We start from the raw sequence: 228481 nt of genomic DNA, 5'->3' as shown, positions 1-228481 counted from the left end.
ACCGCCGCGCTGGCGGCGCAGCAGATCGGTATCCAGTCCATCTACCTGATCCTGCCAGGCCTGGTCGGCGCGCAGTTCGGCCTGCTGCCGCTGGAGGTGCTCAACTTCGTCGGCCTGTCCGTCGCCGCCATCGCCATCGCGGGGCTGCTGCAGGCGCTGCCGCGCGGGCCGATCGGGTCCGGCTATCCCATCGCCTCCATCCCGACGCCGGTCTTCGTCGCGGTCTACCTGGCCGCCACGCCGGGGGCGAGCCTGGCGGCCGTCGGCGCCGCGGCACTACTGACCGGGCTGATCGGCGTGGTGCTGGCGGGTACGCTGCGGCGGCTGCAGAAGGTGGTGCCGACCGAGGTCGCGGGCGTGGTCGTGCTGCTGATCGGCGTCAGCCTGCTGCCCCGCGCCTTCGGCGCCATGGGCACCACCGGGGAGCAATCCGCTCTGGCCGCCGTGACGCTGGTCGTGATGATGGGGGTTGCGCTGAAGGGTGGGCCGCTGGCGCGCTTCGCCGTGCTGGTCGGCGCGGCCGCGGGCACGCTCACGGCGCTGGCCTATGGGCTCGGCCTGGCGGATGCCTCGGTGCTGGATGCGGCGCCCTGGTTCGCCGTTCCGCGCCCGATGCTGCCGGCCTTCGGCGGCTTCGACGCCGCGGTGCTGCTGCCGCCCTTCATCGTGGCCCTGCTGGCCTGCTTCGCTTCCTGGACCGGCGACCTTGTCGCCTTCCAGCGCGCCGCGGATGGCGGCTGGCGGCGGCCGGACACACCGCCGATCCGCCGCGGCCTGCTGGCGCACAGCCTCGCGCTGGGGCTCGCCGGGCTGGCCGGCGCCATGCCGCCCGGCAGTTCCTCCGCTTGCGTCGGACTGACGATCTCGACGCGGATCCTGGCGCGCCGCGTCGCGCTGTGGGGCTCGGGCGCCCTGCTGGTGCTGGCCTGCTGCCCGAAGCTGCTGGCCGTGGCGCTTGCCATCCCCGATCCGGTGAAGGCGGCGATGCTGCTCTATGTCTGCTGCTTCATGATCGCGGCGGGCTGCCAGTTGATGGGATCGCGCATGCTGGATACGCGGCGCACCTTCACCGTGGGCCTCGGCATCGCCATCGGCCTGGCGACGCTGCTGGAAGTGCCGGTCATGCAGCGCATGCTGCCGCCCATGCTGATGGCGCCCGTCACCGCGGGCGCGCTGGCGGCCATCCTGCTGAACCTGCTGACCGCCCCGCTGGTGGCGCAACGCGCCAGCTTCGCGATGACCCCGGGCGCCAACCAGGCGCTGATGGACGAGGTGGAGGCGCTGGGCGGCGCCTGGGGCGCGCGGCGGGAGACGATGGCCCATATCGGCCACGCGCTGCTGGAGCTCAGCGAATTGCTGGCGGAGCGCGGCGTCGCGGAAGCGCGCGTGCAGGCCCACTACGCCACGGACCGCATCCTGGTCACCGCCGCCTGGGCTGGCGCCGCGCTGCCGCGCCCGGCGGCACGGCCCAGCGCGGAGGATCTGGAAGGCCCCGCCGCGGCGCAGGAGGCCTTCGCCCTCTGGCTCGCGACGCGGCAGGCCGAGACGGTGGACCAGCGGCCCCTGCCCGATGGCGGGCAGGAGCTGCGGCTCACCTTCGCCGACTGATCAGCCCGCCGCCGCGCTTGCGCGGTCGGCAGCGGAGAGCACCCGCCAGACCCGCTCCGGCGTCAGCGGCATGTCGATGTGGTCGACGCCCAGCGCCTCGCAGGCTGCGGAGACGATGGCCGGCGGCGCGCCACAGGCTCCGCCCTCTCCCGCGCCCTTGACGCCGAGGTCGTTGATCGGCGTCGGCACGATGTTGAAGTCGATGGCGAGGTCCGGAAGGTCTTCCGCCCGCGGCATGCAGTAGTCCTGGAAGGTCGCGGTCAGGAACTGGCCGCTTTCGCTGTCATAGACCGCGTGTTCCAGCACCGCCTGGCCGAGGCCCTGTGCGATGCCGCCATGCGACTGCCCATGCACCAGCATCGGGTTGATGACATTGCCGACGTCATCCACCGCGGCGTAGCGATCGACGGTGAGGCGCCCCGTCTCCGGGTCGATCTCCACCTCCGCCACGTGGCAGCCATTGGGGAAGTTGCATTCGGTGCTGCGCTTGTAGAGCACCTGCTCATCGAGGCCCGGTGTCTCGCTCGCTGGCAGCTTCGCGGGATCGAGCGAGGCGGCGACCACCTGCTTCCAGCTGACGGCCATGTCCGTGCCGGCCACGGTGAACTGGCCCGCCACCAGTTCGATGTCGGCGACGCCGGCTTCCAGCAGATGCGCCGCGATGCGCCTGGCCTTGGCCAGCACGGCCTCCGAGGCACGGGAGGAGGCGACGCCGCCCATCTGGGAGGAGCGCGACCCGCCGGTGCCGAAGCCCTGCTCCACCTCGTCGGTGTCGCCCTGTACCAGTTCCACATCCTCGAAGGGGATGCCGAGGCGGGCATGGACGATCTGCGCGAAGGCGGTCTCATGCCCCTGCCCGTGGCTGAAGGTGCCGACATGCAGCCGCGCCTTGCCTTCCGGCGTCATCACGACGCGCGCCCATTCCTGTGGCTGGCCGCCCGAGGCCTCCACGAAATAGCCGATGCCGATGCCGCGCTTCTTCCCCGCCGCCTCCGACGCCGCCTTGCGGGCGGGATAGCCATCCCAATCCGCGAGCTTCAGCGCCATGGCCTGGGTTCCGCTGAAGTCGCCGCTGTCCAGCACGTTGCCGACGCAGTTCTTGTACGGCATCTGGTCGGCACGGATGTAGTTGCGGCGGCGGATCTCATCCTTGCCGATGCCGAAGAGCCCCGCGCCGACATCGAGCAGGCGTTCGATCGTATAGGCGATCTCGGGTCGCCCCGCGCCGCGATAGGCGTCCGTCGGCACGGTGTTGGTGAAGGCGCAGCGCACCTGCAGGTTCACGGCCTGCAGGTCATAGACGGTGCCGGCGATGCGCGCGCCCGCGACGGTCGGGATGCGCGGGCCGAAATCGAAGAGATAGGCGCCCATGGCCGCGATGCTGCGCACCCGCATGCCGAGCGCCTTGCCGTTCGCATCGAAGGCCATCTCCGCCTTGGTGACATGGTCGCGGCCATGCGGGTCGCTCACCATCGTCTCGCTGCGGTCGGAGCGCCACTTCACCGGCCGGCCGAGCCGCTTCGCCGCCCAGAGCACCAGCGCCGATTCCGGGAAATTCTTGCCGCGGAGCCCGAAGCCGCCGCCGACATCGCGGGAGATGACGCGCACCTTCTCCAGCGGCACCTTGAAGGCGTATTTCGCCAGCGACTCCCGCACCTTCATCGCGCCCTGGCTCGGGCTGTGCAGCTCGTAGCGCTCCCGCGCCGCATCCCAGCGGCCGATGGCGACGCGCGGCTCCATGGGGTTGCCGACCAGGCGGTTCTGCACGAGGTCGACGCGGGCGATCTTGTGCGCGCGCTCGAAGGCCGCATCCGCCTCCGCTTCCCGGCCGTTGGACCAGTGCACGCAAAGATTGCTGCCGCGCTCCTCCCAGATCACCGGCGCGTCGGGGTCCAGTGCGCGCGCGGTGTCGGTGATGGAGGGCAGCGGTTCGTACTCGATCTCGACCAGCTCGCAGGCATCCTGCGCCTGGGCGCGCGTCTCGGCCACGACGGCAACGACGAGGTCACCCACGAAGCGCACGCGCTCCGTCTGCAGGATGGTGCGGGGCGGCGCGTAGAGCGGCGGCGTGCCGTCCATCGGCGGCACCTCCACCATCACGGGGAAGAGGCCGATGCCATCGGCTTCCGCATCCTGCCCCGTCAGCACCGCCAGCACGCCGGGGGCGGCGCGCGCCGCGTCGAGGTTCATCGAGACGATGCGCGCATGGGCATGCGGGGAGCGCAGCACCGCCATATGCGCCTGGCCGTCCACGTTGATGTCATCCGTGTAGGTGCCGCGACCCGTGAGGAGGCGCACATCCTCCTTCCGCCGCACGGGTTGGCCGATGCCGAACTGGTCGCCCACCATCTGGTCCATCGAACGTCTTCCCTCGTTATTGCTTAGTCGGTCGCGGCGACCGCGGCGGCCCCCTGCCCCGCGATGCGCCCCAGCGTGACGGCACTGAGCAGGCCATTGCCGGAGAGGTAGCCGCCGGCCTCCGGCCCGGAAACGCCGCAGGCCGCGCCGCCGGCGGCGAAGAGGTTGGGGATGATCCCGCCCGCGGCAAGCCGCACGCGCGCCGCCTCATCCACCACCAGCCCGCCCTGGCTGTGAAACAGCGCGCCGGTGACCCGCACCGCGCAGAGCGGCCCGGCGAGCGGCGCCACACCCTGCCAGTTGCGGCCGAAGCCATCCGTGGCGCCGTCCCGCTTCAGGCGAGAGACGTCCTCGAAGGTGGCGAGGAAGGCGTCCTCCGGCAGCTTCATCAGCCGCGCGAGTGCTGCGGGCGTGTCCGCGCTGATCACCGCGCCCTGCGCCTGCGCCTGCCGGAAATCCTCGAACTGCGCGGTGACGCCGGCGATGCGGCTGTCGAAGACATCCCAGGCGATGGAGCCGGGCTGGCCCATCACGGCCACGCCCGCCTCGGAATAGCCCGAGGATTCGTTCCAGAAGCGTCGCCCCTCGACGTTCACCTGGAAGCCGCCTTCCATGATGACGGCCCAGGAGACGAGGATGCCCTGGGGATGCGCGACCGAGCCGTGGCCCTGGTGCCCCGTCATGTCGCGGAGTTGCGCACCGATCTGCTCGCCCCAGGACAGCGCTTCGCCCTCATTCCCGGGATGGCCGAAATAGACGGCCTCCGCGAGCTCCGGGATGTATTTGCGCACGAGTTCCTTGTTGCCGGCATAGCCGCAGCAGGCAAGCACGATGGCCTTGGCGCCGATGCGCTCCTCGCTGCCATCAGGCCGAGTCGCGACCAGGCCGCGCAGGCGCCCGGCTTGGTCCGCGACCAGCGTCGTCACGCGCGCTTCCGTCAGCAGCGGCACGCCCGCCGTCTCCGCCGCGCTGCGCAGCCGATCCACGAGTTCCGCCCCGCTCCGGCTCGGCAGGCCATGCATGCGACGATGCGTGTGGCCGGGGTAGGAGAAGTCGTGCACGACGGAGAAGTCGAGCCCATGGCGATCCGCCAGCCATTCGATGGCACAGCCCGCATTCTCCGCCACCGTCCGCACGGTGGTGGGCTCCGCCTGGCCATGCGCCTTCCTCTGGATGTCGCGGGCGAAGGTCTCGACATCATCCTCGATGCCATGCGCGCGCTGGAAGCGCGTGCCCGCGGCCGGGATGAGGCCCGCGCTGAGCGAGGTGCTGCCGCGCGGCACCGGATCGCGTTCCAGCAGCAGCGGTTCCACCCCCCCATCGAGGCAGGAGAGTGCCGCCACCAGCCCCGCCGCGCCGGCGCCGATGATGGCCACGGGGACTTCGATCTCGAAGGCCGGATCGGCTTCGGTGACGACGCGGCCGATGCTCATGGCAGCTTCGCCAGCTCCTCGGCGATGGTGCTGATCTTCGCCACGGGCCGCAGCGCCTCGATCGCCGTGCTGTGCAGCCCCTCCGTGAAGGCGGCGCAGGCGTCCTCCAGCACCGTCACCTCGAACTCCCGCACATGCGCGCCGCGCACCGTGGAAGCGACGCCGCCATTCGTCACGATGCCGCTGACCAGCAGCTTGCGGATGCCCGCCTTGCGCAGCACCCATTCAAGCCGCGTCTGGTAGAAGGCGTCATAGCCCACCTTCTCGACGGGCAGGTCGGACGGCGCGAGTTCCTCCACCACCTGATGCCCCCAACCGCCCATGACGAAGTCGCCCTTCTTGAGGAAGGGCCGCATCGCCTTGAGGTGCGGGTCGATCCAGGGCTCGCCACCCTTGCCGGTGAAGAGCGTGAAATGCGTGGAGGCGATCCACCCGCCCTTGGCCCGCATCGCATCCGCCAGGGGTTTCAGGCGCGCCGGAATCGCTGCAATCGCTGCCGCGGTGTATCCGGCGCGGCCATAGGCGCCATCGGAATGAACGAAATCGTTCTGCAGATCGCAGAGCAGCAGCGCGGTCTGGCTGATGGGGATCGCGGCCTCGGCCATCGCCGTCACTCCCGTTCGATGATGAGGTTGCCGAAGCGGTCGGTGCGCGCGACCAGGTCGGGATCGACGACGACCGTCGCATCGCCCTGCTCCAGGATCGCCGGGCCATGGACGCGCGATCCCTCCGGCAGGTCAAGCCGCGACCACACCGTGGCCGTATGCCAGGCGCCATCGAACCACACCTGCCGCGCACCGCGCGCCGCACCTTCCACGGTCGCGTCCTTTGGGGGCGCCAGCGTCGTCAGGTCGAAATCCGGGCGGATGCCGATGGCCGCTGTGCGCAGCGAGACGATGCGGATGCCGAGGCCCGGCAGAAGGCGGCTGAAGGCGGTCTGATAGGCGGCTTCGAAGGCCATGCGGATGATGGCTTCGCTGACGCCCGTCGTGCCGTTCACGACATGCAGGGGCAGCGGCACGCCGACCGTGTGAGTCTGGCCGGCATAGTGCATGTCGAGTTCGAAGCGGACCTCGATCCGCTCCACCGGCAGGCCTGCACCCTCCACCACGGCGCGCGCGGCGGTCGCCTCCTCCACCATGCGGCGATCGAGCGACGCGGCGTCGATGCCATCGAGATTGAGGTTCAGCGTGCGCACCTGGTCGTGCCGAACATCGGCGATGACGCAGCCGATGGCACTCGTCACGCCCGGGAAGCGCGGCACCAGCGCGGCCTGGAGGCCCACTTCCTTGATCAGCGCGCCGACATGCAGTGCGCCGCCGCCGCCGAAGGGCAGCGCCACGAATTTCTGCGGATCATGCCCCCGCTCAATGGAGACGAGCCTGATGGCGCCGGCCATCTTCGCATTGGCGACGCGCACCACGGCCTCCGCCGCCGCCATGGCATCGATGCCGAGCGGATCGCCGACATGCTTCAACAGCGCGGCCTTGGCGCCTTCGACATCCAGGCGTGACAGCGCGCCACCGATCGGCTTGTCCGCATTGATGCGGCCGAGCACGACATTGGCATCCGTCAGCGTCGGCCGCGTATTGCCCTGGCCATAACAGACAGGACCTGGCCGGCTGCCCGCGCTTTCCGGGCCGACCTGCAGCAGGCCGCCGCGATCGACATGCGCGATGGAGCCGCCGCCAGCGCCGATGGTCGTGATCTCGATCATCGGGCTGCGGATCACCAGCCCGAAATCAATGGTCGCCTGCGCCGCGAGCGCCATCTCACCGCCCGCCACCAGCGAGACGTCGAAGGAGGTGCCGCCGAGGTCGCAGGTGATGGCGTTCTCGAACCCCGCCGCCTTGGCGATCGCCGCCGCCGCGATCACGCCGGCCGCGGGGCCCGACAGCGCCGTGCGCACCGGCACGCTGCGCGCCGTGGCGGTGGACATGATGCCGCCATTCGACTGCACGATGTGAAAGCGCCCGCCGAAACCGGCTTCGCCCAGCGCGCCTTCCAGCTTGCCGAGATAGCTCGCGACGCCTGGTTGCAGATAGGCGTTGAGGCCCGTCGTCGAAGCGCGCTCGAACTCCCGGATCTCCGGCAGGATCTCGCTGCTCACGCTGACATGCGGCGTCGGCCAGATGGCGCGCACGGCCTTCGCCGCCGCGGCCTCACTCGCCCCGTTCGCATAGGCGTTGATGAAGACGATGGCGCAGGCCTCCGCACCGCGCGCCAGCAGGTCGCGCGCCGCCGCTTCCACCGCCGCGATATCGACCGGCGTGTGGATCGTGCCATCGGCCAGCATGCGCTCCGGCACCTCGACCCGCAGGTCGCGGTCGGTGATCGGCGTGAAGTCGCCCCAGAGGCCCCAGGTGTTGCGCCGGTCCCGCCGCCGCATTTCCAGCACGTCGCGGAAGCCCGCGGTGGTGATGACGCCGAGCCTGGCACCCTTGCGCTCCAGCAGCGCATTGGTGCCGACGGTCGTGCCATGCACGATCGCCTCGAACCCCGCGGGGCCGCCGAGGGCGCGCAGGCCATTCATGAAGCCCACGGCCTCGTCACCACGATTCGACGGCACCTTGGCGGTGCGGAAGCTGCTGGTGCCGGGGTCGTAGAGGAAGAGGTCGGTGAAGGTCCCGCCGACGTCCACGCCAACAATCGGTGCGCTGCTCATGCCCGGTATCCGTAGTCCTGTGCCGCGCGTTCCGCGCTGACGAAGCCAAGCCTGATGTCCCGTGCGACAGCGTCGCGCGGCCGCTGCATCGGGTCGCCCCATCCGCCGCCGCCCGGCGCTTCGAGGCGCACGCGTTGCCCGGCCTCGATCTTCACGCCGACGATCTTGCTGGCCATGGGCGGCGTGTTCCAGCCGTCCTTCGACTGCCAGGCGAAGGTGTTGAGCGCCGCCGGTTGGCCGCCGCTGACGCCGAAGGGCGCGTAGCGGCCACGCTCGCCGAGCAGCGCCACTTCCGTCGTACCAGGCGACAGCGCCTCGATCTCATAGACAGCGCCGACGCCGCCGCGATGCAGCCCGGCACCGCCACTATCCGGCCTCAGCGCCCATTGCGTGAACATCACGGGATAGGCGGCTTCCAGGATCTCCGCCGGCGGGATCGTCGCCGTCGAGATCGGGTTGTTCGCGTGGTGCAGCCCATCCGATTCCGGATTGCCGCCGAGCCCGCCGCCGAAGAAGGAGAACATCACCCAGCGCGTGCCGTCCTTGCGCTGCCCCGACAGCGACAGCGCGTTGATGGTGCCGAAGGGCGCCGCCGTCGCGCGTTCCGGCACGGCCTTGCCGAGCGCGCCGAAGATCACGCCGATCAGCCGCAGGATCGTCTCGGTGTAGCCCGCGACCGGCCGCGGCGGGCCAACACCCAGCAGCGAATTGTCGGGGATGACGAACTCGATCGGCCGCAGCACGCCCGCATTCGCCGGCACATCCGGGAAGGCATGCTTCAGCGCGACGTAGCAGGCCGCGACCGTCGTCGCGCGGCTGATGTTGATCGGGCCGAGGCAGGCGTCGGAACTGCGGGAGAAGTCCAGCAGCATCGACCCGCCGCGCACCTTCATGTCCAGCGCGATGACCAGCCGCTCATCCGTCACGCCATCATTGTCGAGATAGTCCTCGAAGGCGTAGTCGCCATCGGGCAGCGCCTCGACCTCCGCCTGCATCAGCGCCGCGGCGCGATCCGCCAGCGCCACGAAGGCGGCTTCCACCGTCGTCTCGCCCGTCTCGTCCAGCAGCGCGGAAAGCCGCCGCTCGCCGAGGTCGAGCGCATTCAGCTGGCCGTTCAGATCGCCCCAGTTGGATTGCGGCACGCGGCTGTTGGCGGCGAGGATATCGAGGATGTCCTGCTGCATCACGCCGGCGCGGATCAGCTTCACCGGCGGGAAGCGCACGCCTTCCTGGTGGCTTTCCGTCGCGCGCGGATTGTAGTTGCCGGGCACGTTGCCGCCGATGTCGAGCCAATGGCCAACGCTCGCCAGCCAGCAGAAGAGCTGCCCGTTCCGGAACAGCGGCCGAACCAGCCGGAAGTCGTTGAGGTGCGTGCCGCCCTCATAGGGGTCGTTGAAGATGAAGGTGTCGCCGGGCTCCAGCCCGGCGCCCGCCTGCACCCGCTTGATGACGGCCTGCACGGCGAAGGACATGGCGCCGACGAAGATCGGCAGCCCCTTCGTGCCCTGCACCAGCGTGGCGCCGGTCTCCGCGTGATAGATGCCGTGGCAGGCGTCGCGCGCCTCCGCGATGATCGGGTTGAAGGCGCTGCGATAGAGCGTCGCGTCCATCTCGTCGGCGATCTGCTCAAGCCGTCCCTTGAGGACGGCAAGCGTCACGGCGTCGAGCGCCCCGCGCTCGCGGACATCAGCAAGACTCATCGTGCCAGCAATTCCACCAGTGAAGTCGCTTCGACATGCGGGCCCATCGCGAGCACCGCTTCCTCGATCGCCTTGGCGCGATCGCGTCCATAGATCGGGTCAGCCAGGTCATGGAATTTTTCGCGCACCTCGGCCTCCGTGAAGGGGTCCTCGGTATCGCCGCGATTGGTCGTGACCTCCGCGCTCAGCACGCGGCCATCGTTCAGCGTGATGGCGACGCGCGCAGGGCGGAGACCCGGCAGCATGGCCGTCATCGCCGCATCCTCATCCACCGCCACGCGCTGCGCGAGCGCGAGCGTCACGGGATCCTCCCGCGCCGGGCCGCGGAAGGCGGGCACGGTCGCGGCGCCGTGGCGGATGAAGGTCGCGATGGCGAAGGGAATGCTGAACTTGGCGGCCAGCATGTTGGGCGCCGCGGGGCTATCGAGCTGCGCCGCCCACACATAGGTGTGCACCTGCACCGCCTTCACCTGGTCCGGCGTCAGCGGGCCGTGCTCCGCCACGATCTTCGCCATCGCGTCCAGCGCGCCATGGGTGTAGCGGCAGGCGGCGTGGCGCTTGAAATAGTTGCGTGCGATCTCCCACCGGGTGCCGAGCTCCGCCACCATCTCCTCCGGCCGGAAGTCGTTGGCACTCACATGGCCGAAGATGGTGGCGACGCCGTCACGCTCGCCCTCGAAGCCCGCGCGCACCAGATCCCACACCGTGATGCCGAGCATGTTGGCGACGCCGGCATAGGTGTTCCGCACCGTGCCGCCCTCCAGCATCGTCTTGCGCGACGTGGCCAGGCCGAGCGTGGAGGCCATGTTGATGACGCCGCGGAACTCCTCCGCCGTTGCGCCATGCAGCTTGGCGATGCCTGTCGCGGCGCCGAGCGTGCCCCAGGTGCCATGCGGATGCATCGCGACGTTGAGCTTGCTCGCGATGCCGACGCGGCTGCCCATCTCGTAGCCCAGCGCGAGGCCCGTCAGCAGCGCCGCGCCATCGCCGCGGGGTGCCGCGAGCAGCGCGGGGACGACATGAATGGCGGGATGGCCGCGGGCATACTGGTTGCCCTCATCCAGTTCCAGCATCGTGCCGGCGGTGCCGTTCAGGAAGGCCGCGGTGCCTGGCCGCGCGCCACCGGCGTAGCCGATGACCGGCGCATCGCCGCCGCCTTCCCGCGCGATCATCCGGGCCGCCAGCGCCTGGCATTCCGGCTCCTGCGCGCCCGACGCGATCGCCCCGATGCAGTCCAGCAGCGCGAGGCGCGTGCGGGCGACGACGTCGCCGGAGAGGTCGGTGAAGCGCAGCTTGGCCGCGAAGCGCGACCATTCGCCCAGCCATGGCGAGGGTGGCGTGGCGAGCAGCTCGGTCGCGGCGGCGACCCCCGGCGTCAGCATGGCCATGGCTTTGTTTCCTTCCCCGCTACAGGCCCAGATAGGCCCGCTTCAATTCCGGATCGTCCCGCACCCGCGCCGCGGTGCCGGACAGCGCGAAGACGCCGTGTTCCAGCACATAGGCACGGTCCGCGATCTCCAGGGACTGCGCGACGTTCTGCTCCACCAGCATGATGGCGAGCCCCTCGCCATGCAGCTTGCGGATCAGCGCGAACATCTCCTCAACCAGCAGCGGCGATAGGCCGAGCGAGGGCTCGTCCAGGATCAGCAGCCGAGGCTCCGCCATCATGCCGCGGCCGATGGCGAGCATCTGCTGCTCACCACCCGACAGCGTCCCCGCCGCCTGCGCCACGCGTTCCCGCAGCCGCGGGAAGGTGGCGAAGACCTTCTCGATGTTCCGGGCGCGGTTGGGCTTGGCGCGGCGGTAGGAGCCGAGCTCGAGGTTCTCCCGCACCGTCAGGTTCGGGAAGATCTTGCGCCCCTCCGGCACCTGGATCAGTCCGCGCTCCATCACCTGCGCCGGCGAGAGGCCGGTGATGCGCTGGCCATCGAACAGCACCTCGCCAGCCCGCGGCTTCACGAGGCCGCTGATGGTCATGTTCAGCGTCGTCTTGCCCGCGCCGTTCGATCCCAGCACGGCCACGATCTCGCCGGCCTCCACCTCCAGCGAGACGCCTTCCAGCACGCGGGTCAGGCCATAGCCCGCGACCAGACCCCTGACCTCAAGCATCGCGCTGGCCTGACAGGCGCGTCGCCGCGCCGTGACCCAGATAGGCTTCGACGACGGCGGGAGTGGCCACCACCTCCGCCGGCGTGCCGCTGGCGATGATGCGGCCCTGCGCCAGCACATGCACGGCCTCACACAGGTTCATCACGGCCTGCATCACATGCTCGATCATCAGCACCGTCACGCCGGAATCGCGGATGGCGCGCACCACGGGGACAATGTCGCGCACCTCGCTGGGGTTGAGGCCGGCCAGCACCTCATCCAGCAGCAGCAGCTTCGGCTCCGTCGCCAACGCCTTCGCCAACTCGACACGCTTGCGGCCCGCCACGGTCAGTGCCGCCGCGGGCTTGTCGAGTTCCGCCGTCAGCCCGACACGCTCCGCCACCTTCTCCGCCAGCGCGATCGCATCGTCGCGTTTCGCGTGACGCAGGAAGGCGCCGACCGCGATGTTCTCCCGCACGCTGAGCCCCGCGAAAGGCTGCACGATCTGGAAGGTGCGCGCGATGCCTGCGCGGGCCAGCAGGTGGGGCGGGCGCGCCGTGATCTCCTCCCCCTTCCACAGCACGTGGCCACTCGTCGGCTTCTGGAAGCCGGAGACGATGGCGAAGAGCGTCGTCTTCCCCGCGCCATTCGGCCCGATCAGGCCCGTGATGCTCCCCTCCTTCACGAAGAAGGAGGCATCGGAGACGGCGAGCAGACCGCCGAAGCGCATGGACACGTTGCGCACGGCGAGGAAGGCGGGATCGGCTTCGATCATCGGCCCGACCTCCAGCGCCGGATCAGCCCGGGTATGTTCCGCGGCGGGAAGCGCACCACCAGGATCAGCATGATGCCGAAGATGACCAGGTCGATGCCGGGAATGCGGCCCACCAGGCTCTTGGTGAATTCGGAGAGGCTGTGCAGCACGATGGAGCCGACGACCGGCCCGAACACCGTGCCCGCGCCACCCACGATCGGCGCCAGCAACGCCTCCACGCTGATCCAGGTGCCATAGGCGATGGTGGCGTCGAGGTAGAGGAAGTATTGCGCGTAGAGCCCGCCCGCCGCCCCCGTGATGGCCGCCGACAGCGCGATGGCCGAGAGCTTCACCTGCAACGCATCGACGCCGAGCGCGCGGGCCGCATCCTCATTCTCTCGCACCGCCACCATCTGCGCGCCGAGCCGCGAGCGTTCCAGCGCGCGGGTCAGCAGCATGGCCAGCACCACCATCGCCAGCACCACCCAGAAGAAGGTACCGCGGGAGGCGAACTGGAAGTTCTCCGGCCGGACATCGAGCTTGATCAGCGTGCCAGCCGCGCCGCCGGTGATGTCGGAGGCGTTGGCGACCACGCGGAACACCTCCGCGAAGGCCAGGGTCACCAGCGCGAAATAGCTGCCCTTGAGGCCGGAACGGAAGGAGAGGAAGCCGATCACCCAGCCCACCGCCGCCGCGGCGGCGATGCCGATGGCGAAGGCCGCATAGGGGTTGATCCCGTAGCGGGACTGCAGCACCGCGGTCAGATAGGCCGTGGTGCCGAAGAAGGCGGCGTGGCCGAAGCTGTACTGCCCGCCATAGCCGCCCAGGATGTTCCAGCCCTGCGCCGCCAGGCACAGGATCAGCGTGAACACCGCGAAGTTCAGCCAGGTGCCGGCGGTGACGAAGAACGGCACCAGCGCCGCCACCGCCGCGAAACCCAGGATGAGCGCGAGCTGACGGTCCTTCACGCGCGCGCCCCGAACAGCCCGGTCGGCCGGAACAGCAGCACCAGGATGAAGATCACGAAAATGCCGAGCTGCCCCAGGCTGTCGCCGAGATAGAGGCCGGACAGGCTCTCCACCACGCCGATGAACAGCCCGCCCAGCAGCGCGCCCGGCACGCTGCCCATGCCGCCCAGCACGACGATGGTGAAGGCCACCAGCACGAAGGCGTTGCCCACGCGCGGGTTCACGTAGAAGGAAGGCAGCAGCAGGCAGGCGGAGATCGCCAGGCAGGCGCAGCCGATGGCGAAGGTCACGGCATAGACGTGGCGCACATCGATGCCGACCAGCGCGGCACCCGTCCTCTCCTTCGCCACCGCCCGCATGGCGCGGCCGGTGTCCGTGCGCGTCAGCACGAGGAACAGCACCACCGCCACCGCCAGCGTCACGCCGAAGCCGACGACGCGGGGGAAGGACAGCAGCATCGGCCCGGCCTCGATCACCTCCATCGCGTAGGGCACCTGGACCGAGAGCGTGTCGGATCGGAAGATCGCGAGCATCGCGTTCTCCAGCACGATGGAAAGCCCGAGCGTCACCAGCAGGATGTTGCTGTCATCGCCCTGGCTGGCCGGCATGATGACGAAGCGCTGCAGCAGGTAGCCGACCGCGAAGAAGATCGGCACCAGCGGCAGGATCGCCACATAGGGGTCGAGCCCGAAGGCCGACCACGCCACCCAGGCCGCATACATCGCCATGGTCAACAGCGCGCCATGGGCGAAGTTGATGATGTGCAGCACGCCATAGACGAGCGTGAGGCCGAGCGCGACCAGCCCGTAGACGGCCCCGGTGAGGAGGCCGTTCGCCACGGCCTCCAGCACGATCTCCAGCGGAAGGGAATGCAAGGATCAGCCGGCCGGCCAGGGGAAGATCGGCTGCGCGTCCGCGAACTCCGTCGGGAAGATCACCTTCACGTCGTTGTTCTGGATCTGCGTGTTCACGGCCTGGCCGCCCTGGTTCTGGCCGTTCACGAAGTTGGTCGGGCCATAGGGCATGATGTGGCGCGTGAAGCTGCCATCGGTCTTGGCCAGCGCCTCGATCACCGCGTTGCGGTCGGCGCGGCCGGCACGCTCCAGCGCATCCGCCACCAGCATCACGGCGGAGTAGTTCATCGGCACGTTGAACAGCCAGAAGCGGTTCTGCGCCTCCACCATCCGGCGCAGCTCCGCCGTCTTCGGCTTGCGCGGATCGGCCCAGTGATTGACGTCCATGACCAGGTTCGCGGCATCCGGGAATTCGCGCACGAAGCGGTAGTTGGAGGCAGCGCCGTTCAGGATGGCGTAGATGCCCTTCGGCCGGATGCGGCGCTGCTGCAGCGTGCGGCTCAGCAGCACGAATTCGCTGTAGTAGCTGGACGGGATGATCAGGTCCGGGTTCAGGCTGCGGATGCGCAGCGCGATGTTGGACATGTCGCGCGCCGGCGACGGGTGGCTGATCGTCTCCAGGATCTCGAAGCCGCGCGGCGGCAGTTCGGCCTGCATGGTGCGCGCGGCACCCGTGCCGAACAGCCCGTCCTCATGCACCAGCACCACGGTCTTGGCGGGCTTACCGGCCGCATCGTTCAGCTTGACCAGATTGTCGAGTGCCGCGCGGGTGATGCTGGCAGCACCGGGGCTGAAGCGGAAGGTGTTGCGGAGGCCGCGGGAGACGATCTGGTCGCTGACGCCGACATCGACGATGTAGGGCAGGTCGTAGCGGGACGCCGCCTGGCTGGCCGCCAGGCAGATCGGGCTCGCGAAGCCGCCGACGATGGCGACCACGCCCTCCGCCTGCATCCGCTCCACCTCGGCCGTGCCGCCTTCGGGGTTGGACCGCGCATCGCCGAAGACCATCTGGATCTGCGCGCCGCCCAGCGCCTTGATGCCGCCCGTCGCGTTCAGCTCCTGGATCGCGAGTTCGGCGCCGATGCGGCCGTATTCGCCATCCTGCGCCAGCGCGCCCGTCACGGGCTGCAGGATGCCGAGCTTGATCGGCGCGGGCTGCGCACGCAGCAGCCCGGGCGCTGCCAGGGCGCCGGCGGCACCGAGCATCAGGGCGCGGCGGGACGGCGTCACGCCTTGGAGGATCGTGTTCGGCATTGCGTTGGTTCCCCGGAGGTCTTTCCCTGTCACGCGGCACCCCGCGCGGCGTGATATCTGCGCCGCCCCGGCGTTTCAGGCAAGCTGTCCGGACAACATCCGGCACGATCCTGGACACGGCTTGCATGCAGGCCGGGCACCCCTGCCCGCGTTGACGGCGCCGCGGCTCCCCCCTAACCCGTGCGCTCAACAACAGCCCGGGAAGGACACGCCGATGCGATCGCATGAGGGCCAGTTCTCCGACAACCGCCCCATCCGCCGCAGCCCGCAGGAGAAGAAGCGCCTGCTGGCGGAGCTCAAGGAAACCCTGGCCGGCATGAAGCCCACCGCCTCCTCCTCGCTGCGGACCACCCTCGTGGCCCGGATCAAGGAGCTGGAGGCGGAGCTGGCGGCCGACCGCCGGTAAGCGGTCCGGGGGCGGCCCGATCGGCCGCCCCCACCTTTCCCTGGCCCGCTCCCGGGCCTAGCCTTCCGGCGGGATGGACGCCGGGACCGCGCCGCAAGGCGACCAATCACGCGAAGCGCGGCGGCTGCTGGCAGGCATGGGCCTGATGCTGGCCTGCTGCCTCTCCTTCGCCGCCATGGGCGCCTGCTTCCGGGCTGCCATGCAGGATGGCTTGCCCGTCCCCCTCGTTCCCTTCGCGCGCGGCCTCTTCACCACCCTCGTCATGCTGCCCTGGCTGCTGCGGGCGGGCCTGCCCGCGCTGCAGACGCGCCGTCCTGGCGCGCACCTGTTCCGCTGCGCCGCCGGCCTGGTCGGCTTCATGGTCCATATGCTGGCCATCCTCTGGCTGCCGCTGGCCGATGCGGTGGCGATCATGCATGCGCGGCCCCTCTGGGCCCTGCCGCTCGCCTTCCTCCTGCTTGGGGAGAAGGTGGGCTGGGACCGCGCCATCGCGGCCGCCATCGGCTTCACGGGCGTGCTGGTCATCGCCGGCGGCCAGGGGGGCTTCCAGGGGGAGGTCTCGGCCGGGACGCTCGCCGCGCTGCTGGGCGGGCTGACCGGCGCGCTGGTGCTGATCGCCGTCAAGACGCTGTCTTCCACGGAGCCGCCCTCCCGCGTCGTCGCCTGGTACGCGCTGGCCTCCGTCATCGTCTGGGGCCCGGTCTCCGCCTTCGTGTGGCAGACGCCGAGCGCCTTCGCTGCGGCCATGCTGGTGGCGGGGTCGGTGCTCGCCATCCTGGGTGATTTCTGCGCCTCCTGGGCCGCGCGGCGGGCGCCGGTCGGGCTGCTGGCGCCGATCGAATATGTGCAGATCCCGGCCTCCGCCGTGATCGCGATGCTGGCCTTCGCCGAGAGGCCGGGCTGGGAACTGGTCTGGGGGACCCTCATCATGGTGGCGGCAACGCTCTACCTCGCGCGCAGCGCGGGACGGCCGGCATGAACGACGACGCCGTCTTCGCCCCCGGCTTCAAGACGACACCCTATTGGTGGGAGGCAGCGGCTCCACCCTCCCCCACCGTCACCGCGCTGCCCGACCAGGCCGATGCGGTGATCATCGGCGGCGGCATCACCGGCCTGTCCACGGCACTCGAACTGGCCCGCGGCGGCATGAAGCCGCTGGTGCTGGACCGGGAGGCGATCGGCTGGGGTGCCTCATCGCGCAACGGCGGTGCGCTGTCCGGCGCCGGCAGCCTCGGCCGCGCCAAATCCGACGTCTCCAAGGGCCTGGACCCCGCCCTGCTGGCCGAGATGGTGGAGGAGGCCGAGGGCAGCTTCGATGCCTTCGAGGCCCTGCTCGCCCGCGAATCGATCGACTGCGACTACCGCCGCTGCGGCCGCTTCGTCGGCGCCCATAGCGAGGCCGCGATGGCGACGCTCGCGAAGCGGGCCGCCCTGCTGAACGCGGCGCTGCCCGGCACGGCGGAAATCCTGCCCCGCGCCCGGATGGCGGAGGAACTCGGCACGCCCCACTACCACGGCGGCATGGTGAACCACCGCGCCGCCAGCCTGCACCCCGCCCGCTACACGCGCGGCCTGGCGGAGGCCGCCCGCCGCGCCGGCGCCACGCTGGTGGGCGGCGTCACGGTGGACGGGCTGGCGAGGGAGGGCGCGGGCTTCCTGGTTTCCACCACCGCGGGCGTCATCCGCGCCCGGCACGTCATGGTCGCGACCAATGGCTATACCGGCGGCGCCCTGCCCTGGCACCGCCGGCGCGTCGTGCCAGTTGCCTCCTACATGGTGGCGTCGGAGGCGATCGGCCGGGACCGGGTGGCGGAGGTGCTGCCCAAGGGCCGTGTCTATGGCGACACGAAGAAGATCCTCTACTATTTCCGCCCCTCGCCGGACGGCACCCGCGTGCTGTTCGGCGGCCGGGCCACGCTGTCCGACACCGATCCGCGCGTGGGCGCGCGCTGGCTACACAAGCACATGACCCATCTGCTGCCCGCGCTGCAGGGCGTGCGGATCACCCATGGCTGGAAGGGCAATGTCGCCTTCGCCTTCGACATGCTGCCCCATGTCGGCGTGCAGGACGGCGTGCACCACGCACTCGGCTGCAATGGCAGCGGCGTCGTCACCATGACGCATCTCGGCACCGTCGCCGCGCGGATGATGCTGGGCGGGGACAACCGCGCCTCCGCCTTCAGCCGCATGCCCATGCCGACCCTGCCGGGCTACAGCGGCACGCCCTGGTTCATGCCGATCGTCACCGGCTGGTACCGGCTGAAGGATTTCGCGAGCGGCTGGCGCGTGACCTGATCCTGGCATGGGGCTTGCGGACGACCGCGGCGACGCATTGTCCCGCCCGCGCGCATCCGTGCCGCGGCGTGGGACGCTGCACGCCAAAGGAGCAGCCCATGCCCAAAGCCCTCGCACGCCGCGCCCTGGCGCTGGCCGCCGGCCTCCTCGCCGCCGCGCCCGCCTTGGCGCAGGAGAATGTGCGCATGATCCTCAACTGGCGGCTGGAGGGGCCCAACGCGCCCTTCTTCCTTGCCGAGGATCGCGGCTTCTTCCGGGAGGAAGGCATCACGCTGCGCATGGACCCCGGGGAGGGTTCCTCCGCCCCCATCGGGCGCATCGCGGCCGGGACCTATGATGCCGGATTCGGCGACATCAACACGCTGATCGAGTTCACCGCCCGCCAGCCGGAACGCCGCGTGGTCACGGCCATGGTGCTCTACACCCGCCCGCCCATGGCGGTGGTCAGCCTGGCGCGCGCCAATATCACCCGCCCGCAGGATCTGGCCGGCCGCCGGGTCGGCGCGCCGCAGAACGACACGGGTTTCCGGCTGTTTCCTGCCTTCGCTTCGCTGGCCGGCATCGACCCGGCCCGCGTGAACTTCCAGTCCGTGACCCCCCAGTTGCGGGAGACGCTGTTGGTCCGTGGCGATGTGGAGGCCGTGACAGGCTTCGATTCCACGGTATGGTTCGGGCTGAAGGGCCTCGGCGTGCGGCGCGAGGATGTCCGCTTCATGTATTACGGCGACCACGGGGTCGATGTGCTGTCCAACTCCATCCTGGTCTCGACCGAGATGGCCGAACGCCGCCCGCAGGTGGTGGCCGGGCTGGTGCGCGCCATCACCCGCGGCTGGGTGGAGGCGATCCGCGACCCCCGCGCCGCCGTACAGCACATCGCGCGGCGGGAAGCCCTGCTGGACCCGGCGCTGGAGACCGAACGCCTGCAATGGGTGATCGACAACCAGATCCGCACGCCGGAGGCTCTGGCCAATGGCATCGGCCATGTGGCGCCCGAACGCCTGGAACGCGCCATCGGCATCGTCGCCCAGGGATTCGGCCTGCCCCGCGTGCCCGCCGCCGCCGAGATCCTGGATACCCGCTTCCTGCCCGCCGCCGAAGCGCGGCGCATCCAGTAACGCCAGTCCCGAGGAAAGACCGAAGACCATGACCAGCCTGAACCGTCGCACCCTTCTGGCCACCGCCGCCGGCGCGACCCTGTCGCTGCCCACCATCCGCACCGCCGCGGCGCAATCCGCCGTGCGCTTCACCCTCGACTGGGCGCTGCAGGGCAACCACGGCATGTGGTCGCTGGCCGAAGATCGCGGCATCTTCCGCCGCGAACAGCTGGCCGTCCGCATGGACCGCGGCTTCGGATCGGGCGATGCGCTCGTGAAGGTCGGCTCCGGCGCCTATGACATCGGCTTCGCGGATTTCTCCGGCGCGGTGAAGTTCAACGCGGAGAACCCCAACAGCCGCCTCGTCATGCTCTACCCCGTCTTCGACCGCACGGCGGCGGCCATCGTCACCATGCGCGGGCGCGGCATCGAGAAGCCGCAGGACGTCGTCGGCAAGAATCTCGGCGCGCCGGAAGGCGAGGGTTCCCGCCTGCTCTTCCCGGCCTTCGCCCGCGTTGCCGGCATCGATGCCAGCCGCGTGCGCTGGACCTCCATGGCCGCCAACCTCCGCGACACCATGCTGCGCACCGGCCAGGTCGATGCCGTGACGGGCTTCCTCTTCACCGTCCACTTCAACCTGGTCGGCCTCGGCATCCCGGAGGATCAGATCCTCTCCTGGCCCTATGCCGAGCATGGGCTCGACCTCTATGGCTCCGGCGTCTTCTGCCGGGCGGAGTGGCTGGAGCGGAACGGGGAGGTCGCTTCCCGCTTCGTGAAGGCCTCGATCGATGGCCTGAAGGCGCTGCTGGCCGACGTGCCGGGCGGCATGGCGAGCTTGAAGCGCCGCGAGCCGCTGTTCGACGAGGCGCTGGAAGCCCGCCGCTTCGCCATGACGCGCGACCGCTCCATCATCACGCCGAACAGCCGCCAGCACGGCATGGGCCATGTGGACATGGCGCGCGCGCAGCAGCTGGTGACGGTGAATGCGGAGGCGCTGGGCGTCGCCAACCCGCCCGCCGCCAGCACCATGTTCACCGACCGCTACCTGCCGCCGGCTTCCGAGCGGCGGCTGTAAGGGGGCGCAGCCCCCCACCCCGACCCTCCCCCGGAAGCCCGGGGGAGGGAGATATCGTGCAACCGAGGCCATCGGCGTCCCCTCCCCCGTGATTCCGGGGGGTCCAACGCACTGCGTTGGACGCCGAAGGCTGGTCGGGGTGGGGGTAACGCCCACCCCTCCCACCCCGGAGGACCCTCACCATGCCCGCCCCCCAGACCCTGCTCACCGGCGCGCGCGTCCTCTCGCCCGACGCCCTCTCCGCGCCCCATGCCGAGGTGCTGGTGGAGAATGGCCGCATCGCCGCGCTGCTGCCACCGGGCACGCGCGTGGAGCAGGCGCAGGTCTTCGACGCCAGCAAGCGCCTCATCATCCCTGGCCTGGTGAACGGGCACACGCACGGTCATGGCGGCATCGCCAAGGGCGCCGGCGACAAATGGGACCTGGCGCTGCTGCTGGCCCATGCGCCCTGGATCAGCGGTAATCGTGTGCTGCGGGACAAGTGGCTCTCCACCGCCCTGAACGCGGTCGAGAACCTGAAGAAGGGCTGCACCGCGGTCTTCGACCTGCCGGCCGAATTCCCCTGCCCGACGGTCGAGGGCCTGGACGCGATGGCGGATGCCTACGCGACCGTCGGGCTGCGGGCGATCCTGGCGCCGATGGTCGCCGACCTCACCTTCTTCCAGGCCACGCCGGGCCTGCCGGAGGCCCTGCCCCCCGAACTCCGCGCCCGGGCGGAGGCGATGCGCATGCCCGCGCCGCAGCAGATCCTGGACGCCATCGCGACGGCCGCGAAATCCTGGTCACACGGGTCGAAGAACATCGTGCTCGGCTGCGCGCCCACCATCCCGCTGCATTGCACCGACGACTTCATGAAGGGCTGCCGCACGCTCGCTGCCGAATACGGCATGAAGATGCAGACCCATGTCGCCGAAAGCCGATTCCAGTATGCCGGCGGGGTGCTGCGCTATGACGGCGCGACGATGCTGGAACACATGGACCGCCTCGGCCTGGTCGGCGAGTGGTTCAGCGTCGCGCATGGCGTCTGGCTGACGGATGGCGACCTCGACCTGCTGGCGAAGCGTGGTGGCGGCCTCTCCCACAACCCCGGCGCCAATATGCGCCTCGCCTCCGGCATCGCGCCGGCGCGCAAGGCCATCCGGGCCGGCGTGACGGTCGGCATCGGCACGGATGGCTCCTCCTCCTCCGACAACCAGAACATGTTCGAGTCGATGCGCCTCGCCGCCTTCGCCTCCCGCCTCTGGGAGGATGCGGAGGAGGATGACTGGCTCGGCACGGCGGAGACGGTGCAACTGGCCACCGCCGGTTCCTCGAAGCTGCTTGGCCTGGATGGCGGCGTGGTGGAGGCCGGGCGTGCGGCGGACCTGGTCCTGCTCGACCTCGACCACATCAACTGGGCGCCGCTGAACGACGCCGCGAACCAGCTGGTCTGGACGGAGGACGGCGCCGCCGTCGTCGATGTCATGATCGGCGGCGAGTGGAAGCTGCGGGACCGCAAGGTCCTCGGGCTGGATGAGGTGAAGCTCGCCGCCGAGGCCAATGAGGCCGCCGCACGGCTCCGCGCGGTGAATGCGGAGGTGAAGGTCTGGTGCCATGAGGTCGCGCCGCATGTCGCCTGCCATTGCCGCGCGCTGGCCCGCGGCTGGACCAAGTCGAAGCGCCTGCTGCGCGCCGAATAGGGGATTGCCGTGATGCTGCTGAAGGACCGCGTGGCCGTCGTGACCGGCCCCGCCAAGGGAATGGGCGCCGCCTGCACCAGGCTGCTGGCGGAGCATGGCGCGGACCTTGCGCTGGTCGGCCGCGACACCAAGGCGATCGAGGAGGTGCAGGCGGAATGCCGCGCCATGGGCAGGCGCGCGGAGATCTTCTTCTGCGACCTGATGGATCCCGCCAGCGTGGATACGATGGCGACCAGCGTGCTCTCGGCTTTCGGCCGCGTGGACGTGCTGGTGAACATCGCCGGCGGCCGCGGGCCTCTGGGGAAAACCTTCTGGGAGACCACGCCCGCCGAGTTCGACGAGATCCTCCGCCTGAATGTCACGGGCTGCTTCATGACGATGCGCGCCTTCGCGCCGGCGATGATTGCGGCGAAACGAGGAAAAATCGTCAATGTCGGCGGCACCTTCGGGCTGCGCGGCCGCGCCGGGCGCAGCGCCTATTCCGCCAGCAAATGGGGCCTGCGCGGCATCACCAAGTCCGCGGCGCTGGAACTCGGCCCCTACGACATCAACGTCAACTGCGTCTGCCCCGGCATGGTGGAAGGCCCGCGCTTCGAACAGGTGCGTGCGACCATGGCGCGGAAGGAAGGCATCAGCATCGAGGAAGCGCGCCGCAAGCATGCCTCGGAATATGCGTTGCAGCGGATCAGCACGGACCTGGATGTCGCGAATGCCGTGCTGTTCCTCGCCTCCGACATGTCCCGCCAGACGACGGGCCAGGACCTGGCCGTCGATGGCGGCTGGGTGATCTGAGATGAGCGACGCTCCCTTCCTCGCGGACCTTCTGATCACCGGCGGCACGGTGGTGAACGAGACGGGGCGCTTCGCCGCCGATGTCGCCGTGAAGGACGGCGTGATCGCCTTTGTCGGTGACGCCCGCTTCGCACCCCGCGCCACGACGACCATCGATGCGCGCGGAAACTTCGTCATCCCCGGCGCCATCGACGTCCACACGCATATCCGCGAACCCGGCATGGAGCAGAAGGAGGATTGGCGCACCGGCACGCGCGCCGCGGCCGCGGGTGGCGTCACCACCGTCTTCGACATGCCGAACACCGAGCCCGCCATCGCGACGGTGGAAGCCTTCAACGCAAAGCGCGAAGCCGCCGAGCGCCAGGCCATCGTCAACTACGGCCTCTACGGCATCCTCGACGAACGCTCGCTGGACCACCTGCCTGCGCTGGCGGAGGCCGGCGTCATCGGCTTCAAGCTCTTCTACGGGAACACCACCGGCAACAACCCCGCCCCGAATGACGGCGCGGTGCTGGAAGGCTTCGAGATCCTGGCCGAGCTCGGGCTGCGCTGCTCCATCCACGCCGAGAACTCGCCCATCCTGTTCTGGCGGGAGAACCGGATGAAGGCGGCCGGGCGCGACGACGCCTTCGCGCATCTGGCGGCGCGCGCGGACATCGCCGCGCTGGAAAGCCTCAACCGCTCCATCACCCTGTCCGAATGGACCGGGGCACGCATCCACATCGTCCATGAAAGCTGCATGCGCAGCATCCCGATCATCCGGGACGCCAAGGCGCGCGGCGTGCCCATGACGGTCGAGACCTGCCCGCAATATGTGCTGATCGCGGCGGAGGATCTGACCGGCGACGCCGCCCGCATCGGCCGCCTCAACCCGCCGATCCGGGAGGGGCGGCAGCGCGAACCCATCCTGCAGGCGCTGCTCGACGGCACCATCGACATCCTCGGCACCGACCACGCGCCCCACGCCATGGAGGAGAAGCAGCGCCCGAGCTTCTGGGACAATGCCTGCGGCTTCCCGGGGGTCGAGACCTCCATGCGCCTCATGCTGACCTTCGTGCATGAGGGGCGGATGACGATGGAGCAGTATGTCCGCATGGCGGGCAGCGCGCCCGCCAAGGCCTTCGGCCTCTATCCCCGCAAGGGCGTCATCCAGCCCGGCGCGGATGCGGACATCGCCATCGTCGATCCGGCGAAGCGCGGGACCATCCGGGGCGCTGACCTGCACAGCGAACGCAGCCGCTTCACGCCCTTCGAGGGGATGGAGACGGTGGGCGCGCCGGTCGCCACCATCGTCCGCGGGCGGATCGTCATGCAGGACGGCAAGGTGCTGGACGCACCCGGCTGGGGCCGGATGGAGAAGCCCGTGATGCCGAAGCCGGAACCCCGGAACCTCGCAACCACGACGAAGGCGATCCTGCGGAGCGACTCCCGCCCCTGGTGACGCCTCAGGACGACAACGGATAGCCGAGGCTGCGGATCGCGTCGCCGTGCCGCGCCTCGAACCGCGCCACCTCGGCCGCCGTCAGCATGGATCGCCATTTCGACAGCTGCCGGCCATGGATATGCGGGTTCGCGGCCAGCTGCGCGTCATCCATCCTGGCCACGTCGGCGGCCCGCGAGGCCTCGACGCAGGGTCCGATCATCGCGTCGGGGACGCCGAGGTGGCGGAACATCCTGGCCATCGTGCCGTCGAAATCGGCCGCGATGTCCTCCATGCGGATGTCGATGGTGCCCGGCGCGGGGCGCCAATCGGCCATGGCTTCCAGGGTCCACGCCGCATAGCGCGTTTCCTCGAAGGCGAGGCCCGCCTCGCGGTCCAGCGCGAGCAGATTATCCTGGTAGGAGCGGCCGCCGAGCGCCGCCAGGTAGTCGCGCTTCCAGGCTTCCGGCCGATGCTGCTGCGAATAGGGCACCAGCGGAAACAGGATGGGTTCGACGGGGTTGTCAGGCGGGGATGCCAGGCACCAGGCCTCTCGGCAGTGCCGGTGGTAGAGGTAGCCGGACAGCCAGACATCGCGGGGATCACGCACCAGCCGGATCCCGCGATGCGGCATGGCCGCGAGGTCGAAGCCGATCAGCGAATGCGCGAAGACCACCAGGTCGGCACCGGGCTCCACGCGGTGCACGAGGCCGCGCACGCCTTTTCGCTTCCAGCCCAGCAGCGGTGCAACCAGGGTCGCCAGTTGGGTGCTGAGCTTCGTTCCAACCTTGTGGTTGCAGAAGATGAAGCGGGGCAGGTCAGCCGCGTTACCCATGCCGCGCATGGTGTCACACGCCATGAAAGGATTCCATCCTGCTGCCCCGCCCCGCCCGCATTGCGTTGATGTCCGGGCGCGCGTGTCGTGATATGGCCGATGCGACCCATTGCCAGCCGGAGCCGCCAGCCATGCCGCAATCCCGCCGCTCGCTCCTGACCGCCGCCCTGTCGGTCCCCTTCGCGGCGGCCGCGCAGACGCAGCCGCCTGCCGCCGTCGCGATGCCGGAACGCGGCCGCCGCCCCTGGGCACAGCAGATCAGCCAGCTTCGCATCGGCGTGCTGGGTGGCGAGAACGAGGCCGACCGCATCGGCCGCTACGGCGGCTATGCCAGGCTGATCGAGGAGACCTTCAGCGTCCCCGTCCGGCTGTTCCAGGCCAGCGACTACGGCGGCGTGGTGCAGGCCTTCGCCGGGCGGCATATCGAGATCGCGAGCATGTCGCCCGCGGCCTATGCGGCGTCGTGGATGGAATCCAACGGCAATGTCGAGCCCATCCTGAAGACGCAGGAGGCCGATGGCAGCACGAGCTACATCGCCGTGATGTACACCCGCGCCGATAGCGGCATCACCAGCCTGGAACAGATGCGCGGCCGGTCCATGGCCTGGGCGGACCCGAACAGCGCCAGCGGCTTCCTGATCCCCCGCGCGGCACTCCGCCAGGCCGGCGTGAACCCCGACACCTTCTTCGGCCGCACCGGCTTCGCCGGCGGGCATGAACAGGCGATCGTCGCCGTGATGGGGCGGCAGTTCGATGCCGGCGTGACCTGGGCATCCGGCGTCGGCAATGCGGAGGATGGCTTCAATCGCGGCATGCTCCGCGCGACCGCGGAGAAGGGCATGATCAACATGCGCGACATCCGCATCATCTGGCGCAGCGGCCCGATCGAGAACGGCCCCATCGTCGTCCGCAAGGACCTTCCCCAATCCTTCAAGGACGACATGGTCGCGTTCCACCTGGCCCTGCCGAGCGCGGCGCCGGAGATCCACCGCGCGGTGGAACGCGGCAACGTCATCGGCTGGGTGCCGGCGCGGCATGAGGAATACGAGTTGTTCCTGCAGATGCGTCGCGACGAGGCCGCGGAAAGGCGCCGGCGCAACTGACGGCGCCGGTGAAACGTCGCGAAACCGTCGACCGCCTTTCCAGCCCATTGCCGGGTTGACACGAATCAGTCGCACATCATCCTCAAGTCGGAACATAATCCGGGGGAGACGATGTCGGAACTGGTGAACGGGCTCGGCGGCACCGCCGGGTTCGGGGAGAATGTGCTCACGCCCGGCGCCAGCTGGAGCAGCGCGACGATCGATATCGGTGGCTTCTACAACCCCAGTAGCGGAGTCAAATTCCTCGGCAGTTTCTACAAGTCGCTCTGGGTCAACAGCGCCGGCTACGTCCAGTTCAGCCCGGCGGACGGGGACCGGGCATTCACCCAGAGTATTCCGTCCAGCGGGATCGGCGGCCTCGACAACACCACCCACGGCGACATCGTTCGTCCGATGATCGCCCCCTACTGGGGCCCCATCGACACCGGCCGCGCACCGCTGCCGGCCAGTCCCGGCGGTACCTCCACCGGCGCCAACAAGGTCTGGTACGACCTCGATGCCGTCACGGGCGTCGTCACCGTCACCTGGGACGATGTGCGGCCGGCGGCTGGCGGCGTGCTGGATGTGGAGGCGGTGGACAACGGCGTTGCCGCCTTCCAGATGCAGATCGTGCCGGTCACCGGTCCCGGCACCACCTCGCTCGATTTCAACGTCTTCTTCCGGTACGAGAGCCTGGGCTGGGGCCCCTTCAGCTTCCAGGACAACACCGCCATTTCCGGTGATGCGCCCCGCGTGCTGCTGGCGGACTTCGCCACGATCCGGAACGGCAGCTACGTCGCCACCGAACCGCTTCCCTCCGTCGCCACCACCCTCGATGCCGACGGCGTCGGCGGCGAGGACCGCGAAGCCATCTTCGGCATGGCGACCGGCAGCAATGTGGGCGAGGCCGGCACCTGGCGCTTCGCCTATCGCCAGGGCTGGGTGACCGCCGAGGTCACCATGGGCAATTTCGGCGTCACCGAAGGCACGGGCCCCGGCGCCACCTTCGCCGCGGTCGAAGTCGATCTGATGGCGGGCGTTCCCTACGGCTTCACCCTGACCTGGGAAGCGCTCAGCGGGGGCGAGCTCGGCACCGCGACCCTGGCCACAGACCTGCTGGCCACCACGGGCAGCATCACCTTCGATCCCTGGGAGCGCAGCAAGACCATCTTCGTCCCGATCAACCGGGATTCGAGCATGGAGGGCGACGACACCTTCACCGTCCGTCTTTCCGCGCCCGCGCTGAGCTTCCAGAATCCGGGTGGCGTGGTCCTGCTCAACACCGATTCACGCGTCACCATCTTCGACGACGACAACACGCTGCCGACCCTCTCCATCGCCGATGTCGTGGCGGATGAGGATTCGGGCGGCTTCACCTTCACCGTCACCCGGTCCTCCGGCACCGGCACCAGTTCCGCCGCCTATACGGTGGAAGCCGGCACCGCCACCGCGGGCGTGGACTTCACCGCCGCGACGGGCACCGTGACCTTCGCGGAGGGGGAGACCACGAAGACCATCACGGTGCAGGTCACGGCCGATACGGTGGTGGAGGATGACGAGACCTTCAACGTCATCCTCTCGGCCCCTACCAACGCCACGCTGGCCGACGCGCTCGCCGTCGGCGCCATCATTGATGACGACACCACCATCACCTTCGGCGTCGTGACCGCGGGCGATTCCCGCCAGACCGAAACCACGCTGGAAGACCTCACCATCCAGATGCGCGCGGTCCGCCGGGGCGTGGACCTTGGCGCCTTGACGGTGGACTGGACCCTGGTCGGGGAAGCTGATGCGGGGCGGGGCTTCCAGGCGATGACGGCCGCGGATTTCGCCGGCGGTGTCCTGCCCTCCGGCACCATCAGCTTCGCCCCAGGCCAGACCCAGGCCTTCTTCACGGTCACCATCGCCGGCGACACGCTGCACGAGGCGACCCCCGAACAGGCCCGCTTCCAGGTGAACAGCACCCTGCCCGGCGGCACCACGGCGGTGCTCGGCACGCTGGTGATCGAGGACCTGGACACGGATCTCGGCTGGCGCAATGGCACCCCGGCCAACAACCGCATCGATGGCGGCAACGGCGCCGATTCCATCAACGGCCTTGGCGGCAATGACAGCCTGGTCGGCCTGGCAGGAGCTGACGTGCTCCTCGGCCAGGATGGCGATGACGTGCTGGATGGCGGGCTGGACGGGGATTGGCTGGTCGGCGGCGACGGCAGCGACCGGCTGCGCGGCGGTGCCGGGCAGGACAGCCTGGAAGGCGGCGCCGGCAATGACGCCCTCTACGGCGAGGCCGACGACGATGCCCTGAGCGGCGGCCAGGGCCGCGACATCCTGCGCGGCGGCCTCGGACAGGACACGATCGATGGCGGGGACGATGCGGATCTCATCTCCGGCGATGACGGCAATGACTCCATTGTCGGCGGCAGCGGCATCGACACGCTGAGCGGCGGCAACGGCGCGGATACGATGGAAGGCGGCGACGGCAACGACTTCCTCTATGGCGATGCCGACGACGACCAGATATCGGGCGGCGCCGGCGTCGACTCCATCCAGGGCGGTGCGGGCCATGACTGGCTCTCCGGCGGCAGTTCGGCGGATGTGCTGCGCGGCCAGGATGGCGAGGATCTGGCCCAGGGCGGGAGCGGCGCCGACCAGATCTTCGGCGATGCCGGTGCCGATACGCTGCAGGGCGATGCAGGCGATGACAGGCTGCGCGGCGGCACCGGGCATGACGTGATCGAAGGCGGCGCCGACCAGGATGGCCTCTACGGCGAAGACGGCGACGATGCCCTGGCCGGCGATGCCGGGCAGGACACGCTCTTCGGTGGTCGCGGCGCCGATTCTCTCTCGGGTGGCGACGACAACGACATGCTGGTCGGCCAGGACGACGACGACCTGATCATGGGCGATGGCGGGGATGACAGCCTGTCGGGCGGCGCCGGCGCCGACACGCTGATCGGTGGCCTCGGCAGCGATCGCCTCGCTGGCGATGGTGGCCCCGATCTCTTCCTGTGGCGGTCCCTGGCGGAGTCCAACCCGTTCGCGATCGATCGCATCCTCGGCTTCCAGCCGGGGCAGGACCGGCTCGATGTCTCGGCGATCGATGCGGATGCGCTGGCCCCGGGCGACCAGGCCTTCGCCTTCATCGGCGCAGCCGCCTTCTCGGGCGGCGCGGGTGTCGCGCAGGCCAGGCTCTATGTCTCGGGAACCACCACCTGGCTGGCACTGGACACTGCGGATGCCGATGCGACGCCGGAGTTCATGGTGCGGCTGATCGGCGCCCCGGCGGTCACCGCGGCCGACCTGATCCTGTAGCGCAGGCCGGGGGCGGCAGCGCGCCGCCCCCGCCCACGGTCAGTCCACCGTCGCGCGCGCGTCGCGGACCACCTGCGCCCAGCGCGCCACGTCGCGTTCCTGCACCGCACGGAACTCGGCGGGCGTGCGCACCGTCGGCGGGTCGATGCCCTGGGTGTCGATCAGCCAGCGGCGGAATTCCGGCTCCTCGATGATCTTCACGATCTCCTCGTTCAGCCGGCGCGTGATGGCATCCGGCAGGCCAGGCGGGCCGAAGACCCCGTACCAGGTCGTGCTCTCGAAGTCCGGCAGGCCGCAGGCTTCCGCCACCGTCGGCACGTCGGGCAGCGCCGCGATGCGCGCGCGCGTCGTGACTGCCAGGCCGCGGACGGCGCCCTGCTGGATCATGCCCATGGCGGGCCCGACCTGGTTGAAGAAGAAATCGGTCTGGCCGCCGAGCAGCGAGGTCACGGCGCCGGGCTGCCCCGGGAAGGGCACATGCACCACATCGATCCCGGCGCGCGTGGCGAACAGGGCGCCGGCCAGATGGGTCGATGCGCCGTTGCCCGTGCTCGGATAGTTCAGCGCCCCCGGCCGCGCCTTCGCATCCGCGATCACGTCCTGGCAGGTGCGGTAGTTGGGGCGCCGCTCGATGCTCGTCGTCATGATGTTCGGCACGTCGCCGAGATGCGCGATCGGCGTGAAATCCGTCATGACGTTGAAGGGCAGGCGCCGGTAGAGCGTCTGGTTGATGGCGTGGGTGCCGGCCGTCGCGAACAGGATGAGGTAGCCATCCGGCCGCGCCTTGGCGACGACGTCGGAGGCGATGTTGCCCCCCGCCCCGACCCGGTTGTTCACCACGACGGGCTGGCCGAGCGCGCGGCTCAGCGGCCCCGCCAGGCGCCGCTGATAGATGTCCACGCCCGATCCGTTCGGGAAACCGGCCAGGAACTCGATCGGCCGGTTTGGCCAGGGCGCCTCCTGCGCCATCGCCGGGGCCGCGGCGCAGCCCATCAGCGCAAGGAAGGGGGCAAGCAGGCGTCTGGTGATGCTCATGGTGGCTCCCGGGATCATCGCGTCGCTCTGCGCCGCCAGCGCCATCATGCGGAGCGTCGCCCGGCGCGCAACCCCGGAATGCTCCGGCAGCGGCTGCCTTGACTTGCCCGGCTGCCCCGGGCGCGCGAGGCTCGTGGCATGATGAGTCCATCCCCCGCCGCCCGCATTGCCCGCGGCGGCAAGTCGATCTACGGCGCGCCGCTCGGCATCCTGATGCTGGAAGCGCGCTTTCCCCGCATTCCCGGCGACATGGGCAATGGCACGACCTGGCCGTTCCCCGTGCTGTTCCGCGTGGTCCGCGGCGCCAGTCCGGAACGGGTGGTGCTGAACGGCGCGCCCGGCCTGCTGCCCGACTTCATCGAGGCGGCTCGCGATCTGGTCGATCTGGGCGCCGAAGCGATCACGACGAACTGCGGTTTCCTGTCGCTGTTCCAGCGCGAGCTTGCTGCGGCGGTGCAGGTGCCGGTGGCGACGTCATCGCTGATGCAGGTGCCCTGGGTGCAGGCGGCGCTGCCGCCGGGCAAGCGGGTCGGCGTCATCACCGTCAACAAGGCGTCGCTGACGCCCGCGCATCTCGAAGCGGCCGGGGTGCCGCTGGACACGCCGCTGCAGGGCACGGAGGGCGGGCGGGAGTTCTTTCGCGTGCTGATCCAGTCTGCGAAGACCGACATGGATGTGGCGCTGGCGGAGCAGGACATCCTGGACGCCGGCCGGGCCCTCATTGCCCGCCATCCTGAGGTCGGCGCCATCGTGCTGGAATGCACGAACATGCCGCCCTATGCGGCGGCGTTGCAGACGGAGCTAGGGCTGCCTGTCTACGACATCTACACCATGATCAGCTGGTTCCACGGCGGGCTGAGGCCGCGCCGCTTCGGCTGAGTCAGCGTTCAGTCTGCCGCCGCATCAGGGCAGCCAGCCGTTCGACCTCCGTCTGCGCATCCGCATCCGTGATCGGTGCGGGTTCCGGCGCGTCTGCTTCGCGCGGGTCGGGGCTGGAGGCTTCGCCCTGCTGTTCCAGGGCGCGCTGCACATGGTCCCGCAGCAGGGCCAGGTCACCTTCCCCCCGGGCCCGTTCCACCGCGACGGCCACGATGCCTGCCACGGCGCGCGCCAACATCAGCATCGGCGTCTCGGCCGCCGTGCCGGTGGGCGCAGGGTTCCAGCCCTCCGGCGTCGCCATGTCGCGCCAGCGCAGACCGCCAAAGGTTTCCTGGCGCCGCGCGGCCCGCAACGCCGGACCGATGCCGGTGCCGGCGGAGCCTGGGAATGGCGTCACGTTCATCGCGGGTTCCCTTCGGGTTCTTCCCGTGCCGGGTTCCCCCGGGACTCCGGAACGTTCCCGGTGTCATCCCGAGATTTGGCCTGCAAAGGTAAAGCGATCGTAAAGAGAATCGGGACGGATCCCGACCGAATCGCGAAAGTGGTTAATACCCCGCGAATTGTGACCCATACGGTTTCCAGTGCCCTGGCACATCGCATGAAAAACCCCGGTCACCGAGGGTGACCGGGGTTCGGAACATCCGCTGATGGGGCGGAGGTTATTCCTTCAGGTTGACTGCCTGGCGGCCGCGCTGGCCGTCGCGGACATCCAGGTTCACCTTCTCGCCCTGCTGGACGTCGGCCTTGCCGGCGCGCTGCAGGACGGAGGAGTGCAGGAACACATCCTGGCCGCCGTCGTCAGGCGTCACGAAGCCGAAGCCGCGCACCTGGTCGAACCACTTCACCGTGCCGTTCACGGCATAGGTCGGGCCACCCTCGTCGCGGGAATCGCGGCGGGGGGGACGATCGCCGAAGCCGCCGCCGCGCGGGCCACCGAAGCCACCGCCGCCGCCGCCGAAACCGCCGCCGCCACCGAAGCCGCCGCCGCCGCCGCCGAAGTCACGGCGCGGGGGACGATCACCGAAGCCGCCGCCACCGAAATCGCGCCGCGGGGGCCGGTCGCCGAAGCCGCCACCACCGCCGAAGTCACGGCGCGGGGGACGGTCGCCGAACCCGCCACCACCGCCGCCGAAATCACGGCGCGGGGGACGGTCGCCGAACCCGCCCGGGCGCGCCGGACGGTCGCCACCACCGGCACCCTTGGTGACGGAGTAGATGCGCGTGACCAGGCGACGACCCTGACGGTCCGTGCCGATCTCACACGTCAACTTGTCACCGGTATCCGGCGGTTCGATGCCCGCCTCGGTCAGCGCCGAGGCGTGGAAGAAGACGTCCTGCCCATCGGGACCGAGGACGAAGCCGAAGCCCTTGCGGGCATTGTACCACTTCACTTCGGCCTCGACGGACCCGGCGCCGCCCTGTTCGTTGTCGGGAAACACGATGTTATGCGATCCGTACTTGTGGACACGACCCGACACGATGCAGGGCCGCCACCATGGAAGATGGCATCCCGGCGCAAGGAAAACCAGCAAAATTGCGGGAAGAAACCCTTTGTCAAGAGAATCGAGCAGGCCGGAAGGGCTCAACTGCTATATCAGGTCGCCGCCCCGCCAGAAGCGCCATCACCAGCCGCGCCGTCCGCGGCGCCGCGACCAGCCCGACATGACCATGGCCGAAGGCCAGCAGCACATCCGGGGAGGCGCCTGACGGCCCGATGCAGGGCAGTCCATCCGGCATGGAAGGCCGGTGCCCCATCCAGACCTTCACGCGATCCGAGGGCAGGTCACGCGGCAGGCCCGGGAAGCTCCGCAGCAGGTGGTCGCGCAGGATCTCCGCCCGCTTCCAGTTCGGCGCCGCCTCCAGCCCCGCGATCTCCACCTGCCCCGCGCAGCGCAGCCCCTTGTCGGTCCAGGTGACCGACATCTTGCCGTCATAGGGCATCAACGGCGTCCGCGGCCCGACCCCGGGGTCCACCACCATCGCGTGGTAGCCGCGCTCCGTCTCCAGCGGCACGCGTGATCCCGCGGCGGCAGCCAGCTTCCGCGAATAGGCGCCGGCGCAGATCACCGCCTTGTCGCAGGCGACCTCTCCCTGCTCCGTCTCGACCGCGACCAGGCGCCCGGCCTCGATCCGGAAGCCCGTCGCAGCCTGGCGGCGCAGCTCCGCCCCCTCCGCCCGGGCCTGCGCGACCAGCGCGGCGACATAGGCGCCGGGGTCACGGCAATGCCCGCCCTCCTCCACCAGCGCCGCGAAGGTGTAGCGACGGTCAAGGTCAGGCTCCCGCTGCCGCATCTCGTCGGCGCCGAGTTCCAGCCACTCGATCCCCACCTTCTTCCGGATGCGCCAGGCCATCGCCTCGCTCTCGAACTGCGCCCGGTTCTCGTAGATGTAGGCAAGGCCCCGGCGCTCGATCAGATGGCCGACGCCCGCCTCCTCCGCCAGTTCCTTGTGCAGCGCTGGCGCGTCCACCAGAAGCGGCCGCAGGGCCCGCGCCGTCGCCTCCACCTTCGCCTCCGTCCAGCCGGCCCAGAGGTAGCGCGCCAGCCAGGGCAGCACCCGCGGCAGGTAGGACCAACGGATGGCGAGCGGCCCCAGCGGGTCTGCCAGGAATTTCGGCACCTTCTTCCAGAGCCCGGGCGAGGAGGGCGGGATCACCGACATCGGGCTGAGCCAGCAGCCATTGCCGTAGCTGGCCGCCTGTTCGCCGCCGGGCTCGCCGGGCTCCAGGATCGTGACCCGATAGCCCTCCCGCAGCGCCGCCAGCGCGGTCGCGGCACCCACGATGCCCGCGCCGATCACCACGAGATGCGTGCCCCCGCCAGGCACCACCTGCATCGCCGCCGCCTCGCTCATCGTGCCGGCTCCGGCTGCGCCAAGGCCTGGCGCCCGGGATCGGTGCCCGCCAGCAGCGACACATGGGCGGAGACCACCCGCCATCCCTCCCCCGGAATGCGCGCCATGATCTTCGTCTCCCGCCCCACCAGCCCGGTGCCGACGCGCTCATACTCCAGATGCGTCGCCGCCACGTCGGGCCCGAAACTCGTGATCTGCACGCGCTTCTGCACCCGCTGCGCATAGGCCTTCACGCTGGCCCGGAAGGCGCGGATGGCCTCATGGCCGTAGAGGATCTCGGTGATCCCGAATCGCACGGTCCGCGGATCCGCCCAGAAGATGGCGTCCAGTTCCTCCGTCCGGTTCGCCATCAGCGCCGCCTCGTAGCGATCGAAGACGGCCCTTGCCTCCGCGATCACCGTCGGGTCGTCGATCCGCACGCCATGTTCTCCGTCACTATGGGGCGCCCAGCCTGCGCCCGGCCCGCCACGGTGGAAAGGGAGTGTGCATCGCAGCACAGATTTCGCTTCACCCGATCGTGAGAAATATCGTACACAATAGTCCGTGACCGGGAGGAACCCGGCGCCTGCCTGCCAAGCCACTTCCTCAACGGCTTCCGCGAACGGACACCGGACCATGCTCGACGCCGCACTCAGCCTCGATGCCCCCCTCCGCCCCCAGCTGGCCCCCCATCACGGCTTCCTTTTCGCCACGGGGATCGAGAACAGCGCCCCCACGATCGAGGGCGGCCGCATCCGCCGCGATCAGCTGCGCGAATGCGGGCATTACGACCGCTGGCAGGAGGACCTGGCCCTGGTGAAGGAGCTGGGCTGCGACGCGCTTCGCTACGGCCCCCAGCTTCACACCACGCTGCGCGGCCCCGGGCTGCATGACTGGTCCTTCGCCGATGCCGGCTTCGCCGAGCTGAAGCGCCTCGGCATCCGCCCGATCGTCGATCTCTGCCATTTCGGCGTGCCCGACTGGATCGGCGATTTCCAGAACCCGGACTTCCCGCAGCTTTTCGCGGACTACGCCGGCGCCTTCGCGCGGCGCTTCCCCTGGGTGCAGCTCTACACCCCGGTGAACGAGATGTTCATCACCGCCGTCTTCTCCGCCCGCTATGGCTGGTGGAACGAGCAGAAGACCGATGACCGCAGCTACGTCACCGCCATCAAGAACATCGTCCGCGCCAATGTGCTGGCGATGCGGGAGATCCTGAAGCACCGCCCCGACGCCATCTTCATCCAGTCCGAATCGACGGAGGCCTTCCACGCGGAATGCCCCCGCGCCGTGCCGCATGCCGATTTCCGCAATGCCGAGCGCTTCCTGACCCTCGATCTCAATTACGGCCGCCGCGTCGACAGCGCGATGTACGAGTTCCTGATGGATGGCGGCATGACGCGGGAGGAGTACCACTTCTTCCAGCGGGAGGCCCCTGCCCTCAAGCGCCACTGCGTCATGGGCAATGACTGGTACCAGACCAATGAGCATCTGCTGAACGCCGACGGCCATGGCCGCTGGGCCGGGGAGGTCTTCGGCTACGACACCGTCACCCGCGACTACCACGCGCGCTACGGCCTGCCCGTGATGCACACCGAGACCAACCTGGACGAGGGCCCACGCGGCGACGAGGCCGAGCATTGGCTGTGGAAGCAGTGGTCGGGAATCCTGCGGCTCCGGCGGGAGGGCATCCCGGTGCTCGGCTTCACCTGGTACTCGCTGACCGACCAGATCGACTGGACGCATGCGCTGCGCATCCAGCGGGGCGATGTGAACCCGCGCGGGCTCTACGACCTCGACCGCAAGCCCCGCCGGGTGGGCCTTGCCTATCGCCGCCTGATCGAGTCCTGGCGGGACGTACTGCCGACGCAGAGCCTTTGCCTCCAGGTGCCCCTGGCGGCGTAACGAACTCCACCGGCAGTTGTGTCGGCCGAGATGGATCGCCCGGAAAACGAGTCCGGCGGAAGCAACTGAACTGGCGAGGTGTATACCCTCGCCACCGTGACATCCGGTCGTTCCAGGCGTCGCGCGAGCCGATGCGGGAGCGCGTTTCCTGACCTGCAATCTCCGGTTTGATACCGATCAATTGCGACCCCGTATGGCTGGCCTTACAGTCGGCTTGACACCGATGGTCGGATTCCGAACCGCCCATCGGGGCCATGATCAGGCCCGGATGCACCCGCTTGCGCTCGTCTATACCCTCGCAAAGCCGATCCCCCCGCCTGTCGCGGCGGCGTGCCCTACTGTCACTGGTCCTTCCAGCCCTGCTGACCCCTTGCGTTGCCCGCGCGGCGGGTGACGGATCCCTCTCCCGTGTCCTCGATCGAGGGAGGCTGGTCGTTCTCAACGGTCCGACCATGGCGCTGCCCGCCGGCCCGCGCGGCAGCGACGAGGCCCTGCGGGATCCCTTCAACACCTCGGTCGCCACGCTGCTGGCGGATCAGATCGGCGTCGCCTGCGAGATCGTCCCCAAGCCGGCGACCGGCGCGATCCCGGCATTGATGGGCGGAGAGGGCGACATCGTCCTGCCCACGCTGCTCAGCCGCCGCAATGCGGGCCGTGTCCTCCTGGCCCAACCCCACGCCATCCTGGACGCCGTGGTCATCTCCGCGCTGCGCCGGCCCCTGCGAGGGCCGGACATGCTGGCCGGCCTGCGGGTCGGGCTCCTCGCGAGCCACGCCTTCGCCTTCGGCGACGATGCCGGCATTCCCCACCACGCCGTGGTTACCCGCCTGCCCGACCTGGCAACGCTGGAGGAGGCGCTGCTGGCGCAGGAGGTGGAGGCGGCGCTGCTGCCGATGCCCCAGGCCCGCGCGCTGGCATCGCGCAATCCAGGCGCCGGCCTGTCGCCGCGCTTCACGTTGCGCCCCTTCACCTTCGCGCCGGCGCTCCGCTTCGGAGAGCACGACCTGCGCCATGTCGTGAATGCGGCCCTGGCGGAAGCGCTGCATGACGGCACGCTGGCCGCGCTGTTCCGACGGGAGATCGGCCTGCCCCTCCTACCCCTGGCACCGCTCTAGCCATGACCCTTACCCGCCGCGCCTTGCTGCCCCTGCTGCTGGCCCCGCCACTGCTGCCTGCTGATTCCGCGCGCGCCCAGCCCGGCGCGACCCGCCCGCTCAACGTCTTCGCCTGGTCGGCCGTGGAACCGCTGCTGCGCCCACGAATCCCGGCTTTCGAGGTTGCCACCCAGCGCCGGCTGCGTCTTCTGCACCTGCCCTGGGCCGCCTATCGCGAAGCCCTGGCCGCCAGGCTGATGGGCCAGGCCGAAATCGACATCTGCGCCATGTCCGATCTCTGGCTGCCCGAATTCGCCCATCGCGGCTGGCTGGCCCCGATCGACGACCTCCCGGGGGCGGAGGCGATCGCGGCCGAGACCCGCCCCGTCTGCAACCAGGGCATGTCCTGGCAAGGACGGCGCTACGGCGTGCCCTACTACACCGACAGCATCGTCTTCCTGGTCAACAAGGCCCTGCTGGAACGCGCCGGCATCCCGGCCGCGCCCGAGACCTGGGAGGAGGTCGTGGAGCAGTCGCTGCTGCTGCAGCGGCGCGGCCTCGTCCGGCATGGCCTGGCCCTGCCGCTCGCCCCCGACCCCTGGCTGCTGGAGGTGACGAGCGCCCTCGTCTATGCCTTCGGTGGCAGGCACGTCGATGCGGACCTCGACCCGACGATGCAGCAGCAGGATCGCGGCGCGGTCCGAGCCATGCGCTTCCTGCAGGATGCCCTGCACCGCCATGCCGTGCTGCCGGCGACGGCCCGGCTGCAATCGGAAGCCGATGTGCTGGACGGCATGTCGGAAGGCGACTTCGCCTTCTGCCTGGCCCCCAGCTACCGCCTGCGCCAGTTGAACGACCCCGCCCAATCCGCCGTCGCCGGCGCCATCCGCATGGCCATGATGCCGCGCGGCGGACCCCGCGGCACGCAGGAAACCTGCGGGTGGGTCCGCTTCTTCGCCGCCACGCCGGGCGCCATGGCCTCCCCGGCCCGCCGCGCCGGGGTGGAAGCGCTGCTCGCCTTCCTGGCGGGCCAGGGCGCCGATGGACGGCACGAGACCCAGAAGCGCCTGCTGCTGGATGGCGGCCTTCCCTTCTGCGCCCTGCCGCTGCTGGAAGATCCCGAGATCGAGGCGGCGGAGGACCGGTGGTCCGGCAGCAGCGCCATCCTGCGCCGCCAGGCCATCCTCTCCCGCCCCAAGGACCTGCTGGCGCCCTGGCTGAGCGACTGGAGCCGGGCGACCACGGACGATGTCACGTCGATCCTCGCCGGCCGCCAGACGCCGGAGGAAGGCCTGGCCCGCATGGCCGAGCAGTGGTCCGCCCTGAAGGCCGCCCATGCGTGACGTCACCCGCCGCGCGCTGCTCGCCACGATCGCGGCCCTGCCGCTCTCTCCCGCCGCGGCAACGCCGCTCCGGATTCCCACGCTGCGCGCGCTCCGCGCCGGGCTCGACCTGGACGGCACCGCTACCGCCTATCGCGATGCCGCCAACGGCCTGGCGGGCATGGCGGTGGAGGTCGGTGCCTTGATCGCCGATGGCCTCGGCGTCGTGCTCAACCTGGTGCCGACGAGCGCGGCGAGGGCAGTGGAGGACCTCCGCGCCGGCAGCTTCGACCTGCTGCTGAACGCCCCGCCTTTGACCATCGAGGCAGCGCGGGAGGTGCTCTTCGCCGACCCCTATGCGGCGCTCGACCTGGCCGTCATCGCGCCCAGCCGCCTGCCCCTGTCCTCCGCCGCCGCGCTGGCGGGCCGGCGGGTGGCGGCACTGGGCGGTCGCGCGATGCAGCTTCTGGCGTCCCGCGCGCCGATCGACCGGATGGAGGTCCAGGCCCTGCCGGACCTGTCCGCCATCGCGGCCGCGCTGGCGGAAGCCCGGGTGGATGCCGCCATCGTCACCTCACCCATGGCCAGCCGGATCGCCACGCTCAATCCGGCGATGGAGGTGAAGCTCACCCTCGGCACCGTCTGGCTCGCCCCCGCCTGCCGCTTCGGCGACCATGACCTGCTGCAGGCCGTCAACACGCTGCTCTACATCGCGCGGCAGGAGGGCAGGATGCAGCTTCTGCACCAGGCCTATTACGAACGCGCCCTTCCCCGCCCGCCCTTCTTCTGAAGCCGGTCATGACAACACGCCGCCGCCTGCCCCTGCTGGCCGCCGCCTTCCTGCCGCTGCGCCCCGACTCGGCCCGTGCCCAGGCCATGGGCGACGCCACTGGCACGCTCGGCCGCATCCTCCGCAGCGGGCTTGTCCGCGTCGGCGTCTGGCTGGAAGCGCCACCCTGGGGCAGCTACGACCATGATGGCACGCCGGATGGCGCTGAGGTTGCGCTGGCGCGCCTGCTGGCGCGGGATCTCGGCGTCCGGCTCCGCCTGCAGCGCCTGGCCGTGCGGGACCGGATTCCAGCACTGGAGGAGGATCGGGTGGACATCCTGGCCGCGCTGGTGCCGGTGATGTCCGCCACCAGCCGCCGGGTCGCCTTCGCCTCCCCGCATGGCGAACTCACCGTCGCGGTGGCGACCCGGCGGGACAGCGCGGTGCGCAGCCTGGCGGACCTGGCGGGACGGCGCGTGGCGCTGCCCGACAATACCTTCGCGGCGGAAGAAGCGCGGATACGCCTGCCGCCCGACACCACCCAGTTGCTGATGCCGGACCTCATCGCCTGCATCGATGCCGCGACCCGTGGCAGGGTGGATGCGGCGATCAGCTATGGCTGGCTGCTGCGGGACCTGTCGCTGTCGCGGCCCGAGCTCGACATCGAACAGCGCTTCACCCTGACCCATGCACATCACGCGCTTGCCGTCAGGCTCGGCGATGCGGACCTGCTCCGCTTCCTCAACACCTTGCTCTATCTCCGCGGCGCCGACGGGACGCTGGCGGAGATCCATGAGCGCTACCTCCGCGGCACGCCGGCGGTGGCACCGGTGTTCCGCTGAGGCAGCGCTCGCCGCTCAGCGCTGCGGCGGGATCCGCAGGCGGCGGCGGACGGAGGCGAAGGACCCCTCGACATCGACATTGGCGATCACCACGCCGATGCCGGTGGCGCGGGAATTGGGATCGGCCATGCCGAAGACGGGGCGGTCCGGCGGATCCTGGGTCGCGATCACCTCGGTGGAGGGCCCATCGGCCAGATCCTCCCGCCAACGCTGGCGCCAGACCACGACGGACCCGCCCCGCACCTGCTCGGGCCACATCTCGGTCTGCAGCGCCGGGCCCATGGCCGTGGCCGCCTGTTCGAAGACCTGCGCGACGGTCAGCCGCGTGTCCACGCGCTGGTAGGCCTCGACGCGCGTCACCCGGTGGCCGCGTTGCGGATCGTTGATCAGGAAGACGCGGACCGAGGGGCAGACCAGCTGCGCGCCGCGCGGCATGCAGTCGTCATCGTCCGGCACCGCCAGGATCAGGCGGCTCAGCCCGTCCGGCGGCAGGTCGCGCTGCTGATCGATGACGAGCCCGCCATCCACCAGCACCGAGACCGCCTCCGCGGCCGACATGTCGAGTTCGACCTGCCGCGCCACCGCCAGCACCCGGAGGGCCGGGAAGCCGTCGGCCGGCACGGCATCGCCGGGCGGCGCGGCTGGGGGTGGTGGTGCGGCGGCGGTATCCTGCGCAAGCACGCCGGGGACCTGCGCACCCAGCATCATCAGCGCAACCAGCCAGGCAAGGCGAGGCATCCTGCTACTCCGTGCTCCACGCCATTCCTCGCAGCTTCTCATGAATCGTCCAGCGACAATTTGAGACAGGGCAAGAAGTCGGAAACAAAAGGAACTATTCCTTAACCCCGAAATGCAGCAGGGTGCATCCCGCGATGTTGCGGAAGACACCGCCCTTGGCCCCGGCGCCCTCGATCGGGCCGGCCTGCCTCCAGGACACCGCCTTGCCGGGCCGGCGGCGCCTCGTGATCCTTGCCGCAGGCGGGAGCATGGCGCTGGCCTCCACGCAGAGCCCCGCCCAGCGGAACCCTGCCAGCCGGGCCCAGCCCTCCGCTGCCGATCCGGCCGCCGGCATCGGCACACCGCAGGAGGACTGGATCGAGTTCCGTCGCCGATACCTGCTGCCCGAAGGGCGCGTCGTCGATACCGGCAACCGCAACGTCTCCCATTCCGAGGGCCAGGGCTACGCCATGCTCGCCGCCGTGCGGGCGGATGACCAGGGCAGCTTCGGCCGTCTGCTCGGCTGGACTCTCGCGAACCTGAAGCGGCGGGAGGACAATCTCTGCTCCTGGCGCTTCCAGCCGGACCAGCAGCCCAACGTCACGGACCCCAACAATGCCACCGATGGCGACCTCTTCATCGCCTGGGCGCTGCTGGAGGCGGGCGCGCGCTGGGGGAACGCCGATTACCGCCGACGCGCCATCGCCATCGCGCGCGACCTGCTGCGGAGCTGCACCAGTCAGCGCAATGGGCGATGGGTGCTGCTGCCCGGTGCCTATGGCTTCCAGGGCCGCACGCGGACGGTGCTGAACCTGTCCTACTACGCCTTCCCCGCGATGCGGGCCCTGGGACGCGAAGTGGCCGATCCCGTCTGGGGACGGCTGGAGGAGGATGGACTGACGCTGTTGCGCCAGGCGCGCTTCGGCCGCTTCGGCCTGCCGCCGGACTGGCTGGAACTGCGCGCCAATGCCGATCTGCTGCCCGCCGATGGCTGGCCTGCCCGCTTCTCCTTCGACGCGGTGCGCATCCCGCTCAACATGGTCTGGGCCGGGCTGGCCGATCATCCCAGCGTCAATGCCGCCGTCGGCTTCTGGGCGGACCCGGACCATCGCGCCATTCCCGCCTGGACGGACCTGCGGAGCGGGCAACTCGCCCCCTACCCCGCCCATTCCGGCATCGTCGCCGTGGCTCGACTCTCGACGGCCGCCATCCTCGCGCGTGGCGATGCCAGCGTGATGCCGCGCATCGGCGGCGCGCCGGACTACTACGCGGCGGCGCTGACCCTGCTCTCCCGCATGGCCTGGCGGGACCTGCAGCTGTCCCCCGCCATGCGATAGTCACGAAAAAGGGGCGTGCCCTGCGACACGCCCCTGTCGTTCCGCTCGTGACGGTTCAGCCCGCGTTCGTGACGGCGCGCTTGGCCATGACGGTGACGAGGTGCGCGCGATACTCGGCGCTGCCATGGATGTCGCCGTTCATGTCGGACGGATCGACCTTGATCCCCGCCACCGCATCGGCCGACCAATTGGCGGACAGCGCCGCTTCCATGCCCGCGTGGCGGTAGGAGCCGTTGTTGCCCGCGCCATTGACCGCGACGCGCACGCCGGCCGGTCCCTTGGCCACGAAGACGCCCGCCATGGAGTAGCGGCTGGCCGGGTTGCGCATCTTGGCGTAGCCCGCCTTCTCCGGCACCGGGATGTGGATCGCCGTCACCAGCTCGCCCGCCTCCAGCGCCGTCGCGAACATGCCCTGGAAGAAGTCATCGGCGCTGATGGTGCGGCGGTCGGTCTGGATGGTGGCGCCCAGCGCCAGCAGCGCCGCAGGGTAGTCGGCGGAGGGGTCGTTGTTGGCGACGGACCCGCCCATGGTGCCGCGGTTGCGCACCTGCGTGTCGCCGATGCTCGCCGCCATCGCCGCCAGCGCCGGGATCGCCGCCTTCACCTCGGCGGAGGTCGCGACCTCGTAGTGCTTCGTCAGCGCGCCGATGACGATCTTGTTGCCGTCGCGCTTCACGCCGCGCAGGTCCGCGATGCCCGACAGGTCCACCACCGCCGTCGGCTTGTTCAGCCGCAGCTTCAGCGCCGGCAGCAGCGTCATGCCACCGGAGATGGCGCGCGCATCGGGATCGGCGGCCAGGATCTTGACCGCATCGGCGACGGAGGACGGCTTGTGGTATTCGAAATCATACATGGCTCTCGTCCCTCACTCGGCCGCCAGGCGGTGGCCGTGGATGATGTTCCAGATCTTCGCCGGCGTCGCCGGCATCTCCACATGGTTCACGCCGAAATCACGCAGCGCGTCAACCACGGCATTCATGACGGCGGGCGGCGACCCGATCGCCCCTACCTCCCCGCACCCCTTCACGCCCAGCGGATTATGCGTGCAGAGCGTGGTGTGCGTCGCGACGGACACCGGCGCCAGATCGTCGGCGCGCGGCATGGTGTAGTCCATCATCGACCCGCTGATGAGCTGCCCTTCCGCGTCATAGACGGCCGCTTCCAGCAGCGCCTGGCCGATGCCCTGGGCGACGCCGCCCTGCACCTGGCCCTCCACGATCATGGGGTTGATGACGCGGCCGACATCGTCCACGGCCGTGAAGTTCACCATGGAGACCTTGCCCGTCTCCGTGTCGATCTCGACCTCCGCGATGTGGCAGCCGCCGGGATAGGTGAAGTTCTTCGGGTCGTAGAAGGCGGTCTCCTCCAGCCCCGGCTCGATCTCCTCGATCGGGTAGTTGTGGGGGACATAGGCGGTCAGGCTGATGTCGGTCAGCGACTTGGTCTTGTCCGTGCCCGCCACGCGGAAGGTGCCGCGCTCGAACTCCACATCCTCGACGCTGGCTTCCATCAGATGGGCGGCGATGCGCTTGCCCTTGGCGATGATCTTGTCCATCGCCTTGTCCATCGCGCTGCCGCCGACGGCCAGCGACCGGCTGCCATAGGTGCCCATGCCGAAGGGCACCTTGGCGGTGTCGCCATGCACGATGTCCACATTCGCGATGGGCACGCCGAGCTTGTCCGCCACCAGCTGTGCCAGGGTCGTCTCATGCCCCTGGCCATGGCTGTGCGTGCCGGTCAGCACCGTGACGCTGCCCGTCGGATGCACGCGGATGGTGCCGACCTCATAGAGCCCCGCCCGCGCGCCGAGGCTGCCCACCACGGCGGAGGGCGCGATGCCGCAGGCCTCGAGGTAGGTGGAGATACCGATGCCGCGCAGCTTGCCCTTCGCCTTCGCGGCCTCCCGCCGCGCCTCGAACCCCGCCCAGTCGGCGGTCTTCAGCGCTTCCGCGAGGGTCGAAAAGTAGTCGCCGCTGTCGTACTGCAGCGCGACCGGCGTCTGGTAGGGGAAGGCATCGACCGGGATGAAGTTCTTCTTGCGGAACTCCACCCGGTCCATCCCGATCTCCCGCGCCGCGACGTCCATCAGCCGCTCGAGCAGGTAGGTCGCCTCCGGCCGCCCGGCGCCGCGATAGGCATCGACGGGCACGGTATGGGTGAAGACTGCCTTAACCTCGGCGTAGATCACCGGCGTGGTGTACACGCCCGCCAGCAGCGTGGCGTAGAGGTAGGTCGGCACGCAGGGCGCGAAGGTGGAGAGATAGGCGCCCATGTTCGCCAGCGTGTGCACCTTCAGCCCGAGGATCTTTCCTTCGGCATCCAGCGCGAGTTCGGCGGTGGAGACGTGATCCCGCCCATGGGCGTCCGACATGAAGCTCTCGGTGCGGTCGGCCGTCCACTTGATCGGCCGCTTCACCTTGGCCGAGGCCCAGGTGACGATCGCTTCCTCGGCATAGTGGTAGATCTTGCTGCCGAAGCCGCCGCCGACATCCGGCGCCACGACGCGCAGCTTGCTCTCCGGGATGGAGAGCACGAAGGCGCCCATCAGCAGCCGGATCACATGCGGGTTCTGGCTGGTGGTGTAGAGCGTGTAGTCGCCGCTCATCGTGTCGAATTCGCCGATGGCGGAGCGCGGCTCCATCGCGTTCGGCACCAGGCGGTTGTTGGTGGTGGAGAACTTCACCACCTTGTGGGCCTTGGCGAAGGCCGCTTCCGTCGCCGCCTTGTCGCCGATATGCCAGTCGTAGCAGAGGTTCCCCGCCACGCCGTCATGCACCGCCGGCGCGCCGGGCGCGATCGCGGCCTCGGTGGTGGAGACGCCGGGCATCGGCGCGTAGTCCACGACGATGGCTTCCGCCGCATCGCGCGCCTGGGCGCGTGTTTCCGCGACGACCACGGCGACGGGATCGCCGACATGGCGGACCTTGCCCTCCGCCAGCACCGGGTGCTTCGGCTCCGCCATCGGGGAGCCATCCTTGTTGTGGATCTGCCAGCCGCAGGGCAGGCCGCCGATGCCTGCCATGTCCGCGCTGGTGAAGACGGCCAGCACGCCCGGCATGGCCTTGGCGGCCGCCGTGTCGATGCCGTTGATCGTCGCATGCGCATGCGGGCTGCGCAGGATGAAGGCGTGGGTCTGGCCCGGACGATTGATGTCGTCCGTGTACATGCCGCGACCCTGCAGGAACCGGAAATCTTCCTTGCGGCGCACGCTGGCGCCAATGCCCTCGAAGGGCTGCACGACGTTCATGAACCTATCCTCCCCGTTGACGTGCAACAGGCTGGCCCGCCGCCGCGCTTCCCTCTGCCGGGGAATTGGCGCGGCGGAGCACCCAACCGGCGAGACTACTCAGCCGCGGCCGGCGTCAGTTCCGCGGTGCGGCCCTGCATCACATCGCTGGCGGCCGCGATCGCCTTGACGATGTTGTGGTAGCCCGTGCAGCGGCAGAGGTTGCCCTCCAGCCCCTCCCGGATCTCCTTCTCGGAGAGCCCGTCCGGATGCTTGTTCACCAGGTCGATGGCCGACATGACCATGCCCGGCGTACAGAAGCCGCACTGCAGGGCGTGATACTCGCGGAAGGCCTCCTGCATCGGGTGCAGCGTGCCATCGGCCGCGGCCAGGCCCTCGATCGTGGTGACGGAGGCCCCCTCGCACTGCACCGCCAGGATGGTGCAGGACTTGATGCTGTCGCCGCCCATATGGACGACGCAGGCGCCGCACTGGCTGGTATCGCAGCCCACATGCGTGCCGGTGAGCCGCAGTTTCTCCCGCAGCAGTTCCACCAGCAGCGTCCGGGCCTCGACCTCGACCGTGTGCTTGGTGCCGTTGACCGTCAGACTGACCTGCGGCATCGCGCCTCTCCCCAGATTCCATTGGCCAGCCCCGGAACAGGGGCCGCTCCCTGGGGAGAGAGTCGCCCTCGCCCCGCCGAACGTCAAGCGGCAGGCGAGGCGCCTTGCTATTCCACCCGCGCGCCGGAGGCCCGGATCACCGGCGCCAGCTGCGCCTCGGAGGCCCGGCGGAACGCCGCAAGCTCCTCCGGGGATTGCCGCCAGGCGCCGGCGCCGTTCTCGGCCAGCCGCGCATTGAACGCCGGGTCGTCCAGCACCTGTGCCGTCAGCGCCGACAGCCGCGCCACGACCGGCGCCGGCAGGCCGGCCGGCGCGACGACGCTGCCCCAGGAGGTGATGTCGAATCCGGGCAGGAACTCGGCCATGGCCGGGATCTCCGGCGCGAAGGGGCTGCGTCGCAGGCTGGTGACCGCCAGCGCCCGCGCCTTGCCGGCCCTCGCCGTCGCCAGGCTCTGCGGGATGTTGTCGAAGATCATGTGCACGCGCCCGGCCATGACATCGATCTGCGCGGCGGCGCCGCCGCGATAGGGCACATGCACCATGTCGAGCCCCGCCATCTGCCGGAACATCTCCCCGGAGAGGTGGACGGTGGTGCCCGATCCCGGGCTGGCGAAGGTGTATTGCCCCGGCGCCCGGCGGATCACCTCGATCAGTTCCGGCACCGTCCGCGCGGGCACGTCGTTGTTCACGATCAGCAGGTTCGGCAACTGCCAAAGCCCCGCGATGTAGGTGAAGTCCCGCTCCACATCGAAGGGGATATCCGCCCGCAGCGTCGGCGAGATGGCGAGGGAGGAGACGGAGCCGAGGCCGATCACCGTCCCATCCGCCGGCGCCCGCGCGATGGCGAGCATGCCGATATTGCCTCCCGCGCCGGCCCGGTTCTCCACCACGAAGGATTGCCCCGTGATCTCCGCCAGGCGGGAACAGTAGAGGCGGACCAGCGTGTCCACGCCGCCGCCCGGTGCGAAGGGCGTGATGAAGCGCACCGGCTGGCTCGGCCAGAGCGGCTGGGCGATCGAGAAATTCGGCAGCGTGGTGGCGGCGAGCAGGCTGCGGCGGTTCACGAACATGGCGTCTCCCCCTTCAGCCGGCCCTTGCCGGCCTGTCGTTGGGATCAGCCTAGCGCAATCGCCGCGCCCGGGAATCGCCTTGTTGCGGAGGAGAGATCAAATCTCTCCTCCTCGCCTCAGGCGCTGCCCACCGCCAGAAGCTGCGCCCCCTTGGCACCGGAGAGCGGGTTCTCCCCGGCCGGCCGGTCATGCAGGTGGCAGGCGGCGATGTGCCCCCCCTCCAGCGCATCGGCCACCGGCCGCAGTTGCGGCTCCTCCGTCCGGCAGCGGTCGAAGGCGTAGGGGCAGCGGGTGTGGAAGCGGCAACCCTTGGGCGGGTTGATCGGGCTCGGCACGTCACCCTTGAGGATGATCCGTTCCCGCGCCGCGCCCGGCATGGGCACGGGCACGGCCGACAGCAGCGCCTCCGTATAGGGATGCTTCGGCGCCCCGAACAGCGACCGCTTCGGCGCCACCTCCACGATCTTGCCGAGATACATGACCGCCACGCGGTGCGTCATGTGCTCCACGATCGCCAGGTCATGGCTGATGAACAGCATCGCCAGGCCGAGCTCGGTCTGCAGGTCCTGCAGCAGGTTGACGATCTGCGCCTTGACCGAGACGTCGAGCGCCGAGACGGCCTCGTCGCAGATGATCAGGTCGGGCTCACCCGCGAGCGCCCGCGCGATGCCGATGCGCTGGCGCTGGCCGCCGGAGAATTCATGCGGCCAGCGATTGATGGCATCCCGCGGCAGCCGGACCTTGTCCATCAGTCCCTCGAGCCGCTTTTCCAGGTCCGCGGCATCCTTGGCCAAGCCGAAATTGCGGATCGGCTCCGCCAGGATGTCCCGCACCCTCATACGCGGATTGAGGCTGCTGAAGGGATCCTGGAAGACCACCTGCATCTTGCGTCGCAGCGGCCGCAGCGTGCCGTTCGGCATGTCGTCGATCCGGTCGCCGCCCAGCACCACCTGCCCCGCCGTCAGCGGAAATAGCCGCAGCAGCGCCTTGCCCACGGTTGATTTGCCGCAGCCGGATTCGCCCACCAGCGACAGCGTCTCCCCCTTCGCGATGTCGAAGGAGACGCCATCCACGGCATAGACATAGCCCGTCGTGCCGCCGAGGAAGCCGGCCTTGATCGGGAAGTGCTTCTTGAGGTCGTTGACCTGCAACAGGGGCTGGCTCATGCCGCGACGACCTCCTCACGCAGCGCGTAGTGGCAGGCCGCGACATGGCCTGGCGCCTTCTCTTCCAGTGCCGGGGCGTATTGCGTGCAGAGATCCGTCACCTTCGGGCAGCGGGAGGCGAAGACGCAGCCGGGAATCTTCTTCTTCAGGCTCGGCACCAGGCCGGGAATCTCCGCGAGCCTGGTCTCCTCTCCGGTCAGGGACGATCCCAGCTTCGGCATCGAGCCCAGCAGCCCCTGGGTGTAGGGGTGCCGCGGGTTGCGGAACAGCGGCCCGACGGCCGCTTCCTCCACCTTGCGGCCGGCATACATGACGATCACGCGCTCCGCGACCTCCGCAACCACGCCGAGGTCATGGGTGATCAGCACGATGGCCGCGCCGACGCGGTGCTTCAGGTCCCGCATCAACTCCAGGATCTGCGCCTGGATCGTCACGTCGAGCGCCGTGGTCGGCTCATCGGCAATGAGCAGCTTCGGGTTGCAGGCCAGCGCGATCGCGATCATCACGCGCTGCCGCATGCCGCCCGAGAGCTGGTGCGGATATTCCTTCACGCGCCGCTGCGGCTCCGGGATGCCGACGAGCTTCAGCATCTCCACCGCCCGGTCCTCCGCGGCCTGCGCGGACAGGCCCTGGTGCAGGCGCAGCGTCTCCCCGATCTGGCGGCCGACGGTCAGCACCGGGTTCAGGCTGGTCATCGGCTCCTGGAAGATCATGCTGATCTCGTTGCCGCGGATCGCCCGCATCTCCTTGTCGGAGGCGTCCAGCAGATTCTTGCCGTTGAACCGGATGGCGCCGGCGATCTTGCCGGGCGGCTCCGGGATCAGCCGCAGGATGGACATGGCGGTGACGGACTTGCCGCAGCCGGATTCACCGACGATGGCGACCGTCTCCCCCGCATTGACGTGGAAGTTCACGCCATCCACCGCCCGGTTGATGCCGTCCGGCGTGCGGAAGTGGGTCTGGAGGTTTTCGACTTCGAGCAGGGCCATGGTGATCAGAGCCTCTTCGCCATGCGCGGGTCGAGCGCGTCACGCAGGCCGTCACCCAGCAGGTTCACGGCGAGCACGGTGATGGAGAGGAACACCGCGGGGAAGAAGACGATGTAGGGCTTCACCTGCCACAGCGCCCGGCCTTCCGCCATGATGTTGCCCCAGGACGGGATGATGGGCGGCGTGCCCGCGCCGATGAAGCTCAGGATGGCTTCGGTGATCATGGCGCTGGCGCAGATATAGGTCGCCTGCACCGTCAGCGGCGCCAGCGTGTTCGGCAGGATGTGACGCAGGATGATCATCGGCGTCCGCGTGCCGGACGCGACGGCCGCATCGACATAGGGCTGCTCACGCAGGCTCAGCACCACGCCGCGCACCAGGCGCGACACGCGCGGGATTTCCGCGATGGTGATGGCGAGCACGACGTTGCCCACGCTGCCCCGCGTCAGCGCCATCAGCGCGATCGCCAGCAGGATCGGCGGGATGGACATCATGCCGTCCATGAACCGCATGATGATGCTGTCCGCCAGCCGGATGAAGCCGGACACCAGGCCGATGGCCAGCCCGATGACGGAGGCACAGAAGGCCACCGAGAAGCCGACGGTCAGCGACACGCGCGCGCCGTGCAGCACGCGCGAATAGACGTCGCGGCCCAGCATGTCCGTGCCGAACCAGAACTGCGCGGAGGGCTCCCGCGTCCGCAGCGCCGGCGCCAGCGCGGTCGGGTCCCGATGCGCGAGGTAGGGCGCGAAGACCGCGACGAAGACCATCAGCAGAACCAGGAAGCCGCCGATGGCGATGGTCGGGTTGCGGCGCAGGAAGCCGATGAAGCCCTTCTTGGCCTTCACCGGCGGCATGATGTCGCCCATCTCGGGGGCAACATTCACGCCGGGCGGAAGCGGGGCGGTCCGGCCGCCATCCATGGTCGCGGTGCTCAATACCGGATCCTCGGGTCGAACAGGGTATAGGCGAGGTCGATCGCGAGATTGACCAGCACATAGATGAAGGAGAACAGCAGCACGACACCCTGGATGACGGGGTAGTCGCGCCGCAGGATGGCATCGACGGTCAGGCGGCCGAGGCCGGGGATGGCGAAGACGCTCTCCGTCACCACCGCGCCGCCGATCAGCAGCGCGATGCCGATGCCGATGACGGTCACGATCGGCACGGCCGCGTTCTTCAGCGCGTGCATGAACAGGATGGAGCGCTGCCCCACGCCCTTGGCCTTGGCCGTGCGGATATAGTCCTGCTGCAGCACTTCCAGCATCGTCGCCCGCGTGATGCGGGCGATCAGCGCGATGTAGACGGAGCCCAGTGCCACCGCCGGCAGGATCAGGTTCTCGATCCAGGGGCCGAAGCCGCGGCTGAAGGGCGTGTAGCCCTGCACCGGCAGCCAATCGAGCTCGAGGGCGAAGACATAGGCCAGCACATAGCCCACCACGAAGACGGGCACGGAGAAGCCCAGCACCGCGAAGCCCATCACCGCGCGATCCACCCAGGTGCCCTGCCGCCACGCCGCCACCACGCCCATCGGCACGGCGATGGACACGGCCAGGATCAGCGTCACGATCATCAGCGACAGCGTCGGCTCGATCCGCTGCTGGATCATGGTCGCGACGGGCAGGTTGGTGAAGATCGAGGTCCCGAGGTCACCCCGTAGGATGTCCCAGAGCCAGGCCCCGAACCGCACCAGATAGGGGCGGTCGAGGCCGAGGCTGGCCCGGATGCGCTCCACATCCGCCGGAGTCGCCTGATCCCCCGCGATCACCGCGGCCGGATCGCCCGGGGCGATGTAGAGGAGGGAGAAGACGAACAGCGCCACGATCGCCATGACGGGGATCGTGGCGAGGATTCGGCGGACGATGTAAGCAAACATCCGGGTACGCTTCCTTCAGATCAGGTCTTGCTGACGCCCCAGGCGAAGGGAATCGGCCCCTTCACGATGCCGGAGACGTTCCGGCGCCAGGCCTGGTAGCTCAGGAAGAAGCCGGTCGGGCAATACACCACGTTCTCGACCGCGGCAGTGTTGAGGCGGTCGATCGCCGCACGCTCCTCCGCCAGGCTGGACGCGGCAAGCCAGTTCGGCACCTCCGCTTCCACGGCCGGGACGTTGGGCCAGCCGAACCAGGCGCCGTCGCCATTGGCGCGCACGGCGTTGTAGAGGATCGGATTGATGGCGTCGGCACCCGCATGCCAGGTGTGGAACATGGACCAGCCGCCCTGGCCGGGCGGGTTCTTCATCGCGCGGCGCTGGCCGACCGTGCCCCAATCCGTCGCGACGAAGTCGACATTCATGCCGAGCTTCTTCAGCAAATCCGCCGTCACATCGCCCAGCGCCTTGGTGATGGGCTGGTCCTGCGCGACGATGCAGGTGACCGGTTCGTTGTTGTAGCCGGATTCCCGCAGCAGCTGGCGACCGCGCTCCAGATTCGCCGCCTTCATCATGGCGCCGCCGGCCTCGGTGTAGAGCGGGGTGTCCGGCGTGAAAAAGCCGCCCATCACCTTCCACAGGGCTCGGTCGTTGCCGACCAGCGCGGTCATGTAGTCTTCCTGGCTCAGCGCCGTCATCACGGCCTGCCGCACCTTCAGATTGTTGAAGGGGGCGTGCAGGTGGTTCATGCGGAAGGCGCCGATGTTGCCCAGCGGATCGGCGATATCGACGGCGATGTTGCGGTTGCGGCGCAGCACCGGCACCAGGTCGGTGATCGGGTTCTCCCACCAGTCAACCTCGCCGTTCTGCAGCGCGGCGGAGGCCGTGGCGGGATCGGGCATCACCACCCACTCGACGCGGTCCACCATCATCCGCTTGCCGCCGGCCAGCCAGCTCGCGGGCTCGTTCCTCGGCACATAGCCATCGAACTTCTGGAAGACGGCGCGCGCGCCAGGCACCCATTCGTTGCGCACGAAGCGCATGGGGCCGGAGCCGACATATTCGTTGATCTGGGTGAAGCTGTCGAAACGGCTCGCGATGCGCTCCGGCATGATGAAGCACATCGGCGTCGCGTTCTTGCCCAGCGCCATCTTCATCTTGGTGAAGGGCGCGGAGAGCCGCCAGCGGATGGTGCGGTCATCGACCGCGACCAGCTCCTCGTTCAGCCGGCGCAGGATCTGGCCCATCGGGTCGCGCGGCATCCAGCGGACGATGGAGGCGACGACGTCCTTGGCCAGCACCGGCTCATTGTCGTGGAAGCGGAGCCCGGTGCGCAGCTTGAAGGTCCAGGTCTTGCCGTCGGCGGAGACTTCCTCCCCCTCCACCATCTGGCGCTGCGGCTCCAGCTTGTCGTCGAAGCCGTAGAGCGTGTCCCACACCAGCACCGCGGCGTTGCGGACGACGTATTGCGTACCCCAGATCGGGTCGAAATTCGCCAGGTTGGCCTGCGGCACGAAGCGCAGCGTGCGCGCATTGGCGCCCTGGGAGAGCGCCGGCGCGGCGAATCCGCCACCCGCCGCGACGGCACCCGCCGCCACACCGGTCTTGATGAACGACCTGCGATCCATTTGTAGCAACCCCCTGTTATGGGCCTGCCGCCCTTGTTGTGGGCAGAGTGCCTTATCCCTGTGCTGCGCGCCAGCACCCCCCGCCCGGGACTCGACGGGGAGACGCGTTACGTCGGACGGGTCAGCACGTCCTGTGCCAGAGGGCGTTACGTCCGGCGCACGCCCCAGAACAGCGCCGGGCCACCCTTCACCACGCCCGTGATGCTGCGGCGATGGGCCATCAGCGGCAGCACCTGGCCGAGCGGCACGAAGGGCACTTCCTGCCAGACCAAGCGCTGGATCTCCCGCGCGATCGCCTGTTCGGCCGCCAGGTCCGGCGCCTCGAACCAGGCCTCACGCAGTTCCTCAAGGCGCGGCAGCGTCGGCCATCCCGCCCAGGCATTGGCACCATTGCCGCGAATCGGCATGTGGCTGCCGGGCACGGAGACATCGAGCCCTTCCCAGGTCGTGCAGAAGGCACTCCAGCCCCCCGCATCGACGGTGCCGCGATTGGTGCGCCGCTGGATATGCGTGCCCCAATCCATCGCCTGCAGATCGACGTTGAAGCCGATGCGGCGCAGCAGGTCGGCCGCCACCTCCGCCAGGTTCTGCAGCACCGGCAGGTCGGTGGCGGACAGCATCACCACCCGTTCCCCGCGGTAGCCCGCCTCCCGCAGCGCGCGCCGCGCCGCCTCCAGGTCCCGCGGGCCCGACAGCACGGAGAGCCCCTCGTCATTCGCCAGCGGCGTGCCGGGCGTGAAGACACCGGCCGGCACGGTCGAGAGCGCGGGGTCCGTGCCGATCGCCGCGTTCATGAAGGCGCGCTGATCCACCGCCGGCAGCACGGCACGGCGGATGGCCGGATTGTCGAAGGGCGGATGCAGGAAGTTGAAGCGCAGCACGCCAAGGTTGCCGGCGGTGTTCACCAGTTCCGTCTGGATATCCCGGTTCCGCCGCAGCAGCGGCAGCAGGTCGGGCAGCGGCGTCTCCCACCAATCGACCTCGTTGTTCTGCAAGGCGGCACTCGCCGTGGAAGGATCGGGCATGACGATCCATTCCACGCGGTCGAAATGGGCCTGCTTGCCGCCGGCAAGAAAATCGACCGCCTCGCTACGCGGCACATAGCCCTCGAAGCGCTCATAGATCATGCGGTCGCCGGGGCGGAACAGATCCTGGCGGAAGCGGAAGGGCCCGCTGCCCGTATAGTCCGTGATCTGCGTGAACGGGTCCGTGCGTGCCACCCGTTCCGGCATGATGGCGCAGATATTCGCGGACGGCTTCCCCAGCGCGAAGGCGAGGCCCGGCCATGGCTTCTTCAGCCTGATCTCGAATCGCGTGTCATCCAGGGCCGCGATGCCATCCATCAGCGCATCGAGGCGCTGCCCCAGCACATCCCGCTTCGCCCAGCGCTGGATGGAGGCGACGCAGTCCCGTGCCGTGACCGGCGCCCCGTCATGGAAGCGCAGGCCGGATCGCAGGCTGATGACCCAGCGCCGCCCGTCGTCGGAAACCTCGTGCCCCGCCGCCATCTGCGGTCGCGGCCTGAAGTTCGATCCCAGACCGTAGAGCGTGTCGTAGATCATCAGCCCGTGGTTCCGCACGACGACGGCGGTGGACCAGACGGGATCGATGTTGGAGAGGTTGGCCTGCGGCACGAAGCGCAAGGTGCGCGCCTGGGCCTGCGCATCCGCGATGCGCGGCGCGGCCAGCGCCCCGCCCGCCAGCAGCAGCGCCGAACGTCGAGTGACCTGCGCCATCGCCGTCACGCCTTGCCCATGTTCCAGAACACCGTCGCCGGCGCGCGGAAGACGCCGGTGACGTTGCGGCGCCAGACGCTGGGCTGCCAGTAGTAGCCGAGCGGCAGGTAGTGCATCGTCTCCATCGCGCGCCGGTTCAGCGCCTCCGCGATCCGCCGGTGCTCCGCCGCATCGCCCGCCGCGACCCATTCCGCGCGCAGCCGCTCGATCTCCGAATCATCGGGCCAGCCGAACCAGGCATTCGGCCCGTTGGCGCGTAGGAAGAGATGCGTCACCGGCAGGGTCAGCGACTGGCCGGAGGAGGTGGTGTGGATGATGCTCCAGCCGCCGCGCTCCACCGGCTCCTTGCTCGTGCGCCGCTGGATCAGCGTGCCCCAATCGGCCGCCACCAGTTCCAGGTTCATGCCGAGCCGCTTCAGCAGGTCCGCCGTCACCATCGACAGCGTGTTGATCTGCGGATAGTCGCCCGGCGCGATCAGCACGACGCGCTCGCCATTGTAGCCGGCGGCGGCCAGCGCCGCCTTGGCGCGGTCGATGTTGCGGGTCTTGAGGATCTCGCTCCCTGCCTCATTCGCCATCGGCGTGTCGCAGGTGAAGACACCCTCGCAGGCGCCCCAGCCCGCGGGATCGCTGCCGGCGACGGCCGTCAGGTAGTCCCGCTGGTCCACCGCCATGGCGACGGCGCGGCGGATGGCGGGGTTGTTGAAGGGCGGATGCAGCGTGTTGAAGCGCGCGATGCCGTAGGTGCCATCCATCAGCCTCTGCTGCACCACCAGGTCGCGGTTGCGTCGCATCAGGCCGAGCAGGTCGTGCAGCGGATACTCCCAGTAATCCTGCTCCCCCAGCATCATCGCATTGGCGCTGGTGGCGGGGTCGGTGATGACGGTCCACTCGACGCGGTCGATCCGCGGCACGCGCCCGCCGGCCAGGCCATCCACCGCCTCCTGCCGCGGCACGTAGCCGTCATGCTTCGCCCAGACGGATCGCTGGCCAGGGTTCCACTCATTCGGCAGGAACTTGAACGGCCCGCTGCCCACGGCCTCCCGCACCTGGGTGAAGGCATCGGTGCGCGCGATGCGTTCCGGCATGATGAAGCAGGGGAACTGCGTCTGGCCGAGGGCCGCCAGCAGAAGCGGCACCGGGCGGTGCAGTCGGAAGCGGAAGCGCCGATCGTCCAGCGCCGCCACCTCCGCCACCGAGGGCTGCAGCACCTGCATGAAGGGATCGCGCTTCGACCAGCGATCGATGGAGGCGACGCAGTCCCGCGCCGTCACCCTCTCCCCGTCATGGAACACCAGGCCGCTGCGCAGCGTGAAGGTGACGGAGAGGCGATCGTCGCTCATCTCCCACCCCTCCGCCATCTGCGGCCGGATCTCGCCCTTGCCGTCCTGGGCGCAGATCTGGTCGTAGATCATGAAGGCGTTGTTCCGCGTGACCACCGCGGTGGTCCATACGGGATCGAGCGAGGTGAGGTTCGCCTGCGGGATCACGCGCAGCGTGCGCGCGGCCCCTCCCTGCGCGCCCACCACGCTCGGCATCGCGACACCAGCGGCCGTCGCCGCCATCAGCCCACGCCGTCCGATCATCGCCGCCTCCGTCACCGGGTTGCTGTCAGGCACGCAAGATCATATGCGGCGCAGCCCCCAGAACAGCGCCATGCCCTTCACGCGATCCGCCAGGTTCCGCCGATGCGCCGTCATGGACATGTAGGCGCCGACGGGGATGTAGGGCAGTTCGTCCATCGCGACGGTCTGCAGTTCCCGCGCGATGCGCTTCTGCGCATCGAGGTCCGGCGCCACGAACCATTCGTCGCGCAGCTCCTCCAGCCGCGGCATGTTCGGCCAGCCCGGCCAGGCATTGGCGCCGTTGCCGCGCAGCGGGAAATGCGCGCTGGGATCGACGAAGTCGAAGGAGGAGAAGCTGGTGAACAGCATGCTCCAGCCGCCGCGCTCCACCGGTTCCCGCGATGTCCGCCGCGTCACCGTCGTGCCCCAGTCGCTGAAGGCGTTGTCGGCATTGAAGCCGAGCCGCCGCAGCAGATCCGCGCCCACCTGCGTCATGGCCGATGGCGCCAGGATGTCCGTGGGCCCGATCAGGCGCGTCAGCTGGTTGGTGTAGCCCGCCTCCCGCATCAGTGCGCGGGCGCGATCGACGCTGCGCGGCCCCTTCAACGGCTCCAGCCCCGCATCATTCGCCAGCGGCGTACCCGGCGTGAAGATGCCGACATTCTCCATGTAGAGCGAGGCATCGGGCCCCACGATCGCGCTCATGAAGTCGGACTGGCTGATCGCCGGCAGCAGCGCCTGGCGCATCTTCTTGTCGTTGAAGGGCGGGTGCAGGTGGTTGAACCGCATGATGCCGATCAGCGGCAGCGGGTCCACCGCCTCCACCACCACGTTGCGGTTCCGCCGCAGCAGCATCTGGATCTCGGGCGGCGGCTGCTCGTACCAGTCGATCTCACCCGTCTGCAGCGCCGCTGCGGCCGTCGAGGCATCCGTGATGATGTGCCACTCGACGCGGTCGAAATGCACCACCTTCGGCCCCGCCGTCAGGCTCGGCGTGCCGACGGGGCTCGGGCTGTAGTCGGCGTTGCGCGCATAGACGGCGAGGCTGCCGGAGTTGAATTCCCCAGGCACGAAGCGGAAGGGCCCGCTGCCCACCGTCTCCCGGATCTGCTGGAAGGGATCGGTGCGCGCCAGGCGCTCCGGCATGATGAAGGCCGGGCTGTTCGACACCTGCGCCAGCGCCGAGGTCAGCATCGGGAAGGGACGCTTCAGCCGGAAGACGATCTGCCGGTCGCCACTGGCTTCCAGCGCATCCACGAAGGTTTCCAGCTTCTGCCCGATCGGGCTCCGCTTCATCCATCGCGCGAGCGAGGCGACGCAGTCGATGGCGCGTACCGGTTCGCCATCATGGAACTTCATGCCCGACCTGATGGTGATGGTGACCCGCAGGCCGCCATCGCTGGTCACGGCCCCTTCCGCCATCTGCGGCTGGGCGCGGAATTCCGCATCCATGCCGTAGAGCGTGTCATACACCATGTAGCCGTGGTTGCGCGTGATGTTGGCCGTCGTCCAGATCGGATCGAGGCTCGTCAGGTTCGCCTGCGGCACCATCTTCAGCACGCGGTTCTGCGCGGGCTGCGCGATGGCGGCGTGGCTCAGCGCCGAAGCGCCGGCCATCGCCGCCCCTGCCTTCAGCAGGTTCCTGCGTTGCATTGCCCTGTTCTCCCGATCACCCTGTCGCGGGGGATGAGAACAGGGGATGCGCCATCCCGCAAGCCGGAACACGCGGGAAGTTGTCGCTCCCCGCGCTGGAAATGCTCAGGCCTTTTGCACATTCCAGAACAGCGGCAGGCCCTTCAGCACGCCGCTGATGCCGCGGCGGTAGGCCGTCGCCTGGAAATACTGGCCGAGCGGCAGGTAGGGCACTTCCTGGAAGGCCACTTCCTGGATCTGCCGCGCGATCGCCTGCTGCGCCGCCAGGTCGGGCGCGTCGAACCAGGCGCCGCGCAGTTCCTCGATCCGCGGGATCGTCGGCCAGCCGAACCAGGCGGCCTGGCCGTGGCCGCGCAGGCTCTGGTGGACGCCCGGGTTGAACATGTCCACACCCGCCCAGAAGGTGCAGAACATGCTCCAGCCGCCGCGCTCCGGCGCCTCCCGACTCGCGCGCCGCTGCACCACCGTGCCCCAGTCGGTCGCCACGTAGTCCACATTCATGCCCGCGCGCCGCAGCATGTCGTTCGTGACCTGCGCCAGCGCATTCAGGCTCGGGAAGTCGGAGGCTGCGATCAGCACCACCTTCTCCCCATTGTAGCCGGCGGCCGCCAGGTCCCGCTTCACCTTCTCCATGTCGCGCGGGCTCGTCAGCGCCTCCAGCCCCACATCGGAGGCCAGCGGCGTGCCCGGCGGGAAGAAGCCGATATTCTCCCGCCACAGGCTGCGATCCGTGCCGATCACGGCCGTCATGAAGTCCGCCTGGTTGACGGCGCCCAGCAGCGCGCGTCGCACCGCCGGCTTGTCGAAGGGCGCATGCAGGTGGTTGAAGCGCGCGACCGCCATCAGCCCGGTGGGGTCCGGAATCTCCAGCACCACGTTGCGGTTGCGGCGCAGCACCGGCTGCAGGTCGCCCGTCGGCTGCTCCCACCAATCCATCTCGCCATTCTGCAGCGCGGCCGAGGCTGTCGCGGGGTCGGGCGTCACGTGCCACTCGACGCGGTCGAGGAAGGTGCGCTTCGGCCCCGCCGTCCAGGTCGGCGTGCCGTCGTTGCGCGGCACATAGCCGTCGAACCGCGTATAGACCACGCGCGCGCCCGGGACGCGCTCGCTGGCCGCGAAGCGGAAGGGCCCGCTGCCGATCAGGTCGCCACGCAGCGGCTGGTTCGGGTCCTGGCTCGCCAGCCGTTCCGGCATCATGAAGGCGACGGGGGTGGAGGGCTTGCCCAGCGCCTCGAACATCAGCGGGAAGGGCCGCTTCAGGCGGAACAGGATGGTCTTGTCGTCGGGCGCGGAGAGTTCGTCCGTCACCGACATCATGACCTGGCCCAGCGCATCGCGCGCGGCCCAGCGGCGAATGGAGGCGACGCAATCCCGCGCCCGCACCGGCTCCCCGTCATGCCAGCGCAGCCCGTCGCGCAGCGTCATGGTCACGCGCTTGCCGTCATCCTCGATGACGTGGCCCTGCACCATCTGCGGCTGCGGCTTGTAGTCCTGGTCGAAGCCGTAAAGCGTGTCCCAGACCATGTAGCCGTGGTGGCGCGTCACGTAGGCCGTGGTCAGGATCGGGTCCAGCACGGCGAGGTCGGCCTGCGGGATGAACTTCAGCAGACGGGCCGCCCCGCTGGTGCCCTGCCCGAGGGCAGGCATCCCCATCGCGGACGCGCCGAGGACCGCACCGGCCCCCGTCAGGATTTGACGACGATTCATGGTTCCTCGGTGCCCCCCGGCATGGCTTGGCAAGGCATCGATCCGCCCCGCCCGTTCAATCCCACGTAAGGAACAGAGTTACCGGGCGGGATGCAAGGGGAGAGGTTTCGTCTCCCTCCCCCGCGCTTGCGGGGCGGGTCGGGGTGGGGGTTTGCGCGCCCGCCCCCTACGCCCGCCGGATCATCCCCCCACGCCGGCCGGATCATCCTCCCACGCCCGCCGGGCGATGCCCGAACCCCAGCGCGGGCTCCACCCCCGTCTCCACCCACACCGCCTTGGCCTGGGTATAGGCGGCCAGCGCCTCCTGCCCCGAGGAGCGGCCATGCCCGCTGGCGCCGAAGCCGCCGAAGGGCACGCTGACATGGATGGTGCGGTAGCCGTTGATCCAGAAGGTGCCGGCCCGGACCGCGGCGGCCACGCGATGCGCGCGCCCCACATCGCGCGTCCAGGCCGCGCCCGCCAGGCCGAAGGGCGTCGCATTGGCGATGGCGATCGCCTCCGCCTCATCCTCGAAGGGAATGGCCGCGACGACCGGTCCGAAGATTTCCTCCTGCGCCACCCGCGCCTCGTTCGTGACGCCGGCCAGGATCGTGGGCGGCACCCAGAACCCCGCTTCCGGCAGCGCGCCGCGCGGCGCGATGAAGACGTCCGCCCCCTCCGCCGCGCCGGCCGCCACCAGCGACCGCACATGGTCGAACTGCCGTGCGTTGCAGACAGGCCCCGCTTCCGTCGCCGCATCCATCGGATCGCCGAGGCGGATCCGGGACGAGGCCTCCGCCAGCATCTCGACGAAGCGGTGATGGACGGATCGCTGCACCAGCAGCCGCGACCCGGCGACGCAGGATTGCCCGCTGCCCGCGAAGATCGCCTGCTGCGCCCCCTGCACCGCGGCCGGCAAATCGGCATCGGCAAAGACGATGTTGGCGGACTTGCCGCCGAGTTCCATCACGCAGGGGATCATCCGCGCCGCGCAGGCGCCCGCGATCCGCGCCCCGCTGACGGCGCCGCCGACGAAGGTCACCATCGCGACCTCCGGCGCCGCCAGCAGCGCCTCCCCGCTCGTCGCCCCCGCGCCCGCCACCACCTGAACCAGCCCCGCCGGCAGGCCGGCCTTCACGGCCAGCAGCCCGAAGGCGCAGGAGGTCAGCGGCGTGTACTCGCTGGGCTTCAGCACCACGCCATTGCCCGCTGCCAGCGCCGGCAACACGTTCCAGCCGCAGGTGAAGAGCGGCGCATTCCAGGGCGTGATGGCCAGCACCACCCCCATCGGCTCCCGCCGCACCGTCACGAAATGGCCGGAGGGGACGGAGACGACGCGGCCCTCGACCTTGTCGCACCAGCCCGCCCAGTATTCCGCCATCTCCGCCACGCGCGCGACCTCGCCGCGGCAGTCGCGCAGCGGCTTGCCGGTATTGGCGCATTCCAGCGTGGCCAGCGCCTCCGCCTCCGCCCGGATGGCGGCGCCGAGCGCCCAGAGCCGCCGCCCCCGTTCCGCCGCGCTCAGCGCGATCCAGCCGCGCTGCGCCCGCGCCGCGCCTTCCGCCGCCGCCCGTGCCACGGCCGCGCCCGCATCGGCATAGCCCAGCAGCGGCAGCCCCGTGGCCGGGTCATCGAGGGTGATCGCGCTCCCCTGCCCCGCCACCACCTGCCCATCCACCACGCTGCCGACGCGCCCGCCGAGCAGCGCCGCCACGCCCCGCGCCGCGACGCTCGCCGCCGCGAATGCCGCCTGCGCCATCACGCGCCCTCCCCGGCCAGGATCGCCGCCGGCACGCGGTTGAAGTCGGCGGCATCCACCACATCCGCCCCCTCCCACAGCGCCGCCGCTTGCGCGCAGGCATCGAGCGGCACGCCCACCGCCTTGGCCAGCCCCAGCGCCAGCCGCACGTCCTTCCGCATCAGCCCCGCGGAGAAACCCGAATCGAAGGCCCCGCTGATGATCCATTTCGGGAAATTCACCTCGGTCGCGGCGGACCGGCCCGATGCGGCGTTCACCACCGGCAGCAGCGCCTCCGCCTTCACCCCCGCGGCCTCCCCCATGCGCAGCGCTTCCGCCGCCACCGCTAGGTGCGTCGCGACCAGCAGGTTGTTCACGAGCTTCGCCACCTGCCCCGCGCCCGGTCCGCCGACATGCAGGATGGTCGCCGCCATCCGCTCCAGCACCGGGCGCGCACGCTCGATCGCCGCCGCCTCGCCCCCCAGCATCATCGCCAGCCTGCCGGCAGCCGCGCCCGCGGGGCCGCCGGAGACCGGCGCATCCAGGTAGTCCACGCCAAAGGAGGCCGCGAGCGCGTGGAAGCGCCGCGCCGCCAGCGGATCGAGCGTCGAGGTGTCCACCACCACCGCGCCCTTCTCCAGCGCCGGCAGCAGGGCAGCCAGCACCGCCTCCACCGCCCGTTCCTGCGGCAGGGAGAGGATGACGACCGGCGCCGCCACGCTCGCGACCGCCCCCGCGATCGTGACCCCCTTCTCCAGCGCCGCCGCGACGGAGGGCCCGTGCAGGTCGAAGCCCGTCACCGCCGCGCCCGTCCCCACCAGCCAGCCCGCCATGGCCCCGCCCATATGGCCGAGGCCCACGATCCCGATCCGCATCCCTGTTTCATCCAAGCCACCAGATCGTGAGCGTTGCAGGCACCTCTGGCGCGGGCAAGCCGGGGCGCCCTGCCGCTTTTCGGTCACCATGCCGTGGTTTGTGCCTGGGTTGCCCAGAGACCATGCTGCAGTGCAGCAGGAGCATGCATGTCCGACCACGCCGTCCCATCGCTGACCGAGCGCCTCGCCCTTCGCCTCGGGCCGGCGCGCTTTGCGACCCTGATGCAGTTCCTCCGCTTCGGCGTGGTGGGGACGGTCGGCTTCGTCGTGGATACGGCCGTGCTCTATGCGGGGCTGGCGGTCGGCCTCGGCCTCTATTCCGGCCGGGCGCTGTCCTATGTCGCCGCGGCGACAACGACCTGGGCCCTGAACCGGGCCTGGACCTTCCGTGGTCGCGGCCAGGGCCCGGTAGCCCGGCAATGGGCGCTGTTCCTTGTCGTCAACCTGATCGGGTTCGCGTGCAACTACGGGACCTATGCCGCGCTCGTCGCGGGGGTTCCGGCGGTTGCTGAACACCCCGTCATCGGTGTCGCGGCCGGCGCCCTGGCTGGCATGGTCGGGAACTTTCTCCTGTCGCGACGTTACGTATTCGTGGATGGAAAAGGGACTTGAGGGTCCCGGAAACCGTCACCGATAGCCCCTGAACAAGATACGGCAGGATGCGCATCTCGACCCCCCAGGCCGCCCCCCCCATGCGCCCCGCCCTTCCCGCCCACGCCACCAGCGGAGCCGCTTCCATGCCGAAGCGAAACCAGCCCAGCCGCGCGCCCGATGACGGCCGGGGCGGGACCGTAACGCCCTTCCTCGCCGGCGTCGGGATCGACTCACTGCCCGAGGCCGCGAAGGTTGCGTCCCCGCCCCTGCCCCCGGTGGCGGTGGCCGCCCTTGTCGTGTTGCTCGACCTCGTCGCGATCGGCGGCGCCGGACTGCTGGCGGACGCCATTATCGGCAGCGCCGGCGCCCGCCATGCCGCCATGACCGGTCTGGTGGCCGGCCTCGCCGTCGCTTTCGGCGGCGCGCTGGGCGCCTATGACCATGCCGCGCTGCACCGCGCAGCCCCGCAGCGTGCCCGCGCCCTGCAAGGGCTGGCTGCGGCGCTGGTGGTGCTGGTGATGGTCGGCGTCACCCTCGGAGCGCAGCAGCGCATCGACCCCGCCTGGCTCGGCGCCACGGCGCTGCTCGCCGCCTTCAGCCTCCTGGCAGGGCGCACGGCCGTCGCGGCGCTGCTGCGGCAGGATGGCAGCCGCAGTGCACAGCGCGCGGTCATCCTCGGTGCCGGCCCCCAGGCCACCCGCCTCACGCAGCAGATGAAGGCGGAAGGCGGCAGCGGGCTGCGCCTGCTCGGCCTCATCGATGATCGCAATCCCCGCATCGGCGGCGAGGCGCCGCCCGGCGGTCTCCGTCGGCTCGGCGGCATGGCCCAGCTTTCCAGCATGATCCGTGCCGGGCAGGTGGAGGTGGTGGTGCTCGCCCTGCCCTGGTCCGCCGAAGACCGTATCGCCGCGGTGGTGGAGGAGTTGTCGGGCTACCCGGTCGAGATCCGCCTCGCGCCCGACCTGCTGGCCGACCGCCTGCCTGCCGGCGGCCGGCCGACCGGGCCTGTGCTGCTGCGCGCCCGCCCCATCTCCGGCCTCGGCGCCGCGGTGAAGGTGGTGGAGGACTACACCATGGCGATCCTGGCGCTGGCCATCGCGGCGGTACCGATGCTGCTCATCGCGCTCGCCATCCGGCTGGACAGCCCGGGGCCCATCTTCTTCCGCCAGCCCCGCACCGGCTTCAACGACCGGTCCTTCGACGTGCTGAAGTTCCGCACGATGTATGCGCACGCGGCGGACTACAACGTGGACCGCCAGGTGCAGGAAGGCGACCCGCGCGTCACGGCGGTCGGCGCCATCCTGCGCAAGACCTCGCTCGATGAGCTGCCGCAGCTCTTCAACATCCTCAAGGGCGACATGTCCTTCGTCGGCCCTCGCCCGCATGCGCCCGGGACCCGCGCGGCCGGCCGCCGTTTCGATGAGGTCGTGGCCAACTACGCGGCCCGCCACCAGGTGAAGCCCGGCCTGACCGGCCTTGCCCAGGTGCGCGGCTGGCGCGGCCCGACCAACACCGAGGAACAGATCATCCGCCGCGTCGAGAGCGACCTCGAATACATCGAACGCTGGTCGCCCTGGCTTGATATCCAGATCATCTTCCGCACCTTGCTCGCGGTGGCCTGCATGCGGAACGCGCTGTAGCGACCGCATGGCCCGCGGGGGGATGGATCTGATGCAACGCCTGGATACGGTGGCCGACCGGGGCTGGGACGGCGCGCCGCCCGCCGCACCGCGCATCGCCGTGCTGGTCCCCTGCTACAACGAGGAAGTGGCCATCCCCCGCGTGGTGGCCGGCTTCCGCACCGCCCTGCCGGAAGCCACCGTCTACGTCTACGACAACAACAGCCGCGACCGCACGCGGGACGCCGCGATGGCCGCCGGCGCGGTGGTCCGCACGGAACGGCTGCAGGGCAAGGGCCATGTCGTCCGCCGCATGCTCGCCGACATCGAGGCAGACGTTTACGTCCTGGTCGATGGCGATGACACCTACGACGCCGCCGCCGCCCCGGCCATGATCCGCCTGCTGCTGGACGAACGGCTCGACATGGTCACGGGCACGCGCGCCACGGAGGCGGCGGCCGCGTATCGCCCCGGCCATCGGCTCGGCAATGCGGTGCTGACGGGTGTCGTGCGGCTGATCTTCGGCGACCGCATCTCCGACATGCTTTCGGGCTACCGCGTCTTCTCCCGCCGCTTCGCGAAGTCCTTTCCGGCCCTGGCCGAAGGCTTCGAGACGGAGACGGAGTTCACCGTCCATGCGCTCGAACTCAGCATGCCGGTGGGGGAGGTCGTGACCGCCTATCGCGAACGCCCGCCCGGCAGCGCCTCCAAGCTCAACACGTGGCGGGACGGCTTCCGCATCCTGCGCACCATCGCGTTGCTGGTCCGCCGCGAACGTCCCCTCCCCTTCTTCGCGCTGCTGGCGCTGGTCCTCGCGCTGCTGTCCATCGGCATCGCCATCCCCGTCTTCCAGACCTTCCTGGCGACGGGCCTCGTGCCCCGGCTCCCGACGGCCGTGCTCTCCACCGGCCTGATGCTGCTGGCCTTCCTGTCGCTGGCCTGCGGCCTGATCCTGGATACCGTGACGCGCGGCCGGATGGAGGCGAAGCGCATGGCCTACCTGGCCATTCCCGCCCCCGATTTCGCGCTCCCCCCGAGATGACGGAAACAACCATGAGCAACCGCCCGTCCTATCCGACGCCTCAGCACATCGCCGGCGCCGTGGCACCGCCCATGCCGGTCGACGTCGATGTCATCATCCTGGCGATGGAACGGGCCGAGGAGACGATCGCCGCCATCGCCTCCGCCCGCGCCCAGCAGGGCATCCGCAAGCATGTCTGGATCGCCGACCAGGGCAGCAGCGACATCGCCATGGCCAGGCTGCGCGCCGCCGTGCAGGGCGCGCCGGATGCGACGCTGGTGCGGCTTGACCGCAACCACGGCGTCGCCGGCGGGCGCAACCGCGCCACCGCGCTCGGTCGCGCGCGCGTGGTGTTCGCGCTCGACAACGATGCCGAATTCGCCACGCCGGACACGCTGGCCCGCGCCGTCGCGGCGATGGATGCGGCCCCGCAGCTCGGCGCCATCGCCTGCCGCATCCTGGTGCATGCAACCGGGCAGGACGACCTCTCCTCCTGGGGCTATCCCAAGTCCCTGCTGCCGCGCTCGGCCGAGGTCTTCGACGTCGCCACCTATGTCGGCGCCGGCCACGCGCTGCGCCGCGACGATTTCGAAGCCGCGGGCGGCTATGACGACGCGCTGTTCTTCGCGTGGGAGGAATACGACCTCGCGCTGCGCCTCATCAACATGGGCCGCACCATCCGCTACCGCGGCGACATCGCGGTGCTGCACAAGGTGAGCCCGGAGGCGCGTGTCGCCTGGACGGGCACGCGCTGGTTCCACTTCGTGCGCAACCGCCTCTACATCGCCATGAAGCACGGTGCGAACCCGGCGGAGCTGCTGCCGCGTTTCCTCGCCTACCAGGCCAAGGGCCTGCGCAACGGCGTGCTCGCGCAGGGCCTGCGCGCGGCACCGGCGGCGCTCGGCCTCGCGCGCCGCTTCCGCCCGCTGCCGGGGACCGAGCATCTCTACGGCCATACCGAGACCAGCCGCGCCTACCTGGCGCGCACGGACGCCGCCCATCGCGGCACGCCGCTGCAGCGCCTCAAGCGGGAAGTGCTGTCGGGCCTCTAGCAGGCTGCGGAAGAACGGGCGGCTGAGGATGGGCGAGCGAATTTTCGTGCAGGAAAGGATGACGCGAAGACACGATGTGGTTGCATCGTGGCGAGCGGCAGACGAATCCTGCGCGGAAAGGCGCCTCCCAGCCTACCCGTCCCGTTTTTCCGCAGCCTGCTAGGCCCCACCGCGACGCCGGACGGGTCTACGGGCCCGACCGCTTCTCCCGCCACAGCAGCGCCAGGATGGCCGGGTCGTCGACCAGGTAGCGGCGCGCCAGCCGCTTCGGATCCCGCGCCAGCCGCCACGCCCATTCCATCCCCGCGCGCTGCACCGCGCGTGGCGCGCGGCGCTCCTCCCCCGACAGGAACAGCAGGCTCGCGCCGACGCAGAGCGCCGTGCCGGTGGCGTTCCCGCGCGCCAGCACGGCGCGCGCCACCATCTCCTGCCGCGGCGATCCGACGCAGAGGAAGCTGAAGCGCGCGCCCGACCCCGCGACGAAATCGACGGCGCGGTCGAAGGCGTCGGGATCGGCATCGAAGCCCATCGGCGGATCGTGGTGCAGCAAGCGCCGCAGGCCGAAGCGGCGCGCCACGGCCGCCACCGTGCCCGCACCACCGCCCAGCACGGCGACGGGATCGTCGGGCCTGATGACCTCCCCCAGCAGCCGCGCCGTCAGGTCGCTGCCAGGCACCACCGGCGGCGCCGGCAGCCCCATGGCGCGCGCGAGGCGCGCCACCACGCGGCTGTCCATCAGCCGCCAGGCAGCGTCACGATACAGCGGCCCGTAGCGCGCGGGGTCGCGTGCCAGTCGCACCAGGTGATCGGCATTGGGGGTGACGAGGTAGGCGAAGGGCGTGGCCGCATCACGCGCCGCCAGCAGCGCCATCGCCGCATCGGCGTCCCGCGCCTCGAAATCCAGCCCGAGGAGGCGGATCGGCGCGGGGTGTTCGGTCTCGGTGGTCAAGGCGGGGCTCCCGGCGGCTGATGGCCGTCGGGAAGCACCCGGCGGCGCCTACCCCAACGCGGGGGCGCCGCCGGCTTTCGCCGCCGCCCGCATCACAAGGCGATGCGCAACCGCAACTGGACCAGGTTGCGATCGAATTCCTGCACGCCGGCCGAGGAATCGAGCCGCCGCGAATGCTGGTAGGATCCCACCAGCGACACGTTGCGGTTCAGCAGGTAGCGGGCGGACAGGATCGCGAAGCCATCCGTCGCCTGCTCGCTCGGCTGTTCGTATTCGCGCCGGTCGAGCCCGACCTCAAGGCCCAGGATCACGTTGCGGAGGTATTCATGGTCGACCCGCACCTGGCCCTGCGTGCGCGTGAAGCTCGTCGCGTTGTCGCGGATCGATTCCTCGATCGTGCGGCGGCCCTGGAAGGTGAGGGTGGTCAGCAGGCTCGGCTGCCAGGTCACCTCACCCTCGAAGGCCGGGCCCGACAGCGTCTTGAGCCCCGGCCCGTCATAGTCGCGCTGCCGGTAGCCCACCGCCACGCGGGCACGCCACAGGCCATCGAAATCGTAGGTGAAGCCGACCAGCCCCTCATAGGTCATGCTGTCGCGGGCGGACTGCGTGCTCGACTCGTACTTGATCTCCTGCACCCGGCCGATGACGTTCACGAAGCGCCCCGGCGCCAGCGCATAGGACAGGCCGAGCGCGCCCAGCGTTGAATTGAAGTCAAAACGGGAAACGTCACCCGGCCGCTGTGTCGGCGCGGTGCCCTGCTGCGGCCCGCCCAGGTCGACGTCGTCGAAGCGGTAGCCGCGCCAATTGCCGATCGCCGTCACGCCGATCCGGTTGAAGCGCGTCGTCGCCTGCGCCTGCACCTCGTTGTAGTAGTACGGGATGGGGCGGGACAGCCCGGCCTGCTGCACATCGATGCTGCTGACCTCGAGGTGTTCCTGCACGCGGTTGTAGCGCGCCTCGACATTCGTCTCCGCGTTGACGTCGTAGCGCCCGAACAGCCCGACCGCGTAGTCGGTCCAGTCCTGCGCCGTCTCCTCGATGTAGCGGCGCTGCTCGATCCGCGCGGTGGCGCCGACGGCATGGGTGGACCAGTCGCTGTTCAGCGATGTCTCGCCGATCCAGGTCGCATAGCCATCGCCGGTGCGCCCGCGCCGCGACCCGAAGAGGTTGTCGTCATACCCCATGCCGAGCTCGGCCGCCGCATCCAGCCGGAAGGCGCCAAGCCGAACGCCGAGCGGGTCGTAATCCTCCCTCGCCCGGTCAGCGACGGTCACGCCGCGCTGGACTTCGCCGCGCGGCACGGCCTGCGCCTCCACCCGGACTGGCAGGGCCGCGGGAAGGCCTGCCAGCAGCAAGCCTGCGACGATCTTGTAACGATCCTGATGCACCCTGTGACTCCGGTTTGTGCCCCCGTCCGGGCGTGCTACCACGTCACAATTCCAGCGTCGCTTCAACGGAACGACAACGCCTTCTCACGGATTTGTTCATGGCTGAGAACGACATTGGGACAGAACGGATCAAGCCGGCGTCCACAGGCCAGGCCGAGGACCGCGCGGTGCGCTCCGTGCGGCCCATCCTGGCCGAGGACAGCCGCGTGAACCAGCCCCTGCTGGCCGATTTTCTGTCCCCGGGCGACGCCCACAGACTGCGGGACCTGCTGGCCTTCGCCATGGCCGTGGAAGGCCAGGCCGGCGGGTCTGGCCGCCCGCGCGGGCCCGATGCCGTGGACGGCTTCCAGCGTGACGCCGAAGCCGCGCTCGAAGCCCACGCCTTCCGCACCCTGCACAACCAGGTGGAGCAGATCCGCCAGGCCGCCGTGCAGGAACAGATCGCGAGGCTCCGGCCGCCGCCCGGCTTCCTCACCCTCGTCCTCGCCAACCTGATCGCGCTGCTGCTGCTCGCCGCCGCCGCGGTCGCGGCCTGGCGGCACTACGGGCCTGCGATGCTCGCCTGGATCGGAGCCTGATGCCGTGCTGAGGCCCATGCCCCTGGTTCCCGGCCAGCCGGAACGCATGCCGGAGACGGTGCTGTCCCGCGCCATCGCCGCCGGCCGGTCGCAGCTGGTCGCGGTCGGCCTGTTCAGTGGCGTGGTGAACCTGCTGCAGCTGACCGTCTCGCTCTACATGATGCAGGTCTTCGACCGCGTCCTGTCCACCCGCAGCATCGATACGCTCTACTACCTCACGGCCATCGCCGTCTTCGCGCTGCTGGTGATGGCGGTGCTGGACGGGCTGCGCGGCCAGGTGATGCAGCGCCTGGCCACCTGGATCGAGGGCAAGGCGGCGCCGGAGGCCTTCCTCCGCGCCATCGAAAGCCAGCTCCGCGGCCGCCCCTACCGGATGGAGGCGCTGCGCGACCTCGCGGTCTGCCGCGGCTGGCTCGGCTCCCCTGCCTCCCTCACCGTCTTCGACGTGCCCTGGGTGCCGATCTACCTGGCGGTGATCTTCGCGCTCCATCCCTCGCTCGGCTGGATCGCGCTGGGCGGCGCGGTGCTGCTCTTCGCACTGACCCTCGCGAATGAATGGGCGACCGGCGCGCTGCTGCGGCAGGCCAGCACCGCCGCCATGGCCAGCCAGCGCCGCGCCGAAAGCATGGTCCGCAACGCGGAGGTGATCGACAGCATGGGCATGGCGCCCGCCGTGCTGCAACGCTGGCGCGAAGGCCTCTCCGCCTCCGTCCCCCCGCAGGAGAAGGCGGCCGATCGAGCCGCCATGCTGCTCTCCGTCACCCGTTTCTGCCGCCTCGCCGTCCAGGTCGCGGTGCTCGGCTTCGGCGCCTGGCTGACGCTGGAACAGCAGCTCACCTCCGGCGCCTCCATCGCCGCCTCCATCATCATGGGCCGGGCGCTGGCGCCCGTCGAACAGATGATCGGCGGCTGGAAGCAGCTGGTGCAGGCACGGCAATCCTATCGCCGCCTGCTCGGCTTCCTTGCCCTGCCGCGCATCCGCCCGCCGGGCATCGCCCTGCCCGAGCCCACCGGCAGGGTGGCGGCGGAACGCGTGACCTTCGGCTTCCCGGGCCAGCCCGTCGCCATCATCAAGGGCATCTCCTTCGCCCTCTCGGCGGGCGAGAGCCTGGCCATCATCGGCCCCTCCGCCGCCGGCAAGACCACGCTGATCCGCCTGCTCATCGGCACGCTCCAGCCCTCAGCCGGCACCGTCCGGCTCGACGGCGCCGATGTCTTCACCTGGCAGCGGGAGGATTTCGGCCGCTATGTCGGCTACCTGCCCCAGGACGTCGAACTCTTCGACGGCAGCGTCATGAAGAACATCGGCCGCATGCGGGAGGCCGACCCGGAGATGGTGTTCGAGGCCGCGAAGCTCGCCGGCTGCCATGAGATGATCCTGCGCCTGCCCCAGGGCTACGACACGGAGATCGGCGATGGCGGCCAGCACCTCTCGGGCGGCCAGCGGCAGCTGATTGGCCTGGCCCGCGCCATGTTCGGCAATCCGCGCTTCGTCGTGCTGGACGAACCCAACAGCAACCTCGACGGCGATGCCGAACAGGCCCTGATCCGGGGGCTGGAGGCGCTGAAGGCCCGCGGCACCACCGTCATCCTCGTCTCCCACCGGCCGACGCTGGTGCAGGGCGTGGACAAGGTGCTGCTGCTGCGCGATGGCGCGGCGGAAGCCTTCGGCCCGCGGGCGGAGGTGCTGAAGCGCCTGGTCCAGCAGGCCAGGCCGCAGGAGATCACCCAGCCGCCCGCCGGGCGGGCGGAGGGCGCACGATGAGCCAGGCCACACCCCCGATGGGCTCCCTCCCGCTCGGCCAGGTTCCGGTCGTGCGCCGGTCGGCCGATGCGCCGCCCGCCCTCTGGTCCCCGCCGGAGACCCCGCTGCCGATCGATGCGCCGAAGCCGCGCACCGCCGCGCCGGTGATGATCGGCTACGTCATCACGCTGGTCTTCGTGCTGGGCTTCGGCGCCTGGGCCGCCCTCACGCCGCTGGCGGAGGCCGCCATCGCCCCCGGCCTGCTGAAGGTGGAGGGCACGCGCCGCACCGTGCAGCATTTCGAAGGCGGCATCGTGCGGGAGATCCTGGTGCGGGACGGCGATACCGTCCGCCGCGGCCAGGTCCTCATGCGGCTCGACCAGCCGCAGGCGGCGCAGCAGACGGAAACCCTGCGCGCCCAGCGCTGGGCCATGCTGGCGCAGGATGCGCGCCTTGCCGCCGAACTCGCCGGCGCGCGGGACATCGCCTTCCCCGCCGAGCTCACCGGCGCCAACGCGATCCGCGCGCAGGAATACGTGACCGGCCAGCGCACCCTGTTCCAGGCCCGCACCCTGTCGCTGGAAAGCCAGCTCCAGGTGCTGCGGGCGCGGATCGACCAGCACAACGCCACCATCGCCTCCGCGGAAGGCCAGATGGACGCGCAGCGCCGCATGCTGGTGCTGCTGCGGGCGGAGGAGACGAATACCGCCCAGCTGCTCCGCCAGGGCCTGGCGCGGCTGCCGCAGCTGCTCGCCCTGCAGCGGCAGGTCGCCTCGGTCGAAGGCAACATCACCGACATCACCAACCAGATGGTCCGCTCCCGCGCCCAGATCGCGGAAGCCGAGCGCGACATCCAGCGCGTCATCGACCAGCGCATGCAGGAAACCTCCACCGAGCAGCGCGACGTCCGCGTGCGCCTCGCGGAGGCCGAGGAAAGGCTGCGCGCGGCGGAGGATGTCTCCACGCGGCTCGAGATCATGGCCCCCGATGCCGGCACGGTGCTCAACCTCCGCGTCTTCACCATCGGCGCCGTCATCCGCCCCGGTGACCCGGTGCTGGATCTGGTGCCGGAGAATGAGCGCATCATCGCGGAAGTGAATGTCCAGCCGAACGACATCGACGTGGTCCATACCGGCCTGCAGGCGGAAATCCGGCTGCCCGCCTTCAAGCAGCGCCTGGTGCCCTACCTGCACGGGCATGTGACCTTCGTGGCGCCCGACGTCACGCAGGATGAGCGCCGCGGCACAGCCTATTACCGCGTCCAGGTGCAGATCGACGAATCCCAGCTCGCGGCGCTGGATGGCGTGCAGCTCCGCGCCGGCATGATGGTGGAAGCGCAGATCCAGACCGGCAGCCGGTCCTTCGCGCGCTACCTCCTCCAGCCCGTCTTCGACAGCTTCCACCGCGCCTTCCGCGAACAGTGATCCCCTTACCGACAGGAATCCCCTCATGACCGCTCTTCCCACCGTCTTCGGCGATGGCGTGATCGACGTGCATGTCGCCAGCGGCGTCGCCCGCATCACGCTCGGCGCGCAGACCGGTGCCTCCGCCGCCGCGGGCGGCGAGCCGAAGCCCGTGCCTTCCGCGCTTCTTGTCGTGCCGGTCCTGCAACTCCCGAACCTCGCGCGCGTCCTGGTCGAAGTGACCAAGCAGATCGAGGCCCGCGCGAAGGAAGCCATGGCTGCGCAGCAGAAGCCCGCGGAACAGCCGCAGGCCGGCGGCGACCAGGTGGCAGGAGCCTTCCGCTTCAACGGATGAGGAGCCAGGGTGGCTGACGGATTTATCGCGGGTTTCGAACCCCCAGCCCTGAGCGTCATCATCTGCACCCATGCCAGGCCGGCCTATCTGGAGGCCTGCCTGGAGGGCCTGTCCCGGCAGCAGGGAGTGCGCCTGCTGCGCGACACCCACGCGCTGATCGGCGACCCCTGCCCCGATCCCCCATCCGCCCTGCCGGCGCTGGAGGTGGTGGTGGTGGACAGCGCCTCCCCGCACGCTGCCCAGGCCTCCATCGCACGCCTTGCCGCCGCCTCCGGCGCCAGGCTGGTGCGCACCTCGACGCCCGGCCTCTCTCTCGCCCGCAACCTCGGCCTCAAGGCCGCCTCCGCCGCCTGGACCGCTTGGCTCGATGACGATGCGGTGCCGGAGCCCGACTGGGCGCAGCGCCTGCTGGCCGCGATCGAAACCCTGCCGGATGAGGCCGTCGCCATCGGCGGCCGCATCCTGCCGGAATGGGAGGCCCCCCTGCCCGCCTGGTGGCCCGACAGCCTGCGGGGCGTGCTGACGATCGTCGAATGGGATGGCCAGGGCGAGGCGACCGGCGGTGCCGCGCTGCCCGGCGGTGCCGCCATCTACGGCGCCAACATGGCCTTCCGCCGCGACGCGCTGCGCGCCGTGGGCGGCTTCCCCGAGGATCTCGGCCGCGTCGGCGACCGCCTGCTGTCCGGGGAGGAGGAGGAGGTGCTGATGCGCCTCGAATCCCGCGGCGGGCGCGTCTTCTACGACGGCAGCGTCACCGTGCGGCACAGCATCCAGGCCGGCCGCCTGCGCCCAGCCTGGCTCGTCTCCCGCCTGCATTGGCAGGGCGCCACCGATGCGCTGCGGGACCGCCGGCGTGGCTGGCCGAAGCGCGCCCCTGGCGCGGCCGCGAAGCTGGTCGTTCAGGCGCCGCTGCTGGCGTGGCCGAGCCGTTCCGCCACCCTGGTCCGCGCCCGCTGCGGCGCCGCCTACAATCTCGGCTATCTCCGCGGCACGCTCTCGGGCCGGCAGGATACGTGACCATGCCGACCCGGCGCACCGTGCTGGCCGCGGGCCTGGCGGCATCCCCTGCGGCGCAGGCCGCGGCCGCCACGCTGCGCGATTCCCTGCCGGACCTCCGCCTCGGCGCCAATCTCGAGCGCTGGTTCCCGATCGCCGCCAGCCAGCGCCCGCGGCGCCTCGGCCGCGCCTGGTGGCAGGACCTCCGCGCCGCCGGCTTCGACCATGCGCGGCTGTTCATCCCTCGCGATGCCGGCGCCGGCGAGGAGGTGCCGCGCCTCTTCCTCCAGGCCATAGAGGATGCGAAGGCGGCCGGATTGCCCATCCTGCTCGGCCTCTCGGACCTCTATGAGCCCTGGGCGCCCTGGGACGAGGCCGCCTGGCGCGTCATGCAGGCCCGCGCGCGCCTCTTCGGCACGGCGACGGACCCTGCGCAGGTCGTGCTCGGCCCGCTCAACGAACCCGCCTTCGACGATGCCGCCGCCTGGACGCCGGTCCGTGACCGCCTCCTGGCCGCCGCGCGCGCCGCCGCGCCCCGCCATGCGCTGGTGTGGGGCGGCCATGAATGGTGTTCCTGGCGCTCCCTGCTCCGCCAGGCGCCGCCCGCGGACCCGCTGACCATCGCGGAGGTGCATGACTACGAAGGCGGTGCCGCCCCCTGGGTGGCGGAGCGCTTCGGTGCCGTCGCGGCCTGGCGCGACCGCCACCGCACCCCCGTCATCGTCGCGGAACTCGGCGGCGCCCTGCCGCATGCCGAGGATGAGGCCGCCTGGGCGCGGGACCTCTCGGTCGCGCTGCCGGTCCTGCGTCGCCTGAACCTGCCTGTCACGCTCTGGGCCGTGACCCATGGCGGACATTGGCGGCTGCAGGAGGGGGAGGCCCCCCGCCCGCGCCCCCGCCTCGCCCAGGCGCTACGCGGCGCCCGCTGACCGCCCGCGGCCGAACCACCGCGCCGCCGGCACCTCGATGACGCGCCAGGCGATCCAGCCTGCGATGAAGGTCGCACCGAGCCCGCCCACCATCAGCAGCAGTCGCCCGGCCAGGCCCGGCTGCACGATGCGCAGCACCAGCACCAGCACGGCCTCCACGAAGACGAAGGTGAGGTAGACGCCGAAGGAGGCCTCGCCAAGCCGATGGAGAATCCCACCCTCATCGCTTCCCTCCGCCAGCGCGGCGCGCACCACCAGGGCTGCAAGCCCCAGGACAACCACCGCATCGATGTTCAGCCACAGCCCGATCGGCACCAGCGCGATGCCGGCCGTTGCGAGGCCGCGCGGTATCACCCCGGCCTGCACCAGCCGTGCCAGCGCCATGCCGGCGATGAATTCCAGGAAGAAGCGCGGCAAGCCCAGATGCAGCGTGTGGTTCAGCTGCAGCAGCGGATCGACGGCGCCAAGGGCGAAGAGGCCGACCGCGGCGACGACCAACAGCAGCAGCAGCACGCCGGCCGGCGCCGCCACCATGCCCGCCAGCAGGGTCGGGAAGGCGATGTAGCCCGCCAGGATCACCGACAGCGCCCAGGACGGGTAGTTCCAGGCATGCTGCGACGTCGTCTCCCAGCCATGCAGCAGCAGCGCCTGCAGCACGAATTCCCGCACCCCGAAGCGTTCCGGCGCATTCACGGCGAACCCTGCCGCCATCGCCGCCAGCACCAGCGCCAGCAGCGCCACCAGCATCACCCAGTGCAGCGGCAGCACGCGCACCAGCCGGCCGCGCATGAAGCCCACCCACCCCGCGAATCCCGCGGGTGGACGATGCGCATAGCCCAGGACCAGCGCGAATCCCGACAGAAGGAAGAAGCCATCGACGCCAAGGTATCCCTTCAGCGCCACGCCCTCCATGAAGCCCAGCCCGCGCAGCGCGCGGAGCGGCAGTTCCAGGTGGTAGACCAGCACCCAGCCGATCAGCAGCACGCGCAGACGCGTCAGCGCCGGGCGGCGCTGCGCCGCCTGCTTGTCATTCGCACCCATGCGTTATCCCGGCTGGAAGATTGACACCGAAAGCTGATTGGGAACGGGTCCCGTTCGCGTGCGATAACGCAATAACATGCGCACCGTTCCAGCCTCGCTCCTCGCCCTCCTCCTCGCCATCGTCGCAGCGCTGGCGCTGCTGGCGCTCGCGATCATCGAACCGCAGCTGGCGCTGGCCGTGATGCCGGCCGCCGTCGCGCTGATGGTGGCACTCCTGTTCTATGAGGCACCGCTGCTCGCCGTCGGCCTGCTCGTCGTCGTCTACGGGCTCGCCGTCGATGTGCAGCTGGACCTGATGGCGACGGGCGGCGCGGCGGCGCTCGGCAGCGCCGTGGTGAAGCTGGTGCCCTTCGCCATCGCCGCCATGCTCTGCCTGCGCTACGGCTTCTCCTCCGCCATCAACTGGCCCTTCCTCGCCTTCGCCGTCGTCGCCATGGTCAGCATCGTCGTGCTGCCGATGGGCCGCGTCTCCTCCAACGGGGAGATGGTGCGTAGCTTCATCGGCTCCACCGCACCCTTCGTGCTCGCCTTCGCCGCGGCGCCGCGGCGGGTCTGGTCCAGCTTCTGCAAGGGCATCGTCTTCATTCCCCTGCTGAGCGCCGCCGCCGGCTTCCTGGCCTGGCCGACCGGGCTGCAATCGCCCTTCGACGCCAATTGGCGCTTCCAGGGCATGCATTCGCCGCCCTTCCTCGCGGGCTTCGCCGTCACCGCCGTCTTCGCCGCCACGCTGGAGTATCTCCGGACCTCCCGCATGCACTGGTTGCTGCTGACGGGCGCGGCGCTCGCGGTGCTGCTGGCGACCCAGGCGCGCGCGCCGCTGATCGCCGTCATGCTCTTCCTCGGCATCGTCTTCCTGCTGGCGGATCGCCGCGTGCTGCCGCTGAAGCGCAAGGTGGACCTGGTGATGGGCGGCATGCTGCCCGGCGCCATCCTGCTCGGCCCCGTCGCCATCTTCGCGGCCGACCGCTTCCTCGGCGGCGATGACGTCAACCTCTCCGGCCGCGACGTCATCTGGCCCTACTTCCTCGACGCGATCGAGCAGCGCCCGCTCTTCGGCTATGGCCTGGGCGCCGGCAAGCTGATCGTGGACCCCGAGGATCCGCGCATCCGCCTCATCCGCTCCAACGCCGCGCACAACGAATACCTCCGCCTCTCCGTCGATGCCGGCATCATCGGCTGCGCGCTGATCTTCCTCTCGCTCCTCGCCTGGGTCTGGGCCGGCACGCGGCGCGCAGCGCCTGCGGATCGCCTGGTGCTGCGCGCCGCCATCGTGGGCGCCCTGCTACACAGCGCCTTCGACAACACGCTGATCGCCAGCACCGCCGTGGCCCAGTTCACCTGGTTCGCCGCCGCGCTCGCCCGAGCAAGGCTCGAACAGCGGGAGAGCGTCTCCGCCGGGCTGATGCGTGAAGACCTCGCCCGGCGGCTGCGCGCGGCATGAGCACGACGGCCGCCGCGCTGCCCGCCTTCATCGCCACCAGCCCCGCGCGCCCGTCGCGCGAGCGGCGCCTCGACCTCGATCGCGCCAAGGGCGTCGCGATCCTGATCGTCGTCTTCGGCCACATCGTCGCCGGCGCACCGCCGCCCGGCGCCGAGTGGTGGGACCTGCTGCGGACGGCGATCTACGCCTTCCACATGCCCTTCTTCCTGTATCTGTCGGGCACCGTCTTCGGGCTGATGGGCACGCAGCGCACGCCGCTGTCGGGCATGCCGGCCCTGGCGGCCAAGCGCGCGGCGCGCCTGCTGCCTCCCTTCTTCCTCTTCGGCCTGCTGATCCTGTTCGGCAAGCTCGCCACCGAGCACTTCGTCCATGTCGACAACCGGCCGGACGGGCTGCTGGGCGGGTTGCGGGACCTGCTCTTCACCACGGCCCGCAGCCCCGCGACCTCGGTCTGGTATCTCTGGGTCCTCTTCGTCTGCTCCATCGCCGCGCCGCCGATCTGGCGCCGCATCGGCGCGCCGGGCCTGGTGCTGATCGGCCTGCTGCTGCTGGCGCTGGACCCGCCCTCCATTCTCTATGCCGACCGGCTGGCGCGCCATGCCGTCTTCTTCGCCATCGGAATCTGGGCGGCGGAGCGGGAGGCGCTGCTCCTGCCCCTCTTCACCCGCTACCTGGCCCTTTGGTGGCTGGCCTTCGTCGCGGCGCTGCTCGCGACCGTCTTCGGCCCACTCTCCGGCGACCTGTCGCTTCTGGTCTGCGGCCTGCTCTCCATCCCCGCGCTGCACGGGCTGATGCGCGTGGCGCCGGTGACGCGCTGGCAGTGGCCGCTGGTGCTCGGCCAGGCGAGCATGGTGATCTACCTCTTCAACACCATCGCCATCGGCGTCGCCAAGGCCGCGCTGATCCTGGCCGGCATCGGCTGGACCGCGGCCGGCTTCTGGATCCACATCCCCGTGCTGACGGCCGCCGGCGTGATCCTGCCGATGCTCGGCAAGCGCCTGGTGCTGCGCCACATCCCGGTGCTGGACCGCATGACGAGCTGACTTGAGCGGGAAGGCAATGCCTTCATCGCAACGTCTCGACGCTGACGAGCCTGAGGTCGCCGTCGAACGGTCCGAGGTTGGCGCCGATAAGGTCCGAGACCTCGTCCATCAGGTTGAGCCCTGCGGAGTCGTAGTCGTTCTCGACCACGATCCGCAGCATCCCATCTCGGAAACAGCAGCCAACGAGATGCTCATGCGGATAGCCGCGCCGAAACGCCGCGGCTATATCCAGTGCCGCCTGGGCCCCTGCCGGAGCAGGGATACCGGCGCAGTCGATCGTGATTCGATACAGGCCGCCGGCCAGCCTATCGCCGCTCAGCCAGCACCGACCACGAAAAAGGGCGCCCGAAGGCCCCCTGTTCACGCCGCCCGCTGCGCCCCCGCATAGCCCTTGGGGTGCTTCACCCGCCAATCCCAGGCGGTCTTCACGATCTCATCCAGCCCCGGGAAGCGCGGGCTCCAGCCCGTCTCCGCCCGCAGCTTGGCGGAGGACGCGACCAGCGTCGCCGGGTCACCCTCCCGCCGCGGCCCCAGCACGTGCGGCACCTTGCGGCCGCCGACGCGCTCCACCGCCTCGATCACCTGCCTGACCGAATAGCCCGTGCCGTTGCCGAGGTTGAATCGGACGGACCGCTCCTCCAGCAGCGGCAGTGCGCGCAGATGCGCATCCGCGAGGTCCGTGACATGCACGTAGTCCCGCACGCCCGTGCCATCCGGCGTGTCGTAATCCGTGCCGAAGACCGTCAGCGGCGGCCGCATGCCGAGCGCCGCATCGATCGCCAGCGGGATCAGGTGGCTCTCCGGCTCATGATCCTCCCCCGCGCGTCCCTCGGGATCGGCGCCGGCGGCGTTGAAGTAGCGGAGCGACGCGAAGCGCAGCCCGTGGATCCTCTCCGCCCAGTCCAGCGCCCGCTCGCACATCAGCTTGCTTTCGCCGTAGGGCGATACGGGGCCCAGCCGCTGCTCCTCATCGATCGGGATCCGCTCCGGGAAGCCGAACAGCGCGGCGGTGGAGGACATGACGAATTTCCGGCAGCCATGCGCCACGGCGGCGTCCGCCACGGCGGAGAGCGTCGCCAGGTTCTCCGCCATGTAGCGCAGCGGCATCCTCATGCTGTCGCCCACCAGCGACAGCGCGGCGAAGTGCAGCACGGCATCGAAGCGTTCGCCGCCGAAGGCCTCCGCCAGCGCCTTCGGGTCCTCGCAGCGCCCATCCACCAGGCGGACCCGGCTTGGCACGGCCTCCCGGTGGCCCTTGGAGAAGTCGTCGAGGACGACGACCTCATCCCCCCGGTCGAGCAGGGCCAGAACCGTGTGGCTGCCCACATATCCGGCACCGCCGGTGACGAGATAGCGACCCAACGCCCTACTCCCTGAAGTAGCCGCTGTAGCGGGGATGATAGACCTCGCTGTCGGCGTAGCCCGACCGTCGATGCGACTTCGCGTCCACCTGTGTCAATGCCGCGCCGACGATGCGGGCCTTGGCATCTTCCAGAAGGGCGAGCGAATTGCGCACGACGGAACGCGGCGTGTCGCGCCATTTCACGCAAAGCAATGTGGCATCGGCAAGACGGGCCACGACCCGCGCATCCGCCATGGCCAGCGCCGGCGGCGCGTCCAGGATCACCAGGTCATAGTCCCGCCGCACCCGCTCCAGCAGCGATGCCATCGCCTCCGACATGAACAGCCCCAGGGAATGGATCTCCGCGGCGCCGGCCGTGACGTAGTCGAGGCCCGTCAGGTGGTCGCGCCGGACGATATCCTCGTAGCGCGCCTGGCCCAGCAGCAGCTCCGTCACCCCCGCCGCCGTCTCCGCCCGGAACGCCTTGCCGATGGAGGGCTGGCGGATGTCGCAATCCACCAGCAGCACCTTCTCCCCGTTCATGGCCGCCGACCGCGCCAGCGCGATGGAGGTGGTGGTCTTGCCCTCGCCCGGCCGCGCCGCGGTGATCACGACCACCTTGGGCGGGTCGGAGCCCAGCCACAGCGCCGCGCGCAGGTTGCGCATGCTTTCGGAGAAGGGGCTGAGCGGCTTGCGGGCGACGTAGTCCTCCACGCGGTTCCGGCCCAGGATGCCGCGCCGCAGCATGGGCACCAGCGCCACGCAGGGCAGGCCGAGCGAGGCCCGCACATCGTCGCCGGTGCGGATGGTGCTGTCCGCCTGCTCCAGGAACCACACCAGCAGCAACCCGAACAGCGCGCCCAGCGCCGCCGCCGCCGCCACGAAGAGCGTCGGCTTGGGGAAGGAGGGGATGCCCGGCACCGTCGCCGGCGACAGGATGCGCGCATCCGGCTTCTCGATCGCCGTCTGGCTGACCGTGGACTGGCTGCGTTCCAGCACCGCGCGCAGCAGGCTCCGCGCCGCTTCCGTCTCGCGCTCCAGCGCGTTCAGGCGGATCTCGGCGCCCTGGGTGCGGGACATCCGCTCCTCCTGCTGCGCCAGGCTCTGCTCCAGGCTGCCGACGCGGGCGCGGGCGGCCCGGACCTCGGCATCCAGCGCCTGCACCACGCGACTCGTTTCGCCGCCCACCGCCCGCTCGGCGGCCGCCAGGCGGGACGCCGCGGCACGCACATCCGGGTGGCCGCTGCCGAGCGTCGCCGCCAGCCGGTCCAGCTCCCGCCGCGCCTCGTCACGCGCCTGGCGCTGGGCGACAAGGTTGGCGGACCCCAGCGCCGCCATGTCGGCGCCACCGCCACCGCCCCGCGCCGCGCTGAACCGGGCTTCCGCCGTCGCCAGCTGGTTGCGCGCCTCCACCAGGTCCTGGGTGATGCGGCTGATCTGTTCCGTGCCCAGACCCGCGGTCACGCCGCGCGTCAGGCCGGAGGTGCTGCGCAGCTCGGCGATCTGGCTCTCGTTCCGCTGCACTTCCGCGCGCAGTTGCGCGATGCGGCCATCGAGCCAGTCATTGGCGCGGCGCACGGCGGTGAACTTCGCTTCCAGCTGGTCGGCGATGTAGAGCTCCGCCGCCAGGTTCGCCGCCGCGGCCGCCAGCTGCGGGTCTTCCGAGGTGAAGCGGATCTGCAGCACGCGGCTGTTGCGCACCACCTGCACCTCCAGCCTGCCCTGCACGAATTCCGCCGCCTGGATCTGCGCGATCTCGCCGGTCGGCACGGACGCGATCGGGCGCGGCGCGATCATCTCGGCCAGGTCAGGCAGGATCGGCTCCACCCAGCCGGCCATGGCGCTGCGCACCCGGAAGGGAATGGTCTCCGCCCTCTCCCGGTCCTGCAGCCACCAGGCGAATTCGCGCCGTTCCGTCAGGTTGAAGCGTTCGACGATCCGCCGGGAGACCGAGAGGGAGCGCACGATCTCCACCTGGCTCGCCAGCACGGCGTCCGTCGTGCTCTCGTCCCGCAGGATGCTCTGCAATTCGCGCGCCGCGTATTCCGTCGGCTCGAACATCGCCGTGGTGCTGGCGGTGTAGCGGGGGGTGATGTTCTTCGCCGCCACCAGCGCCAGCAGGGGGAACAGCACGATGCAGGCGATCAGCACCCAGCGTCGCCGGCGCAGCGCGCCCAGCAGCGCCGTGATGTTGAGCCCCTCCGGTTCGATCGGCGCGGCCGGCGGCGCCGCGCGCGGCGGGGCGCGGCGGTCCGCGGGCAGGCGTTGGTCGGTGACCGGTCTGTCGAGCATCGGCGTGGAACTCCCCCGGCGGCGCCCGAGTTGCCTGCAACACGCAGGTCGCGCCGCGCTGCACAAACCGGCCCGCCCCGCATCGGTTCCGCGCCCGCACAAACAAGCCCGTGATGACCCGCCTGCGGAAGGAAACGCGAAGGCGGGTCGCGCGTCCCTCCGCCCGACTACCCAAGAAGAGGACCGCTGCCATGACGTCTCGCCGTCTCGCCCTCCTGCTGCCGCTGCTGCCCGCCCTCGGCGTCGCCGCCTGCGCCAATCCGGGGCTCGACCTGCCGCCGCTGCCCGATGCCAGCCGCAGCGCCTATCGCCTGGGCCCGGAGGACCAGCTGCGCGTGACGGTGTTCAATGACCCGCGCCTGACCGGCGAATTCCGCGTCACCGATGCCGGCACCATCGCCCTTCCCCTGATCGGCGCCATCCAGGCCGCCGGCCGCACCACGGCGGAGGTGGAGCGCGCCGTGGAGCAGTCCATGCGGGAGAAGAACCTGTTCCGCGACCCCTCCGCGGCGGTGGAGGTCATGACCTACCGGCCCGTCTTCGTGCTCGGCCAGGTTGAGCGCGGCGGCCAGTTTCCCTATCAACCCGGCATGACGACGCTCACCGCCGTCGCCGTCGCCGGCGGCTTCAACTACCGCGCGCTGCGCGACTATGTCTCCGTCACCCGCGTGACGGAGGAAGGCCGCGCGCAGGAATTCCGCGCCAGCCGCCAGGCCCTGCTGCAGCCCGGCGACGTGGTGACGGTGTTCGAGAGGCGGTTCTGAGACCCACCCTCCGTTTCCTCGCCCTGGCCGCCTTCATGGCGGGCGGGGCGCAGGCCGCGGAGGGCCCCCTGCCCCGGGCCGCGGACTGGGCCGCCCTGGCGCGCCCGGTGCTGGGTCCGGCGCGGTCCATCGGCACCACCAATCTCGGCTGCATCGCCGGCGCCGTGGCCTTGCCGCCCGAAGGCCCGGGCTGGCAGGCCATCCGCACCAGCCGCAACCGGCATTGGGGCCACCCCGCCACCATTGCCCTGGTTGCGCATGTCGCGGGCCAGGCGCGCCAGGCGGGCCTGCCCGATCTCTGGATCGGCGACCTCTCCCAACCCCGGGGCGGACCGATGCCCTGGGGGCATGCCAGCCACCAGAGTGGCCTCGACGCCGATATCTGGCTCGACCTCCGCCCGAAGCCCCGCGTCCCGGCCTTGCAGCGGGAGGAGTTGTCCATCCCTTCCCTGGTCCTGCCCGACGAATCGGCCGTGGACCCGTCCCGCTGGACGCCGCGGCACGCGACCCTGATCCGCATCGCGGCGGAGGCGCCGGGCCTCGACCGCCTGCTGGTCAACCCCGCCATCAAGCGCCGCCTCTGCGCCGACCACCGCGGCGAGCCCTGGCTGCGGCGCGTCCGGCCCTGGCGGGGCCATGACAGCCATATGCATCTTCGGCTCCGCTGCCCCGCCGACAGCCCGGAATGCCGGGACATCGCGCCGCCGCCGCCGGGCGATGGCTGCGACGCCACGCTCGATTGGTGGTTCACCCCCGAATCCCGCCAGCGCCCGCCGCCCCCGTCGCGCCCCGCGCCGCCGCCCCGGATGCCGCTGGCCTGCGCCACCCTGCTGACGGCGCCCTGATCGCCTGTTTTCTGGGCAATTTGCCCACCTCAGGGCATTAACCCGTGTCCACGCTGCGCCGCAACAGGCATCGCGCCCTCGCGCCCGCTTGCGCCGGCGGCCCCCCCTGTCGCACACACGATCCCGTATGCGCCCACCCAGCGGGCGCTTCAGCCGGGGGGTTCGATGGAGCGACCATTCGTCGAGATCAGTGGCGTCGCCATGCGCTACGGCGGCGTGGAGGGGACGCTGGCGTTGCAGAACGCCACGCTCGAGGTCGCGAAGGGCGAGTTCATCGCGGTCGTCGGCCCCTCGGGCTGCGGCAAGTCGACGCTGATGCGCCTCGTCACCGGCCTCTGGCCCGCCACCGCCGGCAATGTCGTGGTCGCGGGGCAGGAGGTCGATGGCCCCCTCAGCATCGCCGGCATGGCCTTCCAGAACCCGACCCTGCTGCCCTGGCGCAACATCATCGACAACGTGATGCTGCCGCTGGAGGTGGTGGAGCCCCACCGCCGCCAGCTCCGCAGCCAGCGCGCGATGTATGAGGCCCGGGCGCAGGACCTGCTGAAGCTCGTCGGCCTCGGCGGCTTCGACAAGAAGTTCCCCCACCAGCTCTCGGGCGGGATGCAGCAGCGCGCCAGCCTGTGCCGCGCGCTGATCCACGAACCCGCTCTGCTGATGCTGGACGAGCCCTTCGCCGCGCTCGACATCTTCACGCGGGAGGATCTCTGGGCCGTGCTGCAGGATGTCTGGATCGCCCGCCGCCCGACCGTGATCCTCGTCACGCACGACCTGCGCGAAGCCGCCTTCCTCGCCGACCGCGTGCTGGTCATGTCGTCGCGCCCCGGCCGCATCATCGCGGAACGCCAGGTGGACCTGCCGCGGCCGCGCAACCTGGATACCACTTACACCCCCGAATTCGTCTCCCTCGTGCACGACCTGCGCGAGCACATCAGCGCCGCCCGCAAGGGGGAGGAGGTCGCCAGTGGCCACTAAGCAAGCCGTCGGCGACGGCTCCATGTCGCCGGAGGCGCTGCGACGCCTCGAAGCCCTGGCCGCCGCCGCGCGCCGCCGCCGGCGCCTGCAGGCCTGGCTGCCCTGGCTGGTCATCATCGGCATGTTCGTGATCTGGGAAGTCGCCGTGAAGGCCTTCCAGGTGCAGCAATTCGTGCTGCCCGCGCCGACCGACATCGCCGCCAGCATGATCAAGTGGTGGAAGCCGCTGCTGGACAATTCCTGGCAGACGCTCATGACGACGCTGATCGGCTTCGGCCTCGCCATCGTCTTCGGCCTGCTGCTCGGCATCGCCATCGGCAGCTCGACCCTGCTCTATCACGGGCTCTATCCGCTGCTGATCGGCTTCAACTCCGTCCCCAAGGTGGCGGTGGTGCCGATCCTGGTCATCTGGTTCGGCATCGGCACCGTGCCCGCCGTCATCACCGCCTTCCTGATCAGCTTCTTCCCCATCGTCGTGAACGTCGCGACCGGCATCGCGACGGTGGAGCCGGAATTGCGGGACGTGCTGCGCGCGCTCGGCGCCAAGCCCACCGACATCATCCGCAAGGTCGGCCTGCCGCGCGCGATGCCCTACTTCTTCGCCTCGCTGAAGATCGCCATCACCGTCGCCTTCGTGGGATCGATCATCGCGGAGACCGTCGCCGCCAACAAAGGCATCGGCCACCTCATGATCCTCGCCTCCTCCCGCTTCGACGTGCCGCTGGTCTTCGCGGGGCTGATGGTCACGGCCGTGATGGGTGTCGCGATGTATGTCGCCGCCGTCGCGATCGAGAACCGCACCACCGGCTGGGCCATGCGCGGCCAGACGGACCAGCAGCAGGCGCTCGCCGGCGTCTGAACGCGGCGCGGCGCCATCCCGCCCGGGATGGCGCCGGCCGCGCCCTACATCTCCGCTTCCCAGCCTGCGATGGCGGGCTGCCAGGGCGAATGCCGGGTCGGCCGAAGATGGCGGCCGATGCGGCCCGGATCGTGGATGACGACGTCCCGCCCGCCGCCCGTCTCCGCCAGCCACCGCGCGACATGGCGCGCAAGCAGCCCGCCGCCGGTCGTCAACCAGGCCGATTCCCGCGCGCCGCCGATCACCTCCTGGCAGGCTTCCTCCAACGCCGCCCGCAGTGCGGCATGGCCGGGCGATGCCGCCAGGAAGGCCGTGCCGATCCCGCCCAGCCCATCCCGGGCCAGCACCAGGCCCGCGCCGGGCGGCAGCAGCGGATCCAGCGGCGCGATGCAGAGCAGCCCCGGATCGACCCAGACCCCGCCGCGCAGCACCAGCACGCCCAGCCGCAGCAGGTCCCGCACCACGGCGCCCGCCGGCGCCAGGCGCAGTGCCTGCGCCAGCAGCGGCATCGTGGAGGCCGCCTCCGCCATCAGGCCCCGGGTCGGCCAGGCCTCCACCGCCATGGCGGGATGGGCGGCGTCAAGCCGGGACGCCAGGAACGCCGCGGCCGGACCCGTTTCCTCGGCGCCGTGCAGGCAGGGCGGGATCAGGCGGACACCGCCCTTATCGTCCCCGGCGTCCGGCGCCGGCCAGTGCCGCAACAGCGCCAGGGCCGGCGCGGTCTCGCCCGGCTCCTGCCGCATCATCTCCACCGCCACCGCCAGCGCCCGGCCCGGCATGCCCTCCTCCGCCAGCGCCAGCATCGCCGTCGTCGCGGGGTTCAGCCGCATGTCGTTGACCAGATGGCCCACGGCATTGTTGCGAGCCGTCCGGCGGCTCAGCGCGCCACTCGCCTCCAGCCGTCGAAGCCGGGACCACGCGGCCTCCGCCCGGAAAGACAGCGCCAGCGCCTGCGCCTGCCGCCACAGGGCCCAGGCGTCATCGGGACGGCGCGCCAGGATCGCCGCCGCATGGGATGCCGCCAGGGCGTGCCGCCCGCGCCGCAGCGCCACCAGCACGGCGCCCCGCAGCGCGAGGTCACCATCCGCCGGCAGCGTGTCCAGGACCGCCTCCGCCGCCCGCACCTGGCCCTGCTCCAGCAGCGCCTCGACCAGGTCGCCGCGGATCGCGTCCCGGCCGGCGGGCGCCTCGGCCAGAAGGGCACGCAGGCCGTCGGCATCGCCGGCCAGGCGCAAGGCGCGCCGCCGCTGGTCCCGCAGCCCCGCATGGGTGGGCTCGATCGCCATGGCCCCGGCCAGCGCCGCGGCGGCCTCTGGCATGTCCCCCAGCGCCTCCGCCCGCAGGGCCGTCAGCCGGGGAAGATGCGGGAAGCCCGGATGCCGGCGCGCCAGCGCCGCGATCTCCTCCCCCGCGCGCGCGACATCGCCCACTGCCAGCAACGCGTAGCTCCGCTCCGCCGTCGCCTGGGGCAGGTCGGCGGGCAGGTTCTCCAGCGCCGTGACGGCCTCCGCGGGTCGGCGCGCGGCGCGCAGGCTGCGGGCGAAGCGGATGCGCAGCTGCGTGTCGCCGGGGCTGGCCCGGCAGGCGATGGCGAAGGCTTCCGCTGCGCCCGCGTGGTCCCCGGCAGCCTCCATCAAGCCGGCGCGTTGCGCGGCGATGCGCCCGTCCTCCGGATGGCGCCCGGCAAGGTCCACCAGCAGCGCCGAAGCCTCGCCTCCCCGCTTCAGCGCCCGCAGCAACGCCACGCATTCCAGGCCGAGATCGGCATCCCGCGCATGCCCCGGCGGGGCCTCGCGCAGCAGCGCCAGCGCGGTTTCCGGTGCCCGCTGCCGCAGCGCCTGCGCCACGGCGATTCGCAGCGCGATGTCGGTTGCGTGCTCGGCCAGCGCGGCTCGCAGCCGGGCCAAGGCCTCGGTGGCGTCGCAACCATCGACCAGCGCGGCGACAACCGCCGGCGCCGGCGCGCCGCGCAAGGATGGCGCTTCCCCCGCCCCCATACCGGAATGGCGCTGTCTCAGGCCGCCGCCTTCAGCCCATCCACTCCGACATGGCCGTCGATCCGTTCCGCCAGCCACGCCGGGAGTTGCCGCGGCGCCGTCACGCGCGGTGCCGGATGCTCGATCTTCCGATCCCCGCCAGGCGGCGGGACGTAGTCCGCATGGTTGTCGAAGCGCGCGCGGCCCTTCGCATCCATGAAGGTCTCCGCCGGCACGCCCTCCGCCAGGATGATGTCATGCGCCGCGGTTTCCACGTGATAGACCGTGAAGCGCGCGGCCAATTCGGCACGCGGGACGCGCGTGATGCTGGTCCCGTTCACCAGCGCCCCCGCATTCACCAGCACGCCGTCGAGCATCAGCGCGTGGTCGCCCGTCAGCACCAGGTCGCGCCGCGGCAGCCCATCGCCGAGCGCCCCGGCCGCGATGCGCACCAGGCTGCGCGCCTCAGGCAGGTTGAAGCGCGTCAGGGTCTGTCGCCCGAGAAACGTGACGGGCACCGCGCGCCGATCCGCCGTCAGCACGAGGTCACCAACCACCAGCGCTTCCACCGGCACCTCGCCCGATGGCGTCGCGATGGCGGTGCCGGCCGCGAAGCAGAAGATGAAGGCGTTGTCCGTGTCCACGGTGCCGGTGAACATGGCGGGGTAAGGGTCTTCGCTGGTCGTCGCCAGCCAGTAGCTGACGCCGTTGTAGGTGACGATATGCCCCTCGAAGCTCCCGACATAGGTTTCGCTATAGGTGCCGCCGATGAATTCCCCCGGATTCATCGCGCCATCTGCGTCGGTGAAGGTATTCTCTTCAGATACATAACTATTATAGATGGTAAATGTCTTATCGACCTCGTTGTAGTCGATCTGATAATAGCCAACCGTCGTGAAATCCGCCACCTGACTTTCTCCCTGCCACGTTTGTCAGACAATCGGAAAATTTTCTTTCTTTTATCGAAACAAACAGGATCCTGAGTATCCAGGCGTCCTGGAATTGTCAACGCATTCGGGAGGCGCCGTCGCGCCCCGCCATCAAGCCGCGGGCCTTTCCCGCTCCGGCGATGCCCGACGAGACACCCCTCCCGTGGCATCGCCTTCGCCCGCGACCGCGAAGCCCGGGCGCGCCCATGAGGTAGCGATGCGTGCCAGCAGTCGCGCGGGCACCTGCCGCGGCGCGGTCACGCGCGGCGCCGGATGCTCGATCTTCCGGTCCCCGCCAGGCGGCGGGACGTAGGCGGCATGGTTGTCGAAGCGCGCACGACCCTTCGCATCCATGTAGGTCTCCGCCGGCACGCCCTCCGCCAGGATGATGTCATGCGCTGCGGTCTCCACGTGATAGACCGTAAAGCGTGCGGGCAACTGGGCGCGCGGCACTCGCGTGATCGTCGTGCCGTTGACCAACGCACCTGCATTCACCAGCACGCCGTCGAGCATCAGCGCATGATCGCCCGTCAGCACCAGGTCGCGACGCGGCAGCCCCTCCCCCAGCACTCCCGCCGCGATGCGCACCAGACTGCGCGCTTCCGGCACGAAGATCGTCGCCAGCGTCTGCCGTCCGATGAAGATCGCCGGCACCGCGCGCCCATCCGCCGTCAGCACCAGGTCGCCGGGCTTCAGCGCCTCCACCGCCATCCCGCCCGATGGCGTCGCGATCGCCGTCCCGGCGGCGAAGCAGAAGATGAAGGGCGTCGTCGTATCCGCCGCGAAGGTGAATCCATCGAAATACGGGTCGACGCTCGTCGTCGACAGGTAATAGCTGCCATCCGAGACGACGAGATGGCCCTCGAAACTGCCGACATAAGTCTCATTGTACAGGCCGCCGATCGCTTCGCCTGGCGTCGCGACGCCATCGCTGTCGGTATAGGTATTCGCGGCTTCGTTGAACGCGCCAAGAATGGTGAATTGGTGGGTAACTGTATCGTATTGGAGATTATAGTATCCGGCAGTCGGAAAATCAGCCATCGTCTCGCTTTTCCAGTCGGTTGAGACCGTCACCGGCCCCCTCAACTACGGATATCATCACGACGTTATCCACATCATCCCACCGGATAATGAACACACGCATTCGTGAAAATGGGCAGTTCCGGTTGACCGGTCTGACTCCACGAAAGCGCTCTCCCGACCGCTGGGCCAGACGCGTCGCGCGACGCTGAGGCAGAGACTGCGGGAACGAAGTCACTTGGCACGACGCCGCACGGCGTGCCTTTTCTGCATCTCGATGATCAGGCTACCCGCCTCGACCGGTCATGCAGCGGAGAGCCAGTAACCAGGCACCGTAGCCGCGCCGGCAACTGCCGCGGCGCCGTCACGCGCGGCGCCGGATGCTCGATCCTCCTGTCCCCGCCAGGTGGCGGGACGTACTCCGCATGGTTGTCGAAGCGCTTGCGACCCCTCGCCTCCATGTAGGTCTCCGCCGGCACGCCCTCCGCCAGGATGATGTCATGCGCCGCCGTCTCCACGTGATAGACCGTGAAGCGCGAAGGCAGTGCCCCACGCGGCACCCGCGCGATCGTCGTGCCGTTCACCAGCGCGCCGGCGTTCACCAGCACGCCGTCGAGCATCAGCGCGTGGTCGCCCGTCAGCACCAGGTCGCGCCGCGGCAGCCCATCGCCGAGCGCCCCGGCAGCGACACGCACCAGGCTGCGCGCCTCCGGCACGAAGATCGCCGCCAGTGTCTGCCGCCCGATGAAGATCGCCGGCACCGCACGCCCGTCGGTCGTCATCACCAGGTCACCGGGCTTCAGCGCCTCCACCGCCACCTTGCCGGATGGCGTCGCGATCGCCGTCCCGGCGGCGAAGCAGAAGACGAAGGTCGACGTCGTGTCAGGGGTGATGGTCGCGCCGTCGGGGTAAGGGTCCTCCGACGGCGTGAAGAAGTAATAGTCATCGTCCAGGGCGACGACGACGTTGCCCTCATGGTTGCCCACATAGGTGAACTGAAAGCTGTATACCTCCTCCCATTCGCCGGTGATCCGATCCCCAGGCTGCAGGGCGCCATCCGCGTCGGAGAAGTCAACTGCGAGGTAGGAGAAGGTGCCCGCCGGGATGGTGAAGGAAGACCCAAGCCCGCTCGGTTGATTTCCGAGGTAGTAGTAGCCGGACGTGCTGAGGACGGCCACGATGAACTCCAGCATTCAGGGGTTGATGTCGGTCAGCCAGGGCGCATGCTGCAACCGTTGCGGCGGCACGACAACTCGGGCAGCGCCGTGCGGCTCAGCCTTCGAGTGTTTCTCGTTCCATGCGCCGTGCCGCTTGGCGTCGTGCTCGCCTGCCCTGGCGCGGCTTACCGCGGGCAGGCGCGCGATCGCCTGGGGGTCAGGCGGCGACGGTCGGGGGAGCCGGCGCATGACCGGCCAGGCGGGCCTGCACCGCCGCCGGCACCTGCCGCGGCGCCGTCACGCGCGGCGCCGGATGCTCGATCTTCCGATCCCCGCCAGGCGGCGGGACATACTCCGCATGGTTGTCGAAGCGCGCGCGACCCTTCGCATCCATGTAGGTCTCCGCCGGCACGCCCTCCGCCAGGATGATGTCATGCGCCGCGGTTTCCACATGATAGACCGTGAAGCGCGAAGGCAGTGCCCCACGCGGCACCCGCGCGATCGTCGTGCCGTTCACCAGCGCGCCGGCATTCACCAGCACGCCCTCCAGCAGCAGGGCGTGGTCGCCCGTCAGCACCAGGTCGCGCCGCGGCAGCCCCTCTCCCAGCGCGCCAGCGGCAATGCGCACCAGGCTGCGCGCCTCCGGCACGAAGATCGCTGACAGTGTCTGCCGTCCGATGAAGAGTGCCGGCACCGCGCGCCCATCCGCCGTCAGCACCAGGTCACCGGGCGCCAGCGCCTCCACCGGCACCTCGCCCGCGGGCGTCGCAATCGCGGTCCCGGCGGCGAAGCAGAAGATGAAGGGCGTCGTCTGGTCCACCACGGCGGTGATGCCCATGGGATAGGGATTCACCGTGGTCGTCGCGAGGAAGTAGCCGTCCTCCTCCGTGGCGACGACCCAATGGCCGTTGATGGAGCCGACATAGGTGTCGGTGAACGGCCCGAGGCCGTCATTCGGATCGCCGACCACCTGATCGCCGCCCACGACGCTGCCATTGTCGTCCGTGTAGGTGTAGGCGAAGGGGATCCAGGCCTCGGTGATGCGGAAGACGCCGGTCGCCGGGTTGAAGGTCCCGGGATACAAGCCGGCGATGTCGAATGTAGCCATGATCGTCCCCAACGACGGATCGGATGCAACCGGAAGGAGAGTTTTTCCCTGAACGCTGACCCGGAGAGTTACCATTGCGGTAACACCTGACAAGTCGTTTCGAAGGCCGGCGGACGGCGCTTCCGGGCCGCCCGCCTTCCGGTGCATTCTTGGCCCACCGGCGCGGAATCGGATCGCGCCCCCGGGAATCGCCACCGATGCGCCGCCTGGCCGCCGCCTCGCTCCTGCTCCTCCTCGGCCTGCAACCGGCCGTCGCGCAGCCCCGCACGCCCGCCTGCACCGCGCCCGCGGGGCCGCTGCAGGCCAGCATCTGCGGGGATGCCGCGCTGCGTGCCGCCGATGCGCGGCTGCGCGCCGCCGAACGCGCCGCCGCCGCCAGCACCGCCCGCCCCGCCACGCTGTCCACGCGCGCGGAGGCCTGGCAGCGCCGCCTCGAAGCCGGCGAGACCAACGCCACGCCGCCCCGCCCCTTCACCCGTGATGAACTGCTGGACGAATACCGGGAGCGCACCGCGCAGCTGGACGATCTGGTGCGCCAGGACCGCTCCATCCGACGGCTGGAGGTCCAGCGCTGCCCCGATGGCCGGCGCGACTGCCCGCCCAACCCCGTCTTCGCCCGCCCCGCCGCGCTGGAACGCAGCTGCCTCGGTACGGCACTCCGCAACTGCCGCGTCGGCGCCGCCGGCCTCGTCGCCAGCGAGGACCGCAACACCCGCATCCTCTGGCAGATCCAGCACGGATTCACGGACAGCGACGGGCTGCGCGCCGGCATCGTGCTGATGGCGGAAGCGCGCGGCGGCTGGCGCCTGGTCGGCTGGTCCTTCGAAGGCGTGACCTTCAACCCGCCGCATCTCGTCGAAAGCGACGCCGGCCTGCTGGTCCATGCGGAGGGCCGCACCGGCGGCTCCGGCAACGGCAATGCGGATCTCTTCTACCGCCTGACGCCGCAGGGCTGGTCCGAGCTGGAATCCGAAAGCTGGCGCGCAGCCCTCCCCGCCCGCCTGCCCGCGGGGCTCGGCGCCTGGCAGGGCGTGGAGTACGACGCGGAATCACTCTCCGCCCGCACGCCGCTCTGGCGGGAGCAGGACGGCAATTGCTGTCCCTCCGGCGGCACCGCGCGGATCGATTTCCGCCTCGAGGGCCGCTCCCTCGTCCTCGCCGCGGTCTCGCTCGATTCCGTGGCGCGGGCGCAGCAGCCGGCGGTCGAGACCTGCCCCGCGGAGCGCGCCACCTACCGCTTCGCCGGCGAGGGTGACTTCACCGCCGAACTCCGACGCGAAGGCCCACCCCCCGGCGCCGAATCCGATCTCGTGCTGCGGCTCCGCTCCGCCGCCTCATCCCGCGACTACTGGTTCCGCTTCACGCAATCCCAGGGCTACGGCACGCAATACGTCCTGCCCATCGCCGCCCCCTCCGCCAGCACGGCGGAGGACGGGCACAGCGACCTCGAGGTGGAGAACGACGCCCTCGGCCTGATGGCCTTCCATGGCGTCCAGGCGGACCTCTCCATCCTGGAAACACCGCCCCGCAGCGGCATGCCCGCGCCCCGCCACCTGTTCCTGCCCGGCATCGGCCAGGCCCTGTGGTACGGGCAGGTGCCCGGCGCGCCGAGCACGCCGCGCGAATCCCTCCGCCCCGGCTTCTGGACGCTGTCGGCCTGCCGGTAGCGCCCGGGCCGGAGCGCTACCGCGCCCGGGAAATGCAGAACTCCACGATGCCTTCCAGCGCGCGCCGCTCCACCCCATCCGGGAAGACCGCCAGCGCCTCCAGCGCCGCATTGCCATAGTCCCGCGCGCGGCCGACCGTGTCCGCGAAGGCCGCATGCGTCTCCATCAGCGCGATCGCGCGGGCCAGGTCATCCTCGCCCTGCTCCCGCTCCTCCAGCGTCCGGCGCCAGAAGGCGCGCTCCGCCTCGTCGCCGCGCTGGAAGGCCAGCAGCACCGGCAGGGTGATCTTGCCCTCGCGGAAATCATCGCCGACCGTCTTGCCCAGCGCCGCCTGGTTCGCGCTGTAGTCCAGCGCATCGTCGATCAGCTGGAACGCAACGCCGAGGTTGTGGCCATAGGCACGCAGCCCCTGCTGCTGCGCGGGCGAACAGGCGGCGACGATCGCCCCCACCTCCGTCGCCGCGGCGAACAGCGCCGCCGTCTTGCCCTCGATCACCGCGAGGTACTGCTCCTCGGTCGTCGCGGTGTCGTTCTGCGTGATCAGCTGCAGCACCTCGCCCTCCGCGATCGTCGCGGAAGCCTCGGACAGGATGCGCAGCACCTCGAGCGACCCATCCTCCACCATCACCTGGAAGGCGCGGGCGAAGAGGAAATCGCCGACCAGCACGCTGGGCTTGTTGCCGAACAGCGCATTGGCACTCGCCTGGCCGCGGCGCAGCGCGCTTTCATCCACCACGTCGTCATGCAGCAGCGTCGCGGTGTGGATGAACTCCACGCAGGCCGCCAGCGCGACATGCCGCTGCCCGTCGCGATACCCCGCGAGCTTCGCCGCCGCCAGGGTCAGCAGCGGCCGCAGGCGCTTGCCGCCCGCCGCCACGATATGCGCCGCCAGCTGCGGGATCAGCGCCACCGGGCTCTGCATCCGCTCCACGATCAGCCGGTTGCAGGCCTCGAGGTCATCGCGCACCAGCGCGGTCAGCGCCGCAAGCGCGTCCTCTCCGCGGACGGTGTCCGAAGCTGCTTGCGTACCCGGCGCGACGGACAAATCCACGCGATCTTGACCTCGGTTGCGTCGCGCGCAACTTAGCCACCACCCCCGGGGCGGGCAAGCAGGCAGCCCAACCAGGCCCTTGGCGCGCAACACCCACCGATATCGAAAGCGGCCCGATGCGCGTCCTGCTCGCCACCACCAACCCCGTGCGCCTCTCCTTCCTCATCGCGCTGCTGCGCGACGGTGGCTGCGACCCGGTGGTGCTCGATGGCCATATCGGCGCGCTCGAAGGCAATATCGGCGCCTTCCCTCGCCGCCTCGCCGTGCCGGAGGACCAGGAACACCACGCCCGCCGAATCCTGCGCGACGCCGGGGAGACCGAAGGCTGGCGATGACGACGGAGGACACCCTCCTCGGCGGGCGCGTCCGCCTCCGCCAACCCGCAAGCGGCCTGCGCGCCGGGCACGACGCCGTGCTGCTCGCCGCCAGCATCCCCGCCAAACCCGGCCAGGCCGTGCTGGAAGCGGGTTGCGGCACCGGCGCCGTCTTCCTGTGCCTCATGGCCCGCATCCCCGGCCTCCGCGTCACCGCCATCGAACGGGACCCGACCCTCGCCGCCCTGGCGCGGGAGAACGCGGCCCTCAACGGCTGGGCGGACCAGGTGACGGTGCTGGAGGCCGACATCACCGACCCCGCGCTGCGCCCCCGCCTGCCGGCCTGCGCCCACGCCTTCGCCAACCCGCCCTACTGGCCGGCCGGCACGCCACCGCCCGAAGCGCTCCGCGCCAACGCCACCCATGCCGAGGAAACCCCCCTCGCCGCCTGGACGACCCTGCTCGCGCACCGCCTGGCCCGCCTTGGCAGCCTCACGCTGATCCTCCCCGCCGCCCGCCTTTCCGACGGCATCGCCGCCCTCACCGCCGCCCGCTGCGGCAGCCACACCCTCCTCCCCCTCTGGCCCCGGCCCGGCCAACCCGCCAAGCGCATCCTCCTCGGCGGCCGCCACCACGGCCGCAGCCCGGCCCGCATCCTGCCCGGCCTGGCGCTGCACGACGGCGACGGGACGGCGGAGGCGGTGCTGCGCAGGGGGGCGGGGCTGGGGTTGTAGGCGCCGGTGGCCCGGGGAAGAGGCTCCGCCCCTTCCCCGATACCCCTTCCCCGCGAGGGGCCAGCGGGCCCCTCGACCCCATGAAACTTGGTCGATGGAGGGAGGGGCACGTCGCGCGCTCCGAACCCGCGGTAGCGCTACGCCCCTCCCTCCATCGACCAACGGCCTCGCGGTCCAGGGGCGCGACGCCCCTGGCGCGGGTGAGGTCCGGAGAGGGGCGCGCAGCCCCGCTCCGGGGCCATCCGCGCTACAGCCCCCGCGCCGGCACCCCGCCCACACGCGCCCCCGCCGCCACGTCCGTCGTCACGGCTGCCCCGGCAGCGATGGTCGCGTCCGGGCCGATGTGGCGGCCGGCGATGGTGGTGCTGCCGGCGCCGACCAGGGACCGCGCGCCGATGCGCACCTGGCCGCAGAGGATGGCGCCGGGGGCGATGTGGGCGCCTTCGTCCACGGTGCATTCGTGGTCGATGATGGCGCCGGTGTTGATGAGGCAGAGGCGCCCGATGCGGGCTTCCGGCCCGACCACGGCGCGGGCGAGGATCTGCGCGCCTTCCGCGATGCTGGCGTGGGGGGAGATGACGGCCGTGGGGTGGGCCAGGATCGGCAGGGTATAGCCGAGCCCGCGCAGCCGGTCGCCGAGCGCGAGGCGCGTCGCGTTGTGGCCGATGGCAATCGCCGCGCCGTCGATTCCGGCGGCGCGCAGGCGCGGCAGCTGGTCAAGGCCGCCGATGATGGCGTGGCCGAGCACCGGCGCGCGGCTGGTGTCGTCATCCACCAGCCCGGCGATGCGGTGCCCCGTCAGCAGCAGGGTTTCCACGACCGGTCGTGCATGGCCGCCGGCGCCGATGACGATGATCTGGTGTTCGCCTGCCCGCATCGATGCCGCCTTCCGCCGCCGGTTTCCCTGTAGCCGATCCCGCGCGGTCGGGCAGGTGGACGGGGCGCCGGCGCGCGCCTATGTCACCGCATCATGCTCGCCGCCATCCGGATTGCCGCGCTCATCCTGCTTCTCATGCTGGGGGGGCTCTGGGCCGCTGCCTGGCTGGGCAAGGGGGAGGACGACACCGTCGCCGACGCCTTCCTCCGCCGCATCGCCTCGATCTTCGGGCAGGACATGCCGGCGCCGGCCGCGGGCGGCGTGCAGCTGCCGCAGGGCCTGGCGCTGGGCGGGCCCTTCTCCCTGACGAATCACGAAGGCCGCGCGGTGACGCAGGCGGATTTCGCCGGCGGTTTCATGCTCGTCTATTTCGGCTTCACCTACTGCCCGGATGTCTGCCCGACGGAGCTCGGCATCATCGCCAATGCCATGGACCTGCTGGGCGACCAGGAACGGCGCGTGACGCCCGTTCTCATCTCCATCGACCCGGAGCGTGACACGCCCGAGGCGCTGGCCGACTACGTCTCCCGCTTCCATCCCCGCATGGTCGGCCTGACCGGCACGGCGGAGCAGGTGGCCGCCGCGGCCCGCGCGTATCGTGTATTCTACGCAAAGGTGAACAGGCCGGAGATGACCCAGTATCTGATGGACCACTCCTCCTTCATCTACCTGGTCGGCCCGGATGGCCGCGTGCGCACGCTGTTCCGGCCGGAAACCGCCCCCGAGGCGATCGCCCAATCGGTCCGGGCCCATCTGCGATCAGCCGGGGGCTGAACCCACCCGTCTGAAGCGGAGGGTTCCGGCGCGCCTCAACCCAAGCTATTGTGCGCGCCGGGCGCCTGACCATGGGCCTTACTGGGAGCTGCATGCTGCATGTCTGACGAGGAACGGGATCCGTCCGGCCGCGACGCGGGCCGCGCGCCCTCTGGGCCGCCGCGTCACACGCGCCGGCTGTCCGACAAGATCCTGATCGCCTTCCACCATGCCTGCGACCAGGGCGATTTCGAGGTGGCGGAGGAGCTGCTGCGCATCCTCGAGATGATGCTGACGCGCCGCCCCGTCTCCCCCGATGTGAACCGCCGGAAGAACATGGAAAGCCTGGTCGCGGCGCATGAGCGGCTGTGGCTGCTGCGCCACCCCGACGCGAACGAGAACTGAAGACGACGACGCCCGCGGCGATGACGCCGCGGGCGATCCGAAGGCTGAGCCGGCGCCCCGTTGATGCGGGGCGCCGGTTTCGTTTTCAGTGGCGGCTGGACAGCTCGATCTCGCCTTCGGGCTGCGCGCTGGTGAAGGTCGCGTCGCCGAAAGCCTCCTCCCACGAACCCTCGGTGCTCGCGCGGGAGTATTCGGTCGCGCGGTTCTCGAAGAAGTTCGTGTGCTCGATCGCGTTCAGCATCTCATCGAGCCAGGGCAGCGGGTTCTTCTCGACGTTGTAGAGCGGGTTGAGGCCGAGTTGCTGCAGGCGGCGATCCGCGATGAAGCGGATGTACTGCTTGGTCTGCGCGGCATCGAGGCCCTGCACGCCGCCGAGCTCGAAGGCGAGGTCGATGAAGGCGTCCTCATGGTCCACGATGGTGGAGCAGATGAGGTAGAGGTCGCGCTTCAGCTCCTCCGTCCAGATCTCCGGATTCTCCTGCACGAAGGTGCGGAACAGGCGGATCACGCTGAGACAATGGAGGGTTTCATCCCGCACCGACCAGCTGACGATCTGGCCCATCCCCTTCATCTTGTTGAATCGAGGAAAATTCATGAGGATGGCGAAGGAGGCGAAGAGCTGCAGCCCCTCCGTGAAGGCGCCGAAGGCGGCCAGCGTCTTCGCGATCTCGGTCTTGTTCTCGACCGAGAAGGAATGCATGTAGTCGTACTTGTCCTTCATCTCCTTGTACTTGAGGAAGGCCGTGTACTCGATCTCCGGCATCCCGATGGTGTCGAGGAGGTGGGAGTAGGCGGCGATGTGGATCGTCTCGGTGTTCGAGAACGCCGACATCATCATCAGCACTTCGGTCGGCTTGAAGACCTGGCTGTACTGCTTCATGTAGCAGTTGTTCACCTCGACATCCGCCTGGGTGAAGAAGCGGAAGATCTGCGTCAGCAGGTTCCGCTCGGTCGCCGTCAGGTTCTTCTGCCAGTCCTTCACGTCATCCGCGAGCGGCACTTCCTCCGGCAGCCAATGGATGCGCTGCTGCTGCAGCCACGCCTCATAGGCCCAGGGGTAGCGGAATGGCTTGTAGACCGGGTTCGCGGTCAGCAGGTCGAAGCGGATCGGCAGTTCGTCGCGCGGCATCGCGTCGTCGGGCATGGGAGGGTGCTCTCGTCTGAAGTGACGTTGTCGGTGACGTAAGGCGTCAGTTGTGGAGGTGGTGGTCCGTCGCTTGCTGTGAAGTCACGCCGCGCAGGCTGCGCGCCAGTTCGGCGGCAACACGGTCGAGGTCGGCGACCAGCCGCCGCACCTCCGTCACCGGGCCGCGCAGTTCGAGCATGCGGTCGAGGTCACGCTCCAGCGCGCGCTTCCGCGCGCGCAGCCCCGCGGGCTCGCTGGGCAATATGTCGAGGTCGAGGACGGGGATCGTCACTGGCATGCCAGGCATTCCTCGTAGTCGTTGCCATTCGCCTTCGGCTCGGCGTCCAGCCGCCGCGCTACCAGCGGCAGCGGCGCGGGCGCGCCATCATTATGCGCCGCCATGACATCGCCCTGCCCGACCACCTTGGCGCTGATCGTATCGGCGCGCTGGATCGACAGGCTGCGGCAGTAGTAGAGCGACTTCACGCCGCGCTTCCACGCCATCATGTGGATCTGGTGCAGATCCTTCTTGTGCACATTCGCGGGCAGGAACAGGTTCACCGACTGCGACTGGCAGATATAGGGCGTCCGGTCGGCCGCATGTTCCACGACCCAGCGCTGGTCGAGCTCGAAGGCCGTGCGGAAGGTCAGCTTCTCCTGCTCCGTCAGGAAGTCCAGGTGCTGCACGCTGCCCTTGGTGACGGTGATGCTCGTCCAGGTCTCGTCATCGTCGCGCCCATGCTTGGCCAGCACCTTCTTCAGATGCGGGTTGCGGACGATGTAGGATCCGGACAGCGTCTTGTGGTTGTAGACATTGGCCGCGATCGGCTCGATGCCCGGGGAGGCGCCGCCGCAGATGATCGAGATCGACGCCGTCGGCGCGATCGCGATCTTGTTGGAGAAGCGCTCCATGAAGCCGTATTCCGCGGCATCCGGGCAGGGCCCGCGCTCCTCTGCCAGCATGCGGCTCGCAAGGTCCGCCTGCTCGCGGATGTGCTTGAACATCCGCTTGTTCCACACCTTCGCGATCGCGCTCTCGAAGGGCACGTTCATCGCCTGCAGGAAGCTGTGGAAGCCCATGACGCCGAGGCCCACCGACCGCTCCCGCATCGCGGAGTAGCGCGCCCGCGCCATGCTGTCCGGCGCGGTGTCGATGAAGCTCTGCAGAACGTTGTCGAGGAAGCGCATCACATCCGGGATGAAGCGCGGATGGTCCTTCCACTCGAACCAGGTCTCGCAGTTCAGCGAAGAGAGGCAGCACACCGCGGTGCGCTCCATCCCATGCTGGTCGATGCCCGTCGGCAGCGTGATCTCCGAGCAGAGGTTGGAGGTCTTCACCTCGAGCCCCGAGAGCTTGTGATGCTCCGGCCGCGCGCGGTTCACGTGGTCGGAATAGATGATGTAGGGCTCGCCCGTCTCGATCCGCGCGGTCAGGATGCGGATCCAGATCGCCCGCGCCGAGACCTTGCGCATCAGCGCCCCGTCCTTCGGGGAGACCAGCGCCCACTCCTCGTCATTCTCCACCGCGCGCATGAAGGCGTCGGAGAGCAGCACGCCATGGTGCAGGTTGAGCGCCTTGCGGTTCGGGTCGCCGCCGGTCGGCCGCCGCATCTCGAGGAATTCCTCGATCTCCGGGTGGTTCACCGGCAGGTAGCAGGCGGCCGATCCGCGGCGCAGCGAGCCCTGGCTGATCGCCAGAGTCAGGCTGTCCATCACCCGGATGAAGGGGATGACGCCGGAGGTCTTGCCGTTGCGGCCGACCTTCTCGCCGATGCCGCGGAGGTTGCCCCAGTAGGACCCGATGCCGCCGCCCTTGGCCGCCAGCCACACATTCTCGTTCCAGAGGCCGACGATGCCGTCCAGGCTGTCGCTGGCCTCGTTCAGGAAGCAGGAGATGGGCAGGCCGCGCGTCGTGCCGCCATTGGACAGCACCGGCGTCGCCGGCATGAACCACAGCCGGCTGATGTAGTCGTAGATCCGCTGCGCATGGGCAGCGTCATCCCCGTAGGCCGAAGCCACCCGGGCAAACAAATCCTGGTAGGACTCACCCGGCAGCAGATACCGGTCATCAAGCGTCGCCTTGCCGAAATCGGTCAGCAGCGCGTCGCGCGTGCGGTCGATCCGAACCTGGCCATGGCCTTCAAGCTGAACTGCATCAAACACGACCAACCCCCCGAAATTGCTCCGCAGTGGTGGAGCGACTCCCCCGTGGCGCGGAGAATGCCCCCGACGGGCCCAGTCCAACAAGATGTAGTGTTGCCACACTCACCCAAACACCACATGCGGCCTGCAGTTCACCGGTTGCAATTTTTTTGTGACCGCTCAACGCGCGCCGAAGTTCCCGTTTCGTTCATTGACGCGCCGTAAACTACGCCCAGCCCGCGCCACGCTCCACCCCCAATCGCGTGCGTTTCCAAGCCATCCCCGATGTCCCCGTTTTCCACAGCCCCCGCGGCCTCCACCCCTTCGCGAAGAGGTCCACCGGCCCCATCATCCCGACCACAAGATATAGGAACCGCCGATGCCCCCGATCCTGCCGCGCCGCACCCTCCTTGCCGCCCCCGCCGCCCTGCTCGCCGCCCCCGCTCTCGGCCAGGGCACAGCCCCGGGCGCCTGGCCGCAGCGCCCCATCCGCATCGTCGTGCCCTTCGGCGGTGGCGGCGGCTCGGACGTCACCACCCGGATCATCGCGCCGCGGCTGCAGGACGTGCTCGGCCAGCCCGTGGTGATCGAGAATCGCGCCGGCGCCGGCGGCGTGGTCGGCACCGACTACGTGGCCAAGCAGCCGCCGAACGGGGAGGTCTTCGCGCTCTCCACACTCTCCCCCATCGGCCTGGCGCCGGGCCTGCCCGCGCCGATGCCCTTCGACCCGATCCGGGACCTGACGCCGGTCGCGCCCACCGTCTTCGTCCCCATCGGCCTCGCCATCACCCAGCGCGGCGTGAATGCGCGCACCGCCCAGGAATTCGTGGCGCTGATGAAGGCGCGGCCCGGCTTCTACCAGTATGGCAGTTCGGGCGTCGGCTCCTCCGGCCACATCGCCGCCGCCACCTTCGCCATCAGGACGGGGGCGGAGGCGATCCACGTCCCCTATCGCGGCGGCGGCCAGGTCTTCACCGCGCTGCAGTCCGGGGAGATCCACTATTGCTGCGACATCGCCAGCCTGCTGAAGCCCTTCCACGATGCCGGCACCGCCCGCATCGTCTTCATGGCGACGGATGACCGCAGCAGCCTGGTGCCGGATGTGCCGACGGCGCGGGAAGCCGGCATGCCGGACTACAAGGCCTATTCCTGGTACGGCATCTTCGGCCCCGCCGGCCTGCCCCGCCCGATCGTGGACCGCATGGCCCAGGCGCTGGAGACGGTGCTCTCCGACCCCACCATCAAGCGGCGCTTCGAGGAGATGGGCACTCCAGCCATGACCGGCTGGACCCCCGATCGCTTCGCCGCCTATGTGCGGGAGGAGAATGCCACCTGGGCGCCGCTGGTCCGCAGCCTGAACATCCGGGAATAGCGGCACCTCCCCGGCGATTCTTATCGACCGGGCAAGGGCCGGCGGCGCAGGATGCCACCGGCCCTTGGCGCGCCACGCCGAAACAGGCGAAACAGGCGCGACACGGTTCGGCCACGGATCAGGTGCAGAATGCCCTGGCCACCCATCCGGAGTCGCCGGCCATGCCCGCGCGAATCGACGCCGTCTCGATGCTTCAGGGCCTGGCCCTGGGGCTTCTCTTCACCACCGCCGCCTCGCGCCTCGGTACCGACCGCGCCCATGCGGCGGGCGGTGGCGTTGTCCTGTTCCGCGTGGTGACCATGCGGGGTGACCTGCTCATCGGCGTCCTGCGGCAGGACCTTGCCGGCAGCGGGGCGGAGGTGGATCGCCTGGCCGCCCGCTTCGCCCAGGAAGGGCAGGTCAGCGCCTGGCGTTACCTCCCCCGCCGTGGCGCCGACGGCACGACCTGCCTCGCCGCCCGCGACCAGGTCTGCCTGCTGCGGCAGGATGTGCTGATGCTGGAAGCACAGGCGCCCGCCCTGCCGGTGCTGCCGCCGCCCAAGGCCTGATCCGCCAAGGCGCGATCACGTCGCGGCCGCCCTGCACGGCAGGCCCCTGCACCAGCAGAAAAGGCCGTCGGCACGACATCCGCGCGACGGCGCCCTGGCAAGGTTGATCGGCCACCGATCACGCATCATTACAGTTGCGCTCTCCGATAGTTGCTTATGAAACTGGGCGACGCCACGCAATGTTCCGCCGCGCGTGGATGTAACGGCGGAGGTCCACATGGGCCTGCTTGAGTTTCAGCCCGATAAATTGCGACAGTATAGGAAGTTTATTACTCGAGTGCCCGAGCTCATCGACGAGCAACTTCGTCGTCCCGCCTCGGCCATGCTTTTCATCTTCGGCCGCTTCAGCGCCATACGCGGCCTTGCCCGCTATGCCGCCGGCCGCGCACGGCCGACCCTCGTCCCACCGACCAGCGAAGCAGGGGGCGGGTTGTCGTCCCTCGAGGTGGCGGAGGTGGTTGCACGGCTGCGCCAGGATGGGCTGTGCACGGGCCTGAAGCTGCCGGAGGAGACCGTGGCGAGGATCCGCGACTACGCCGAGACCCATCTGTGCTACGGCGGCCCGCGCTGGAACACCCCTGTCGAGCCCTGGGACCACGCGGGTTCGGAAGCGCGGCACGGCGAGAAGCTGCTGGTCGCCAACTTCCCGGATTGCGACCGCGACTGCACCGCCGTGGCGGAGCTGATCCGCAATCCCTGGCTCCACCGCATCGCCGCGGGCTACCTGGGTGCGCGGCCAGAATTGATCGACGTGCGCCTCTGGTGGACCTTCCCGGCAACAGGCGCAAGCCACAGCCAGCTCAGCCGCGTCGCGCTGGACACCTTCCATTTCGACCTAGCCGACTGGCAGCAGCTGAAGTTCTTCTTCTACATCACCGACGTGGATATGGAGAGCGGGCCGCATGTCTATGCGCGCCGCAGCCATGCCAGGCGGCCCTTGGCTGACCAGCTCAAGCCCTTCTACTCCCGCTCCAGGACCGCGGTGGCGGCGCTGCACGGCGCGGCCGCGATCGAGGCGATCACCGGCAGCGCCGGCACCGGCTTCGTCGAGGACCCCTTCGGCTACCACACCGGCACCACCGTCCAGCGCGGCCGCCGGCTGATCCTCGAACTCTCCTTCGGCATCAGCCGCACCGCCCGACGCCGGGACTACCTGTCCGTCTCCTGACCCGCAGCGATGGCGGATGGCTGCGGGTCGGGGCGGGATCGGGGGCGCGCATGGGGGATGCGCGACGGCGCGCAACGCGCTTTGATCGGCACGTCCCGGAGCATCCCGCCATGATCCACCGCCGCGCTGCCCTTGCGCTTCCCTTCGCCACCACCCTCGCCCGCCCGGCCCTGGCCCAGGCCCCCTGGCCGACGCGCCCCATCCGCATCGTCGTCGCCTTCGGCACCGGCGGCGGCACGGACATCACCACGCGGTTGATCGCTCCGCGTCTGGCGGAGATCCTCGGCCAGCCGGTGGTGATCGAGAATCGCGTCGGCGCCGGCGGCACGGTAGGCGCCGACTACGTCGCCAAGCAGCCGCCGAACGGGGAGACCTTCCTGTTGGCCACCGTCTCCAACATGGCGCTCGCCCTCGGCCTCTACAGCCGCCTGCCCTATGACCCGCTGCGCGACCTCGCCTCCGTCGCCCCCACGGTCTTCATCCCGCTCGCCATCTCCGCCTCCGCGAAGCTCGGCGTCACCAATGCGCAGGACTTCATCGCCCTGCTCCGCGCCAATCCCGGCCGCTTCAGCTATGGCAGCGCGGGGGCCGGCACCTCCGGCCACATCTGCTCCTCCTCCTTCCTCGCCCGCATCGGCGCAACGGCGGAGCACGTCACCTACCGCAACCCCGGCCAGACCTTCCTCGCGCTGCAGCAGGGGGAGATCGCCTTCACCACGGACATCCCCTCGCTCCTCGCCCCCTTCCACCGGGAAGGCACGGCCCGGATGATGTTCGTCGCGACCGATGACCGCAGCCCCGCGGCGCCCGATGTCCCGACGGCGCGGGAGATCGGGCTCGACGGCTTCAAGGCCTATTCCTGGTACGGCATCTACGCCCCCGGCGGCACGCCGCGCCCGATCGTGGACCGCATGGCGGCCGCCATCGACCAGGCGCTGTCCGACACGCAGATCGCCCAGCGCTTCGAGGAGATGGGCACCCCCGCCATGCGCGGCTGGACCCCCGACCGCTTCGCAGCCTTCCTGCGCACGGAGATCGACCTCTGGGTGCCGCTTGTCCGCGCCTCCGGCGCGAGGGCAGACTGAACCCACCAGCATCAGGAACTTCGTGACATGCCGCATGATGGCATCCCGCATCATCACCACCACGACGACGACCATCACCACACGCCGGCCGATGGCTGGAAGAACACCGGCGTGCGCGTCATCCCCGGCGACAGCCTGGATGCCAATACCGCGCAGACCCCCGGCATGAACCGCGCCGCCGCCATCAACCTGGCGCGCGTCGGCGCGCAGAAGATCTGGGCCGGCACCGTCCACATCCACGCCAATGCCAAGACCGGCGCGCATCACCACGGCGCGCTGGAATCCGTGATCTATGTCGTGAAGGGCCGCGCCCGCATGCGCTGGGGGGAGAAGCTGGAATTCGTGGCGGAGGCCGGCCCCGGCGACTTCATCTTCGTCCCCCCCTACGTCCCCCACCAGGAGATCAACGCCAGCACGGAGGAGACGCTGGAATGCGTCCTCGTCCGCAGCGACAACGAAGCGGTCGTCGTGAACCTGGAGATCGAGCCCGTGGAGAAGCCGGAACAGGTCCTCTGGGTGGACCCCATCCACAAGGCGCCGCCCGCGGGGGCCTGACGCCTTACGCCTTCAGCACGTGCTCCGTGGTGTAGAGCCGCGTGGCACGCGCCAGGAAATGGCCGACATCGTGGATGATGGCCTGGCGCCCCGCCTCGCTGTCGAACCACTGCGCGGCCATGACCTCGGCGGAGGGGAAGTGCAGCTCCGCCACGCCGCCGAAGCGCGGCACGGGCAGATCGTCGGGCGCGATCGCCTCCACCCAGTCCCGCACATAGCGCCCCATGCCGATATGGACGCGCAACGCGAGTGCCGCGTGATGCGTCCAGAGCCGCCGCGCCGTCGCCGGCGGCAGGTCCTCGTGGAAGCACATCAGCGCCAGGAACTTCACCCCCGGCGCGCGCGCCCCCGCCGGCCGCGCCAACTCGTCCTTCTCCACCGTCTCCGCCACCCGGATCGAGGCCTGCGGCAGCCCCGCCACGCGCGGCGACAGCCAGGCGAGTGCCTCATCCAGCGCCGCGCCGTCCCCCCAGGCATCGATCACCGCGTCGAAGACGGGCTCGGCCGGGGCCGGCGCCTCCCCCGGCCGCTGCCAGGGCGGCACGGCCGGCGTGGCATCGACCAGGCAGGCCGACAGCGCCGTCAGCCCTGGCACCGCCGCCAGCAGCCCGGGCGCGAGGACCGCCCGCACCTCCGCCCGGAAGCCCGCGCGATCCGCGCCAGCCGGCGCCGCCAGGAAGACCCGGTGCTTGCCCATCACCGGACCCCGCACCAATCCGCGATGAAGGCGGCGAGGGTCAGCGTGCAGGTCTTCAGATCGGCCAGCGAGGTGCGCTCGTCGAAGCCATGCGCCCCCTCCCCCTTCGGCCCGTAGCACAGCGCCGGCACGCCCATCTGCAGGCCGTAGTAGCGCGTGTCGTTCACCGCGGTGCTGAGTCGTGCCGGCATCTCCCCGCCATGCACGCCGGCATGGGCGGCGGCCAGCACCGCCTCCGCCTCGCTGCCGGGTTCCAGCACATAAGGCTGGGTCTGGAAGCCGTGGAAGCTCACCTCCGGCGGATTGTTGGCCAGGAAGCTGTCACCCTTCGCGGCCTCGGCCACCACCTGGCGGATGCGCGCCATGGCTTCCTCCGGCGTCGTGCCGGGCAGCAGGCCGATGCGGCAATCCACCTCGCACCAGGACGGCGTGGAGGACGCCCAGTCGCCACCGCGGATGATGCCGGGGTTGAACTTGATGGGGTCCTTCACCTCGCCATACCAGGCATTGGCGCGACCCTCGGCGTTCAGCACCTTCGTATGGGCGTAGAGGGCGTTGATCAGCGCATAGGCCGACATGATGGCGTTGGTGCCGTCCTGCGCGACCATCACATGCACCGGCACGCCGCGGACCTTGAGGCGGAACCAGATGGTGCCGGTCTGGGCGCGGGTGATGCTGTGGCCCGTGGGCTCCGGGATCAGCGCGGCCTCCGCCCGGTAGCCGCGGAGAAGGGTCGCCAGCGCGCCATTGCCTGTGCTCTCCTCCTCCGTCACCGTCTGGAGGTAGACATCCGCCGCCGGCTCCAGCCCGGCGGCGCGGATCGCATCCATGGCGAAGACCATGGCGGCAACGCCGGCCTTCATGTCATGCGCGCCGCGGCCATAGAGCCAGCCATCGCGGATCACCGCGGCATAGGGCGGGTGGGTCCACATCTCATGCGGGCCTTCCGGCACCACATCGATATGCCCCTGCAGGATCAGGCTGCGGCCGGTCGGGTTCGCGGCGCGGTGCGCGGCCACCACCTGCACGCTGCGCGCGGGGTCCGCATCCACCATCGGCGCGCCCTGAGGGTGCGCGGCCAGCGGCACATCGGCGAGCGTGAAGCGATCCATTGCATAGCCGCGCGCGCCGAGTTCGCGGTGCATCCAGTCCTGCAACGGCGCCTCCGCGCCCCGCAGCGAGGGGAAGCGCACGAGGTCCTGGAGGAAGGCGACCTCCTTCGCGAATCCCGCCTCCACGGCGGCGCGAAGGCGGTCGAGGATCGCGGGATCGGGCATGCGGCGCGGCCTTGGATGTTGTCCGGCCATGGAACACCGCGCCACGCCGATTGCGAAGCCTCAGCCCGCCGGCAAATCCAGCACCGCCCGGGCAAAGGCCTCCGGCGCTTCCTGCGGCAGGTTGTGGCCGATGCGCGGCAGCACGCGGCGTTCGTAGGGCCCGATGAAGTGGCGATGATGGCCTTCCGACCCTGCCGCCGGCCCGACGCCGTCACTGCCGCCATGCAGGTTGATGCTTGGCACCGTGATCGCGGGCCTTGCCGCCAGCGCCGCCTCCATCCTCTCCAGTGCCGGATCGCCCGGCGCATAGCCGAAGCGGTGGCGGTAGGACTGGATCACGACGGCGACGAAATCCGGATTGTCGAAGGCCTGCGCGCTGGCCTCGAAGGTTTCGTCATCGAAGACCCAGTCGGGCGACCACAGCCGCCACAGCAGCCGCGCGATGCCACGCCGGTCGGCCTCCAGCCCCGCCCGCCCGCGCTCGGTGTGGAAGTAGTACTGGTACCACCAGCGATGCTCCTGCTCCGCCGAGGCAGGGCGCGCCGAGCCCGCGATGTCCTGGATGTTGTAGCCCGTGCCGGTCACCAGCCCCGCGACGCGTTCCGGCCACAGCGCGCTGACGACGCAGGCCGCACGCCCGCCCCAGTCATAGCCGCCCAGCACCGCGCGCTCGATCCGCAGCGCATCGAGGAAATCCAGCAGGTCACGCCCCAGCGCCGCCTGCTGCCCGGATCGCGGCGTCGCCGCATCCAGGAACCGCGTCGGCCCATAGCCGCGGAGCCAGGGCACCAGGCAGCGCCGCCCTTCCGCCACCAGAAGCGCCACCACCCCATCATAGGCGCGCGGGGCATAGGGGAAGCCGTGCAGCAGCACGACGGGCAGCCCCTCCGGCGGCCCCGATTCCTCATAGGCGATATCGAGAACCGGCGTGCGGAGATGGCGGATCATCCGCCGATCATGGCCCCTCCCGGCCCGCGCCGGGAAGGGCCCCAAGGATCACCCGGTCGATCAGCGCATCGGGGGGGCGTATTGCAGCCCGCCGCGGGTCCAGAGGTTGTTGATGCCCCGCGGCGAGCCCAGCGGCGTGATGTGGCGTTCCCACAACTCGCCGAAATTGCCGACGCTGCGCACCACCTTCGCCGCCCAGTCATTCTCCAGCCCGAGCATCCGGCCGAGGTCACCCGTGCGGCCCATGAAGCGCTGCACATCGGGGTTGGTGCTGCCGGCGAAGCTGTCCACATTCGCCTGCGTGATCCCCATCTCCTCCGCCGTCACCAGCGCGAAATGCGTCCAGCGCACGATGTCGAACCAGCGGAAATCGCCCTTCCGCACCAGCGGCCCCAGCGGTTCCTTGCTGATCACCTCCGGCAGCAGCACGTAGTCGCCGGCCTGAGCCCCCTGCCCCGCGCGGAAGGCGGCCAGCGTCGAGGTGTCCGAGGAATAGGCATCGCAGCGTCCCGCAACGAAGGAGGAGCGGATCTCCTCGATGTTGTCGAACAGCACGGGCTGCAGCCGCATGCGGTTGGCGCGGAAATAATCCGCCACGTTCAGCTCCGTCGTGGAGCCCGCCTGCAGGCAGACGCTCGCGCCATCCAGCTGCGTCGCCGATGTCACGCCCAGGCTGCGGCGCACCATGAAGCCGTTGCCGTCGTAGTAGTTGACGCCGGCGAAGACCAGGCCGAGCTGCGCCTCCCGCGACAGCGTCCAGGTCGTGGCGCGCACCAGCAGGTCGATCTCGCCCGCCTGCAGGGCAGTGAAGCGCTGCTGCGCCGACAGCGGCACGAAGCGCACCTTCTCCGGATCGCCCAGCAATGCGGCCGCGACGGCGCGGCAGTAATCGGCATCGAGGCCCCGGAACACGCCGCGGCTGTCCGGCGTCGCGAAGCCGATGGTGTTGGGCGTGACGCCGCAGGCCAACTGGCCGCGCGCGCGAATGGCGGCAACGGTGTCCACCGGCGCCGCCGGGGCCTGCGCCAGCGCCGGCAGGGCGGAAGCCAGCAGCGCGATCGCGCCGGCGAAAATGCTCTTCATGCTCACCTTCCTCGAATGAAGAAGGGGGCGGCGGTCACCCGCCACCCCCGGTTTCACGTAGCTTGAGGCGCGACGCTCAGCGCATCGGCGGCGCGTATTGCAGGCCACCCCGGGTCCAGAGGTTGTTGATGCCGCGCGGGAAGCCGATCGGCGTCATGTTGCGCTCCCAGATCTCGCCGTAGTTGCCCACGGCGCGGATCACCTTCACCGCCCAGTCATTCTCCAGCCCCATCATGCGGCCGAGGTCACCGGTGCGGCCGACGAAGCGCTGGATGTCCGGGTTGTTGCTGTTCAGGAAGGTGTCGACATTCGCCTGGGTGATGCCGAACTCCTCCGCCGTCACCAGCGCGAAGTGGGTCCAGCGCACGATGTCGAAGAAGCGCCAGTCACCCTTGCGCACCACCGGGCCCAGCGGCTCCTTGCTGATGATCTCCGGCAGCAGCAGGTAGCGGTTGGCATTCGCGCCCTGGCTCGCGGCGAAGGACGCCAGCGAGGACGCATCGTTGGTATAGGCGTCGCAGCGGCGGGAGATGAAGGCGCTGCGGATCTCCTCGATGCTCTCGATCACCACCGGCGTGAAGCGGAGGCGATTGGCGCGGAAGAAGTCGGCCATGTTCAGCTCGGTCGTCGTGCCGGGCTGCACGCAGACCGTCGCGCCATCCAGCTGCCGGGCGGAGGTCACGCCGCTGTCGCGGTGCACCATGAAGCCCTGGCCGTCATAGACGTTGATGGCGGCGAATTCGAAGCCGAGCGAGGCCTCGCGCGCCAGCGTCCAGGTCGTGCTGCGCACCAGCAGGTCGATCTCGCCGGATTGCAGCATGGTGAAGCGCTGCTGCGTGGAGGACGGCACGACGCGGATGCGGTTGCCATCGCCGAGGATCGCGGCCGCGACGGCGCGGCAGTAATCCACGTCGATCCCGCGCCACACGCCCTGGCTGTCCGGCAGCGAGAAGCCGACCGTCGAGGGGGCGTGGGAGCAGATCAGCTGGTTGCGGGCACGGATGGCGGCGACCGTGTCGGCGGCGGCGGGCTGCTGGGCCATGGCGGGCGCCACGGTCAGCGCACCCAGCATCGCGGCGCCGAAAGCGGCGCCGATCTTCGCAAGTTTCATTCGTGAAGCTCTCCCAACAAGCCTGTTGTGGTGCGCCGGACAGGTCCGGCGGACAACACAGTGTCATTGGGCCTTGCGCGGCCGGCAAGAGCCTGATGCGGGGATTATGCCGAAACGGTTCCCGGACTGCCCGTGAAAAGGGCAGCGCTACCCGAGAGCGGTGCGGTAGTCGTCCGGCTTGAAGCCCACCAGCAGCCGCCCGCCTGCCTCCAGCACCGGCCGCTTGATGACCGAAGGCTGGGCCAGCATCAGCGCCAGGGCACGATCGCGGTCGATGCCCTCGCGCTCCGCCTCCGGCAGCTTGCGGAAGGTGGTGCCGGCGCGGTTCAGCAGCGCCTCCCACCCCGCCTTCGCCGCCCAGGCCTCCAGCTCCTCCCGCCGCGGCGGCTCCGCCTTGTAGTCGCGGAAGCGATGCACGATCCCCGCGCCCTCCAGCCAGGCGCGAGCCTTCTTCATCGTGTCGCAGTTCCTGATGCCGTGGATGGTCACGGCGGGGGACTCGGTCATGCGCGCTCTCCTCAGAGGCTCGGCTTTGCCACCATCAGCGCCACGATGCCCAGCACCGCCGCGAAGGCCGGGAAGCCGCAGGCGAACCAGGCGCGGAACAGGCGGTGATACTCCGCCGGAAGCCCGCCGCCCGCCGCCACCGCCGCCCGCGCCAGGTTGCGCATGCGCCACTGCATCCAGACCACCGGCAGCCAGAACAGGCCGGTCAGGACATAGAGCCCGATGCTCGCCAGCAGCCAGCCATCGGTGAGCGAGTGCCCCGCCATCCAGGCCAGTGCCAGCCCCGTGACGGGCTGCGCCACCACCGCCGTCGCGGTGAAGATCGTATCGGCCACCACGACCACGCCGGCGGTATGCGCCACCACCCGCGCATCCTTCGTGCGGTGGGCCATCAGCATGAAGAAGGCGATGCCCGCGCCCGTGCCGAGCAGCACCGCCGCACCGATCACATGCAGGACCTTCACCGCCAGGAAGAGGCTCATCGATCCTCCAGCAGGGCCAGCCCGACCAGCGCCAGCATCGCCGCCGGCAGCGTCTTCACCAGCACGCCCAGCGGATCCAGCCACAGGTCCGGCCGCCACAGCGTCGCGCCCGCCAGATACGCCGCCGTCACCGCCACCATCCCCCACAGCGCCAGCCGCGCCGTCCGCCGATGCGCCGCCATCAGCCCGAGCGCGATGTCCGCGAGGCTTCCCCCCAGCACCGCCGCCAGCGCCATCCCCTGCGTGAACCCCGCCGCCGTCAGCACGGAGGCCGCCTCAGCCGGCCGCGCCAGCCCGACCAGGCCGGAGACCAGCCAGAACAGCGACAGCATGCCGATCACCGCCGGCTTCATCAGATAGAGCCGGGCGAACCAGGCTTCCTGCACCCCCGCCGGATGCGCCGCCAGCCAGGCCGAAAGCCCGCGCACGGGCCGCCCGAGCAGCGCCACCGCCGCCGCCCCGTCGCCCGGCACCCCCGCTGCCAGCTGCGCGATCGCGGTGGATCGCATCGGGCTCCGCCAGCCCAGCCACGCCACCCCATCCGCCAGCCCTGCGCCAACCGCCGCGACGAAGCGCGGCACCGCCACCACCGGCGCCGGCGCCAGGCCGAGCCAGCCCCGCAGCCGCGTCAGGATGTCCGCCAGCGTGGTCGGCTCCAACGAGACCAGGTCGATGGCGACGCCACGCGGCGCCCCCGGCCGCAGCGACGCCAGCACCGCCGCCGCCACGTCATCCGCGCCCACCACCTGCACCACCTGCCCGGGATGCAGCGCCGGCACCACCAGCGGAAAGGCCGCCAGCGCCCGCAGCAGGGCGGAGCCGCCATAGGCGACCGGCGCCAGCACCAGGCCGGGCCGCAGCACCAGCCAATCCAGCCCGGACCGCGCCAGGCACGCATCCCCCTCCCGCTTCGTGGCGCCGAAGGCCCCGGGGCTCTCCCCCACCCCCGCCGCCGAGACCTGGATGAAGCGCCGCACCCCCGCCGCCTCGCAGCCAGCGACCAGCCGGGCGAGCCCCGCCACATGCACCCCCGCCAGGCTGTCCGCCGGCCCGTCCTGCAGCGCGCCGGCGCAGTTCACCACCGCCGTCACGCCCGCCAGCACCGGCATCCAATCGGCGCCGGGATCGGCCATGTCGATCCGGTGCCACCGCACCGCCGGCTGCCGATACGCTGCCCGCGCCACGCCCCGCCCGGCGCCGGCCACCGCATGCCCCTCCGCCAGCAGCGCCGCCACGACGGCGCCGCCGACCAGCCCATGCCCGCCGATGACGAGGATCGTCACCGCGCGACGCACGGGATGACGAGGCTCTCCAGCACCGCATCCAGCGCCGAGAGCCTGGGCTCCAGCGCCGCCGGATCGGTCGCGATCCGCGCGCGCAGCGCGGCCTCGTAATCCGCGTTGCGGCCCTCCCGCTCCTCGGCCGGCTCGCCCTTGGCGGGGGTCGGCGCGGTCTCGCCAGAGGCAGTGGCGAAGAAGCGCCCATCCCGGCTCAGCCCGAGCGCGACATAGGCGAGGCCGCGAAAGGGCCAGGCATCCTCCTGGGTGTGGCGCGCGAGGTAGCGCAGCCAGTCCATGCAGGGCCCGCGCCGCCGTTCGGCCTGGGCGGCGAAGGCCACGCTGAAATTGCCCGCGGGGAACAGCGGCAGGTCCGTGCGGGCCTCGATCGGCGCCGTGCCGCGCAGAAGCGCCGCCACCACCGGCACCGGATCCGCCGGCCACAACTCCATCCGCCGCAGCGCATCGCGGCGGTAGAGGTGGATGGTGAAGCCATCCCCCACCCGCACCGCCAGCCGCGCCGGCCAGCCGGAGGGCGGGGGCACGTCCTCATGGCGCGGGTCCATCGGCTCCGACGCGACGGCTACCGTGGCGCCGAGCGCTCGCCCCTCCACCCGCACATCCGCCGCCGCCAGCCCCGGATCGACCACGGGGTGACCCGCGGGATAGCGGGAGAGCGAGAGCGCGTGGAAATCCCGCACCGAGATCGCGTAGGGCCCTGCCGCCGCCGCCCGCAGCACCACGCGGCCGTAATCCCGCGCGGCAGCCCCGCCCGGCCCGGTCACCTCGATGGCCGGCTCCGTCGCCGCGCCATTCACCTGCGCCGCCGGCGCGGTGATGGCGAGCCAGTCGCCGGCCGCGAGGCTGACCGTGTAGTCCCGTGACACCGGCTGTTCCGCGGAGGGCGCCGGGTGGAAGCGCAGCGTATGCCCCGGCGCCAGCGACAGCGCCTCCTGCCCCCGCGCGGGCAGCGCGATCAGCAGCAGGATGGCGATCAGCGCGTGCATGACGGCAGGATCAACCGGGGCGGTAGCGGAAGCAATGCGGCTGGTGGTCATCCACCATCCCCACCGCCTGCATCCAGGCATGGACGATGGTGGGGCCGACAAACTTGAAGCCGCGCTTCTTCAGCGCCTTCGACACCGTCTCCGCCAGCGGCGTCACGGCCGATACGCCATCGCCCCTCACCGTCGCGCCACCCGTGAAGGACCAGCACCACTGGGAAAAATCCTCGCCCGCCGCCTGCATGGCATTGAAGATGCGCGCGCCCGCGATGGTCGCCTCGATCTTCGCGCGGGACCGCACGATGCCGGGGTCGGCCAGCAGGCGCTGTATGTCCTCCTCCCCGAAGGCCGCGACGCGGCCGGGGTCGAACCCCGCGAAGCCCGCCCGGAAGGCCTCCCGCTTGCGCAGGATCACCTGCCAGGAAAGCCCGGCCTGGAATCCCTCCAGCATCAGCGTCTCCCACAGCATCCGGGCGTCACGCACCGGCACGCCCCATTCCGTGTCGTGGTACTCGGCCATCATCGGATCGCTGGCGGCCCAGCGGCAGCGCTGTGGGATGTCGGTCATGCGTCGTCCTTGCAGGGTTACGGGCCGCGATGTCAGCCCGCTCCGTCGAAATCCTCGACTCTTTCGAAGGTCATGGTCCAATTCGTCTCCCAGGTCGCGCCGCCATCGGCCGACTGGGCCTGTTCCCATCGCGGCCACGCCGTTCGGGTATCGAGCCAGAGGAACCGCGTCCGCACCGCCCGGCCACCCACCGTCTCGTCGGCGACGAAGGTGCCGACCCCGCTCTCGAAGCGCCCCACCACCGGCGCATCGATCGCCAGCGGGTTGGCTGACGACAGCCACCAGATCGCCCAGAGCCCGCGCTGCGCATCGAAGGAGCGGATGGCGATCGCCCTGACGATTCCCTGCGGCATGGCCAGGACATTGTCCTCGATGTTGCCATGGCCTCCGAGCACCGGCCTCACGGCGGCGGTGCCGTCGAAGCTGTCCCAATCCTGGCAGCCCACCAGGCGCTGCCGCAGCCGGCGATGCGAAACCCGCCACACCCCGAATTCGAAGTCGAAATCCCGTTCGGAAGCCCCGAGACCGCTCATCGACCGCTCTTCCCGCCCGAGGGTTGCGGTGGCGATATTCACTTTTTGTTCCGGCCGCGTCAAGGGCCGTCGCTGCCCTGCGCCACCCCCACGCATCAGGGCGGCAGGGCGGCGGTGATGATGATCTCGATCAGGTCGCCTTCCGGCATCCGCGATTCCACGAAGGATCGCACCGGCCCCTGCCCGTCCGGCATCCACCCTGCCCAGACCTCGTCGAAGGCGGGCTTGTTGTCGTGGTCCGTCACCACGACCTCCGCCTTCACGATGCGGCTGCGATCGATGCCAGCCTCGGCCAGGTAGCCATCCAGCACCGCCAGCGTGCCGCGCGTCTGCGCCCTGATGTCCGGCGTCCGGTCCGGGGAGACGGCGACCGCCCAGAGGAAACCGCCCCCGCCCGGCAGACGGTAGATCGACATCACCGACTTGCTCGGCAGCTTCCGGCTCGGGATGCGGGTGATGTCGGGGTTCATGCAGGTCAGGCTCCTCGTGCCAGGGGCGCGCGGGATGATGGGCATGGATCCGTCGCCGCCGGTAGCGGCGCACCCCTTGAAAGCACCCTGGCCGCAATCCAATTCCGCGCCATCACTGGGGTCCGGGCCCCTCTGGCGGCGATGGCGCCGTCATGTCGGACACTTTCAATCGTCGGGTCGCGCGCTGCCGCGGCCCGCCTTGGGAGATGCCGATGTCGCCCCCGCGCGACGAACCGCCCGGATCACCGCACGACGCTGCGCTTTCGCGCCTCGATCGCCTGGCCTGGCTTCTCGACAGCGCGCTGCGCATACCTGGCACCTCCATCCGCCTCGGCGCCGATGCGGCCGCCAACCTCCTGCCCGGCGTCGGGCCGCTGGTCTCCAAGGGCGTCTCCGCCTGGCTGATCCTGGAAGCGGCGCGGCTCGGCGTGCCGCGGCCGGTGCTGCTGCGCATGCTGGGCCATGTCGCGGTCGATGCCGCGGTCGGCGCGGTGCCGCTGCTCGGCTGGACCGCCGACATCTTCCTGCGCGCCAACCGCCGGAACATGGCGCTGCTGCGCGCGCACCTCGCGCGCCCGCCGCCCGCCGGCTGACGCCGCCGAACCCAACGCCGCCCTGCCCCGCATTCCCCCCTGGAGCCCCCCATGGTCGAGTTCCTGACAGGAACCTTCCTCGCCACGCCGGTCTGGATGTGGCTTGTCTTCATCGCCGTCGTCGGCCTGCTTCTCGTGCTCGACCTCGGTGTCCTGCACCGCGAGGCGCGCGAGATCGAGGTGCGGGAGAGCCTGGTGCTCTCCGCCGTCTATATCGGCCTCGGCCTCGCCTTCGGCTTCTGGGTCTGGTGGAGCTTCGACAACCTCAAGCCCGAAGGCATCGGCCTGGCGGGGGCGGAGGCCGCGACGCTCTACTGGACCGGCTTCATCGTCGAGAAGACGCTGGCGGTGGACAATGTCTTCGTCATCGCGATGATCTTCACCTACTTCGCGGTGCCGCGGATCTACCAGCATCGCGTGCTGTTCTGGGGCATCCTCGGCGTCATCGTGCTGCGCGCGATCATGATCGGCCTCGGCGCCACCATCGTCTCCCGCTTCTCCTGGGTGCTCTATATCTTCGCCATCTTCCTGGTCTTCACCGGCATCAAGATGTGGGTGATGGCGGATGCGAAGCCCGACATCGCGTCCAACCCGCTGCTCCGCTTCATGCGCCGCCGCTTCAACGTGACGGATGCGCTGCATGGCGAGAAGTTCTGGGTGCGCCAGCCGCATCCCGCGACGGGCAAGGCCACCTGGTTCATGACGCCGCTCTTCCTGGCGCTGGTGCTGGTGGAGGTCGCGGACGTGATCTTCGCGGTGGACAGCGTGCCGGCGATCTTCGCCATCACGACCGACCCCTTCATCGTCTACACCTCCAACATCTTCGCCATCCTCGGCCTGCGCGCGCTCTACTTCGCCCTGGCCGCCATGGTGCACCGCTTCCACTACCTGAAGTACGCGCTGTCGGTGCTGCTGGTCTTCATCGGGTCGAAGATCTTCGTGGCGGACTTCGTGTTCCCCGAGACGGGCAAGTTCCCGCCTTCGCTGTCGCTGTCCATCACCTTCGCCATCCTCGCGGCCGGCATCGCCTGGTCGCTGTGGAAGACGCGGGGCGCGGCGGCGGCGCGATGAGGGGGCGGGCGCGGGCACCCCGGCGGTGCCCGCGCCCCCAGCGCTCAGCTGGCGCGCGCCCCCGTGGCGCGGACCACGGGAATCCACAGCGCGCGTTCCCGCGCGACATAGGCATCCACCTCCGCCGGCGTCATCGCCGCCGGCACGAAGCCGCCGAGTTCGCCGAGCCGCGCGCGCATCGCCGGCGCCTGCACCACCTCATTCACCAGCGCGTTCACGCGCGCCACCACCGCCTCCGGCGTCGCCGCCGGCAGCGCGATGGAATTCCAGGTGCCGGCGACGAAGCCATCGAGCCCGCCCTCCACCAGCGTCGGCAGATCCGGCGCCGCGGCCAGCCTTTCGGGGGAGGAGACGCCAAGCCCGCGCACCGCACCGCCGCGGATCTGCGGCAGCGCCGTGACCGCGATGTCGAACATGGCGGTGACGCGCCCACCCAGGATATCGCGCATCGCCTGGCTGCCCGCGGGATAGGGCAGGTGTTCCAGCCGCACACCGGCCCGGTCGGCGAAATGCAGGCCCATGATGTGCGTCGTGGTGCCCGCCGGGCCGCTGCCCATCACGAACTCGCCCGGCGCCGCCTTGGCGCGGGCGACGAAATCCGCCAGGTCCCGCGCCGGGTGGTCCGCCTTCACCACCAGCACGCCCGGCGATTCATTGATCATCGCCACGCCGCGCAGCGCCCGCGCGATGTCCACCGGCATCGGGTCGAACAGCGCGATGTTGTGCACGAGCTGGGAGGAGGTGCCGACCAGCCAGACATGCCCGTCCGGCGCCGCCCGCGCCACCGCCTCCGTCGCCCGCATGCCGGATGCCGCGGCCAGGTTCTCCACCAGGATCCGCTGGCCGATCCGCGGCTCCAGCGCATTCGCCACCAGCCGGGCGACGACATCCGCATTGCCGCCGGCGGCGGAGGCGACGACGAGCCGGATCGGCTGGCTCGGCCAGGCGGCGCCCTGCGCCCTCGCGCTTCGCCCCATCCAGGGCAAGGGCAGCGCCGAAAGGGCGGCAAGGGCCAGGGTGCGGCGTGACGGCATGAGGGGGACTCCCAGGGATGTGCTGGACGCGATATGAGCAGCACATGACTTTTTTGCAACTCATTCGCATTCGCGTGGCTGCTGCCGCGCCGGGCCTGGCGCTGGCCGCGATCGGCCTCGCCTGCCTGGCGGTCGCCCTCGGCCAGCCCTTCCGCCTGCCCTCGGGCCGGCCGGGGCCGGGCTTCGTGCCGGCGCTGATCGCCGGCGCCCTGGTGGCGCTCGGCCTGCTGCAGGCCGCGACGGCGCGCGGCGCCCCGCCGGCGGGCCGGGGCGGCGCCAGGGCGGGGGCGATGCTCTGCCTGGCGGTGGCGGGCTTCGCGCTGCTGCTGCCCTGGGTCGGTTTCCTGCCGGCCTCCTGGGCCGCGGGCAGCCTCGCCTTGGCCGCCGCGCCGGGGCTGCGGCTGCGCGCCATCCTGGCGGGCGGCGCGGCACTGGCCGTGGCCGCCACGGCGCTCTTCCTGGGCGCGCTTGGCCTCCCCACGCCCGTCATCGGCCTCCCGCGATGACGGAGGCGCTGGCGATGCTCTACGCGGGGCTTGGCCCCGCCCTGGAACCGGCCAACCTGCTGCTCTGCCTGGCGGGCGTGGCGCTCGGCACGCTGGTCGGCGTGCTACCCGGCCTCGGGCCCGTCGCGACCATCGCACTGCTGCTGCCCGTCACCTTCGCGCTGCCGCCGGCGGGCGCGCTCATCATGCTGGCCGGCATCTACTACGGCGCGCAGTACGGCTCCTCCACCACCGCCATCCTGCTGCGCGTGCCGGGCGAGGCCTCCGGCATCGTCACGGCGCAGGAGGGCCACCTGCTCGCCCGCGCCGGGCGGGCGGGGCCGGCGCTCGGCATCGCCGCCCTCGCCTCCCTCCTCGGCGGCCTGGTCGCGGCCGTAGTCCTGGCGCTGCTGCTGGCGCCGCTGGCGCGCTTCGCCATCGCCTTCGGCCCGGCGGAGACGGCGGCGCTGATGCTGCTGGGCGTGGCCGCCGCCGTCGCGCTCTCCCCCGCCCCGCTGCTCGCGGCCTGGGCGCTGGCGGCGCTCGGCGCGCTGCTCGGCCTGGTCGGCACCGATGTCGCCGGCGGGCGGCCGCGCTTCACCTTCGGCATCCCCGAACTCGCCGACGGCATCGGCTTCATCCCGCTCGCCATGGGCCTGTTCGGCGTGGCGGAGCTGATCCGCGCCCTCGAATCCGGCGGCGCCGCGCGGCGCACCCTGCCGGTCGGCTCCCCCTGGCCCGCGCGGCGGGAGGTCGCGGCCGCCACCGCCCCCGCCCTGCGCGGCAGCCTCATCGGCAGCGCCATCGGCCTGCTGCCCGGCGCCTCCACCCTGCTGGCGGCGCTGGCCGCGCAGGCGGCGGAGCGAGGCCTGTTCCGCCGCCGCGGCCGCTGGGGCCAGGGCGAGATGGCCGGCGTCGCGGCGCCGGAGGCCGCGAACAACGCCGCCGCCCAGACCTCCTTCGCGCCGCTGCTGGCCCTCGGCCTGCCCGCCAATGCGACCATGGCCGTGCTGGCGGGGGCGATGTTCCTGCAGGGCATCGCCCCCGGCCCCGCGGTGGTGGCGGAGCGGCCCGATCTGGTCGGCGCCATCATCCTGTCGATGCTGGTGGGCAATGCCATGCTGGTGGCCCTCAACCTGCCCTTCGTCGGGCTCTGGGCCGCGGTGCTGCGGCTGCCGCTGCGCCTGCTGGCCGCCATCGTCATCGTGCTGAGTTGCGGCGGCCTCTGGGCCAGTTCGGGCAGCGTCTTCGACCTCTGGCTGCTGCTCGGCTTCGCGCTGCTGGGATGGGCGCTGGCCCGCGCGCGGCTGGACCCGACCCCCTTGCTGATCGGCTTCACCCTGGCCGCCCCCTTCGAGGAAGCGCTGCGCCGCGCGCTGGTCCTGGCCCGGGGCGACTGGTCCGTCTTCCTGGCGGAGCCCGCCAGCGCCGCGCTGCTGGCCGCCGCCGCCACGGTCACCGCCCTGGCCGCCTGGATGCGGTGCCGCCCCGGTTGAAGCGCATCGTCGTTTTGTTATGTTATAACAATGCAGACCCCGGCCGCCTCACCGAACGACGTCACCGAACGCCCCCGCCTCTGGCGCCGCTTCAGCGGCGATGACTGGGCCGCCTTCGATGCGCTGCCACCGCGCCTCCGCCAGCGCCTGCAGGAACACAGCTATGATGGCTGGGCGGTGAATGCGCTGATGCTCTGGCGCCTGTTCCGCCGCCGCACCGGCAGCAGCGAGCGCGCCGAGCGCCGGCTGCTGAACCACATCGACCGCTGCGAGGCGCTGGAGCGCCAGGATTTCGCCGCCGCGCACGCGGCCCGCTGGGGCACGCCCCTGCCCCACCAGGCCGCCGGCGCCACGGTGCTCCGCTACGACGCCGCCTGCCCGCGGCGTCAGCGGCGGGCGGCGCGCCTCACTCCCACTCGATCGTGCCCGGCGGCTTGCTCGTGATGTCGTAGGTCACGCGGTTGATGCCCCGCACCTCGTTCACGATCCGGTTCGACACCCGGCTCAGGAACTCCATGCTGAAGGGATAGACATCGGCCGTCATGCCATCCGTGCTGGTCACGGCGCGCAGCGCGCAGGCCATGTCGTAGGTCCGGCCATCGCCCATCACGCCCACGGTCCGCACCGGCAGCAGCACCGCGAAGGCCTGCCAGATCGAATCATAGAGCCCCGCCGCGCGGATCTCCTCGAGGTAGATGACATCCACCTTCCGCAGCAGGTCCGCCTTCTCCCGCGTCACCTCGCCCGGGATGCGGATGGCGAGGCCCGGGCCCGGGAAGGGGTGGCGGCCCACGATCTCCTCCGGGATGCCAAGCTCGCGGCCCAGCACGCGGACCTCGTCCTTGAACAGCTCGCGCAGCGGCTCCACCAGCTTCATGCGCATGCCCTCGGGCAGGCCGCCGACATTGTGGTGGGACTTGATCGTCACCGAAGGCCCGCCGGTCGCCGACACGCTCTCGATCACGTCGGGATAGAGCGTCCCCTGCGCCAGGAAGTCGGCGCCGCCGACCTTGTTCTGCTCCTCCTCGAACACCTCGATGAACAGCCGCCCGATCGTCTTGCGCTTGATCTCGGGATCCGTGACGCCGCTCAGCTGGCCGAGGAACAGGTCGCTGGCGTCCCGGTGCACCAGCTTGATGTTGAAGCGGTCGCGGAAGGTGCTGACCACCTGCTGCGATTCGTTCGCCCGCATCAGCCCGTGGTCGACATAGATGCAGGTCAGCTGGTCGCCGATCGCCTCATGCAGCAGCACCGCCGCCACCGAGGAATCGACGCCGCCCGACAGCCCGCAGATCACGCGGCCGGTGCCGACCTGGGCGCGGATCTTCTCGATCATCTCGGCGCGGAAGGCGCCCATGGTCCAGTCGCCACGGCAGCCGCAGACGAGGTGCGTGAAGTTCCGCAGCAGTTGCGCGCCATGCGGCGTGTGCACGACTTCCGGATGGAACATGGTGCCGTAGTAGTGGCGCTCGTCATTGGCGATCAGCGCGAAGGGCGCACCCTCGCTCGAAGCGACCACCCGGAACCCCGGCGGCAGCTGCGTGATGCGGTCGCCATGCGACATCCACACCTGCTCGCGCGCCCCCTTCGCCCAGACACCCTGGGTGATGGCGCAGTCGCCGGTCACGTCGATGAAGGCGCGGCCGAATTCGCGGGCATGCCCGCCCTCCACCGTGCCGCCGAGCTGATGGGCCAGGGTCTGCTGCCCGTAGCAGATGCCGAGCACCGGCAGCCCCGATTCGAAGACATAGTCCGGGGCCCGGGGACTCTCCCCCTCCGTCACGCTGGCCGGCCCGCCGGAGAGGATGATGCCCTTGGGGTCGAAATCCCGGATGCGCTGTTCCGGCGCCGCGTTGAAGGGCCAGATCTCGCAATACACCCCGCTCTCGCGGAGCCGCCTGGCGATCAGCTGGGTCACCTGGCTCCCGAAATCGAGCACCAGGATGCGCTCATGCCGGGCGGGGATGTCGGGGAGGGTGTCGGTCTGCGTCATGGCGGGTCATGACCACAACCCCGGCGCGGGGGCAAGCGGGAAGGCGGGCTAACTGCCTTCCGGCGTCGTCAGGGTCGCCGCCAGCAGCACGTCGATGGGGTCCCAGACCATCGCCACCTGCTCCACCCCCTGACCCGCCACCCGGATCGATTCCCGCATCGCCATCCGCCCGCCGAGGTGCCGGTAGAAGAAGCGGCTCGGATTGTCCTCCAGCACCCAGGCCATGGCTGAATTGCAGCCGATGGCGCGCAGATGCGCCCCCATGGCCCGCATCAGCCGCCGCCCGACGGCGCGTTCCCGGAAATCATCCAGCACATAGAGCGTCTCGACCTCGCCCTCTGCCAGGCCACGCCGCCTGGCCCGCCCGCCGGAGGCGAAGCCCACCACCGGCGCCTCCCGCGGCGCGGGGCCGTCGCCCTCCGGCGCCGGCTGGTCGCCCCCGCCCGCGGTCGCGACGAAGACGGCATGCCCGTCCCGCCGGTCCAGGATGGCGCGCTGGTAGAAGGCGGCCATCCGCGCCTCCGACAGCCCCGCCAGGTAGCCATCGCCCAGGATGCCGGCATAGGCGCTGCGCCAGGCCGCCACATGCACCGCCGCGATCCCCGCGGCATCGCCCGGCCGGGCGCGGCGAATGCAGATCATCGGCGCTTCCCCGCCGCCCGCCCCATCAGGCCGCGCGCCGCTGCATCACGGCCGCGAAGAACCCATCCGTGCCATGCCGCGCCGGGGACAGGGCCATCGCATCCTCCTCCACCGGAGACGCCACGCCCGGCGCCAGCCCGGCCCAGAGCCCCGGTACCGGCACCGCCGCGAAGTCCGGATGCTCGCGCAGAAAGCGCTCGACCTGCAACTCATCCTCCTCCGGCAGCAGGGAACAGGTAGCGTAGACCAGCCTGCCGCCCGGCCGCACCAATTCCGCGGCATCCGCCAGGATGGCCGCCTGCTTCTCCACCAGCTCCGCCAGGTCGCGCGCATTGGTGCGGATGCGGGCATCCGGATTGCGCCGCCAGGTGCCGCTGCCCGTGCAGGGCGCATCCACCAGCACGCGGTCGAATTTTCTCGAGTTCCGCTTCCGCCACTTGTCGCCGGCGGCCAGCAGGTGCCGTTCCGCATTATGGACGCCGGCGCGGCGCAGGCGCTTCACCGCCCCCTCCAGCCGGGTCGCGGAGACATCGCAGGCGACGATGTGGCCCTTGTTGTCCATGGTGGCCGCGATCGCCAGCGTCTTGCCCGCCGCCCCCGCGCAGTAATCCACCACCCGCATCCCGGGCTTCGCATCCGTCAGCAGCGCGATGAGCTGGCTGCCCTCGTCCTGGATCTCGACCAGGCCCTCCAGATACGCGCGGGTCGCCCCCACCGGCCGCCGGTCCGGCACCCGCAGCCCCCAGGGCGAGAGCGGCGTCACCGTCGCCGGCACCCCCTCCCCGGTCAGCGCCGCCAGCACGACATCCCGCGTGCCCTTCAGCAGGTTGGCCCGCAGGTCGAGCGGCGCCGCCTCCTCCATCGCGGCGGCTTCGGCCGCCAGCCCCTCCCCGAACCGGGCCTTCAGCCCCGGCAGCGCCCAGTCCGGCAGGTTCAGCCGCGGCCCCTCCGGCATGTCGGGATGCACCAGGGGGCGCCCCTCCAGCTTCTTCAGCACCGCCAGCTCATGCTCCGTCAGCGGCCCGGCACAGAAGCGTTCGCCCGAATAGTTCTGGGCGATGCCGTCCAGCAGCCAGCCCTCCGCCACCAGCAGATGGCCGGCCACCAGCAGCCGAGCGCCCGGCCGCGCCTCCCCCACCTGCTCGAAATGCCAGGCGAGCCGCAGCCGCTGCCGGATCACCCCCCAGGCGCGGTCGGAGACGTTGCGCCGGTCGGAACTGCCGATGTAGCGGCGGGCCCGGAAGAAGTCGTTGGCGATGCCATCGGCCGGACGGCGCGGGGAGGCCTCCACGGCTGCGAGAAGGTCGATCGCGGCAGCAAGCCGCGCGGCGGGTGTCATGCGAAAATCCGATCAGGCAGTTCGGCGAGGGTCGTGATGCGCCCCTCCGCCAGGCGGTCCAGCCCGTATTCCTCGGGTTGGGGGGTGCGGTTCAGCCAGAGGACGCGGCAGCCGAAGCGCGCCGCCCCATAGGCATCCCAGGCATTGCCCGAAACGAAGACGATGTCACGCGGCGCGCAGGCGAAGCGCATGGCAGCCAGCGCATAGACGCGGGGCGCCGGCTTGTAGAGGCGCAGATCGTCCACCGACAGCACCGCATCCAGCAGCGGCGCCAGCCCAGCCGCCCCCGTCGCCGCCGCCAGCATCCCCGGCGACCCGTTGGACAGGATCGCCGTCGCCACCCCCCGCGCCCGCAGCGCCGCCAGCGCCGGTGCCGCATCCGGGAAGGCATCCAGTTCCCGGTAGGCCGCCAGCAGCGCGCCCCGCAGGCCGGGATCGGCGATCCCGTGCGTCGCCAGCGCCACATCCAGCGCGCGTTCGGTCAGCGTCTCGAAATCCTCGTAGTCGCCGGCCTGGGAGAAGATCCAGGAATACTCCAGCTGCTTCGCCCGCCACAGCGCGGACAGCGCCCAGGCCTGGTCGCCCAGCCCGGCGGCATGCCGGCCAACCGCCGCATGGACGTCGAGCAGCGTGCCATAGGCGTCGAAGACGCAGGCGCCGACCGGTTCGGGCCGGGGCGCCGGGGATGATGCCATGGGGGTCTGTTGTCCTTCCTCGATCCGATGGTCGCCCCGCCGGGCGGCGGCGGCAAGCACAACGGTGCCGGCCGCGCGCGATACGGCCGAACGCCACCCCTGGATCACCGCCCCCGATCACCAAGCCGCGATGTGTTTCAATCGGTTGCGCGCCCCTTGCGGCACGACCCCGGCCCGGGTTCAAGATGCGGAACGACGCGCATTCCAGCGCGCCGAAGAGGAAATGCAGATGCTGAGGACGATCGCCGCCGCCGGCGCAATGCTGGTCATGGCCACGGCCGGAGTGATGGCGCAGCAGAAGGGCGCCGCGCCCAACGCCACGCCGAACTGGCAGGCGCAGCCGCGCTACGCCACCGCCAACCTCCGCGCGGGCTTCGAGCCCGACCCGCACCAGGTGCAGGTGGAAGCCGGCGGCGACCGCGAAGCCACCGGCATCGGCCCCGACTGCGCCGGCTGGATCGACTTCTCCAAGCCCGACGTGGACCTCAACTACACCTCCGGCCAGTACCCCCTCTACATCTCTGTCGTCGCCAACGTCGACACCACGCTGGTCATCAACGACGCCTCCGGCCGCTGGATCTGCAACGACGATTTCGATGGCGTGAACCCCGGCATCGTCATCCAGAACCCGCAGAGCGGGAACTACAACATCTGGATCGGCACCTTCGAGCGCGGCGCGCCCCAGCGCGCGACGCTGCGCATCAGCGAAATCCCGCCCCAGCGCCGCTGACGCGACAAGGCAGGGGGAGCGCCGCTCCCCCTGGACCGGAAGCAAGGGGCGCCCGGATGCAACAGGGGCGGTAGCGGAGGGCATGGGCCTCCGCCATGATGCGCTTGGCAGCAGGAGGCTCCGGGCCAGCGCGCATGACAGGCAGCAATCGCCATCAGGGCCGGGTTGCCCCTTGCGCCGGCCGCATGCTGCTCCTGCTCGCGCCGCTCCTGGCCTGCGCGCCGCCCGCCCCGCCATCGACGATCGCGGAGGCGCCTGCCGCGCCGCCGCCCGAAGATCGCATCATGCTGCCCCCGGTCCTGCCCGGCCGCGGCGGCGCCGCGCGCATCCGGCTGCTGGATCTGTCGGAGGCGGTGCAACCCCCGCCACCCCTGCCGGTCGCACCCGCCTTCCCCGCCCTGGCCGCCACGGCGCCGTCGCCGCCGGAGCCCCCTGCCCCGGCCGCGCCGGCGGCTCGTGAGCCCGAACTGCCCGCTTCCGCCCTGCCGGAGCCGCCGGTCGCCCCCTCAGCCACGGCACCCGCCATCGCACCGCCCGAACTGACGCCCGTCATTGCCCTGGCGTCACCCCCGCCCCCACCGCCGCCGGAACCGACGCCCGCGCCGCAGGCGCTGTCCGCGAGGCAGGCCGAAGCCATCCCCGCACGGCCGGCCGAGCCTGCCCCCGCGCAGCACGCCGAGGCAGCGCCGACGCGGCTGTCCGAGCCGCCCCCGACGCCGCAACCCGACACGCCCCCCACGCGCCAGGCCGAGCCAGCCCCCACGCGCCAGGCCGAACCAGCCCCCACGCGCCAGGCCGAACCAGCCCCTACCCGCCAGCCCGAGCCAGCCCCCGCGCGGCTCGCCGCGACGCCCCGCCCTGAGGCGGCGCGCCCCTCGCCCGCCCTGCCAACCCGCCCGCAAGCCGGCCAATCCCCGCCCGTGCCCGCGGAACCAGCGCCATCCGCCGCCGCGCCACCGGACGCGCCAGCCCCGCCCATCATCCTCGCCACGCTGCCCGAACCGTCCGCGACCCGCCCGGCGCCCGCCACGCCATCCGGCCCGCGCGTCCAGATCGCCGCCGCGGGCAGCGAGGCCGAGGCGCAGCGCCACTGGGCCGGCTTCGCCACCCGCCTGCCGGACCTCGCCGCCGGCCGGACACCGGTCATCCTGCGGGTGGAGCGGGAGGCCGCCCCGCCGATCTTCCGCCTGCGCGTCGCCGGCTTCGCGAATCGGGAGGAGGCGGAGCGCTTCTGCGCCCGCCTGGCCGAACGCCAACTCCCCTGCTGGGTCAGCTTCTGAGGCCTCCCCGCCGAAAGCGCTGGCCTTCGCGCCTCCGTTCCGTCTATGTTCCGGATATCACGGTGCCGAGCCGCGCCCATCGCCCTGCGGGCCGGCCGCCCCGGCAGGCCACGAAAAACGCGACTAAAGGTGCATAAGTCGGCTAAACGGGCTAATCGGCTAAATTCGTAGTATTCAGCGAAAACAAGAGCTTGGCGAAAGGGCGCCGGATCGGCGCCCCCGCCCGACTCAGCCCTCCAGCCGGTAGTTCGGCGCTTCCCGCGTCACCGCCACGTCATGCACATGGCTCTCCCGCAGCCCCGCATTGGTGATGCGGCGGAAGCGGGCGTTCTTCTGCAGGTCGCCCACCGTGGCGCTGCCGGTGTAGCCCATCGCGGCGCGCAGCCCGCCGACCATCTGGTGGATCACCGTGCCGACCGGCCCCTTGTAGCCGACACGCCCCTCGACGCCCTCCGGCACCAGCTTCAGCTTGTCGGCGACCTCGGCCTGGAAATACCGGTCGGCCGAGCCGCGGGCCATCGCCCCCAGGCTGCCCATGCCACGGTAGGATTTGTACGACCGGCCCTGATAGAGAAAGACCTCGCCCGGAGCCTCGTCCGTCCCGGCGAAGACGCTGCCCATCATCACGCAGTCCGCGCCCGCCGCGATCGCCTTGGCGACGTCGCCCGAGGATCGGATGCCGCCATCGGCGATGCAGGGCACGCCCTTCTCGCGGCAGGCGATGGCGCTTTCCATCACCGCCGTCAGCTGCGGCACGCCGACGCCGGCCACGATGCGCGTGGTGCAGATGGAACCGGGGCCGATGCCGATCTTCACCGCATCCGCCCCCGCCTCGATCAGCGCCATGGCGCCTTCCGGCGTCGCCACGTTGCCCGCCACGATCTGCACGGAGTTCGACAGCTTCTTGATGCGCTCGATCGCGCGCAGCACGCCGCCGGAATGGCCATGGGCGGTATCGACGACGATGACATCGACCTCCGCCTCCACCAGCAGCTGGGCGCGGCGGTAGCCATCCTCGCCGACGCCCGTGGCGGCCGCGGCGCGCAGCCGCCCCATCGCGTCCTTCACCGCGTTCGGATTGGCCTGCGCCTTGTCCATGTCCTTGACGGTGACGAGGCCGACGCAGCGGAACTGGTCGTCCACCACCAGCAGCTTCTCGATCCGGTGCTTGTGCAGCAGCGCGCGGGCACGCTCCGGCGTCACATCGGCATCCGCCGTCACCAGGTTCTCCCGCGTCATCAGCTCATAGACGCGAAGGTTGGGGTCGGTGGCGAAGCGCACGTCGCGGTTGGTGATGATGCCGACCAGCCGCCCGCTGTCGCGCTCCACCACGGGAATGCCGCTGATGCGATGCGTCTCCTGCAGCGCGCGGACCTCGGCCAGGGTCTGGTCGGGGTGGATGGTCAACGGGTTCACCACCATGCCTGATTCGAACTTCTTCACCCGCCGCACCTGCGCGGCCTGCTCCTCGGGCGAGAGGTTCTTGTGGATCACGCCGATGCCGCCGGCCTGCGCCATGGCGATGGCCATCGGCCCTTCCGTGACCGTGTCCATCGCCGCGGCGACCAGCGGGATGTTGAGCGTGATCTCCCGCGTCAGCCGCGTGCGCGTGTCGGTCTCCGCCGGCAGGACGGTGGAATAGGCGGGCACCAGCAGCACGTCGTCGAAGGCATAGGCCTCCTCGAAGCGCGGCAGGGCCGGCATTGCTGAAACTGCTTCTGGGGAGCGCGCCATGGCGGGAGCCTCTTTCGATCCGCAACCTTGGCGGCCCCGCCTACACCGGAAGCGCCATGCGCGTCCAGGGTGATACGGTGACCTATGCATGACGCGGGCGCCAGGGGCGCGTCTCCCGCAGCAGCCGGGTGAACGCGGAAGCCCCATCGGCGTTGGGGGGCCGGACCGACACCCAGACCGAGGATAACGACGCGCCATGTCCGGCAGCCTGAATTTCAACCTCCCCGAGGATATCGAGGACGCGCTGACGGAGGCCGGCAACGATGTCGCCGATACCGTCACCGACATCATCGACCCGATCGAGCTCCCGCAGCCCGCGGACGTCATCGACACCGCCGCCATCGACGTCAGCGACCTGATCGATGAGATCGCGGACCTGCCGGCGCCGCAGGCCGTGGCCGATTTCTTCGCCAACCTCGACGATCTCAACTTCGCGCGGCTTGAGGGCCTGCTGGACCAGCTGCCGCCGGAATATCGCGGCCCCGATTCGACCGGTGAGGTCCCCACCGGGCTCTCCGACTTCCTCCAGCTCCAGGTCGAGATCGGCGCCGCGCTGACCGCGACCGCGCGCGTGGTCCACACCCTCGGCCCCGATGCCATCGCCATGCAGGTGCGCGGCTTCGACTTCGCCATCAACGAACAGTACAACGACAACGAATCCGGCTTCTCGGCCATCCGCGTGCTCCCTGCCGATGGCGGGCCGGTGGTCTTCGTGATCGATGGGCTCGAAGTCGGCTCCATCGCGGATACCGTCGCCGCCGTCGATCTCGGCGGCCTGCAGGTCCGCTCCGCGGCCTTCCAGGCGATGATCGCGGACGCGGTGGAAGCGCAGGTCACGCTCGGCCGCGGCGTTCAGTTCGTGGGCCCGAGCCTCGGCGGCGCGGTGGCGCAGGTCGCGGCCTATGAGGCGACGGAAGCGATGCTGGCGGCGGGCGTCTCCATCGCGCCGGGCGCGGTGCGGCTGCTGACGGTCGATCCGCTCGGCGGCCGCGATGCCGCGGAAAAGCTGAATGGCGGCAGCCTCGACCCCAATGTCCTGTCCTACATCAACGCCCTGAACATCCGCACGGAGGGTGACCTCATCACGCGCATCGGCTCCCACATCGGGGAGACGGTGTCGTTCCAGGCCGTGGATGCGAACGGCAACCCGATCGCGGTCACGGCCGCGGACGCGCATGTGAACGTCACCTCGCTGCTCCGCACGCTGCCGGACGCCACGCTCTACAATGCCGGCGTGCGCGGCGCGCCGGAGGAAGTCTCGGGCTTCGCCCTGGTGGCCAATGCGCTGGGCCAGACGATCGCCGATGGCTACCTCGCCAGCGGCGAGCGCGACGATCCCAATGCGCTGGTGGAACTGCAGGTCCCGGGCCAGGCGGAGCTGCTCAACAACAACACGCTCTACCGCCTGGATGCGGACAGCAACGGGACGCTCGACCTGGCGGTGCTGACCAGCCAGCCCGTCTCCCAGGCCGTGGCGGACCTTGTGCTATAGGAATTGTTGCTTCTAAAGCACGACATCCGATCAAGCTGATTCAGCTTGATCGGATAGTGCTTTAGCCGCGGAAGCCGGTCGCGACCACATAGAGCTCCGCGCTGTCCTTGCGGCTGGCGGGGGGCTTGGCGTGGCGCACCTGCGCGAAGTCCCGCTTCAGGGTCGCGAGGAACTCCTTCTCCGACCCGCCGGCGAAGACCTTGGTCACGAAGCCGCCGCCCGGCGCCAGCACGCGCCGGGCAAAATCCAGCGCAAGCTCCGCCAGCGCCATGATGCGCAGATGGTCGGTGGCATTGTGGCCCGTCGTGTTGGGCGCCATGTCGGACAGCACCAGGTCCGCCTGCCCGTCCAGCGCCGCCAGCACCGCATCCTCCGCCGCCTGCTCCTGGAAATCGCCCTCGATCAGGATCGCGCCGGGGATCGGATCGACCGGCAGCAGGTCGATTGCGACCACCTTCGCCTTCGCCCCGCCGCGCGCCAGCGAGACCTGCGTCCAGCCGCCTGGCGCAGCGCCCAGGTCCACGACCCGGCTGCCCGGCTTCAGCAGCCGGAACTTGTCATCCATCTGCTCCAGCTTGAAGGCCGCGCGGCTGCGCAGCCCCCGCGCCTTCGCTTCCTTGACGTAGGGGTCGTTCAGCTGCCGCTCCAGCCAGCGCTGGCTGCCGATGGTGCGGCCCTCCGCCGTGCGCAGCCGGGTCTTCAGCGCGCGGTCGGCCGGCTTGGCGCCGGGGCGGCTCTGCTGGCGGCCGGGAACGGAGGGGCTGGGCGGCTTGCCGCCGGGTGTCTTCGCCATGGGGGCGCAATAGGCCCTCAGGCCGTGCCATGCCAGCCACGGCCCGGTGCGCGGCGCGACGCGGCCATCCGGTCCGCCCGCATCAGGCGCAGCAGGATGCCCTCCCGCAGCCCCCGATCCGCCACCGTCAGCCGCGGCACGGGCCAGACGCGGCGGATGGCGGCATAGACGGCGCAGCCCGGCAGCACGAAGTCCACCCGGTCCGGGCCGACGCAGGGATGCGCCGCCAGTCCATCCCGCCCGAGGGCGAAGAGGTCGCCCAGCGCCTGGTCCGCGACGCAGGCCTCCAGCGTCTGCCCATCCACCAGCGGCCGCCGGTAGCGCGGCAGCGCCATGGCGACGCCGGCCAGGGTGGTCACGGTGCCGGAGGTGCCCATGAGGCGCACGCCACCGGCCCGGATCTCCTGCCCGATGCAATGCACCGCATCGAAGCCCCGGAGCCGTGCCGCCACCTCATCCACCACCGCGTGGAAGCCGGCTTCCGTGAAGCAGGAGGGTCCGCAGCGCTCCGAGAGCGTGACGACCCCGACGGGGACGGAGATGTAGCCGATCAGCTCCGGCCCCTGCCGGTCGGCATGGGTGCGGATCCAGGCGATCTCGGTGGAGCCTCCGCCGATGTCGAACAGCAGCGCCCGGCGGTCCTGCGGCTCCATCAGGGGCGCGCAGGATTCCATGGCGAGTTCCGCCTCCTCCCGCGGGGAGATGGTCCGCAGCCGGAGGCCGGTCTCGGCCTCCACCCGCGCGAGGAAGGCCGGCCCGTTGCGCGCGCGCCGGCAGGCTTCGGTCGCCACCGCCTGCAAGGCGCGGACGGGCCGCTTCGCCAGCTTGTCTGCGCAGGATCGCAGCGCCGCCAGCGCCCGGTCCATGGCGACGTCGGAGAGGTTGCCGGTGGCGCCGAGCCCCTCCCCCAGCCGGACGATCCGGCTGAAGCTGTCCACCACCCGGAAATTGCCGCCCGGCGCTGGCGTGCCGACCAGGAGCCGGCAGTTGTTGGTGCCGAGGTCGAGCGCCGCATAGGCCCGGGTCCCGCAGGAAGCCACGCCCTCCCGCGGGCGCAGCACCGCCCCTGCCGACGGCAAGGGGCCGCAGGCTTCAAGGGGTGGCGCGGCGTCGGCCGCGGGGTGCGCATCCTTCGTCATCATGGTCCGGGCGCCCGCCCTGGCCGAGGGTGGCGGCAGGCGGGCTGCCCGCATGATCCGGCGATGGCGCCCCGGGGGCAAGGCAATTCCGAGTCGCCGCCCCGCGGGGCGTGGGGCGGCGGCTAACCCGCCAGCGGATCAGGGACGATCTGGATGAAGAAGTTCCCGGGCAGAAGATCGGGCGCCCCATCCAGCCAGGCGACGGTGACGCCAGCGCCCTGGTCACCCTCGGCATACCAGGAGAGCAGGCCGGTCGCCCGGTTGTAGACGACCTGCGCCTCGTCACCCTCCGGCGCGCCGGTCAGCGTGATCCCGAAGGTGGCCACGCCCAGCGACCGGTCGATGAAGATGAACCGATCCTCCTCCGGGTTGAAATCCATGATCCGGTGCCGCGCGCCGAAATCGAAGAAGGCGAATTCGTCAGCCCCGGCGCCGCCCGAGACCGTATCCGTCCCGCCGTCCCGGGTATCGAGGATGATGGTGTCGTTGCCGGCGCCACCCTCGACCAGGTCGCTTCCCGCCGCACCGATCAGGACATCGCGCCCATCGCCACCCAGCAGCGTGTCCCGGCCCTCCTCACCATCCAGGAAATCCGCACCGCCAAGGCCGACGAGGCTGTCGGCCCCCTCCATGCCGGATATCGAATCAGCCCCCAGGCTGCCGAGTATCGTGTCGGTGCCGCTGCCACCGCCTGCAAGGCCTCCGTCATGGTCCGCCAGCAGGCCGAGCAGGTCCGACAGGCTGATGAAGTCCGCCCCCGCGCCACCGTGCAAGGAATCCGCGCCCAGGCTGCCGATCAGCGTATCCGCGCCTTCGTCGCCGGTGATGCCGTCGGCTCCGCCGGCGCCCCAGATCAGGTCCCGACCCAGACCACCGATGGCGAACCCGCCGGTGGTGATCGCGTCGGGGGCGATGTCATCATACAGGTAGATGCGGTCATCACCGCCCCCGCCAACCATGGTGTTTGCGCCCGCGCCGCCGAGCATGAGGTCGTTCCCCACGTCACCGTCGAACACATCGTCATCAGCACCGCCGAGGAGGGTATCGGCGCCTGCGCCGCCGCCCAGCGTGTCCCTCCCGTCACCGCCGATCACCAGGTCGGCATGATCTTCCCCGGCCAGGAAATCATCGCCGCCATAGCCCAGCAGCGTATCGGCGTGCCGACCGCCGATGGCTGAGTCGGCGCCACCGCTACCCCACACGAGGTCATCGCCATCGCCGCCACCGACAGCACCCCCCATCGTGTCGCCGGAAGGATCGCTGTCGTCGCTCAGGTAGAGGCGATCATTGCCGGCACCCCCGTTCAAAATGTCGTAGCCGCCATGCCCCATCAGCGTATCCGCACCACGGTCGCCAGACAGCGTGTCGCCACCGCCGCCACCCCAGGCGAGATCATCGCCGTCTCCGGTGACGACCAAACCCTCCATCGTGTCGCTGGAAGGGTCATTGTCATCGTTCAGGTAGAGACGATCATTGCCGGCACCGCCGGACAGCGTATCGGCGCCAGCGCCGCCCATCAGCACGTCATCATGCGCTTCGCCGGACAGGAAGTCGTCGCCACCATGCCCCAGCAGCGTATCCGCGCCACGGCCGCCCACGACTGTATCGCCACCGCCGCCACCCCACACAAGGTCATCGCCATCGCCGCCACCGGCAGTACCGCCCATCGTGTCGCCGACAGTATCGCTGGCATCGGTCAGGTAGAGGCGATCATTGCCGGCACCGCCGGACAGGATGTCGGAGCCACCATGCCCCAGCAGCGTGTCCGCGCCCGCTTCGCCCAGCAGGTAATCCGCGCCCTCCCCGCCTTCGAGCAGGTCGTCATCGGCCCCGCCGTGGATCTCGTCATCCCCCGCGTCGCCGGAGAGCGTGTCCGCACCCGCTTCGCCGAACAGGAGATCCGCGTCCTCTCCGCCGTCGAGCAGATCGTCACCGGCCCCGCCAACGAGTTCGTCATCCCCCGCATCACCGCGCAGCGTATCGGCGCCGCGTTCGCCAGCGATCAGGTCCTGGCCATCGCCGCCATGCAGATCGTCGTCGCCCGTGCCGCCCAGGATGGCGTCGTCGCCATGCTCGCCCTGCACGGTGTCATCGCCGTTGCCGCCGGAAAGCGCGTCATCGCCCTCGCCCCCGAACAGCGTATCGGCGCCGTTGCCACCGAACATCAGGTCATCGCCATCGCCACCCAGCAGCGAATCGTCCCCGTCCTGCCCGTACAGCGTGGCCGCGCCACTGAGGATTGCGATCAACGTATCGGCCCCGTGGCCCCCGAACATCAGGTCATCGCCATCGCCGCCCAGCAGCAAATCGTCCCCGTCCTGCCCGTTCAGCGTGGCCGCGCCGCTGAGGATTGAGACCAACGTATCGGCCCCGTGGCCGCCGAACAGCAGATCGTCGCCCGCCCCGGCTACCAGCCGATCGTTTCCGGCGCCACCGTGAAGCGTACTGGCCCCGTCGCCGCCCTGCAGCGTATCGTCACCCACGCTGCCGAGGAGGTAGTCGCCGTTGCCCAGGCCCTGGATCAAGTCATCGCCGCTGCCGCCGTAGAGGGTCTCCGCCTCCTCCGTGCCGATCAGCGTGTCAGCCAGCCGCGTACCGTAGAGTTGAAACATCGGGCTCTCCGTTAACTCGGCGGAAGGTATCGGTGCCCAGGCGCTTCGCAACGGCGTGATCGTGACGCGGCAATTGCGTCATGCCCGCGTAAACCTGTGAGATCATGGACATATCCGCGGATTGATCCGGCGCAGCGCGAGATCACAAACACGTCATGTCGACTGCCTGCCGGGCAGAGCGCGGCCTGCGCTGTCGTCCCGCCCGTCTCGATTTCCCAGGCGACGGGGTTTGCCGGGGGCTGTTGCCGAGCCCCGGCCGGCATGCTACCTCGCCGCCACGCCGCGAATGGCACGTCAGTGCCCCGCCGGTGGGGGATAGTTTAACGGTAGAACTCCCGACTCTGACTCGGGCAGTCTTGGTTCGAATCCAGGTCCCCCAGCCACACGCTTCCAACAAGCTGATTTCCCTAGCCTTTCCGGGCCGGCACAGCCCCCGGGAGGCGGCTTGTGCACTCAACGGTCCCACCATGGTCCCACCACCCCGCGACCCACATCGAGCGCCGGGGTTGCATGTATCGCTATCGGCGCCGACTTCCCGGCGAGACCCGAGGGCGCGAGGTCGTGGTAAGCCTCTGCACCCGCGCCTTCCGGGAGGCGGAGCATCGGGCGGCCCTGTTGGACCGGGAGTTTGACCGGGCGCTCGCGAGGGCGAGGGTGGACGTGGCGCAGGCTGGAAAGAAGACAGACCTCAACGCGATACTGCGGGGCTATCTGCGGGGCATTTTGGAAGGCGACGGGGCGGGCCGACCGCCCCTCTCCATGACCTCCCTGCGGGTCCTGGAGCACCAGCTTGCCAAGGCCCGGGAGGCGCTTGCCAACCGCGACTTCGGGCCGGTCGTCGGGGACCTGAATCGCCTCGCTGCCCTCCACGGCGTGCCGGCGGAGGACCGCTTCGGCCTCGGCATCGGCGTGCTTGAGGCCCGCGTTCACGCCCACCAAGCGGCCATCCGGCAGGTCATCGGCGACATGCCCGCCGTGTTCACCGAGCGGGACGAGCCGGCCAACGCACCAGCGGGTTTACGACCCCCTTCCCCATCCACGGAAGGCGTGGCGCCTGCCCCGACGCCGGAGCCATCGCCCGTTCCCACCGCCTCCGCGCTGGTGGAGCCGTTCTTCGTGCGGCGGGAGACGATTGACCGCCTCTCGCATCACGACATGAGCCAGGAGCGGACCACGCTGCGGCTGTTCATGGACGTGTGCGGCGACAAGCCGGTGAACGCCTACGGCCGAGGCGACGTGACGCGGTTCCTGGACATGCTGCGGCAGCTTCCCAAGACCTACGGCAAGTCAACGAAGGACCGCGACCGCAGAGCGGCGGACATCATCGCCGCCGCCCCCGCCGACGCGCCGCGACTGACAGACAAGACCGTCAAACGGCACCACACGGCCCTGACGCAGTTCCTTCGCTTCGCGGTGGATGGGGGACATCTAACAGTGGCGCAACACACGGAGCTGACGGCGAAGCACCGCTTTCGCGAGGAACAGAAGGCACGCGACCAGCGCGACACATGGACCCCGGAGGAGCTTCGCACGCTGTTCCGGTCGCCCGTGTGGACGGGATGCGCCGGGCCGAACCGAAGGTCGGAGCCGGGATCGCACATTATCCGAGATGCGCGGTTCTGGTTGCCAATCCTCGCCCTCTATCACGGCGCACGCCTTGAGGAGTTCGCAGACCTCTACAGGCGCGACGTATGGCATGACGAAGGAACCTGGGCGCTGCGCCTTGTCGAGACGAAGGATAACGGCGAGGCCGGGGATCGCTCACTCAAGAGCGAAGCCGCAACCCGCGTCATCCCGCTTCACGCGGAGCTAATCCGTCTTGGCTTCCTGGCCTATGTCGCCAAGACGGCGCCGAACCCAAATGATCCGCTGTTCCCCGACCTCGCGCCGCAGGGTAAGGATTGCAAGCGCGGGCCGCGCATTACGCGCTGGTTTGTCGAGTATCGCCGGGCCATCAAGGTCTTTCGGCCCGGAGTGGCGATGCACGCCTTCCGCCACAACGCCATCACGCGTCTGCGCGATACCATTACGGATCACCAGCAAGAGCGCCATGTTGACTTCCTCATGGGCCACGCGAGGCAGGGGAGCGAAGGCGCCGTGCGATACGACAAAGGGCCAGGGTTGAAGGCAGTTGCCGCGACGCTCGCGCTGTTAAGTTACCCGGAGGTGGACTTGTCGGGCCTCCATGTCGCAGGCGAGAGCGACGACAGAAGAGCCGCCTAGGCGGGCTAGAATTTGTTGCCGAATCGACTCAAGTGCAGTCAGACTACACCGTAAATTTTTTCTTGTAATATCATCAGGTTAGTCCGAGCGGCGGATTAGTCCGGACCTCCCCACAAGAGGAAGTTCGGAAGCTGCCGGCCTTCGCCCTGGATCGGTGCCGCCCGTTACGCCGGAGCAGATTATCCGGCCCCTCCCCACAGCAGAATCGGCGGGCGAATACCCGCCCACTCTGAACCCCAGTTTTGCCCTGGCAAGCGATGACGGCGGGGCGGATCGAAGCGCCACGCGCACACCTTCGCACGCCGCTTGGTCCGCCCCGGACGCCGCGCGTCCCGCCAGGGCTTCTTCGCGCTGTGTGCAGTCAACGTAAGACCCGCGCACGGCGCCCCTCATCCCCTGCCAAGATCATGGAACACGCAACCACCGACAGCACCACCACCACGTCCGCCGCGCCGTCAGCGCCCGCCGCGTGGCCCGACTACGCCGCCGTCAAGGCAGCTTTCGCAAATCGCGCCGCTGCCCTCAAGGTGGACATCGAGCTTCCCGCCAAGCGCCCTGTCAGGAAGCGCCGCGTGCCCTTCGGGAGCAGCGAAGCATGAGGCCGGTCACCATGCGGGTTGGGCGGCACCGCCGGCTGCCCGTGACTATCGAGCCCGTGGAGCCCATCGCGGGCCGCGACATTCCGATAGTCCGCATCACATTGCCGACTTATCCGCTACCAACGACCGCTACGATGCACGCCCCCGATTGGGATCGCATCGTCGCGATGTTCAACGGGGACCTTCCCGGCATCACGCCGAACGGCAACGGACGTAGCGCCAAAGGCTATTTCCGCACCACGCTGCCCCCAGGCATAGGCGAGCGAAAGGGCCAGATGGTCATGGTCTCGCATCTCGTCTTGGGACTAGATGAGATGGCAGACCGACAGGTGCAGTATCTCGACGGCAACCCGCTGAACCTTTGCCGCGACAACCTGAAGACCGATTGGCGTGGCGCCACCGCGCCCGACGCGGAGGACTAGGCCATGTTCTCCCCGACCGAGGCTGCCCCCATCAAGCTCGACATCGCTGACCTACACCGCGACCCGCGCAACCAGATCAGGCACGGCACCAACCGCGCCGTGGTGGATCGATACGCAACGGCGCTTCGGGCAGGCGTGGAACTGCCGCCCGTCCGGGTCGCCATGATCGAAGGCGTCCCGACGCTGGTCGACGGGTGGCACCGCGTCGCGGCGCACCAAGCCATCGGCGCAACGTCCGTCCCGGCGGTCATCGTCCAGGCCACCGCACGGGAAGCCCGTTGGCTTGCCGCCGAGGCCAACCTCGCCCACGGCCTGCCGCTCAAGCCGCGTGAAGTGCGGGACGCCTTCCGCGCCTTTATCAGAGCCCGCAAGCACCGCACGGCCGCGAGTGCCAGGCAGCCGTCTGGGCGGCTGTCCTATCGGGACATCGCGAAGGCCCTTGGCGGGCTCGTCACCCATCAGACTGTGAGCAACTGGATGCACAAGGACTTCCCCGACATCGCCCTGGAATACGGCGGCGAGGTCGGCACACCCGCCGAGGCCCCATCGCCCGATGACCCGGAAGCGGCCTTCGCCAGCGCCGCGCATGACGCCATACGGCAGGCCGTCGCGGCAGCCCGTGGGGTCCATGACCCGGACCGGCGCGGGGCCATCATCGAGGCCGCAGAGGCAGCCTTGCGGGAGCTTCACGAGGCCGCGCCGTGGAGGCCGTCAGAGTTTTGAGGTGGTAGCCGAAGACACCGCAGCGGGCCCCTAAGCGGCTGTCAAAACTAGACGCCTCTAGGCGACAAGCGTGGGCCCGGAGGGCGCTTAACCCCTTGGGAAAGAGCGATATTTTCTTGCCGATGGCCCGCCCGCTCGCCCCCTCTGAACGCGCAGCGTGCCCCGGGCATTTTGGGTCACGCCCCTGAACGGTCACCCGCCACCGCGAGCGCCGCGCATTCCCCCCGTAGGGGCCCGCCTCGCCCGCCGGGGCCGCCTTAAGAGGGACACCGTCGGCCCGATCCCACCCGACTCCTTCGCGCCACCACCGCCAGACCGTCGCCCGACGGCCCGCGCGGCGCCACCGCCGCGAGCAAGGCAAGCAAGGCAAGGCCCAAAGACCGGTTCACTTTGGGTATGCCTCAACGGAACTACTCTCCACGCCAGCTCACTCTCGATACTTGACCATCCAAAATGAACCAATAAAGTGTGAACCATTCTAAATGAACTGGAGGCTCCGACATCATGCCGACCCTCGCTCGCCTCTACCTCCGCGCATCCACCAGCGAACAAGACGCGACCCGCGCCCGGGCCGCCCTTGAGGCGTTCGCCGCAGAACGCGACCTGACCATCGCCGCGAGCTACGTGGAGAACGAAAGCGGCGCCTCGCTTCAACGGCCGGAGTTGTTCCGGCTCCTCGCCGACAGCCGCCCCGGGGACGTGCTGCTCATCGAACAGGTGGACCGCCTCTCACGGCTCACCGAAGCCGATTGGCGAAAGCTGCGGGCCGAGATGGAGGCGCGACAGGTGCGGGTAGTGGCGATGGACCTGCCCACGTCCTGGATGCTCGCCACCACCACCGATGACGGCTTCACGACCCGCATGTTCGCGGCTGTCAACGGCATGATGCTGGACGTTCTCGCCGCCGTCGCCCGCAAGGATTACGAGGACCGCCGCCGCCGGCAGGCCGACGGACAGGCGAAGGCCAAGGCTGCGGGCCTCTACAAGGGCCGCCAGGAGGACACGCAGCGGAACACCGCCATCGCCTCCATGCTGGCGAAGGGGCTTTCGTGGTCGCAGGTGCAGGCCGCCACCGGATGCAGTCGCGCCACGGTCGCTAAGATCGCCAAGCGAGTTGCGGTCACTGCGAAGGAGACGGCCGGATGAGCACGGCCAAGACCCGCAAGCGAGCGCGTTGGAGGTCAGGTCTTTCGGCCGCCGCCCCTATATGGCGCCCGGCCAAAGCGGCTGCCCCGGAGCCACGACAGATCGCCATACGGCGCTGGCGGCGTCTTTGTGCGCTGCCGGGGTGCGACAGCGTATTCAGTGGCCGCGCCATCACGTGTGATCTGTTCAAGCTGACGCCGAAACTCGTGAACGTCACCAAAGTAGTTTGGATACGCCGCCTTCAGATTTTCGATCTTGTCCACCTCCACCAGCACAACCGTCTGGCTATTAGCGCCCTTTCGACTGTCCAGAACTTCGGCGTTGTCGTATGACTTCGCCGCCTCTTTCGCGATGTTGTGAGGCTCGACGCTGGCTCTCTGGCTGGCGTGGTCGAAGCGGATCAGGAAGTGCGTCGGCCTGTAAGCGGGGCCAAGCGGAATATCTGTTCCGTGCATGCCAATTCGGATCTGATCCAACAGCCTAAGAGCATCTAGCTCGGCTTCAAGGCGCCTAATTTCAGCTACCCTCTCGTGTTTCTGGAGCGCGCCCGGAGGAAGTGGCGAAGCCTCTGCTTCGGCAAATTCGGCTGAAATCAGGGCGAATAGGCGGAGCCAGTCTAGGCTTCCCTGGTGGTTCTTCAGACTCTCGCCCCGAAACAAGCCGACGGCTTCAACAGTGGTGGCCCACGCATGCTGTAACTTTGTTCTGATCTGCAACTCGATGCGCCGGCCCTCAAATTTTTCTTCAATGCTGTTCTTTGCAGTGAATTTTAGGATGAGATGGTGGCTGCGGTATCCGTCATCCTTGGGCGCGGCAATATAATTATCTTCATGTCTGACTTCGTGCCGGATGCCAACGCGGATTGCGTCATGAAGCGCATGGACGCTCCTGATATCGGGCATTATGGCCCGGCACCCACCGAGGTCTTGTAGCTGGGCAAGATTCCACTTCTTGCGCAGCAGCTTCCCGCGGATTGCAGGCATGCGCTTGAGGCGAGCGCCCGTTAGGCCGTCAAGTCCAGCCTCCTTCATGTGATGGATGACCGAGTGGCGGATGCTCCGCATCGGAAATGCATGAGAGTCACGCCAACTGTGCGCGACAAGGAACGCTCGCCGGATAACTTCCTCGGTTTCTGGCGACCACGACAGCCCGCTGGCAATCACTTCGCCCGCTCGGGCGACCTCCCTTTTGCTGTAGTTGGGGGCGGAGTTGGGCAACACGTCGCGATCATCCGCAGTTTCACCCTTAGCCCGGTCGGTAGCGACGGTCGCAGCGAACTCAGGCAGTAGGGCTCTCAAGGCTTAGTCTAGCGCCTCCAACGCGATTCGGGCGCATCAACCGCAACAATAAGAAAAACATCCTTTCATGCGTTAATCAGATGCATTGTTGTGCGAAGGCGATGGGCAGTATCGCCCATAAAGGGCCTGAGAGCGGTCCCGCACCCCGGCCACCGCCGAGTGTCCTGCGGACAGGGTGGAATGAACACTCCAAGGGACAATGGGCCTGCCCCGGTGTGTCGCGAGGTAACGGCAAGCGCCTTCGCTTGCCCCCTTGCCGACGCAGCCGCGACGGTCCCACCATGGTCCCACCATCCACTCCGCCGGCCCTGTCAGGGCTTAGGGATCAACAGGTTGGAAGCCAGTGACGCTGCGGGTCCAGGTCCCCCAGCCACTCCAGTGAAATCGCAGAAGCGCAGAGGCCGCCGGAAGCCGCGCCTTCAGCAAGGCGCGCCGATCGTCGGTCAGCGCCCGCGCGGTGCCAGTGCGAAGCCGTCCTGCCCTGGTGTCTCCGCCCAGGCCCGGAAAGCGGGCGACGGCTCGACGCGGCCGCTCCGCAGCAGCTCGAGCCAGACGCCGCACGCCTCGAGGAACCGGTTCACGCCGCAGGGCCACATGGCCAGGCTCATCGCCTCCGCCATCTTCGGCTCCGGCACCCCCTCGCCATAGGCGGCTTCGAGGTCGGCGGTCAGCGGCCAATGCGCGCCGCGCGCCGCGTGGATGCCCAGCAGGGCCAGCCGCGCGAGATACGCCGGCACGTCCAGCCCGGCGATCAGCGCCGCCGTGCCGCCGCGATAGGCGCGGGCCGCCGGCACCTCGGGGAAGTAGCCCTGCCAATGCCGGTCGAGGAAACCGAAGGTCTCCGCCCCGCGCGCCCAGGCGACCAGGCGGAATACCGCCTCCGCCTGGGGTCCCGTGCCGCCGGTGCGGAAGAACAGGTCCACATGGTGGGTGCCGACATGCTCCTCCGCCGCCGTCAGGATGGCGAGCCAGACGAACTCCTTCTCGAAGGGGTCGAGGTGGCGTTCCGTCAGCGTCAGCGCCTTGTACATGACGCCATAGGCGTCCTGCAGGTCGGGCATGGCGGCGGCCATGGCGCCCTGGTGGGGCAGGACATAGCCGCGGCGCGCGCGGAACTCCTCGAGCCGTGCCCGGACAACCTCCGGCGGGGTCGGGTCAGCTGGCACGGATGCCGGCCGCCTGGATGACGCCGCCCCAGCGCTGCCGGTCGGCGGCGATAAGGTTGGTGAAGTTGGCCACCGGGCCGCCCATGATCTCCATCCCCGCTTCCACCATCTTTCCGCGCGTCCCAGGATCCGCCAGCGCCGCCTGCAAGGCGCTGTTCCATGCCGCCAGGATCTCCGCCGGCATGCGGCCCGGGCCACAGAAGCCGAACCAGTTGCTGACATCGTAGTCCGGCAGCCACTGCTTGATCAGCGGCAGGTCCGGCAGGGCGGGCGCCGCGGCGCTGCCGCCGAAGGCGATGCCGCGCAGCGCCCCGCTGCGGATCTGGCCCAGGAATTCCGGCATGTTGCCGATCATGAAGCCGATGCGGCCCGCCACCAGGTCCGTGATGGCCGGCGCGCCGCCGCGATACGGCACATGGGTGCATTCCACCCCCGCCTGCCGCGCGAAGAGTTCCGCCGCCAGATGCGGGCTGGAACCGACGCCGGCCGAGCCATAGGCCACTGCTTGCGGATGGGCCCGCGCATGCGCGATCAGGCCGGGTACGTCCCGGAACGGCGCCTGCGGATAGGCCACGAGGATCTTGTAGATGCCGGCCAGGCTCGCGATCGGGGTGAGGTCCGTCTCCACATTGATCGGCATCGTCACGCCGGGAAGCTGCGGGGAGACCGTCAGCATCGCCATCGTCGCCAGCACGACGGTATGGCCATCGGGCGCCGCCCTCGCGCAGGCCTCGGCGGAGATGATGCCGCCGGCGCCGGAGCGCGTCTCCACGATCACCGTCTGGCCCCATTGGGCGCGCAGCGCATCGGCCATCAGCCGGCAGAGCAGGTCGCCGGCGCCACCGGGCGCGAAGCCGCAGAGGATCCTCACTTCCCGCGCCGGCTTCCACCCGCCCTGGGCGCGCGCCGGCAGCGCGGCGGCGCCACTGGCCGCAAGCAGCGCACGGCGTGAAACAGCCAGACTCCCGATGGGCATGCGGCGTCTCCTCGTCATGGTGAATCCGGCCAGCAACCGGATGCTCCGTGAGCCTAGGTGGGATACCAACCGCATACAACAGCGCTGACGACGGGCCCGCCTGGCGCGGCTCAACGCCGCGACGGCGCCTGTTCCAGGAAGGCCAGGAAGTGGGGATCGCTCGCATAGGCCACGTTCACGCGCATCATCGCGGGCTGCTGGTCCACGCCACGCTCCGGCCGGAAGATCGAGCCGGGTGCCAGGAAGATGCCCTCGGCCGAGGCGCGGTGGCAGATCTCGGCCTCGTCCAGGCCCACGGGAAAGGGCACCCACAGATAGAGCCCGCCCCCCGCCGGCGGCGCCACCGGCCAGCCGGCCTGCGCCATCTGCCGCACCGCCAGCGCCGTCGCCGCCTCCACCCGCTGCCGCAGGCGGCGCAGGTGCCGCAGGTAGTGACCACCCTGGATGAGATGCGCGACGAAGCGCTCCGCATAGGTGGAAGTGGACACGACCGTGAGCATCTTGAGATCGTTCAGCGCCGCCACCACGGCCGGCGCCGCCGCCACGAAACCCACGCGCAGCGATGCCGAGAGGGTTTTCGAGAAGGTACCGATGCTGATCACGCGCCGCAGCCCGTCCAGCGCCGCCAGCCGCGTGCTGGCCGCGGGCAGGAGGTCTGCGAAGGGGTCGCATTCCACGATCGCCACGCCGTGCCGTTCCGCCGCGGCCAGCACGCGATGGGCGATGGCGGGCGACAGCGTCCCGCCGGTCGGGTTGTGCGCCAGGGACTGGGTGAAGAAGGCCTTCGGCCGGTGCTGCGCCAGCCTCGCCAGCAACTCGTCCGGGTCCGGGCCCTCCGCCAGGCGCCGCACGCCGACGGCTCGCAGCCGCGCCAGCTGCAGCTTGCCGAAGAGCGGATAGTAGCCGGGGTCATCCACCAGCACCGTGTCGCCGGGCTCCGCGATGTGCCGGATGACGAGGTCGAGCGCGTGGTTCGCGCCCATGGTCGTCAGCACCTGGTCGGGCGCGCAGGAGATGCCGCGTTCGACCAGCGACAGCGCGATGCGTTCCCGCAGCGGCAGGAAGCCCCAGGAACTGCCATAGCCATGTTCCAGGCTGCCGCCCGGCCGCCACTTGCCGCCCGCGAACTGCGCCGAGAGTTCGGAGCCCTCCATCCAGCCGGGCGGCGGGCGTCCATCGCCCGGCCGGACCCTGTGCTGGGCTTCCAGCTGTTCCCGCAGCAGGGAGACGGTATCGATCGCCTCCGCCAGGTGCGGCGGCACGCGGGCGCGCGCGGGGCGCGCCGTGGCGGCGGCGAAGTAGCCCGCGCCGCGCCGCGGCTCCAGATGGCCGGAGGCGACCAGCCGGTCATAGGCCTCCGCCATGGTGTTCTTGGAGACGCCGTGATCCTCCGCGGCGCGCCGGACGGAGGCCAGCTTCTCCCCGGGCTTCAGCAGGCCGCGCTCGATCGCATCGGCGATGCGATCGACGATCTCCTGCACCCGTGTCGTCGGCCTTGCTCCCATGACCCCCTTCGCCCGCCGCCGCGCGCATCCTTCGCGGTGGCGCAGCGGATGGCTAGCCCGCCCGGAGCTTGGCCAGTTCCTCCGCCGCCACATCCGGCCGTACCTGGCGGCGCGCGACCAGCAGCGCGGCGAGCTTCTCGACCTCCGCCCCCGTCGCGCCGGCGGCGATCGCCACGTTATGCGCATGCAGCGCCATGTGGCCCTGCTGGATGCCGACGGTCGCCAGCGCCTTGATCGCCCCGAAATTCTGCGCGAGCCCGACCGCGGCCATGATCCGCGCCAGCTCGGCCGCGGTCTTCACGCCGAGGATCTTCAGGCAGGCCTGCACCGTCGGGTGGATCCTGGTGGCGCCGCCAACCAGCCCGACCGGCATCGGCATCTCCAGCATCCCCGCCAGGGATCCGTCCGCCGTCACCTCCCAGGTCGTCAGGCTGGTGTAGCGGCCATGGCGGGCGGCATAGGCATGGGCGCCCGCCTCCACTGCGCGGGTGTCGTTGCCGGTCGCGAGCACCACGGCGGAGACGCCGTTCATGATGCCCTTGTTGTGCGTCGCCGCGCGGTAGGGATCGGCCTCCGCGAACTGGTAGGCGGCGATCATGCCGTCCCGCACCGCGGCGCCGCCGATCGCCTCCACCGGCCAGACCGCCCGCGCCCGCGCCAGGCGGCGATCCGCGAGGTTGGACAGGATGCGAAGGAAGACCTTGCCGCCGGTCCATTGCTCGATGGAGGGCGCCAGCGTCTCCGCCATGGTGTTGACGGTGTTGGCGCCCATGGCGTCGCGCGTGTCGATGATGAGGTGCGTCACCACCATCGGCCCGCCCTGGGAGGGTACGACGCGCACCTCCACATCGCGGAAGCCGCCGCCGAGCTTCACCAGCATCGGGTCGCAGCCGTCGCAGATCGCGGCGATCTCCTCCCGGTGTTCCAGGATGCGGATGCGCGCATGGCCGGGATCGGGCACGCCGACCAGCTGCACCTGCGCGATCATCAGGTTGCCGGAGACGGAGGTGACGAAGCCGCCGCTGTCGTAGCATTGCCGGGCGGAGTTGCAGACCGCGGCGACGACGGAGGATTCCTCCGTCGCCATTGGCACCAGCACGTCCCGCCCATCCACCTTCATGTTCGTCGCCACGCCCACGGGAATGGCAATGGTGGAGACCGTGTTCTCGATCATGTGGTCGGCGAGATGCGCGTCGATGTTGCCGCTGCGGCCGAGCTGCGCGACGGCGGCATCATCGAGGCCCGCGAAGGCCGCGACCGCCGCCAGCCGCTCCTCCATCGTCATGCGGTGGAAGCCAGAAATGCGGGAGGTGAGGTTGCTGAGCGACATGATCCGGTCCTGAGGGGGTGGCTGGGAGGGAGCGCGAAGGCCCCTATTCCAGCTTGATCCCGGCATCGCGGATCACGCTGCCCCAACGCGCCGTATCGGCGGCCAGCGTCTGGCGCAGCATCTCCGCATCGCCGGAGACGAGTTCGACGCCCTGCTCCGCCAGGCGGGCGCGGTTCGCCGCATCATCCGTCGCGGCGCGCAGCGCGGCGCCGGCGCGATCGATCACCGCGGCGGGCGTGCCGGCGGGGGCGAAGAGGCCCTGCCAGAAGAAGACCTCGAAGCCCGGGATGATCTCGTTGATCGGGGGCAGAGCGGGATAGTCGGCCAGCCGGGTCGGCGCCGTGACGGAAAGGCCGCGCGTCGCACCCTCCCGCAGCGTCGGCGCGGCTTCCTGCGGCGCCTGGAACATGGCGTGGACGCGGCCGGCCCGCAGGTCCAGCGCCGCCGGCGCACCGCCGCGATAGGGAACATGCACGATGTCGATGCCGGCACGGGCCTTGAACAGCTCCAGGCACAGATGGCTGACGGCGCCCGTGCCCGGGGAGGCGAAGAGCAGCTTGCCCGGATTGGCCTTGGCGTAGTCGATCAGCTCCGCCGTGCTGCGCGCGGGGATCGAGGGGTGCACGTGCAGGATGAAGGGCGTGCGGAACACCATGCCGATCGGATCGAGCTCCCGCCCCGGATCGCGCGGCGTCAGCGTGGGCTGCAGGGTCTGGTTGATGGCGAGCGTCGTGGTGCCCATCGCCAGCGTGTAGCCATCCGGCCGCGACCGGGCGACGTAGGTGGCGGCGACGGAGGTCGCGGCACCAGGCCGGTTGTCCACCACCACGGGAACGCCGAATTCGCGCGCCATGCGCTCCGCGACGGCGCGGGAGGCGAGGTCGGTGACGCCGCCGGGCGGGTAGCCCTCGACGATCGTCACGGCGCGGTTCGGCCAGGCGCCGCCGGTGGCCTGGGCCTGCCCGGGTCGGGCCTGGATCAGCGCCGGCAGGCCAAGGCCGGCGGCAAGCATTGTGCGTCGCAGCATGGGGCGTCCCTCCTCGAAGGCTTTGTCGTTGCCTGAGGAGTGTCCCAGACGGCGCCGGAACAACAGGGACAGTCGCGGCCGATCTTTCTGGGACAGTGGGGGCCGGCTGCCCGGCCCCCTTGCTGTCAGACGATGTCCGGCAGGCCTTCCAGCAGCTTGTCGAGCGTCACCGGATAGTCGCGCACGCGCACCCCCGTGGCGTTGTAGATCGCATTCGCTACCGCGGCGCCGACGCCGCAAAGGCCGAGCTCGCCCACGCCCTTGGCCTTCATGGGGGAGGAGACGGGGTCGGTCTCATCCAGGAACACCACCTCCTGCTGCGGGATGTCGGCATGCACCGGCACCTCGTAGCCCGCGAGGTCGTGGTTGACGAAGAAGCCGTGGCGCTTGTCGACCGCCAGCTCCTCCATCAGCGCGGCGCCGACGCCCATGGTCATGGCGCCGATCACCTGGCTGCGCGCCGAGATCGGGTTGAGGATGCGGCCGGCGGCGCAGACGGCCAGCATGCGGCGCACCCTCACCTCTCCGGTAAAGGCATCGACCGCGACCTCCACGAAATGGCCCGCGAAGGTGGATTGCTGGAAGCGCTTCGACAGGTCGCCGAATTCGATCCTGTCCTCCGCCACCAACTCCTGCGCCGCGGCCGCCTCCTCCAGCTTCACGCGGCGGTTGCCCGCGCGCACCTCGCCATCGCTGAAGCTGGCATCGGCAGCGTTGAAGCCGAGGCGCTGCGCCACGGCCTCCCGCAGCTTCACGCAGGCGGCATAGACGCCGGCGGTGGAGGAATTGCCGCCGAACTGCCCGCCCGAGCCCGCCGAGACCGGGAAGTCGGAATCGCCGAGCCGGACGCGGACGCGGTCGAGGCCGACACCCATCATCTCCGCCGCCGTCTGCGCGATGATGGTGTAGCTGCCCGTGCCGATATCGGTCATGTCGGTCTCGACCGTGACCATGCCATCGGTGCCGAGCCGCACCCGCGCGCCGGACTTCACGACGAGGTTGTTGCGGAAGCCCGCCGCCATGCCGAGCCCGGTGAGCCAGCGCCCGTTGCGCTGCCGCCCGGGGCTGGCGTTGCGCTGGGCCCAACCGAAGCGCTCCGCCCCTTCCCGCAGGCAGCGGATCAGCTGGCGCTGGGAGAAGGGGCGGCTTGGATCGGAGGGATCTACCTGGGTGTCGTTGAGGATGCGGAACTCGACGGGATCGAGGCCGAGCCTCTCCGCCATCTCATCCATCGCGACTTCCAGCGCCATCATGCCCGGCGCCTCGCCAGGCGCGCGCATGGAGTTGCCCTCGGGCAGGTCCAGCTCCGCCAGGCGCATCGCGATCAGCCGGTTGGCGCCGGCGTAGAGGAGTTTCGTCTGCGACACCGCCGTCTCCGGCTGTCCGTCCGGCAGGTCGCCGGACAGGCTCTCATGCGCGATGGCGGTGATACGCCCGTCGCGCCCGGCGCCGATGCGGATGCGCTGGATGGTGGCGGGGCGATGCGTGGTGTTGTTCGCGACCTGCGGCCGCGCCAGCGCCAGCTTCACGGGCCTCCCCGCCGCGCGCGCGCCGAGCGCCGCCATCACCGCATCGGCGCGCAGGAACAGCTTTCCGCCGAAGCCGCCGCCGATATAGGGGCTGTCCACCCGCACATCCTCTGGCTTCAGGCCGAGCGTGATGGCCAGGTCGCGCCGCCACCACGCCACCATCTGCGTGGAGGTCCAGATGGTGAGCTTCCCCCCATCCCACGCCGCGATGGTCGCATGCGGCTCCATCATCGCGTGGCTCTCGTCGGGCGTTGTATAGCTCTCGTCCAGCGTGACCTCGGCCCGCGCGAAGGCGCCTTCGAAGTCGCCGACGCGCTCATCGGCTTCCTCGGCGCTCGCCTGCTTGCCATCGGCATCGACGGGTTTCGCCTGCGGCCGCGCAGCGGTGAGGTCGAAGCGCCCCTCCCCGCGCGCATATTCCACGCGGATCAGGCCGGCGGCATCGCGCGCCTGCTCGAAGCTCTCCGCCACCACGACGGCGATCGCCTGGTGGTAATGCTGGATCTCCGCGCCGCCGAACAGGAAGGCGGTGTTCATCTTGCCCTTGGGCAGTTGCGCCATGTCCAGCGTGGTGACGATGGCGATGACGCCGGGCGCGGCGCGAGCGGCGTCGGTCTCCATCGATACGACGCGGCCCTTGCCGATGCCGGCACCCAGCACATGGCCATAGGCCTGGTTGGGCGCGACGTCGTGGCGTTCATAGGCATAGGGCGCGCGGCCCGTGGTCTTCAGCGGACCCTCGATGCGCGTGGTGGGGCGGCCGACGACCTTGAGCTGGTCGATCGGGTTGCTGGTGGCGGGGGTGTCGAACTTCATGGCTCAGCTCCTCGCCTCATCCAGCACGCCCGCCAGCGTCCGCTCCGCGAGCCGCAGCTTGAACGCGTTCTCATGCGTCGGACGCGCGCCATCCAGGATGGCGACCATGGCGGCGCGTGCACCGCGGGGCAGCTCGCCCTCCGCCGCCTCCACCCGCCAGGGCCGATGCGCCACGCCGCCGAGTGCGACGCGGCCGCTGCCATCCGGCTGGACGATCGCGGCGACCGAGACCAGCGCGAAGGCGTAGGAGGCGCGGTCACGCACCTTGCGATAGAAATGCCGACCACCCACGGGCGCGGGCAGCGTCACAGCCGTGATGAACTCACCGGAGCGCAGCGTGGTGTCCAGATGCGGCGTATCCCCGGGCAGGCGGTGGAACTCGGCGATCGGGATGCGGCGCTCGCCGCCCTCCCCATCGATCGTCTCCACGATGGCATCGAGCGCCCGCATGGCGACGGCCATGTCGCTGGGATGGGTGGCGATGCAGGCATCGCTGCTGCCGATCACGGCGAGCTGCCGCGTGATGCCGCCGATCGCCGCGCAGCCGCTGCCGGGCTGGCGTTTGTTGCAGGGCTGGGCGGTGTCGTAGAAATAGGGGCAGCGCGTCCGCTGCAACAGGTTGCCGGCCGTCGTCGCCTTGTTGCGCAGCTGTCCCGAGGCCCCGGCCAGCAGGGCGCGCGACAGCACCGCATAGTCCCGCCTCACCCGCGCATCCGCGGCGAGGTCGGTGTTGCGGACCAGCGCCCCGATGCGCAACCCGCCCTCCCCCGTCTCCTCGATGCGATCGAGGCCGAGATGGTTGACGTCCACCAGATGGGTGGGCGCCTCGATCTGCAGCTTCATCAGGTCCAGCAGGTTGGTGCCGCCGGCGATGAAGCGGGCCCCGGGGCGTTGCGCCGCGGCAGCGGCCTCCGACGGCGTGCGGACACGCTCATAGGTGAAGGGCCTCATGCGGGCCTCCCCGCCACATCGGTGATGGCGTCGAGGATGTTGGAATAGGCCCCGCAGCGGCAGATGTTGCCGCTCATCCGCTCCCGGATCTCGTCGGCCGTCAGCGCAGGCGCGGCGTTGAGGTCCTCCGTCACATGGCTCGGGATGCCGGCCTTGATCTCCTCCAGCATGGCGACGGAGGCGCAGATCTGGCCGGGCGTGCAGTAGCCGCACTGGTAGCCATCATGCCGCACGAAGGCTTCCTGCATCGGGTGCATCGCCTCCGGCGACCCCAGGCCCTCGATGGTCGTGACGGCGTCGCCATCATGCATCACGGCCAGGGTCAGGCAGGAATAGATGCGCGTGCCGTTCACCATCACCGTGCAGGCACCGCACTGCCCGTGGTCGCAGCCCTTCTTGCTGCCGGTGAGGTGCAGCTGCTCCCGCAGCGCATCCAGCAGCGTCGTCCGAGGATCGAGGTCGAGGTGGCGATCCTCCCCGTTCACCCGCAGCGTCAGGGCGGACGGCGTCGTTCCGGTCGCGGCCGCTGGCGCGGCAGCCGCTCCGCCGGCGGAGGTCATGGCAGCCGCTCCCGCCACCAGCGTGCGGCGCGACAGGGCTATCGGGTCGGGCGGTGTCATGCGGGTCTTCCTTCAGTGACGGGCGGCGACAGGGGCGCCCGAGGCGGGGCGCCAGTCCATTCACGGAAACTCATGGAGTGCGGCGCCATCCGTCGGCGGTGCCTCGCCTCGGATGCGGGTACAGCGATGGCGAAGATTGCGGACACAACCGGCGGCATCGTGCCCCGTTGCGGCAGCGCGCCATCACGCCGACGTCATTCCACCTGCCGCCCCCTGGCTTCCCCCGCGGCAGGCGCGGCTCCATGCTGACGGCGTGACGGGACAGGAGACGCCAGGAGATGCTGGCAGGGGGCTGCGCGACCGACTTGGTTCGGGCGCCGTGATGTCGCTGCGCGACCGTACGGCGATCACCGGCATCGGGGAGACCGCCTATGCGCGCGGCTCCACGCGCCACCCGACCGCGCTGCTGCTGGAGGCGTCGCTGCGCGCGATTGCCGATGCGGGCCTCTCGCCCCGCGACATCGATGGCATCATGCCGATCGGCACCAGCGGCGCCTCGGCCGAGGAGATCGCGACCAATCTCGGCATCGATGATCTCCGCTACACCGCCGTGACACCGATGGGCGGCGCGGGCGGCATCGCCTCCGTGCAGACGGCGGCCGCGGCGATCCAGGCCGGGCTGTGCCATCACGTGCTCGTCGCGGCGGGGCGCAACACCTCCATCGCCGCCCGTGTCGGTGCGCGCATCCACGCCATGCCGCAATTCCACCTGGTGACGGAGTTCGAACTGCCGCTCGGCGCCATCGCCCCTGCGCAGCTCTATGCGCCGATGGCACGGCGGCACATGGAGCTGTTCGGCACCACCAGCGAGCAGCTGGGCGAGATCGCGGTCGCGATCCGCGGCCACGCCCTGCTCAACGACAACGCCATCATGAAGAAGCCGATGACGCTGGCGGACCACCAGGCCAGCCGCATGATCGCGGATCCCTTCCGGCTGCTGGATTGCAGCCTGGAAAGCGATGGCGGCGCCGCCTTCATCGTCAGCGCCGCCGACCGCGCCCGCGACCTGCGCGCGCCGCGCGTGCTGGTTTCCGGCATCGCGGAGGGCCATCCGGACAGCCCCAGCGCCATCACGCAGCGGCCGGACATGACGCGGCTCGGCATCGCCAAGGCGGCGCCGCGCGCCTTCGGCATGGCGGGCGTCACCCCAGCCGACATCCAGGTGGCGGAAATCTATGACTGCTTCACCTGGGTCGTGCTCTGTCAGCTGGAAGACATGGGCTTCTGCGCCAAGGGCGAGGGTGGCGCCTTCGTGCAGGGCGGACGCATCGCCCTTGGCGGTGCGCTGCCGGTGAACACCCATGGCGGGCTGCTCAGTCAGGCGCACATGATCGGCATGAACCACATCGTGGAGCTCGTCCGGCAGTTGCGGCACGAAGGCGGCCGCGCCCAGGTGCCGGGCGTCGAGCTCGGCGTGGCGACGGGCTATGGCGATCTCGGCGATGGCGCCCTGATGATCGCGCGGCGGGGGTAGGCAGCATGTCCGAGACGACGAAGCCGGCGCCGCACCCCTCCCCGCTCACGCAGCCCTATTGGGATGGGCTCAAGGCGGGCGTGCTGCGGGTGCAGCAATGCGGGGCCTGCGGGAAGCTGCGCCACTACCCCCGCTACCTCTGCGATGCCTGCCACAGTGCCGAGGTCACCTGGAAGGACTGCAGCGGCCGCGGCGCGGTGCATAGCTGGACGGTCGCCCACCACCCCTTCCACCCCGCCTTCAAGGCGGAGCTTCCCTACACGCTGGTGGTGGTGGACCTGGAGGAAGGCGTCCGCGCCATGGGCCGGTTCCTGGGCGATACCCCGCGGCTCGGCCAGGCGGTCACGCTGCGCGGCATCGAGGGAGCGGAGGGCTTCACCCTGCCGGGCTTCGCGCCCGCCTGAGCGGCTTGCCACCGGACCCATCCCGCGGGCAGTGTGGGATTGCCCCCGGATGGAACCCGCATGCCGTCGCGCTGCCTGTCGCGATCAGCCGCCCCATGAATGAGGGCCGGCGCCCCGCCACCTCCACCGATGTCGCGCGCCGCGCCGGCGTCTCCCAATCCGCGGTCAGCCGTGCCTTCACGCCCGGCGCCTCCATCGCGGAGGAGACGCGCCGCAAGGTGGAGGAAGCGGCCCGCGCGCTGGGCTATCGCCCGAACGCCATCGCTCGGTCCCTGACCACCAGGCGCAGCCGGATCATCGGCATGGCCGCTGCCTACCTGCAGAACCAGTTCTATCCGGAGGTGCTGGAGGCGATGTCGCGCGGGCTGCGCGCCCGCGGCTACCAGCTGCTGCTGCTGATGCCCGAACATGGCCGCCACGCCGACCCGCTGCTGGAGGAGGTGATGGCCTGGCAGGTGGATGGGCTGATCCTGGCCTCCACCACCCTCTCCTCCGCCCTGGCGGAACAGTGCCGCCAGGCCGGCATCCCGGTCCTGCTGTTCAACCGCACCACCAGCACCGCGCATGTCTCCTCCGTGACCGGGGAGAATCACCGGGGCGGCCAGCGCATTGCCGACCTGCTGGTGGCGGGCGGGCATCGGCGCTTCGGCTTCGTGGCCGGCATCGAGAATTCATCCACCAGCCAGGAACGCGAACGCGGCTTCACCGAGGGGCTGGCGCGGCACGGCTTCGACTTGCCCGCACGCGCCGTCGGTTCCTACAGCTTCGAGGCCGCTTCCGCCGCGGCGCGCAACCTGCTCGCCCGGGCCGATCGCCCCGACGCCATCTTCTGCGCCAATGACCACATGGCGATCGCGGTGGCGGAGGTCGCGCGGCACGAATTCGGGCTGCGCATTCCGGAAGACCTGGCGCTGGTCGGCTTCGACGACACGGCGCCCGCGAAGTGGCGCAGCTATGCCCTCACCTCCTTCTCCCAGCCCCTTCAGCCCATGGTGGATGCCGCCGTCGCCCTGGTCTGCGAGATGATCGAGAACCCCGCAGCGCCGACGCGCCAGGCCGTGGTCCCGGGGGAGCTGGTGATGCGCGCCAGCACGCGCCTGCCGGAAAGCGGCTGGCTGGACCGGGATGGCCAGCGGATCTGGCGCGGCCACGAAAGCGGCTGACCGAGGCTTGCCAGGATGGCCGGCCTGTCGCTAGCCTTGCATACGCATGCAAGGCCCGGCCCAAGCCGCGGCCAGGGAGGACAACGCGCCATGGCGCTGCATCGTCGTGAGATCCTGGCCGCCGCCACGGGCGGCGCCGCACTGGCCCTCGCCGGCAAGGCACAGGCTTCCGTGACTGCCACACCCGGGCTGCGCCCCGGCAAGCCCTTCGCGGGGACGGAGCTGAAGGTGCTCTGCGTGGTGGCCAGCCAGTTCCGCGCGCATGAGGCGCGGCTGGCCGCCTTCACCGAGCAGACCGGCATCACCGCGAAATACACCTTCGTGCCCTTCGCCAGCATGCGCGAAGCGCTGACGGCGGAGATGGTCGGCGGCGGCGGCGACTACGACCTGGCCATCGCGATGGACCAGTGGGTGGCATCGCTGAACAACCTCTTTGACCCCATCGACGACATCGTCCGCACCAAGGGCATCCCGCTGGATCGCTGGCCGGAGGCGCATCTCCGCCAGGGCCGGGTGAACAACCGCCTGCTGGGCCTGCCGAGCCGCGGCCATGTGCAGTTGCTCTTCTATCGGAAGGACCTCTTCGAGAAGCACAATTTGACGCCGCCCGCGACCTGGGAGGCGCTGGTCGAGACCGGCCGCGCGATCCAGGAGAAGGAGCCGGGCATCAGCGGCGTCTCCGTGCCCTATGGCCGCGGCAACGGCCAGAATCTGATGGTCTGGTACAACTTCCTCTGGGGCCGCGGCGCGCAGTTGTTCGACGCGCAGGGCCAGCCCGCCTTCAACAGCGCCGCCGGCCTGCAATCCGTGCAGGACTACGTGGACCTGCTGCGCCGCCACCGCATCGCGCCCGCCGGCAGCCTCTCCTTCGCGGAGCAGGATTCCGTGAACTTCATGGGCCAAGGCAATGCGGCCATGCTGCCGGTCTGGTGGTGGGTGCGCTCCACGCTGGTGAACCCGCAATCGAGTCGGCTGACCGAGGCGCAGCTCGGCTTCGCGCCCATGCCGAGCTACGCCGGCCGCCCGCGCACCACCTTCACCAATACCTGGGTCTGGGGCATCAGCCGCCGGTCGCGGCGCAAGGAAGCGGCGGCGGAGCTTCTCACCTGGATCGCCAACCCGGCGCTGGAGAAGGAGGTGCTGCTCGACCCTCGCGAGAGCGACGTGGTCGCGGTGATGCAGCCGAACCTGGTGGACGATCAGGTGAATGCCCGCTTCGGCGGCATGCACCGCTTCGCCGCGGAAGGCCTGGCGAGGACGGAGAGCATCACCTTCGGCCCCGAATGGCCGCAGATCGCCGAAGCGCTGGAGACGGCGATGAGCGAGGCAGCGTCGGGCAGCCGCACCGTGCCGGATGCCTTCAACGCCGCCGCGGCGCAGGTGCGGCGCATCGTCCGCCGCGGCTGACACGCATGCGGGACCGCTGGCTGAAATACGTGCTGATCCTGCCGGCGGCCCTGCTCGTGATGGGGACGACGATCTGGCCGCTCGGCGTCTCCCTGGTCACCAGCTTCCGGGACTGGCGGCTGACGCGGTCGCTGACGCCGGGCCCCTTCATCGGCGTCGAGCACTACCTGATCGCACTCACCGATGATCCGGACTTCGCCAATGCGGCGAAGGTGACGGCGATCTTCACGCTGGTCGATGTCGCGGTCACGGTCGTCTCCGCGCTCGGCCTCGCGCTGCTGCTGCGGCGCGCGGGCGTGCTGCACAGCGTCACGCGCGCCGTGCTGATCCTGCCCTTCGCGGTGTCGCCGGCCCTCGTCGGCATCTCCTTCCGCTTCATGTTCAACGCGGAGATGGGCGTCTTCACCTGGATGGCGGGTGCGATCATCCCCTGGCTGAAGGGCTTTGTCTGGCTGGCCGATCCCGTCGCCGCGCTGCTGGTGCTGATGTTCTCCGACGCCTGGCGCTGGGTGCCCTACATGACGCTGGTCGTGCTGGGTGGCCTGGCGGCCCTGCCGAAGGAGCCGGAGGAAGCCGCCCGCATCGATGGCGCGACGGAGTGGCAGGTGCTGCGGGACGTCACCATCCCCGCGCTGCTGCCGGTGCTGGCCGTGGTCGCCATCCTCAAGACCGTCTTCGCGCTGAAGATGTTCGACCAGGTGGTCACGCTCACGGGCGGCGGTCCGGGGCAATCGACGGTGACGCTCGCGCATCTCGTCTTCTCCATCGCCTTCCGCTGGTACGACATGGGCTATGCGAGTGCGGTGGCCTGGATCCTGACCGCGCTGCTGGTCTTCCTCGCGGTCTGGTACATGAAGCTCATCCTCCGCAAGCCGGGGGGGCACTGAGCATGGACCGCAACGCTCAGGCGCGGCGCCGCCGGATGCTGTGGCGCGGCGTGGAATCCGCGCTGCTGCTACTGGTGCTGTTCCTGATCCTGTTCCCGATCCTCTGGATGGCGCTGACGGCCTTCAAGCGGCCGGTGGACCTCTTCGACCTCACGGTCTTCTTCACCCCGACGCTCGACAATTTCCGCACGATCTTCGCGCATCCCTGGAACATCGGGCAGACCTTCCTGAACAGCCTGGTGGTGGCGGGGCTGACGGTGCTGGTCTCCATCCCGGCTTCGACCCTCGCCGCCTATGCCTTCAGCCGGTTCGAGATGCCCTTCAAGGGCGCGCTGTTCTTCACCATCTTGGCGACGCAGTTCATCCCGGCCGTCGTCGTGGTGCTGCCCTTCTACCTGCTGTTCCGCGACCTCGGGCTGCTCGACACGCATCTCGCGCTGGTCGTCGTCAACCTCGCCATCGTCACGCCCTTCGCGGTCTGGATGCTGAAGGGCTTCCTCGATGCCGTGCCCACGGAGTCCGAGGAAGCGGCGATGGTGGATGGCGCGACGAGGCTGCGCGTCATCATCGACATCGTCGTGCCCATGGTCTGGCCCGGCGTCGTCGTCACCGCGGTGTTCTGCTTTATCCTGACCTGGAACGAGTTCCTCTTCGCCCTGATCCTGACGCGCGACGATGCCGTGACGCTGCCGGTCGGCATCACGCGATTCCGGACGGAGCGCGGCGACCTGTGGGAGCTGATCGCGGCCGCCGGCATCCTGATCTCGATACCCATGTTCTTCCTGTCTTCCGTCATCCAGCGGCACTTCGTCCGCGGCATGACGGGCGGCGCCGTCAAGTGAGGCCGATGTGGCGGATGTAGCCCTTCTCAACGTCACCAAGCGCTGGGGCGGCTTCGTCGCGGTGCGGGACCAGTCGCTCGCCATTCGCGATGGGGAGTTCATGGTCCTGCTCGGCCCCTCGGGCTGCGGGAAGACGACGACGATGCGCATGATCGCGGGGCTGGAGGAGCCGACCAGCGGCGACATCCTGATCGGCGGCCAGCGCGTGAACGATTTGCCGCCGCGCGACCGTGACATCGCCATGGTGTTCCAGTCCTACGGCCTGTATCCGCACATGACCGTCGGCGACAACATCGGCTATCCGCTGAAGCTGCGCGGCATCAAGGGCGCGGAGCGCGACGCGCAGATCAAGGCCGCCGCCGCCAAGGTCGAGCTCGGCGACCTGCTGCACCGCAAGCCGAGGGAATTGTCGGGCGGCCAGCGCCAGCGCGTGGCTCTGGCCCGCGCCATCGTGCGCCGTCCGACCGTCTTCCTGATGGATGAGCCGCTGTCGAACCTCGACGCCAAGCTGCGCGTCTCCACACGGGCGGAGATCAAGCACCTCCAGCACGAGCTCGGCGTCACCACCGTCTACGTCACCCATGACCAGATCGAGGCGATGACGCTGGCGCACCGCGTCGCCGTCATGAACCAGGGCGAGATCCGGCAGCTCGACACGCCGGAGGTCATCTATGACCGCCCCGCGGATCTCTTCGTGGCGGGCTTCATCGGATCGCCGCCGATGAATCTCGTCACCGGTCACCACGGCGACGGCGTCTTCACCGCCCCCGGCGGCTTCCGCTTCACGACGCGGGTCGGCCACCATGCCGGCCCTGCCGTGCTCGGCGTGCGGCCTGAGGATGTAACGGTGGCACCCGCCGGCGGTGGCGACCTCGATGCCAGCATCTATGCCGTGGAACTCACCGGGGATGCCGTCCTCGTCACCGTCATGGCCGGCGAGGCACGGCTGATCGCCAAGGCCGATCGCGCCTGGCGGGCGGAGATCGGCAGCACCGTCGCGCTCCGCCTCGATGCCACGCGCCTTCACCTCTTCGACGCCGCCACCACCAGGCGCCTCAATCCGGAAGCCCCCCGATGATCCAGCATCGCCTGATCCGCTACGCGGACCTCATCCCCTGCCGCAACGCCTTCGTGGACAGCCGCACCCCCGGTTCCGACCAGAAGGAGAACTTCACGCTCATCGGGCCTGGCGTCAGCGAGAATCCGAACCAGCACGTCCACATCCCGGAACCGCACGGCTTCAACATCGGCGGCGCCCGCCAGCCGCCCCGCTGCCTCAACAGCCAGCACAGCCATGAGACGGCGGAGGTCTTCATCGTCCACAAGGGCCGCTGGCGCATGATCTTCGGCGTCAACGCGGATGAGGGCGAGGCGGTGATGGAGGAAGGCGACACCATCTCCATCCCCACCCACATGTATCGCGGCTTCGAGAATATCGGGGAGGAGAGCGGCTTCCTCTTCGCCGTGCTCGGCCGCGACAATCCCGGCAAGGTCACCTGGGCACCGCGCGTCTTCGAACTGGCGCAGCAATACGGCCTGGTGCTGCTGGAAGGCGGGCGCCTCGTGGATACGACCATCGGCGAAAGCGTGCCCCCCAACGCCGTGCTGCAGCAGCCCCCCGGGCCGGAACAGATCGCACAGCTCGCGACGCCGCCCGCCGACCGGCTGCGCGGCTGCGTCGTCAAGGCGGCCGACCTCCACGCCAACCCGAACTCCCCCCTCGCGCGCGCCGGCGTGGAGGAACTGCCGATCATCGGCCCCGCGACGACGGGCGATGGCTTCGAGCCCGGCCCGATCATCGGCTGGTGGCCGCATGGCTTCAACTTGCGCGCGCTGCGCCTCGAATCCGGCGCCGCCGTGCCGTCCCACACGCGGCAGGAGGAGGAGGTGATCTTCGTCCATCGCGGCGTCCTCCAGGTGACCACGCCGGAGGGCGAGATTATCATGGGCCCGGGCGACACCTTCACCACGCCGAAGGGCATGCCCCGCGCCTTCCGCGCCAGCTCCTCCAACGGCGTCGCCGCCTATGTCGTCCGCGGCGGGGATTCGCCGGCAGCGCCGGAGTTCGTCTGATGGCCCTCATCCTGACGACGCATGTGGGGTCGCTCCCCCGCAGCCAGATCGTCGCCGATTTGCTGTTCGCCCGCGAACGCGAACAGCCCTTCGACCCCGCCGCCTATGACCAGGCGATGGAGGAGGCGACGAATGCGGTGCTCGCGAAGCAGGCCGCGATCGGCATCGACCTGCCCTCGGATGGCGAGACCTCCAAGATCTCCTACGCCACCTACATCAAGGACCGGCTGACCGGCTTTTCCGGCGACAGCCCGCGCCGCGCCCCCGCCGATCTCCAGGACTTTCCGTCCTTCATGGAGAAGCTGTCCAAGGCCGGCGGCACGCCGACCTACCGCCGGCCACGCTGCACGGCGCCGATCACGGTGAAGGACATGGCGCCGCTGGCGCGCGACCTGACGGTCATGAAGGCGGCGATGCACAAGGCCGGCTACCGCGACGGCTTCATGAACAGCGCCTCGCCCGGCGTCATCGCGCTGTTCCAGCCCTCCGACATCCATCCCGACATCGACAGCTACATGGAAGACCTGGCGGAGGGGATGCGCCACGAATACGAGGGCATCGTCGCCGCCGGCCTCACCGTGCAGATCGATGCCCCCGACCTCGGCCTCGGCCGCCACATGCTCTATCCCGAGATGAGCGAGGAGGATTTCCTCCGCCGCGCCGCGCGCCATGTCGAGATCATCAACCACGCGCTGCGCAACATCGATGCGAAGCGCGTCCGCCTGCATATCTGCTGGGGCAACTACGAAGGCCCGCACACCCGCGACATCGCGCTGGCGCGCGTGCTGCCGGAACTGCTGAAGCTGAAGATCGGCGGGCTTCTCTTCGAAGCTTCGAACCCGCGCCACGCGCATGAATGGACGGTGTGGCGCGACACCAGGCTGCCGCCGGACTGGGTGCTGATCCCGGGCTGCCTCGACAGCACCACCAACTTCGTGGAGCACCCGGAGCTGGTGGCGCAGCGCATCGAGACCTTCGCGCGCCTCGTCGGGCCCGACCGCGTCATCGCCGGCACGGATTGCGGCTTCGGCACCTTCGCGGGCTATGGCGCGGTGCATGGCGACATCGCCTGGGCGAAGCTCGGCTCCCTCGTCGAAGGCGCGCGGATCGCGAGCAGCCGCCTGTAGCGGCTACTCCTCCTCCTCGATCATCCCCGCCGCGACCTGCAGCGCCCCGTCACCGGGGCAGGCAAGGGCGCGGCGCTGGAGATGCGCGCTGCGCTGCATGGCATAGGGGTCGATCGCCTGCGCATCGGCGCTGTCCAATGACCGATGCATCTCCGCATAGCCGTGGAAGGACGATCCCGTCTGCCAGCCCAGCACGACCTCCGGCCCCACCGCCTGCGACAGGGCGAGGCCGGTGGCGAAGGTCGCCGCGGCGTCACGGAGTGTCGAAGGGCCGAGCACCGGCAGCACCAGATAGGGTCCGCTCGGCACGCCCCAGCCGCAGGCGGCATCCGCCAGGCCGTAGGGCCGCGGCGGCAGGCCACGCTCCCGCGCCACGTCCCGGACGCCACCATAGCCCAGCACCGTGTTGATGCCGAAGCGCTGCAGCGCGTTTCCGGCGACGGCGAACTCACCGCCCGCCAGGCCGGCGATCGCCGTCACCGGCTCCCCCAGATTGGCAAGCGCCTGGCCGATGCCCTGCCTGACTTCCGCCGGCACCTGCTCGACATAGAGGCGGGCCGCGGGCGTCAGGACATGGACGCGCAGGAGGGTGTTGAAGCCATGGGTGTAGCGGTTCACCCGCTCCAGCGGATCACCGCCATTCGCCGCGGCAGGCATGGCCGAGCCGACTGTCATGGCAAGGCCCAACACCACGCCGGATACCGCCTGTCGCCGCATCAATCGCTCCCGCTGCAACGCGCGGAACGGCAACGATACAGCACTGCCCGGGTTGCATCGCCCGTGTAGCACGGGCGCGGATATCGCCGGCAGGCCCGCACGCGTCAGCCGGGACGGAAGCCCTCGACGGCCGGAACTGTCGCGATGCGGGGCCCGATATCCTGCCAGGCGAGGCGACACTGCATCGCGAGCGAGGCAGGATAGTAGAGCGTCGCCTCCTCCACCCGCGGCAGCGCCGACAGCCGCCCCATGACCGTCGCGACAGTGAGCTGCGCCACGGCCTGGATGCCGACATCGCCCCGATAGGGAGCGATCAGGTTGCTGCGGAGATCGACCCAGGCCGGCGCCGCCGCGTGCTCGGGCTCCGCCCAGAACTCCGCCAGCGCGAGGAGCGCGGGGGCCGCGACGCTGCCGGACCAGATGAGGTGCAGCGGCACCCTCACCCCGTCATAGGAAAAGCGCGGCGCGGGACCTGGCGCCAGCACCGGGCGGCCATCGCCGCGGGACAGCGCGACCCAATCTGCCGGCAGGCGCCAGCGACCGAAGCGGGCACGATCCGCGACCTGCCGGCCCATCGCCTCCAGCCCGGCCCAGGTCGGGCTGGGCACCAGCGCCGCCAGGGCGCGGAACGCGTTGGGCATGGCGTAGCCCGGGTTCACCAGGACATGGTCGGGCTTGAGGAAGCCCTCCGCCCCCGGCAGCAGCACCGGCCCATCGGCATGCGGCAGCACCAGGCGCTTCAGCACATCCCGCGCCACCTGCGCGGCCAGCCGCCGATACTCGCCGGAGGACCAGCGTCCTGCCGCCTCCGCCAGCGCCCAGCCCGCCAGCAGATCGCCATCCGTGGCGTTGTTGAGGTCCGCCACCGGCACCGCCGCGCCGGGCTGATAGCGCCAGGCCAGCAGCGAATCATCCGGGCGCCGCAGCGCCTGGCGGCTGAAGCGGAGCAGCCGGTCGAAGGTCGCGCGATCATCGAAGCGGACGGCGAAGAGCATGGCCGCCCCCTGCCCTTCCGAATGGGTGGCGCCAGCATTGCCATTGTCCACGACGCGGCCATCATGCGTGATGAAGCGTCGGCGGAAATTCTCCCAATCCGCCGCCTCCGCCAGGCCCCCAGGCTGGATCGGCTGGGCCGTGGCGGCATGGCCGGCCAGGATCGCAGGCGCAGACATCAGCAGGCACCGCCGGCCGATCATCAGGGATATCCCCTTGCCGGCATCCAATGACTGTACCCGTCACGCCACGCCAGCATTGTCCCCCTCGCGGCCCCTGTCGTACCGCCATGGTTACGCTCCGCTTCCGCGCCGGTTCGACGCAGGTTTTGTTCGGTTTTGTAGGCGGGCTGTGCCGCGGGGGTGTGGCGTGGAGCCGGCATGCTAGCATTCCAACGGTATGGAACCTTCAGCGCACCGTGCCGAGTCAACGCTGCCCGGCAAGACATCTCACCTCGCCGCCGTGCTCGACGAATACCCGCAGCGCGACGCGGTCATGGCGTTGCTGGGCCGCCTGCGTGACCACCACCCCGCGAGCGTCGGCCACTCCGTGCGGGTCGCCCAGGCCCTCCACGCCATGGCGCTGGAGGGCCCTGCCTATGTCGGCGATGTCGCCACCGCGATGATCGCCGGGTTGCTGCACGATATCGGCAAGCTTCGGGTTCCCCCGGCCACACTGGATTCGGAGCGAGGGCTGGACAAGGTCTCGCTGGACCTGATCCGCGCCCATCCGGAGGCGGGCGCCGCCATCCTGGCCGAGGCCGGCCTGCCGCCGGTCATCATTGATGTCGCCCGCGGCCACCACGAACGCTGGCGCGGCGGCGGCTACCCCGGCGGCCTTCCGGCCACCGCCCAGCCTCCGCTGGCCCGGGCCGTCGCAGTGGCGGACGCGCTGGTCGCCATGGTGGAGCCGGGCCGTCCCTACCGGAAGCCGCTGCCCCGCGATGCCGCGCTGCTGGAACTGGAAACCTGCGCCGGCCTGCATTTCGACCCGGAGGCCACCGCCATCCTGATCGCCGCGGCGTCACGGCGGCATGGCGGGCTGGACGCACTCCTCGGCGCCTGAGGTTACGCCCCGGCACCAATTCTCCCGTGTCGACATGGTTAATTTTTCCCGGTATGGTTGTATCGATCCGGCCGCTTCAACGGAGGTCGAGCAGCCCGTGCCGCTACAGCGCCCCCTTCTCCTGCTGGAGGATGACCCCGACACGGCTGCCGCCATGCATGAGGCGCTCACCTCGGATGGCTGGCGCTTGGAGATGGCCGAGACGCTCGCGGCCGGCCGAGCGACCCTGGCCGCCGCCAATCCACGGATTGTGGTGGTCGATCTCGGCCTTCCCGACGGTAACGGCATCGCTTTCGTGCAGGAAGCGGCGCGGCGACCGGATATCGGCATCATCGTGGTCAGTGGCCGTTCCGCGGAAGTCGACCGTATCGTGGGGCTTGAGGTGGGCGCCGACGACTACCTGACCAAGCCCTTCTCTCTGCGGGAAATGGTGGCCCGCGTCCGCGCCCTGAGCCGGAGGCTCGACACGGTCGCCGCGCTGGCCCGTCCCGCTGCCGTGCCGCCGCCTCCCGGTGCCTGGGACATTGTCGGCCTGCGGCTGGAACCCACGCGCCAGCGGATCGTCGCCCCGGATGGGCGGGAGATCCGGCTGACAGGCGGCGAGGCCTCCATGCTGCACCTGCTGCTGGAAGCGCCGGAGAACCTGGCCGATCGGGCCAGCATCTCCGAACGCGCGCTCGGCCGGCGCCTGTTGCCGGACCAGCGGGGCGTGGACCAGCTGGCCTCCATGCTGCGGCAGAAGCTGCGGGAGTCGTCCCGTGGCCAGGTCACCGTCGCCGCGGTGCGCGGGCGGGGCTACCGCCTGGCCTGGTAGCCGCTACCCCCGGAGGTGGCAGGCCACCCAATGGCCGTCGCGCGCCTGGCGCAGTTCCGGCACCACCGTCGAACAGGGGTCGGGTTTCGCGATCGGGCAGCGCGTGTGGAAGTGGCATCCGCTGGGCGGGTTGATCGGGTTTGGCACATCCCCCTGCAGGCGGATGCGCGTGCGCTTCACCGTGGGATCCGGGATCGGCACGGCCGAGAGCAGCGCCTCCGTATAGGGGTGCAGCGGCGTGTCGTAGAGGTCGCGGGAGGAGGCGATCTCGACGACGCGGCCGAGATACATCACCGCCACCCGGTCGCTGATGTGCTCCACCACCGACAGGTCATGCGCGATGAAGAGGTAGGTGAGGCCGAACTTCTCCTGCAGGTCCTCCAGCAGGTTCACCACCTGCGCCTGGATCGAGACATCGAGCGCGCTGACGGGTTCGTCGCAGACGACGAGCTTGGGGGAAACCGCGAGCGCGCGGGCGATCCCGATGCGCTGGCGCTGGCCGCCGGAGAATTCATGCGGGAAGCGCCGCATGTGGTCGGCGTTCAGCCCGACCGTCTCCAGCAGCTCGACCACACGCTCCTCGCGCTCCTGCCGCGTCTTCGCCAGGCCATGGATGATCAGCGCCTCCGCGATGATGGCGCCGACGGTCATGCGGGGGTTCAGGCTGGCGAAGGGGTCCTGGAAGATGATCTGCAGGTCGCGCCGCAGCGTGCCGAGCTGGTTGTGATCCAGCGCGGTGACGTTGCGCCCCTGGAACCAGACCTCGCCATCGCTGGGCTCGATGAGGCGCAGGATCAGGCGGCCGGTGGTGGATTTCCCGCAGCCGGATTCACCGACCAGGCCCAGCGTCTCCCCGGGCGCGAGGTCGAAGGACACGCCGGAGACGGCATGCACCTGGCCGATCGTCCGCCGCAGCAGCCCGCCCCGGACGTCGAAGCGCTTCTGAAGGTTGCGGACGGACAGCAGCGGTTCGGTCATCGCGCGCGCCTCACAGGATGCAGGCCACCTTGTGCCCCGGTGCCACCTCCCGCAGCGGGGGCTCGGCGGCGACGCAGGCCTCGGTCGCGTAGCGGCAGCGCGCGGCGAAGCGGCAGCCGAGGGGCGGGTTCAGCAGGCTCGGCACCGTGCCGGGAATGGCTTCCAGGCGCACATGCTCCGTCGCCGCGCGATCGATGCGCGGGATGGAGCGGATGAGGCCCTGGGTATAGGGATGGCGCGGATTGGCGAAGAGCTCGCCGACCGGCGCCTCCTCCACCACCTTGCCGGCATACATGACAACGACGCGCTGCGCCGTCTCCGCCACCACTCCCATGGCATGGGTGATGAGCAGCACGGCGGTGCCGAGCTGTTCCTTCATGTCGTTCAGCAGATCCAGGATCTGCGCCTGGATGGTGACGTCGAGCGCCGTCGTCGGCTCATCCGCGATGATGAGCCTGGGGTTGCAGGCCAGCGCCATGGCGATCATCACGCGCTGGCGCATGCCGCCGGAGAACTGGTGTGGATAGTCATGCACGCGCCGCTGCGGGCTCGGGATGTTCACCAGCCGCAGCATCTCCGTCGCCCGGTCCATCGCCGCCTTGCGCGACAGGCCCTCATGCGTGCGGACCGACTCCGCGATCTGCTCCCCGACCGTATAGACGGGGTTCAAAGAGGTCATCGGCTCCTGGAAGATGAAGCCGATCTCCTTCGCGCGGATGTCGCGCATCTCAGCCGGGCTGAGCGGCACGATATCCCGGCCCCGCCAGCCGATGCGCCCCGCCACGATCTTGCCAGGCGGCATGTCGATCAGCTTGAGAATGGTCTTGGCGGTGACGGTCTTGCCGCAGCCGCTCTCCCCCACGACGCAGAGCGTCTCCCCGGTCGCGATGCCGATATCGACGCCATCGACGGCGCGCACCCAGCCATCATCGGTCTTGAAGTGGACCTTGAGGCCGGTGATCTCGAGCAGGCGTTCCGTCACTGCACGCGCCTCGGGTCCAGCGCATCGCGCAGCCCGTCGCCGACATAGTTGATGCTGAGGACGGTCAGGAAGATGGCGAGCCCCGGGAACAGCGCCCAGTGCGGCGAGAAATCCAGGTGATCCTTGGCGTCGAAGAGCAGTCGTCCCCAGGTCGGAATATCCGGCGGGAAGCCGAGGCCGAGGAAGGACAGCGTCGATTCCGCCAGGATCGCCGCGGCCACGTCGATGGTGGCGGCGACGATCACGGGCCCCAGCGCATTCGGCAGGATGTGGCGCACCACCAGGCGGGTGCGGGATGCGCCCAGGGCCCGCGCCGCCTCCACGAATTCCTTCTCCCGCAACGAGAGGAACTGCGCGCGCACCAGGCGGGCCACGGGCATCCAGCGGAAGCCGCCGATGACGGCGACGATCAGGATGAAGACCCCGACCTCCGGCCCCACCACCTCCTTCAGGCTGTCGCGGAAGAGGTAGATGATCAGCAGCAGCAACGGCAGCTGCGGCAGGGCCAGGAACAGGTCCGTCACCCACATCAGCGCCGCATCGCCCCGCGGGCCGGACATGCCCGCCAGGGCGCCCACGACGACGCCGACGACCACCGCCACCAGCATCGCCGCGAAGCCCACGGCCAGCGAGATGCGCCCGCCATAGAGGATGCGCGCCAGCAGGTCCTGGCCGAGATCGTCCGTGCCCAGCGGATGCTCCCAGGACGGGCCCTGCAACCGCGCGGAGAAGTCGATCTCGTCGATCGGCAGCGTCCAGACCAGCGGGCCCAGCAGCACGCCCAGGATCAGCGTCAGCAGGATGACGCCGCTGACCACCGCAAGCCTGTGCTTGCGGTAGCGGCGCCAGACCTCCTGCCACGGACCGACCCGGGGGCGGCTTGCGGGGACGCTAGCTGTAGCTGATGCGGGGATCGAGCCAGCCATACAGGATGTCCGCGAGCAGGTTGAAGAAGATGACGAGGGCGGCGAAGACGAAGGTCACCGCCATGATCACCGGCGTGTCGTTGGCGAGGATGGAGGTGATCAGCAGGCTGCCGATGCCCGGCACGCGGAAGATCTGCTCCGTCACGATGGCGCCGCCGAATACCGCCGGCATCTGCAGCGCCACCAGCGTGACCACGGGGATCATCGCGTTGCGCACCACATGCTTCATGGTGACGGTGCCCTCCGTCAGTCCCTTGGACCGCGCGGTGGTGACGTAGTCCAGCCGGATCACGTCCAGCACGGCGGAGCGCACGAAGCGCGTCCAGGTCGCCCCCTGGAACAGGCCCAGCACCATGATCGGCATGATCGATTGCCGGAACTGCTCCCACCACCACCGCCAGCCGCTGGCATCGATGCCGGTGCGATAGACGAAGGGCAGCCAGTCCAGCGTGATGGAAAAGATCAGGATGAAGACCAGGCCCGTGAAGAAGGTCGGCAGGGAGAAACCCACGAAGGCCAGCGTATTCGCGACCTGGTCGAAGATCGAATAGGGCCTGGTTGCGGCGTAAACGCCCACCGGCAGCGCAATGGCCAGGGCCACAATTTGAGAAATGCCGATGACGGCGAGCGTCGTCGGCAGGCGCTGCAGGATCAGCTGGTCCACGGGGATGCGGCTGACGAAGGAATAGCCCCAGTCGCCCTTCATCATGGCCGTCAGCCAGCTGATGTAGCGAAGGTGGATCGGGTCATCCAGCCCGAGGCTGGCGCGGAGATTCGCGCGCACCTCGGGCGGGATCGCCGGGTTCGTCGTCAGCTCCCCGAAGGGATCGCCCGGCGCCAGCGCCAGCACCACGAAGAGGATGACGCTGATCCCGAGCAGGCTCGGGATCGCGATCAGCAGGCGGCGGAGAAGGTAGTTGGCCACAGGGGAAGCTCAGGCTTCCTTGTACCAATCCGCGATCATCCAGTGGTAGTTGTCCCAGCCGCTGAGGTTGGTGCGCATCGCGTTGATCTGGCCGGAGACGTTGGGCCGGCTGAGCAGCGGGATGATGTGGTGGCTGCCGCAGACGATGTCGTTCAGCCGGATCAGCTGCGCGGTGCGCTTGACCGGATCCATCTCCCCATCCGCCTCGCGGAAGACGCGGTCATATTCCTCGTTCCGGAAGCGCAGCACGTTGCGGCCCTGCCAGTTGTTGGACTTCTGGCTGACCTCCCATGACACGTATTGGTTCATGAAGGTCTGCGGATCGGCCTCCGTCATCGTCGTCGTGTACATCTGCATGTCGGCGTAGAACTTCGGATAGGTATCCGGGTTCGCGACGTCGGAGGAGAAGAAGACCGTGGCGACGACGGACTTCAGCTCCAGGTCGATGCCCGCGCGCTGCGCCGCCTGCTTGATCAGCGCCTGGGTCCGCTGCCGCGGCGCGTTGACGGAGGTCTGGTAGACGAAGCGCAGCCGGACATTGCCCTTGGCGCGGATGCCGTCGCGGCCCCGCACCCAGCCCGCGGCATCCAGCACCTCATTCGCCTTCTGGATGCTGAATTCGGAGCGCATCGCCTCCGACCGGTAGCGCGGCGGGTTGTTGAGGAAGTTGGGCGTCGCCTTGCCGGCGCGGCCATAGATGAACTGCTGCAGCGAATTCTTGTCGCAGAGGAAGTTCATGGCCTGGCGCACCGCGGGGTCGGAGAAGGCCGGATGCGTCGTGCGGATCGACGACCGTTCGCCATCCACTTCCGTGTTCGGGTCGGTGACGTTGAGCTGGATGAACTCGATATTGCCGCTGTCCACGACATTGACCTTGCCGCGGCCCGAGGCCTCGAGCCGCGCCAGCACCTCCTCCTCCACCTGCAGATTCCACGCGAAGTCGAAATCCGCGGTCTGCAGCACGGCGCGCGCGGCGGAGACGGCATCGCCGCCGCCCTTGATCTCGATCGTGTCGAAGTAGGGCCGGTTCTCCCGGTGGTAGTTCGGGTTCAGCTCGCCGCGCAGCAAATCGCCCGGCGCGAAGCTGACGAAGCGGTAGGGGCCGGTGCCGACGGGGCGCAGATTGGTCGGCGCATCGCGTGAATTGGCACCAGCGAAGTTCTGGAAGAGATGCTTCGGGATCAGCATGCCGCGCGTGGCGACGAAGGCATCAGCCCAGAAGGGCGTCGGCTTCTGGAACTCCACGCGGACGGTATGGGCGTCCACCTTGACGACATTGATGTCCTTGTAGCTGCCGGACGTCACCGTCGCATTGGCGGGATTGCGGGCGTATTCCCAGTTGAAGACGACGTCGTCCGCCGTGAAGGGCGTGCCGTCATGCCAGGTCACGCCCTGCTTCAGCTTCCAGGTCACGGATTTGCCGTCCGCCGCCAGGGTACCGGCCTCCCGGCTCGGGATCTCGGCCGCCAGGATCGGCACCAGCGTGCCATCGGCGGCCCAGCCGGCCAGCGGCTCGTAGAAGATGCGTGCCGCTTCCTGGTTGGTGCTGCCATTGGCGAAGTGCGGATTGAGCAGCGTCGCCGCCTGCCAGTAGAGGATCTTCAGTGGCCCGCCGCCGCCGCGCCGCGTCGGGCGATAGGCCGGCATGGATTGCGCGGCCGCCGGCGCCGCGCCCGTCACGGCCAGGAGCTGCGTCGCCATCGGCGCCGTCAGGCCCACGGCCGCCACGCGCTTCACGAATCCTCGTCGCGACAGCGTGCCGCGCTTCACACGGCCGATCAGCGAGCGGAGTTCGTCTTCCGTCATCCCAACTCTCCCGAATACTGCCTCATCCGGCCTGGCAGCCCGTTGTCCGGACCGTCCAGCCGCTACCCCTGTCGTCCATCACGCTACAGGATTGTGGCGGCGCCGCCAGCCATTTTCGGCAAGGCCCCGATCGCCCTTTTTCAGCGCCGCTGCCCGCCCAGTTCCTGCGCCACGATGCTGGCCCAGTAGGCGACGCCCATCGGGATGATGTCGTCGTTGAAGTCGAAGAGCGGCGTGTGGACATTGGGGGAGACGCCATCCGGCCCCGTGCCGCCGCCGAGGAACATGAAGGCGCCCGGCCGCTTCTCCAGCATCAGGCCGAAATCCTCGGCGCCCATGACGGGCGTCATGTTCCGGTCGAGCAGCGCCTCCCCCACCAGATCGGCCGCCGCCGCCATGGCGACCTCCGTCTGCTCCGGGTGGTTGACGGTCGGCGGCACGCCGCGGCGGTAGCCGACCTCCGCCGTGCAGCCATGCATCGCCGCCAGACCATGCGCCAACTCGCCGATCCGCCGCTCCAGCAGGTCCCGCACCACGGGCGTGTAGCTGCGCGACGTGCCCGTCACCGTCAGCATCGCCGGCATGACGTTCGACGCCTTGAGCGACCCGCCTGCAATCGCGCCGACGCTGAGCACGGCGCTCTCCACCGCCGGCACGTTGCGGCCGATGATGGTCTGCAGCGCGAGCACGAAATGCGCCTGCACCACCGTTACATCGGTCGCCAGGTGCGGCGCCGAACCGCCATGGCCGCCGGTGCCGTGGAACACCACCGTGAAGCTGTCCGCCGCCGCCAGCGCGGGGCCCTTGCGGATGGCGAAGCGCCCGGCCGGGATCGTCGGCTTGTTGTGCAGGCCGTAGATGGCATCGCAGGGGAAGCGGTCGAACAGCCCGTCCTCCAGCATCGCCTTGGCGCCGCCACGCCCTTCCTCGGCGGGCTGGAAGATCAGGTGGACGGTGCCGGCAAAATCCCGGTTCGCCGCGAGATACTTCGCCGCCCCCAGCAGCATCGTCGTGTGGCCGTCATGCCCGCAGGCATGCATCAGCCCCGGCGTGGTGGAGGCCCAGGGCTTGCCCGTCTGCTCCTCGATCGCCAGCGCGTCCATATCCGCCCGCAGCCCGATCACCCGCTGGCCCGGCAGCGTGCCCTTGATGGTCGCCACCACGCCGAGCTTGCCGATCCCCGTCGCGACCTCGATCCCCAGCCGCTCCAGGTAGCGCGCCACCAGGGCGGAGGTCCGATGCTCCTCCATGCCAAGTTCGGGATGGGCGTGGATGTCGCGGCGGATGGCGGCGAGTTCGGGCTGCCAGGCCTGCACGGCCTCGATCACGGAAGCGGCGGTCATGCGGGGGCTCCTGCCTGCCAAGGTGGGAAGCCTAGGCCCCTCGCCGCCCGGCTTCCTAGCCCCCTTCGCGACCCCAATGGCTCAGCAGCCAGAGGGTGTTGTCCCAGGCGCTCAGCACGGGGCGCAGCGCGTTCGCATGCGCGTTGACGCGCGGCCGCCCGACCAGCGGGATGACGTAGCCATCGGCCAGGACCAACGCGTTCATGCGCAGGAACAGGTCGGCACGGCGGATCGGGTCCAGCTCCCCCTCCGCCTCCCGGAACAGCCGGTCATACTCGGGCGAGCGCCAGCGATAGATATTGCGGCCCTGCCAGCGATTGGCGCGGCTTGCCATTTCCCAGGACACGAACTGGTTCATGAAGCGCTGCGGGTCCGCCTGCGTCATCACCGTCGTGAACATCTGCAGGTCGGCGTAGAACTTCGTGTAGGTATCGGGATTGGCGACGTCGGAGGAGAAGAAGACCGTGGCCGCCACGGCCTTCACCTCCACATCGATGCCCGCCCGCAGCGCGGCCGCCTTGATCAGCGCCTGGGTGCGCTGGCGCGGCGCGTTGACGGAGGTCTGCAGCACGAAGCGCAGCCGCACGCCGTCCTTCGCGCGGATGCCATCCGGGCCGCGGCGCCAGCCCGCCGCCTCCAGCACCTCATTCGCGCGCTCCACGCTGAAGGCGCGGGAAGGCTGGGGCGGGCGGAAGCGGGGCGGGTTGTTGAGCACATTGCCGGTGGCGGGGCCGCCGCGGCCATAGATGAACTGTTCCAGCGCGTCGCGATCCACCAGCAGGCCGATCGCCTGGCGCACCGCCGGATCGGACAGGGCGGGATGGGTGGTGGAGGCGTGCGACCGCTCCCCCTCCACCTCCCGGTTGGGGTCGGTCGGGTTCAGGTGCAGCAGTTCGATGTCGCCACCCTCGATGAAGACGACGCGTCCCCGCCCGGCGGCTTCCAGGCGCTTCAGGATGTCGTCCTCCACCGCCAGGTTCCAGGCGAAGTCGTAGTCGGCGGTCTGCAGCACGGCGCGCGCGGCACTCGTCGCATCGCCGCCGCCCTTCACCTCCAGCGTGTCGAAGAAGGGGCGGGTGGGCAGGTGGTAGTCGGGGTTCAGGCTCGCATGCAGCACATCGCCCGGCGCGAAGGAGACGAAGCGATAGGCCCCCGTGCCGACGGGCCGGAGGTTCGCCGGCGCATCGCGCGATGCCGCGCCCACGTAGCGCTCGAACAGATGCTTCGGGACGATCAGGCCGCGCGATCCGACGAAGGTCTCCGCCCAGAAGGGCGTGGGCTGGCGGAACTCGACCCGCACCGTCAGGTCATCGACCTTCACCACCGTCACGTCGCGATAGCTGCCGGCCGTCACGGCCGCCGTGGCGGGGTTGCGGGCGTAGTCCCAGTTGAAGACCAGGTCATCCGCCGTCAGGGCCACGCCGTCATGCCAGCGCACGCCGGGCTTGATCTTCCAGGTCACGGACCGGCCATCCGGCGCCAGCCCGCCATTCTCGATGGAGGGGATCTCCGCCGCCAGCACCGGCAGCAGCGTGCCATCCGCCGCCCAGCCCGCCAGCGGTTCGTAGAAGATGCGCGACGCATCCTGGTTGGTGGCGCCGGTCGCGAAATGCGGGTTCAGCAGGGTCGGCGCCTGCCAGTAGAGCAGCCGGAGCGGGCCGCCGCCGCCACGCCGGACGGGCTCGGCACCGGGGGCCTGCGCCGCCGCGGGCGACACGCCCGCCAGCGCCATCACCTGCGTCGCCATCGGCGCGGTCAGGCCGAGGCCCGCAAGGCGCCGGAGGGCATCGCGGCGCGACAGCACGCCCCCGCGAATCAGGTCGAGGAGGTGGCGCAACCGGTCTTCATGCATGCACCCAGTCTTCGCGCCGGGCGGCCGGTGTCAACCCGCCTTGTCACCCTGTCAGGCGGGGCTGCGCCTCCTCCCGCGCCGCGACGGCGATGCCGATGATGCGCTCGATCTGCGCCTCCGTATGGTCGGCCATCACGTGCAGCCGCCAGCGGGCGCTGTAGCGTGGCACCTCCGGATGCTCGACCAGTTCCACCAGCCCGCCGCGCGCGATGGCGGCGCGGGTCAGGCGCCGCGCATCGGCGATGGCGCCGATCTCCACCGGCACGATGCCGCTTGGCCGCCCCGGCACGGTGAAGGCGCGCGCCGCAAGGCCTTGGCGAAGCTGCAGCGCATTGGCCATCAGCCGCCGCCGCCGCTGCGCGCCCTCCGCCGACCGCAGCAGGTCGAGCGCGGCCAGCACGATGCAGGCCTGGACGGGGGAGAAGGCGGTGGCGTGCTGCAGCGGCCCGGCAAAGGCCAGCAACGCCGGCTTCAGCCCGCTGGCATTGCCGGCCACGAAGCCGCCCGCGCTGCCGAAACTGGCGGCGAAGGATCCGACGACGATGTCGACCTCCCCCGCCAGCCCCTGTTCGCCCAGCACGCCGAGGCCGCCATTCCCGATCGCGCCCAGGTCATGGCCCACGCAGACCATGAAGGTGGCGCCGTGTTCGCGGCAGGCATCGCGCAGCGCCCGCAGATCGTGCTCCCCGCTATCGGCGGCGCAGATCGTCTCCGCCACGACCAGCAGGCCGGCCCGCGGATGGCGCAACCGCAGCAGGGCGAGGTAGGCGGCGACCGCGCCGGGATTGCTCTGGGACACGGCATGGCGGTTCGGTGTGGCCCGGGCCGAGGCCTCCCGCAGCGCGGGATGGGCGGCGGGGTCCAGGATGATGTGATCCTCCTCCCGCAGCAGCGTCGTCAGCACGCTGTGGGTGGCGGCCCAGCCGGAGGGGAAGACGGTGGCATCGCGGCAGCAGAGCAGGTCCGCGATCCGCTCCTCCAGCACCTGCTGCGGCAGGCTGCCCCCCTGGACGCTGACGGGCCCTGAGGCCCCGAGGCCCCAGCGGCCGATCGCCTCCTTCGCCGCCTGCGCCAGCGCCGGATGGGTGGAGAGGGAGAGGTAGTCCGGGGAGGCGAAGTTCACGCCCCGCATCCGGTCCTGGCCCCGCGTCAGCACATGGGCTTCCGGGCCGACCCGGTCCAGCATCACCCGCGGCTGGGCATCGAGCCCCGCCGCCATCCTGGCCTCCCAGAAGGCCTGGTGCCTCTCCCACCGGTCGAGCAGGTCGGGCCCTTCCCGCTCCAGGTAGTCGCCGGCCACGGTCTCCAGCTCGGGCAGGCCGCGTTGGTCGTCGTTCATGGCGCGCATGGCGGTTCTCCTCATGGGAACACCATGCATGGGCGGCGTTCGCCGAACGTTAGACGGGCGTTAACGGCGCCTTACCGCCACGTTGCCAGGGGGGCGCGACGCGTGGTGGATTGTTGCAGGGCGATATCCACCGCCCCGAAGCCGCCGCCCCGCAATGCCCGAAACCGCGCCCACCGGAATGGTCATGACGAGCATGAGCCCGCTGGCGATCACCGCCAGCGCCGCCCCGGCCGAGCCCACCCCGCGCCCGATCCTGGCGATCGGCTGCCTCGGCGGGCTGACGCTGGGCTTCGCCGGCGGGCCGCTGCCGCTGGCGGGGCGCAAGGCGCGGGCGATGCTGGCCTTCCTGGCGCTGGAAGCCGGCACGGCCGCGGTGCCGCGGGACCGGCTCTCCGGCCTCTTCTGGCCCGACGTCGCCGAACGCCAGGCCCGCAATTCGCTCCGCCAGACGCTGTTCGAGCTGCGGGAGGCGCTGGAGAAGCGCGGCTGCGACGCCCTGGCCGCGGGGCGGGACGAGGTGGGCCTTGCCCCCGGCGCCTTCGCGCTCGACCTCGACCGCGCGCTGCACGCCATCGGCGCCGGTGAGCTGCCGGACCTGCTGCGCAGCCAGCCCGGCTGCATCGACCAGATGCTGGCGGGCTACGAGGATCTGAGCCCCCTCTTCGCGGAATGGCTGCAGGCACGCCGCCGCACGGCGCTGGCGCAGGTGCTGCATGCGCTGGAAGCGGCCTATGGCGATGCGGCCCATCCCCGCGCCGTTCGCCGGCAGATGGCGGAAGCGGCGCTGCGGCTCGACCCCACCCATGAAGCGGCCTGCCGGGTCGCCATGCGCCTGGCGGCGGAGGATGGGGAGCTCGGCGTCGCGCTGCGCCACTACGGGGCGCTCTACGAGCATCTCGGCAGCGAGCTGGACATGGAACCCTCCGCCGCCACCCAGGCGCTGGCGGTGGAGATCAAGCAGGGTCTGGTGGAGGGCCAGGCGGAGACCGCCTGGCGCGCCCCGGCCGCCGCCCGTGCCGCCGCCGCCGGCTCCGCCTGGTCGGACGACGTGCCGCGCGTGGCCGTGCTGCCCTTCCGCGCCATCGGCGCCGACCCCGTCCCCCGCTGGTTCGCGGAGGGGATGGTGGAGGAGGTGATCTGCTCCCTCGCCGCGATGCGGGAGCCCGTGGTCATCGCGGGCCGGCGGCCGGAGGATGCGGAGGCCGGCATCGACGCGCCCGCCGCCGGCGCCGCGCTCGGTGCGCGCTACGTCGTCTCCGGCACCGTGCGCCGGGCGGGGGAGGCGCTGCGCCTCAATGTCCAGCTGACGGCGGTGGAAGGCGGCACGGTGGTCTGGGCGCGCGCCTTCGACGCGACCGATGCCGGGCTCTTCGCCGCGCAGGACGCCATCGCCGCCAGCGTCGCCAATACCCTCGCGCCCCGGGTGCAGGAGATCGAGCTGGGGGAGGCCGCCCGCCGCCCGCCCGGGGCCATCGGCGCCTACCACCTAGTCCTCCAGGCCCGCCACATGATGGCGGCGCTGGAGGAGAGATCCTTCGAGCAGGCGGGTGCGCTGCTGCGGCGCGCCATCGCGATGGATGGCCGCTACGCCATGGCGCATGCGACGCAGGCCGCCTGGCTCAGCCTCTGGGTCGGGCAGCGCTGGTCGAAGGACGTGGCGGGCGACACCGCCGCGATGGACACCGCCGTGGCGCGCGCCATCGCGGCGGATCCGCAGAATGCTCGGGCGCTGTCGCTGCTCGGCCACAACCGCACCACCCGCCACCGCCGCTATGACGAGGCGCTGCGCCTGCTGTCCCGCGCGCTGGACCTGGCGCCGAACGACGCGACGGCCTGGCTGCAGAGCAGCCCGACCTACGCCTATCTCGGCGATGGCGCGGAAGCGGTGCGCCGCGCGGAACGCGCGCTGTCGCTGGCCCCCGACGACCCCTTCCTGTTCCGGACCTTCCACTTCCTCGCCATCGCCCATTACGTGGCCGGGGATTTCGCCACCGCCGTCGAACATGGAAGGCGGTCGCTGGCGCTCAACCCACGCTACCTCTCCAACCTCCGCGTCACCGCCGCCTCCCTCGCCGCGCAGGGAGAGGTGGAGGCGGCGCGGATGCTGGCGCGCGACGCGCTGGCGCAGCAGCCCGGCTACCGCGTCCGCGCCAGCCTGGCCCAGCACCCCTTCAGCGACCTGGGACGACGAGAGACCTACGAACGCCAGCTGCTGCTGGCGGGCTTCCCACCCTAGCCATCCACCCGGATGGCCGGGACCTGACCATCCTGCCGCGAGGCAGGCCCTTCGAGGATCACGGATATGAAGAGATCAAGTGGCGACGGGGGCATGTCCCCTGGCGGGCGGGTTGGCGCGCGCGATGGCGGCATGCGGCCGGAAGGCCCGGGCGGCGGCGGCGGGCTGCCGATCGACGGTGCTCTGGAAGGCCCCTCCACGCCGGACGACGACCAGCTGTCCCAGGCCGAGGTCACCGGCAAGCTGCCCTTGATCCTGGGCGCCGCCTGGCGGCCCGGCCATTGGGACCCGACGCTCCGCGCCATGCCGATCCTCGCCGCCTTCGCCCGCAGCGGCTGGGAGAAGGTGGCCCTGTCCCCGCCCGACAACAGCCAGAAGGCGCTGGAACAGGACATCGCCGCGCTGCTGAACCTGGTCTACATGCGGGAAGACCGGATGGACGAACTCGTCGCCCAGTCCGGGGAGCCCGCGCGCTACTGGGCGCAGCTCTTCAGCATGACGCCGCAATCCCATCCCGCGACCTGGACGCTGATGTCGGCGGCCATGGCGGTGGCGCATATGGTCTGCATGCACTGGAAGTCGGTCTACAACCGGCCGCGCCCGCCGCAGGTCTATCCGGCGCTGATGCCGCCCATCCCGGTGCCGCCGCACCCCTCCTACCCCAGCGGCCACGCGCTGCACGCCCACCTCATCGGCCTCACGCTGGCGGAGGCCTGCCCGGCCATGGCGCCAGCCTGCCGCACGCTGGCGCAGCGCCTGGCCGTCAACCGCCACATCGCCGGCGTGCATTTCCCGAGCGATTCGGAAGCCAGCGAACGGCTCGTGCACGGCGTGCAGGGCAAGGGGCCGAGCATCTGGCGCAGGCTGCGCCCGGTGCTGGACTCCGAGATCTGGGCCGGGGAGCCCACGCCGCTGGCCGCGGCCCAGGCGGAATGGGGTGGCGTCAGCGCCGGGCCGGCGCCCAAGCCACCGGCGGGGGGCTGAGGCCATGTCCGGCACCGGCCGCTACGCCACGGCCGACTACCTGCGCCTCGCCGCGCGGATCGGCCTCAGCCGGGGGGAGGCACAGCGCCTGGCGGAAGCCGGCGCCTGCAGCCCCCGCACGCTGCATTGCCGCATCGAATCCAACCCCTCGCTGCTCGAGGGCAGCGCCGAACGCCGCGCGGCCATCCTGCACGCGGCCGCGGCGCAGTCCGAGCCGCGGGAGATCCGGGCCCTGGCCGCGCTGCGGCGCCGCCTGCTCGCGGCGGTGCCGGGTGCCGTCCCGCCCATCCCCCTGAACACCACGCCCGCGAAGGCCGCTGCCATGACCGAAAACGCCAATCGCCGCCCCGCGCCTCCGCGGGACAGGCCCCGCCTGGACGGCCCCGCCATCACGCTGCTGGGCGAGGCCCGGTGGCGTCTGCGCGAACAGGGCCGCCGCCCCACCTGCATCCCCTTCGCCGTCACCGCCATGCTGGAACATCCGCACCACCTGGACGGCGACGATGATCCTGACCTGTCGGAGCAGTACCTGTTCTGGGCAATGAAGGAGCGCAGCCCCTCCGGCCAGGCGGAGCCGGAGCATCACAAGCTGCGCCAGGCGATGGAGGCGCTGTCCCTGGCCGGCATCTGCGCGGAGGCCGACCAGCCCTACATCGCCGCGCTGCCCGACCCCGCCTGGGCCACCGGGGCGACGCCCTCCCCCGCCGTGCAGGCCAAGGCCTACAAGGATCGCTGGACCGACCCGGTGATCTATGATGACGAGCCCGAGGATTCGCAGGGCCCCGGCACGGCGGCGCGCCTGCTGGCGCTGCTGCGCCAGGGCCGCGCCACCGCGATCGCCCTCCCGATGATGCGGGACGCCGCGGCGGCGCCGGGCGAGAACAACTGGCGGTCCCGCAGCGCGCTGCTCTACGGCAAGGTGCCGGACCCGGTGCCGGGCGCGGTGGAGGATGGCGGCCACGCCGTCTGCATCCTGGGCTTCCTGCCGCATGCGCGGGAACGCCGGGGCGGCTACTTCCTGTTCCGCAACAGCTGGGGCGCGCGCTTCGCCGAGTTCCCGCACACCGACATCCAGGACGGCCTGCCACCGGTCGGCCGCCAGGGCTACGGCTACCTCTCGGCGAACTACGTCGACCGCTGGTGCTGGGAGTTGCTGTCGCTGGCGCCGGCGGAGGCCCGCATGCGCGACCACGGGCGGCGCCTGGCGGGCTGCTGACCCCCGGACTGCCCCCGGATTGCCGGGCGCCCCGGGCGGGACAAGACTGGCCGCGACCAAGGAGGACGCGGCCCGTCATGAAGCTCACCATCTCCCCCAACAGCCCCTATGTCCGCAAGGCGCGCGCCTGCGCCATCCAGCGCGGGATCGAGCATCTGATCGAGCCCTGGCTGGAGGCGGGCAAGGACCCGGCGCTGCCGCGCCTCAACCCGCTGTCGAAGGTGCCGACGCTGGTGACGGATGACGGCGTCGCGCTGTTCGACAGCCCGGTCATCTGCGAATACCTCGACAGCATCGGCACGGCGCCGCCGCTCTTCCCGCCCGCCGGCCCCGCGCGCTGGAACGCGCTGCGTCAGCAGGCGCTGGGCGATGGCATCCTCGATGCCTCCCAGCCCCGGCGGCGGGAGATCGCGCTGCCGCAGGATGAGGGAAGGCGAAGCTACATCGAGCTGCAGCAGGGGAAGGTGGCCCGCGCCGTCGATGCGCTGGAAGCCGAGGCCGGCACGCTCGGCGCCCTGACGACGATCGGGGAGATCACCATCGCCTGCGCGCTCGGCTACCTCGATTTCCGCTATGCCAACGAACCCTGGCGGCCGGGGCATCCGACGCTGGAGGCCTGGTACGCCCGCGTCTCCCGCCTGCCAGCCATGGCCCGCACCGCCCCGCCCCCGGCGTGAATCGCGCGATGACCAAAACTTGTTCGCCGTGCCCCCTTGATAGTCACGCGGTCGTAACCCGTTAGCATTTCGCCCGTAGCTTCTGCTCTGGCGGTCAAACAGGCCGCCAGGTTGCAGGAGGGCCGAATGGCCAACCACAAAACGACGCCAACGGGGCGTGCAAGCCCTTTCGCCGAAGACGAGATCATCGTCACGAAGACGGATCCGAAGGGTCGGATCCTCTACGCGAACGAGGTGTTCCTGTCGGTTTCCCGCATGTCGCTGGCTAGCGTGCTGGGCCAGCCCCACAGCATCGTCCGTCACCCCGACATGCCGCGCTGCATCTTCGAGATGATGTGGAAGACGATCGCCGCGGGCGGCGAGTTCTTCGGCTACGTCAAGAACATGGCCTCTAACGGCGACCACTACTGGGTCTTCGCGCATGTGACGCCGAGCCGCGACGCCGGCGGCGCCATCACCGGCTTCCATTCCAACCGCCGCAAGCCCGACGCTGCGCAGATCGCGCGCATCGAGCCGCTCTACCAGCGCCTGCTGGCGGCGGAGCATGCACAAGCCGACCGCAAGGCCGGCCAGCGCCAGGGCGCCGAGTTGCTGGCCGCCTTCCTCGCCGAAAGGAGGCTCAGCTATGAGCAGTTCGCCTTCTCCGTCTGACCGCCGCTTCCTGCCGCCCATGGCGCTGATCGGCGTCGCGGGCGCCATCACGCTGGGCGAAGCCGCCTGGGGGCTGGTCGCCACCCCGCCGGGGCCGCTCGGCACCGTGGTCGCCGCCGCCCTGGTGCTCGCCCCGCTTGGCGCCGCCGCCTGGCGCCTGCGGCGGGAGGAAGCCGGCATGGCCGAGATCGCCCGCGTCGCCACCGCCGCCTCCCGCGGCGACCTGGAGGCGCGGATCATCGGCGTGCCGCCGGCCGGCCCCCTCGGCCGCCTGCAGCGGGGCGTGAACCACCTGCTCGACATCACCGACGCCTTCGTGCGGGAAGCCGGCGGATCGATGAAGGCCGCGAGCCAGGGTGCGCATCACCGCAAGGTGCTGCTGCGCGGCCTGCCCGGCGCCTTCGCCGCCGCGGCCGCGGACATCAATGCCGGCGGCGCGGCGATGGAAGCCAAGGCGCGCGCCTTCGCCGACTTCGCCACGCAGTTCGAGTCGGAGGTTGGCGAGGTCGTCTCCGAAGTCGCCAGCGCCGCGGCGTCCATGCGCAACAATGCGGAATCCCTGTCCTCCGGCGCGGCCCGCAGCGCGGAGGAAGCCGCCACGGCGGCCTCCGCCATCGGCAGCACCGCCGCGGAGACCAATGCGGTCGCGGCGGCGGCGGAGGAACTCTCGGCCTCGGTCAGCGAGATCAGCCGCCAGGTGACGCGCGCTTCCACCATCGCGCGCAAGGCGGTGGAGGAGGCGCGCCGCACCGATGCCAGCGTCACGGGCCTGTCGGCCGCGGCGGCGCGGGTCAACGAGGTGGTGCGGATGATCGCCGACATCGCCGGCCAGACCAACCTGCTGGCGCTGAACGCGACGATCGAGGCCGCCCGCGCCGGGGAGGCCGGCAAGGGCTTCTCCGTCGTGGCCAGCGAGGTGAAGGCGCTGGCCGCCCAGACCGCGCGCGCCACCGACGACATCGGGCGCCAGATCGCGGAGATGCAGGCGGCGACGCAGGGTTCCGTGGATGCGCTGCGCAGCATCAGCGCCGCCGTGCACCAGACGGACGAGGTGGCCAGCGCCATCGCGGCCGCGGTGGAGGAGCAGGGCGCGGCGACGCAGGAGATCGCGCGCAGCGTCCAGGGCGTGGCCGCCGGCGGCGCCACCGCGGCCACGAGCGTCGAGGGTGTGGGCGAGGCGGCCGCCACCACTGGCCGCGCGGCGCGGGACGTGCTGGCGGCCTCGCAGGGGCTGGCCGAGCAGGCGGAACGCCTGCGCAGCGGGGTTGGAACCTTCCTGCAAAAGGCAAGGGCGGCCTGACCATGCATTGCGCAGATTTCACGAAATAAACTAAGTGTTGAACTGCCGGGGCGGCTACACGGTGCCGAGCGGCGACGGCCCCCCCGCGCTCGCCCCGCCTCGCCTCCCCCCGAAATGCCTAAGGCCCGCGGGCCCGACGCCAGGAAGACGCCCTTGCCGATCACGGCCGCACTCGGCGGCACCCCGTTGCGCGAGGCCATCCGTCTGGCGCTGCTGTCGCCCGCGGGCTTGCTTGGGCGGTTGAGCCGTCTCAGCACCCTGGCGCTGCTGAGCCTGAGCGTCGTCGGCGCCTGGGCCCTCGCGCTCACCGTCGCCAGCCAGACAGGCCGGACCGCGGTCGAGGCCGGCTTCGAACGGGCTGGCGCGGAAGCGCTCGCCACGGAGCAGTTCGCCCGCAAGACCATCGTCATCAGCGGCATGCTGCGCAACCAGGCGCAGCGCTGGCTCACCTATTCGCAGCCGGGCGACGCTGGCCGGCGGGCCGATGTGGAGACGACGATCCGCGCCATCCTGGACAATGCGGAACTCGGCATCGCCCAGTTCGGCATCGTCGATGCCAAGGGTGACGTGCTCTGGCACTCGGCTGGCGGCCATGCCGGCTTCTCGGTCGGTGAGCGCGATCATTTCCGCCGGCATCGGGATGGGCAGGTCGGCCCGATCTTCGGCCGCCCCTCGCCCGGGCGCGACCGCCTGCTTCCCGTATCCTGGCGGCTGGCCGATGCCGATGGCGGGTTCGTCGGCGCCGCCATCGCGCTGCTGCGCCCGGCCGACATCGCTCCCCTGCTGGCCAACATCGTCGAGCGTGACGGAAGCCTGTCGGCGCTGGTGCGGCTGGAGGGAGAGTTGCTGGCGGGGAGCCACCGCGCCGCTCCGCTCATCGGGCAGCCCGTGCTCGGCGACCCCATGCGCGAGGTCCTGATGCGCGACGGCATCTTCCGGCGAGAGGGCCCTGTGGTGCAGGGCGGACCGGACCGGCTGACGGTCGGCCGGCTGGTGCCGGGCACCAATCTGGTCGCCATCGGCGCCGTCGATGCGTCGCAGACGCTGCAGACGGCGAGACTGCTCGAAGGCACGGCGTATCTGGCAGCGATCGGCTTCACCGGACTGGTCATCCTCTGCGCCGTGCTGGTGCTGGTGGCGGAACGCGCGCGCCACGCGGCAACGGAAGTCGCCGTCCTGGCGGCAGGGCAGGCGGAGTTGCGGCGCCTGCACGCCAGGCTGCCTGCCGTGATCTTCCTGCGCGATGTCGCCGCCGACGGATCCTCCCGCCTCACCTACCGCGCCGGCGACATCGGCGGCGTGACGGGCTGGACGGATGGCGCCTTGGATGACGTGGAGGACTGGACCTACCTCTACGACGAGCATGCGCCGCCGCGGCAGGAGATGGTGAGCCGCGTCCTGCGCGACGGCAGCGCCAAGCACCATTGGCGCCTGCGCCAGCCCGATGGCAGCTGGCGCCATGTGGTGATGCGCATGGAGCGCCTGTCCCGCCGTCCCGATGGCGGGGGCGAGATCGTCGGCTACCTCCGCGACGCCAGCGCCGAGCATTCGGCGCTGGAAAGCGCGGCGGCGGCACGGGAGGAACTGGACGCCACGCTCGCCCTGGCGCCGGTGGTCGTGTTCCGCGCCCGCGCCTGGACCTGCGCCGCCTGCACCTGGCGCCATGGCCGCGGCTGCTACCGGGAGGACTACATCAGCGGCAGCCTGGAACAGGTGACCGGCTGGAGCGAGCAGGCGCTTTCCTCCGCCGGCGGCCTTGCCGCCGTGCTCTCCCCTTTCGACACCGTGCTCGAGGGCATCGAGGCCATGAAGCGGGAGGGTGGCTGGTCCGCCGACCTCACGCTGCGCCGCCCCGACGGCACGACGCTCACCATCCGCATGACCACGCGCGTGGTGGCGCGGCCCGATGACAGCGCGCTGGACTTCGTCGGCTACCTCGTGGACGTGACGGCGGAGCGCGAGGCCAAGGCCCGCGCCATCACCAGCGCGCGCCTCGCCTCGCTGGGGGAGGTCTCGGGCGGCCTGGCGCATGAGCTGAAGCAGCCGTTGCTGGCCATCGGCCTGGCGGTGTCCAACACGCAGCAGGCGGCGGAGAAGGGCGACCTGGCGGCGGTGCGCGCGCGGCTTGGCCGCATCTCGGGCTACGTCGCCCGCGCGGCTTCCGTCGTCGATCACCTGCGCCGCTACGCCCGGGGCGCTGATGAGGACGCGCCGATGGTGCCGGTGCCGGTCAGCACGGCGCTGGACGGCGCGCTGGCGGTGCTGGGAGGCACGCTGCGCGATGCCGGCGTGACGCTGCGCGTGGAGATCGGCGACCCCGTGCCGGCGGTGCTGGGCCAGCTCGTGCCGCTGGAACAGGTGCTGGTGAACCTGATCGGCAATGCGCGGGATGCGCTGGCATCGCGGCAGGCCGGCAGCCCGCGGCTGGTGACGGTGACGGCGGAGCAGGAAGGCGATGCCGTGCTGATCACCATCGCCGACAATGCCGGCGGCATCCCCGAGCGCGTGATGGCCCGGCTGTTCCAGCCCTTCGTCACGACCAAGGGGGAGGATGCCGGCACCGGGCTCGGCCTCTCCCTCTGCCAGGGACTCGTGCACCACATGGGCGGCACCATCGCCGCCAGCAACGAAGGCGGCGGCGCCGTCTTCCGCATCCGCCTGCCGGCGGCACCCTCCCCGGCTTGACGCCCCGCGCGGCCCGGGCGCATGCCCGGCCCATGCCGAAGCGCGCCCCGGAGACCAGCCTCTACGCCGCCGTGAAGGCGCATCTGGAGCGGCTGGGGCTGGAGCCCAAGGGCGAGGTGCTGGGCTGCGACGTGGTGGCGCTGGGCGCGGGCGACCCGCCGCTGCTGGTGATCGCGGAGATGAAGGGCGGCTTCACGCTGGAACTGCTGCTGCAGGGCGTGGACCGCCTGGCGGCCTGCGACGAGGTCTGGCTGGCCGTGCCCGCCACCCGCAAGGGGCGGGACCGGGACCGCCGCGCGCACAGGCTCTGCCGGCTGCTGGGCTTCGGCCTGCTGGCGGTGCTGCCCGGGACGGGCCGCGTGGAGGTGCTGGCGGAGCCCTCGCCCTATCGCCCCCGGCCCAACCTGCCGAAGCGGTCCCGCCTGCTGGCGGAGCACCGGAAGCGGCGCGGCGACCCGACGCCGGGCGGGGGCAACCGCAAGCCCATCATGACCGCCTATCGCCAGGCGGCGCTGGCCTGCGCCGGCGCGCTGCGGGACGGGCCGGCGACGACCCGCGCCGTGAAGGCGGTGGTGCCGGACGCGCCGACCATCCTGCTGCGCAACGTGCATGGCTGGTTCGAGCGCGTGAGCCGCGGCACCTACCGCCTGACCTCGGCGGGAGAGGCGGCGCTGGCGCAGGACTGACCTTCGCCTTCGAACATGCTTGGCATCTTCGAAAATCCGTGCCCTACTCCGCCCGCGCGCCCAACCGCGCCAAGTCAGAGGACACGGCCCTTCCATGGACACCCCCGTCAGCTTCGTCTCCGACGGCATCGACATCGCGGGCGACCTGCACATCCCGGACGGCACGCCGCCCGGCACGCGGCTGCCGGCCTTCATCGTGCTGCACGGCTTCATCGGGTCCAAGGACAAGAGCCATGCGGAGATCATGGCCCGGCTGCTGGAATCCTTCGGCTATGCCGTGCTGCGCATGGACTTCCGCGGCTGCGGCAAGTCCGGCGGCAAGCGCGGCTACGTGCTGTGCCATGACCAGGTGGCGGACGCCAAGAATGCACTGAACTGGCTGTCGCAGCGGCCGGAGATCGACCCGACGCGGATCGGCATCATCGGCCACAGCTTCGGCGCAGCCGTCGCCTGCTATGCCGGCGCGGTGGACCAGCGCTTCGCCGCCGTCATCTCCTCCTGCGGCTGGGGGCATGGCGAGCGCAAGTTCATGGGCCAGCATCCCGGCGAGGCCTGGCCCAAGTTCCTCGCCATGCTGGCCGCCAACCGCGCGCACAAGGAGAAGACGGGCGAGGCGCTGACGGTGCCGCGCTTCGACGTGGTGCCGATGCAGGAGCATCTGCGCAAGAACCTGTCGCCCAACGCACTCATGGAAGTCTCCGCCGATACCGCGCAATCCATGTTCGACTTCAAGGCGGAGGAGGTGGTGCACTGGATCAGCCCCCGCCCCGTGCTGTTCATCCATGGCGCCGACGACACGGTGACGCCGACCGAGCAGTCGATCCGGCTGTGGGAGAAGGCCGGGCAGCCGAAGGACCTGGTCCTCATCACCGGCACCGACCATTTCCCGCTGGCCGCCGGCAACCAGCGCACGGCGGGCATCCTGAAGGGGTGGCTCGACGTGCATTTCCCGGTGGCGAAGGCCTAGCCGTGTCGAAGCTCCGCATCGCCGCCCCTGCCCTGCACGCCCTCGCGCGCGACATCCTGGCCGCCGCGGGCACGCCGCGCGAGGATGCGGCGGTCTGGGCGGAGACGCTGGTCTTCGCCAATCTCCGTGGCGTGGACAGCCACGGCGTGATCCGCATCCCCCGCTACCTCGAGCAGATCGCGGGCGGCGACATCAAACCCGCAGCCGAGATGCGGCTGCTGAAAGCGGCCGGCGCCATCGCGCTGCTGGATGCCGCGGGCGCGCCCGGGCCCGTCGCGATGAAGCGCGCGATAGAGGAGGCGATCGCGGCGGCGAAGCGCGTGCATGTGGGCTGGTGCGTCGCGCGCAACATCACCCATGCCGGCGCCGTCGGGCATTTCGCCCTGCAGGCCGCCGCGCAGGGCATGGCGGGGCTGGTGATGACCGCCAGCATCCCGCTGATGGCCTGGCCGGGCAGCCGGAAGGCCGTGGTTTCCACCAACCCCATCGCCATTGCCATGCCCGGCGGCGCGCACCCTCCCCTGCTGCTCGACATGGCCACCGCGACGGTGTCGCTCGGCAAGATCCTCGGCGCCAAGGCCTCCGGCACCCCCATCCCCACGGGTTGGGGCATCGATGCGGAGGGGGCGGACACCACGGATGCCGCGAAGGTCGCCACCCTGCTGCCGATGGCCGGGCCGAAGGGGGCGGGCCTGTCGCTGATGATCGAATGCCTGGCGAGCCTGGTCGCGACCAACCCGATGATCGCGCCGGCGCTGCGCGGCGAGAAATCCTACGGCATGAACGGCGTCGCCATCGCGCTCGACCTCTCGGCCTTCGGCGATCCGGCCGCGCTGGCCGCGGATGTCGACGACCTGGCCGCGACCATCGCGGCCCAGCCCCGCGCGGCGGGGGCGGAGGCGCTGCTGGTGCCCGGCGAGCGCGGCGATGCGGAGCGGGCGCGGCGGCTGGCCGATGGCATTCCGCTGCCGCCGGGGGTCTGGAAGCAACTGGTCGAGGCGGCGGGCCGGCTGGGCGTCGAGGTGCCGGCGCTGGTGTGACCTTTTAGTCGCTAAGTGACTTATGCCGATTATGGCGTTTATGCACCTTTAGCACCGAATTTTGGGGGTGCTTCACGGATGAATGGGTGGGGTTGTGCGGGTGGTGAGCCCCCCTCACCCGACCCTCTCCCCCCCGATGGGGGAGAGGGCTTCGAGGTGGTGGCGCGGCTCGGGCCATGATAACTGGAACATAACAGGAACGACGGCGCGGGCGCCAGCGGAATCGCGCCCCTATTGCATCTGGATGCCCTGGCGCTGGATCACCGCGCGCCAGCGCGCGATCTCCGCCGCCACGAAGGGCCGCATGTCGCCGGGGCGGCCGGCATCGACCTCCCCGTCCACCAGATCGTCCAGGCGACGCCGCATGGCGGGTTCGTTGATAACCGTCGCGATCACCTGGTGCAGGCGCAGCGCCACCGGCTCCGGCAGCCCCTTCGGCGCGGCGATGCCGGCCCAGGTGGGCGCCTCGAAGCCCGGCAGGTTCGCGCCCTCCGCCACCGTCGGCACATCGGGCAGCAGCTTCGACCGGGTGGCGGCGCTCACCGCCAGGCACCGCACCGTGCCGGCGCGGACATGCGGCAGCACGCCGACGCTGGTGGTGACCATGGCGGAGACCTCGCCGCCCAGCAGCGCCGTGGTGCCGGCGGCGTCGCCGCGATAGGGCACGTGCTGCATCTGGATGCCGGCCGTGGCGTTCAGCATCTCCCCCACCAGGTGATGCGTCGATCCGACGCCGGCGGAGCCGAAGGTCACGCGGCCGGGCTGCGCCTTCGCCATCGCCACCAGCCCCGCCAGGTCCCGCGCCGGGCTGTCCGCCCGCACGACGATGACGAAGGCGTAGCGCACGATCATCGAGACGAAGTCGAAGTCGTTGACGGGGTCGAAGGTCAGCCCCTGGGCGAAGGCGGCGGAGACGGCATGGCCGCCGGTCAGCAGGCCGATGGTGTGGCCATCCGCCGGGCTGCGGGCCAGCGCGGCGGAGGCGATGTTGCCGCCGGCGCCGGGCCGGGATTCCACCACCACCGACTGGCCCAGTGATTCCCCGATCGGCGTGGCAATCAGGCGGGCCAGTATGTCCGCCGTGCCACCGGGGCCGAAGCCGTGCAGCAGGCGGATGGGGCGGTCCGGCCAGGCGGCCAGGGCCGGGCGGGCAATGAGCGGCGCAGCCAGCAGGCCGAGCGCCAGGCGGCGGGTGAGCATCTTGTTGTTTCCTCCGTTACTCGGCGTTTCATTGTCGAGCGCAGACACTGGCGGCCGGCCCGGCCGGCCGAGGCCGCGAATGCGGCCCGCGGCCAGTGCCGCGAAGCCAAGCGCGCGGAGCGCGCGCCCGGCGTCTGAGGGCAAGGCAAGCGAGCGTCTGGTCCCGGAAGCCGCCGCAGGCGGCGCGCGGGATCAGACGCTCGCGGCTTCCCGGAATTCCTGGGGCGCCTGTGGCCCCCATTGGCTTTTCAGCCCCTGGCTCTTCGGCAGCTTGCGGGGCGCCACGGCGGCGTTCAGCACATCCGTGTCCGTCCAATGCTCATGCACGCGGCCCCAGGGATCCTTCCAGTAGTCGAAGACCTGGCTGCCCAGCAGGTGCCGGCCGATGCCCCAGAGGTGGTAGTGCCCCTGGCTCTTCAGCCAGTCATGGCCGGCATGGAGGTCGTCCATGTCCTGCACCTCGTAGGAGATGTGGTTGAGGCCCGCGCGGCTGTGGCGGCCGAACATCATGATGTGGTGGTCCACGAACTCCTCGCCCCGGTCGGCGCGGTTGAAGCTGGCCAGCAGGAAGTCCGGATTGTCCTCGGCATGGACATGCTCGCTGACGACGAAGCCGAGGTGGCGATGCGCCCAGGCGACGGAGCCCTCGATGTCCGGCGTGCTGAACACCGCATGGCCCATGCGCTTCACCTGGCAGGGGCGCGGCTCGATCCGCTGCAACTGGCCGAGGCGCGGGCGATCCGCGCCGGTGTTCAGCACGGAATGGCGTTCCGGCAGCGTCGCCACCGTCGCCACGCCGTGCACCACCTCCATGGTGAAGCCGTTGTGGTCCTTCAGGCGCACGCGCTTGCCGCCGCCTGGCTCGTTCAGGTCCTCGACGCCCGAGGCACCGGCGGCATGGGCGGCCAGGCGGTGCAGGTCGGCTTCGCTGTCGGCGTGGAAGCCCACGGCCAGCACGCGGTCCGGCCCGCATTCGGTGATGTGCAGATGGTGGGCTTCCCCGGTGCCGCGCATGTAGAGGCGATCCTCCGTCCGCACCTGCCGGACCAGGCCGAAATCCGTGAGGAAACGCTCGGCCTGGTCGAGGTCCGGCGAACCGAGCCGGATCCAGGCGACGTCGCGCACCTTGATGATGGGGTCCTGCATTCTTCTTCCTTCCTCCCTCGCCCGCTTCGTCTCAGGGCGGCGGCATGAATTGCGGCGCGTGGCGCAGCACCGTCTCCGTGGTCTCCCGCAGATGGGCGCCGAGGAGTTCGGCCGCGCGCTCCGCCTGGCGGGACAGCGCCGCGTCATGGATCGCCTCATGCTCCGCGCGCTTCGATGGGCCGAGCGGCCGGTGGCGCTGGGAGACGAGGCGATAGCGCTCCATGTGGTCATACATCTGCGCGCGCAGGCGCAGCAGCCAGCGGGACGGGCAGGCGGCGACGAGGGCGCGGTGGAAGTCGCGATGCGCGGCCAGCCATTCGCTGCTGCGCTGCTTGCGTTCCTCTCGGCTCAGCCGCTCGATCTTGGCGAGGCGGTGGAAGGCGAGGACGAGGCCGGCTTCCCACGCATCGTCGCCATGGCGGACGCTGTCCAGGATGGCGCGCTGTTCGAATTCGATGTGCAGGGCGGAGACGTCCTGCAGGTCATCGGCCGAGATGGCGGCGACGCGGAAGCCGCGATTGGCATCGAGCTCGACCAGGCCTTCCGGCAGCAGGTGGGACAGCGCCTCCCGCAGCGTGCCGATGCCGGCGCCATAGGCGCGCTGGAGATCGGCGAAGCGGAGCCGCGTGCCGGGTGCGAAGTGGCCATCCAGGATGTCGCCCTTCAGGCGCGACAACACGTCCTGGCTGACCAGCACCGCTTCCGGCTCGGCCGGCTTCTGGTTGGTGCGCGGCGGCACGATACCCCCCTTCCCGTCGCGGGGAGCCTAGGGGCGGATATTCGATCAATCAAGTATCTTCGAAAATCGAGAGACTCAGCCTTCCAGGCGGTCGGGCGGGCGGCCGTCATCGCCGCGGTCCTCGGCGCGGGACAGCACCAGAAGCGCCGTGCCCGCGGCCCAGGCGGCGGAGACGGTCATGACGATGAAGAACCAGATCCCCTTGTCGTCCCAGGGACGGACCAGCGTGACCTCCGGCGGGCCGACGAAATACCAGAGTGCCAGGCCGCGCACCGTGAACCCGGTGACGAGACCGGGCCAGAAGCCCCACCAGAAGGCGGAGAGGACGATCGCGACGAGCATGAGGTCCCGCCCCGCGCCCGGGCGGTGATCGAGCAGGGTGATCCGGACGAGGAAGGCAAGGAGGCCGAAGAGGAGCGCGCAGAGAAGGCGCATCCACAGCGGCAGGCTGCGCAACCGGTCGAGCATGCGCAGGACAAAGGCCAAGGGGATCACGGAATCCGGCAGTTGTTCAAGGTTGCGCGAGCCTACACCGCCCCCCGGAATGCACGCCATGCGGGCATGACGGGGGAGGGTTGCGCTCTCCCTTTTGTGTTTTCGATCACGGCGTGCGTGGTTCGGCATCACTTCCCGGGACCCGGGCGCTGGTGAATCGGGCGCAGCGCCCCTAACTGCGGGCCAACGGAAACCGGGACGGCCGCCATCTCCACCCCCCTTCGCCTGACCGCGCCGGATGCGATGCGCGCGCTTCTGCTGGCCAAGCTGGCGCCGGTGGCGCCGTACCGGCGCGCGCCCGCCTCGGCGATCGGCCATGTGCTGGCGGAGGAGGTGCGGGCCGCGGCGCCGGTGCCCGCCGCGCCGGTGGCGATGCGGGATGGCTGGGCGGTGGCGGCGGCGGAGACGGAGGGGGCAAGCCCCTATGCGCCCGTGCCGATCCCCGGCGCGGCCCTGCGCCTCGGCCCGGGGCAGGCGCTGCCGCCGGGGACGGATGCGCTGCTCGATCCCTTCGACATGGATGGCGACGGCCCCCTCCCGCTCGCCCTGCAACAGGCGACGCCCGGCGACGGGGTGCGCGCGCCGGGCGGGGAGATCGAGGCCGGTCGGGTGATCCGCGCGGCGGGAGAGTCGCTGCGGGCGGCGGACCTGCCGGCGCTGGCGGCGCTGGGGGTGCGGGAGGTGGCGGTGCGCGTGCCGCGCCTCGCGCTGCGGCATGCCGATCCGGCGGTGCTGGCGCTGCTTTCGGCCTGGACGGTGGCGGCGGGGGCGGAGACGCAGGACGGGCCGCCCGACCTGGTCCTGACGCAGGAGGGCGGGCTGGCGGAGGCCATGACCGGGATGGGCGCGCGGCCGGGCATGGCAGCCGGGATCGGGCGCGAAGGTGGCGTGCCGGCGGTGCTGCTGCCGCCGCTCGCGGAGGATGCCGTCGCCGCCTGGCTGCTGCTGGGGCTGCCGGCGCTGCGCGCCCTGGCGGGGGCCGCCGCGCCGGCGCCGATCCGCGCCCGGCTGGCGCGCAAGGTGGCCTCCACGGTGGGGCTGGCGGAGCTGGTGCCGCTGGCGCTGGATGGCGCCGGGGTGGCGACGCCGCTGGCGGTGGGCGCGCTGCCCTTGCAGGCGCTCTCGGCCGCGGCGGCCGTGCTGGTGGTGCCGCCCGGCGCGGAGGGCTACGAAGCCGGCGCCGAGATCGAGGCCGAAGCCCTTCCCCGATGACCGATCCTTCCCTGGTTGAGCGCATCCGCCGCGCCGCGCGGCAGGAACAGTTTCTCGATGTTGTCTCCGCCGAGGAAGCGGCGGCGCGTCTGCGCGCGGCTTTTCCGTTCCAGGCGCTGGGCGAGGAAAGCGTGGGGCTGGCGGACTCGCTCGGCCGCGTGGTGGCGCGCCCCATCGCCGCGGCGGCGGATGCGCCGCCCTTCGACCGCAGCGCCGTCGATGGTTTCGCGCTGCGGGCGGCCGATACCACCGGTGCCACGGAGGCGACGCCGCGCCGCCTGGTGCTGAACGCGGAGGTGCTGGCCTGCGGCGTGGCGCCGGGGATCGAGGTGGCGCCGGGCACCGCGACCGCCATCGCGACCGGCGGCGTGATCCCGCGCGGCGCCGATGCCGTGGTGATGATCGAGCATACCGTGATGGAGGAAGGGGGGCTGGAGGAGGGCGAGCCGCCCGCCATCCTGCTGTCCCGCGCCGCCGCACCCGGCGCCTTCGTGGGGTTCGCGGGCAGCGACATCGCCAAGGGGGAGACGGTGCTGCGCGCCGGCACCGTGGTGACGAGCCGCGAGATCGGCATGCTGGCGGCCTGCGGGATCGCTTCGGTGCCCGTGGTGCGGCGGCCGCGCGTCGCGGTGATCTCGACCGGCGATGAGCTGCGCGCGCCGGGCAGCGTGCTGCCGCCGGGCGCCATCCCCGACAGCAATGCGGCCATCCTGGCGGCGGCGGTGGCGGAGAATGGCGGCGAGCCCCTGCCCTTCGGCATCCTGCGGGATGAGGAGGCGGCGCTGTCGGCCGCGCTTTCCCGCGCGCTGGAGGAGGCGGACATGGTCGTCATGTCCGGCGGCACCAGCAAGGGCGCGGGCGATGTCTCCCACCGCATCCTGGGGGATGGCGTGATCGTGCACGGGGTGGCGCTGAAGCCGGGCAAGCCGCTCTGCATCGCAAGGCTGCGGGACAAGCCGGTCTTCGTGCTGCCGGGCTTCCCGACGAGTGCCGTCTTCACCTTCCATCGGTTCGCGGTGCCGCTGCTGCGGGCGATGGCCGGGCTTCCCGAACGCGTGGAGGCGGAGGTGCCGGCGCGGCTCGCGGTGCGGATGCCGAGCGAGCTGGGGCGCGAGGAATATGTGATGGCGTCGCTGGCCCAAGGGCAGGATGGGGGCGAGGACGGGCTGATGGCCTGGCCGCTCGGCAAGGGCTCGGGCAGCGTCACGGCCTTCGGAGCCGCGGACGGGTTCTTCGCCATCCCGGCGCTGGACCAGGGGGCGGAGGCCGGGCAGGCGCTGCGCGTGACGCTGATCGGCGGGCCAGCGAGGCTGCCGGCGCTGACCATCATCGGCAGCCACTGCGTCGGGCTGGATGCGATGCTGGACCTGCTGGCGGCGGAGGGGATCGGCGCGCGCAGCCTGGCGGTGGGGAGCCTGGGCGGGCTGGCGGCGGCGAAGCGGGGACAATGCGACCTGGCGCCGGCGCATCTGCTGGACCCGAAGACGGGCGCCTACAACGCGCCCTTCCTGGCGCCGGGGCTGCGCCTGGTGCCGGGCTGGCGGCGGCTGCAGGGGGTGGTGTTCCGGCCCGGCGACGGCCGCTTCGCCGGGATGGACGGGGCGGCGGCGGTGGCGGCGGCCTCGGCCGATCCACGCTGCCTGCTGGTGAACCGCAATGCGGGGTCTGGCACGCGCATCCTGCTGGACGGGCTGCTGGGCGGCGCGAGGCCCGCGGGCTACGCAAACCAGCCGAAATCCCACAATGCGGTCGCGGCCGCCGTGGCGCAGGGACGCGCGGATTGGGGGGTGGCGATCGAGACGGTGGCGCGCGCCTATGGGCTCGGCTTCCTGCCGCTGGCGGATGAACATTACGACTTCTTCCTGGCCGAGGCGCGGGCGGATCGCGCGCCGGTCCGGGCCTTCCTGCGGGTGCTGGATTCGGCCGAATCGCAGGCCCGGCTGGCGGCGTTGGGGTTCAGGCGCATGGCCGCGGCGGCGTGAATCCCTGCGGTTTTCGCCGCGAAAAGCCGTTCCGGGGCGTCACATCACGGAATTTCCGCAGTGCAGCGCGAGAAGATCGGCGAATCGCCTGACTTCGCCGCTGACATCGGCATCGCGCTCGGCTATGCGGTGCTGCCTGCAAGGAGACGCAACATGTCAAAGAAGTTCCTCACGGATGTGATCGTGAAGTCCACGGAGATGCCGGCGAACGCCGCGGGCAAGCTCGCTGCCGACATCATCGCCGCGATCAAGACCGAGATCGTCGCGACCGGCCGCTTCACGATTCCCGATTTCGGCGCCTTCGCGGTGCGCGAGACGGCGAAGCGCACGGCGATGAACCCGCGCACCGGCGAGAAGGTGCAGGTGAAGGCCGGCGCCACCGTGAAGTTCAAGGCGAGCCCGGCGCTGAAGGAATCCGCGCTGGCCGGCATGAAGAAGGCGAAGCGCAAGGCCGCGAAGGCCTGAGGCGTTCGGCGCCGGCCCGGGCGTGACCCGGGCTGGCGCCGCTTTCACGGCGCGGCCATGCTGCCGGTCTGAACCGACCGGAGACTCGCTGATGCGCCGTTCTGAGCGTGGGCCCGCGCGAGCATGAGCGCGACGCAGCCCGTTCGCATCGCGGTCGATATCGGCGGCACCTTCACCGACTTCCAGATCCTGGACCAGCGCCACGGCCGCGTCATGGCCTGGAAGGCGCCCACCACGCCGGCCGATCCCTCCGAGGGGTTGATGACCGGCATCCGCCAGGCGGCGGCGCGCTTCGGATTCGCGCTGGCCGATGTGGGGCTGCTGCTGCACGGCACGACCATCGCGACCAATGCGGTGCTGGAACGCAAGCTGGCCAGCGGCGTGCTGCTGACGACGGCGGGGTTCGAGGATGTGCTGGAGATCACGCGCCACGTCCGGCGCGACATCTACGGCCTGGCGCCCGACCCCTTCCCCTGCCTGATGGACCGCGACCGGCGCTTCGGCGTGGTGGAACGCATGCGCGCGGATGGCAGCGTGGAGGTGCCGCTGGGTGACCTGACCGCGCTGACGGACAGGCTGCGCGCGGCGGCGCCGGAGGCGATCGCGATCGGGCTGCTGCATGCCTATGCCAACCCCGCGCATGAACGCGCGCTGCGGGATGCGGTGGCGAAGGCGCTGCCCGGCGTGCCCATCAGCCTCTCCTCCGACATCAGCCCGGAGATCCGGGAGTATGAGCGCCTGTCGACGACGGTGCTGAACGCGCTGCTGATGCCGGTGGTGCAGCGCTACCTGGCCCGGCTGGAGGCGCGGCTCGGGGAGGACGGGTTCAGGCCGCGCATCTTCCTGGTGCAGTCGAATGGCGGCATGTGCAGCCTGCGGCGGGCCGCGGAACAGCCGGCGCGGCTGCTGCTCTCCGGCCCCTCGGGCGGCGCGCTGGCGGCGGAACGGCTCTCCCGCCGGCTGGAACGGCCGAACCTGGTCGCGGTGGATATGGGGGGGACGAGCTTCGACGTCTCCGTCGTGCAGGACCACGTCATCGGGCTGGTGACGCAGGGGGAGGTGGACCGGCTGCCGGTGCGGCTGCCGATGGTGGAGATGCGGACCATCGGCGCGGGGGGCGGCTCCATCGCCAACGTCGATGCGGCGGGGCGGCTGACGGCGGGGCCGCGCAGCGCGGGGGCACGGCCGGGGCCGGTCTGCTACGGGCGCGGCGGGACGGAGCCGACGGTGACGGATGCGAATGCCGTGCTGGGGAGGCTCGACCCCGACTTCTTCCTGGGCGGGGCGATGGCGCTGGACCTCGCGGGCGCGCGGGCGGCGATGGAGACGCGGATCGGGACACCGCTCGCCTTGGGCACGGAAGCGGCGGCGGAGGGCGTGCTGCGTGTGACCAATGCGCAGTTGGCGGCGGCGGTGCGGCTTTCGCTGTTCGAGAAGGGGCTCGATCCCCGCGACTTCGCGCTGCTGTCCTTCGGCGGCGCGGGCGGGCTGCATGCCACCGAAGTGGCGGACGAACTCGGCATCACGGAAGTGGTCTTCCCGCGGGAGCCCGGGACGCTCTCGGCCTACGGGATCCTCTTCTCCGACCTCGTGCAGGACCTCGCGCGGTCGCGGCTGTATCGCGACGACCAGGCGGAGGCTGTGGCGGCGGCGGTGGAGGCTCTGCGCGCGGAGGCCGATGCGCGGCTGGCGGAGGATGGCGTGGCGCCCGCGCAGCGTGCGGTCGAGATCTCGGCCGATCTCCGCTACCGCGGCCAGGCCTTCGAATTGCTGGTGCCCTGGCCGGAGGCCCCTGCCCTGCCGCCCTTGCTCGCGCGCTTCCACGCGACGCATCGCGCGCGCTTCTCCTACGCGGCGGAGGGCGATCCGGTGGAGATCGTGACCTTGCGCGCCGCCGCCATCGGGCGGCTCGACAAGCCGGAGGAGGCGAGCGCGACGCCCGCCGATACCGCGACGGCACCGGGATCGCGCCAGGTGTGGCAGGGCGGCGCGGCGACTTCCTGGCCGGTCTGGCGGCGGGAGAGGCTGCGCCTGGCCGACACCATCGAGGGCCCCGCCATCATCGAGGAAGCCTTCGCCACCCACGTCATCGCCGCCGGCTGGCGCGCGGCGCTCGACCCCGAGGGCGCGATCATCGCGCGGAGGATCGCGGCATGAAGAAGCTCGGCCCCATCGAGATCGAGGTCATCCGCAACGCGCTGACGGCGGCGGCGGCGGAGATGGACATCACGATCTGGCGGACCAGCCGCAGCACCATCGTGCGCGAATTACTGGACTACTCCACCGCCGTCTTCGACGCCGAGGGCCAGAACCTCGCGCAATCCGCGCGCATCCCCGGCCACCTCAATTCCATGACGCATGCGCTGCGCACGCTGCTGGCGGACCATGTGCAGCCGGAGGCCTGGCACGAGGGCGATGTCGTCATCTTCAACGATCCCTATTGCGGCGGCCAGCACCTGCCGGACATCCTGGCCTTCCGGCCCGTCTTCCATGGCGGCGCGCGCATCGCCTTCGTCGGCACGCTCTGTCACCACATCGATGTCGGCGGGCTCGTCGCCGGCTCCTACGCCGCCAAGGCGACCGAGATCTTCCAGGAGGGGCTGCGCATTCCGCCCGTCAAGCTGATCGAGCGTGGCGTGCGGAACGAGGGCATCTGGGCGATGATCCGGCAGAACATCCGGAAGCCCGATCTGCTGCTGGGCGACCTCTCTTCCCAGCTCGCCTCGCTGGAGGTGGGCGCGGCGGCGCTGGCCCGGCTGGCGAATCGCTTCGGCGCCGCGGCGATGATCGAGGCGGGGCAGCGCATCCTCGACATGAGCGAGGCCGGCATGCGCGCGGCCATCGGGCGGATGCCCGACGGCGTCTATGAGTTCGAGGATTTCCTCGATGATGACGGCATCGATCTCGGCAAGCGCATCCGCCTGCATGTGCGGCTGCACATCGAAGGGGAGACGGCGCGCGTCGACCTTTCCGGCTGCTCGCCCCAGGTGGCGGGGCCGACCAATGCGACGCTCGCTTCCACCAATGCCGCGGTGATGTTCGCGCTGATGTGCTGCGCCGATTCCTCGCTGCACATGTCGGCGGGCTGCTACCGGCCAATCAGCGTGACGGCGCCGGAGGGCCTTGTCGTCAATGCCCGCCACCCCGCGCCCGTCGCGCATCGCATCGCGGTGACGCACCGGCTGCTGAACGCCATGAACGGTGCGCTGCACCAGGCGGTGCCGGACCTCATCCCCGCCGCCTATTACGGCAACAGCTACGTCACCACCTTCCAGACGGTGAAGGAAAGCGGCCAGCGCGACGTGCTGGTGGAGATCGAGATCGGCGGATCGGGCGCGCATCCCGCCAAGGATGGCGTCAACGCCTATGCCAGCGGCATGCACAACAACAGCAACATCCCCATCGAGATGATCGAGGCGCAGCTGCCGCTGACCGTGCTGCGCTATGCGCTCCGCGATGGCAGCGGCGGCGCGGGCATGCGGCGCGGCGGGCTCGGGCTGGTACGCGAATGGCGCGTGGACAGCGCGCATTGCTTCTTCACGGCGAACATGGACCGCTTCGATCACGCGCCCTACGGGCTGGCCGGCGGCGGCCCCGCCGCGAAGGGCGCGCTGGTGCTGCGGCGGGATGGCGCGGAAAGCCCGATCCCGCCCAAGACGGACAACCTCAAGCTCCAGCAGGGCGATGTGGTGCGGCTGGAAACCTCGGGCGGCGGCGGCTTCGGCCCACCGGCGGACCGCGCGCCGGACGCCAGCGACCGCGATGCCCGGATGGGCTATGCCTGACAACCTGCTGTCCCGCGCCGCGGTCATCGCGGTGGCGACGCTGTTCGGCCTGACCTACAGCCTCAGCGCCTCCCTCATCGCGCTGGACCTCGCGGGCCAGGGCCTCAGCGAGGTCACCATCGGCGCCAATGCGGCGATGCATGCCATCGGCGTCTTCGCCATGGCCTGGCTGCTGCCGCGGATCGTCGTGCCGCTTGGCATAAGGCGCCTCGTCATCATCGCGCTGCTGCTGGCGGCGGCGGTGCTGGTGGCCTTCCCGCTGGTGCGCCTGGTCTGGGTGTGGTTCCTGCTGCGGCTGCTGATGGGCGCGGCGTCCGAGATCCTCTTCGTGATGTCGGAGACCTGGACCAACAGCCTGAGCACGGAGGAGAATCGCGGCCGCGCCATGGCGGCCTACACGGCAGCGATGTCCGTGGGCTTCGCGCTCGGCCCCCTCATGCTCTCCTTCCTCGGCACGCATGGCGCCCTGCCCTACATGGTCGGCGCGGGCATCGCGCTGGCGGCGACGCTGCTCGTCGCCTCGCCCCGCGTCGTGGCGCCGGCCTTCGAGACGCCGTCGCATGAGGGCCCGCTGCATTTCATGCGCCTCGCCCCCGTCGCCATCGCCGCCGTGGTGCTGAACGCGGCGATCGAGACGGCGGGGCTCTCCTTCCTTGCCCTCTACGCGGTGCGGCTCGGCTGGACGGAGGACAGCGCGACCCAGCTCATGACCTGCATGATGGCGGGCGCCATCCTGTTGCAGCTGCCGATCGGCTGGCTGGCGGACCGGATGGAGCGGCTGCGCCTCGTGCGGCTGCTGGCGCTGGCGGCCGGACTCGGCGCGCTTGCCTGGCCGCTGGCGCTCGGCAACCCCTGGGCCACCTATGCGCTGCTCTTCGTCTGGGGCGGCTGCTTCGTGGGCATCTATACGGTGATGCTGGCGGTGGTGGGCAGCCGCTTCCAGGGATCGGCGCTGGTCGGCGTCTATGCGGCCATGGGCTTCATGTGGGGCGCCGGCGCGTTGGCGGGGCCGGTGCTGGCGGGGCTGTCGATGGAAGCGGCGACGCATGGCCTCGCCTTCTTCGCTGCTGCCATCTGCCTGGCCTTCCTGGCAACGACCTGGCTGCGGGGACGCGCCGCGTAACTGCCGGTTACGCTGCGTTGCAGCATCTTATGTTGACTTCCGCTGGAAACGCGCCAGTTTCCCATTCCGACAACCGACGCGTTTCATCGAGGTCGCATGCAACCCTCCCCCGGCTTCAGGCAGACCCTGCCGCGCCGCCTGCTGCCGCGTCTCGCGCTGGTCGGCGTGATCGGTCTCGTCGCTTCCTGCGACGAGCCGCCGAAGCAGGCCGCGGCCCAGGGCGCGCCGCCCCCGCCGCCCGCCGTCACGGTGGTGACGCTGGAACGCAAGGAAGTGCCGGTGACAACCACGCTGCCGGGGCGCACCGCGCCCTATCGCGTGGCGGAGGTGCGGCCGCAGGTCGGCGGCGTGCTGCGTGAACGCCTGTTCAATGAGGGCGAGCGCGTCTCGGCCGGCCAGCCCCTGTTCCAGATCGATCCGGCGACGCTCGAAGCCGCGGTGCGCCGCGCGGAGGCCGCGCTGGCGCGGGCGGAGGCGACGGAGCGCGCGGCCAGCGGCACCGCGACCCGCTACCGGTCGCTGGTGCAGGCGCAGGCCGTCTCCCAGCAGAACCTGGAGAATGCGGAAGCGACGCTGCGCCAGGCGCAGGCCGATGTGATGTCCGCCCGGGCGGCGCTGGAGACCGCGCGGATCGACCTCGCCTTCACCCGCGTCTCCTCCCCCATCAATGGCCGCACCGGCCGTTCCACCGTGACACCAGGCGCGCTGGTGACCGCCAACCAGGCGGCGGCGCTGGTGACCGTCACGCAGCTCGATCCGATCTATGTGGACGTGACGCAGCCCAGCGCCGCGCTGCTGCAGCAGCGGCGGGATGTCGCGAGCGGCGCGCTGCGGCGCGATTCCATCGACCGGGCCGGCGCCGCGCTGATCCTGGAGGACGGCTCCCGCTACCCGCATCCCGGCGAGATCCAGTTCAGCGAGGTGATCGTCGACCAGGGCACGGGCTCCGTCACCATGCGCGCGGTCTTCCCGAACCCCGACCAGCTCCTGCTGCCCGGCATGTTCGTGCGGGCCGAGGTGGAGGAGGGCGTGACCGACCGCGCCCTGCTGGTGCCGCAGCAGGCGGTGTCCCGCACCCCGCGCGGCGAGCCCATGGCCTTCGTGGTCAACGCCCAGAACGTGGTGGAGCCGCGCACGCTGCGCACCACCCGCGCCATCGGCACGGACTGGCTGGTGACGGAGGGGCTGAACCCCGGCGACCGGGTGGTGGTGGAAGGCGTGCAGCGCATCCGCCCCGGTGCGCGGGTGAACCCGACGGAACGCGCCACCCCCGTGGCCCGCGCGGGCAGCTGAGCCCATGGCGCGTTTCTTCATCGACCGCCCGGTCTTCGCCTGGGTGGTCGCGATCGGCATCATGCTGGCCGGGCTGCTGGCGCTGCGCATCCTGCCGGTGGCGCAGTATCCCGCCATCGCCCCGCCCGCCATCTCCATCCAGGTCTCCTACCCCGGTGCCTCGGCGGAGACGGTGCAGAGCACGGTCGTGCAGGTGATCGAGCAGCAGCTCTCCGGCATCGACAACCTGCTCTACTTCTCCTCCAACGCCGCCAAGGATGGCAGCGCCACCATCCAGCTGACCTTCGCGCAGGGCACCAACCCCGACGTCGCGCAGGTGCAGGTGCAGAACAAGGTGCAGCTGGCGACGCCGCGCCTGCCGCTGACGGTGCAGCAGCAGGGCATCCGCGTCACCAAGTCGGGCAACAACTACCTGCTGGTCGTGGGCTTCGTGTCCAGCGACGGGCGGATGGCGAATACCGACATCTCCGACTTCCTCGTCACCAGCGTGCAGGACCCGATCAGCCGCACACCCGGCGTCGGCGACTATCAGGTCTTCGGCGCGCAATACGCCATGCGCATCTGGCTCGACCCCGCACGCCTGCTGAACTACGGCATGACGCCGGGCGATGTCGCGAACGCCATACGCGCGCAGAACGTGCAGGTCTCCTCCGGCGAGATGGGGGCGATGCCGCAGGTCCAGGGCCAGCAGCTCAACGCCACCATCATCGGGCCGTCCTATCTCCAGACGCCGCAGGAATTCGCCTCCATCCTGCTGCGCGTGCGGCCGGACGGGTCCCAGGTGCGGCTGCGGGATGTGGCGCGCGTGGAGATCGGGGCGGAGAACTACGCCTTCACGACCCGCTTCAACGGCCAGCCCTCGGCCGGCATCGGCATCCGGCTGGCGAGCGGCGCCAATGCGCTGGACACGGCGGCCAATGTGCGGGCGACGATCGAGCGGCTGCGGCCCAACTTCCCGCAGGGGCTGGAGGTGGTCTATCCGCTGGACACCACGCCCTTCGTGCGCCTGTCCATCACCAGCGTCATGCATACGCTGGTGGAAGCGGTGGTCCTCGTCTTCCTCGTGATGTTCCTGTTCCTGCAGAACTGGCGCGCCACGCTGATCCCGACGCTGGCGATCCCGGTCGTGCTGCTCGGCACCTTCGCCATGCTGGCCGCCGCCGGCTTCTCCATCAACTCGCTCACCATGTTCGGCCTGGTGCTGGCCATCGGCCTGCTGGTGGACGACGCCATCGTCGTCGTCGAGAACGTGGAACGGCTGATGGCGGAGGAACACCTCTCCCCCATCGAGGCCACGCGCAAATCGATGGACCAGATCACCGGCGCGCTGGTCGGCATCGGGCTCGTGCTCTCGGCCGTCTTCCTGCCCATGGCCTTCTTCGGCGGGTCGGTCGGCGTGATCTACCGGCAGTTCTCCATCACCATCGCGACGGCGATGGGCCTGTCCGTGATGGTCGCGATCTTCTTCACCCCCGTGCTCTGCGCCACGCTGCTGAAGCCGCACAAGCCGGGCCAGGGGACGACGGGCTTCTTCGGCTGGTTCAACCGCGGCTTCTTCCGCACCTCCCGCGTCTATGAGAAGGGCGTGCGGGGCAGCATGAAGCGGCCCTGGCGGATGATGGTGGTCTATGCCGCGCTGCTCGGCGCGCTGGGCTATTCCTTCCTGCGCCTGCCCGGCGGCTTCCTGCCGAATGAGGACCAGGGCACCGCCTTCGTGCAGGTGATCGCGCCGCCCGGCGCCACCACGGAACGCACGCAGCGGACGCTGGATGAGATCACCCGCTACCTGCGGGAGGAGGAGAGCGGCGTCGTCGCCTCCATCTTCACCATCAACGGCTTCAGCTTCGGCGGCCGCGGGCAGAATTCGGGCCTCGGCTTCATCAGCCTGCGCCCCTGGGCTGAGCGGCCGGGCGACGAGAACAAGGTGCAGGCGCTGACGGCGCGGCTGAACCGGCGCTTCGCGGGCTGGCAGGACGCCATCGTCATCTCCTTCTCGCCGCCCGCCATCACGGAACTCGGCAACGCCACGGGCTTCACCTTCCAGCTGCTGGACCGCGCGGGGCTTGGCCATGCGGCGCTGATGGAGGCGCGCAACCAGCTGCTGGGGCTCGCGGCGCAAAGCCCGATCCTGGCCGGCGTGCGGCCGAACGGGCTGAATGACGAGGCGCAGTTTCGCCTGCTGGTGGATTGGGAGCGTGCCAGTGCGCTGGGCTTGTCCATCAGCGACGTGAACACGACGCTCTCCACCGCCTGGGGTGCGACCTACGTCAACGACTTCATGGATCGCGGCCGCATCAAGCGCGTCTACATGCAGGGCGACGCCGATGCCCGCATGCTGCCGAGCGACCTCGACCGCTGGTTCGTGCGCAACGCGCAAGGGCAGATGGTGCCCTTCTCCGCCTTCGGGCGCACGGAATGGGTCTATGGGTCGCCGCGCCTCGAACGCTTCAACGGCATCGCGTCACGGGAGATCCAGGGCGGCCCGGCGCCGGGCTACACCACCGGCCAGGCCATGGCGGAGATGGAGCGGCTGGCGGCGCAGCTGCCGCCGGGCATCGGCTATGACTGGTCGGGGCTGAGCTTCGAGGAACGGCGGTCTTCCGGCCAGGCGCCGGCGCTCTATGCCATCTCGCTGCTCGTGGTCTTCCTGTGCCTGGCGGCGCTGTATGAGAGCTGGTCGATCCCGACGGCGGTGATGCTGGTGGTGCCGCTCGGCATCCTCGGCGCCGTGGTGGCCAGCATCCTGCGGGGCATGTCGAACGACATCTACTTCCAGGTGGGGCTGCTGACGACCATCGGGCTCACGGCCAAGAACGCCATCCTGATCGTCGAATTCGCGAAGGAGGGCTTCGACCGCGGGCGCAGCGTGCTGGAATCGACGGCGATCGCGGCGCGGCAGCGGCTGCGGCCCATCATCATGACGTCGCTCGCCTTCACCCTCGGCGTCGTGCCGCTGGCCATCGCGACCGGCGCGGGATCGGGCGGGCAGAACGCCATCGGCACGGGCGTGATCGGCGGCGTGGTGACGGGCACGGTGCTCGCCATCCTCTTCGTGCCGGTCTTCTTCATGCTGGTGCTGCGGCTGTTCCGGACGAAGCCCGCGCATGCGAAGGCGGGCGCGGCCCCCATGGCGGCGGTGCCCGCGCCGGGCGAGTGAGCGCCATGCTCGACCAGGTGGCGGAGCCCCCCCGCCGGCCGGGGCGGGAGCCCATGCCGGCCGCCGAACGGTCCCGCCTGCTGATCGAGGCGGCGGAGCAGGTCTTCCTGCGGGACGGCTACGCGGATGCGAACCTCGATGAGGTCGCGCGGCTCGCGGGCATGTCGAAGCGCACGCTCTACCAGCACTTCGCCTCCAAGGCGGCGCTGTTCGAGGCCTGCATCGCCGCGGCGCTGGCGCCGGTGCATGTGGACCATGCGGCGGAGGAGCATGACCTGGCCGAGTCGCTGGTCGCCATCCTGCGGGCGACCGGGGCACACCTGCTCTCGGCCCGGCAGGTCGCGATCTTCCGGCTGGTGATCGCGGAGGGGGCGCGGACGCCCGAACTGGCGGAGGCCTTCCACCGGGTGATCGTCAGCAAGGGTGCCTCCACCCTGCAGCGGCGGATCGAGCGGGAGATGCGGCGCGGCCGGCTGCGGCTGCCGGATGCGGAGGCGGCGGCCAAGATGCTGTTCGGCATGGCCTTGGGCTCCGCCCACATCAAGCTGCTTCTCGGCCTGAAGGCCGCGCCGGAGCCGCAGGAGGTGGAGCGGCTGTCGCGGCTGGCGGTGGATGTCTTCCTCGCCGGCGCAAGGCTTCCGGCGACTGTCTGAGAAAATAAAGAATCTTTGTCAGGGGGCTCGACCGCAGGCTCGCCGGCGCGCAACGATCCGTTAGCGATTGTCAGGAATCGTCGGGACAGACGGTTCCAACGGTTGAAGGCGCAAGGCGATCATGGATGGACTGGCCGGGGTGCCCGCGATCGAGGCCTGCGAGGATGCCGGTGCCGATCTGGCCGCCTTCATCGAGAGTCTCGGCCGGGGCGGCGGGGAGCAGGCGGGGGCGCGCAGCGTGCTCGATGCGCTGGGGGTCGCGCTCTACACCACGGACGTCACGGGAACGCTGACCTACTACAACGAGGCCGCGGCCACGCTCTGGGGCTGGCGGCCGCCGACCGGGCACCAGCGCTGGTGCGGGTCCTGGCGCATCCTGGCGCCGGACGGGTCGGTGCTGCCGCATGACCAGTGCCCGATGGCGACCTGCCTGAAGGAAGGCCGCGCGGTGCGGGGCGCCTGGGCTTATGCCGAACGGCCGGATGGCGTGCGGATCCCCTTCGCGCCCTTTCCCTCGCCGCTGCGGGATCCGGAGGGGCGACTCGTCGGCGCGGTGAACGTGCTGGTGGACATCAGCGGGCTGAAGGCGGTGGAGAACCGCCTGGCGCGGTCCGAGGCGCGGTTCCAGACGGCGCAGGAGATCTCGCCGGAGGGCTTCGTGGTGCTGGAGCCGATCCGCGACCCCGCCGGCACGGTGGTGGATTTCCGCATCGACTACGCGAATGGCGCGGCGATGCGGCTGCTGGGCCTGCGGCCGCGGCGCGGGCGGGACCAGGGCTCGCGCCTCAGCCTGGTGCTGCCGCTGCATTTCAGCGGGCCGGGCGGCGTGCTGGCGGAATTCACCGCGGTGCTGGACAGCGGGACGGTCAGCATCCGCGAACGCGGCGCCGGCGATGGCCAGGGCGCGCGCAGCTTCCGCAGCCGCGCCGTGCGGCTGGACCACAGCGTGGCCGTGTCCTTCGAGGATGTGACGGCGCGGCGACGGGTGGAGGCGCGGGCCCGCTTCCTGGCGGAGCATGACGAGCTGACCGGGCTGCTGAACGGCGCCGGGCTGCGCCGGCGGCTGGAGCAGATGCAGGACCGGGACGGCGGCACCGCCATCCTGCTGGTGAGCCTGGAGGGCCACCGCACGCCGCTCGGCCGCGCGGCGGCGGAGGAGGCGATCCGCGTCGCGGGCACGCGCATCACGCGCCGCCTGCCGCCCGGGGCCGTCGCGGCCCGGATCGGGGCGGATGACTTCGCCATCCTCGCGGCGGGCTGCCCCTCCATGACGGTGCACGACCTGTCGGCCGCGCTGCTGCGCGACCTGGCGGTGCCGGTGGCGACGCCGGAGGCGACGGTGATCCTGGCGACCCGCGTCGGCGTCGCGGTGTCGGAGGGTGGCACCGATGCGGATGCGCTGATGCGGGATGCGGAGCTCGCCCTGGCGACGGCGCGGCAGGGCGGCGGCGACCGGCTGGCCATCTTCGCGCCGGCGGCGCTGCGCGGCTCGCAATCCATCCGACAGGCCGAGGCGGATCTGCGGCAGGCGCTGGCGGAGCGGCAGATCGAGGTGCACTACCAGCCCATCATCGCCACCGCGACCCGCCGCGTGGCGGGGTTCGAGGCGCTGGCGCGCTGGAAGCACCCGAGCCGCGGCTTCGTCTCCCCGGGCGAATTCGTGCCCCTGGCGGAGGAGACGGGCCTGATCACCCAGCTCGGCGACCAGGTGCTGCGCCAGGCCTGCCGGGATGCGGCCAGCTGGCCGGGCGACCTCCGCGTGACGGTCAACATCTCCCCCACCCAGCTGCGGGAGGAGACGCTGCCGCGGCTGGTGGCGGATGCGCTGGTGGCCAGCCGCCTGGATCCGACGCGGCTGGAGCTGGAGCTGAGCGAGGTGACCTTCCTCGGCGACGAGAGTGCCGCGGCGCATGCGCTGGCGACGCTGCGCGCGCAGGGCGTGGCGCTGGCGCTGGATGATTTCGGTTCGGGCTTCTGTTCGCTGGCGCAGCTGCGCAGCTTCCCCGTCGGGCGCGTCAAGATCGACCGCAACCTGGTGGTCGGCATCGATGCGCATCGGGAGGGGGCGGCGATCATCCGCGCCATCATGCGGCTCGCCGCCGATCTCGGCCTGGCGACGACGGCGGAAGGCGTGAACACCCAGGGCGAGTTCGACCGCCTGGCGGCGGAAGGCTGCGGGGAGGCGCAGGGCTTCCTGTTCAGCCCCGCGCAGCCCGCCTCCGCCATCCCCGGGCTGCTGGCGCGCTTCGGATAGGGCGCCTCAGCCGATCGTCTCCATCCGCACCGGGAAGGCGCCCGCGAGGTCGTCGCATTCGGCGACGTGGTAGATGGAGTAGCGATAGGCCGTGCCGGCCGGCAGTTCGGGCGGCGTGAAGGGGAAGGCGATGTTGCCCCCGGTGGAGAGCCGGCCGGGGAAGCCGAAATGCAGCAGGTTCTGCTTGGCGACGCCGATGATCGCCTTGGCGGTATCGGCATCCGCGGCAATGCATTCCAGCAGAAAGAACAGCTCCGCCGGCACGGGCAGACCCTCCCGCGCGCCGGGGAAGAGGTTGGTCTCCCCGGCGCCATAGGCGCGGAAGCGGAGGTCGTAGTCGCCCGCACCCGGCAGGATGTCGGCCACGATCTTCCGGACGCCGGCGGCGATGCTGTCGCGCTTCTCGATCACGCGGGGATCGGTGGTACTGGCGAGCAGCACGGCGCGTTCGCCGACGAAGCTGGCACCCTCCACCTTGATGCTGTGCCGGGCGGCTGGCGTCCAGGTGGCGCCGGAGACGCGGACGCGACGATCATCGATCGCCTCATAGACAGCATTCGTCGTGTCCATCATCCCCTCGGGCTCATGCACCCGCAGCGGGTCCGCCTGTTCGTAGAGGCTGTGGGCCGCGACGGAGACGGGGGTCGCGGCCCGCGCCGGGTTCATGCTCTCCAGCTCGAAGCTCTCGCCGGTCAGCGTGCCGAGCATGGCGTCCCGCCCGCCGGGCACGCAGCAGAGCGAGGTGCATTCGATGATCTTCGCCATGTGGGTGGCGGGGCCGGGCGCGTAGCCCAGCATCAGCGGCACGGCGGCGAAGACGGCGGTATCGCAGGCGCGGCCGGCCAGCACGATGTCGGGCTCCAGCGCGAGGGCGCGGAGGAAGGCCTCCGTCCCCATCTGGCCGACGATATGGGCGGCGCCGTCGATGGTCGCTGGCGTCAGCGCGCCGATGGCGCCGATGGGCTGGACGCGCCCGGCCTCCGCCATGGCGCGCAGCCAGGCGCGGTCCATGTCGGCGCCGATGATGGCGATGCGGAGCCTGAGCCCATCCTCCTGCGCGATGGCGCGGATCATCGCCAGCGTCTGCTCGACATGCGGCGCCGCGCCGGCGGTGCCCGCGCTGCCGATCAGCAGCGGCACGCCCGCCTGGCGCGCGCCCTGGATCACCAGGCGCAGGTCGCGCTTCGTGATCGCGGGGCTCGTCGCCAGCCTGCCGCCGCCGAGATAGGCGGGGCCGACATCGATGGAGCCCATGTCGCAGCCAAGCACATGCGGCTCCCGCGCGAGGCCCGCCTTCAGCGCGGCTTCGGGGATGCCGTTGCCGAGCTGGCCGGAGGCCGCCAGCACGCGCAGCGCCTGGCCGGGCCGTGGCCCCTTGTCCATCAACCGCCCGACGACACTCACAGCACCACCCCCAGCAAGGGCGCGTGCTGCTGCGCGCCATAGACATCGGAATCGCCCGGCGACCCCGCCACCACCGGGCGGTCCAGCACCACCTTGATGGCATGCGCCGCGGCGTAGGGGATGACCTCCACCGTGGTGGCGGAGACGCCGTAGAGACGGGCCATCGACTCCCGCGTCATCGCCGGGGAGGCCAGCGCCTCCCGGAACGTCGCATCATCGGCGAAGAGGATGTCGAGCGTGCAGTGCAGCGGGCCCGCATTCTTGCTGCGGATCACCCGCGCGATGTCGATCAGTCTCCGCCCGCTCATGCCAACGGCCGCCTGCGGCGACTCGTTGGCATGATGTCCATTCCCTCACGCGCCGGGCGCGGCCTCCGGCCGCTAGGCTCGCCGCACTCGCGGCGGGCCGCATTCGCGGCCTCGGCCGGCTTCGCCGGCCGCGGGTCACTCCTCGAAGCCATCGGTGTCATCCTGCCGCGTTCCCCCGCATTCTTCCGGGCGGATGCTCCGCCCCGCGCTGCGACGGGTCAACCCGCGCTTGACGTCACGCTTCGGCGTCCGGAGTGTTTCCGCCAGGCGCCGTCAAGGCGCCGCGGAGGATACGGCCATGACGCTCACGCGACGCCTCATGCTGGGCGCGCCCATCGCGCTGGCGACGCCCGCGCTGGCGCAGCCCGCGCTGCCGCGGCAATCCATCCGGCTGCTGGTGCCCTTCGCGCCGGGCAGCGGCAGCGACACCATCGCGCGCATCGTCGCCAACGGCATGAAGGACGTGCTGGACCGCACCATCGTGGTGGAGAACCGGCCGGGCGGCGGCGGCACGACGGGCACGGAGCAGGGTGCGCGGGCGGCGCCGGATGGCACGACGATCGTGATGGGGACCAGCTCCTCCCTCGGCATCAATGCGGCGCAGAACCCGCATGCGGGCTACCGCGTGGATCGCGATTTCGCCGCCGTCGCGGGCTGCGCGCGGTCCTACTACCTGATCGCCACGCATACCGGGGCCGATGCGCCGCGCAGCCTGGGGGAGCTGGTCGCGCGGCTGCGGGCGGGCGGCGGCAATTTCGCCATGGGCGGCGTCGGCACCATCGGGCACCTGACCTCCGAGCTGTTCCTGATGCGGGCGGGCGTGCGGGCGGAGGGTGTCTCCTACCGCGGTAGCGCGCCCGCGCTGACCGACCTGGCGGCGGGGCGGGAGATGTTCAGCTGCGACACGCTGGCGGCCATGGCGCCCTTCCTGTCCGGCGGCAGGCTGCGCGCCCTGGCGGTGACGGCGCCCACCCGCCTGGCGGCGCTGCCCGAGGTGCCGACCACGGCGGAGGCGGGCGTGGCGGACCTGGTCGTCGATGCCTGGTTCGGCATGGTGGTGCCGGCCGCCACCCCCGCCCCCATCGTCGCGACCCTGGGGGACGCCGTGATGGCGACGCTGGCGCAGGCGGAGACGCGGGCGCGGCTGGATGCGCTGATGGTGGAGCCCATGCCCTTACGCGGGCCGGAATTCGCGACCCTGATGCGCGAAAGCACGGGCTTCTGGGTGGATTTCGTGCGGCGCGCGGGGCTGCGCATCGAGTTCTGACCCGCGGCGGATCGCTTCGCCGCCGCGCCCGCGCATGCCACAAGGACGGCATGCGCCACTTCCCCGCCTTCCTCGACCTTCGCGGCCGCACGGTCCTGCTGCTCGGCAGCGGGGAGGTCGCGGCGCGCAAGGCGGAGCCCCTGCGGCGCGCGGGGGCGGTGATCCGGCAGGCGGATGTCTTCGCCGCCGACTTGCTGGACGGAATCGTGCTGGCGGTGGGCGCGGATGCGGCGGAAGAGGAGTTGCGCGCGCTGTCGGCAGCGGCGCAGGCGCGCGGCATTCCGGTGAATGTCGTGGACAAGCCGGCGCTCTGTTCCTTTATCACGCCGGCCATCATCGACCGCGCGCCCGTCACCGTCGCGGTCAGCACGGGCGGCGCGGCGCCCGTCCTGGCCCGCATGATCCGGCAGCGGATCGAGGCGCTGCTGCCACCCGGCATCGGCACGCTGGCGGCGCTGGCGGAGCGCTTCCAGGCGGCGATCCGCGCGCGGCTGCCGGAGCTGGCGGCACGGCGCCGATTCCTCGATGCCGCGCTGGCGGGCGCGCCGGCGGAGCTGGCGCTGGCGGGACGGGTGGCGGAGGCGGAGGCCGCCTTCGCGCAGGCGCTGGAGGCCGCGGAGGCCACGCCGCCGGGCATCGTCCACCTCGTCGGCGCCGGCCCGGGCGCAGCGGATCTGCTGACGCTGCGCGCGCTGCGGCTGATGGGGGAGGCCGATGTCATCCTGCATGATGCGGGCGTCTCCCCGGCGGTGCTGGAGATGGCGCGGCGGGATGCGGAGCGCATCGCCATCGGCGATGCGGCGCCGCCATCGGACATCACGGCCCTGCTGCGCCACCTGGCGCAGGCGGGCCGGCGCGTGGTGCTGCTGACAGGCGGTGATCCGGCCCGGGGCGCAGCGCCCCTCCAGGCGGCGGGCATCGCGCATGAGGTGGTGCCGGGGGTGGCCTCGGCGGGGATTTGAACCGGCATCGGCGGAACGTGACCCGCCCGGTTCTGTTCGGGCCGGGGGCATGCCACCATGCCCGCAAGCACGATCGGAGAACCGTCCCGCATGCCCATCCGCCAGGTGCCGACCACGCCCTTCGCCGACCAGCGACCGGGCACCTCCGGCCTGCGCAAGAAGGTCCCGGTCTTCCAGCAGCCGAACTACGTCGAGAATTTCGTGCAGTCGATCCTCGATGTCGTGGGCGACAGGCTGCGCGGCGCCACGCTGGTGATCGGCGGCGACGGCCGCTTCCTGAACCGCCAGGTGGCGGAGACGGCGATCCGCATGGCGGCCGCCGCCGGGGCGGGGCGCGTGCTGGTAGGCCGGGGCGGGCTGCTCTCCACCCCCGCGGCCTCGGCGCTGATCCGCGCCAGCGGGGCGATCGGCGGCATCGTGCTCTCCGCCAGCCACAATCCCGGCGGGCCGGACGGCGATTTCGGCATCAAATTCAACACCGCCAATGGCGGCCCGGCGCCGGAGGAGGTGACGGAGGCGATCCATCGCCGCGCCTCCAGCCTGACGGCATACCGCATCGCAAGGGAACCGGCGCCGGACATCGACGCGATCGGGGAGACGCGGCTGCTGGAGACGGTGGTGGCCGTCATCGATCCCGTCGAAGGCCACGCAGCGCTGATGGAGACGCTGGTCGATTTCCCCGCCATCGCCGGCATGTTCGCGCGCGGCTTCCGCATGCGCTTCGATGCGATGAGCGCGGTTACCGGCCCCTATGCCAAGGCGATCATCGAGGGACGGCTGGGCGCGCCCGCCGGCACCGTGGTGAACGCGACCCCCCTGCCCGATTTCGGCGGCCATCATCCGGACCCGAACCCGGTCCATGCGGCCGAGCTGATGGCGGAGATGACGGGCGCGAACCCGCCCGATTTCGGCGCCGCCAGCGATGGCGATGGCGACCGCAACATGATCGTGGCGCCGGGCGTCTTCGTGACGCCCTCGGACAGCCTGGCGATCCTGGCGGCGCATGCGCATCGCGCGCCGGGCTATGCGGGCGGGCTCGCCGGCGTCGCGCGGTCCATGCCGACCAGCCGGGCAGTGGACCGGGTGGCGAAGCGCCTCGGCATTCCCTGCTACGAGACGCCGACGGGGTGGAAGTTCTTCGCCAACCTGCTGGATTCCGGCCGCATCACGCTGTGCGGGGAGGAAAGCGCGGGCACGGGGTCCAACCATGTGCGGGAGAAGGATGGCCTCTGGGCCGTGCTGGTCTGGCTGAACATCATCGCCGCGACCGGCAAGCGCGCCGATGCCATCCTGCGCGACCATTGGGCGGAGTATGGCCGGGACTACTACAGCCGGCATGATTACGAGGAAGTGGACAGCGACGCGGCCAAGGCGCTGATGGCGGCGCTGCGCGGCAGGCTGGCGTCGCTGCCCGGCCAGACCTTCGCCGGGCTGACGATCGCGGAGGCCGATGACTTCGCCTATCACGACCCGGTCGATGGCAGCGTGACGCCGGCGCAGGGCGTGCGCGTGCTGTTCCGGGAGGATGCGCGTGCGGTGTTCCGCCTGTCCGGCACGGGCACCGTGGGCGCCACCCTGCGGGTCTACCTGGAGCGCTTCGAGCCCGATCCGGCGCGCCATGACCTGCCGGTGCAGGATGTGCTGGCGCCGGTCATCGCCGCGGCGCGGGAGATCGCGGCGATCGAGGTCCATACCGGCCGGCCGGAGCCCAGCATCATCACGTGACGATTCCCGCGTAACCGGTGACCCCGCCGCCGCGAAGGCCGTTTCGGTGCGGGGGTCGCGGGTGATGAGCGTGGGCATGGCGGTGTGGGTGGTGGGGCTGGCGCAACTCTACGCGGCGGTCGGGCTGATCGTGGGACTCGCCTTCCTGCTGCGGGGCATCGACCGCGTCGATCCGGCCGCGCGCGGCGCGCACGCCTTCCGGCCGCTGATCCTGCCGGGGCTGGTGCTGCTCTGGCCCGTGGTGGCGTGGCGCTGGGCGAGGCTCGCGCGCTGATGCGCCTGCCCCATCGCCGCGCGCATCGCGCCGCCTGGATCGCGCTGGCCGTGCTGCTGCCGCTGCTGCTGGAGCTGGGCTTCGCGCTGCGGCCGGCGCCGGTGGTGGCGCCCGCGCGCATCGCCTCGCCATGAGCGCGCGCTACGTGCCGGTCGGCTGGACGCCGGCCAAGCGCGCCTATGACGCGGCGCTGCTGGTCGGCACGCTCGGCTACCTCGCGGGGTTCCTGATCCTGGCGCCGATGCTGGGCGGCGAGGCGGCGGCGATGGATGCGGCGAGCCTGGCCATCAAGGCCTATGGCAGTTGCGCGCTGCTGCTGCTGTCCCTCGCGCTGGCCATCGGGCCACTGGCGCGGATCGACCCGCGCTTCCTGCCGCTGCTCTACAACCGGCGGCATCTGGGCGTCGTGACCTTCCTGGTCGCGGCGTCGCACGCCATGGCGGTGATGGGGTGGCACTTCGCCTTCAGCCCGACCGATGCCTGGGTGGCGCTGCTGTCCTCCGAGGGTGGCGCCCTGCCCTTCGTGCCGCTCGGCGTGCTGGCGCTGCTGGTGCTGGCGGTGCTGGCGGCGACGAGCCATGATTTCTGGCTCTCCTTCCTGACGCCCGCGGCCTGGAAGGCGCTGCACATGGCGATCTACCCCGCCTATGCGCTGGCGATCGGGCATGTGGCGCTGGGCGCGCTGCGGGATGAGGGCAGCCCGGCGCTGGCGGCCGTGGTGGTGGCGGCCGCCATCGCCGTGGCAGGGCTGCACCTGCTGGCGGCGCTGAAGCCGCTGCCCGCGGCGGCGCCCGGCGTGGAATGGGTGCGCGCGGGGCGGGCAGAGGCGGTGCCGGAGGGGCGCGCCATCATCGTCCGGCCGCCTGCCGGCGAGCCCGTCGCGATCTTCCGGCATGAGGGGCGGCTTTCCGCCGTGACGAACCTCTGCGCGCACCAGAACGGGCCGCTGGGCGAAGGGCGGATCGTGGATGGCTGCATCACCTGTCCCTGGCACGGCTTCCAGTATCGGCCGGAGGATGGCTGCGCGCCGCCGCCCTATACGGAGAGGCTCGCTACCTACAACCTCCGCCTGGATGGGCCGTGGCTGCTGCTGGACCCGCGGCCCAATGCGCCGGGCACGCGGGTGGAGCCGCTGGCGGTGCCGGGCGTGGCGCACGCGACGGGAGGAGACTTCTTCATCGGCTGGGCGCGCGGGCTGCCGGCGGGACTGCGGCCGGTGGTGGTGCCGGTGGCGGTACTGATGCTGTTGGGCTTTCCGCTGCTGGGCTTCGGGCTGGGCGCGCTGGCGGGAGATCCGGCGGGCGGCGACCGCTTCGCGGCCAGCACCTTGCCGGAACTGCCCGCGACGGGCCGCTACGAGGGCCTGGTGATCGCCGCGCCCTACCCGCTGCTGCAGTTGCAGGACCGCACGCTGCTGCTGGCGCGGGATGGGAAGCTGGGCGCCCATCCCGAGGCCCGCGCGCTGCATGGCCGCCTGGTGCGCGCGGAGGGCTACATCCTGCGGCGCGGCAGCATCGAGATGCTGGTGCTGGCGGAGCCGCCCGTGCCGATCGAGGGCAGCGCCACGCTGCCGCGCGCGGAGCCGCTCGGCCGCTGGCGCATCCAGGGCGAGATCTGCGACGGGAAATGCGCGGCGGGCGGCATGCGGCCCGGCACGGGCATCGGCCACCGCGCCTGCGCGACGCTCTGCCTGGATGGCGACTTGCCGGCGGTCTTCGTGCCGACGCGGCCGGTGGCGGGGCACACGGTGATGGTGCTGGGCGATGTCCAGGGGCGCCCTGCCCTGCCCGCGATGCGCGACCTGGTCGGGCTGCGCGTGACGCTGGAGGGCGAGGTGGAGCGCATCGGCAGCGTCGCCATCTTCCGGGCGATGCGGCCATGATCCGCACCGGGCTGATGCTGGCCGCCGCGGCGCTGGGCTGGGAAGCCGTTGGCCGCGCTATCGCATGGCTGGAACCCGGCGGGGCGGAATTGCTGCTGCAGGCGCTGGCCGTCATCCTGCTGACCGGTTTCCTGGGCCGCCTGGCCGACACATCGCAGGAGGATACTTCATCCCATGGCTGACATCACGCTCGTCACCGGCGCCGCCGGCAATCTCGGCCGCGCCGTCGCCGCGGCGCTGGCGGCGCGCGGTTCCACCGTGGTGGCGCTGGACCGCGTGGCGGCGCCGCTGGAGGCGATGGTGGCGGGGCTGCCGGGCGATGGGCACCTGCCGCTGGCAGGCGTCGATCTCGGCGATGCCGCATCCTGCGAGCAGGCGGTGGCCTCGGTGATCGCGCGCTTCGGGCGGCTGGATGGCGTGGTGCACACGGTCGGCGGCTTCGACATGGCGCCGATCGCGGATGGCGGGCCCGCGCTGTTCGAGCACATGTTCCGCCTGAACCTGATGACGACGGTCAATCTGTTCCGCGCCGCCATCGCGGCCATGCGGGCGCAGGGTAGCGGCAGCCTTGTCGCGATCGGCGCCATGGCGGCGCTGAAGGCGCCGGCGCAGCTCGCCGCCTATTCCGCCAGCAAGTCGGGCGTGCTGCGGCTGGTGGAGGCCTATGCGGAGGAGCTGAAGCCTGCGGGGCTCCGCGTGAACGCCATCCTGCCCGGCACCATCGACACGCCGCAGAACCGCGCGGCCATGCCGGGCGCCGATACCTCGGGCTGGGTGCAGCCGGCGCAGCTGGCGGAGGCGGCGGCGTTCCTGCTGAGCCCGGCCGCATCCGGCATCACCGGCGTGCTGCTGCCGGTGACGGCGAAGGGCTGATTTATTCCGGCGTCACCGACATCGCGTAGGTCTCCTCGTCGTTGCGCGCGACGACGCGGAGGCCGCGCCGTGCCGCCCAGATGTTCACCTGGTGGTGCAGCGGGATGATGGCGTAGTCGCGCATGGCGATGCGCGTCGCCTCCCGGTAGGCGACCTCTCGCGCTGCCGGGTCGAGCGTGGTGAGCGCGCGGTCCAGCACGGCGTCGAAGGCCGCGTTCGAGTACATTGAGCGGTTGGAGGTGCCGCGGCCGCGGGCGCGATCGGGTGTGGCGATCAGCGCGACCATCGGGCTGTCGGGCTCGCCCGTGCCGGTGCCCCAGCCGCTGAGGCCGATGGAGAATTCCTCCCGCGCCGAGCGGCTGAAATAGACGTTGGAGGGCAGCGCGTTCAGCTCGGTCCGCACGCCGATGCGCGACCACATCTGCGCCACCGCCTGGATGATGCGGTCGTCATTGACATAGCGGTCATTGGGCCCCGCGAGCACGACACGGAAGCCGCCGGCGAAGCCCGCTTCCGCCAGCAGGCGCTGCGCGCGGGCGGGGTCGAAGGGATCGGGCTTCGTCTCCGGATCGTGGCCCATCATGCCCGCGGCGAGGAACTGGCCGGAGGGCGTGGCGAAGCCGCCCATCACCTGGCGCACGATGGCGTCGCGGTTGATGGCGAGCGAGAGGGCTTCGCGCACGCGCTGGTCGCGCAGCGGGCTGCGTGGCAGGCGTTCACCATTCACGCCGGTGACACCGGGCGTGTCGTCCCGCCGGTGGTCGAGATAGAGGTAGATGTTGCGCAGCGCCGGGCGGCTGGCGATGGAGATGGCCGGGTTGGCGCGCAGCCCCTCCACATCCCGCGTCGAGACCGCGTCGATGACATCGACATCGCCGGCGCGCAGTGCCGCGATGCGCGACGCATCATTGGCGATGACGCGGTAGTTCACCCGCGCCCAGGGTTGCGTGCCGCCCCACCAGGCGGGGTTGCGCTGCATCACCGCCTCGCTGCCCGGGGAATAGCTGACGAGGCGGAAAGGGCCGGTGCCGATGGCGGCGCGGCCGCTGTTGAACTCCGCGGTCTCCACCTGCAGGCCGAGGCTACGGTTGATGATGGTGATGCCGCTCATGAGGTTCGGGATCAGCGGGTTGGGCGCGGCGGTGTGCAGGCGGATGGTGTGGGGGTCCATCACCTCGATCCGTTGGACCGCGCGCGTGTAGATGGTGAAGCTGCCGGGGCTGTTGCGGACCTCCGGCACGCGGGCGAAGGAGAAGACGACGTCATCGGCCGTGAAGGGCGATCCGTCATGCCAGGTGACGCCCTGCCGCAGCTTGAACTCCCAGACCGTGTCGCCGATCGCTTCCCAGGAGGTGGCGAGGCCGGGCTTCAGGCGGAAATCCTCGTCGGTGGCGACGAGGCGGTCGAAGACGTGCTTGGTCAGCGCGTTGTTCGGCGTGAGGGTGTGGTAGTGCGGGTCCATGGAGGTGAAGGCACCGCCGACGCCGATGGACAGCGTCTGCGCCATCGCCGCAGGCGATACGGCGAGCAGCGCGGCGAGCAGGGTCTTGCGCATCGGGACACCCCATGAACATGCTTCGCGCCGATCCTATGGATCGCGATGCGGCCCCGCAATCGCGGTCATCACCGCGAGGGAGCGACCCGCCGGATGGACCTGCTCATCACCGATGCAGTCATCGTCACGCAGGATGCAGCGCGCACAATCCTTGACCGCAGCGCCATCGCCATCCGCGGCGACCGCATCGCTGCCGTCGGTCCGACCGCCGCGATGCAGGAAGCGCATCGCGACCTTCCGCGGATGAGCGCACGCGGCAAGGCCGTGCTGCCGGGCTTCATCAACGCGCATACCCACACCATCCTGACCGTGCTGCGCGCGACGGTGGAGGATTGGGCGGGCAACGCCGTCTATGGCTACATGTCGCCGGTCTCCTACACAATGACGCCGCATGAACGCGCGGTGATGGGCATGCTCGGCATCGTGGAGGGCATAAGGTCCGGCTGCACCACCTTCGTCGATCCCTTCCGCCATGTGCCGGACTACGCGGACGCCATGGCGGGGCTGCGCGTGCGGCTCGTGCTCAGCGAGAACTGCGCGGACGTGAACACGCTGAAGATCCGCCATGGCGACTGGTCGCCCGACCCGGCCTTCGGGGAGGTCTTTCTCGAACGCACCAAGGCCGGCATCGAGCGGTTCCACAACACGCATGATGGCCGCCTGCAGATCCAGATCGCGGCGCATGCGACGGACAATTGCACGCCGGAATACCTGGAGAAGCTGACGGAGCTGGCGCGCCAGCACGGCATGCCGCGCACCATCCACCTGGCGCAGTCGGTAGAGGAAATCCGCGCGGTGCGGGACCGCTATGGCTGCACGCCGGCAGAGTATCTCGCGCGGCATGGATGGGCGGAGCCCGATGTCGTCGCGGCGCATTGGACCTATTGCACGGAAAGCGATGTCGCGCTGCTCGGCGAACGCGGCATGCAGATGGTGCATTGCCCCGCCAACGGGTCCCGCCGCGGGCCGCATCCCGTGCTGGCCAAGAAGATCCGCGCCGCCGGCGTCAACATCTGCTTCGGGACCGACAACATGACGGAGGACATGTTCCACGCCATGAAGATCGGCCTGATCGTGCATCGCGGCGCGGAGGGCATCCAGGGCGTCGATCCACAGCCCGAGGCGATCTTCGATGCGGTGAACGTCAATGGCGCGCGCAGCATCGGGCGCAGCCATGACCTCGGCAGCATCGAGGCAGGGAAGAAGGCGGACCTCACCTTCCTCAACCTGAACAGCCCCGCGCTGCGGCCGGTGACGAACCTCATCGGCAACATCGTGCATTACGGCCATCCCGGCACGGTGGAGAGCGTGATGGTGGATGGCGAATTCGTGCTGCGCGACGGCAAGGTGCTGGTCACGGACGAACAGGCGCTGATCGAGGAGGCGCAGGCCGTCACGCAGGCCGTCTGGGCGCGGATGCTGGCCGCGAACCCGGACCTGCCGCCGCCGCGCGCGCTGCGCTGGCTGGACATCTGACCATGCGGAAGATGCACCTCGTCGCCTATATGAAGACCGGGCCGAGCGCGAGCTATCCCAGCACCTGGCGCCACCCGATGGCGACGCTGGACGATCTGTTCGAGCCGACGCGCTGGGAACGCATCGCGCAGGTGCTGGAAGCGGGCCTCTTCGATGCCTGCTTCTTCGCGGACGGGCTCGGCGTGCCCGATCTCTACAAGGGTAATTTCGACGATTACGTCGGCCGCGGCGGGCAGTTGTCGCTGCTGGATCCCATGACGCTGCTGCCGCTGATGGCGCGCGTCACGACGCGGCTCGGCCTCGGCGCCACGCTCTCCACCACCTTCCACAACCCCTACAATCTGGCGCGGAGCCTCGGCTCGCTCGACATCCTCAGCAAGGGGCGCGTGGCCTGGAACGTCGTGACCACGGCGCGGGAATTCGAGGCGCAGAATTGCGGCGAGGAAGGGCTGCCGCCGAAGGACCAGCGCTACGACCGCGCGGATGAGATCCTGGAGGCCTGCACCGCGCTGTGGGAGGGCTGGGACCCGGATGCGCTGGTGCTGGACAAGGCAGGCGGCGTCTTCGCGGACACGACGAAGATCCGTTATGCCAACTACAAGGGACGATACGTCGCCAGCCGCGGGCCGCTCTCCATCCCGCGCTCGCCGCAGGGACGGCCGGTCATCATGCAGGCGGGGTCGTCGGATCGCGGGCGGGCCTTCGCGGCGCGCTGGGCGGAGATGATCTTCTGCTCCCCGGCGACGAAGGCGGCCGCGCTGGCCTATCGCAGCGACATCCGCGCGCGGATGGAGGCGATCGGTCGCAACCCCGATGAATGCGCCGTGCTCCCCTCCTTCACCGTCGTGCTCGGGGAGACAGAGGCGATCGCGAAGGAGAAGGCCGACTTCATCCGGTCCCAGGTCGATCCGGAGCTTGTCATCGCCGCGGCGTCCTGGGCCGTGGCCGCCGATCTCAGCATGATCGACGATGAGGGCGCACTGGTCGCGCAATCCGGGAACCAGGGCGTGCAGGGCCATCGCGACCGGGTGATGCAGGTGGCGAAGGCGAAGGGCATCAGCTTCCGCGACGCCGTGCGCCTGCCGCGCGACCTGGTCGTGGGCACGCCGGCGCAGGTGGCGGACATGATGGAGGACTGGTTCAAGTCGGGCGCGGCGGATGGCTTCATCCTGCCCCCGACCGTCTTCCCCACCACCTTCGAGGAGGTGGCGATGATGCTGGTGCCGGAATTGCAGCGCCGCGGGTTGTTCCGCACGCGCTACGCGGCGGCGACGCTGCGGGGCAATCTGCTCGATCCGGGTTAGCGGATCTGGAAGCGGACGGGGACCGTCACCTCCAGCAGGTCGCCCTCCATGCCCGCGGGGAAGGCGGGCAGCGTGGCGCGCTGGATCATCTGTTCCACGGCGCCGTCGAGTTCCGCATCGCCCGATCCGCGCGCGATCTGCCAGCGCGCGACGCGGCCATCCCGCAGCACGGTGAAGCGCAGCATCGCCACGCCGCTGGCGCGCCGGGCGCGGGCGCCATCGGGATAGCGCTTCTGCCGCTCCAGCGCGCCCGCCAGGGCCTGGAGGTAGCTTGGCGGCGGTCCTGATGCCGCCACGGGCGCGGGCGGCCCTGGGCTGGGCGCAGGCGCGGGATTCGCCGCCGGCGCCGGGGACGGCATGGCGGCGGAGGCCGGCACGCGCGGCGCGGCGGCGCGCGGCGGGGTCGGGCGCGGCGGCGGCGGTGCCGGGCGTGGCGGGGGTGGCGGCGGCGGGGGCTCCGGCGGTGGTGGTTCCGGCACGGGTTCAGGCGGCGGCGGCTCGGGCACCGGCTCCGGCGGCGGGGGCTCCGGCACGGGCTCTGGCGGTGGCGGTTCCGGCGGTGGCGGCTCGGGCACGGGTTCCGGCGGCGGGGGCTCCGGCTCCGGCGGTGCGGGTTCGGGGGGTGGCGCGGCCTGGGCGGGCTGCGCCTCCGCGACCGTCTCCGCGGGTGCCTCGCTCTCCTCCAGGACGGGATCGGCCAGTACGGCCTGCAGCGGGATCACGACCGGCTCCGGCAGCGCCTGCGCGACGGGGGCCAGCAGCAGCCAGGCGGCCATGCCGCCATGCAGCGACAGCGCCGCGCCGGCGCCGACCAGCCTCGGCCAGCGCGGCGGCGTCACCACCACGGCCGGCAGCGGAACCGCAGGCGGCGGCAGCGCGCGCAGGCGTGGCGCGGGCTCAGCGGCGCCCACCGGCATCCGGCTCTGAGATCAGCGCGACGCGGGAGATGCCGGCGGCCGCGACGCGGCCCATGATGCGCAGCACCTCGCCATAGGCCACGTTGCGGTCGCCGCGGACATGGACGGTGACATTCTCATTCGCCTGGCGCAGCGCCACCAGGCGATCGGCCAGCGCGGCTTCCTCGATGCGGTCCTGGTCCAGATGGATCAGGCCGTCGCGCGTCACGGTCAGCAGCACGGGCGGTTGCGGAGAGGAAGCGCGCGGGGCCGCGCTGCGCGGCAGGTCCACCGGCACGCCGGCCTGCATCATCGGCGCCGCCACCATGAAGATGATGAGCAGCACGAGCATCACGTCCACGAAGGGCGTGACGTTGATCTCGGCGATGGGGCTGTCCTCGGACTCGTCCTCGCCGCCCATGCGGAAGGCCATGGCGCGCTACTCCGCGGCGCGGCTGGCGCGGGGCGGGCGGGCGGACAGGCGCGCGCCGACCACGGCGATGCCGGCCAGCGCTTCCTGCCGCAACCGGCCGAAGCGCAGCGTGATGCGGTTATAGGCGATGACGGCGGGGATGGCGGCGACCAGGCCGATGGCGGTGGCGAGCAGCGCTTCCGCGATGCCTGGGGCGACGACGGAGAGGCTGGTGTCCTGCATCTTCGCGATGCCCTGGAAGCTGCCCATGATGCCCCAGACCGTGCCGAAGAGGCCGACGAAGGGGCCGACCGCACCGGTGGTCGCCAGCAGCGGCACGCCGCCCTGCATGCCGCGCAGCGCGGAGGACAGCACGTCGCGCATCGCGCGCTCGATCCGTTCGCGGTATTCGCCGCGGCTCTCGCCGGCCTCGCGCCCTTCCGACCATTCGCGCGCGGCGGCGCGGTGCAGGCGGGCGGCCAGGTTCTCCCCGCTGTGCTGCGCCTCGGTATCCTGCAGGCGCTGCACTTCCTTCTTCAGCCGCGCCAGCAGGATCGCCTTCTCGATCGCCACCGCCCAGCAGGCGATGGAGGCGAGCGCCAGGATGGCCATGACGCCCTGCACGACAGGGCCGGCCTGGAGGATGAGGCCGACCGGCGAGAGGTCCGGCCCATGCATGGCTTCCTGCATCACGCCACCTCCGCCCATTGCCGCAGCAGGTTGTGGTAGATTCCCGTCAGCGCGACCGGACCCTCATGCCCCTCGGGCAGTTCCGGCGTGACGCCGTTGATCGCCATGTCGAGGTCGAAGAGCAGCCTTCGCTGCATGTCGTCCCGGATCATTGACTGGATCCAGAAGAAGGAGGAGATGCGGCTGCCGCGCGTCACGGGCTCCACGCGATGCAGGCTGGTCGCGGGATAGACCACGGCGTGGCCGGCGGGCAGCTTGACGCGCTGCTCCCCATAGGTGTCCTGCACGATCAGCTCGCCGCCATCGTAGTCCTCCGGCGGCGTCAGGAAGAGGGTGCAGGAGACGTCGGTGCGGATGCGGTGGGGCGTGCCGCGGATCTGCCGGATGGCGTTGTCCACATGCGCGCCGAAGGTCATCCCCGGGTCGTAGCGGTTGAACAGCGGCGGGAAGACGCGGAAGGGCAGCACGGCGGAGATGAACAGCGCCGACCTTCCGAGCCCGCCAAGGACGAGATCGCCGAGTTCCTGGTGGAGCCTGGTGCCTTCCTCGATCTGAAGGTTGTGCTTCACTTCCGCGGATTGATGGCCGGCCGTGGCGCGGCCATCGATCCAGGGCGCGGCGGTGAGGGCGGCATGCGCGCGCGCCGCCTCCTCCGCCGTCAGGACGTTGGCGATCTCGACCAGCATCAGAAACGCACCGCCGCGCTGGCGATGAAGGTGCGGCCGACACCGGGCACGACATGGCCGGTATAGACCGTGTCATAGGTGCGGGCATCGCCCAGGTTGATGGCGTTCAGCTGCACGCGGAGACCCTGGAGGTTGGATTGGGACGGCGTCCAGGCCAGCGCGGCATCGAGCCGCGTGTAGGACGGCGCGAGCGTCGTGTTGGTGGTGTTGGCATAGCGCCGGTCCACGAAGGACAGTCCGCCGCCGACCTGGATGTCACCGGGCAGGTCATAGGTGGTCCAGAGCGAGGCGGAATGCGGCGGGACGTTGGAGAATTCCTTGCCGCGCTCCGCCGCGTTGCCGGACCGCACGATCTCCGACTGCATGTAGGTGTAGCCGGCCATGACGTTCCAGCCCGGCCGGATGCGGCCCTGGACCGAGACCTCCACGCCATCCACGCGCACCTCGCCATCCAGCACCTGGAGCGTGGAATTGGCGGGGTCGCTGGTGCGGGCGTTCAGCTTTTCCGTCCGGAACAGCGCGCCCTGCAGGCGGACGCCATCCACGATGTTCCAGGAAGCGCCGAATTCGTAGGTGGTCGCCGTCTCCGGCGCCAGATTCGCGTTGTTCGCGGCCAGCGTCAGCGATTCGGCGGACGGGTTGAAGGATGTGCCGGCGGAGACATAGGTGCGCACGCCTTCCCACGGCTTGAAGATCAGCGCGCCGCGCCAGGTGGCTTCCCGGTCCGTGCGGCCGAAGACCTGGCCGGTGCCGCGGTTGGTCTGCGAGGCCTCGAAGCTCTCCCAGCGGCCGCCCAGCATCACTTCCCACATCTCGCTGAGGTGGATGCGGTCCACGAAGTAGAAGGCCATGGTGTCGGCGGATGTCTTGATGTCCGACGCCAGGCTCGTGACGATGTTGCCGCTGGCGTAGAAATCGGGCGAGAGCAGATTGGCCACCGGCCGCCCCGTCTGGTTGAAGCGCGTGACTTCGGAGGATTCGCGGCCGAACTCCACGCCCGCCAGGATGTCGTGGCGGAAGCCCAGCAGGTTGACGTTCAGCGACGCCTCCGACTGGTTCACGATCATCGTGTCGAAGCCGTTGCGCACCTGGGGCTGCCGGGTGATGGCGGTGCCCGTCGCGTTCAGGCGCGGCGCGGTGGCGGAGACGTCGCGGGAATAATTGGCCCAGCGCGTGGTGTTGCGCAGCAGCACGCCTTCGTTCACGCGATGCTCCAGCCGCGCGGTGAAGACATCGGTCTGCGTGTTCTCCTCATCGGTCTGGTTCAGGCCGTAGAAGGTGTTGGTGGAGACGCGGAGCGGCCTTCCGTTGCGGTAGGGCACGCCGTAGTCCGGCATGTTCCGCTCCTCCTGGTGCAGCCAGGACAGCGTCAGCGAGGTCGGCCCGCCGATGCCCCAGGTGACGGAGGGGAAGACGCCCCAGCGTTCGTTGAAGACGTTGTCGCGCTGCGACGCATCGATGCGCGACCCCATCGCCGCGATGCGCGTGGCGACGTCGCCGGCGCGGATGTTCACGTCGCTCGTCGCGCGGACGCCGGAGGGCGAATAGCCGGAGAGCCAGACCTCGCCCTGGGTGGTCGCCAGCGGCAGGCGGGACCGCTGGTCCACCGCGCCGCCGGTCGAGCCGCGGCCGAACATGACGGAAGACGGGCCCTTCAGCACATCGACGGATTCGAGGAAGAAGGTGTCGCGCGTGTACTGGCCGGTGTCGCGGATGCCGTCGATGAAGAAGTCGCTGCGGGCGGAGAAGCCGCGGAGCGTCAGGTTGTCACCGCTGAAGCCGCCCTCGCCGGCCGAGAGGCTGATGCCGGTGACGTTGCGCAGCGCCTCCCGCACCGTCGTCGCGGCGCGCTCCTCCATCACCGCGCGGGGCACGACGGTGACGCTCTGCGGCATCTCCCCGGCCGTGACGGGGCTGCGGCTGAGCGGCGCGGTTTCCGTGCGGTAGGTGGAGGGCGCCTGGCCGGTGATGCCGATTTCCGGCAGCGCGGCGGCGGGGGCTTCCTGGGCGGTGGAGGCCGGCGCGCCGAGCGCGGTGACCAGGCCGATGCCCGCCAGGCCGAGCGTCGGCTTCAGGAGGCCGGGATTCAGATGGGGGGCGGGCTTCACGGGTGGGGCGCTCCAGGGGCTCGAATGGGGGCCTGGCTGGCTTGCGCCCGGGGGAGGAGGAGCCCGGTGCTGGCTGGCTTGGCATGAACGGTGCCGGGATGGGGCCGGCCCTGACGCGATTAGACTGTTTGAGAATGCCTCGCAATGTCACAGCACGTGACGCGAGCCCTTGCGCGGATTGAAAAGCCGTAAGATTCTGCCTGCCCCATCGCGAAAGTCGCCGACATGCAGGATCTGCTGCCGATCGCCGCCCGCATCGGCGCCAGGCTGAAGGCGCGGGGCGAAACCGTCGCGGTGTCCGAATCCGCCGCCGGCGGGCTGATCGCCGCCAGCCTGCTCGCCCTGCCCGGCGCCAGCGCGTATTTCCGCGGCGGCGCGGTGGTCTACACGGCGCAGGCGCGCGGCGGGTTGCTCGGCATCACGCCTGCCGACATGCAGGGCATGCGCTCGGCGTCCGAGCCCTATGCGGCGCTTTGTGCCGCGACGATCAGGCGGAAGCTCGACGCGGATTGGGGAATCGCGGAGACCGGCGCGGCCGGGCCTTCCGGCAACCGCTATGGCGACGCGGCCGGGCATGCGTGCCTGGCGGTGGATGGCAAGGTCAAGCTTGTGACGACGCTGGAGACGGGCAGCGACGACCGGGAGGCGAATATGCGCCGCTTCGCCGCGGCGGCGCTGGCGCTGCTGGAACAGGCGCTGACCGAGGCGGGCTGAACCGCGCGGCGGGGGCCACGTTAACTCGGCTTCATCCAACGCCGAGGTCCCATGCCATCCACGCCCAAGCCCGCCGCCCGCCATGGCGCGACGGACCTCCCCCGGCTGCGCCTCGATGCCTACAACGCCGAATTGCAGGATCCCGAGGGCCACGGCTTCCTCGGCGACCGTGCCAGCAACCGCGCCTTCATGGAGATGCTGGACGATTGGCGCACCCGCGTGACGCGGGGATCGGGCGGCGAGGACCCGATCGAGGAGGCGCTGGGCGAGGACCGCCCCACCAAGGCAATCGACCGCGCGGAGCTGGATGAGATGCTCGACAGCGCCGCGGAGGATCCGGAAGCCGCGGGGCTGGTGCATTCCGCCATCGAGGATTTCGCGCAGGACATGGCCGCGGTGGTGCGGCGCTTCCTGCGGCTGCCGGAATGGCGCGACACGCAGCGCATCGCGGTCGGCGGCGGCTTCCTGGAGGCGAAGGTGGGGCTGATGGCGATCGGCCGCGTGGGCGTGCTGCTGCGTGCGGGGGGAGAGCAGGTGCGCGTGGCGCCCGTGCTGCACCACCCCGACGATGCCGCGCTCTGCGGCGCGCCGCACCTGGCGCCGCCCGCGCTGCTGGAAGGCTTCGATGCCTGTCTCGCTGTCGATATCGGCGGCACCAATATGCGCGCAGGGCTGGTCGCGCTGGGCGAGGCCGCGGACCTGTCGGGGACGGAGGTGCTGGAGTCCGAACGGTGGAAACACGCCGAGGAAGCGCCCGACCGTGACGAGGCCGTGGCCAGGCTGGCGACGATGCTCGACCACATGGCGGAGCAGGCCGGCGTGATGGGGCGGCGGCTCGCCCCCTTCATCGGCATCGGCTGCCCCGGCGTCATCACCCCCGATGGCCGCATCGCGCGCGGCGGGCAGAACCTGCCCGGCGGCAACTGGGAGGATGAGGATTTCCACCTGCCGGAGGCGCTGCTCGCGGCGCTGCCCAGGATCAACGGCGTGCCGCCCGCCATCATCATGCACAACGACGCCGTGGTGCAGGGGCTGAGCCAGACGTCGGCGATGCGGGACGTGGAGCGCTGGGGGGTGCTGACCATCGGCACCGGGCTCGGCAATGCCCGGTTCAGCAACCCGGGTTAGCGGCGGGTTCGCTTCATGGCCGGTGGCTCTGGCTCAGGCCCCGCGGCGCGGGCCAGGACCAGGCCGAAGGCGGCACGCGCCGGCACGTCGAGCCGGCGGTAGTGGCGCAGCAGCGCCTCCTCATCCGGCGCCAGCAGGCCGAGCTCGCCCTGCGGTTCCTCCAGCATATGGGCGGGGATGAGGTCGCCGGGCTCCAGCCCCAGCAGGAACACCTCATCCACGTCCAGCGCGGCGGCGAGGCGACGGAGCGCCTGGCCGCGCGGCAACGCGCCCTCGCCGCGGAGCAGGGCGGAAATCGTCCCGGGCTTCAGGCCGGCGGCGGCTTCCGCCTGCTCCGCCGTAAGGCCGAGGCGGTCCAGGCGGCCATCGAGGCGGGCGATGATCTCGGGGTTCGGATCCATGGCACGGCATAGCGGATGCGCGGCGCCACAGCCATTTCCGGCCTATGCGCCTGCATTAAACTATTCATGATCGTTTTTACCTTGACGATGCGTGGTATAACCGCTATGTCACGCTGGCTGAACGAGGATCGCGCATCGTGCACCCCGCCCTGACCATCACCCTCGCCATGGCCTGCCCCGGCCCGCGGCGAATGCGGCGCTGTCGCCGCGGCTGAGCGCCGCCCCGACACCGTCCCTGGTCACGTCCCCGGAGTGATTCCCATGATCGAATCCCGTCCCATCGACATCGATGGCCGTTTCGTCGGCGTTGCCGTCAACGCCTCCCTCTCCTGGCATTTCGTCGCGATCGATCCGGTGCTGGACGATCTGCACGGCACCCACTTCGCCAGCGCCGAGGAAGCGGCCCGCGTGGCGCGGCTGGTGCTGGCCCGGGCAAGCCGCCGGCCGCACTGACGACACCGACACGATGGCAGAGTTGCTTGCGGCGAGGGTTGCCCCTGAGGCGCCACCGCGCCACATGGCCGACGCCATGCCGGATACCCCCTCCCCTGTCGCGATCTCCCTGGATCGCCTGAGCAAGCGCTTCGCCCGCGGCAATACGCTGGCGCTGGACGACGTTTCCATCAGCGTGCGGGAAGGCGAGGTCTTCGGGATCGTCGGCCGGTCGGGCGCGGGCAAATCCACGCTCATCCGCAGCGTGAACCTGCTGGAGCGCCCGGATAGCGGCGGCGTGACCGTGCTGGGGCAGGACCTGCTGGCGCTGGACGATGCCGGGCTGCGCGCGGCGCGGCGGGGCATCGGCATGGTGTTCCAGCACTTCAACCTGCACAGCCGGCGCACCGTCGCGGAGAACGTGGCCTTCCCGCTGGAAGTGGCCGGCCTGCCCGCCGCCGAACGCCGCGCGCGCGTCGCGGAAATCCTGCCCCTGGTGGGGCTGGAGGGGAAGCGGGATGCCTATCCCGCGCAACTCTCCGGCGGGCAGAAGCAGCGCGTCGGCATCGCCCGCGCGCTGGCCTCCCGCCCCCGCATCCTGCTCTGCGACGAGGCGACCAGCGCGCTGGATCCCGAGACGACGCGGGAGATCCTGGCGCTGATCCGCGACTTGCGGGCCAGGCTCGACCTGACGGTGCTGCTGATCACCCATGAGATGGCCGTCGTGAAGGCGATCTGCGACCGCGTCGCGGTGATGGAAGCGGGGCGCGTGATCGAGGAAGGGCCCGTCTTCTCCGTCTTCACGCGGCCGGAACACCCGACCACGCGCAGCTTCGTGGCGGAGGTGATCGGCCATGGCGTGCCGGCCAGCACGCTCTCTCGCCTGCCGCTGCCACGCGCGGGAGAGAAGCGCCGCCTGGCGCAGGTGGTCTTCACCGGGCCGAACTCGACGCGCGCGGTGGTGAGCGAGGCGAGCCGCGACTACGGGCTCGACATCAACATCGTCTCCGGCCGCGTGGACGACATCGCCGGCGAGCCCTTCGGCGTCATGGCGCTGGCGGCCTATGGCCCCGATCCCGCCATCGATGCCGCCTTTGCCTGGATGCGGTCCCTGGGACTGACGGTGACGGAGATCGCGCCATGAGCTGGCTGTCCCCTGCCCTGCAGGACCTGCTGATCGAGGCGCTGTGGGACACGGCGCTGATGGTGGGCGCTTCCGCCGCCATCGCCGTTCTGATCGGCCTGCCCATCGCGCTGCTGCTGCATGCGACGGCGCCGGGCGGCCTGGCGCCGAATGCCTGGCTGAACCGGCCGCTCGGCCTGGTGGTGAATGCCACGCGCTCCACGCCCTTCATCATCCTGATGGTGGCGATCGTGCCCTTCACGCGGCTGGTCGCCGGCACCTCCATCGGCACCGGTGCGGCCATCGTGCCGCTGGCCATCGCCGCCACCGCCTTCCTGGCGCGGCTGTTCGAGAATGCGCTGCGGGAAGTGGACCCCGGCGTGATCGAGGCGGCGCGTGCGATGGGCGCCACGCGGATGCAGATTGTCGCCAAGGTGCTGGTGCCGGAAGCGCTGCCGGGGCTGGTGGCCGCGACGACCGTGGCGCTGGTCTCGCTGGTCGGCTTTTCCGCCATGGCGGGCGCGGTGGGCGGCGGCGGGCTCGGTGACCTCGGCATCCGGTTCGGCTACCAACGCTTCATGCCGGAGGTGATGGCGACGGTCGTCGTCATCCTCATCGTCTTCGTCCAGGCCCTGCAATCGCTGGGGGACTGGCTGGTCCGGCGACTGTCGCACCGGTGAACAAGAAGGAACACGCCATGATCACTCGTCGCACCCTGGCCCTGGCTGGCGCCGCGCTGCCCTTCGCCACTGCCGTACAGGCCCAGGATATCGGCAGCGCGCAGCGGCCGCTGCGCATCGGCGTCACCGCCGGGCCGCATGCCCAGGTGATGGAGAAGGTGCGGGAGATCGCGGCGCGCGACGGCCTGCAGATCCGCATCGTCGAGTTCCAGGACTACATCCAGCCCAACGTCGCGCTGGCCGC

At 70.6% G+C, this 228481-nt stretch carries 205 protein-coding genes and 1 tRNA gene (2 of these 206 only partly in view); 104 read left to right on the top strand and 102 right to left on the bottom strand.

Going from position 1 to position 228481, the window contains the following annotated elements; genetic code table 11:
* Positions 1-1608, top strand: the 3' portion of a protein-coding gene (locus G3576_RS10960) for a solute carrier family 23 protein (protein WP_164694412.1). The gene continues 123 nt to the left of window position 1, outside the view; only the last 1608 of its 1731 coding nucleotides appear in the window; its start codon lies beyond the left edge, outside the window; it ends in the stop codon at positions 1606-1608.
* On the opposite strand, the gene G3576_RS10955 is transcribed toward G3576_RS10960, so the two are convergent.
* The 11 genes from G3576_RS10955 to G3576_RS10905 are packed head-to-tail and all read right to left on the bottom strand — an operon-like array spanning position 1609 to position 15682.
* The gene (locus G3576_RS10955; protein WP_207622752.1) at positions 1609-3966 is read right to left on the bottom strand and encodes a xanthine dehydrogenase family protein molybdopterin-binding subunit; all 2358 of its coding nucleotides are present in this window, start codon (positions 3964-3966) and stop codon (positions 1609-1611) included.
* A 23-nt stretch (positions 3967-3989) separates the two neighbouring features.
* Positions 3990-5399, bottom strand: a complete 1410-nt coding sequence (locus G3576_RS10950; protein WP_164694411.1) for an FAD-dependent oxidoreductase — start codon at positions 5397-5399, stop codon at positions 3990-3992.
* Entirely contained in the window at positions 5396-6004 is a 609-nt protein-coding gene (locus G3576_RS10945; RefSeq protein ID WP_164694410.1) for a cysteine hydrolase, read from the bottom strand. The genes G3576_RS10950 and G3576_RS10945 overlap by 4 nt, the downstream gene beginning before the upstream one ends.
* Before the next feature lie 5 nt (positions 6005-6009).
* A complete protein-coding gene (locus G3576_RS10940; protein ID WP_164694409.1) occupies positions 6010-8064 on the bottom strand; it encodes a hydantoinase/oxoprolinase family protein in 2055 nt (684 codons plus the stop codon).
* On the bottom strand, positions 8061-9764 hold the full coding sequence (locus tag G3576_RS10935) for a hydantoinase B/oxoprolinase family protein (protein WP_164694408.1): 1704 nt from the start codon (positions 9762-9764) through the stop codon (positions 8061-8063). The genes G3576_RS10940 and G3576_RS10935 overlap by 4 nt, the downstream gene beginning before the upstream one ends.
* Positions 9761-11152: an MmgE/PrpD family protein gene (locus G3576_RS10930; RefSeq protein ID WP_164694407.1), complete on the bottom strand. Its 1392-nt coding sequence runs from the start codon at positions 11150-11152 to the stop codon at positions 9761-9763. The genes G3576_RS10935 and G3576_RS10930 overlap by 4 nt, the downstream gene beginning before the upstream one ends.
* 19 nt (positions 11153-11171) lie before the next feature.
* Positions 11172-11873, bottom strand: a complete 702-nt coding sequence (locus G3576_RS10925; protein WP_164694406.1) for an ABC transporter ATP-binding protein — start codon at positions 11871-11873, stop codon at positions 11172-11174.
* Positions 11866-12627 (bottom strand): ABC transporter ATP-binding protein, encoded by a 762-nt coding sequence (locus G3576_RS10920; protein WP_164694405.1) that lies wholly within the window; start codon positions 12625-12627, stop codon positions 11866-11868. The genes G3576_RS10925 and G3576_RS10920 overlap by 8 nt, the downstream gene beginning before the upstream one ends.
* Positions 12624-13574, bottom strand: a complete 951-nt coding sequence (locus G3576_RS10915; RefSeq protein WP_164694404.1) for a branched-chain amino acid ABC transporter permease — start codon at positions 13572-13574, stop codon at positions 12624-12626. The genes G3576_RS10920 and G3576_RS10915 overlap by 4 nt, the downstream gene beginning before the upstream one ends.
* Positions 13571-14449 (bottom strand): branched-chain amino acid ABC transporter permease, encoded by an 879-nt coding sequence (locus tag G3576_RS10910; RefSeq protein ID WP_235951744.1) that lies wholly within the window; start codon positions 14447-14449, stop codon positions 13571-13573. The genes G3576_RS10915 and G3576_RS10910 overlap by 4 nt, the downstream gene beginning before the upstream one ends.
* Before the next feature lie 3 nt (positions 14450-14452).
* Complete coding sequence (locus tag G3576_RS10905; RefSeq protein ID WP_164694403.1) at positions 14453-15682, bottom strand: ABC transporter substrate-binding protein; 1230 nt, start codon at positions 15680-15682, stop codon at positions 14453-14455.
* A 214-nt stretch (positions 15683-15896) separates the two neighbouring features.
* On the opposite strand from G3576_RS10905, the gene G3576_RS10900 reads away from it, so the two are divergent.
* The 8 genes from G3576_RS10900 to G3576_RS10865 all read left to right on the top strand — a co-directional run bounded on the left by G3576_RS10900 (position 15897) and on the right by G3576_RS10865 (position 24464).
* Positions 15897-16088 carry a hypothetical protein gene (locus G3576_RS10900; protein ID WP_092960708.1) on the top strand — a complete coding sequence of 64 codons (192 nt, stop codon included), beginning with the start codon at positions 15897-15899 and terminating at the stop codon, positions 16086-16088.
* Positions 16089-16161: 73 nt separating this feature from the next.
* Positions 16162-17067 (top strand): DMT family transporter, encoded by a 906-nt coding sequence (locus G3576_RS10895; RefSeq protein ID WP_235951742.1) that lies wholly within the window; start codon positions 16162-16164, stop codon positions 17065-17067.
* A complete protein-coding gene (locus tag G3576_RS10890) occupies positions 17064-18383 on the top strand; it encodes an NAD(P)/FAD-dependent oxidoreductase (RefSeq protein WP_164694402.1) in 1320 nt (439 codons plus the stop codon). Before G3576_RS10895 ends, G3576_RS10890 begins: the two co-directional genes overlap by 4 nt.
* A gap of 98 nt (positions 18384-18481) precedes the next feature.
* On the top strand, positions 18482-19498 hold the full coding sequence (locus G3576_RS10885; protein ID WP_164694401.1) for an ABC transporter substrate-binding protein: 1017 nt from the start codon (positions 18482-18484) through the stop codon (positions 19496-19498).
* Positions 19499-19526: 28 nt separating this feature from the next.
* On the top strand, positions 19527-20552 hold the full coding sequence (locus G3576_RS10880; RefSeq protein WP_164694400.1) for an ABC transporter substrate-binding protein: 1026 nt from the start codon (positions 19527-19529) through the stop codon (positions 20550-20552).
* A 182-nt stretch (positions 20553-20734) separates the two neighbouring features.
* On the top strand, positions 20735-22231 hold the full coding sequence (locus tag G3576_RS10875; RefSeq protein ID WP_164694399.1) for an amidohydrolase family protein: 1497 nt from the start codon (positions 20735-20737) through the stop codon (positions 22229-22231).
* Positions 22232-22243: 12 nt separating this feature from the next.
* Positions 22244-23023: an SDR family NAD(P)-dependent oxidoreductase gene (locus G3576_RS10870; protein WP_164694398.1), complete on the top strand. Its 780-nt coding sequence runs from the start codon at positions 22244-22246 to the stop codon at positions 23021-23023.
* Between the two features lies 1 nt (position 23024).
* Positions 23025-24464 (top strand): dihydroorotase, encoded by a 1440-nt coding sequence (locus G3576_RS10865; protein WP_164694397.1) that lies wholly within the window; start codon positions 23025-23027, stop codon positions 24462-24464.
* Positions 24465-24468: 4 nt separating this feature from the next.
* Here the strand turns inward: G3576_RS10865 and G3576_RS10860 are convergent, their stop codons facing one another.
* Complete coding sequence (locus tag G3576_RS10860) at positions 24469-25302, bottom strand: hypothetical protein (RefSeq protein ID WP_164694396.1); 834 nt, start codon at positions 25300-25302, stop codon at positions 24469-24471.
* Positions 25303-25409: 107 nt separating this feature from the next.
* On the opposite strand from G3576_RS10860, the gene phnD reads away from it, so the two are divergent.
* Positions 25410-26381 (top strand): phosphate/phosphite/phosphonate ABC transporter substrate-binding protein, encoded by a 972-nt coding sequence (gene phnD, locus G3576_RS10855; RefSeq protein WP_164694395.1) that lies wholly within the window; start codon positions 25410-25412, stop codon positions 26379-26381.
* 111 nt (positions 26382-26492) lie between these two features.
* Positions 26493-29675 (top strand): Calx-beta domain-containing protein, encoded by a 3183-nt coding sequence (locus G3576_RS10850; protein ID WP_164694394.1) that lies wholly within the window; start codon positions 26493-26495, stop codon positions 29673-29675.
* Between the two features lie 39 nt (positions 29676-29714).
* Here G3576_RS10850 and G3576_RS10845 read toward each other — a convergent pair whose 3' ends face one another.
* Positions 29715-30710, bottom strand: coding sequence for a Bug family tripartite tricarboxylate transporter substrate binding protein (locus tag G3576_RS10845; RefSeq protein WP_164694393.1), 996 nt, complete (start codon positions 30708-30710; stop codon positions 29715-29717).
* 138 nt (positions 30711-30848) lie between these two features.
* Here G3576_RS10845 and G3576_RS10840 point away from each other — a divergent pair, with 138 nt between their 5' ends.
* On the top strand, positions 30849-31589 hold the full coding sequence (locus tag G3576_RS10840; RefSeq protein ID WP_164694392.1) for an aspartate/glutamate racemase family protein: 741 nt from the start codon (positions 30849-30851) through the stop codon (positions 31587-31589).
* A gap of 1 nt (position 31590) precedes the next feature.
* Here G3576_RS10840 and G3576_RS10835 read toward each other — a convergent pair whose 3' ends face one another.
* The 4 genes from G3576_RS10835 to G3576_RS10820 form a co-directional block, all read right to left on the bottom strand.
* Complete coding sequence (locus G3576_RS10835; RefSeq protein ID WP_164694391.1) at positions 31591-31992, bottom strand: hypothetical protein; 402 nt, start codon at positions 31990-31992, stop codon at positions 31591-31593.
* Positions 31993-32248: 256 nt separating this feature from the next.
* Positions 32249-33175 carry a cold-shock protein gene (locus tag G3576_RS31640; RefSeq protein WP_164694390.1) on the bottom strand — a complete coding sequence of 309 codons (927 nt, stop codon included), beginning with the start codon at positions 33173-33175 and terminating at the stop codon, positions 32249-32251.
* Positions 33144-34442 carry an NAD(P)/FAD-dependent oxidoreductase gene (locus G3576_RS10825; RefSeq protein WP_235951740.1) on the bottom strand — a complete coding sequence of 433 codons (1299 nt, stop codon included), beginning with the start codon at positions 34440-34442 and terminating at the stop codon, positions 33144-33146. Before G3576_RS10825 ends, G3576_RS31640 begins: the two co-directional genes overlap by 32 nt.
* Positions 34439-34861 carry an AtzH-like domain-containing protein gene (locus tag G3576_RS10820; RefSeq protein ID WP_164694389.1) on the bottom strand — a complete coding sequence of 141 codons (423 nt, stop codon included), beginning with the start codon at positions 34859-34861 and terminating at the stop codon, positions 34439-34441. Before G3576_RS10820 ends, G3576_RS10825 begins: the two co-directional genes overlap by 4 nt.
* 196 nt (positions 34862-35057) lie before the next feature.
* Between G3576_RS10820 and G3576_RS10815 the strand changes: the two genes are divergently transcribed.
* The 5 genes from G3576_RS10815 (at position 35058) to G3576_RS10795 (ending at position 40353) form a co-directional block, all read left to right on the top strand.
* Positions 35058-36326: a family 1 glycosylhydrolase gene (locus G3576_RS10815; protein ID WP_164694388.1), complete on the top strand. Its 1269-nt coding sequence runs from the start codon at positions 35058-35060 to the stop codon at positions 36324-36326.
* 452 nt (positions 36327-36778) lie between these two features.
* Positions 36779-37441, top strand: coding sequence for a substrate-binding periplasmic protein (locus G3576_RS10810; RefSeq protein WP_164694387.1), 663 nt, complete (start codon positions 36779-36781; stop codon positions 37439-37441).
* A 2-nt stretch (positions 37442-37443) separates the two neighbouring features.
* Positions 37444-38763, top strand: coding sequence for an extracellular solute-binding protein (locus G3576_RS10805; protein WP_164694386.1), 1320 nt, complete (start codon positions 37444-37446; stop codon positions 38761-38763).
* The gene (locus G3576_RS10800) at positions 38756-39532 is read left to right on the top strand and encodes a substrate-binding periplasmic protein (protein WP_164694385.1); all 777 of its coding nucleotides are present in this window, start codon (positions 38756-38758) and stop codon (positions 39530-39532) included. Before G3576_RS10805 ends, G3576_RS10800 begins: the two co-directional genes overlap by 8 nt.
* An 8-nt stretch (positions 39533-39540) precedes the next feature.
* A complete protein-coding gene (locus G3576_RS10795; protein WP_164694384.1) occupies positions 39541-40353 on the top strand; it encodes a transporter substrate-binding domain-containing protein in 813 nt (270 codons plus the stop codon).
* Positions 40354-40368: 15 nt separating this feature from the next.
* Here the strand turns inward: G3576_RS10795 and G3576_RS10790 are convergent, their stop codons facing one another.
* A complete protein-coding gene (locus tag G3576_RS10790) occupies positions 40369-41091 on the bottom strand; it encodes a hypothetical protein (protein ID WP_164694383.1) in 723 nt (240 codons plus the stop codon).
* Positions 41092-41339: 248 nt separating this feature from the next.
* Here G3576_RS10790 and G3576_RS10785 point away from each other — a divergent pair, with 248 nt between their 5' ends.
* Entirely contained in the window at positions 41340-42407 is a 1068-nt protein-coding gene (locus tag G3576_RS10785; RefSeq protein WP_235951736.1) for a glycosyl hydrolase family 8, read from the top strand.
* A 55-nt stretch (positions 42408-42462) separates the two neighbouring features.
* On the opposite strand, the gene G3576_RS10780 is transcribed toward G3576_RS10785, so the two are convergent.
* The 15 genes from G3576_RS10780 to G3576_RS10710 all read right to left on the bottom strand — a co-directional run bounded on the left by G3576_RS10780 (position 42463) and on the right by G3576_RS10710 (position 62322).
* Positions 42463-43260 (bottom strand): FAD binding domain-containing protein, encoded by a 798-nt coding sequence (locus G3576_RS10780; protein WP_164694381.1) that lies wholly within the window; start codon positions 43258-43260, stop codon positions 42463-42465.
* A 12-nt stretch (positions 43261-43272) separates the two neighbouring features.
* Complete coding sequence (locus tag G3576_RS10775) at positions 43273-45654, bottom strand: xanthine dehydrogenase family protein molybdopterin-binding subunit (protein ID WP_164694380.1); 2382 nt, start codon at positions 45652-45654, stop codon at positions 43273-43275.
* A 95-nt stretch (positions 45655-45749) separates the two neighbouring features.
* The gene (locus G3576_RS10770) at positions 45750-46256 is read right to left on the bottom strand and encodes a (2Fe-2S)-binding protein (RefSeq protein ID WP_164694379.1); all 507 of its coding nucleotides are present in this window, start codon (positions 46254-46256) and stop codon (positions 45750-45752) included.
* Between the two features lie 107 nt (positions 46257-46363).
* Positions 46364-47326: a Bug family tripartite tricarboxylate transporter substrate binding protein gene (locus G3576_RS10765; RefSeq protein ID WP_164694378.1), complete on the bottom strand. Its 963-nt coding sequence runs from the start codon at positions 47324-47326 to the stop codon at positions 46364-46366.
* Positions 47327-47442: 116 nt separating this feature from the next.
* Entirely contained in the window at positions 47443-48492 is a 1050-nt protein-coding gene (locus G3576_RS10760; RefSeq protein WP_164694377.1) for an ABC transporter ATP-binding protein, read from the bottom strand.
* The gene (locus tag G3576_RS10755; protein ID WP_164694376.1) at positions 48489-49481 is read right to left on the bottom strand and encodes an ABC transporter ATP-binding protein; all 993 of its coding nucleotides are present in this window, start codon (positions 49479-49481) and stop codon (positions 48489-48491) included. Before G3576_RS10755 ends, G3576_RS10760 begins: the two co-directional genes overlap by 4 nt.
* Positions 49482-49486: 5 nt before the next feature.
* Positions 49487-50419 (bottom strand): ABC transporter permease, encoded by a 933-nt coding sequence (locus G3576_RS10750; RefSeq protein WP_456237335.1) that lies wholly within the window; start codon positions 50417-50419, stop codon positions 49487-49489.
* Positions 50416-51357: an ABC transporter permease gene (locus tag G3576_RS10745; RefSeq protein ID WP_164694375.1), complete on the bottom strand. Its 942-nt coding sequence runs from the start codon at positions 51355-51357 to the stop codon at positions 50416-50418. The genes G3576_RS10750 and G3576_RS10745 overlap by 4 nt, the downstream gene beginning before the upstream one ends.
* Positions 51358-51377: 20 nt before the next feature.
* On the bottom strand, positions 51378-52979 hold the full coding sequence (locus tag G3576_RS10740; protein ID WP_164694374.1) for an ABC transporter substrate-binding protein: 1602 nt from the start codon (positions 52977-52979) through the stop codon (positions 51378-51380).
* A gap of 146 nt (positions 52980-53125) precedes the next feature.
* Complete coding sequence (locus G3576_RS10735; protein ID WP_164694373.1) at positions 53126-54715, bottom strand: ABC transporter substrate-binding protein; 1590 nt, start codon at positions 54713-54715, stop codon at positions 53126-53128.
* A gap of 5 nt (positions 54716-54720) precedes the next feature.
* Positions 54721-56334, bottom strand: a complete 1614-nt coding sequence (locus tag G3576_RS10730) for an ABC transporter substrate-binding protein (protein WP_328728859.1) — start codon at positions 56332-56334, stop codon at positions 54721-54723.
* 6 nt (positions 56335-56340) lie between these two features.
* The gene (locus G3576_RS10725) at positions 56341-57933 is read right to left on the bottom strand and encodes an ABC transporter substrate-binding protein (RefSeq protein WP_164694372.1); all 1593 of its coding nucleotides are present in this window, start codon (positions 57931-57933) and stop codon (positions 56341-56343) included.
* 105 nt (positions 57934-58038) lie between these two features.
* A complete protein-coding gene (locus tag G3576_RS10720; RefSeq protein ID WP_164694371.1) occupies positions 58039-59640 on the bottom strand; it encodes an ABC transporter substrate-binding protein in 1602 nt (533 codons plus the stop codon).
* 202 nt (positions 59641-59842) lie between these two features.
* Entirely contained in the window at positions 59843-61378 is a 1536-nt protein-coding gene (locus G3576_RS10715; protein ID WP_164694370.1) for an aldehyde dehydrogenase family protein, read from the bottom strand.
* Positions 61378-62322, bottom strand: coding sequence for an NAD(P)-dependent oxidoreductase (locus G3576_RS10710; protein ID WP_164694369.1), 945 nt, complete (start codon positions 62320-62322; stop codon positions 61378-61380). The genes G3576_RS10715 and G3576_RS10710 overlap by 1 nt, the downstream gene beginning before the upstream one ends.
* Before the next feature lie 57 nt (positions 62323-62379).
* Here G3576_RS10710 and G3576_RS10705 point away from each other — a divergent pair, with 57 nt between their 5' ends.
* The 4 genes from G3576_RS10705 to G3576_RS10690 all read left to right on the top strand — a co-directional run bounded on the left by G3576_RS10705 (position 62380) and on the right by G3576_RS10690 (position 66518).
* A complete protein-coding gene (locus G3576_RS10705; RefSeq protein ID WP_235951731.1) occupies positions 62380-62844 on the top strand; it encodes a GtrA family protein in 465 nt (154 codons plus the stop codon).
* 125 nt (positions 62845-62969) lie between these two features.
* On the top strand, positions 62970-64466 hold the full coding sequence (locus tag G3576_RS10700; protein ID WP_164694368.1) for an exopolysaccharide biosynthesis polyprenyl glycosylphosphotransferase: 1497 nt from the start codon (positions 62970-62972) through the stop codon (positions 64464-64466).
* Between the two features lie 31 nt (positions 64467-64497).
* Entirely contained in the window at positions 64498-65487 is a 990-nt protein-coding gene (locus G3576_RS10695) for a glycosyltransferase family 2 protein (protein WP_164694367.1), read from the top strand.
* Between the two features lie 11 nt (positions 65488-65498).
* Complete coding sequence (locus G3576_RS10690; protein ID WP_164694366.1) at positions 65499-66518, top strand: glycosyltransferase family 2 protein; 1020 nt, start codon at positions 65499-65501, stop codon at positions 66516-66518.
* A gap of 187 nt (positions 66519-66705) precedes the next feature.
* On the opposite strand, the gene G3576_RS10685 is transcribed toward G3576_RS10690, so the two are convergent.
* Together G3576_RS10685 and G3576_RS10680 are read right to left on the bottom strand one after the other, a co-directional pair.
* Positions 66706-67467, bottom strand: a complete 762-nt coding sequence (locus G3576_RS10685; protein ID WP_235951729.1) for a WecB/TagA/CpsF family glycosyltransferase — start codon at positions 67465-67467, stop codon at positions 66706-66708.
* Between the two features lie 92 nt (positions 67468-67559).
* Entirely contained in the window at positions 67560-68855 is a 1296-nt protein-coding gene (locus tag G3576_RS10680) for an outer membrane beta-barrel protein (protein ID WP_164694365.1), read from the bottom strand.
* Positions 68856-68953: 98 nt separating this feature from the next.
* Between G3576_RS10680 and G3576_RS10675 the strand changes: the two genes are divergently transcribed.
* The 6 genes from G3576_RS10675 to G3576_RS10650 are packed head-to-tail and all read left to right on the top strand — an operon-like array spanning position 68954 to position 74860.
* Positions 68954-69433 carry a hypothetical protein gene (locus tag G3576_RS10675; protein WP_164694364.1) on the top strand — a complete coding sequence of 160 codons (480 nt, stop codon included), beginning with the start codon at positions 68954-68956 and terminating at the stop codon, positions 69431-69433.
* A gap of 16 nt (positions 69434-69449) precedes the next feature.
* A complete protein-coding gene (locus G3576_RS10670; protein WP_235951727.1) occupies positions 69450-71198 on the top strand; it encodes a type I secretion system permease/ATPase in 1749 nt (582 codons plus the stop codon).
* The gene (locus G3576_RS10665; RefSeq protein WP_235951725.1) at positions 71195-72601 is read left to right on the top strand and encodes an HlyD family type I secretion periplasmic adaptor subunit; all 1407 of its coding nucleotides are present in this window, start codon (positions 71195-71197) and stop codon (positions 72599-72601) included. Before G3576_RS10670 ends, G3576_RS10665 begins: the two co-directional genes overlap by 4 nt.
* Before the next feature lie 25 nt (positions 72602-72626).
* A complete protein-coding gene (locus tag G3576_RS10660; RefSeq protein ID WP_164694363.1) occupies positions 72627-72935 on the top strand; it encodes a hypothetical protein in 309 nt (102 codons plus the stop codon).
* Between the two features lie 9 nt (positions 72936-72944).
* Positions 72945-73952, top strand: a complete 1008-nt coding sequence (locus G3576_RS10655; RefSeq protein WP_164694362.1) for a glycosyltransferase family 2 protein — start codon at positions 72945-72947, stop codon at positions 73950-73952.
* Positions 73953-73954: 2 nt separating this feature from the next.
* Positions 73955-74860, top strand: coding sequence for a cellulase family glycosylhydrolase (locus G3576_RS10650; protein WP_164694361.1), 906 nt, complete (start codon positions 73955-73957; stop codon positions 74858-74860).
* Here G3576_RS10650 and G3576_RS10645 read toward each other — a convergent pair.
* Positions 74843-75901: an acyltransferase family protein gene (locus G3576_RS10645; protein WP_164694360.1), complete on the bottom strand. Its 1059-nt coding sequence runs from the start codon at positions 75899-75901 to the stop codon at positions 74843-74845. The two genes, G3576_RS10650 and G3576_RS10645, sit on opposite strands and share 18 nt — an antisense overlap.
* 76 nt (positions 75902-75977) lie before the next feature.
* Here G3576_RS10645 and G3576_RS10640 point away from each other — a divergent pair, with 76 nt between their 5' ends.
* Positions 75978-77342: an O-antigen ligase family protein gene (locus G3576_RS10640; protein ID WP_164694359.1), complete on the top strand. Its 1365-nt coding sequence runs from the start codon at positions 75978-75980 to the stop codon at positions 77340-77342.
* Positions 77339-78385 (top strand): acyltransferase family protein, encoded by a 1047-nt coding sequence (locus G3576_RS10635; RefSeq protein WP_164694358.1) that lies wholly within the window; start codon positions 77339-77341, stop codon positions 78383-78385. Before G3576_RS10640 ends, G3576_RS10635 begins: the two co-directional genes overlap by 4 nt.
* 22 nt (positions 78386-78407) lie before the next feature.
* On the opposite strand, the gene G3576_RS10630 is transcribed toward G3576_RS10635, so the two are convergent.
* From G3576_RS10630 to G3576_RS10620, 3 genes are all read right to left on the bottom strand, one after another.
* Complete coding sequence (locus G3576_RS10630) at positions 78408-78545, bottom strand: hypothetical protein (RefSeq protein ID WP_164694357.1); 138 nt, start codon at positions 78543-78545, stop codon at positions 78408-78410.
* Between the two features lie 200 nt (positions 78546-78745).
* Positions 78746-79747: a UDP-glucose 4-epimerase GalE gene (gene galE, locus G3576_RS10625; RefSeq protein ID WP_164694356.1), complete on the bottom strand. Its 1002-nt coding sequence runs from the start codon at positions 79745-79747 to the stop codon at positions 78746-78748.
* Between the two features lie 4 nt (positions 79748-79751).
* Positions 79752-82019, bottom strand: coding sequence for a polysaccharide biosynthesis tyrosine autokinase (locus G3576_RS10620; RefSeq protein ID WP_164694355.1), 2268 nt, complete (start codon positions 82017-82019; stop codon positions 79752-79754).
* Positions 82020-82210: 191 nt separating this feature from the next.
* Here G3576_RS10620 and G3576_RS10615 point away from each other — a divergent pair, with 191 nt between their 5' ends.
* The 4 genes from G3576_RS10615 to G3576_RS10600 all read left to right on the top strand — a co-directional run bounded on the left by G3576_RS10615 (position 82211) and on the right by G3576_RS10600 (position 85462).
* The gene (locus G3576_RS10615; protein WP_164694354.1) at positions 82211-82783 is read left to right on the top strand and encodes a polysaccharide biosynthesis/export family protein; all 573 of its coding nucleotides are present in this window, start codon (positions 82211-82213) and stop codon (positions 82781-82783) included.
* A 35-nt stretch (positions 82784-82818) separates the two neighbouring features.
* On the top strand, positions 82819-83628 hold the full coding sequence (gene mepA, locus G3576_RS10610) for a penicillin-insensitive murein endopeptidase (RefSeq protein ID WP_164694353.1): 810 nt from the start codon (positions 82819-82821) through the stop codon (positions 83626-83628).
* Between the two features lie 165 nt (positions 83629-83793).
* Positions 83794-84603: an ABC transporter ATP-binding protein gene (locus tag G3576_RS10605; RefSeq protein ID WP_164694352.1), complete on the top strand. Its 810-nt coding sequence runs from the start codon at positions 83794-83796 to the stop codon at positions 84601-84603.
* Positions 84593-85462 (top strand): ABC transporter permease, encoded by an 870-nt coding sequence (locus tag G3576_RS10600; protein ID WP_407926111.1) that lies wholly within the window; start codon positions 84593-84595, stop codon positions 85460-85462. The genes G3576_RS10605 and G3576_RS10600 overlap by 11 nt, the downstream gene beginning before the upstream one ends.
* Before the next feature lie 44 nt (positions 85463-85506).
* Here the strand turns inward: G3576_RS10600 and G3576_RS10595 are convergent, their stop codons facing one another.
* From G3576_RS10595 to G3576_RS10575, 5 genes are all read right to left on the bottom strand, one after another.
* The gene (locus tag G3576_RS10595) at positions 85507-87435 is read right to left on the bottom strand and encodes a tetratricopeptide repeat protein (RefSeq protein WP_164694351.1); all 1929 of its coding nucleotides are present in this window, start codon (positions 87433-87435) and stop codon (positions 85507-85509) included.
* A 41-nt stretch (positions 87436-87476) separates the two neighbouring features.
* Complete coding sequence (locus tag G3576_RS10590; protein WP_164694350.1) at positions 87477-88346, bottom strand: Hint domain-containing protein; 870 nt, start codon at positions 88344-88346, stop codon at positions 87477-87479.
* Positions 88347-88478: 132 nt separating this feature from the next.
* Entirely contained in the window at positions 88479-89441 is a 963-nt protein-coding gene (locus tag G3576_RS32285) for a Hint domain-containing protein (RefSeq protein WP_164694349.1), read from the bottom strand.
* A 227-nt stretch (positions 89442-89668) separates the two neighbouring features.
* Positions 89669-90580: a Hint domain-containing protein gene (locus tag G3576_RS10580; RefSeq protein WP_164694348.1), complete on the bottom strand. Its 912-nt coding sequence runs from the start codon at positions 90578-90580 to the stop codon at positions 89669-89671.
* 181 nt (positions 90581-90761) lie between these two features.
* Positions 90762-91652 (bottom strand): Hint domain-containing protein, encoded by an 891-nt coding sequence (locus tag G3576_RS10575; protein WP_164694347.1) that lies wholly within the window; start codon positions 91650-91652, stop codon positions 90762-90764.
* A 197-nt stretch (positions 91653-91849) separates the two neighbouring features.
* Here G3576_RS10575 and G3576_RS10570 point away from each other — a divergent pair, with 197 nt between their 5' ends.
* On the top strand, positions 91850-93319 hold the full coding sequence (locus tag G3576_RS10570; protein WP_164694346.1) for a hypothetical protein: 1470 nt from the start codon (positions 91850-91852) through the stop codon (positions 93317-93319).
* A 16-nt stretch (positions 93320-93335) separates the two neighbouring features.
* Here the strand turns inward: G3576_RS10570 and G3576_RS10565 are convergent, their stop codons facing one another.
* Complete coding sequence (locus G3576_RS10565; protein WP_456237334.1) at positions 93336-94370, bottom strand: polyprenyl synthetase family protein; 1035 nt, start codon at positions 94368-94370, stop codon at positions 93336-93338.
* A 116-nt stretch (positions 94371-94486) separates the two neighbouring features.
* On the opposite strand from G3576_RS10565, the gene G3576_RS10560 reads away from it, so the two are divergent.
* A complete protein-coding gene (locus tag G3576_RS10560; protein ID WP_164694345.1) occupies positions 94487-94705 on the top strand; it encodes a putative signal transducing protein in 219 nt (72 codons plus the stop codon).
* The gene (locus G3576_RS10555) at positions 94702-95418 is read left to right on the top strand and encodes a tRNA1(Val) (adenine(37)-N6)-methyltransferase (RefSeq protein ID WP_164694344.1); all 717 of its coding nucleotides are present in this window, start codon (positions 94702-94704) and stop codon (positions 95416-95418) included. Before G3576_RS10560 ends, G3576_RS10555 begins: the two co-directional genes overlap by 4 nt.
* A gap of 247 nt (positions 95419-95665) precedes the next feature.
* Here the strand turns inward: G3576_RS10555 and G3576_RS10550 are convergent, their stop codons facing one another.
* On the bottom strand, positions 95666-96295 hold the full coding sequence (locus G3576_RS10550) for a NeuD/PglB/VioB family sugar acetyltransferase (RefSeq protein WP_164694343.1): 630 nt from the start codon (positions 96293-96295) through the stop codon (positions 95666-95668).
* A 93-nt stretch (positions 96296-96388) separates the two neighbouring features.
* Between G3576_RS10550 and G3576_RS10545 the strand changes: the two genes are divergently transcribed.
* Entirely contained in the window at positions 96389-97069 is a 681-nt protein-coding gene (locus G3576_RS10545; RefSeq protein ID WP_164694342.1) for an SCO family protein, read from the top strand.
* A gap of 99 nt (positions 97070-97168) precedes the next feature.
* The gene (locus tag G3576_RS10540; protein ID WP_164694341.1) at positions 97169-97453 is read left to right on the top strand and encodes a hypothetical protein; all 285 of its coding nucleotides are present in this window, start codon (positions 97169-97171) and stop codon (positions 97451-97453) included.
* A gap of 85 nt (positions 97454-97538) precedes the next feature.
* Here G3576_RS10540 and G3576_RS10535 read toward each other — a convergent pair whose 3' ends face one another.
* Genes G3576_RS10535 through G3576_RS10525 form a run of 3 tightly spaced genes read right to left on the bottom strand, consistent with a single transcriptional unit; the run spans position 97539 to position 100742 of the window.
* Complete coding sequence (locus G3576_RS10535) at positions 97539-98597, bottom strand: ribonucleotide-diphosphate reductase subunit beta (protein WP_164694340.1); 1059 nt, start codon at positions 98595-98597, stop codon at positions 97539-97541.
* A 46-nt stretch (positions 98598-98643) separates the two neighbouring features.
* On the bottom strand, positions 98644-98877 hold the full coding sequence (locus G3576_RS10530) for a hypothetical protein (RefSeq protein ID WP_164694339.1): 234 nt from the start codon (positions 98875-98877) through the stop codon (positions 98644-98646).
* The gene (locus tag G3576_RS10525; protein WP_164694338.1) at positions 98868-100742 is read right to left on the bottom strand and encodes a ribonucleoside-diphosphate reductase subunit alpha; all 1875 of its coding nucleotides are present in this window, start codon (positions 100740-100742) and stop codon (positions 98868-98870) included. The genes G3576_RS10530 and G3576_RS10525 overlap by 10 nt, the downstream gene beginning before the upstream one ends.
* A gap of 358 nt (positions 100743-101100) precedes the next feature.
* Between G3576_RS10525 and G3576_RS10520 the strand changes: the two genes are divergently transcribed.
* The 5 genes from G3576_RS10520 (at position 101101) to G3576_RS10500 (ending at position 105449) form a co-directional block, all read left to right on the top strand.
* Positions 101101-102093 carry a Bug family tripartite tricarboxylate transporter substrate binding protein gene (locus tag G3576_RS10520; RefSeq protein ID WP_164694337.1) on the top strand — a complete coding sequence of 331 codons (993 nt, stop codon included), beginning with the start codon at positions 101101-101103 and terminating at the stop codon, positions 102091-102093.
* 161 nt (positions 102094-102254) lie between these two features.
* Entirely contained in the window at positions 102255-102641 is a 387-nt protein-coding gene (locus tag G3576_RS10515) for a hypothetical protein (RefSeq protein WP_164694336.1), read from the top strand.
* A 277-nt stretch (positions 102642-102918) separates the two neighbouring features.
* Positions 102919-103809 carry a phytanoyl-CoA dioxygenase family protein gene (locus tag G3576_RS10510; protein WP_164694335.1) on the top strand — a complete coding sequence of 297 codons (891 nt, stop codon included), beginning with the start codon at positions 102919-102921 and terminating at the stop codon, positions 103807-103809.
* 110 nt (positions 103810-103919) lie between these two features.
* The gene (locus G3576_RS10505; RefSeq protein WP_164694334.1) at positions 103920-104894 is read left to right on the top strand and encodes a Bug family tripartite tricarboxylate transporter substrate binding protein; all 975 of its coding nucleotides are present in this window, start codon (positions 103920-103922) and stop codon (positions 104892-104894) included.
* Positions 104895-104921: 27 nt separating this feature from the next.
* Complete coding sequence (locus G3576_RS10500) at positions 104922-105449, top strand: cupin domain-containing protein (protein WP_164694333.1); 528 nt, start codon at positions 104922-104924, stop codon at positions 105447-105449.
* Positions 105450-105453: 4 nt separating this feature from the next.
* Here the strand turns inward: G3576_RS10500 and G3576_RS10495 are convergent, their stop codons facing one another.
* From G3576_RS10495 to G3576_RS10440, 12 genes are all read right to left on the bottom strand, one after another.
* Positions 105454-106146: an EthD domain-containing protein gene (locus tag G3576_RS10495; protein ID WP_164694332.1), complete on the bottom strand. Its 693-nt coding sequence runs from the start codon at positions 106144-106146 to the stop codon at positions 105454-105456.
* Complete coding sequence (locus G3576_RS10490; protein ID WP_164694331.1) at positions 106146-107423, bottom strand: ArgE/DapE family deacylase; 1278 nt, start codon at positions 107421-107423, stop codon at positions 106146-106148. The genes G3576_RS10495 and G3576_RS10490 overlap by 1 nt, the downstream gene beginning before the upstream one ends.
* 60 nt (positions 107424-107483) lie before the next feature.
* The gene (locus G3576_RS10485) at positions 107484-108371 is read right to left on the bottom strand and encodes an alpha/beta fold hydrolase (RefSeq protein WP_164694330.1); all 888 of its coding nucleotides are present in this window, start codon (positions 108369-108371) and stop codon (positions 107484-107486) included.
* Between the two features lie 60 nt (positions 108372-108431).
* Positions 108432-109454, bottom strand: coding sequence for an amino acid ABC transporter substrate-binding protein (locus G3576_RS10480; RefSeq protein ID WP_164694329.1), 1023 nt, complete (start codon positions 109452-109454; stop codon positions 108432-108434).
* Positions 109455-109530: 76 nt separating this feature from the next.
* Positions 109531-110565, bottom strand: coding sequence for an amino acid ABC transporter substrate-binding protein (locus G3576_RS10475; RefSeq protein ID WP_164694328.1), 1035 nt, complete (start codon positions 110563-110565; stop codon positions 109531-109533).
* A gap of 147 nt (positions 110566-110712) precedes the next feature.
* Positions 110713-111072, bottom strand: coding sequence for an arsenate reductase (locus G3576_RS10470; protein WP_164694327.1), 360 nt, complete (start codon positions 111070-111072; stop codon positions 110713-110715).
* Positions 111073-111083: 11 nt separating this feature from the next.
* A complete protein-coding gene (locus G3576_RS10465; protein ID WP_164694326.1) occupies positions 111084-111554 on the bottom strand; it encodes a DUF2269 family protein in 471 nt (156 codons plus the stop codon).
* Complete coding sequence (locus G3576_RS32545) at positions 111551-112849, bottom strand: SDR family oxidoreductase (RefSeq protein WP_207622750.1); 1299 nt, start codon at positions 112847-112849, stop codon at positions 111551-111553. Before G3576_RS32545 ends, G3576_RS10465 begins: the two co-directional genes overlap by 4 nt.
* On the bottom strand, positions 112834-113889 hold the full coding sequence (locus tag G3576_RS10455) for a hypothetical protein (protein WP_164694325.1): 1056 nt from the start codon (positions 113887-113889) through the stop codon (positions 112834-112836). The genes G3576_RS32545 and G3576_RS10455 overlap by 16 nt, the downstream gene beginning before the upstream one ends.
* Positions 113849-114403, bottom strand: coding sequence for a DNA-3-methyladenine glycosylase I (locus tag G3576_RS10450; RefSeq protein ID WP_164694324.1), 555 nt, complete (start codon positions 114401-114403; stop codon positions 113849-113851). The genes G3576_RS10455 and G3576_RS10450 overlap by 41 nt, the downstream gene beginning before the upstream one ends.
* Before the next feature lie 32 nt (positions 114404-114435).
* Positions 114436-114936 carry a DUF1579 domain-containing protein gene (locus G3576_RS10445; RefSeq protein WP_164694323.1) on the bottom strand — a complete coding sequence of 167 codons (501 nt, stop codon included), beginning with the start codon at positions 114934-114936 and terminating at the stop codon, positions 114436-114438.
* A gap of 95 nt (positions 114937-115031) precedes the next feature.
* The gene (locus tag G3576_RS10440) at positions 115032-115406 is read right to left on the bottom strand and encodes a RidA family protein (protein WP_164694322.1); all 375 of its coding nucleotides are present in this window, start codon (positions 115404-115406) and stop codon (positions 115032-115034) included.
* Positions 115407-115618: 212 nt separating this feature from the next.
* On the opposite strand from G3576_RS10440, the gene G3576_RS10435 reads away from it, so the two are divergent.
* A complete protein-coding gene (locus G3576_RS10435; RefSeq protein ID WP_235951721.1) occupies positions 115619-115999 on the top strand; it encodes a DUF4112 domain-containing protein in 381 nt (126 codons plus the stop codon).
* A gap of 51 nt (positions 116000-116050) precedes the next feature.
* The gene (locus G3576_RS10430) at positions 116051-117070 is read left to right on the top strand and encodes a TerC family protein (RefSeq protein WP_164694320.1); all 1020 of its coding nucleotides are present in this window, start codon (positions 116051-116053) and stop codon (positions 117068-117070) included.
* A gap of 44 nt (positions 117071-117114) precedes the next feature.
* Here the strand turns inward: G3576_RS10430 and G3576_RS10425 are convergent, their stop codons facing one another.
* Positions 117115-118104: a Bug family tripartite tricarboxylate transporter substrate binding protein gene (locus tag G3576_RS10425; RefSeq protein ID WP_164694319.1), complete on the bottom strand. Its 990-nt coding sequence runs from the start codon at positions 118102-118104 to the stop codon at positions 117115-117117.
* Between the two features lie 44 nt (positions 118105-118148).
* On the opposite strand from G3576_RS10425, the gene G3576_RS10420 reads away from it, so the two are divergent.
* From G3576_RS10420 to G3576_RS10410, 3 genes are read left to right on the top strand one after another with little or no spacing between them, the layout of a single operon-like run.
* Entirely contained in the window at positions 118149-118610 is a 462-nt protein-coding gene (locus G3576_RS10420) for a tripartite tricarboxylate transporter TctB family protein (RefSeq protein ID WP_164694318.1), read from the top strand.
* Complete coding sequence (locus tag G3576_RS10415; RefSeq protein ID WP_164694317.1) at positions 118607-120085, top strand: tripartite tricarboxylate transporter permease; 1479 nt, start codon at positions 118607-118609, stop codon at positions 120083-120085. The genes G3576_RS10420 and G3576_RS10415 overlap by 4 nt, the downstream gene beginning before the upstream one ends.
* A 30-nt stretch (positions 120086-120115) precedes the next feature.
* Entirely contained in the window at positions 120116-120529 is a 414-nt protein-coding gene (locus G3576_RS10410) for a DUF6525 family protein (RefSeq protein WP_235951719.1), read from the top strand.
* Here the strand turns inward: G3576_RS10410 and guaA are convergent.
* From guaA to G3576_RS10390, 4 genes are read right to left on the bottom strand one after another with little or no spacing between them, the layout of a single operon-like run.
* Positions 120492-122078 (bottom strand): glutamine-hydrolyzing GMP synthase, encoded by a 1587-nt coding sequence (gene guaA / locus G3576_RS10405; protein WP_164694316.1) that lies wholly within the window; start codon positions 122076-122078, stop codon positions 120492-120494. The genes G3576_RS10410 and guaA overlap by 38 nt on opposite strands.
* Before the next feature lie 48 nt (positions 122079-122126).
* A complete protein-coding gene (locus G3576_RS10400; RefSeq protein ID WP_164694315.1) occupies positions 122127-122720 on the bottom strand; it encodes a GNAT family N-acetyltransferase in 594 nt (197 codons plus the stop codon).
* 25 nt (positions 122721-122745) lie between these two features.
* A complete protein-coding gene (locus G3576_RS10395; protein ID WP_164694314.1) occupies positions 122746-124059 on the bottom strand; it encodes an RsmB/NOP family class I SAM-dependent RNA methyltransferase in 1314 nt (437 codons plus the stop codon).
* Positions 124056-124754, bottom strand: coding sequence for a haloacid dehalogenase type II (locus G3576_RS10390; RefSeq protein ID WP_164694313.1), 699 nt, complete (start codon positions 124752-124754; stop codon positions 124056-124058). The genes G3576_RS10395 and G3576_RS10390 overlap by 4 nt, the downstream gene beginning before the upstream one ends.
* 229 nt (positions 124755-124983) lie before the next feature.
* On the opposite strand from G3576_RS10390, the gene G3576_RS10385 reads away from it, so the two are divergent.
* Together G3576_RS10385 and G3576_RS31250 are read left to right on the top strand one after the other, a co-directional pair.
* The gene (locus tag G3576_RS10385; RefSeq protein WP_164694312.1) at positions 124984-125484 is read left to right on the top strand and encodes a peptidase S1; all 501 of its coding nucleotides are present in this window, start codon (positions 124984-124986) and stop codon (positions 125482-125484) included.
* Positions 125485-125669: 185 nt separating this feature from the next.
* Positions 125670-126764 carry an SPOR domain-containing protein gene (locus tag G3576_RS31250; protein WP_207622749.1) on the top strand — a complete coding sequence of 365 codons (1095 nt, stop codon included), beginning with the start codon at positions 125670-125672 and terminating at the stop codon, positions 126762-126764.
* A 228-nt stretch (positions 126765-126992) separates the two neighbouring features.
* Here the strand turns inward: G3576_RS31250 and guaB are convergent, their stop codons facing one another.
* Positions 126993-128468 (bottom strand): IMP dehydrogenase, encoded by a 1476-nt coding sequence (guaB, locus tag G3576_RS10375; RefSeq protein WP_164694311.1) that lies wholly within the window; start codon positions 128466-128468, stop codon positions 126993-126995.
* 226 nt (positions 128469-128694) lie between these two features.
* Here guaB and G3576_RS10370 point away from each other — a divergent pair, with 226 nt between their 5' ends.
* Positions 128695-129990, top strand: a complete 1296-nt coding sequence (locus tag G3576_RS10370) for a hypothetical protein (RefSeq protein ID WP_164694310.1) — start codon at positions 128695-128697, stop codon at positions 129988-129990.
* Between the two features lie 61 nt (positions 129991-130051).
* Here the strand turns inward: G3576_RS10370 and G3576_RS10365 are convergent, their stop codons facing one another.
* The 3 genes from G3576_RS10365 to G3576_RS10355 all read right to left on the bottom strand — a co-directional run bounded on the left by G3576_RS10365 (position 130052) and on the right by G3576_RS10355 (position 134585).
* Positions 130052-130783: an RlmE family RNA methyltransferase gene (locus G3576_RS10365; RefSeq protein WP_164694309.1), complete on the bottom strand. Its 732-nt coding sequence runs from the start codon at positions 130781-130783 to the stop codon at positions 130052-130054.
* Between the two features lie 17 nt (positions 130784-130800).
* On the bottom strand, positions 130801-131925 hold the full coding sequence (locus G3576_RS10360) for a Ppx/GppA phosphatase family protein (RefSeq protein ID WP_235951717.1): 1125 nt from the start codon (positions 131923-131925) through the stop codon (positions 130801-130803).
* A 119-nt stretch (positions 131926-132044) separates the two neighbouring features.
* Positions 132045-134585, bottom strand: coding sequence for a calcium-binding protein (locus G3576_RS10355; protein ID WP_164694308.1), 2541 nt, complete (start codon positions 134583-134585; stop codon positions 132045-132047).
* Positions 134586-134843: 258 nt separating this feature from the next.
* Here G3576_RS10355 and G3576_RS10350 point away from each other — a divergent pair.
* The 5 genes from G3576_RS10350 to G3576_RS10330 all read left to right on the top strand — a co-directional run bounded on the left by G3576_RS10350 (position 134844) and on the right by G3576_RS10330 (position 139647).
* Positions 134844-134917 (top strand) — tRNA-Gln (locus G3576_RS10350).
* 64 nt (positions 134918-134981) lie between these two features.
* A complete protein-coding gene (locus G3576_RS10345; protein ID WP_328728835.1) occupies positions 134982-136757 on the top strand; it encodes a site-specific integrase in 1776 nt (591 codons plus the stop codon).
* A 595-nt stretch (positions 136758-137352) separates the two neighbouring features.
* A complete protein-coding gene (locus G3576_RS10340) occupies positions 137353-137778 on the top strand; it encodes a hypothetical protein (protein ID WP_164694306.1) in 426 nt (141 codons plus the stop codon).
* Positions 137779-137781: 3 nt separating this feature from the next.
* Positions 137782-138501, top strand: coding sequence for a ParB/RepB/Spo0J family partition protein (locus G3576_RS10335; RefSeq protein WP_164694305.1), 720 nt, complete (start codon positions 137782-137784; stop codon positions 138499-138501).
* 504 nt (positions 138502-139005) lie between these two features.
* Entirely contained in the window at positions 139006-139647 is a 642-nt protein-coding gene (locus tag G3576_RS10330; RefSeq protein WP_164694304.1) for a recombinase family protein, read from the top strand.
* Between the two features lie 35 nt (positions 139648-139682).
* On the opposite strand, the gene G3576_RS10325 is transcribed toward G3576_RS10330, so the two are convergent.
* The 9 genes from G3576_RS10325 to paoA all read right to left on the bottom strand — a co-directional run bounded on the left by G3576_RS10325 (position 139683) and on the right by paoA (position 150865).
* On the bottom strand, positions 139683-140864 hold the full coding sequence (locus tag G3576_RS10325; protein ID WP_164694303.1) for a RelA/SpoT domain-containing protein: 1182 nt from the start codon (positions 140862-140864) through the stop codon (positions 139683-139685).
* Between the two features lie 524 nt (positions 140865-141388).
* Complete coding sequence (locus G3576_RS10320) at positions 141389-142111, bottom strand: hypothetical protein (protein WP_164694302.1); 723 nt, start codon at positions 142109-142111, stop codon at positions 141389-141391.
* On the bottom strand, positions 142101-143087 hold the full coding sequence (locus G3576_RS10315) for a Bug family tripartite tricarboxylate transporter substrate binding protein (protein ID WP_164694301.1): 987 nt from the start codon (positions 143085-143087) through the stop codon (positions 142101-142103). The genes G3576_RS10320 and G3576_RS10315 overlap by 11 nt, the downstream gene beginning before the upstream one ends.
* Before the next feature lie 110 nt (positions 143088-143197).
* The gene (locus G3576_RS10310; RefSeq protein WP_164694300.1) at positions 143198-144592 is read right to left on the bottom strand and encodes an aminotransferase-like domain-containing protein; all 1395 of its coding nucleotides are present in this window, start codon (positions 144590-144592) and stop codon (positions 143198-143200) included.
* Between the two features lie 52 nt (positions 144593-144644).
* On the bottom strand, positions 144645-145922 hold the full coding sequence (locus G3576_RS10305; RefSeq protein ID WP_164694299.1) for a hydroxymethylglutaryl-CoA reductase, degradative: 1278 nt from the start codon (positions 145920-145922) through the stop codon (positions 144645-144647).
* A 43-nt stretch (positions 145923-145965) separates the two neighbouring features.
* Positions 145966-146949, bottom strand: a complete 984-nt coding sequence (locus G3576_RS10300) for a Bug family tripartite tricarboxylate transporter substrate binding protein (protein ID WP_164694298.1) — start codon at positions 146947-146949, stop codon at positions 145966-145968.
* 125 nt (positions 146950-147074) lie between these two features.
* Positions 147075-149294: an aldehyde oxidoreductase molybdenum-binding subunit PaoC gene (gene paoC / locus G3576_RS10295; RefSeq protein ID WP_164694297.1), complete on the bottom strand. Its 2220-nt coding sequence runs from the start codon at positions 149292-149294 to the stop codon at positions 147075-147077.
* Positions 149295-149297: 3 nt separating this feature from the next.
* A complete protein-coding gene (locus G3576_RS10290; RefSeq protein ID WP_164694296.1) occupies positions 149298-150245 on the bottom strand; it encodes an FAD binding domain-containing protein in 948 nt (315 codons plus the stop codon).
* Positions 150242-150865, bottom strand: coding sequence for an aldehyde dehydrogenase iron-sulfur subunit PaoA (gene paoA, locus G3576_RS10285; RefSeq protein WP_164694295.1), 624 nt, complete (start codon positions 150863-150865; stop codon positions 150242-150244). The genes G3576_RS10290 and paoA overlap by 4 nt, the downstream gene beginning before the upstream one ends.
* 322 nt (positions 150866-151187) lie before the next feature.
* Between paoA and G3576_RS10280 the strand changes: the two genes are divergently transcribed.
* The 9 genes from G3576_RS10280 (at position 151188) to G3576_RS10240 (ending at position 160242) form a co-directional block, all read left to right on the top strand.
* Positions 151188-152339 carry a thiolase family protein gene (locus G3576_RS10280; protein WP_164694294.1) on the top strand — a complete coding sequence of 384 codons (1152 nt, stop codon included), beginning with the start codon at positions 151188-151190 and terminating at the stop codon, positions 152337-152339.
* Positions 152340-152344: 5 nt separating this feature from the next.
* Entirely contained in the window at positions 152345-152743 is a 399-nt protein-coding gene (locus G3576_RS10275) for a Zn-ribbon domain-containing OB-fold protein (protein WP_164694293.1), read from the top strand.
* A 95-nt stretch (positions 152744-152838) separates the two neighbouring features.
* A complete protein-coding gene (locus G3576_RS10270) occupies positions 152839-153906 on the top strand; it encodes a LacI family DNA-binding transcriptional regulator (protein WP_164694292.1) in 1068 nt (355 codons plus the stop codon).
* A 90-nt stretch (positions 153907-153996) separates the two neighbouring features.
* Complete coding sequence (locus G3576_RS10265; RefSeq protein WP_164694291.1) at positions 153997-155313, top strand: ABC transporter substrate-binding protein; 1317 nt, start codon at positions 153997-153999, stop codon at positions 155311-155313.
* Between the two features lie 5 nt (positions 155314-155318).
* Complete coding sequence (locus G3576_RS10260) at positions 155319-156200, top strand: carbohydrate ABC transporter permease (RefSeq protein ID WP_164694290.1); 882 nt, start codon at positions 155319-155321, stop codon at positions 156198-156200.
* Between the two features lie 2 nt (positions 156201-156202).
* On the top strand, positions 156203-157042 hold the full coding sequence (locus tag G3576_RS10255; protein ID WP_164694289.1) for a carbohydrate ABC transporter permease: 840 nt from the start codon (positions 156203-156205) through the stop codon (positions 157040-157042).
* A 7-nt stretch (positions 157043-157049) separates the two neighbouring features.
* The gene (locus G3576_RS10250; RefSeq protein WP_164694288.1) at positions 157050-158120 is read left to right on the top strand and encodes an ABC transporter ATP-binding protein; all 1071 of its coding nucleotides are present in this window, start codon (positions 157050-157052) and stop codon (positions 158118-158120) included.
* Positions 158117-159115: a cupin domain-containing protein gene (locus G3576_RS10245; protein WP_164694287.1), complete on the top strand. Its 999-nt coding sequence runs from the start codon at positions 158117-158119 to the stop codon at positions 159113-159115. The genes G3576_RS10250 and G3576_RS10245 overlap by 4 nt, the downstream gene beginning before the upstream one ends.
* Positions 159115-160242: a cobalamin-independent methionine synthase II family protein gene (locus G3576_RS10240; protein WP_164694286.1), complete on the top strand. Its 1128-nt coding sequence runs from the start codon at positions 159115-159117 to the stop codon at positions 160240-160242. The genes G3576_RS10245 and G3576_RS10240 overlap by 1 nt, the downstream gene beginning before the upstream one ends.
* A gap of 3 nt (positions 160243-160245) precedes the next feature.
* Here the strand turns inward: G3576_RS10240 and G3576_RS10235 are convergent, their stop codons facing one another.
* Both G3576_RS10235 and G3576_RS10230 read right to left on the bottom strand, forming a co-directional pair.
* Positions 160246-160959 carry an MlaA family lipoprotein gene (locus tag G3576_RS10235; protein ID WP_164694285.1) on the bottom strand — a complete coding sequence of 238 codons (714 nt, stop codon included), beginning with the start codon at positions 160957-160959 and terminating at the stop codon, positions 160246-160248.
* Positions 160960-161063: 104 nt separating this feature from the next.
* Positions 161064-162131: a glycosyl hydrolase family 8 gene (locus G3576_RS10230; protein WP_164694284.1), complete on the bottom strand. Its 1068-nt coding sequence runs from the start codon at positions 162129-162131 to the stop codon at positions 161064-161066.
* Positions 162132-162351: 220 nt separating this feature from the next.
* Here G3576_RS10230 and G3576_RS10225 point away from each other — a divergent pair, with 220 nt between their 5' ends.
* Complete coding sequence (locus G3576_RS10225) at positions 162352-163017, top strand: HD-GYP domain-containing protein (RefSeq protein ID WP_164694283.1); 666 nt, start codon at positions 162352-162354, stop codon at positions 163015-163017.
* Between the two features lie 97 nt (positions 163018-163114).
* Positions 163115-163831, top strand: a complete 717-nt coding sequence (locus G3576_RS10220; protein ID WP_164694282.1) for a response regulator transcription factor — start codon at positions 163115-163117, stop codon at positions 163829-163831.
* Positions 163832-163834: 3 nt separating this feature from the next.
* Here G3576_RS10220 and G3576_RS10215 read toward each other — a convergent pair whose 3' ends face one another.
* The 8 genes from G3576_RS10215 to G3576_RS10180 all read right to left on the bottom strand — a co-directional run bounded on the left by G3576_RS10215 (position 163835) and on the right by G3576_RS10180 (position 173991).
* The gene (locus tag G3576_RS10215; protein ID WP_164694281.1) at positions 163835-164809 is read right to left on the bottom strand and encodes an ABC transporter ATP-binding protein; all 975 of its coding nucleotides are present in this window, start codon (positions 164807-164809) and stop codon (positions 163835-163837) included.
* A gap of 10 nt (positions 164810-164819) precedes the next feature.
* Positions 164820-165791, bottom strand: a complete 972-nt coding sequence (locus G3576_RS10210) for an ABC transporter ATP-binding protein (RefSeq protein WP_164694280.1) — start codon at positions 165789-165791, stop codon at positions 164820-164822.
* Entirely contained in the window at positions 165788-166717 is a 930-nt protein-coding gene (locus G3576_RS10205) for an ABC transporter permease (RefSeq protein ID WP_164694279.1), read from the bottom strand. The genes G3576_RS10210 and G3576_RS10205 overlap by 4 nt, the downstream gene beginning before the upstream one ends.
* Positions 166683-167642 (bottom strand): ABC transporter permease, encoded by a 960-nt coding sequence (locus tag G3576_RS32540; RefSeq protein WP_164694278.1) that lies wholly within the window; start codon positions 167640-167642, stop codon positions 166683-166685. Before G3576_RS32540 ends, G3576_RS10205 begins: the two co-directional genes overlap by 35 nt.
* 9 nt (positions 167643-167651) lie before the next feature.
* Entirely contained in the window at positions 167652-169448 is a 1797-nt protein-coding gene (locus G3576_RS10195) for a peptide ABC transporter substrate-binding protein (RefSeq protein WP_164694277.1), read from the bottom strand.
* 140 nt (positions 169449-169588) lie between these two features.
* Entirely contained in the window at positions 169589-170791 is a 1203-nt protein-coding gene (locus tag G3576_RS10190) for a M20 aminoacylase family protein (RefSeq protein WP_164694276.1), read from the bottom strand.
* A 55-nt stretch (positions 170792-170846) separates the two neighbouring features.
* Complete coding sequence (locus tag G3576_RS10185; RefSeq protein ID WP_164694275.1) at positions 170847-172643, bottom strand: peptide ABC transporter substrate-binding protein; 1797 nt, start codon at positions 172641-172643, stop codon at positions 170847-170849.
* A 43-nt stretch (positions 172644-172686) separates the two neighbouring features.
* Positions 172687-173991 (bottom strand): aminotransferase class I/II-fold pyridoxal phosphate-dependent enzyme, encoded by a 1305-nt coding sequence (locus G3576_RS10180; RefSeq protein WP_164694274.1) that lies wholly within the window; start codon positions 173989-173991, stop codon positions 172687-172689.
* Between the two features lie 184 nt (positions 173992-174175).
* Here G3576_RS10180 and G3576_RS10175 point away from each other — a divergent pair, with 184 nt between their 5' ends.
* The 10 genes from G3576_RS10175 (at position 174176) to G3576_RS10130 (ending at position 186433) form a co-directional block, all read left to right on the top strand.
* Positions 174176-176227, top strand: a complete 2052-nt coding sequence (locus G3576_RS10175; RefSeq protein ID WP_164694273.1) for a BTAD domain-containing putative transcriptional regulator — start codon at positions 174176-174178, stop codon at positions 176225-176227.
* Between the two features lie 66 nt (positions 176228-176293).
* Positions 176294-177211 (top strand): phosphatase PAP2 family protein, encoded by a 918-nt coding sequence (locus tag G3576_RS10170; RefSeq protein ID WP_164694272.1) that lies wholly within the window; start codon positions 176294-176296, stop codon positions 177209-177211.
* A 4-nt stretch (positions 177212-177215) separates the two neighbouring features.
* Positions 177216-178427, top strand: coding sequence for a C1 family peptidase (locus G3576_RS32265; protein ID WP_164694271.1), 1212 nt, complete (start codon positions 177216-177218; stop codon positions 178425-178427).
* 77 nt (positions 178428-178504) lie between these two features.
* The gene (locus G3576_RS10160; protein WP_164694270.1) at positions 178505-179104 is read left to right on the top strand and encodes a glutathione S-transferase N-terminal domain-containing protein; all 600 of its coding nucleotides are present in this window, start codon (positions 178505-178507) and stop codon (positions 179102-179104) included.
* 126 nt (positions 179105-179230) lie between these two features.
* Entirely contained in the window at positions 179231-179755 is a 525-nt protein-coding gene (locus G3576_RS10155; RefSeq protein WP_164694269.1) for a PAS domain-containing protein, read from the top strand.
* Positions 179730-181055, top strand: a complete 1326-nt coding sequence (locus G3576_RS10150) for a methyl-accepting chemotaxis protein (protein WP_164694268.1) — start codon at positions 179730-179732, stop codon at positions 181053-181055. The genes G3576_RS10155 and G3576_RS10150 overlap by 26 nt, the downstream gene beginning before the upstream one ends.
* A 153-nt stretch (positions 181056-181208) precedes the next feature.
* A complete protein-coding gene (locus G3576_RS10145) occupies positions 181209-183740 on the top strand; it encodes an ATP-binding protein (protein ID WP_164694267.1) in 2532 nt (843 codons plus the stop codon).
* A gap of 32 nt (positions 183741-183772) precedes the next feature.
* The gene (locus G3576_RS10140; RefSeq protein ID WP_164694266.1) at positions 183773-184426 is read left to right on the top strand and encodes a DUF2161 family putative PD-(D/E)XK-type phosphodiesterase; all 654 of its coding nucleotides are present in this window, start codon (positions 183773-183775) and stop codon (positions 184424-184426) included.
* Between the two features lie 94 nt (positions 184427-184520).
* A complete protein-coding gene (locus G3576_RS10135) occupies positions 184521-185393 on the top strand; it encodes an alpha/beta hydrolase (protein WP_164694265.1) in 873 nt (290 codons plus the stop codon).
* A 2-nt stretch (positions 185394-185395) separates the two neighbouring features.
* On the top strand, positions 185396-186433 hold the full coding sequence (locus G3576_RS10130) for an Ldh family oxidoreductase (protein WP_207622748.1): 1038 nt from the start codon (positions 185396-185398) through the stop codon (positions 186431-186433).
* Positions 186434-186664: 231 nt separating this feature from the next.
* On the opposite strand, the gene G3576_RS10125 is transcribed toward G3576_RS10130, so the two are convergent.
* The 4 genes from G3576_RS10125 to G3576_RS10110 all read right to left on the bottom strand — a co-directional run bounded on the left by G3576_RS10125 (position 186665) and on the right by G3576_RS10110 (position 190004).
* Positions 186665-187633: a tripartite tricarboxylate transporter substrate binding protein gene (locus G3576_RS10125; RefSeq protein WP_164694264.1), complete on the bottom strand. Its 969-nt coding sequence runs from the start codon at positions 187631-187633 to the stop codon at positions 186665-186667.
* A 192-nt stretch (positions 187634-187825) separates the two neighbouring features.
* Entirely contained in the window at positions 187826-188779 is a 954-nt protein-coding gene (locus G3576_RS10120) for a VOC family protein (RefSeq protein WP_164694263.1), read from the bottom strand.
* Positions 188780-188810: 31 nt separating this feature from the next.
* The gene (locus G3576_RS10115; RefSeq protein ID WP_164694262.1) at positions 188811-189518 is read right to left on the bottom strand and encodes an FCD domain-containing protein; all 708 of its coding nucleotides are present in this window, start codon (positions 189516-189518) and stop codon (positions 188811-188813) included.
* A gap of 75 nt (positions 189519-189593) precedes the next feature.
* Positions 189594-190004, bottom strand: coding sequence for a hypothetical protein (locus G3576_RS10110; protein WP_164694261.1), 411 nt, complete (start codon positions 190002-190004; stop codon positions 189594-189596).
* 252 nt (positions 190005-190256) lie between these two features.
* Here G3576_RS10110 and G3576_RS10105 point away from each other — a divergent pair, with 252 nt between their 5' ends.
* The 10 genes from G3576_RS10105 to G3576_RS10060 all read left to right on the top strand — a co-directional run bounded on the left by G3576_RS10105 (position 190257) and on the right by G3576_RS10060 (position 205937).
* Positions 190257-191225 carry a MoeA family protein gene (locus tag G3576_RS10105; RefSeq protein WP_164694260.1) on the top strand — a complete coding sequence of 323 codons (969 nt, stop codon included), beginning with the start codon at positions 190257-190259 and terminating at the stop codon, positions 191223-191225.
* Positions 191222-193207, top strand: coding sequence for a molybdopterin biosynthesis protein (locus G3576_RS10100; protein WP_164694259.1), 1986 nt, complete (start codon positions 191222-191224; stop codon positions 193205-193207). The genes G3576_RS10105 and G3576_RS10100 overlap by 4 nt, the downstream gene beginning before the upstream one ends.
* 60 nt (positions 193208-193267) lie before the next feature.
* Entirely contained in the window at positions 193268-193672 is a 405-nt protein-coding gene (locus G3576_RS10095; protein ID WP_328728810.1) for an HU family DNA-binding protein, read from the top strand.
* A 123-nt stretch (positions 193673-193795) separates the two neighbouring features.
* Entirely contained in the window at positions 193796-195829 is a 2034-nt protein-coding gene (locus G3576_RS10090) for a hydantoinase/oxoprolinase family protein (protein WP_164694258.1), read from the top strand.
* Positions 195826-197457, top strand: coding sequence for a hydantoinase B/oxoprolinase family protein (locus tag G3576_RS10085; RefSeq protein ID WP_164694257.1), 1632 nt, complete (start codon positions 195826-195828; stop codon positions 197455-197457). Before G3576_RS10090 ends, G3576_RS10085 begins: the two co-directional genes overlap by 4 nt.
* Positions 197450-198580, top strand: a complete 1131-nt coding sequence (locus G3576_RS10080) for an MFS transporter (RefSeq protein ID WP_235951716.1) — start codon at positions 197450-197452, stop codon at positions 198578-198580. The genes G3576_RS10085 and G3576_RS10080 overlap by 8 nt, the downstream gene beginning before the upstream one ends.
* 96 nt (positions 198581-198676) lie before the next feature.
* Entirely contained in the window at positions 198677-199873 is a 1197-nt protein-coding gene (locus tag G3576_RS10075) for an efflux RND transporter periplasmic adaptor subunit (protein ID WP_164694255.1), read from the top strand.
* 4 nt (positions 199874-199877) lie between these two features.
* Positions 199878-203030, top strand: a complete 3153-nt coding sequence (locus G3576_RS10070) for an efflux RND transporter permease subunit (RefSeq protein ID WP_164694254.1) — start codon at positions 199878-199880, stop codon at positions 203028-203030.
* A gap of 5 nt (positions 203031-203035) precedes the next feature.
* Positions 203036-203683, top strand: a complete 648-nt coding sequence (locus tag G3576_RS10065) for a TetR/AcrR family transcriptional regulator (protein ID WP_164694253.1) — start codon at positions 203036-203038, stop codon at positions 203681-203683.
* Between the two features lie 121 nt (positions 203684-203804).
* Positions 203805-205937, top strand: coding sequence for a putative bifunctional diguanylate cyclase/phosphodiesterase (locus G3576_RS10060; protein WP_164694252.1), 2133 nt, complete (start codon positions 203805-203807; stop codon positions 205935-205937).
* 6 nt (positions 205938-205943) lie between these two features.
* Here G3576_RS10060 and G3576_RS10055 read toward each other — a convergent pair whose 3' ends face one another.
* A complete protein-coding gene (locus tag G3576_RS10055) occupies positions 205944-207320 on the bottom strand; it encodes an acyclic terpene utilization AtuA family protein (RefSeq protein WP_164694251.1) in 1377 nt (458 codons plus the stop codon).
* A 17-nt stretch (positions 207321-207337) separates the two neighbouring features.
* Positions 207338-207649 (bottom strand): DUF4387 domain-containing protein, encoded by a 312-nt coding sequence (locus tag G3576_RS10050; protein ID WP_164694250.1) that lies wholly within the window; start codon positions 207647-207649, stop codon positions 207338-207340.
* Positions 207650-207947: 298 nt separating this feature from the next.
* On the opposite strand from G3576_RS10050, the gene G3576_RS10045 reads away from it, so the two are divergent.
* The 8 genes from G3576_RS10045 to G3576_RS10015 all read left to right on the top strand — a co-directional run bounded on the left by G3576_RS10045 (position 207948) and on the right by G3576_RS10015 (position 214632).
* Positions 207948-208916: a Bug family tripartite tricarboxylate transporter substrate binding protein gene (locus G3576_RS10045; protein WP_164694249.1), complete on the top strand. Its 969-nt coding sequence runs from the start codon at positions 207948-207950 to the stop codon at positions 208914-208916.
* A 50-nt stretch (positions 208917-208966) separates the two neighbouring features.
* Entirely contained in the window at positions 208967-209878 is a 912-nt protein-coding gene (locus G3576_RS10040; RefSeq protein WP_164694248.1) for an SAM-dependent methyltransferase, read from the top strand.
* Positions 209879-209968: 90 nt separating this feature from the next.
* The gene (locus tag G3576_RS10035) at positions 209969-211603 is read left to right on the top strand and encodes an alpha-D-glucose phosphate-specific phosphoglucomutase (RefSeq protein WP_164694247.1); all 1635 of its coding nucleotides are present in this window, start codon (positions 209969-209971) and stop codon (positions 211601-211603) included.
* A gap of 64 nt (positions 211604-211667) precedes the next feature.
* Positions 211668-211877: a hypothetical protein gene (locus G3576_RS10030; protein WP_207622747.1), complete on the top strand. Its 210-nt coding sequence runs from the start codon at positions 211668-211670 to the stop codon at positions 211875-211877.
* Positions 211877-212011 (top strand): hypothetical protein, encoded by a 135-nt coding sequence (locus tag G3576_RS32260; protein WP_268888515.1) that lies wholly within the window; start codon positions 211877-211879, stop codon positions 212009-212011. The genes G3576_RS10030 and G3576_RS32260 overlap by 1 nt, the downstream gene beginning before the upstream one ends.
* The gene (locus tag G3576_RS31245; protein WP_207622746.1) at positions 212008-213759 is read left to right on the top strand and encodes a Rieske (2Fe-2S) protein; all 1752 of its coding nucleotides are present in this window, start codon (positions 212008-212010) and stop codon (positions 213757-213759) included. The genes G3576_RS32260 and G3576_RS31245 overlap by 4 nt, the downstream gene beginning before the upstream one ends.
* On the top strand, positions 213756-213941 hold the full coding sequence (locus tag G3576_RS10020) for a hypothetical protein (RefSeq protein WP_164694246.1): 186 nt from the start codon (positions 213756-213758) through the stop codon (positions 213939-213941). Before G3576_RS31245 ends, G3576_RS10020 begins: the two co-directional genes overlap by 4 nt.
* Positions 213934-214632 (top strand): SDR family NAD(P)-dependent oxidoreductase, encoded by a 699-nt coding sequence (locus G3576_RS10015; protein ID WP_164694245.1) that lies wholly within the window; start codon positions 213934-213936, stop codon positions 214630-214632. Before G3576_RS10020 ends, G3576_RS10015 begins: the two co-directional genes overlap by 8 nt.
* A gap of 1 nt (position 214633) precedes the next feature.
* Here the strand turns inward: G3576_RS10015 and G3576_RS10010 are convergent, their stop codons facing one another.
* Positions 214634-216187 carry an ABC transporter substrate-binding protein gene (locus G3576_RS10010; protein ID WP_164694244.1) on the bottom strand — a complete coding sequence of 518 codons (1554 nt, stop codon included), beginning with the start codon at positions 216185-216187 and terminating at the stop codon, positions 214634-214636.
* Positions 216188-216280: 93 nt separating this feature from the next.
* On the opposite strand from G3576_RS10010, the gene G3576_RS10005 reads away from it, so the two are divergent.
* Positions 216281-217663, top strand: coding sequence for an amidohydrolase family protein (locus G3576_RS10005; RefSeq protein WP_164694243.1), 1383 nt, complete (start codon positions 216281-216283; stop codon positions 217661-217663).
* Positions 217664-217665: 2 nt separating this feature from the next.
* Entirely contained in the window at positions 217666-218967 is a 1302-nt protein-coding gene (locus tag G3576_RS10000) for an NtaA/DmoA family FMN-dependent monooxygenase (RefSeq protein ID WP_164694242.1), read from the top strand.
* Here G3576_RS10000 and G3576_RS32255 read toward each other — a convergent pair.
* From G3576_RS32255 to G3576_RS09975, 5 genes are read right to left on the bottom strand one after another with little or no spacing between them, the layout of a single operon-like run.
* Positions 218964-219878, bottom strand: coding sequence for an energy transducer TonB (locus G3576_RS32255; RefSeq protein ID WP_164694241.1), 915 nt, complete (start codon positions 219876-219878; stop codon positions 218964-218966). The two genes, G3576_RS10000 and G3576_RS32255, sit on opposite strands and share 4 nt — an antisense overlap.
* Entirely contained in the window at positions 219865-220296 is a 432-nt protein-coding gene (locus G3576_RS09990; RefSeq protein WP_164694240.1) for an ExbD/TolR family protein, read from the bottom strand. The genes G3576_RS32255 and G3576_RS09990 overlap by 14 nt, the downstream gene beginning before the upstream one ends.
* A 6-nt stretch (positions 220297-220302) precedes the next feature.
* On the bottom strand, positions 220303-220965 hold the full coding sequence (locus tag G3576_RS09985; RefSeq protein ID WP_235951713.1) for a MotA/TolQ/ExbB proton channel family protein: 663 nt from the start codon (positions 220963-220965) through the stop codon (positions 220303-220305).
* Entirely contained in the window at positions 220965-221651 is a 687-nt protein-coding gene (locus G3576_RS09980; RefSeq protein ID WP_164694239.1) for a Fe2+-dependent dioxygenase, read from the bottom strand. The genes G3576_RS09985 and G3576_RS09980 overlap by 1 nt, the downstream gene beginning before the upstream one ends.
* On the bottom strand, positions 221651-223759 hold the full coding sequence (locus tag G3576_RS09975; RefSeq protein WP_164694238.1) for a TonB-dependent receptor: 2109 nt from the start codon (positions 223757-223759) through the stop codon (positions 221651-221653). Before G3576_RS09975 ends, G3576_RS09980 begins: the two co-directional genes overlap by 1 nt.
* A gap of 225 nt (positions 223760-223984) precedes the next feature.
* Here G3576_RS09975 and G3576_RS09970 point away from each other — a divergent pair, with 225 nt between their 5' ends.
* Together G3576_RS09970 and G3576_RS09965 are read left to right on the top strand one after the other, a co-directional pair.
* A complete protein-coding gene (locus G3576_RS09970; RefSeq protein ID WP_164694237.1) occupies positions 223985-224473 on the top strand; it encodes a CinA family protein in 489 nt (162 codons plus the stop codon).
* A gap of 51 nt (positions 224474-224524) precedes the next feature.
* On the top strand, positions 224525-225601 hold the full coding sequence (locus tag G3576_RS09965; protein WP_164694236.1) for an ROK family protein: 1077 nt from the start codon (positions 224525-224527) through the stop codon (positions 225599-225601).
* On the opposite strand, the gene G3576_RS09960 is transcribed toward G3576_RS09965, so the two are convergent.
* Complete coding sequence (locus G3576_RS09960) at positions 225598-226002, bottom strand: helix-turn-helix domain-containing protein (protein ID WP_164694235.1); 405 nt, start codon at positions 226000-226002, stop codon at positions 225598-225600. The genes G3576_RS09965 and G3576_RS09960 overlap by 4 nt on opposite strands.
* 261 nt (positions 226003-226263) lie before the next feature.
* Here G3576_RS09960 and G3576_RS09955 point away from each other — a divergent pair, with 261 nt between their 5' ends.
* From G3576_RS09955 to G3576_RS09940, 4 genes are all read left to right on the top strand, one after another.
* The gene (locus G3576_RS09955; protein WP_164694234.1) at positions 226264-226455 is read left to right on the top strand and encodes a hypothetical protein; all 192 of its coding nucleotides are present in this window, start codon (positions 226264-226266) and stop codon (positions 226453-226455) included.
* Between the two features lie 64 nt (positions 226456-226519).
* Positions 226520-227578 (top strand): methionine ABC transporter ATP-binding protein, encoded by a 1059-nt coding sequence (locus G3576_RS09950; RefSeq protein WP_164694233.1) that lies wholly within the window; start codon positions 226520-226522, stop codon positions 227576-227578.
* A gap of 5 nt (positions 227579-227583) precedes the next feature.
* The gene (locus tag G3576_RS09945) at positions 227584-228237 is read left to right on the top strand and encodes a methionine ABC transporter permease (RefSeq protein ID WP_164694496.1); all 654 of its coding nucleotides are present in this window, start codon (positions 227584-227586) and stop codon (positions 228235-228237) included.
* Between the two features lie 17 nt (positions 228238-228254).
* On the top strand, positions 228255-228481 hold the start of the coding sequence (locus tag G3576_RS09940) for a MetQ/NlpA family ABC transporter substrate-binding protein (protein ID WP_164694232.1). 577 nt of this gene lie beyond the right edge of the window; 227 of the gene's 804 nt are visible here — the first part of the coding sequence; its start codon is at positions 228255-228257; its stop codon lies off the right edge, out of view.

Source organism: Falsiroseomonas algicola (assembly GCF_011040385.1).
GTDB lineage: Bacteria > Pseudomonadota > Alphaproteobacteria > Acetobacterales > Acetobacteraceae > Falsiroseomonas > Falsiroseomonas algicola.
This window is presented reverse-complemented; position numbering and strand designations above follow the sequence as displayed.

Bases quoted from the DNA above. Each gene is read 5' to 3' on its own strand.
- G3576_RS10215 (WP_164694281.1), bottom strand. From the start codon at position 164,809: ATGACCGAACCGCTGCTGTCCGTCCGCAACCTTCAGAAGCGCTTCGAC.
- paoA (WP_164694295.1), bottom strand. From the start codon at position 150,865: ATGACACCGCCCGACCCGATAGCCCTGTCGCGCCGCACGCTGGTGGCG.
- G3576_RS10260 (WP_164694290.1), top strand. From the start codon at position 155,319: ATGCGGGACCGCTGGCTGAAATACGTGCTGATCCTGCCGGCGGCCCTG.
- G3576_RS10400 (WP_164694315.1), bottom strand. From the start codon at position 122,720: ATGATCTGCATTCGCCGCGCCCGGCCGGGCGATGCCGCGGGGATCGCG.
- G3576_RS10575 (WP_164694347.1), bottom strand. From the start codon at position 91,652: ATGGCTACATTCGACATCGCCGGCTTGTATCCCGGGACCTTCAACCCG.
- G3576_RS10895 (WP_235951742.1), top strand. From the start codon at position 16,162: ATGGACGCCGGGACCGCGCCGCAAGGCGACCAATCACGCGAAGCGCGG.
- G3576_RS10335 (WP_164694305.1), top strand. From the start codon at position 137,782: ATGTTCTCCCCGACCGAGGCTGCCCCCATCAAGCTCGACATCGCTGAC.
- G3576_RS10205 (WP_164694279.1), bottom strand. From the start codon at position 166,717: ATGGCTGGCTCGATCCCCGCATCAGCTACAGCTAGCGTCCCCGCAAGC.
- G3576_RS10660 (WP_164694363.1), top strand. From the start codon at position 72,627: ATGACCGCTCTTCCCACCGTCTTCGGCGATGGCGTGATCGACGTGCAT.
- G3576_RS10785 (WP_235951736.1), top strand. From the start codon at position 41,340: ATGGCGCTGGCCTCCACGCAGAGCCCCGCCCAGCGGAACCCTGCCAGC.
- G3576_RS10175 (WP_164694273.1), top strand. From the start codon at position 174,176: ATGACGAGCATGAGCCCGCTGGCGATCACCGCCAGCGCCGCCCCGGCC.
- G3576_RS10155 (WP_164694269.1), top strand. From the start codon at position 179,231: ATGGCCAACCACAAAACGACGCCAACGGGGCGTGCAAGCCCTTTCGCC.
- G3576_RS10720 (WP_164694371.1), bottom strand. From the start codon at position 59,640: ATGAATCGTCGTCAAATCCTGACGGGGGCCGGTGCGGTCCTCGGCGCG.
- G3576_RS10180 (WP_164694274.1), bottom strand. From the start codon at position 173,991: ATGCGCGCCATGAACGACGACCAACGCGGCCTGCCCGAGCTGGAGACC.
- G3576_RS10800 (WP_164694385.1), top strand. From the start codon at position 38,756: ATGCGTGACGTCACCCGCCGCGCGCTGCTCGCCACGATCGCGGCCCTG.
- G3576_RS10770 (WP_164694379.1), bottom strand. From the start codon at position 46,256: ATGCCGCAGGTCAGTCTGACGGTCAACGGCACCAAGCACACGGTCGAG.
- G3576_RS10930 (WP_164694407.1), bottom strand. From the start codon at position 11,152: ATGGCCATGCTGACGCCGGGGGTCGCCGCCGCGACCGAGCTGCTCGCC.
- G3576_RS10650 (WP_164694361.1), top strand. From the start codon at position 73,955: ATGCCGACCCGGCGCACCGTGCTGGCCGCGGGCCTGGCGGCATCCCCT.
- G3576_RS10360 (WP_235951717.1), bottom strand. From the start codon at position 131,925: ATGATGACGAAGGATGCGCACCCCGCGGCCGACGCCGCGCCACCCCTT.
- G3576_RS10385 (WP_164694312.1), top strand. From the start codon at position 124,984: ATGCTGAGGACGATCGCCGCCGCCGGCGCAATGCTGGTCATGGCCACG.
- G3576_RS10135 (WP_164694265.1), top strand. From the start codon at position 184,521: ATGGACACCCCCGTCAGCTTCGTCTCCGACGGCATCGACATCGCGGGC.
- G3576_RS10715 (WP_164694370.1), bottom strand. From the start codon at position 61,378: ATGGCGCAGGCGGCATTCGCGGCGGCGAGCGTCGCGGCGCGGGGCGTG.
- G3576_RS10725 (WP_164694372.1), bottom strand. From the start codon at position 57,933: ATGCAACGCAGGAACCTGCTGAAGGCAGGGGCGGCGATGGCCGGCGCT.
- G3576_RS10470 (WP_164694327.1), bottom strand. From the start codon at position 111,072: ATGACCGAGTCCCCCGCCGTGACCATCCACGGCATCAGGAACTGCGAC.
- G3576_RS10500 (WP_164694333.1), top strand. From the start codon at position 104,922: ATGCCGCATGATGGCATCCCGCATCATCACCACCACGACGACGACCAT.
- G3576_RS10665 (WP_235951725.1), top strand. From the start codon at position 71,195: ATGAGCCAGGCCACACCCCCGATGGGCTCCCTCCCGCTCGGCCAGGTT.
- G3576_RS10615 (WP_164694354.1), top strand. From the start codon at position 82,211: ATGACGTCTCGCCGTCTCGCCCTCCTGCTGCCGCTGCTGCCCGCCCTC.
- paoC (WP_164694297.1), bottom strand. From the start codon at position 149,294: ATGAAGTTCGACACCCCCGCCACCAGCAACCCGATCGACCAGCTCAAG.
- G3576_RS10620 (WP_164694355.1), bottom strand. From the start codon at position 82,019: ATGCTCGACAGACCGGTCACCGACCAACGCCTGCCCGCGGACCGCCGC.
- G3576_RS31250 (WP_207622749.1), top strand. From the start codon at position 125,670: ATGCTGCTCCTGCTCGCGCCGCTCCTGGCCTGCGCGCCGCCCGCCCCG.
- G3576_RS10515 (WP_164694336.1), top strand. From the start codon at position 102,255: ATGCCCGCGCGAATCGACGCCGTCTCGATGCTTCAGGGCCTGGCCCTG.
- G3576_RS10235 (WP_164694285.1), bottom strand. From the start codon at position 160,959: ATGCGGCGACAGGCGGTATCCGGCGTGGTGTTGGGCCTTGCCATGACA.
- G3576_RS10060 (WP_164694252.1), top strand. From the start codon at position 203,805: ATGGATGGACTGGCCGGGGTGCCCGCGATCGAGGCCTGCGAGGATGCC.
- G3576_RS10365 (WP_164694309.1), bottom strand. From the start codon at position 130,783: ATGGCGAAGACACCCGGCGGCAAGCCGCCCAGCCCCTCCGTTCCCGGC.
- G3576_RS10875 (WP_164694399.1), top strand. From the start codon at position 20,735: ATGCCCGCCCCCCAGACCCTGCTCACCGGCGCGCGCGTCCTCTCGCCC.
- G3576_RS10520 (WP_164694337.1), top strand. From the start codon at position 101,101: ATGCCCCCGATCCTGCCGCGCCGCACCCTCCTTGCCGCCCCCGCCGCC.
- G3576_RS10795 (WP_164694384.1), top strand. From the start codon at position 39,541: ATGACAACACGCCGCCGCCTGCCCCTGCTGGCCGCCGCCTTCCTGCCG.
- G3576_RS10225 (WP_164694283.1), top strand. From the start codon at position 162,352: ATGGAACCTTCAGCGCACCGTGCCGAGTCAACGCTGCCCGGCAAGACA.
- G3576_RS10240 (WP_164694286.1), top strand. From the start codon at position 159,115: ATGGCCCTCATCCTGACGACGCATGTGGGGTCGCTCCCCCGCAGCCAG.
- G3576_RS10885 (WP_164694401.1), top strand. From the start codon at position 18,482: ATGCCCAAAGCCCTCGCACGCCGCGCCCTGGCGCTGGCCGCCGGCCTC.
- G3576_RS10440 (WP_164694322.1), bottom strand. From the start codon at position 115,406: ATGAACCCCGACATCACCCGCATCCCGAGCCGGAAGCTGCCGAGCAAG.
- G3576_RS10300 (WP_164694298.1), bottom strand. From the start codon at position 146,949: ATGCTGCGACGCACAATGCTTGCCGCCGGCCTTGGCCTGCCGGCGCTG.
- G3576_RS10030 (WP_207622747.1), top strand. From the start codon at position 211,668: ATGAGCGTGGGCATGGCGGTGTGGGTGGTGGGGCTGGCGCAACTCTAC.
- G3576_RS10810 (WP_164694387.1), top strand. From the start codon at position 36,779: ATGGCGCTGCCCGCCGGCCCGCGCGGCAGCGACGAGGCCCTGCGGGAT.
- G3576_RS10860 (WP_164694396.1), bottom strand. From the start codon at position 25,302: ATGGCGTGTGACACCATGCGCGGCATGGGTAACGCGGCTGACCTGCCC.
- G3576_RS10245 (WP_164694287.1), top strand. From the start codon at position 158,117: ATGATCCAGCATCGCCTGATCCGCTACGCGGACCTCATCCCCTGCCGC.
- G3576_RS10120 (WP_164694263.1), bottom strand. From the start codon at position 188,779: ATGCAGGACCCCATCATCAAGGTGCGCGACGTCGCCTGGATCCGGCTC.
- G3576_RS10050 (WP_164694250.1), bottom strand. From the start codon at position 207,649: ATGAGCGGGCGGAGACTGATCGACATCGCGCGGGTGATCCGCAGCAAG.
- G3576_RS10480 (WP_164694329.1), bottom strand. From the start codon at position 109,454: ATGAAGAGCATTTTCGCCGGCGCGATCGCGCTGCTGGCTTCCGCCCTG.
- G3576_RS10085 (WP_164694257.1), top strand. From the start codon at position 195,826: ATGAAGAAGCTCGGCCCCATCGAGATCGAGGTCATCCGCAACGCGCTG.
- G3576_RS10710 (WP_164694369.1), bottom strand. From the start codon at position 62,322: ATGGTGACCGAAAAGCGGCAGGGCGCCCCGGCTTGCCCGCGCCAGAGG.
- G3576_RS10570 (WP_164694346.1), top strand. From the start codon at position 91,850: ATGCGCCGCCTGGCCGCCGCCTCGCTCCTGCTCCTCCTCGGCCTGCAA.
- G3576_RS10850 (WP_164694394.1), top strand. From the start codon at position 26,493: ATGTCGGAACTGGTGAACGGGCTCGGCGGCACCGCCGGGTTCGGGGAG.
- G3576_RS10275 (WP_164694293.1), top strand. From the start codon at position 152,345: ATGTCCGAGACGACGAAGCCGGCGCCGCACCCCTCCCCGCTCACGCAG.
- G3576_RS10185 (WP_164694275.1), bottom strand. From the start codon at position 172,643: ATGCATGAAGACCGGTTGCGCCACCTCCTCGACCTGATTCGCGGGGGC.
- G3576_RS10435 (WP_235951721.1), top strand. From the start codon at position 115,619: ATGTCGCCCCCGCGCGACGAACCGCCCGGATCACCGCACGACGCTGCG.
- G3576_RS10535 (WP_164694340.1), bottom strand. From the start codon at position 98,597: ATGCCCGACGACGCGATGCCGCGCGACGAACTGCCGATCCGCTTCGAC.
- G3576_RS10055 (WP_164694251.1), bottom strand. From the start codon at position 207,320: ATGGACAAGGGGCCACGGCCCGGCCAGGCGCTGCGCGTGCTGGCGGCC.
- G3576_RS10160 (WP_164694270.1), top strand. From the start codon at position 178,505: ATGAAGCTCACCATCTCCCCCAACAGCCCCTATGTCCGCAAGGCGCGC.
- G3576_RS10315 (WP_164694301.1), bottom strand. From the start codon at position 143,087: ATGCCCATCGGGAGTCTGGCTGTTTCACGCCGTGCGCTGCTTGCGGCC.
- G3576_RS10035 (WP_164694247.1), top strand. From the start codon at position 209,969: ATGCCCATCCGCCAGGTGCCGACCACGCCCTTCGCCGACCAGCGACCG.
- G3576_RS09980 (WP_164694239.1), bottom strand. From the start codon at position 221,651: ATGCTGGTCGAGATCGCCAACGTCCTGACGGCGGAGGAGGCGGCGCGC.
- G3576_RS10935 (WP_164694408.1), bottom strand. From the start codon at position 9,764: ATGAGTCTTGCTGATGTCCGCGAGCGCGGGGCGCTCGACGCCGTGACG.
- G3576_RS10540 (WP_164694341.1), top strand. From the start codon at position 97,169: ATGTCTGACGAGGAACGGGATCCGTCCGGCCGCGACGCGGGCCGCGCG.
- G3576_RS10790 (WP_164694383.1), bottom strand. From the start codon at position 41,091: ATGCCTCGCCTTGCCTGGCTGGTTGCGCTGATGATGCTGGGTGCGCAG.
- G3576_RS09955 (WP_164694234.1), top strand. From the start codon at position 226,264: ATGATCGAATCCCGTCCCATCGACATCGATGGCCGTTTCGTCGGCGTT.
- G3576_RS10040 (WP_164694248.1), top strand. From the start codon at position 208,967: ATGCGCCACTTCCCCGCCTTCCTCGACCTTCGCGGCCGCACGGTCCTG.
- G3576_RS09970 (WP_164694237.1), top strand. From the start codon at position 223,985: ATGCAGGATCTGCTGCCGATCGCCGCCCGCATCGGCGCCAGGCTGAAG.
- G3576_RS09965 (WP_164694236.1), top strand. From the start codon at position 224,525: ATGCCATCCACGCCCAAGCCCGCCGCCCGCCATGGCGCGACGGACCTC.
- G3576_RS10280 (WP_164694294.1), top strand. From the start codon at position 151,188: ATGTCGCTGCGCGACCGTACGGCGATCACCGGCATCGGGGAGACCGCC.
- G3576_RS10760 (WP_164694377.1), bottom strand. From the start codon at position 48,492: ATGAGCCAGCCCCTGTTGCAGGTCAACGACCTCAAGAAGCACTTCCCG.
- G3576_RS10740 (WP_164694374.1), bottom strand. From the start codon at position 52,979: ATGGATCGCAGGTCGTTCATCAAGACCGGTGTGGCGGCGGGTGCCGTC.
- G3576_RS10230 (WP_164694284.1), bottom strand. From the start codon at position 162,131: ATGTCTGCGCCTGCGATCCTGGCCGGCCATGCCGCCACGGCCCAGCCG.
- G3576_RS10630 (WP_164694357.1), bottom strand. From the start codon at position 78,545: ATGCTGCGGATCGTGGTCGAGAACGACTACGACTCCGCAGGGCTCAAC.
- G3576_RS10945 (WP_164694410.1), bottom strand. From the start codon at position 6,004: ATGGCCGAGGCCGCGATCCCCATCAGCCAGACCGCGCTGCTGCTCTGC.
- G3576_RS10755 (WP_164694376.1), bottom strand. From the start codon at position 49,481: ATGGCCCTGCTCGAAGTCGAAAACCTCCAGACCCACTTCCGCACGCCG.
- G3576_RS10955 (WP_207622752.1), bottom strand. From the start codon at position 3,966: ATGGACCAGATGGTGGGCGACCAGTTCGGCATCGGCCAACCCGTGCGG.
- G3576_RS10815 (WP_164694388.1), top strand. From the start codon at position 35,058: ATGCTCGACGCCGCACTCAGCCTCGATGCCCCCCTCCGCCCCCAGCTG.
- G3576_RS10475 (WP_164694328.1), bottom strand. From the start codon at position 110,565: ATGAAACTTGCGAAGATCGGCGCCGCTTTCGGCGCCGCGATGCTGGGT.
- G3576_RS10505 (WP_164694334.1), top strand. From the start codon at position 103,920: ATGATCCACCGCCGCGCTGCCCTTGCGCTTCCCTTCGCCACCACCCTC.
- G3576_RS10940 (WP_164694409.1), bottom strand. From the start codon at position 8,064: ATGAGCAGCGCACCGATTGTTGGCGTGGACGTCGGCGGGACCTTCACC.
- G3576_RS10000 (WP_164694242.1), top strand. From the start codon at position 217,666: ATGCGGAAGATGCACCTCGTCGCCTATATGAAGACCGGGCCGAGCGCG.
- G3576_RS10265 (WP_164694291.1), top strand. From the start codon at position 153,997: ATGGCGCTGCATCGTCGTGAGATCCTGGCCGCCGCCACGGGCGGCGCC.
- G3576_RS10490 (WP_164694331.1), bottom strand. From the start codon at position 107,423: ATGCCCGATCCCGCGATCCTCGACCGCCTTCGCGCCGCCGTGGAGGCG.
- G3576_RS10425 (WP_164694319.1), bottom strand. From the start codon at position 118,104: ATGCCGTCACGCCGCACCCTGGCCCTTGCCGCCCTTTCGGCGCTGCCC.
- G3576_RS10330 (WP_164694304.1), top strand. From the start codon at position 139,006: ATGCCGACCCTCGCTCGCCTCTACCTCCGCGCATCCACCAGCGAACAA.
- G3576_RS10550 (WP_164694343.1), bottom strand. From the start codon at position 96,295: ATGCGGGCAGGCGAACACCAGATCATCGTCATCGGCGCCGGCGGCCAT.
- G3576_RS10605 (WP_164694352.1), top strand. From the start codon at position 83,794: ATGGAGCGACCATTCGTCGAGATCAGTGGCGTCGCCATGCGCTACGGC.
- G3576_RS10900 (WP_092960708.1), top strand. From the start codon at position 15,897: ATGCGATCGCATGAGGGCCAGTTCTCCGACAACCGCCCCATCCGCCGC.
- G3576_RS10450 (WP_164694324.1), bottom strand. From the start codon at position 114,403: ATGACCGACATCCCACAGCGCTGCCGCTGGGCCGCCAGCGATCCGATG.
- G3576_RS10190 (WP_164694276.1), bottom strand. From the start codon at position 170,791: ATGACCGCCGCTTCCGTGATCGAGGCCGTGCAGGCCTGGCAGCCCGAA.
- G3576_RS10140 (WP_164694266.1), top strand. From the start codon at position 183,773: ATGCCGAAGCGCGCCCCGGAGACCAGCCTCTACGCCGCCGTGAAGGCG.
- phnD (WP_164694395.1), top strand. From the start codon at position 25,410: ATGCCGCAATCCCGCCGCTCGCTCCTGACCGCCGCCCTGTCGGTCCCC.
- G3576_RS10675 (WP_164694364.1), top strand. From the start codon at position 68,954: ATGGCTGAGAACGACATTGGGACAGAACGGATCAAGCCGGCGTCCACA.
- G3576_RS10340 (WP_164694306.1), top strand. From the start codon at position 137,353: ATGAGGCCGGTCACCATGCGGGTTGGGCGGCACCGCCGGCTGCCCGTG.
- G3576_RS09990 (WP_164694240.1), bottom strand. From the start codon at position 220,296: ATGGCCTTCCGCATGGGCGGCGAGGACGAGTCCGAGGACAGCCCCATC.
- mepA (WP_164694353.1), top strand. From the start codon at position 82,819: ATGGCGGGCGGGGCGCAGGCCGCGGAGGGCCCCCTGCCCCGGGCCGCG.
- G3576_RS10555 (WP_164694344.1), top strand. From the start codon at position 94,702: ATGACGACGGAGGACACCCTCCTCGGCGGGCGCGTCCGCCTCCGCCAA.
- G3576_RS31245 (WP_207622746.1), top strand. From the start codon at position 212,008: ATGAGCGCGCGCTACGTGCCGGTCGGCTGGACGCCGGCCAAGCGCGCC.
- G3576_RS10430 (WP_164694320.1), top strand. From the start codon at position 116,051: ATGGTCGAGTTCCTGACAGGAACCTTCCTCGCCACGCCGGTCTGGATG.
- G3576_RS10415 (WP_164694317.1), top strand. From the start codon at position 118,607: ATGACGGAGGCGCTGGCGATGCTCTACGCGGGGCTTGGCCCCGCCCTG.
- G3576_RS10105 (WP_164694260.1), top strand. From the start codon at position 190,257: ATGCGCGCGCTTCTGCTGGCCAAGCTGGCGCCGGTGGCGCCGTACCGG.
- G3576_RS10065 (WP_164694253.1), top strand. From the start codon at position 203,036: ATGCTCGACCAGGTGGCGGAGCCCCCCCGCCGGCCGGGGCGGGAGCCC.
- G3576_RS10905 (WP_164694403.1), bottom strand. From the start codon at position 15,682: ATGCCGAACACGATCCTCCAAGGCGTGACGCCGTCCCGCCGCGCCCTG.
- G3576_RS10045 (WP_164694249.1), top strand. From the start codon at position 207,948: ATGACGCTCACGCGACGCCTCATGCTGGGCGCGCCCATCGCGCTGGCG.
- guaA (WP_164694316.1), bottom strand. From the start codon at position 122,078: ATGACGCAGACCGACACCCTCCCCGACATCCCCGCCCGGCATGAGCGC.
- G3576_RS10150 (WP_164694268.1), top strand. From the start codon at position 179,730: ATGAGCAGTTCGCCTTCTCCGTCTGACCGCCGCTTCCTGCCGCCCATG.
- G3576_RS10845 (WP_164694393.1), bottom strand. From the start codon at position 30,710: ATGAGCATCACCAGACGCCTGCTTGCCCCCTTCCTTGCGCTGATGGGC.
- G3576_RS10695 (WP_164694367.1), top strand. From the start codon at position 64,498: ATGCAACGCCTGGATACGGTGGCCGACCGGGGCTGGGACGGCGCGCCG.
- G3576_RS10705 (WP_235951731.1), top strand. From the start codon at position 62,380: ATGTCCGACCACGCCGTCCCATCGCTGACCGAGCGCCTCGCCCTTCGC.
- G3576_RS10880 (WP_164694400.1), top strand. From the start codon at position 19,527: ATGACCAGCCTGAACCGTCGCACCCTTCTGGCCACCGCCGCCGGCGCG.
- G3576_RS10255 (WP_164694289.1), top strand. From the start codon at position 156,203: ATGGACCGCAACGCTCAGGCGCGGCGCCGCCGGATGCTGTGGCGCGGC.
- G3576_RS10070 (WP_164694254.1), top strand. From the start codon at position 199,878: ATGGCGCGTTTCTTCATCGACCGCCCGGTCTTCGCCTGGGTGGTCGCG.
- G3576_RS10305 (WP_164694299.1), bottom strand. From the start codon at position 145,922: ATGTCGCTCAGCAACCTCACCTCCCGCATTTCTGGCTTCCACCGCATG.
- G3576_RS09950 (WP_164694233.1), top strand. From the start codon at position 226,520: ATGGCCGACGCCATGCCGGATACCCCCTCCCCTGTCGCGATCTCCCTG.
- G3576_RS10100 (WP_164694259.1), top strand. From the start codon at position 191,222: ATGACCGATCCTTCCCTGGTTGAGCGCATCCGCCGCGCCGCGCGGCAG.
- G3576_RS10420 (WP_164694318.1), top strand. From the start codon at position 118,149: ATGACTTTTTTGCAACTCATTCGCATTCGCGTGGCTGCTGCCGCGCCG.
- G3576_RS10090 (WP_164694258.1), top strand. From the start codon at position 193,796: ATGAGCGCGACGCAGCCCGTTCGCATCGCGGTCGATATCGGCGGCACC.
- G3576_RS10950 (WP_164694411.1), bottom strand. From the start codon at position 5,399: ATGAGCATCGGCCGCGTCGTCACCGAAGCCGATCCGGCCTTCGAGATC.
- G3576_RS10005 (WP_164694243.1), top strand. From the start codon at position 216,281: ATGGACCTGCTCATCACCGATGCAGTCATCGTCACGCAGGATGCAGCG.
- G3576_RS10445 (WP_164694323.1), bottom strand. From the start codon at position 114,936: ATGAGCGGTCTCGGGGCTTCCGAACGGGATTTCGACTTCGAATTCGGG.
- G3576_RS10370 (WP_164694310.1), top strand. From the start codon at position 128,695: ATGTCCGGCAGCCTGAATTTCAACCTCCCCGAGGATATCGAGGACGCG.
- G3576_RS10170 (WP_164694272.1), top strand. From the start codon at position 176,294: ATGAAGAGATCAAGTGGCGACGGGGGCATGTCCCCTGGCGGGCGGGTT.
- G3576_RS10920 (WP_164694405.1), bottom strand. From the start codon at position 12,627: ATGATCGAAGCCGATCCCGCCTTCCTCGCCGTGCGCAACGTGTCCATG.
- G3576_RS10805 (WP_164694386.1), top strand. From the start codon at position 37,444: ATGACCCTTACCCGCCGCGCCTTGCTGCCCCTGCTGCTGGCCCCGCCA.
- G3576_RS10465 (WP_164694326.1), bottom strand. From the start codon at position 111,554: ATGAGCCTCTTCCTGGCGGTGAAGGTCCTGCATGTGATCGGTGCGGCG.
- G3576_RS10765 (WP_164694378.1), bottom strand. From the start codon at position 47,326: ATGTTCGTGAACCGCCGCAGCCTGCTCGCCGCCACCACGCTGCCGAAT.
- G3576_RS10745 (WP_164694375.1), bottom strand. From the start codon at position 51,357: ATGTTTGCTTACATCGTCCGCCGAATCCTCGCCACGATCCCCGTCATG.
- G3576_RS10290 (WP_164694296.1), bottom strand. From the start codon at position 150,245: ATGAGGCCCTTCACCTATGAGCGTGTCCGCACGCCGTCGGAGGCCGCT.
- G3576_RS10640 (WP_164694359.1), top strand. From the start codon at position 75,978: ATGCGCACCGTTCCAGCCTCGCTCCTCGCCCTCCTCCTCGCCATCGTC.
- G3576_RS10075 (WP_164694255.1), top strand. From the start codon at position 198,677: ATGCAACCCTCCCCCGGCTTCAGGCAGACCCTGCCGCGCCGCCTGCTG.
- G3576_RS10825 (WP_235951740.1), bottom strand. From the start codon at position 34,442: ATGAGCGAGGCGGCGGCGATGCAGGTGGTGCCTGGCGGGGGCACGCAT.
- G3576_RS10545 (WP_164694342.1), top strand. From the start codon at position 96,389: ATGCTCGCCGCCATCCGGATTGCCGCGCTCATCCTGCTTCTCATGCTG.
- G3576_RS10015 (WP_164694245.1), top strand. From the start codon at position 213,934: ATGGCTGACATCACGCTCGTCACCGGCGCCGCCGGCAATCTCGGCCGC.
- G3576_RS10010 (WP_164694244.1), bottom strand. From the start codon at position 216,187: ATGCGCAAGACCCTGCTCGCCGCGCTGCTCGCCGTATCGCCTGCGGCG.
- G3576_RS10925 (WP_164694406.1), bottom strand. From the start codon at position 11,873: ATGCTTGAGGTCAGGGGTCTGGTCGCGGGCTATGGCCTGACCCGCGTG.
- G3576_RS10125 (WP_164694264.1), bottom strand. From the start codon at position 187,633: ATGCTCACCCGCCGCCTGGCGCTCGGCCTGCTGGCTGCGCCGCTCATT.
- G3576_RS10395 (WP_164694314.1), bottom strand. From the start codon at position 124,059: ATGACACCCGCCGCGCGGCTTGCTGCCGCGATCGACCTTCTCGCAGCC.
- G3576_RS10700 (WP_164694368.1), top strand. From the start codon at position 62,970: ATGCCGAAGCGAAACCAGCCCAGCCGCGCGCCCGATGACGGCCGGGGC.
- G3576_RS10635 (WP_164694358.1), top strand. From the start codon at position 77,339: ATGAGCACGACGGCCGCCGCGCTGCCCGCCTTCATCGCCACCAGCCCC.
- G3576_RS32265 (WP_164694271.1), top strand. From the start codon at position 177,216: ATGTCCGGCACCGGCCGCTACGCCACGGCCGACTACCTGCGCCTCGCC.
- G3576_RS10645 (WP_164694360.1), bottom strand. From the start codon at position 75,901: ATGGGTGCGAATGACAAGCAGGCGGCGCAGCGCCGCCCGGCGCTGACG.
- G3576_RS10780 (WP_164694381.1), bottom strand. From the start codon at position 43,260: ATGTATGATTTCGAATACCACAAGCCGTCCTCCGTCGCCGATGCGGTC.
- G3576_RS10870 (WP_164694398.1), top strand. From the start codon at position 22,244: ATGCTGCTGAAGGACCGCGTGGCCGTCGTGACCGGCCCCGCCAAGGGA.
- G3576_RS10310 (WP_164694300.1), bottom strand. From the start codon at position 144,592: ATGGGAGCAAGGCCGACGACACGGGTGCAGGAGATCGTCGATCGCATC.
- G3576_RS10485 (WP_164694330.1), bottom strand. From the start codon at position 108,371: ATGATCCGCCATCTCCGCACGCCGGTTCTCGATATCGCCTATGAGGAA.
- G3576_RS10560 (WP_164694345.1), top strand. From the start codon at position 94,487: ATGCGCGTCCTGCTCGCCACCACCAACCCCGTGCGCCTCTCCTTCCTC.
- G3576_RS10020 (WP_164694246.1), top strand. From the start codon at position 213,756: ATGATCCGCACCGGGCTGATGCTGGCCGCCGCGGCGCTGGGCTGGGAA.
- G3576_RS10530 (WP_164694339.1), bottom strand. From the start codon at position 98,877: ATGCCAGTGACGATCCCCGTCCTCGACCTCGACATATTGCCCAGCGAG.
- G3576_RS10455 (WP_164694325.1), bottom strand. From the start codon at position 113,889: ATGACCACCAGCCGCATTGCTTCCGCTACCGCCCCGGTTGATCCTGCC.
- G3576_RS09960 (WP_164694235.1), bottom strand. From the start codon at position 226,002: ATGGATCCGAACCCCGAGATCATCGCCCGCCTCGATGGCCGCCTGGAC.
- G3576_RS09985 (WP_235951713.1), bottom strand. From the start codon at position 220,965: ATGCAGGAAGCCATGCATGGGCCGGACCTCTCGCCGGTCGGCCTCATC.
- G3576_RS10195 (WP_164694277.1), bottom strand. From the start codon at position 169,448: ATGACGGAAGACGAACTCCGCTCGCTGATCGGCCGTGTGAAGCGCGGC.
- G3576_RS10670 (WP_235951727.1), top strand. From the start codon at position 69,450: ATGCCCCTGGTTCCCGGCCAGCCGGAACGCATGCCGGAGACGGTGCTG.
- guaB (WP_164694311.1), bottom strand. From the start codon at position 128,468: ATGCCGGCCCTGCCGCGCTTCGAGGAGGCCTATGCCTTCGACGACGTG.
- G3576_RS10840 (WP_164694392.1), top strand. From the start codon at position 30,849: ATGATGAGTCCATCCCCCGCCGCCCGCATTGCCCGCGGCGGCAAGTCG.
- G3576_RS10690 (WP_164694366.1), top strand. From the start codon at position 65,499: ATGAGCAACCGCCCGTCCTATCCGACGCCTCAGCACATCGCCGGCGCC.
- G3576_RS10865 (WP_164694397.1), top strand. From the start codon at position 23,025: ATGAGCGACGCTCCCTTCCTCGCGGACCTTCTGATCACCGGCGGCACG.
- G3576_RS10495 (WP_164694332.1), bottom strand. From the start codon at position 106,146: ATGGGCAAGCACCGGGTCTTCCTGGCGGCGCCGGCTGGCGCGGATCGC.
- G3576_RS10775 (WP_164694380.1), bottom strand. From the start codon at position 45,654: ATGAACGTCGTGCAGCCCTTCGAGGGCATTGGCGCCAGCGTGCGCCGC.
- G3576_RS10390 (WP_164694313.1), bottom strand. From the start codon at position 124,754: ATGGCATCATCCCCGGCGCCCCGGCCCGAACCGGTCGGCGCCTGCGTC.
- G3576_RS10890 (WP_164694402.1), top strand. From the start codon at position 17,064: ATGAACGACGACGCCGTCTTCGCCCCCGGCTTCAAGACGACACCCTAT.
- G3576_RS10835 (WP_164694391.1), bottom strand. From the start codon at position 31,992: ATGAACGTGACGCCATTCCCAGGCTCCGCCGGCACCGGCATCGGTCCG.
- G3576_RS10410 (WP_235951719.1), top strand. From the start codon at position 120,116: ATGCAGACCCCGGCCGCCTCACCGAACGACGTCACCGAACGCCCCCGC.
- G3576_RS10080 (WP_235951716.1), top strand. From the start codon at position 197,450: ATGCCTGACAACCTGCTGTCCCGCGCCGCGGTCATCGCGGTGGCGACG.
- G3576_RS10270 (WP_164694292.1), top strand. From the start codon at position 152,839: ATGAATGAGGGCCGGCGCCCCGCCACCTCCACCGATGTCGCGCGCCGC.
- G3576_RS10580 (WP_164694348.1), bottom strand. From the start codon at position 90,580: ATGCTGGAGTTCATCGTGGCCGTCCTCAGCACGTCCGGCTACTACTAC.
- G3576_RS10735 (WP_164694373.1), bottom strand. From the start codon at position 54,715: ATGGCGCAGGTCACTCGACGTTCGGCGCTGCTGCTGGCGGGCGGGGCG.
- G3576_RS32260 (WP_268888515.1), top strand. From the start codon at position 211,877: ATGCGCCTGCCCCATCGCCGCGCGCATCGCGCCGCCTGGATCGCGCTG.